This is a genomic window from Pseudoalteromonas sp. SR41-1 (genome assembly GCF_014164015.1).
Classification (GTDB): Bacteria; Pseudomonadota; Gammaproteobacteria; order Enterobacterales; family Alteromonadaceae; genus Pseudoalteromonas; species Pseudoalteromonas distincta.
In genome coordinates, this window is record NZ_JACJEK010000001.1 from 173014 (window position 1) to 337420 (window position 164407).

Annotated in this window: 142 protein-coding genes and 2 pseudogenes (1 of these 144 cut by a window edge); 56 read left to right on the plus strand and 88 right to left on the minus strand. The window is 39.3% G+C overall.

The annotated features are described in order from the left end of the window. On the plus strand, positions 1–673 hold the 3' portion of the coding sequence (locus H5118_RS00735) for a DMT family transporter (RefSeq protein ID WP_182724055.1). It extends 254 nt beyond the left edge of the window; only the last 673 of its 927 coding nucleotides appear in the window; the start codon falls outside the window, past its left edge; its stop codon occupies positions 671–673. 362 nt (positions 674–1035) lie between these two features. Here the strand turns inward: H5118_RS00735 and H5118_RS00740 are convergent, their stop codons facing one another. Continuing rightward, positions 1036–2013 carry a helix-turn-helix domain-containing protein gene (locus tag H5118_RS00740; protein WP_182711697.1) on the minus strand — a complete coding sequence of 326 codons (978 nt, stop codon included), beginning with the start codon at positions 2011–2013 and terminating at the stop codon, positions 1036–1038. A 1052-nt stretch (positions 2014–3065) separates the two neighbouring features. Here H5118_RS00740 and H5118_RS00745 point away from each other — a divergent pair. Genes H5118_RS00745 through H5118_RS00755 form a run of 3 tightly spaced genes read left to right on the plus strand, consistent with a single transcriptional unit; the run spans position 3066 to position 6773 of the window. Further along, complete coding sequence (locus tag H5118_RS00745) at positions 3066–4919, plus strand: CIA30 family protein (protein WP_182747377.1); 1854 nt, start codon at positions 3066–3068, stop codon at positions 4917–4919. Between the two features lie 28 nt (positions 4920–4947). Continuing rightward, positions 4948–5988: a sensor histidine kinase gene (locus tag H5118_RS00750; RefSeq protein ID WP_182724058.1), complete on the plus strand. Its 1041-nt coding sequence runs from the start codon at positions 4948–4950 to the stop codon at positions 5986–5988. Beyond that, positions 5985–6773: a LytTR family DNA-binding domain-containing protein gene (locus H5118_RS00755; RefSeq protein ID WP_182747379.1), complete on the plus strand. Its 789-nt coding sequence runs from the start codon at positions 5985–5987 to the stop codon at positions 6771–6773. The genes H5118_RS00750 and H5118_RS00755 overlap by 4 nt, the downstream gene beginning before the upstream one ends. Before the next feature lie 13 nt (positions 6774–6786). Here the strand turns inward: H5118_RS00755 and H5118_RS00760 are convergent, their stop codons facing one another. Further along, entirely contained in the window at positions 6787–7191 is a 405-nt protein-coding gene (locus tag H5118_RS00760; RefSeq protein ID WP_182747381.1) for a hypothetical protein, read from the minus strand. 255 nt (positions 7192–7446) lie between these two features. Here H5118_RS00760 and uvrA point away from each other — a divergent pair, with 255 nt between their 5' ends. Then, positions 7447–10005, plus strand: coding sequence for an excinuclease ABC subunit UvrA (gene uvrA / locus H5118_RS00765; protein WP_182747383.1), 2559 nt, complete (start codon positions 7447–7449; stop codon positions 10003–10005). 52 nt (positions 10006–10057) lie between these two features. Here the strand turns inward: uvrA and H5118_RS00770 are convergent, their stop codons facing one another. The 3 genes from H5118_RS00770 to H5118_RS00780 all read right to left on the minus strand — a co-directional run bounded on the left by H5118_RS00770 (position 10058) and on the right by H5118_RS00780 (position 13781). After that, the gene (locus H5118_RS00770; protein ID WP_182692473.1) at positions 10058–10549 is read right to left on the minus strand and encodes a DUF2798 domain-containing protein; all 492 of its coding nucleotides are present in this window, start codon (positions 10547–10549) and stop codon (positions 10058–10060) included. An 80-nt stretch (positions 10550–10629) separates the two neighbouring features. After that, positions 10630–11247 (minus strand): LysE family translocator, encoded by a 618-nt coding sequence (locus tag H5118_RS00775; RefSeq protein ID WP_182716827.1) that lies wholly within the window; start codon positions 11245–11247, stop codon positions 10630–10632. 71 nt (positions 11248–11318) lie between these two features. Continuing rightward, a complete protein-coding gene (locus H5118_RS00780) occupies positions 11319–13781 on the minus strand; it encodes a prolyl oligopeptidase family serine peptidase (RefSeq protein ID WP_182747384.1) in 2463 nt (820 codons plus the stop codon). 166 nt (positions 13782–13947) lie between these two features. On the opposite strand from H5118_RS00780, the gene H5118_RS00785 reads away from it, so the two are divergent. The 3 genes from H5118_RS00785 (at position 13948) to H5118_RS00795 (ending at position 17512) form a co-directional block, all read left to right on the plus strand. Further along, the gene (locus tag H5118_RS00785) at positions 13948–14943 is read left to right on the plus strand and encodes a LacI family DNA-binding transcriptional regulator (protein WP_182747385.1); all 996 of its coding nucleotides are present in this window, start codon (positions 13948–13950) and stop codon (positions 14941–14943) included. Beyond that, a complete protein-coding gene (locus tag H5118_RS00790; protein ID WP_182747386.1) occupies positions 14940–16169 on the plus strand; it encodes a glycosyltransferase in 1230 nt (409 codons plus the stop codon). Before H5118_RS00785 ends, H5118_RS00790 begins: the two co-directional genes overlap by 4 nt. A 116-nt stretch (positions 16170–16285) precedes the next feature. Next, positions 16286–17512 (plus strand): threonine/serine exporter ThrE family protein, encoded by a 1227-nt coding sequence (locus tag H5118_RS00795; protein WP_002960134.1) that lies wholly within the window; start codon positions 16286–16288, stop codon positions 17510–17512. Between the two features lie 553 nt (positions 17513–18065). Here the strand turns inward: H5118_RS00795 and poxB are convergent. Beyond that, positions 18066–19730 (minus strand): ubiquinone-dependent pyruvate dehydrogenase, encoded by a 1665-nt coding sequence (poxB, locus tag H5118_RS00800; RefSeq protein WP_182747501.1) that lies wholly within the window; start codon positions 19728–19730, stop codon positions 18066–18068. A 375-nt stretch (positions 19731–20105) separates the two neighbouring features. On the opposite strand from poxB, the gene H5118_RS00805 reads away from it, so the two are divergent. Beyond that, the gene (locus H5118_RS00805) at positions 20106–21761 is read left to right on the plus strand and encodes a pseudouridine synthase (protein ID WP_182747387.1); all 1656 of its coding nucleotides are present in this window, start codon (positions 20106–20108) and stop codon (positions 21759–21761) included. A 179-nt stretch (positions 21762–21940) separates the two neighbouring features. After that, entirely contained in the window at positions 21941–23860 is a 1920-nt protein-coding gene (locus tag H5118_RS00810) for a GGDEF domain-containing protein (protein WP_182747388.1), read from the plus strand. Between the two features lie 32 nt (positions 23861–23892). Here H5118_RS00810 and H5118_RS00815 read toward each other — a convergent pair whose 3' ends face one another. Genes H5118_RS00815 through H5118_RS00825 form a run of 3 tightly spaced genes read right to left on the minus strand, consistent with a single transcriptional unit; the run spans position 23893 to position 24709 of the window. Further along, the gene (locus tag H5118_RS00815) at positions 23893–24111 is read right to left on the minus strand and encodes a DUF6500 family protein (protein ID WP_182747389.1); all 219 of its coding nucleotides are present in this window, start codon (positions 24109–24111) and stop codon (positions 23893–23895) included. A 29-nt stretch (positions 24112–24140) separates the two neighbouring features. Then, the gene (locus H5118_RS00820) at positions 24141–24395 is read right to left on the minus strand and encodes a hypothetical protein (protein WP_039488404.1); all 255 of its coding nucleotides are present in this window, start codon (positions 24393–24395) and stop codon (positions 24141–24143) included. 59 nt (positions 24396–24454) lie between these two features. Then, positions 24455–24709 carry a hypothetical protein gene (locus tag H5118_RS00825; RefSeq protein WP_076924239.1) on the minus strand — a complete coding sequence of 85 codons (255 nt, stop codon included), beginning with the start codon at positions 24707–24709 and terminating at the stop codon, positions 24455–24457. A gap of 329 nt (positions 24710–25038) precedes the next feature. On the opposite strand from H5118_RS00825, the gene H5118_RS00830 reads away from it, so the two are divergent. Further along, positions 25039–25464 (plus strand): hemerythrin domain-containing protein, encoded by a 426-nt coding sequence (locus H5118_RS00830; protein ID WP_008134499.1) that lies wholly within the window; start codon positions 25039–25041, stop codon positions 25462–25464. Between the two features lie 93 nt (positions 25465–25557). Here H5118_RS00830 and H5118_RS00835 read toward each other — a convergent pair whose 3' ends face one another. After that, complete coding sequence (locus H5118_RS00835; protein ID WP_096794390.1) at positions 25558–25971, minus strand: hypothetical protein; 414 nt, start codon at positions 25969–25971, stop codon at positions 25558–25560. 418 nt (positions 25972–26389) lie between these two features. On the opposite strand from H5118_RS00835, the gene H5118_RS00840 reads away from it, so the two are divergent. The 10 genes from H5118_RS00840 (at position 26390) to H5118_RS00885 (ending at position 43098) form a co-directional block, all read left to right on the plus strand. Beyond that, the gene (locus tag H5118_RS00840) at positions 26390–28750 is read left to right on the plus strand and encodes a TonB-dependent siderophore receptor (protein ID WP_182747390.1); all 2361 of its coding nucleotides are present in this window, start codon (positions 26390–26392) and stop codon (positions 28748–28750) included. 10 nt (positions 28751–28760) lie between these two features. After that, positions 28761–30914 (plus strand): FAD-dependent oxidoreductase, encoded by a 2154-nt coding sequence (locus tag H5118_RS00845; RefSeq protein ID WP_182747391.1) that lies wholly within the window; start codon positions 28761–28763, stop codon positions 30912–30914. Between the two features lie 2 nt (positions 30915–30916). After that, positions 30917–31735, plus strand: a complete 819-nt coding sequence (locus H5118_RS00850) for a DUF547 domain-containing protein (protein WP_182747392.1) — start codon at positions 30917–30919, stop codon at positions 31733–31735. Then, positions 31722–33056 carry an ABC transporter substrate-binding protein gene (locus tag H5118_RS00855; protein ID WP_182747393.1) on the plus strand — a complete coding sequence of 445 codons (1335 nt, stop codon included), beginning with the start codon at positions 31722–31724 and terminating at the stop codon, positions 33054–33056. Before H5118_RS00850 ends, H5118_RS00855 begins: the two co-directional genes overlap by 14 nt. Then, positions 33053–34807 (plus strand): ABC transporter permease, encoded by a 1755-nt coding sequence (locus H5118_RS00860; RefSeq protein WP_182747394.1) that lies wholly within the window; start codon positions 33053–33055, stop codon positions 34805–34807. The genes H5118_RS00855 and H5118_RS00860 overlap by 4 nt, the downstream gene beginning before the upstream one ends. A gap of 55 nt (positions 34808–34862) precedes the next feature. Continuing rightward, entirely contained in the window at positions 34863–35501 is a 639-nt protein-coding gene (locus tag H5118_RS00865; RefSeq protein WP_002960109.1) for an ATP-binding cassette domain-containing protein, read from the plus strand. A 32-nt stretch (positions 35502–35533) separates the two neighbouring features. After that, the gene (locus H5118_RS00870) at positions 35534–36214 is read left to right on the plus strand and encodes a CDP-alcohol phosphatidyltransferase family protein (RefSeq protein ID WP_024607849.1); all 681 of its coding nucleotides are present in this window, start codon (positions 35534–35536) and stop codon (positions 36212–36214) included. Continuing rightward, entirely contained in the window at positions 36207–36998 is a 792-nt protein-coding gene (locus H5118_RS00875; protein WP_182747396.1) for a sterol desaturase family protein, read from the plus strand. The genes H5118_RS00870 and H5118_RS00875 overlap by 8 nt, the downstream gene beginning before the upstream one ends. A 440-nt stretch (positions 36999–37438) precedes the next feature. Further along, positions 37439–40099, plus strand: a complete 2661-nt coding sequence (locus H5118_RS00880) for a glycoside hydrolase family 16 protein (protein WP_182747398.1) — start codon at positions 37439–37441, stop codon at positions 40097–40099. Positions 40100–40164: 65 nt separating this feature from the next. Further along, positions 40165–43098, plus strand: a complete 2934-nt coding sequence (locus tag H5118_RS00885) for a TonB-dependent receptor (protein WP_182747400.1) — start codon at positions 40165–40167, stop codon at positions 43096–43098. A 510-nt stretch (positions 43099–43608) separates the two neighbouring features. Here the strand turns inward: H5118_RS00885 and H5118_RS00890 are convergent. Beyond that, positions 43609–44367 carry an SDR family NAD(P)-dependent oxidoreductase gene (locus tag H5118_RS00890; RefSeq protein ID WP_182747402.1) on the minus strand — a complete coding sequence of 253 codons (759 nt, stop codon included), beginning with the start codon at positions 44365–44367 and terminating at the stop codon, positions 43609–43611. A gap of 130 nt (positions 44368–44497) precedes the next feature. Between H5118_RS00890 and H5118_RS00895 the strand changes: the two genes are divergently transcribed. Further along, positions 44498–45400 (plus strand): LysR family transcriptional regulator, encoded by a 903-nt coding sequence (locus H5118_RS00895; RefSeq protein ID WP_024032767.1) that lies wholly within the window; start codon positions 44498–44500, stop codon positions 45398–45400. 34 nt (positions 45401–45434) lie between these two features. On the opposite strand, the gene H5118_RS00900 is transcribed toward H5118_RS00895, so the two are convergent. The 3 genes from H5118_RS00900 to H5118_RS00910 form a co-directional block, all read right to left on the minus strand. After that, on the minus strand, positions 45435–46916 hold the full coding sequence (locus H5118_RS00900; protein ID WP_182747404.1) for a S41 family peptidase: 1482 nt from the start codon (positions 46914–46916) through the stop codon (positions 45435–45437). A gap of 55 nt (positions 46917–46971) precedes the next feature. Then, complete coding sequence (locus tag H5118_RS00905; RefSeq protein ID WP_182747406.1) at positions 46972–47844, minus strand: trypsin-like serine protease; 873 nt, start codon at positions 47842–47844, stop codon at positions 46972–46974. Positions 47845–48002: 158 nt separating this feature from the next. Beyond that, positions 48003–48482, minus strand: a complete 480-nt coding sequence (locus H5118_RS00910; RefSeq protein WP_182692363.1) for a hypothetical protein — start codon at positions 48480–48482, stop codon at positions 48003–48005. A 415-nt stretch (positions 48483–48897) separates the two neighbouring features. On the opposite strand from H5118_RS00910, the gene H5118_RS00915 reads away from it, so the two are divergent. Next, on the plus strand, positions 48898–49929 hold the full coding sequence (locus H5118_RS00915; protein ID WP_182695370.1) for a LacI family DNA-binding transcriptional regulator: 1032 nt from the start codon (positions 48898–48900) through the stop codon (positions 49927–49929). 95 nt (positions 49930–50024) lie between these two features. On the opposite strand, the gene gtfA is transcribed toward H5118_RS00915, so the two are convergent. Then, positions 50025–51497 carry a sucrose phosphorylase gene (gene gtfA, locus H5118_RS00920; protein ID WP_002960098.1) on the minus strand — a complete coding sequence of 491 codons (1473 nt, stop codon included), beginning with the start codon at positions 51495–51497 and terminating at the stop codon, positions 50025–50027. A gap of 176 nt (positions 51498–51673) precedes the next feature. On the opposite strand from gtfA, the gene H5118_RS00925 reads away from it, so the two are divergent. From H5118_RS00925 to H5118_RS00935, 3 genes are all read left to right on the plus strand, one after another. Beyond that, positions 51674–52900: a sugar MFS transporter gene (locus H5118_RS00925; RefSeq protein WP_039488390.1), complete on the plus strand. Its 1227-nt coding sequence runs from the start codon at positions 51674–51676 to the stop codon at positions 52898–52900. A 171-nt stretch (positions 52901–53071) separates the two neighbouring features. Further along, complete coding sequence (locus tag H5118_RS00930; protein WP_182692364.1) at positions 53072–55468, plus strand: TonB-dependent siderophore receptor; 2397 nt, start codon at positions 53072–53074, stop codon at positions 55466–55468. Between the two features lie 113 nt (positions 55469–55581). Further along, on the plus strand, positions 55582–56529 hold the full coding sequence (locus tag H5118_RS00935) for a carbohydrate kinase (RefSeq protein ID WP_182747408.1): 948 nt from the start codon (positions 55582–55584) through the stop codon (positions 56527–56529). 45 nt (positions 56530–56574) lie between these two features. On the opposite strand, the gene H5118_RS00940 is transcribed toward H5118_RS00935, so the two are convergent. From H5118_RS00940 to H5118_RS00950, 3 genes are all read right to left on the minus strand, one after another. After that, the gene (locus H5118_RS00940) at positions 56575–56964 is read right to left on the minus strand and encodes a nuclear transport factor 2 family protein (protein ID WP_149603532.1); all 390 of its coding nucleotides are present in this window, start codon (positions 56962–56964) and stop codon (positions 56575–56577) included. 82 nt (positions 56965–57046) lie between these two features. Then, the gene (locus tag H5118_RS00945) at positions 57047–57697 is read right to left on the minus strand and encodes a DsbA family protein (protein WP_182695368.1); all 651 of its coding nucleotides are present in this window, start codon (positions 57695–57697) and stop codon (positions 57047–57049) included. 40 nt (positions 57698–57737) lie between these two features. Then, the gene (locus H5118_RS00950; RefSeq protein ID WP_024595728.1) at positions 57738–58616 is read right to left on the minus strand and encodes an MBL fold metallo-hydrolase; all 879 of its coding nucleotides are present in this window, start codon (positions 58614–58616) and stop codon (positions 57738–57740) included. Between the two features lie 119 nt (positions 58617–58735). Here H5118_RS00950 and H5118_RS00955 point away from each other — a divergent pair, with 119 nt between their 5' ends. After that, on the plus strand, positions 58736–59623 hold the full coding sequence (locus H5118_RS00955) for a LysR family transcriptional regulator (protein WP_182681515.1): 888 nt from the start codon (positions 58736–58738) through the stop codon (positions 59621–59623). A 95-nt stretch (positions 59624–59718) separates the two neighbouring features. Here the strand turns inward: H5118_RS00955 and H5118_RS00960 are convergent, their stop codons facing one another. From H5118_RS00960 to H5118_RS00970, 3 genes are all read right to left on the minus strand, one after another. Beyond that, positions 59719–60099 carry an STAS/SEC14 domain-containing protein gene (locus H5118_RS00960; RefSeq protein WP_182724083.1) on the minus strand — a complete coding sequence of 127 codons (381 nt, stop codon included), beginning with the start codon at positions 60097–60099 and terminating at the stop codon, positions 59719–59721. 144 nt (positions 60100–60243) lie between these two features. After that, positions 60244–60936, minus strand: a complete 693-nt coding sequence (locus H5118_RS00965; RefSeq protein ID WP_182747410.1) for a cupin domain-containing protein — start codon at positions 60934–60936, stop codon at positions 60244–60246. Between the two features lie 49 nt (positions 60937–60985). Further along, on the minus strand, positions 60986–61606 hold the full coding sequence (locus H5118_RS00970) for a glutathione S-transferase family protein (RefSeq protein WP_182747412.1): 621 nt from the start codon (positions 61604–61606) through the stop codon (positions 60986–60988). 389 nt (positions 61607–61995) lie between these two features. Here H5118_RS00970 and H5118_RS00975 point away from each other — a divergent pair, with 389 nt between their 5' ends. After that, complete coding sequence (locus H5118_RS00975) at positions 61996–62514, plus strand: TetR/AcrR family transcriptional regulator (RefSeq protein ID WP_182694099.1); 519 nt, start codon at positions 61996–61998, stop codon at positions 62512–62514. An 84-nt stretch (positions 62515–62598) separates the two neighbouring features. On the opposite strand, the gene H5118_RS00980 is transcribed toward H5118_RS00975, so the two are convergent. From H5118_RS00980 to H5118_RS01000, 5 genes are all read right to left on the minus strand, one after another. Next, complete coding sequence (locus H5118_RS00980; RefSeq protein WP_004334688.1) at positions 62599–64068, minus strand: carbon starvation protein A; 1470 nt, start codon at positions 64066–64068, stop codon at positions 62599–62601. A 259-nt stretch (positions 64069–64327) separates the two neighbouring features. After that, positions 64328–65245 carry a carbohydrate kinase gene (locus tag H5118_RS00985; RefSeq protein ID WP_024595733.1) on the minus strand — a complete coding sequence of 306 codons (918 nt, stop codon included), beginning with the start codon at positions 65243–65245 and terminating at the stop codon, positions 64328–64330. Between the two features lie 2 nt (positions 65246–65247). Further along, a complete protein-coding gene (locus tag H5118_RS00990; protein WP_182695365.1) occupies positions 65248–66771 on the minus strand; it encodes a mannitol dehydrogenase family protein in 1524 nt (507 codons plus the stop codon). Between the two features lie 47 nt (positions 66772–66818). Further along, a complete protein-coding gene (locus H5118_RS00995; protein ID WP_004334683.1) occupies positions 66819–68540 on the minus strand; it encodes a cytosine permease in 1722 nt (573 codons plus the stop codon). A gap of 280 nt (positions 68541–68820) precedes the next feature. After that, positions 68821–69495: an HAD family phosphatase gene (locus tag H5118_RS01000; RefSeq protein ID WP_149593207.1), complete on the minus strand. Its 675-nt coding sequence runs from the start codon at positions 69493–69495 to the stop codon at positions 68821–68823. A gap of 427 nt (positions 69496–69922) precedes the next feature. Here H5118_RS01000 and H5118_RS01005 point away from each other — a divergent pair, with 427 nt between their 5' ends. Both H5118_RS01005 and H5118_RS01010 read left to right on the plus strand, forming a co-directional pair. Next, positions 69923–71449, plus strand: a complete 1527-nt coding sequence (locus H5118_RS01005) for a catalase (RefSeq protein ID WP_182747414.1) — start codon at positions 69923–69925, stop codon at positions 71447–71449. A gap of 98 nt (positions 71450–71547) precedes the next feature. After that, positions 71548–72063, plus strand: a complete 516-nt coding sequence (locus H5118_RS01010; protein WP_004334678.1) for an ankyrin repeat domain-containing protein — start codon at positions 71548–71550, stop codon at positions 72061–72063. A gap of 56 nt (positions 72064–72119) precedes the next feature. Here the strand turns inward: H5118_RS01010 and yddG are convergent, their stop codons facing one another. Beyond that, complete coding sequence (yddG, locus tag H5118_RS01015) at positions 72120–73040, minus strand: aromatic amino acid DMT transporter YddG (RefSeq protein ID WP_182747416.1); 921 nt, start codon at positions 73038–73040, stop codon at positions 72120–72122. Positions 73041–73485: 445 nt separating this feature from the next. On the opposite strand from yddG, the gene H5118_RS01020 reads away from it, so the two are divergent. From H5118_RS01020 to H5118_RS01050, 7 genes are all read left to right on the plus strand, one after another. Then, complete coding sequence (locus H5118_RS01020; protein WP_004334664.1) at positions 73486–74139, plus strand: TetR/AcrR family transcriptional regulator; 654 nt, start codon at positions 73486–73488, stop codon at positions 74137–74139. A 3-nt stretch (positions 74140–74142) separates the two neighbouring features. Beyond that, a complete protein-coding gene (locus tag H5118_RS01025; RefSeq protein ID WP_182692420.1) occupies positions 74143–74625 on the plus strand; it encodes a putative 4-hydroxy-4-methyl-2-oxoglutarate aldolase in 483 nt (160 codons plus the stop codon). 409 nt (positions 74626–75034) lie between these two features. Continuing rightward, positions 75035–76237, plus strand: a complete 1203-nt coding sequence (locus H5118_RS01030; RefSeq protein ID WP_182747418.1) for an amidase family protein — start codon at positions 75035–75037, stop codon at positions 76235–76237. Then, positions 76234–77835 (plus strand): gamma-glutamyltransferase family protein, encoded by a 1602-nt coding sequence (locus H5118_RS01035; RefSeq protein WP_182747420.1) that lies wholly within the window; start codon positions 76234–76236, stop codon positions 77833–77835. The genes H5118_RS01030 and H5118_RS01035 overlap by 4 nt, the downstream gene beginning before the upstream one ends. Beyond that, positions 77823–78647: a sulfite exporter TauE/SafE family protein gene (locus H5118_RS01040; RefSeq protein WP_182747422.1), complete on the plus strand. Its 825-nt coding sequence runs from the start codon at positions 77823–77825 to the stop codon at positions 78645–78647. The genes H5118_RS01035 and H5118_RS01040 overlap by 13 nt, the downstream gene beginning before the upstream one ends. Before the next feature lie 3 nt (positions 78648–78650). Beyond that, on the plus strand, positions 78651–79880 hold the full coding sequence (locus H5118_RS01045) for an alanine--glyoxylate aminotransferase family protein (RefSeq protein WP_182736717.1): 1230 nt from the start codon (positions 78651–78653) through the stop codon (positions 79878–79880). 14 nt (positions 79881–79894) lie between these two features. Beyond that, on the plus strand, positions 79895–81178 hold the full coding sequence (locus H5118_RS01050; RefSeq protein ID WP_182747424.1) for an allantoate amidohydrolase: 1284 nt from the start codon (positions 79895–79897) through the stop codon (positions 81176–81178). A gap of 138 nt (positions 81179–81316) precedes the next feature. Here the strand turns inward: H5118_RS01050 and H5118_RS01055 are convergent, their stop codons facing one another. The 13 genes from H5118_RS01055 to H5118_RS01115 form a co-directional block, all read right to left on the minus strand. Beyond that, positions 81317–81619 carry a hypothetical protein gene (locus tag H5118_RS01055; protein WP_007584337.1) on the minus strand — a complete coding sequence of 101 codons (303 nt, stop codon included), beginning with the start codon at positions 81617–81619 and terminating at the stop codon, positions 81317–81319. A gap of 44 nt (positions 81620–81663) precedes the next feature. Next, positions 81664–81912, minus strand: coding sequence for a DUF1272 domain-containing protein (locus H5118_RS01060; protein ID WP_182747425.1), 249 nt, complete (start codon positions 81910–81912; stop codon positions 81664–81666). Continuing rightward, positions 81906–82268 carry a 2OG-Fe(II) oxygenase gene (locus H5118_RS01065; protein WP_149593221.1) on the minus strand — a complete coding sequence of 121 codons (363 nt, stop codon included), beginning with the start codon at positions 82266–82268 and terminating at the stop codon, positions 81906–81908. Before H5118_RS01065 ends, H5118_RS01060 begins: the two co-directional genes overlap by 7 nt. Before the next feature lie 234 nt (positions 82269–82502). Then, a complete protein-coding gene (locus H5118_RS01070; RefSeq protein WP_182747427.1) occupies positions 82503–84041 on the minus strand; it encodes a glucan biosynthesis protein in 1539 nt (512 codons plus the stop codon). A 367-nt stretch (positions 84042–84408) separates the two neighbouring features. After that, positions 84409–84633 carry a ribosomal protein L7/L12 gene (locus tag H5118_RS01075; RefSeq protein WP_007378552.1) on the minus strand — a complete coding sequence of 75 codons (225 nt, stop codon included), beginning with the start codon at positions 84631–84633 and terminating at the stop codon, positions 84409–84411. Between the two features lie 171 nt (positions 84634–84804). Next, positions 84805–85317, minus strand: coding sequence for a hypothetical protein (locus H5118_RS01080; RefSeq protein ID WP_024596157.1), 513 nt, complete (start codon positions 85315–85317; stop codon positions 84805–84807). Between the two features lie 98 nt (positions 85318–85415). Then, positions 85416–85817, minus strand: a complete 402-nt coding sequence (locus H5118_RS01085; protein WP_310736083.1) for a hypothetical protein — start codon at positions 85815–85817, stop codon at positions 85416–85418. Between the two features lie 262 nt (positions 85818–86079). Further along, positions 86080–86256, minus strand: a complete 177-nt coding sequence (locus H5118_RS01090) for a hypothetical protein (RefSeq protein ID WP_171972314.1) — start codon at positions 86254–86256, stop codon at positions 86080–86082. Positions 86257–86882: 626 nt separating this feature from the next. Continuing rightward, the gene (locus tag H5118_RS01095; RefSeq protein ID WP_024599991.1) at positions 86883–87287 is read right to left on the minus strand and encodes a GNAT family N-acetyltransferase; all 405 of its coding nucleotides are present in this window, start codon (positions 87285–87287) and stop codon (positions 86883–86885) included. 67 nt (positions 87288–87354) lie between these two features. Beyond that, positions 87355–87738, minus strand: a complete 384-nt coding sequence (locus H5118_RS01100) for a hypothetical protein (protein ID WP_024607231.1) — start codon at positions 87736–87738, stop codon at positions 87355–87357. A gap of 99 nt (positions 87739–87837) precedes the next feature. Continuing rightward, positions 87838–88515 (minus strand): hypothetical protein, encoded by a 678-nt coding sequence (locus H5118_RS01105; protein ID WP_182747429.1) that lies wholly within the window; start codon positions 88513–88515, stop codon positions 87838–87840. Positions 88516–89062: 547 nt separating this feature from the next. Next, positions 89063–89314 carry a Rho-binding antiterminator gene (locus H5118_RS01110; protein ID WP_182747431.1) on the minus strand — a complete coding sequence of 84 codons (252 nt, stop codon included), beginning with the start codon at positions 89312–89314 and terminating at the stop codon, positions 89063–89065. Positions 89315–89324: 10 nt separating this feature from the next. Beyond that, positions 89325–90164 (minus strand): DUF417 family protein, encoded by an 840-nt coding sequence (locus tag H5118_RS01115; protein WP_182747433.1) that lies wholly within the window; start codon positions 90162–90164, stop codon positions 89325–89327. A gap of 286 nt (positions 90165–90450) precedes the next feature. Between H5118_RS01115 and H5118_RS01120 the strand changes: the two genes are divergently transcribed. Beyond that, positions 90451–91917: a DASS family sodium-coupled anion symporter gene (locus H5118_RS01120; protein WP_182747436.1), complete on the plus strand. Its 1467-nt coding sequence runs from the start codon at positions 90451–90453 to the stop codon at positions 91915–91917. A gap of 425 nt (positions 91918–92342) precedes the next feature. Next, positions 92343–92612, plus strand: a complete 270-nt coding sequence (locus H5118_RS01125) for a GNAT family N-acetyltransferase (protein ID WP_310736085.1) — start codon at positions 92343–92345, stop codon at positions 92610–92612. Between the two features lie 2 nt (positions 92613–92614). Here the strand turns inward: H5118_RS01125 and H5118_RS01130 are convergent, their stop codons facing one another. The 9 genes from H5118_RS01130 to H5118_RS01170 all read right to left on the minus strand — a co-directional run bounded on the left by H5118_RS01130 (position 92615) and on the right by H5118_RS01170 (position 102043). Then, positions 92615–93250, minus strand: coding sequence for a trimeric intracellular cation channel family protein (locus tag H5118_RS01130; protein WP_004334621.1), 636 nt, complete (start codon positions 93248–93250; stop codon positions 92615–92617). A gap of 578 nt (positions 93251–93828) precedes the next feature. Beyond that, entirely contained in the window at positions 93829–94230 is a 402-nt protein-coding gene (locus H5118_RS01135; protein WP_182747438.1) for a hypothetical protein, read from the minus strand. A gap of 135 nt (positions 94231–94365) precedes the next feature. Continuing rightward, a complete protein-coding gene (locus H5118_RS01140) occupies positions 94366–94962 on the minus strand; it encodes an RDD family protein (protein ID WP_182747440.1) in 597 nt (198 codons plus the stop codon). Positions 94963–95098: 136 nt separating this feature from the next. Further along, positions 95099–95833 (minus strand): DUF5020 family protein, encoded by a 735-nt coding sequence (locus H5118_RS01145; RefSeq protein WP_154902967.1) that lies wholly within the window; start codon positions 95831–95833, stop codon positions 95099–95101. A gap of 29 nt (positions 95834–95862) precedes the next feature. After that, positions 95863–97239: a uracil-xanthine permease family protein gene (locus tag H5118_RS01150; RefSeq protein WP_182747442.1), complete on the minus strand. Its 1377-nt coding sequence runs from the start codon at positions 97237–97239 to the stop codon at positions 95863–95865. A gap of 74 nt (positions 97240–97313) precedes the next feature. Beyond that, complete coding sequence (locus tag H5118_RS01155) at positions 97314–98381, minus strand: BMP family ABC transporter substrate-binding protein (protein ID WP_182747444.1); 1068 nt, start codon at positions 98379–98381, stop codon at positions 97314–97316. Positions 98382–98453: 72 nt separating this feature from the next. Further along, positions 98454–99380, minus strand: coding sequence for an ABC transporter permease (locus tag H5118_RS01160; RefSeq protein ID WP_182747446.1), 927 nt, complete (start codon positions 99378–99380; stop codon positions 98454–98456). 3 nt (positions 99381–99383) lie between these two features. Next, positions 99384–100487, minus strand: a complete 1104-nt coding sequence (locus H5118_RS01165) for an ABC transporter permease (protein WP_182747448.1) — start codon at positions 100485–100487, stop codon at positions 99384–99386. Beyond that, positions 100484–102043, minus strand: coding sequence for an ABC transporter ATP-binding protein (locus tag H5118_RS01170; protein WP_182747450.1), 1560 nt, complete (start codon positions 102041–102043; stop codon positions 100484–100486). The genes H5118_RS01165 and H5118_RS01170 overlap by 4 nt, the downstream gene beginning before the upstream one ends. A gap of 198 nt (positions 102044–102241) precedes the next feature. Between H5118_RS01170 and xdhA the strand changes: the two genes are divergently transcribed. The 8 genes from xdhA to puuE are packed head-to-tail and all read left to right on the plus strand — an operon-like array spanning position 102242 to position 111297. Further along, complete coding sequence (gene xdhA / locus H5118_RS01175; RefSeq protein WP_182692493.1) at positions 102242–103741, plus strand: xanthine dehydrogenase small subunit; 1500 nt, start codon at positions 102242–102244, stop codon at positions 103739–103741. Beyond that, the gene (xdhB, locus tag H5118_RS01180) at positions 103728–106067 is read left to right on the plus strand and encodes a xanthine dehydrogenase molybdopterin binding subunit (RefSeq protein WP_182747452.1); all 2340 of its coding nucleotides are present in this window, start codon (positions 103728–103730) and stop codon (positions 106065–106067) included. The genes xdhA and xdhB overlap by 14 nt, the downstream gene beginning before the upstream one ends. After that, on the plus strand, positions 106060–106950 hold the full coding sequence (xdhC, locus tag H5118_RS01185) for a xanthine dehydrogenase accessory protein XdhC (RefSeq protein WP_182747454.1): 891 nt from the start codon (positions 106060–106062) through the stop codon (positions 106948–106950). The genes xdhB and xdhC overlap by 8 nt, the downstream gene beginning before the upstream one ends. Beyond that, a complete protein-coding gene (gene uraD / locus H5118_RS01190; protein WP_182747456.1) occupies positions 106947–107447 on the plus strand; it encodes a 2-oxo-4-hydroxy-4-carboxy-5-ureidoimidazoline decarboxylase in 501 nt (166 codons plus the stop codon). The genes xdhC and uraD overlap by 4 nt, the downstream gene beginning before the upstream one ends. Further along, positions 107444–107782 carry a hydroxyisourate hydrolase gene (uraH, locus tag H5118_RS01195; protein WP_024595278.1) on the plus strand — a complete coding sequence of 113 codons (339 nt, stop codon included), beginning with the start codon at positions 107444–107446 and terminating at the stop codon, positions 107780–107782. Before uraD ends, uraH begins: the two co-directional genes overlap by 4 nt. 2 nt (positions 107783–107784) lie before the next feature. Continuing rightward, positions 107785–109149 (plus strand): guanine deaminase, encoded by a 1365-nt coding sequence (gene guaD, locus H5118_RS01200; RefSeq protein WP_182747458.1) that lies wholly within the window; start codon positions 107785–107787, stop codon positions 109147–109149. A 5-nt stretch (positions 109150–109154) separates the two neighbouring features. Beyond that, positions 109155–110366: a urate hydroxylase PuuD gene (locus tag H5118_RS01205; RefSeq protein WP_182747460.1), complete on the plus strand. Its 1212-nt coding sequence runs from the start codon at positions 109155–109157 to the stop codon at positions 110364–110366. Position 110367: 1 nt separating this feature from the next. Further along, the gene (gene puuE, locus H5118_RS01210) at positions 110368–111297 is read left to right on the plus strand and encodes an allantoinase PuuE (RefSeq protein ID WP_182747462.1); all 930 of its coding nucleotides are present in this window, start codon (positions 110368–110370) and stop codon (positions 111295–111297) included. A 92-nt stretch (positions 111298–111389) separates the two neighbouring features. Here puuE and H5118_RS01215 read toward each other — a convergent pair whose 3' ends face one another. Continuing rightward, the gene (locus tag H5118_RS01215) at positions 111390–112265 is read right to left on the minus strand and encodes a LysR family transcriptional regulator (RefSeq protein ID WP_182747464.1); all 876 of its coding nucleotides are present in this window, start codon (positions 112263–112265) and stop codon (positions 111390–111392) included. Positions 112266–112389: 124 nt separating this feature from the next. Here H5118_RS01215 and H5118_RS01220 point away from each other — a divergent pair, with 124 nt between their 5' ends. Both H5118_RS01220 and putP read left to right on the plus strand, forming a co-directional pair. Then, positions 112390–112776, plus strand: a complete 387-nt coding sequence (locus H5118_RS01220) for an ectoine synthase (protein ID WP_182747466.1) — start codon at positions 112390–112392, stop codon at positions 112774–112776. Between the two features lie 28 nt (positions 112777–112804). Then, positions 112805–114229 (plus strand): sodium/proline symporter PutP, encoded by a 1425-nt coding sequence (gene putP / locus H5118_RS01225; protein WP_182747468.1) that lies wholly within the window; start codon positions 112805–112807, stop codon positions 114227–114229. A gap of 76 nt (positions 114230–114305) precedes the next feature. On the opposite strand, the gene H5118_RS01230 is transcribed toward putP, so the two are convergent. Continuing rightward, a complete protein-coding gene (locus H5118_RS01230) occupies positions 114306–116807 on the minus strand; it encodes a S8 family serine peptidase (RefSeq protein ID WP_182747470.1) in 2502 nt (833 codons plus the stop codon). Between the two features lie 584 nt (positions 116808–117391). Here H5118_RS01230 and H5118_RS01235 point away from each other — a divergent pair. The 4 genes from H5118_RS01235 to H5118_RS01250 are packed head-to-tail and all read left to right on the plus strand — an operon-like array spanning position 117392 to position 120522. Then, positions 117392–118894 (plus strand): curlin, encoded by a 1503-nt coding sequence (locus H5118_RS01235; RefSeq protein ID WP_024595595.1) that lies wholly within the window; start codon positions 117392–117394, stop codon positions 118892–118894. Between the two features lie 41 nt (positions 118895–118935). Further along, the gene (locus H5118_RS01240; RefSeq protein WP_024595596.1) at positions 118936–119334 is read left to right on the plus strand and encodes a curli production assembly/transport protein CsgE; all 399 of its coding nucleotides are present in this window, start codon (positions 118936–118938) and stop codon (positions 119332–119334) included. Beyond that, positions 119324–119749 carry a curli assembly protein CsgF gene (locus H5118_RS01245; RefSeq protein ID WP_024595597.1) on the plus strand — a complete coding sequence of 142 codons (426 nt, stop codon included), beginning with the start codon at positions 119324–119326 and terminating at the stop codon, positions 119747–119749. Before H5118_RS01240 ends, H5118_RS01245 begins: the two co-directional genes overlap by 11 nt. Beyond that, positions 119749–120522, plus strand: a complete 774-nt coding sequence (locus H5118_RS01250; protein WP_182747472.1) for a CsgG/HfaB family protein — start codon at positions 119749–119751, stop codon at positions 120520–120522. Before H5118_RS01245 ends, H5118_RS01250 begins: the two co-directional genes overlap by 1 nt. 81 nt (positions 120523–120603) lie before the next feature. On the opposite strand, the gene H5118_RS01255 is transcribed toward H5118_RS01250, so the two are convergent. The 6 genes from H5118_RS01255 to H5118_RS01280 form a co-directional block, all read right to left on the minus strand. Continuing rightward, a complete protein-coding gene (locus H5118_RS01255) occupies positions 120604–121293 on the minus strand; it encodes a LuxR C-terminal-related transcriptional regulator (RefSeq protein WP_182733389.1) in 690 nt (229 codons plus the stop codon). Positions 121294–121541: 248 nt separating this feature from the next. Then, positions 121542–122063, minus strand: a complete 522-nt coding sequence (locus H5118_RS01260) for a hypothetical protein (RefSeq protein WP_182747474.1) — start codon at positions 122061–122063, stop codon at positions 121542–121544. A 56-nt stretch (positions 122064–122119) separates the two neighbouring features. Beyond that, positions 122120–123658: an EAL domain-containing protein gene (locus H5118_RS01265; protein WP_182747476.1), complete on the minus strand. Its 1539-nt coding sequence runs from the start codon at positions 123656–123658 to the stop codon at positions 122120–122122. Between the two features lie 78 nt (positions 123659–123736). Continuing rightward, complete coding sequence (locus tag H5118_RS01270) at positions 123737–124372, minus strand: SGNH/GDSL hydrolase family protein (RefSeq protein WP_182693758.1); 636 nt, start codon at positions 124370–124372, stop codon at positions 123737–123739. 8 nt (positions 124373–124380) lie between these two features. Then, positions 124381–124893 (minus strand): DsrE family protein, encoded by a 513-nt coding sequence (locus tag H5118_RS01275; protein WP_024595603.1) that lies wholly within the window; start codon positions 124891–124893, stop codon positions 124381–124383. Positions 124894–124958: 65 nt separating this feature from the next. Next, a complete protein-coding gene (locus tag H5118_RS01280) occupies positions 124959–125432 on the minus strand; it encodes a flavodoxin family protein (protein ID WP_182674961.1) in 474 nt (157 codons plus the stop codon). Between the two features lie 77 nt (positions 125433–125509). Between H5118_RS01280 and soxR the strand changes: the two genes are divergently transcribed. Further along, positions 125510–125971 (plus strand): redox-sensitive transcriptional activator SoxR, encoded by a 462-nt coding sequence (gene soxR, locus H5118_RS01285; protein ID WP_182693756.1) that lies wholly within the window; start codon positions 125510–125512, stop codon positions 125969–125971. 14 nt (positions 125972–125985) lie between these two features. On the opposite strand, the pseudogene H5118_RS01290 reads toward soxR, so the two are convergent. The 7 genes and pseudogenes from H5118_RS01290 to H5118_RS01315 form a co-directional block, all read right to left on the minus strand. Continuing rightward, positions 125986–126831: pseudogene (locus H5118_RS01290) on the minus strand (lipase family protein); the annotation flags it as partial. A gap of 47 nt (positions 126832–126878) precedes the next feature. Next, on the minus strand, positions 126879–127151 hold the full coding sequence (locus H5118_RS20510) for a hypothetical protein (protein ID WP_259395063.1): 273 nt from the start codon (positions 127149–127151) through the stop codon (positions 126879–126881). 23 nt (positions 127152–127174) lie between these two features. Next, positions 127175–127606 (minus strand): transthyretin-like family protein, encoded by a 432-nt coding sequence (locus H5118_RS01295; RefSeq protein ID WP_259395945.1) that lies wholly within the window; start codon positions 127604–127606, stop codon positions 127175–127177. Positions 127607–127844: 238 nt separating this feature from the next. Beyond that, on the minus strand, positions 127845–128624 hold the full coding sequence (locus H5118_RS01300) for a hypothetical protein (protein WP_182747478.1): 780 nt from the start codon (positions 128622–128624) through the stop codon (positions 127845–127847). A gap of 90 nt (positions 128625–128714) precedes the next feature. Continuing rightward, positions 128715–128981, minus strand: coding sequence for a hypothetical protein (locus tag H5118_RS01305; RefSeq protein ID WP_076924322.1), 267 nt, complete (start codon positions 128979–128981; stop codon positions 128715–128717). 77 nt (positions 128982–129058) lie between these two features. Then, positions 129059–129538: a hypothetical protein gene (locus H5118_RS01310; RefSeq protein ID WP_182747479.1), complete on the minus strand. Its 480-nt coding sequence runs from the start codon at positions 129536–129538 to the stop codon at positions 129059–129061. Positions 129539–129758: 220 nt separating this feature from the next. After that, positions 129759–130086 (minus strand): annotated as a pseudogene (locus H5118_RS01315) (hypothetical protein); the annotation flags it as partial. Positions 130087–130118: 32 nt separating this feature from the next. Here H5118_RS01315 and H5118_RS01320 point away from each other — a divergent pair. After that, on the plus strand, positions 130119–131108 hold the full coding sequence (locus tag H5118_RS01320; RefSeq protein ID WP_182738687.1) for an IS30 family transposase: 990 nt from the start codon (positions 130119–130121) through the stop codon (positions 131106–131108). 126 nt (positions 131109–131234) lie between these two features. On the opposite strand, the gene H5118_RS01325 is transcribed toward H5118_RS01320, so the two are convergent. The 24 genes from H5118_RS01325 to H5118_RS01440 all read right to left on the minus strand — a co-directional run bounded on the left by H5118_RS01325 (position 131235) and on the right by H5118_RS01440 (position 161985). After that, complete coding sequence (locus H5118_RS01325; RefSeq protein WP_007584441.1) at positions 131235–131732, minus strand: hypothetical protein; 498 nt, start codon at positions 131730–131732, stop codon at positions 131235–131237. Between the two features lie 206 nt (positions 131733–131938). Beyond that, a complete protein-coding gene (locus H5118_RS01330; protein WP_182747481.1) occupies positions 131939–132925 on the minus strand; it encodes a hypothetical protein in 987 nt (328 codons plus the stop codon). 150 nt (positions 132926–133075) lie between these two features. Continuing rightward, entirely contained in the window at positions 133076–134143 is a 1068-nt protein-coding gene (locus tag H5118_RS01335) for a hypothetical protein (RefSeq protein WP_182747483.1), read from the minus strand. Then, on the minus strand, positions 134136–137186 hold the full coding sequence (locus tag H5118_RS01340) for a hypothetical protein (protein WP_182747485.1): 3051 nt from the start codon (positions 137184–137186) through the stop codon (positions 134136–134138). Before H5118_RS01340 ends, H5118_RS01335 begins: the two co-directional genes overlap by 8 nt. 1 nt (position 137187) lies before the next feature. Next, the gene (locus H5118_RS01345) at positions 137188–138306 is read right to left on the minus strand and encodes a DUF4150 domain-containing protein (RefSeq protein WP_259397867.1); all 1119 of its coding nucleotides are present in this window, start codon (positions 138304–138306) and stop codon (positions 137188–137190) included. Then, a complete protein-coding gene (locus H5118_RS01350) occupies positions 138303–139202 on the minus strand; it encodes a hypothetical protein (protein ID WP_182747487.1) in 900 nt (299 codons plus the stop codon). Before H5118_RS01350 ends, H5118_RS01345 begins: the two co-directional genes overlap by 4 nt. Next, positions 139192–140223, minus strand: a complete 1032-nt coding sequence (locus tag H5118_RS01355) for a DUF2169 domain-containing protein (RefSeq protein ID WP_182747489.1) — start codon at positions 140221–140223, stop codon at positions 139192–139194. Before H5118_RS01355 ends, H5118_RS01350 begins: the two co-directional genes overlap by 11 nt. After that, entirely contained in the window at positions 140213–141373 is a 1161-nt protein-coding gene (locus tag H5118_RS01360) for a hypothetical protein (protein WP_182747491.1), read from the minus strand. Before H5118_RS01360 ends, H5118_RS01355 begins: the two co-directional genes overlap by 11 nt. 4 nt (positions 141374–141377) lie before the next feature. After that, positions 141378–141794 carry a hypothetical protein gene (locus H5118_RS01365; RefSeq protein WP_182747493.1) on the minus strand — a complete coding sequence of 139 codons (417 nt, stop codon included), beginning with the start codon at positions 141792–141794 and terminating at the stop codon, positions 141378–141380. A 17-nt stretch (positions 141795–141811) separates the two neighbouring features. Next, positions 141812–143833 carry a type VI secretion system Vgr family protein gene (locus H5118_RS01370; RefSeq protein ID WP_182747507.1) on the minus strand — a complete coding sequence of 674 codons (2022 nt, stop codon included), beginning with the start codon at positions 143831–143833 and terminating at the stop codon, positions 141812–141814. Positions 143834–143858: 25 nt separating this feature from the next. Then, a complete protein-coding gene (tssH, locus tag H5118_RS01375) occupies positions 143859–146594 on the minus strand; it encodes a type VI secretion system ATPase TssH (protein WP_182692322.1) in 2736 nt (911 codons plus the stop codon). Between the two features lie 18 nt (positions 146595–146612). After that, positions 146613–147596 (minus strand): type VI secretion system baseplate subunit TssG, encoded by a 984-nt coding sequence (gene tssG, locus H5118_RS01380; protein WP_182692321.1) that lies wholly within the window; start codon positions 147594–147596, stop codon positions 146613–146615. Next, entirely contained in the window at positions 147593–149311 is a 1719-nt protein-coding gene (gene tssF, locus H5118_RS01385; RefSeq protein ID WP_182692320.1) for a type VI secretion system baseplate subunit TssF, read from the minus strand. Before tssF ends, tssG begins: the two co-directional genes overlap by 4 nt. 21 nt (positions 149312–149332) lie before the next feature. Continuing rightward, on the minus strand, positions 149333–149740 hold the full coding sequence (gene tssE, locus H5118_RS01390; protein WP_182692319.1) for a type VI secretion system baseplate subunit TssE: 408 nt from the start codon (positions 149738–149740) through the stop codon (positions 149333–149335). Between the two features lie 56 nt (positions 149741–149796). After that, entirely contained in the window at positions 149797–150282 is a 486-nt protein-coding gene (locus tag H5118_RS01395; protein WP_007584479.1) for an Hcp family type VI secretion system effector, read from the minus strand. A 246-nt stretch (positions 150283–150528) separates the two neighbouring features. Next, positions 150529–152055, minus strand: a complete 1527-nt coding sequence (tssC, locus tag H5118_RS01400; RefSeq protein WP_182692318.1) for a type VI secretion system contractile sheath large subunit — start codon at positions 152053–152055, stop codon at positions 150529–150531. Between the two features lie 10 nt (positions 152056–152065). Beyond that, the gene (gene tssB / locus H5118_RS01405; RefSeq protein WP_182692317.1) at positions 152066–152587 is read right to left on the minus strand and encodes a type VI secretion system contractile sheath small subunit; all 522 of its coding nucleotides are present in this window, start codon (positions 152585–152587) and stop codon (positions 152066–152068) included. 76 nt (positions 152588–152663) lie between these two features. Further along, positions 152664–154241 (minus strand): TssA family type VI secretion system protein, encoded by a 1578-nt coding sequence (locus H5118_RS01410; protein ID WP_182696438.1) that lies wholly within the window; start codon positions 154239–154241, stop codon positions 152664–152666. Beyond that, on the minus strand, positions 154238–155230 hold the full coding sequence (gene tagF, locus H5118_RS01415; RefSeq protein WP_182692315.1) for a type VI secretion system-associated protein TagF: 993 nt from the start codon (positions 155228–155230) through the stop codon (positions 154238–154240). Before tagF ends, H5118_RS01410 begins: the two co-directional genes overlap by 4 nt. A 10-nt stretch (positions 155231–155240) precedes the next feature. Next, on the minus strand, positions 155241–158912 hold the full coding sequence (gene tssM / locus H5118_RS01420; RefSeq protein WP_182747495.1) for a type VI secretion system membrane subunit TssM: 3672 nt from the start codon (positions 158910–158912) through the stop codon (positions 155241–155243). An 8-nt stretch (positions 158913–158920) separates the two neighbouring features. After that, a complete protein-coding gene (icmH, locus tag H5118_RS01425; RefSeq protein ID WP_182692313.1) occupies positions 158921–159643 on the minus strand; it encodes a type IVB secretion system protein IcmH/DotU in 723 nt (240 codons plus the stop codon). A gap of 15 nt (positions 159644–159658) precedes the next feature. Continuing rightward, positions 159659–160999 carry a type VI secretion system baseplate subunit TssK gene (tssK, locus tag H5118_RS01430; protein ID WP_182747497.1) on the minus strand — a complete coding sequence of 447 codons (1341 nt, stop codon included), beginning with the start codon at positions 160997–160999 and terminating at the stop codon, positions 159659–159661. Then, on the minus strand, positions 160999–161466 hold the full coding sequence (tssJ, locus tag H5118_RS01435; RefSeq protein ID WP_170071208.1) for a type VI secretion system lipoprotein TssJ: 468 nt from the start codon (positions 161464–161466) through the stop codon (positions 160999–161001). The genes tssK and tssJ overlap by 1 nt, the downstream gene beginning before the upstream one ends. 21 nt (positions 161467–161487) lie before the next feature. Beyond that, positions 161488–161985 carry a hypothetical protein gene (locus H5118_RS01440; protein ID WP_259397869.1) on the minus strand — a complete coding sequence of 166 codons (498 nt, stop codon included), beginning with the start codon at positions 161983–161985 and terminating at the stop codon, positions 161488–161490. A gap of 274 nt (positions 161986–162259) precedes the next feature. On the opposite strand from H5118_RS01440, the gene H5118_RS01445 reads away from it, so the two are divergent. Then, the coding region (locus tag H5118_RS01445; RefSeq protein WP_259397870.1) for a type VI secretion system Vgr family protein at positions 162260–164407 on the plus strand (2148 nt) is incomplete at its 3' end.

Consider the following 164407-nt stretch of genomic DNA (forward strand, 5'->3'; position numbering starts at 1 on the left):
AGCATTTTATACTTCAATGCGTTTATCAGGTGTTGCAATTGGCACTGTAGTTTCAATTGCTACGGCACCTTTTTTTGCTGCAATCCTTGAAAGCCTAATTAGTAAAAAAAATATATCACTGGAATGGGTACTGAGTTTTGTTATTGGAGCTATAGGTATTACTTTATTAACGTTAGGTAGAGATCAGAGTAATGATCCTTCATACAGTATTAATCAACAGAGCCTGGGTATTCTTTTGGGGTGTATTGCTGGATTAACCTATGCAGGTTATTCATGGGCAGCAAGGAGTTTAATTGAAAGTGGAGTTCATTCGAAATCGTCAATGTCAGGACTGTTTGGTTGTGCTGCTTTATTGTTACTCCCTTCATTATGGTTTACAGGTGATAACTTATTTTCAAGCGCAACCAATGCATTGGTATCTTTGTATATGGCAGTAATTCCAATGTTTTTAGGATACTTATTATTTGGTTTTGGCTTGAATTATATAAATGCAAGTAAAGCGACATTAATTACCTTAATAGAACCATTAGTTGCAACTGTTTTAGCCGTTTTCGTTATTGGTGAAAGGTTTAAGATAATTGGTTGGATAGGTGTGGCTTTGGTATCACTATGCCTATTAATGCAAACCATCAAACCTCAAAAGCAATTAAGAGTACCTATTAAATCTATGTAGCTTAAGAGCATTGACAATGCTTTTAAAAGCTTACCATAGGGGATAATTCATTTATATAAAGTAAAAAACATGAACGCTCGTAACGAACGTTCATAAAATGTAATAACCAAGGAGACGAGTATTGACTTCATACATCATAATTTCTCACAGTCTGCCTCACGCTCACAGCCGAACTTCGCTAAAGTGCCATTTATAGTATTTGAATTTAGGTCTAGATTGATGATCGAAAATGCCAGCATAGCGGTTGTTCAAGTATTTATATTTAGATGACTTATTTGTATCCCCCTAATCTCTGCCATATTAGAAAGTTACTGGTTAAGATTAGGTTTTTGTATCGCTGATAAAGATGCATATCATGTTCATCACTCTTCTTTATCCAGCAACTCCATTAATCCAACCAGTGCAGCGAAAAGTACAGCCCCTACAGGCCAAATTATCCAAGTTACGCCCCAATCCATAGTCCATAAGCTCCAACCAAGAAAGATAGCGATTAGCAAAGGCCAGTAGAATGCAGCGAGTTTTTCAGCACGTTTTACACGTCTACTCTTTACAGTATCTAGAGGCCCATCTTTAAGAATATTGTTATAAGCCTCGTATTTAGCCGCAACAGGAGACACAATGTATATCCCAGCGGCTATGATGAGCATAAGTACAATTAGCATCATTAGAGTTATACTTGGGCCTCTGAAAAGCATACTAGCAAACATAAGAGGTGCAAAACTGATAATGAACATAAATATACCCAACGATAATCTTCGATTATAGGTAGGTCTGAACTTTGTTAATTTTTCATTGAAAACACCATGTACACCATAGGCTAATTCAAATGCTTCATTATCTATTACCGCTATATCGCTTTCATATTGGTTGGCTCTGAGAAAAAAATTTATTCCCATAGAGACCATAACTACAATACACACAACTCCTATCGCTGCTGCGATATTGCCTGTCAGGTTCAATCGATTGGTTTCAGCCATTGCCAAGAAGAAAAACAAAGGTACTACTGAGCATAAACAAAGTATAACTCCTTTAGTGATTAAGGCTGACACTTCCATCTTATTTTCAATATATTTTGCTGCTTGTTCTAAACTAATTTGAATGATATCAGGCTTTTTATTTTCATCATGAGAATCAAAAGCTTCATTCTCATCTCTTAGTAGAAAGTCAGTAGATACGTCAAAAAGCTCCGCCAACATAATTATCCTATTTAAATCAGGTATGCTATTAGTGCTTTCCCACTTAGACACTGACTGCCTAGAAACATTCATCTTTTCAGCCAATTCTTCCTGCGACCAACCAACTTGTTTTCTTAATCTGACAATCTTTTCTGCTAAAATCATAAAGTTCATTCCTTCATTTGTTGTTGAGCGGTAAGCATAGAAAGTCAGGTAGTTGCAGACCAGCAAGTCAAGTTGTTAATTTGTCAACCAGCGGTTGCAATTAGGCTAAACAGCTAAATTTAAACATTTTATTTGGTGCTAGCAAGTTAGTTTTTCATTTTGAGAGTCGAACCAAATCAGACATCCTAAATATAACTAAGCTGTCAATCTATGGCAAAATTTCCCCATCAGACAGGTCTTCCAGCCCAAAAGCTTTAAAGGTGCCCGTTTGATCCAATTTTGTCACTCGTTTAGGGAAGAGTTTAGTGTTTAATTGCTAAAATCACCTATAGCATAACTAGGGCATCCATAGTTAAACCACCTCAAAAAAAGAATGTTAGTAATGGGTCGATTTTGTTAACTAACGGTTGCTCGATTTAAGTAGTTAATTTACATTATTATTAATAATTTTCAGTAATTTGACATGATTAATTCATTAGAAATCTGTGTAAAAATTAAATGCTAGTGTCTTCTATACTCACAAAGTGATCTTGAAACCGAATTCATTACTGACTGCTTTAGGCTCAAATGAACATCAAGTGATGGAAGTTCAAAGGCAGCAACGAGCTTACACTAGCCCCTCAAACATGCAGTATATATTGGTTTGAATTACCAATAATCTGTTTATTCTTTTACAAAAACTAATGTCAGCTTTCGGCTAATAGTTAGCTTTAGTAAAGCAGGTTCGAACGTCAGCTATAGAGAAAAATGGATTCCAATTACAAGATGCTTGAGCGGCTGTTAATCGCTCCTAGCCGCCTTTAAAAGTCATTCAAACAAGATTAAATTTTAAAACCCTGTTTTAAAATAGGCATACCCGCCGAAGGGATCTATCGCTAATTCATAATATTTAGTTCAGTTAATCTGAGCGCACCACTACGTTTATTTACTTTAGTGTCGGTTCAACGGTAAATAATGTCGATTCAGATAAACATTAATGAAGCAGGTTAAAAAACTCGCTAAATTCCTTATCAACAAAACGCCAAATACCTATTTTGATAAGGAATATAGTCATGAACATTATTACAAAAACAGTTATAGCACTGAGTTTAACAAGCCACTTTAGTGCGCATGCCATTGACCTGCGAGTCGACAATATTCGTGTATACCAAAGTAATTCGCAAAGCTTTTCTGCGCCGAGTTCGCTTTATATTGACGATGGTAAAATTGTAAACGTTGCCAAAGCGACCGACCCACTACAAAACGCCGATAAAACTATTGATGCCAACAACCAATATGCAATACCAGGTTTAATTGATTTACATGTACATTTGGGTTCATCAGGCAGTAACTTTACTGAGTTTCAGTATTTGCCGGTTAAATCGCACTTTAATTCTAATTTGTATTTAGGCGTAACTAACATTGTTGATTTGTTTTCGTTTGAGCAAACCCTAAACGAAGCCGCTCAATTAGAAGAAGCCCAACTAACCCCTAACCTTTTTTATGCAGGTACATTGTTTACCAACCCTGGCGGGCATGGCACGCAGTTTGGTGGCAACGCTTACGAAATTGCCAAAAATGAAGACATCGCAGCGCTATGGAAAAAACATATAAGCACCCAACCCCATGTAACTAAAGCGGTTATTGAAACCTTTGGCGGTGTGGGTAAATCGTTGACTGATAGCCAATTAAGCGATCTTGGTAAGCGCTCTAAAGCGGCTAATTTACCGTATTTTGTGCATGTTTCTACACTAGATGATGGCAAACGCGCTATTAAGGCCGGTGCAACGGCTTTAGCCCACGGTATTAATAGCGAAGCGATAGATGATGAGTTTATTACGCTAATGAAACAGCATAATGTAACCTACATTCCTACCCTTGCGGTGTACCACAACCATAGCGATGAAAAGCATAACCATACTATTAGCTCACAAAACGAGTTACTAAAAACCATTCCCGAAAAGCTTCTAGAGTGCTTGTTTGAAAATGTGCCTGCGCCTTCAAAATGGAAAGAACAAGCATGGAGTAAACGTAAAACCGCTTATGCAAATATTCAAAAGTTACATAAAGCTAATATCACTATAGGCACCGGCTCTGATGCCGGAAACCCATACACAATCCATGGTACAGGGTTACATAACGAGTTAGATGCACTTAAAAAAGCGGGCCTAACTAATGGTGAAATAATTAATGCGGCAACGGTTAACGGCGCACAAGCGATCAATAAAGCAGATAGTATTGGTAAGCTTGCTAAAGGCTTTGAGGCAAGCTTTATACTGCTTAAGCAAAACCCACTTGATGATATAAACCATATTCACACAATCTCAGAGGTTTATAAAGCAGGTATACAAGTAGACCGCCCAGCGCTTATTGCTCAAAACAAAGCCATAAAGCCACAAGGCCCCACTTGTAATGAAGTAATTAAAAGCAGCCAAGCGCAGCATGTTATTGATGATTTTACCGGTGATACACCATGGCAAGCCTTAAGCGACTCGGTAATGGGTGGTCAGTCTGTGGCAACGCTTACCACGCATAAAAATAGCTTAACTATAGATACAACCATTACAAAGCCAACAAGCTTTGGCGCGTGGGCAGGCGCTGAAATAAAATTTACATCACCGGCTGATGCTTCAGCATTTAAAGGTCTGCGCTTAACGTATAAAGGGTCTACCACGCCTTTTGCTTTGTCTGTTTATCATAGTGATGTAAAGGATTGGGATCACTTTAGTGTACTTTTAAAGCCGCGCGATGAATGGACCACGCTTGATATTCCCTTCACTACACTTAAACAATTTGGTTTTGGTAGCCCAGTTACGTGGTCGGCAACAGAATTAACTGGGGTTAACTTAATGTGGCGTAAAATGCCAGGCGCAAGCAATGAGTCATTAAAAAACACACTACAAATCAAAGAGCTAACTTACTTTTAAATGAGTAGCAGTCAAAACACAAAATCATTTGGGTTTTGACTGTTTTTTGTTATGGTTTAATCACTTACAAAAAGAAGCACATACTATGCTCAAACATCCATTTTATAAATACAGCTTTTTTACTCTACTTATTGTAGATATTGCTTATGCCCTTGGGCTAATAATCGCGAACTCCGCACCCTTTACTACTGGTAGTGCACTCGCTGCAACTGTGTGGTTCGTTACTTTTTACTGGGTTCCTGTTTGGAGTGCGGCAGCGGTTATTTTTTACCTTCGCAATAAACACATTAACAAAATAGCATTTGAATGGTTAATTGCAGTTGTATTTATGGCACTTGGTAATGTGCTTACCGATATATTACTCACACAACTTTTTGATGGGCATAAATCGATGGGAGTATTTGTTGTATTTAACGGCTTACTTTGGGGATCGTGTATTTACTTTACCAGTATTTTTATTGAAAATAAAAAACGCGCAACAGCCGAAAAACACGCACTTAAACAAGCCCAACTTGCTACATTACGATATCAACTAAACCCTCACTTTATGTTTAATAGCTTAAATACAATTTCGGCCTATATTCATACAAACCCTGATTTAGCCGATGAAGTACTGCATGAGCTTGCTGATATTTTGAGGTACTCCCTTGATACCGCCGAGCAACAGCAAATACCTTTACAGCAAGAGCTTACAATAATAGAAAAATACTTAAATATTGAAAAAGCACGCTTTGGCGATAAACTTCAGGTTAATTACCATATTCCCAATAGGCTTAAAGACATATCGCTACCACCGCTACTGATTCAGCCAATTATTGAAAACGCCATTAAACACAACGCCAACCAAACTTCGCTAATACTTAATATAACCCTGAGTGAGCTTCCAAACGGCGTTAAAATACAAATTAGCGATAATGGTAAGGGTTTTTCGAGCGATGTAATAAAGCACGGGCATGGCAATGGTGTAGGGATGAAAAACATACTCAAGCGCGTCAAACAACTTGGTAAAAGTAAGGTACTACTGAGCAATAATAATGGTGCAGTGGTTACGTTGGAGCTAGCACTATGAACAGCAAAAAACAGCAACATACTATTACTAAAATGCGCGTATTATTTGCCGATGACGAGCTTCCCGCTCGCGAAAAATTAAGCCATCAATTAAGTTTAATGGAGCATGTTGAAGTGGTGGCTATGGCTACACATGGCAAAGAGGCTATTACATTAATCAATGAGTTGACCCCTGATGTGGTATTACTTGATATTCAAATGCCTGAAATTAACGGCCTTGAGCTTATTGATTTACTTAACTACCAGCCCATTATTATTTACACAACCGCGTATGACCAATTTGCTATTGAAGCTTTTGAGCACGCCTCAACTGACTACTTACTCAAACCTTTTCCTATTGCTAGGCTAAAAAAAGCTCTCGCCAAAGCGCAGCAGCAACTAGAGCAACAACGTGCACATACCCTAGTCAATCACGAACCCAACGAGCAAACGTTTACATTAACCAAAAACACTATAAATAAGCTCATTAGTAAAAACGGTGAGCGGATATTTTTACTCTCCCCTAGTAATATTAAATTTATTAAATCGGAGCAGGGCAATAGTTTGGCGTGGAATGGCGATACATTTCATCATTTAAGCGATACACTTGATCAGCTTGAGCATGCTTTAGCAGCACATAACTTTGTACGAATCCACCGCAGTTATTTGGTTAATATTGACCACATTAAAGAAATACAGCGCTGGTTTAATGGCAAACTTATGGTGATTGTAAATGACGATATTAAATCTGAACTAAGCACCAGCAGAGCCGGCGCAGATAAGTTAAAGCAATTGCTGCATATTTAACTTATCCAATATGCTACTGGTCGTTACTCGAATACACACTTAAAATAGGGAATTTATAATCGGCAAACGATACAGTTACCGATTGTGTTTCGTTGCCTTTAAAACCGAGTTTAAATTCCATTGGCATAAATCGGCTGCCGTCAGCAAAAAGTGCAAGTAAGTGCTCCTCGCCTAATTCTCGATTGCCCGACGATAAGTTAGTTAGCGTTATAACAGCCCAGCGTTCGCCCTCTTCATTGCTCATTAATACATAATTAACGATTTTAAAATCCCCTTTTTTAGGGGTTATGTTGCTATCGTTTGCAAACGATAAGTGCATGCTATTTGGTACTGCACGGTCAACATTTAGCGCTTTTATAGAGTCGGCTTGGGTTGCCCACGAAAGCACCAATAAAATGATCACTAAGGCTTTCTTCACTGTTAGTTCCTTTTTATTACCTAGTAAATTACCTAATAAATTACATAACAATAACTGTTTAAATTATATTCGCATTCCATACCTATTATGTAAACAAACAATCATCACAATTTTATCCAGCGCTTTGGCTGAACCACTACAGACTAAGCGCTCATTCAGTGTGCTTGCGCTACTTTGAGGTAATAACGAGTGATAAGAGTAAATAATTAAAGCTAACTTAAAGTAAAAAGCGCGATTAAACAGGAGTATAAAAGTATGGCAAGCACACATAAAAACTCAACAATGGATTTATCTGATCCCAGTAATAGCATTCAAGTAAGAGGGGCACGCGTTCACAACTTAAAAAATGTAGACGTTGATTTACCTCGTAACGCATTGGTTGTTTTTACAGGAATATCGGGCTCTGGAAAGTCGTCGCTTGCGTTTGGAACGCTGTTTGCTGAGTCGCAGCACCGTTATCTTGATTCAGTATCGCCTTACGCCCGAAGGTTGATAGATCAAGTTGATGAGCCCGATGTTGATTCTATTGAAGGGCTACCGCCTGCCGTTGCTTTGCAGCAGCAACGCGGCGCACCGTCGGTTCGCTCATCCGTTGGCAGCATAACAACTATTTCTAACGCGCTACGTATGCTTTACTCACGCGCAGGTGAATACCCAAAAGACCAAGGTATACTTTATGCTGATGCGTTTTCGCCGAATACGCCACAAGGTGCGTGCCCAGAATGCTCAGGAATAGGCCGAGTGTTTGAAGTAACCGAAAAGCTACTTGTGCCAGACGATACAAAAACTATTCGCCAGCGCGCCATTGAAGCGTGGCCACCAGCATGGCAAGGTAAAAACCTAAGCCGTATTCTTACTTCCCTTGGTTATGACATAGACACACCTTGGAACAAACTTTCTAAAAAAGCACGGGATTGGATTTTATTTACCGACGAAACACCTACTGTGCCGGTATACCCAGATTACACCTATGAGCAAACACAGAATGCGATAAAAAATAACGAAGATCCAAGCTACATGGGAACTTTTTCAAGCGCTAAACGCTTTGTTTTACAGTCTTTTGCTACTACCCAAAGCCCGCGTACTAAAAAGCGCGTATCGCAGTTTATGCAAATATCGCAGTGCCCTACTTGCCAAGGTAAAAAATTAAAACAAGCATCGTTAAGTGTTAAATTTGCAGGGCTCGATATTGGCGAGCTATCTCAACTTACATTAAACGAACTTGCTAAAAAATTAAGTAATGCCGCCAGCACCAAAGTAAATAAGAATACAAAAAATCCAGAGCAAGCCATTGTTACGCAGCGCATTGCCAGCGATATACTCACCCGTATTGAAGCACTAACCATGCTTGGTTTAGGATACTTGTCGCTTGAGCGTACAACGCCAACGCTCTCACCCGGAGAGCTACAACGGTTGCGACTTGCCACACAAATTCGCTCTAAATTATTTGGGGTAGTTTACGTGTTAGATGAACCTTCAGCGGGTTTACACCCTGCAGACACTCAAGCACTTTTAAAAGCGCTTGATGAGCTAATAGCGGCTGGCAATTCTGTATTTGTTGTTGAGCACGATGTTAGCGTTGTTAAACATGCCGATTGGATTGTTGATGTAGGCCCTGATGCAGGTGTGCATGGTGGCAACATTATTTACAGCGGCCCTGTTGAAGGGTTAAGTAAAGTAAAAAATTCGCACACTGCCCGCCACCTTTTTGCTAAAAACGCCAGTCAAGAGTCTACTCAAAACAGCGCGCAAAAAAAGGAGCAAAGGCAGCCAAAAGCGTGGTTAAAATTAGCTGATATTGAGCGTAACAATCTTAAAAAACTCAATGCAGAATTTCCACTGGGTGTTATGACAACCGTTACTGGGGTTTCGGGCTCGGGTAAATCAAGCCTAGTAAGCCAAGCGTTAGTAGAACTTGTTTACGAAGCACTTGGGCAAAAAGTAATACCGGAAGCCCCCACCGACGAAGCCGACTTACTCGAACAAGAACTGCAAACACACACCAGCGGAAAAATCATTGAAGGAATAAATAATATAAGCCGCCTGATTACCGTAAATCAAAAAGCGATTGGCCGTACCCCTCGTTCAAACTTAGCTACCTATACGGGTTTATTTGATCATGTGCGTAAACTATTTGCTTCTACCCAAAAAGCGAAAGAGCGCCGTTACGATGCTGGTCGCTTTTCGTTTAATGTTGCTAAAGGTCGCTGTAAAAACTGTGAAGGCGTTGGCTTTGTGAGTATAGAGCTGCTGTTTTTACCTAGCGTTTATTCACCTTGCCAAGTGTGTCATGGCAAACGTTATAACGAGCAAACACTTGAGGTTACATATCGTGATAAAAACATCAGCGATATTCTAGATTTAACGGTTGAATCGGCATATACCTTTTTTGAAAATGAGCCTGCAATACTGCGATCACTCGATGCACTTATGCAAGTAGGTCTTGGGTATTTACGTTTAGGGCAACCTGCCACTGAGCTTTCGGGCGGTGAAGCGCAGCGTATTAAATTAGCAACGGAGCTGCAACGTACGCAGCGCGGTAACACACTTTATATTCTTGATGAGCCAACTACAGGCCTGCATCCATCGGATGTATCAATGTTAATGTCGCAGTTAAATAAATTAGTTGATGCTGGCAATACCGTCATTATGGTTGAACACGATATGCAAGTAGCCCGCAATAGTGACTGGGTTATTGATGTAGGACCCGGTGCTGGCGAAGAAGGCGGCTTAATTGTAGCGCAAGGGAAACCTACAGAGGTAGCCCAATCTAAAATAAGCCGAACAGCACCTTTTTTGAATCGTGCAATTTAAAGAGCAGGTAAACACTAAATAACAAAAAAGAGCCAATGGCTCTTTTTTGTTATTAGCTTTTTAAAAAGCGTTCTATTTTAGGTTTTACCGTAACCGACATTATCAGCATTATAGTTAAACCTATTGGTAATGCGGCTAATAACCCTTCAGCCCATCCAGTTACAAATACACGCATATCTGCATAGCCAATATTATTAGTAGCGGTAACAAACGCCATAACCGACTCCATGATCAGCGCCATAAAAACACTAATCACTAAATTACGTTTTAGCTCGCTACTACTAGGCAATAACTTATTAACTAGCTTATGCATTAAGGTCATCATTACAAAACCAACAGGCGCCATAACCAATACTGCACTTATAAATGAGGTAAACCAATCTGCATAAAAATGCTCTGTAACACCCACATTCACATAAGTCATAATGCCAGTTAGAGTACCGCCAATTAAGGTAATAATACTTACCATAACCAGTATTTTATAAATTACAGGTGTTTTTTTAGGCTCAACCATTACTGGGTTTGCTGATACGGGTGTACTCATTTTTGGGCATGCCTTAAGCGTTAAATAGATGACAAAATCAACTATAACAAATTAATTGACAATATCAACCACTTTTTGAGCTAACCAAAAATAAGCCAAATTCCAACTAACCCCATTAAGCTACCAGCAATACGGTTCATCCATTTAATATTATCACCACGGCTTAAAAATAAACGTAAGCTTTTACCGCCTGTTGCGTAAGCTAACATACTTAAAAACTCGGTGGTCATTATAACACCAAGCAATACTAAAAGCTGAGGGGCTACAGCATGCTCAACACTTATAAAGGGTGGCAGTAGTGAAATCATAAACGCCCACCCTTTAGGGTTAGCAATTGCGGTTACAAAACCTTGCGTAAATAACGACTTCCTACTTACGTCACTTGGTTTTGAGGTATCGACCGACATTTTTCCTTTGGCTCGCCACATGTTAACGCCAATATAAATTAAGTACGCACCGCCTACCCACTTTAAAATAGCGAACACATCTGGGTAATTTAGCATTACGCTTGCAACGCCTAATACCGCAGCTATAGCAACACTTGCTACACCTAACAGCTCACCTATCATCATCCATAATGTGCGGCGCACGCCAATGCTCATACCGAGTGTCATGGCAAGGGTCATACACATACCTGGCGTTATCGACACAAAAAAGAAGGTAGGAATAAAAACCGCAAGTGCTGCTACATCAATCATTAATTTACTCTCATATTAAAAGCAAAAACGCGGCTATAAGTAGCCGCGCTGTTGCTTACTCATTTTTATTACTATTGACCAGCACTTACCACGGGGTCAGTAATAACCTCTACTGGCTCTGCTGTATCATTTAACAAATACTTATCTAACCACTGTTCTTGTTCCCACAACACATGTAATAAGCTTTTACGCGCACGGTAACCATGTGCTTCATAAGGGAGCATTACTAAGCGAGCATCTTTACCTAAACCTTTAAGGGCTGCGTACATGCGCTCACTTTGCATTGGGAAGGTTCCTGAATTAGGATCTTCTTGGCCGTGGATCATTAGCATTGGCTCGTTAATTTTTTCAGCATGGAAAAACGGCGACATATCAGCGTACACACTTTGTGCTTGCCAAAAATCACGCTCTTCTCCTTGAAAACCAAACGGCGTTAATGTGCGGTTATACGCGCCACTGCGGGCAATACCTGTTTTAAATAAATCGCTATGAGCCAATAAGTTAGCAACCATAAATGCACCATACGAGTGCCCTGCTATGGCTATCTTGTTTTTATCGGCAATGCCTTTTTTAACTAATACGTCAACAGCTGCTTGCGCACTTGATACTAACTGCTTTCTAAAGTTATCGTTTGGCTCGCTGCCATCAATACCCACTATTGGCATTTTAGGGTCGTCAAACACGGCAATACCTTTAGCAAGGTAAGGCATTGGGCCCCAATAACCAATGTAGGTAAACGCATAAGGCGATTCGCGTACTTGCGATGCAACCGCTTTATCTTTGTATTCAAGTGGGTAAGCCCACATAAGTACCGGTAACGGGCCTTGTGTTTTATCGTACCCTGGTGGTAAATAAAGCGTGCCCGAAAGCTCAACACCGTCGTCGCGTTTATAACGTAATTGCTCTTTAGTTACACCTTTAAATGCAGGGTACGGGTGCTCAAATGTCGTTAGTTGCGTTAACGTGTCGTTATCTAAATCACGTATAAAAAAGTTAGGTTGCTCAGTTTTAGATTCGCGAATAGTAATAAAGCGCTCACCTTCGTCATCAAGTAGTGCACGAACACGCTCATAGTATGGCGCTTCTGATTGCCATAAACGCTTGCTGCTATTTGTTTTAACATCGTACCTATCTAAAAACGGCACATTACCTTGCTCTGAAGCACCATTACCGCGCAGGTAAATATAACGCCCGCCTACAATTTTAATTACGTTTGCGCCTAAATCGTTGCGCTCGTAAATGGCATTACCCGGGTCTTTGTACGCGTCGTTGTAACTACGCTCTGAAAATAGCACGCGGTTTCTGTCGGCATTTCGAGGTTGTACAACAAAGGTGCGTACTTGGCGATCGCTAAAGCGCCAGTCTGTCAGCATGGCTACGTTTTCGTTGCCCCACTCCATTCCCGCATAACGGCGCTCTACTTTGGCAAATAATTTAGGCTCGCGTTTAAATGGTGCACGTAAGCTGTAAACATAATCATGATGCTCAACGTCGGTTTTCATGTCGCCGCCATCTTGCGCCTCGGCCCAAATAACTTCAGCGCCTTGATCGGCTCGCCATTCAAAATCACGGCGGCCAGTGCGTACACTGTCGTAACCTTGTGGAATATTATCGGCAAGTGGCTGTTTTGCCAGCTCTGCTAATGCATAGCCGCGCATGCCCCATATTTGCCACGTGCTTGCAAAGCGGCTGTAAGGCACTTGATACGAAAACGGCTCATTAATACCGGCAACTAAAATATTGGTAGAATCAGGTGATACTGAAAACGATTTAAATAAAGAAGGGCTACCTATTGCTTGAGTATTGCCATCAAGCGTTATGTAAGCCAATTGCCCTTGCCCGTAAAACTTAAACTGTGATTCATCAAACGGGCTGGTTAATAAATTTTGGTAAGTACGTGCTGGCGCTTTTTCACCAGTACTTTGTTGAATAACAGGCACTACATTTTGGCTGTTATTTTCAAGCCTTGGTTTACCAAAATTAACAGCAAGATTTGCAACAATGGCGCTGCTATCTGGCAGCCATTTATATGGCGATGCAGTTAGTACCGAATTTAACGCAGCACTAGTTAACTCTTTTGCTTGTTTGGTTTCAACGCTGTAAAGCCATAAGTTGGCTTGGGTTGGTTGCTCAACAACAAAGGCTAAATATTTACTATTAGATGACCATTTAGGTGAGCGGATAATGCCATTAGGTAAGTTGTTAATGCTAATAACCGACCCGCTTTGAACATGCTTTAGCTCCACGGCACTAAATTTGGCACTCACACGAGAGCGCGAAAAATTAGCGGGGTTTAGCTTAATACCTGCAAGCTTAAGCTCTTCTTTTGCAAGTTCATCAAGGGTTACTACACGTTTGCGCTCAAAAAGCGCTAGCCACTGGCCATCGCTCGATAAGTAACTAGTGGGTGCTAACTTAGCGTCAACCAATGCTGCAAGTTCGGGTGATGGGGTTTGATAGCCCTGCTCGGCGTAACTTGTTGGGACTAATGCCGCACAACAAATAAAGACAACTAACAGCCTAAAAGCGCTCATGTTTTTATCCTTTTGTTATTTTTTACTCTTATAGGCGTATATAAACACGTTTTGCCTTGTTCATAAAGTATTAAGGTAAGTTAAACACCTCTAAAAGATGACTTAATAGTGCTGATTAAGCTAAACTACAGCGCTATTTATTCACCACTGCGGTACTTAAAATACAATGCATAACAAAGCCAAATCAGTCACCATTTTTGATGTTGCAGAGCGTGCTGGTGTATCAAAATCAACCGTATCCTTGGTACTTACCCAAAGCGATAAAGTGGGCAATAAAAGTAAACAAAAAATACTAAAAGCGATAGATGAGCTAGGGTACGTTTATAATCGTGATGCCGCTGCTATGCGCTCAAAACGCTCTAACTTAGTGGCCATAGTAATAAATGATTTAACTAACCCAGCTATGGCACACCTTGCTACCAGCTTAGAACTTTTGTTAAACGACAATGGCTTACAAGCCATGATTGTAAGCAGTAATAATAGCCTTGAGCTACAAGCAAACGCAGTTAAAAACTTAAAAGAATACAACGCGGCTGCATTTATTATTTGCCCCGTTGCTAATACTTGCCCCAAATGGCTTGATGCGCTCAGCGCGCAACACAAAGTAATTACCTTAATGAGTGAAGTGCCCTTTAGCGCAGCTCCGTGTGTATTACCCGACTATAAAAAAGCCAGCCACGTAGCCAGTATGCATTTACTCGCACAAGGCGTGACAAACATAGCATTTATAGGCAGTGAACTTACTTTAAGTGATTCACAAGCACTGCAAAGTGGCTTTAATACCGCATGCGCGCAGCACAGCATTACACCATTAGCACCCGTTGACTGCGCAGTAAACACAGCCCTTAGCGCTAAAAATGCATTTATGGAAGCATATAAACACAAACCCACATTAAACGCAGTGGTGTGTGCAAACGATATTATTGCTCAAGGTGTTATTGCCGCTATTAACTCATTAACTCATCACTGTATTAAAGTAGTGAGTTGCCACCACATTCCTAATAGCGCGGTTATAAATAATCACTTAACCACCGTGGCTATTAGTACAACTGATATAGCTAAGCGGTGCCTTTTAATACTCCAAGAGCTACTACAAAATACAGTCCCGCCAGTAAAAACACTGGTAAATGTAAACTTACAAATTAGAGATTCTAGCCAATGAAAAAAGTGCTGGTAATTGGCTACGTATGGCCAGAGCCAAATTCGTCTGCTGCGGGAACGCACATGATGTCGTTATTAAATGCATTTAGAGCGCAAAACTGGGACGTTGAATTTGCAACGCCCGCGCAGCGCACCGACCACATGGTAAACCTTGACGACTTTGGTATAACCAGCCAAAGCATTGCACTAAACTGCGATAGCTTTGACGAATACGTTAAAGCCTATAACCCAGATATAGTCATGTTTGACCGCTTTATGATGGAAGAACAATTTGGCTGGCGCATCGATAAACATTGCCCAAATGCCATTAAAATTCTCGATACCGAAGATTTACAATGCCTACGTAATGCACGCCACGAAGCGCACAAAGGTGAGCGCGAGTTTACAACCAGCGATTTACACTCAGACATAGCAAAACGAGAAATTGCCGCTATTTTACGCTGCGACCTAAGCTTAATTATTTCAAGTTATGAAATGAGCCTGCTAAACAGCGTATTTAAAATAGAGCCAAGCTTATTACACCATTTACCATTTATGGTCGATTTAAGCTCACTGCCTACAAGTACAAAAACGTTTGAGCAGCGCCAGCACTTTATGACCATAGGTAACTTTAGACACGCACCAAACTGGGATGCTGTACTTTACTTACAAAAAATATGGCCACTTATTCGCAAGCAACTCCCAAAAGCAGAACTACATATTTATGGCTCCTACCCACCACCAAAAGCCACGGCACTAAATAACCCTAAAACAGGGTTTTTAATAAAAGGCTGGGCCGATAATGCGTTTGATGTAATGCAAAGCGCACGCGTATGTTTAGCACCACTTCGTTTTGGTGCAGGCATTAAAGGTAAATTACTTGAAGCCATGATTATGCAAACACCCAGCGTTACCACCTATATTGGTGCAGAGGGCATGCATAACGATTTACCATGGCCTGGTAAAATAGCCAACACCGCCGACGATTTTGCCAATGCTGCTGTTGAAATGTACACCAATCAAAGTGACTTTGAACAAGCACAGCAAGATGGCAACACGCTCCTTAATACGCTTTACGATAAAGCACAATTGAGTACGGTGTTAATTAAAAAAATCGATTCAATAAGTAGCGATTTAGAGGCTCATCGCGAAAAAAACTTTACAGGCCAAATGCTCAAACATCATACAATGCGCAGCACTCAATACATGTCGCAATGGATAGCTGAAAAAAATAAAAAATTAGATTAAAAATGACTAGACACACACCAATTAGTGTTTAAAATCGCGCCCATCAAACGTGGGCAGTTTTAGCTGTATTGTCTATATTTTTAGCTTAGTTATCGCAATATTTGGTCCAAAAAGATTTGAAAACTGCAACCTTTACAGAAAAACGCAAATTTATCGTTAAATTGGGTAAAATGCTTCACAAGTATGGTACGCCTGCTTACCGCCTTGAAGCCCACCTAATGGAAGTGGCTACATATTTAGGACTTAAATCGTCGTTTGTTATGTCGCCAACTTCGGTAACGTTTGTTATTTGGACTGATGGCCACGAAGACGAGTACACCCATGTTGCGCGTGTAGACCCTGGCGATCACGATTTAGGCTCACTTGCCGACACCGACGACCTTGTAAACCAAATGCTTGACGACAAGCTAACTTTACAAGAAGTTGACGCCCAGCTAGATGCTATCTACGACATGCCAAACCCATACAATAAACTTGTTACGGGCGTTGCGTTTGCAACTTCTGGTGGTGCGTTTGCAATGTTAATGGGTACTAGCTGGACTGATGTTATTTGGTCATCGCTTCTTACTTTAGTTGTTTATTTGTTTGTGCTTTGGTCGGGACGCTCAAAACGCGTAGCCCATATGCTTGAGCCATTGGTAGCCATAATATCGGCAATACTTGCCTGTGCAGTAAGCGTGTATATAACACCTGAAATAAACATACGCTTGGTGGTACTTTCTGCCATTATTGTATTTATACCAGGTTTAGCACTTGCGCTTGGCTTAGCAGAGCTTGCAGCGCGGCATTTAGTGTCGGGTACAGCAAGAGTCATGGACTCGTTTATGCTGTTATTTAAACTCTATTTTGGCGGTTTTATTGGCATAGGCATTGGCTTTGCACTCTTTGGGCAAGCTGACTTTGTACAACCTGAGCCATTACCAAAATGGACAGCATGGCTCGCCATATTTTTACTTTGTAGCAGCTTAATCGTTATTTTTAGAACCAAACTTAAGCACGCTGTTTGGTCTATTGCATCAGGCTTTATAGCGTATGGCACCAGTATTGGCTCGGCTATGTACCTTGATTACACGTTAGGTACGTTTGTGGGTGCTTTATCGGTAGGTATATTTAGTAACTTGTTTAACCGTGTTGCTAATGCGCCGGCTTCTATTGTGGCCATGCAAGGCTTAATTGTATTAGTACCAGGTAGCAAAACCTATATTGGCTTAAACTCACTCATTGAAGGCCAAGACTTTATATACGCAGAGCATATAGGCCAGCAAACGTTTTTAATATTTATGTCGCTTGTTGCAGGGCTAATATTTGCAAACGTAGCCCTACCGCCTAAAAAGAGTTTGTAACTGATACTGAGCGCTCGCTTTACTTTAATTGAGTAAAGCGAGTAAAACATTAAACTAAAAACAACTACTAAGTAGCAATTGAGGCCAATGCTAAGTGTTTTAGCTCATTACATTGCACTTGAGTCAAACTCAAAAACCTCATAGTGATTCCAACGTAAAAACAGTTCACCGCTTTCTAAATAACCTGAACTCTGGATAATAAATCTATCTCAAGCAGCTATTTTCAGCGCTAACTGCGTTGAATTTACTTGCAATAGGCTAGATATTTGCGTATCCACTGGTGCGTAAACTGCTTTGCTGAGCTTGAATAAGCCATAAAACAGCCAGCGACAGTAAAACCGATTTCCATTTCATTATTGCTCTGTTCCCTCTATGAGTAGAGGTATTTTATGCGTGCTTTTATTAATTTAATGATAAACCATATATGGTTTTCTATTTCGGTTCAATCACTTACAAACAGCAGCCTTAGCTTATTAATAATAAAAGATGATAGTGAGGATTATTACTTGGCACTTCCCTATTGAGCTAAAATACTCAATAGGGAAGTAACTAACTAGCGTGACCAGTTAGTTTTGGCAAGCTCTACAATCTCGTTTCCTTTGCCGTTTATCAGCGCCTTCATCATGTAAACACTAAAGCCTTTTGCTTGCTCTAATTTGATTTGCGGTGGCATTGAAAGCTCTTGTTTTGCAGTATCGACTTCTAAAACAACAGGTCCTGAGTGGTTCATCATCTCGTTCATTGCCGATGGTAATTTTTCAGGGTCATCCACATGAATCCCTTTTAAGCCGCAGGCCTGTGCAATGTTAGCAAAACTTGGGTTTTCTAAATCGGTATCGCTTGATAAAAACCCACTGGCTTTCATTTCCATAGCCACAAAACTGAGTGAGCGATTATTATAAACAACAATCTTTATTGGTAAATTAAGCTGCTTAAGTGAGATTAAATCCCCCATTAACATCGAAAAGCCACCATCACCACACATTGCAATGACTTGGCGGTCTCTATCAACAGATTGAACCCCCATTGCCTGCGACATCGCATTTGCCATAGAGCCATGATTAAACGAGCCAATTAAGCGACGCTTACCATTCATTGATAAATAACGCGCAGCCCACACTGTTGGCGTACCTACATCACAAGTAAAAACAGCATCGTCAGCTGCTTGCTCGTTGAGTAAACGCGTTAGGTATTGCGGGTGAATTAAGTTTTGCGAGGTTTTGCCACTGGCAAGTTCATCAAGATCTTGTCGAGACTCTTTGTAATTTTTAACACATTTTTGTAAGTGCGAACTTGTCCGTTCACCTTTAATATAATCAAGCAGTGTGGTCACTGAATTTTTAGTATCCCCTAACACGCCACAGTCAATTTGCACGTGTCGCCCGAGTGACGCAGCCTGATTATCAATTTGTAATATGGTGGTATTTTCGGGATAAAAAGCACGATAAGGGAAACTAGTACCAATCATTAATAACGTATCGGCTTCTTGCATTGCATGATAGCCCGATGCAAAACCAATAAATCCGGTCATACCAACATCGTAAGGATTATCGTATTCAATAAATTCTTTACCGCGCATGGCATGCACAATTGGCGCTTGTAATTTTTCGGCTAGCGCAACAATTTCGTCGTGGGCATCCTTACAACCAGCACCACACAATAAGGTTACTTTTTTACTTTTATTAAGATGAGTCGCCATCGCTTCAATATCAGATAAAGCGGGAGTATGTGTTGCTGGCTTTGGCACGTTCCAATTTGGTTTGATAGCTTTAGGCATATCTTTTAATGCAATGTCGCCAGGTAGCACAAGTACACTCACGCCTTTGTTTAATATTGCTTGTCGCATTGCGGTTTCAAGCAGGTACGGCATTTGCTCAGGGCTCGACACCATTTCACAATACACACTGCATTCTTTAAATAATTCTTGCAGATGGGTTTCTTGAAAATAACTACTGCCAATTTCAGATGAAGGAATATGTGCGGCAATTGCTAATACTGGTACATTATTGCGCTGACAATCAAATAAGCCATTAATTAAATGAAGGTTACCTGGCCCGCAAGAACCCGCACACACGGCAAGCTCGCCTGATAAATGGGCTTCGCCACCGGCTGCAAATGCGGCAACTTCTTCATGTCGCGTTCCTAGCCATTCAATTGTTCCCATTTTTCGCAGACTTTCACTAATGCCGTTAAGTGAATCGCCAGTGACTCCCCAAATACGTTTTACGCCTGCTTGTTCGAGGTTTTAGTGATAAAACTTGCGATATTTTGACTCATAATATAGAACTCCTAAATATTCAGTTATTCTGTAAATTGATTTTTCGTCTCTGATCTATCAGGTAAGTCATCGTTTCGAAATGCGCTCAATTATTGAGAATCGATAAGCTTAAATATTTTGATAATGATAAATATATTACTACTGAGACTTTACTAACAAACGCCTATGCTTGCTGCGACCCCATACTGATACATAAAACATGAATGTCCGCTTTAAAGTGTTTATGAATATGCGGGTGCGAGATTTTTAGTGGCTTAACTATGAATATGTTATTATGCGCTCAATTATTTTACTGAATGCTTTTCTCTTACTTCTATGTCAAATTCTGCTTCTTGCTTTACATTATTTTCTCAAAATATTGATGCTCTCGCGCTTCCTGAAAAGTTTACTTTCCCTTTTTATTACGAGCCGCAACCATTAGCTGTAGCAGCCACTAAACAATTACAGCAACAACTTGAAACGTTAGCGCATTTAAAAGCAGAAAATACAGGTAAAATGTTTGGGGTTTTAGTGGTGCAAAATGCTAAGCAACAATTAGGCTTTTTAAGTGCTTATTCGGGACAAATTGAAGGTGATAAAGGTAATATTAGCTTTGTGCCGCCTGTTTCTAGCATGCAACTTCAAGATGATAACTATTTGGCTCAAAGTAAAATAATTAACGATATTAATGCTCAAATTGAGCAATTAGAAAATAGTGAACAACTGCTTGAAGTTAATAGCAAACTTGATGATGCAACACAAAGCTACCAGCAAGCGCTATTAGCTCAACAGGCAGTAATGCAAGCCGGTCGTCAGCAACGAAAAATACAACGTACCGAAGGTGAATTAGAACTTAGCGAAAGTGATTTTGAGCAGTTAAAAAATAAGCTTGCAGTGCAAAGCATCATAGAAAAAAAGCAACTGCTGGCACTTAAATCCTATTGGCAAAATATAATCAAGTCACTGCAGCAAACACACATCAATATTTCTGATGAAATTGCTCATTTAAAAAAGCGCCGTAAAACGCTTTCTAAAAGCTTACAAAAAAAGCTATTTGCACAGTACCAATTTTTAAATGCAAATGGTGAAACTACAGATTTAAATGCTATTTTTGCAGCACTACCTGAGCACACTCCTCCTTCGGGTGCTGGCGATTGTGCAGCGCCTAAATTATTACAATACGCCTATAAACATGACTTAACGCCACTTGCTATGGCAGAGTTTTGGTGGGGAGTAGCACCTAAATCAGCAATTAGGCAGCATAAAAACTACTACCCTTCTTGTTACAGTAAATGCCAACCAATACTTGGGCATATGCTAAAGGGTTTAGATGTTGAAGATAACCCGCTACTTATCAACCCAGCTCAGGGTAAAGATTTAAGTATTGTTTATAAAGATGACGACTTACTTGTGGTAAATAAGCCCGCTGAGTTTTTATCAGTGCCTGGCGTAAATATTGAAGACTCAGTTTATATGCGAATCAAAACGCAGTTTCCAGAGGCATCAGGCCCACTAATTGTGCACAGGTTAGATATGTCGACTTCTGGGTTATTGATGATTGCACTTAATAAACGCGTGCACAAAGCACTGCAAAAGCAATTTATTGACCGCACTATAGATAAACGTTATGTCGCATTAGTTAATGGTAATGTAGCTGAGGATAGCGGAGTAATTGATTTACCCTTAGTGCTCGACTTTGATGATAAACCGCGCCAAATGGTGTGTTACAAACACGGTAAGCCATCACTTACTACCTGGCACGTTTTAGAGCGTAACAACAATATTACCCGATTACAGTTATATCCTAAAACAGGGCGAACTCATCAACTAAGAGTGCATTGTGCGCACAGTTCAGGTTTAAACATGCCAATTATAGGCGACACACATTATGGGAAAAAAGCCGATAGATTACATTTACATGCAGAATACTTAGCATTTACTCACCCAATTACACTTAAACGATTAGAATTTGAAGTAGCCGCAGATTTTTAACAAAAGCACATAAACCGCTACCACTAAAACGTACAAATATTGGCTTTTATTAATTAAATTGATATTGTTTATGGTCTTATTTTTTTCAATGATGAGTATAAGAAACAGTTCAAACCCAAGTTTATTAAGCAATGCGAAAAAGTATTTCAATAATAAAAATAAATCAGCAAAGGATTAACATGGCTAACAATACACAAATAAAGATTTTAGGTAATACTTTATGGGCAAAGTATATTGTTCTCATTTTATTTTTACTTCTAAGTAAGCTTGCCTCAGCTAACGGCGATTCATTAAGTGCAACTTTACATGCGCTAGACTTTGAAACAACTCAAACCCTCATCAATAACATAAAACTAAATGAATTAGACTATCTTCAAAATGAAGACAAACTCACTCAAGCGTTTAAAATAAGCAAAGAGCAAAATTGGGAAAACCTTCATTTAGAAGCGGCCGCTTTGTATGCGGAGTTACTTTTTAGACAAGAAAAATACACAGCGTTAAATACTCACTTATCCTATTACTTAAAGAACAAAGAGTTACCAAATCAAAAAAGTGTATATTTATTATTTCTCGAATCACAACTCAAGTCTCTAGCGAGGGATGCAAACCCAGCTCCAGCACACACGCTAGCCACAAAATTAGAAGAGAGCTTGCAACAGCATTCATCTAAAGAAAAAATTATTATTTTACGAGCACTTGCTTACTATTACACCGATACTGATGCATTGAAAAAGACCCTAAATGTTGCACTAGAAGGGCTAGAATTATCATTAAAAGATGGCGACTCAGCATCTCAGGGATACTTTTTTAGAAAAATAGCCGATGCATATAATTATCTAAACGAAAAAGACAAAGCCATATATTATGCAAAAAAAGCGGTTGCAGCATATGAGCAAACACAAGATGGGCTTTTTACTGCAAAAGCATATTGGAGTTTAGGCAATATATTGCTCGAGATAAAAAAACCTAAAGATGCCTTAATATACCTAGACAAAGCATTGCTCTATTTTAAAAAAGCTAATATGCAAAAAGGCTTAACCTTTGCCCAATACTCAATTGCTAGCATTGAGTACTTACAAGCAAACTACGATAAAGCTTTAACTTTAACTAAAGAGAACATTGAGCTTGCTCGTTCTGCAGGTGTACACGACATGCAACTCGCATCGCTCATTTTGTTAGCTGACATATATATAAAACTAGATTTACTTGATCAAGCAAATGAAGCAAACGATGAGGTATTTTTAAACTTAGATAAATTCAGCCGCAGTATTTATAAAGCCGATTTTTTAAGTAAACGCTATGAGCTAAAGCGACGCCTCAACTACACTGACGAGGCTTTTGAAGCAATTGAACAAAAGCTCCTTTATACAAAAAAACACTACGAAGCTACCAGTGAAAGTAATATAAAAACACTACAGGTACAGTTTGAAGTAAAAGAAAAAGAAGAAAAAATACAGCAACTAGAGTACGCAAAAGACATTAGTGAACTACAAGCTAAAGAAGAGTACCAACAAAAAATAATTTGGCGACTTAGCGCTGCTATAGCGTTTATTTTAGTGATTGCTTCATTATTTTTATTTTATCGGCAAGCTCGACAACGTCAAAAATATCACGATATTTCATTAACAGATTATCTAACAAATAGCCCTAATCGCAGAGGAATAATGCGCGCCGCAGAAGCAAAGCTTGATGAAGGTAAAATGACGATAGCAATTGTTGACTTAGACTACTTTAAAAAAGTTAACGACCAATTTGGTCACGATGTTGGAGATTTAGTTCTTATTTCCTTTGCAAAGGCTGCAAAAGAAACACTAAGTGGTGATCATCAGTTTGGCCGCTACGGCGGCGAAGAATGGTTGTTTGCACTAAATTCGGTTGACGAACTAGCTATTCGAGATATCTTTGACCAGCTCGCCACTAGGTTTACCGAGCATTGTAGTAATATAAAAGACCTTCCTAGTGATACAAAAATCACTTTTAGTGTGGGAGCCTCTGTAAGTAGCCCTTTAAAAAACACACTAGATGTTCTTATTAAGCATGCAGATAAATTACTTTATAAAGCAAAAGAAAACGGAAGAAACCAAGTCGTTGTTGATTAAATACAGCTAAAAGTACTTGCTCAGTTAATTGACTAAAGTCCATCTGTAACCATCTTTTTAATTTTATGTGCTTTTACAAAATGATCTAATTTATGGGTGTGTATCCACCAAGTAGCAGCTTCCATAAGTAGCTCTGGGTCGTCGTTTTTATTAGCAAAAAATGCATAAAAAGAAAGCCCTACATTTTCGCCTTTAACTGCTATTTTTTTATCGCACACGGTAATTATTTTTGCTCTTAGTTCTTCCCTCATACATACCTTATTTAATTATATTTTTACTATTAAAATACGCCATTTAAAAAGCTAACGATTAGCTGTAAAAGGCTTCTATCAACCAAGCCATGATTCTCAAGCTCTTTATTAGGCGTATTTACTTTTGCAGCTTTGCATTCATTATCTAGTGTCTCATTTTTACGTGTATCGGTTTCGTATGCAATATCTGCTTGTTCCATACATTTTGCCGAGCCTGCGTAAGGCTTCGCCGCACAAGCGCTTAGTAATAAAAAAAGTGGAATTGCTATCAATAATTGCTTCATAACTAATCCTATTTTTACGCAACTTATTTACTTTAAATTACAGTTGCAAGTTAGCCTATTTACTTTTCTACCACCATTACAAAAAATTCAAAAAAGAACGTACCGATGGCATCAAAAAAAGTGTTATTTTTTTCATCCTTTTTAATTTGTGCGCTAATGCATTGATTGTAAACCTGTGAGCTTGTTTGAGCGCCATTTCGATCAACCATTTCAGCCTCTTCAATGCATAAGTTAGGGTCAGAACGCGGGGCTGTACTACATGCACTCAGTAAAGCGCACAGCAATAATGCGGCGACGGGGCTTTTTATGTTCATCCTTAAACTATCCTATTAAGTTAACGTGCTACCTGCATTTATGTGTGAGAGTAATATAGGTTGTACCCAAATAACACTGGCACTTCATCACTGCAATAAAATAAACAACCAGTAAATATTTGTAAGGTTCTGTAGGGATTTATACTCACTTTTATAATTGAACTGCGCGAAAGCCTGAAATTATTGCATTCATATCACTGTAAAATTTACAGTGATCGCAGCCAAAGAATAAAAAATTAAATTAAATTTATTAAAATACAATAACTTAATATTTGGCATTTAGTTTGCTAGTTAATGATATAAGCAAATAAATTGTAAAAGGACTAGTTATGAATATTTTTGAAGCACTACGTCATGACCATGACAAACAACGAGAATTGGTAGATGCGCTTATTCAAACACACGGCGACACAGAGCAGCGCCACACGCTAATGGATGAGCTAAAAACAGAATTAGAAAATCACGCAAAATTTGAAGAACGTTACTTTTACAACCCACTTATGTTTGATGACTTAACTCATGAAAAAGCGCGCCACAGCGTAGCTGAACATCACGAAATTGATGAATTAATTGAACAACTTGAAGATACCGAAATGAGCTCGTCTGCATGGTTAGTTGCAGCTAAAAAGCTACACCATTTGGTACATCATCATTTAAGTGAAGAAGAACACGAAGTGTTTCAATTAGCGGGTAAAGCACTTACCGAAGGGCAAAAAGAGAGCCTTGCTGAGCAATACAACGACGCTATGCATTAGTTGTAAACACGCAAACCGACTTCCACACACTCCCTGTGTACTTATTGGTTATAAGCCTTATGGCTTATAACCAATTTTTTTGCATGTACTTTATTACTTTACAGTAAATTTCACGTCTTGGTCGCGTAATAAGTAAAGTGCAAAACACGCAGCCCACATTGGCCATGCAGTGAAGAATAATAAGTTGTTGAAGCCATCAATGTATTGGTTATAAGATGAAAGCGTAGACAAACCATGCATCACAAAAATCACACCATAAGTAATGCGTTTTTTAATACCCGCTAAAAATGCTAAAACAAGCACTAACTGCACCGCACCAATAATGTAAGCCACTATATCTGTAGAGCCACTAATACCGTAAAAATGTTCAAAAATACGTGCGCTATGCCCAGGATTAACAAACTTATCGAATGTCCACATAACCATTACAATAAACACGCCTAAACGCAAAGATAAAAGTGACCACTGCAAACGGTTTTGCACATCAGAATTCATTGAACCTGTCATAAAATTTCCTTAAATGAATATTAATAAACGTAGAAGTAACCTAGACCGTATAAGTTATTTTTTATTTCAAAAATTTTTAATTAAATTCATTAGTTAAGCCATGCAGTACTAAAAGTGAAGCTTATTTAAGTAATTTAAAAAATGCTGCATAAAAGTTAACTCTTTTAAAATGTTAGCAGGTTAAAAGTAGTCTATAATTAAAAATTCTATTAAAAGCATATATTTACATTCACTCTAGTACAATCGCTGTATTAATATTTTATCAACTAATAAAACAATACTACTTAATTACCATCTTTATAATGCATCTGTTTTGTTATGTTCTAAAAAACAAAAAGAATCAAAATTTTACTGAAAGTTATTTTTAATCCTTTCGGTCTTTATCGCCAACAACATTTTAACCGTAGAGAGAAAACGTTTGAAACACGCATATTTAGCACTTTCCCTAGCCACCATATTAAATACACCACTTAATGCTTTTGCAGCCAAAGAATCAAAATCAGCAAAAGAAGGCGCAATTGAGCGTATTGAGGTGGCAGGCCAAGTTATTAAATCTCAAGGTCTTTCGGTTAAAAATGCCACTGTAGACGGCCCCTTTGGCGACAACTTAGCTCTACGAGATATAGCCCGTTCGGTAACACCAATTTCAAGCGAGTTAATAGAACAACTCAATATTACAACTTTACAAGACGTACTTGCAGTCAGCCCTAATACCTATTCAGCCAGTGGTTTTGGGGCACCAAGTTTACCTACTATTCGTGGGCAACTAGGTGAGCTTTTCCAAGATGATACACGCCGCCAAGCAGGTAATAATGGCTTTGGTGTGCCGTTATCGTTCAACTCTATAGAACAAATAGATGTAGTAAAAGGCGCGCCACCGGTATTATTTGGTTCAAGCCAACGCAACGGTGGTTTTGTAAACTTACATTCTAAAAAAGCATCAACTGACGACAGTAAAGGCAAAGCAACGGTATCGGCAGGACGATGGGATCAGTACAGTGTTTTAGTTGATTACAGTGCACCTATAGTAAAAGACAAAGTAGGTTTTAGAGTAAGCGCTGAACACATTGATAACGGCAGTTACTACGACTTTTCGGGCACGAAAAGCGACAGCCTATTTGCAGCACTTAGGGTGTTACCTGATGACAAGAGCAGCTGGGATATTAACTTTGAGTTATACCAAGTTGAATTTACCGATAACGCAGGTATTAACCGCCCTACTCAAGCGCTAATAGATAATGGCCTTTATATTACCGGCCAAGGCGTGCAAGTAAATGGCAGTACAGTTCCAGCGGCAGGTTCTATTGTTTCACCTACTGGGCAAGTAAAAATAGACCGTAGTACAGTACTTACCGACCCTGACAATCAAAACGAAGCCACTACTTATTTACTACACAGTATTTATAAGCGTGAACTTTCAAACAACGCATCAATAAAAAACATTACGTATTTTCAGCACTTACAACGCGAAGAAATTGCACAAAATAGCTTTGTTGAAATTATAGATGGTGCCGATACCGCGCAGAACCGTACCGAACTGACTTACCAATGGAGCAACGAACAGCAAACAATTTTTGCTTTTGATGTGCGTTACAACCGCGTGCTAGGCTACAGCCAATTTACAACAGAAGCCGACCTACCTATTGATTTAACTGGCCCAATTTCAAATCGCCGCATTCCTTTAACTGATGCACAACAAGCGCGTTTAATTGAAATTAGTCCAGGTGTATTTGTATCCCCTGGTGGTCAGTACGATATTAATAACGATGGCAGCGGCGACTTTAACTTATCAGACACTACCGATTCGCGCTCATGGCAAACGGGTTTTGCTATTCAGCAAGATTCAGATTGGACAGATAAGTTTCATACAAGTGTTGGCTACCGCATTGATTTTTATGACGTAGACGCGCACGACCCAATAGCACCAGAGGGTGAAATTGCAGCGAGCGATAGCATTAACGATAAGCTACATTCGGGGCAAGTAAGCTTTAATTACCGATTAAATGGTGATTACACCACTTATGGTGCAGCAAGTTACAACGAAGCCACATCAAATAGCATGGCTGGCGGCACGTCTCTTGGTGGTGACAACACGATTAGCGCGCAAAACTTTTCAACCGAAAATACCTTAGTTGAATTCGGTTTAAAATACGCACCAACCGACAGTGATTGGTACGCCGATGGTGCAGTGTTTAGCCAACGTCGTAGTTTACGTAATCGCGATGGTAGTAATACCGGCATTCGTACTACCGGCTTTGAAAGCCAAGTATTCTATGATGCTTACCCTTATTGGTTAAGTGCCGGCTACAGCTATATTGATGCTCGCTACGATAATTCTGCAAGTAGCCAAGATTCAGCGCAAGTAGCAGATGCATTTGACAACTCACGTCCAGATATTATTGCAGGTACCAGTGTTGGCGCACCTAGCTTTACCGCGTTTGCACCTTCAAACCGCCAAGTTCAGGGCATCCCTGAGCAATCTTTCAGCTTTAACGGAAATTATTCAATTAATTCGAAATGGCAAACGGGTTTTTCAGGTCTATATACAAAGAGTTACCCATTAGACTTTTTGGCGACAGTAAAAATTCGTGATCAGTACACCCTAAACGTAAATACTAGCTATGCTTTTACGCCTAATACCAAGTTACGATTAGATGTGAACAACGTGACGAATCAAAAAAACTGGCGCCCAGTATTTGAAGGCGGTTACTTTGGTGCAACTTTAGCTTTTCCTGAGTTGCCAATTAACGCCAAGTTAACCCTTACGCATAGTTTTTAAGAGAGAGAACATGATTAAAAAAATATTTCTATTATTGATTGCAGCGGCCGCCGTCGGCCTGTTCTTTCATTTTGACTTACACCAACTACTTACGCTTGATGGCTTAAAAGGATCGATGGATCAGTTTAACCAATACAAAGAGCAGTCACCGTTACTCGTTATTGGTGGGTTCTTTTTACTATACGTAGTAGTAACTGCTCTCTCTTTACCAGGCGCCGCTATTTTAACACTTGCCGCAGGTGCATTGTTTGGCTTAGTTGAAGGCTTATTGGTTGCATCTTTTGCCTCAACTATTGGCGCAACACTTGCCTTTTTAGTATCGCGTTACTTACTACGTGACACTATTAAACAACGTTTTCCTGAGCGATTAGCCGCCATTGATGCAGGCGTTGAAAGAGAAGGTGGATTTTACTTATTTACGCTTAGATTAGTGCCGGTGTTTCCGTTCTTTTTAATCAACTTACTAATGGGTGTTACTTCAATAAAGTCTTGGACTTACTACTGGGTAAGCCAAGCAGGTATGCTCGCCGGTACATTTGTATTTGTTAACGCAGGTACACAACTGGCGCAAATAGAAAGCTTATCTGGAATTTTATCATTCAACTTAATCTTATCATTCGCTTTATTGGGTATATTCCCATTCATTGCAAAAGGAATCTTAAACGTGTTTAAAAAGCGTCGCGTATACAAAAACTACACTAAGCCTAAAAAATTCGACCGTAACATGATTGTTATTGGCGCAGGCGCAGGTGGTTTGGTAACAAGTTATATAGCCGCTGCTGTTAAAGCAAAAGTAACCCTTATTGAAGCGGGCGAAATGGGCGGTGACTGTTTAAACTATGGTTGTGTTCCAAGTAAAGCAGTCATTAAAAGCGCTAAAATTGCAGAACAAATTCGCCATGGTGAAAACTACGGCCTAGAAAATGCGACACCGCAGTTTTCGTTCAAAAAAGTAATGGCACGTGTACACAAAGTAATTGCAGATGTAGCACCACACGACAGTGTTGAGCGTTACACTGACTTAGGCGTAGATGTTGTAAAAGGCTACGGTAAATTAATAGACCCGTGGACTGTAGAAATTAAACTTAACGACGGTGGCACGCAAACACTCACGGCACGCACCATTGTTATTGCAACTGGCGCACGCCCATTTGTACCGCCACTACCTGGTATTGAAGAAACAGGCTATGTAACAAGCGATACATTGTGGAATAAATTTGCAGAGCTAGATGAGGCACCTAAAAAACTTGTAGTACTTGGTGGTGGTCCAATTGGTAGCGAATTAGCACAAAGCTTTGCACGTTTAGGTTCAAGCGTTACGCAAATTGAAATGGCGGAGCGCATCATGATCAAAGAAGATCTTGAAGTGTCTACTTTTGCTCACGAAGCGTTAACCGAAAGTGGCGTTAATATTTTAACATCGCACCAAGCACTTCGCTGTGAAGCTCGCGATGGCAAAAAATATATCGTTGTTAAACATAACGACAAAGAAATAGATATTGAATACGACGAGCTATTATGTGCCGTTGGTAGAAGTGCGCGCCTTAAAGGTTACGGTCTTGAAGAGCTAGGCATTGAAACAAACCGCACAGTAGTAACTAACGAATACCTAGAAACACTGTACCCTAATATTTTTGCAGCAGGCGATATTGTAGGTCCATACCAGTTTACACATGTGGCAGCTCATCAGGGTTGGTACGCAGCGGTAAATGGCTTATTTGGTCATCTTAAAAAGTTTAAAGTAGATTACCGTGTTATTCCGTGGACTACGTTTATTGACCCAGAAGTAGCACGTGTTGGCTTAAACGAGCAAGACGCAAAAGTCAAAGGCATAGATTACGAAATTACTCGCTTTGTATTTGAAGAGCTAGACCGTGCAATTACCGACAGCGCTACAAAAGGCTTTATTAAAGTGATTACACCCAAAGGCAAAGACAAAATATTGGGTGTTACTGTAGTATCTGAACACGCTGGCGACTTAATTGCTGAGTTTGTACTGGCAATGAAACACGGTTTAGGCCTTAACAAAATACTCGGTACTATACACAGCTACCCTACTTGGGCTGAAGGTAACAAATACGCAGCAGGTGAATGGAAACGCGCTCATGCACCTGAAAAAGTGCTTAACTTGCTTGAAAAATACCACACTTGGCGTCGAGGTTAATTATGTTTAAAACACCTCTAAAAGCATTGCTACTTGGTTCGGCTTTATTTGTAACATCGTTTGCAACGTCATTTTCGGCCCAAGCCCAAAACATGCACGATAGCTGGAATGCATTGTTAAATAAGCATGTTGTCGCTATTAATCATAATCACAGTACTGAGGTTGATTACGCTGCTATAAAACGTGAGCATGCACAGCTAAAAACGTATTTAGATTCGTTAACGGCTGTAACGCAAAGCGAATTTGACGCGTGGAAAAAGCCTAAGCAACTCGCTTTTTTAATCAATTCTTATAATGCGTGGACTGTTGAACTTATATTGACTAAGTACCCTGATATTAAGTCAATTAAAGACTTAGGGAGCTTTTTTAGCTCACCATGGAGTAAAGAGTTTGTGCCATTACTTGGCAAAACTCGCAGCCTTGATGATATAGAGCATGGTTTAATACGTGGCAGCGGTAAATACAACGACCCACGTATTCACTTTGCAGTAAATTGCGCGAGTATTGGTTGCCCAGCGCTTCGAGAAGAAGCCTATACAGCCACTGATTTAGAGAGCCAATTGCAAGAGCAAACAGTGCGCTTTTTATCAGATATGACACGCAATATGGCTCAAGAAAATACGCTAAGCGTGTCTTCAATATTTAAATGGTACGGCGATGACTTTGAAAAAGGCTTTAGAGGTGCAAACACGCTACAGCAGTTTTTCTTGCAGTACAGCGATGCGCTTAAACTGATACCCGCTCAGCAAAAAGCACTTAAGAATGATGACATGAAAGTTAAATTTTTAGACTACAACTGGGATTTAAATGTTCGCCATTAAGTTTTGGCAAACACAGGCGCGATACAGCTTTTGCTGTGTCGCGTTTTGCGTTTTTGCAATCGTAAATTTAGCTGTTTTTTCAAGCACTGCGTTTGCTAACCCCGCTATTAACTCAAATAGTAAAAGTAATTTAGTAATTAACACACAACAGGGATCTCGCTGGCAACAAGTTCAAGCACTTGGTCGCAATCAAGATGTATACTTTTATGCATGGGGCGGCGACGCGCAAATAAATGCTTATATTCAATGGGCAGCGCAGCAAGTTAAAACTAAGTACAACATTAACCTAGTGCATGTAAAATTAAGCGATACCAGTGAAGCAGTAAGCCGTGTACTTGCCGAAAAATCAGCAAACAATAACAACCAAGGCAGCGTAGATTTAATGTGGATCAACGGGGCTAACTTTGCCACCATGCGTGAGCACTCTCTGCTTTTGAAAGAATGGGCTAATAAACTCCCCTACTTTGCATTAACCGATCCGGCTAACAACCCTGCTGTAACCTTTGACTTTGGTTTACCTACCAATGGTATGGAGGCTCCATGGGGGCAAGCGTCACTTACGTTTTATTACGACAGCATTGCAATAAATGGTAAGGCAAACAATAAATTGCCGACGACATTAAACGAATTATTAAACTGGAGCGCGCAAAACCCTGGTCGCTTTAGCTACCCAAAGCCGCCTGACTTTTTAGGTATGAGCTTTTTAAAATACGCCTTAGTTGTACTGCACCAGCAAAGCAGCGAAAACATTAAAGCGCAGCTAAACCAACCAATTACAACTAAAAATACAGCGCAAGTGTTAAACCCACTGTGGGACTTTTTAGATAAATTACACCCAACTCTTTGGCGTGGTGGCACTCATTTTATGCAAAGTGGTGCTCAAATACGCCGCCTTGTGGACGATACAGAGCTGAGTTTAGCCTTTACTTTTTCTGCACCAGAAGTACCGGCAGCTGTAAAACGCTATGATTTACCAAACAGCATTCGCAGTTACGCAATGAGTGATGGCAGTTTAAGTAATACCCATTTTGTGGCAATCCCTTACAATGCAAGCCACCAGCAAAGTGCACAATTAGTGGCTAATTTTTTACTCAGCCCTGAAGCGCAAGCTCAAAAACAAAAAGCGCATATATGGGGCGATAAAAGCGTACTTATTCAATCAACGTTAACGCCTGAACAGCAAGCCTTATTTAAAACAGCTAAACCGCATCCAAGTGCACTGCCTTTAAACAGTATTAAACGCACATTGAGCGAACCTCATCCAAGCTGGGTAAACGCCATTATGCAAGGTTGGCAAACCCGTTATGGAGTAAGTCAATGAGCGTTATTTCAAAAAGTGTACCTGTAAATACCAAAGCAACAACGCAGTGCAGCACCGATATGTTTACGCGCATTGTAAAATTTAGCCCGCGATTTTTACTCGCTTTACTTATACTACCCGTACTTGGTGGCTTAATTAGCGTATTGCTGCCTGCCTTTGGTTATGCGCCCGTACTTGAGCAAACAACGTTTAGCTTGCAAGGTTTTAATGCCCTTTGGCAAACACCTGGCCTTACTCAAATGGTTACCTTAAGCGTTGCAACGGGCTTAATAAGTACTTTGCTTGCATTTATCATTACCTTAATGATTTTAGCTGCGTTTTTTAATAGCCCGTGGCTCAACCGAATTCAGCGTTTATTGAGCCCTATATTAGTGATACCTCATGCCGCCGCGGCTATTGCGGTGGGGTTTTTAATTGCCCCTTCAGGTATGATTTCACGCTTAGCGTCGCCTTGGTTAAGCGGCTGGGAACTTGCGCCAAACGGCATGTTTCCGCATGATTCATTCGGTATTAGTATTATTTTAGGCTTAACACTAAAAGAGCTTCCCTTTTTATTATTAATGGCACTGGGCGTACTTGCTCAACCTGAGCTTGGCAAAAAATTACGCCAACAACATAAGGTTGCGCTTAACTTGGGTTATTGTCCAATGACCGCCTTTTTTAAAGTAATACTGCCAAGTCTTTATCCGCTGTTGCGTTTGCCGCTTTTAGCCGTGCTTGCCTATGCAAGTGCCAGTGTAGAAATGCCACTCATTTTAGGCCCAAATACACCACCCACGTTGGCCGTTGCAATAATGCATTGGTTTAACGATGTTGATTTAAACCTGCGTATTAAAGCCTCAGCAGGTGCTTTATTACAACTGGCTGTTACAGGCGGGTTGTTAGCCCTTTGGCTTGCCGGAGAAAAAGCCATAAAAGTATTATTTAGCGACTCGCTCACTAATGGAGTGCGCGAATACGGCGGATTTTATTGGCAAAAAATAACGGTCGTACTCACCGCATTAGTAATTAGCTTTATACTGTTGTCACTTATTGGTTTAGTTGTGTGGTCGGTTGCAGGTTTTTGGCGCTTTCCAGATGCAATGCCTGAACAATTTACACTACTGCATTTTAAAAGTGCGCTAATGCAAATGGGCAGCCCGCTTTTTAATACGCTAGCAATCGGTTTAGTAACCACGCTATTTGCCATTATTCTTACTTTATTGTGTTTAGAATCAGAGCAGTTGAGTGACAAACCTATTTCTCGTTTTACCAGTTTAATTATTTACTTACCGTTATTAGTGCCCAGTATTGCCTTTTTATTTGGGCTAGTATGGATACAACAACTGGTAAATAACCAAGCCGCATTTTTTAATGTAGTACTTACGCATTTACTATTTGTGCTGCCTTATGTGTTTTTGTCACTTGCGAGCAGCTATAGACGTTTAGACCCTCGTTTTGCTCATGTTGCAGCAAGCTTAGGCGCAGCGCCATGTAAGGTGTTTTTTAAAGTAAAACTACCTCAGTTGTTTGCCCCTATTTTAATTGCAGCCGCACTGGGCTTAGCTATTAGTTTTGGACAATACCTCCCCACGCTTTTAGCTGGCGGCGGGCGTATAGCCACAATAACAACCGAAGCCGTTACGCTTGCCAATGGCGCAAGCAGACGCACCAGTGCCGTGTACGCTATTATGCAAATGGCACTGCCGCTTATTGGATTTATACTGGCATGGGGTTTACCTAAATATTTTTTCAAAAGTGCACGTGTTTAAACGTGCACATATTTAAAGCACCCATGTTTAACACTATCAGGGTTAAGGTTTTTTAATGCAGTCATCGTTACAGATTAAAAATTGTCAGCTTTATCGCCAAAATGAGCTGTTACTTAGCTTAAACGAGCAAGTTAATGGCGGTGAAATTCTGACTATTATGGGCCCATCAGGCAGTGGTAAATCAAGCTTATTAAATTGGCTTACGGGTACTTTACCAAGTAGCTTTAAGGCCAATGGTGAGGTGTGGCTTAATGGTCAAAATATCGATAACACCCCTCCACACTTGCGCCATATTGGAGTGCTTTATCAAGACGCTTTATTATTTTCTCATTTAACTGTTGCTGGTAACATTGCCTTTGCAATGCCCAAAGGTAATAAAAAACAACGCCTTGAAAAAATAGAACACGCACTTGAGCAAGTAGGTCTTAAAGATATGGGTAATCGCCACCCCGATAACTTATCGGGCGGGCAGCAAGCCCGTGTTGCATTATTACGTATGCTGCTGAGCGAACCTAAAGCCATTTTACTCGACGAACCCTTTAGCAAACTCGACACCCAACTGCGTGTTGATACACGCGAACTCGTGTTTAGCCAAATACGCGATCATAAGCTACCTGCAATTATGGTAACTCACGACCATAGCGATGCCGACGCTGCAAATGGCAAACTAATTACTTTAAATAGCGCACTTTAATTCGTGGCTTTAATACGCATAAGGCAACAAACATGCTAGACAAATTTATCACCCCTGTAATTAAGCCACTGTTAACACCTGTGGTTATGCTTATGCATAAACGCGGCATAACTGCCGATCAGCTCACTGTGGTTGGCTTTTTAGTTGGCTTATTAGCCGTGCCATTACTGGCATTTGAAATGTGGTACGGGGCATTAGTTGCCATTGCTTTAAATCGAATTTTAGATGGACTTGATGGCGCATTAGCACGCTACGCAAACCAAAGTTCAAGCGCGGGTGGCTTTTTAGATATCACACTCGACTTTTTATTTTACGCGGCTATTCCGCTTGGCTTTATTTTGGCAAACCCTGAGCAAAACGCGATAGCGGGATCGTTATTACTTGCCACTTTTATTGGTACGGGCTCAAGCTTTTTAGCTTTTGCGATTGCCGCCGAAAAATTTAAACTCGAAAAACCGCAATTTAAATATAAAAGCTTTTACTACTTAAACGGCTTAACCGAAGGCACTGAAACAATAGCGCTATTTATTGCATTTTGTATTTGGCCGCAGCACTTTGCGGTTATGGCGAGCATTTTTGCTATTGCGTGTGGCATAACTATTTTTACCCGTATACATGGCGGTTATCACACGCTTAAGCAACAAGAAGCCGATGCTAACAAAGCAGCTGAAAACATGCCTAGCAGTGCAAATTCTGAGGTAATAAATGACTAATGAAGTATGGTGGCGACTCGGCTGCTTTTTTAGTATTTTAATTATAATGATGCTGCTTGAATGGCAAAAGCCAGCTCGCCAAGCACCTATTAAAAACAGAACACGTTGGTTTGCTAATTTTGGGTTAGTGTTTGCTTCATCAGTTATTGCGCGCTTAGTGGTCCCTATTGGGTTAACCGCCGTGGCACTTTACAATCAAGAGCTCGGCATTGGCTTATTTAATCAAATAGCCCTACCAAGCAGTTTAATTATTATATTGAGCATACTTTTACTCGATATATTAATTTACTGGCAGCATAGATTATTTCATCAAGTGCCTATTTTATGGCGCTTACATCGCGTACATCATGCCGATGCACATGTAGATACCAGTACAGGCTTGCGCTTTCATCCTATCGAAATTGTGCTGAGCATACTTATAAAACTCATTGCAGTAACAGCTCTTGGCGTACCTGCCATTGCGGTACTTATTTTTGAAATAGCACTTAATGGTTTAGCACTATTTAATCATGCAAATATACGCCTACCTAATGCCATTGAAAAACCACTGCGTTTAATACTAATGACGCAAATTTTGCATCGAATTCACCATAGCCAAGTGGTTAGTGAAACTAACTCAAACTATGGTTTTAGTGTAATTTGGTGGGATAAATTATTTGGTAGCTATAAAGATAAAGCAAAAAAAGCCGACGCAGATATAAATATTGGCTTAAAAGAATACCCAAGCCAAAAGCAAAATGCGTCCCTTTTGAGGTTACTTACAATGCCTTTTAAAAACAAGTAAAAACAAGTAAAAACGAGTAAAAACAAGCATATTTTATCTCTTACAATACCAATCCACTTAAAATTGCTTTTATGTAGATTGGTATAAACAAAATACTCCTTAAATACTATAAATATACCTGTAACTAACCTTTTAATTGTTAAGTCCTTTCCTACTTTTTTGACGTAAAAAATATTCCGCTCACGCTCCCATCAAAAAACACAAACAACATAACTAATTGTATAAATTGCAATTTATATACAATCTAAAATTGGTAAACTGGTCTTACCGTAAACTAATTGTAAATAAAATAAACAAATATGTTGACCATTTGCGTACTCCACAATATCATTTGTAAGCGCTTACAAAACACAATCTAGAATGTAAGCGCTTACAGCATGAAAAACAAAGCTCAAAAAACAATTAATCTGACAATAATCTGTTGAAACCGGGGTTCAGTTATGAACATTGAAACAACGCACATTACACGTTTACTTGCCGCTATCTCTTTAGTTACGTTAGCTGGCTGTGGTGGTGACTCTGCCACTAAATCAAATTTTGAAAATGTAGATGCCTCTGAGCCAGTATCAGATTGGCAAATGGTTTGGAGCGACGAGTTTGAAGGCTCAGCCATTGATACAAACAAATGGAACTATGAATTAAACTGCGATGGCGGTGGTAACAACGAGAAACAGTGTTACACCGACAGTGAGCAAAATGCATTTATTGCAGACGGTGTGTTAAACATTGTTGCCCTACCCGCTGAAGAAGGTGCAGAAAAACCTTACACTTCAGCGCGCTTAAATACGCGTTACAACGCCGACTTTACATATGGTCGCTTTGAAGTGCGCGCCAAACTTCCATCAGGACAAGGTAGCTGGCCAGCATTTTGGATGCTGCCAACTGATGAAGTTTACGGCACTTGGCCTCGTTCTGGCGAAATAGATGTTTTAGAATCAGTAAACCTTAAAACACCAGATGAAGATGGCGGTATAGAGTCTAGTATCCATGGCACACTTCATTACGGACGCTCATGGCCAGATAACAGCTACACAGGGCAAGAATACAAATTCCCTGAAGATACTAATCCAGCAGATGATTTCCACACGTATGCTGTTGAATGGCAAGAAGGTGAAATTCGCTGGTACGTAGACGGTTACCTTTATGCAACTCAGCGTCAATCAGAAGTGCGTACTAATGCAAGTGGTGAGGCTGTAGGCCTAAAACATCGTGGTTGGTTTGCAGAATACTTTGAACAAGGTTCTGGCGAACTTACAACGCACTGGGATAGCGCACCATTTGATAAAGACTTTCACTTATTGCTAAACCTAGCAGTAGGCGGCGACTGGCCTGAAAACGTTAATGATTTAGGTGTAGACGCTAGCGCATTTGAAAATGGCCAAACCTTTGCTATTGATTACGTACGTGTTTATCAATGTGCATCAAACTCTGAAACAGGTAAAGGCTGTGAAACTATTCGCCCAGGTTACAATAGCTTAGACGATGCGTTGCTTGAAGGCGATGCACCAATCCCTAGTCCACCTTCGACAGGCATTGCAACACCACTAACTATTTTTGGTGAATCATTTAATCCAAATTGGCCTGCATGGGATTGTTGTGGTGGTTCTACTCCCGCTATTGTTGCAGATGAAACCCAAGGTGATGTAGTTGAATTTGTAGTAGGTGCAGAACCCACTGTAATGGGCTTTATTAGCCGTGAGATTTTTATTACTGACGAAGCAGGAAAAGCCAGCCCGTTTGATGCATCTCCAATGCTGGATGAAGGTTACGTTCGCTTTAAAATGAAAGTAACAAATGCACCAGGCACAGCTGATGCAGCTTGGCTTGTAAAACTTGAAAGTAATGAAGGTTCTAGCGCAGTAGAAATGCCGATTACAGATAGTCTTGAAGGCGTAAGCCCTGTTGTTGGCCAATGGCAAACTTATACATTTTTACTAAAAGATTTAGATGCTGCAGATTTAGATATTAGCGCAATTGATGTGATCATGGTGTTTCCAGCATGGGGCGCAGGTGAAGGCGCTGTTTATTTAATTGACGATGTTGAGATTACTCAAGATAACTTAGGCGTATCACCTGAGCTTACTATTTTTGAAAATGAGCAAAATCTAGCATGGCCAATGTGGGATTGTTGTGGTGGCTCAACCCCAGTTGAAGCCATGGATGATGAAGAACATGGTCTAACCGCAGAATTTAGCATTGGTGCAGAGCCTACTGTAATGGGCTTTAATAGCCGCACATCGTCAGGTGGCGCAGGCGAATCGTTTGATGCTAGTAGCATTTTAGATGAAGGTGTTATTCAATTTGATTTAAAAGTAACCTCAGCGCCTAGCGATCCAGCTACACCGTGGTTGTTTAAAGTTGAGTCAAATGAAGGTGACTCTGCAGTAGAGCTTGAATTAACGGCAAGTGTTGAAGGCGAAGCACCAGTTACTGGCGAGTGGCAAACATATACATTTAAACTCTCTGATCTTGCAGCTGCTGGCTTAGATGTAAGTACTATAGATGTATTAATGATTTTCCCAGCATGGGGTGCAGGTGAAGGCTCTGTTTACCGTGTAGATAACGTTAAAATTTATAATCCAAATGCAGCGCCAGCTGCAACGGGTGAGCTTACTGTATTTAAAGATGCAGCGGCCGAGCAATGGAGTATTTGGGATTGTTGTGGTGGCTCTACACCAACAACAGAAACCGATGATGACGCGCATGGCGCAGTAGCGCAATTTAGCATTGGTTCTACTGCTACAGTAATGGGCTTTATAGCTGATGAAGACGTATCGTTTGATGCCTCTGCAATACTTGAAAATGGTGTAGTTCAATTTGATATGAAAGTTGTATCAGCCCCTTCAAATATTGATGCTCAGTGGCTATTTAAAATTGAATCAATTGGTACATCAAGCGCAGTAGAGCTTGCTTTATCAAGCAGTGTTGAAGGCCAAGCACCTGTAACGGGCGAATGGCAAACATACACCTTCCCTCTTCAGCAATTGTTTGATGCAGGCTTAGACATTAGCGCATTAAACGTAATTATGGTTTTTCCTAGCTGGGACATGGGCGATGGCGCGCTTTACCGTATAGATAACGTGATTATTGCAAATCCATAAAACACACACCAATGGGCGCTTAGCGCCTATTGCTACACAACAACATTTTATAAAGCAGAGCTATTATGAACACATTCAATTTTAAAAAAAGCCAACTTGCGGCTTCTGTGTCTCTCATCATTGCTGCGAGCACATTAAACACAGCTATCGCTGCAGAAGCAGACATATCAGCAAAGCCTGATGTAGAAATTATTGAAGTAAAAGGTATTCGTGGTTCACTTATTCGTTCTATGGATATGAAACGCGACTCTTCGGGTATTGTAGATGCTATCTCGTCTGAAGAAATGGGTAAATTCCCAGATACAAACTTAGCAGAATCATTACAGCGTATTACCGGTGTATCGGTAAGCCGCGCTAACGGTGAAGGTAGCCAAATTACAGTACGTGGTTTTGGTCCAGAGTTTAACTTGATTACCTTAAATGGCCGCCAAATGCCGGGCACAGGTTATACACGCTCGTATAACCTTGAAAACGTTGCCTCTGAAGGCGTAAGTGCGCTTGAAGTGTTTAAAACAGCTCGTGCAGACGTGCCAAGCGGTGGCTTAGGTGCAACGGTTAATATTTCTACTGCGCGACCTTTTCAAAAGCCAGGTCAAAATTTTTCAGCAACCGTTAAAGCAAACCACGACTCGTCGAACGAAGCTGGCGATGACGTAACACCAGAGTTTTCTACTGTTTACAGCAATACCTTTGTAGATGACACTTTTGGCTTTGGTTTTTCGTTTTCGCACCAAGAGCGTGACTTTCAAAAACAAAGTGCCAATATTCAAGGCTGGCAGGCAAACGTAGACTTACCTGAATTAGATAGCAGCAACGTAGTTGATAACCGCACAGATTCTGCAGGTAACTACTACTTCCCTAAAGACATGAACTACTCTATTGAAGATGTAGAGCGTGAACGTACAAATGGGCAAGTTACTTTTCAATACGCACCGGTCGATGGCTTTGTAGCAACACTTGATTACACAGCAAGTAAAGCTGTTACCGGCTCTCAAAGCATTGGTTGGGGTATTTGGAACGACTTTGGTAGCAATATAAATGGCTACGAACTAGATGAAAATGGCACTGCAGTATATGCAGACATTAGCGGTAATGACGCGTCATTCACAGCTAATAAAGGCACTACAGAAGTAAAAGCCCGCTCTCTTGGTTTAAACCTAGATTGGGAAATTAGCGACACGTGGCACGTAGAGCTTGATTACCACGACTCTAAAAACGAAACCGATAACGGCGCCGACAACGGGCTGGGAAGTGCAGGCCAAGTAATTTTAGGGTCTGATCAGCTAGCTAATAAAATTTATGATTACCGCACGGGCGAAGTACCTAGTGCACAAGTTAATTGGTTAAATGGCACAAGTGAATTAACGCCTGGCGAAATTGATTCAAACTTTAGTCAGTTTACTCACTCGCCGGGTGAATCAAACATTGAACAATTACAGCTACACACAACATGGTATAACGAAAGCTATGACATTGGTTTAGTTAAAGTTAAATTTGGCGCATCACGTACAGAACAAAACACAGGTGGTTACACCGCTTGGAGTGGTTTAGTAGGTGGCCCAGGTTTTAACCCATCATATACAGAAATATTCCCAGACGGCATGTTTACCCGTCACGATACATCGGGCCTTTTAGATCAATTTGAAGGGGGCGGCAGTGACTTACAACCTGGTTACTACTATACCTACGATTTTGACGAAGCTGTTGCGCGCCAAATTGCTTACTTAACAGCTGATGTGACAGGCGGCGATGCATACGCCGCAAATGCATATATGGATGGTATTGACAGCGAAAGCTACGTAGAAGAAATCACTAATAGCTTTTATGTTCAATCAAGCTGGGAGTTTGACGTAAGTAACTACTACGTAAAAGTAAATGCAGGCCTACGCTATGAGCAAACAGACGTAACCAGTACTGTACGTCAACGCGTTGAAGATCAAGTTAACTGGATCAGCGCTTCAGAGTGGATCATGCAATACGCTGCGGGCGGCGATGATAACTTCTTAGAACAACAAGGTGATTACGATGTTTTACTACCTTCAATCGACGTAAGTGTTGATTTAACTGAAGACGTAGTAGCTCGCGTATCTTGGGGTAAAACAATGTCGCGTGCACCACTAGGTAATTTAGCCGGTGGCCGTAGTTTAACAGGCAGCCCAAAACCAGGTTCTCGCACAGGTAGCCAAGGTAATACAAACTTATTGCCGTTTGTATCAACAAACCTTGATTTATCATTTGAGTATTACTACGCAGAAGGTAGCTACGCGTCTGTTGGATACTTTAAAAAAGATGTTGATAACTTTATTCAAACCACCATTACGCAAACCACTATTGATGGCTTGCACGATATTTTAAACGGCCCTCGTTACTTACAAGCCGTAAGCGATATTGAATCACGTGGTGAGCAAGCAACAACCGACGCTATTTTTGCACAAATGATTGCCAGCGGTTACGGCAATGCAAATGGCGTTATTGAACCAAACAGCGACGATCCGCTAATTACATGGAATATTAGCCAACCACAAAACACCGACAGTAAATCGGTAGATGGTTTTGAAGTAGCTGTTCAGCACTTAATTGGTGAAACCGGTTTTGGTGTTGGTGTTAACGCAACGTTTGTAGATGGCGACGTTGAATTTGATAGCGAAAGCCTTGATCAACAAGCACCGCTTACAGGCTTAAGTGACTCAGCTAACTTCCAAGGCTTTTACGAAAAAGACGGCCTATCAGTTAAAATTACTTATGCATGGCGCGACTCATACCTAATTGGTGTTGGCCAAGCGCAAGGTTCAGCTGATGCGCCTCCGCAATATGCTAAAGCGTATGGCCAATGGGATATGAGCGTTAACTACGATGTAAACGAAAACGTAACGGTATTTTTTGATGGCATAAACTTAAATAATGCAACCGAAGAAGGTTACGGACGTTACGAAGAGCAGTTCTTATTTGCTAATCAATACGGTCCTCGTTACTCAATTGGTGCTCGTTACACGTTCTAACTAAATTTCCTTTAGTAAAAAATGCAAAAAACCGCTCACTGAGCGGTTTTTTATTGTCTAAAGTCATAATTTTTTAATAAATGGTACCAATCTGTTTATATATGGGGTCTATTTAACGTTAAGAAAATTACGCTATAACTAGGCAAAAATTTTTGTACCTAGGGTCTGTTGATCTTTGCGGATTAAAATTTTTTCAAACTAGGGGCTATTTAATCGCGGCGCGAGGTTTGTAACCTAGTGGGCTAAGTAAAAACCGAGCAACAAAGAGTAAATAGCCCCAAGAAAGAACCCTTTGGGCAGCGCCTGTTTGGCATTAATGCTACGTTATCGCCCATTTATGGGGAATAACCACACCACATAGGCTCTGCCTTGCCTAAATACCAAACAGACTGCTGCAAATTTAACCTTGAAAGATCAACAGACCCTAGTTGTTCTAAATAAAAATTTCAGCGACGTTATAGTGAAATTTAATTCACTAAATTGCTCAAAGATTCCTGCCGGTTGGTATGATTACATATACATACCGCCCGATACCTCAAGCCGTTGACCTGTCATCCAACGGTTTTCGTCCGCTAATAAGTTAGCAATCATAGGCCCTATATCGTCTGTTACACCAACTCTGCCCATTGCCGTTTGTGATGTAATAAACGCATTTACTTCATCGTTATCACGAACGGCGCCATTACCAAAGTCGGTTTCAATTGCACCTGGGGCTACAACATTTACCGTAATATTTTTAGGTGCAAGTTCTTTAGCTAAATACCTTGTCATTACTTCTATTGCACCTTTGGTCATTGCATAAGTAATATGACCGGGTAATGAAAAACGCGTTAAACCACTTGATAAATTAATAATACGACCACCGTGTTTTATAAAGGGTAACAATGTTTGGGTAACAAAAAATACTCCCCTTAAGTTAATATTTATTAACGTATCAAAAGTTGATTCACTTGTGTCTACAAAACTGCTAGTAAGCCCCACCCCTGCATTATTAATTAAGTAATCAAACTCACTTTGTTGCCAATGAGTCCGCAGGACATTTTGTAGTTGCTGTGCAAAATCCTCAAAGCCGAGCATATCACTTACATCTAATTGCAATGCAACCGCTTTAGAGCCTAGCTCCTGTACTTGCTTTACAACCTCTTTTGCTTCTTTTTCATGACGACGATAAGTAAAAATGCAATCGACATTTTGCTTTGCAAGGCAAAGCACCGTGCTTTTACCAAGCCCACGATTACCACCGGTGATCACTGCAATTCGTTTGTTCATTGTTATATCCTGTTGAAAATAAATGCGGGGAGTTAAATAACTGCCAAGCCAGTATATTTTTTCAAGCAACAAAGATAAACAGGCTGAAAAGAGTTACACTGTTCAAAATAAACGAACAATAAACGGTATTATGAAAGACCTAAATGCAATACGTATTTTTATTAAAGTAGCGCAACTCAGTAGTTTTTCTAAAGCAGCAACAAGCTTAAATCTTCCTAAGTCAAGTGTATCGCAAGCAGTAACCATGCTCGAAAGTACATTAAATACGCGTTTATTACACCGTACTACACGCACCGTAAATATGACTTCAGACGGTGAGCTATTTTATCAACGTGCACTGGGAATTATCAGCGACGCTGACGATTTAAAAAATTTATTTGTAAGTGAGGATAAAGGTTTAACAGGCCGAATACGTGTAGATATGCCACAAGCTGTTAGTCGAGATACCATAATTCCAAACTTAAGTTCGTTTTTAAAAATGCACCCAAATCTTGAAATAGAACTTGGCAGCTCCGATAGACGAGTAGATGTCATTAAAGAAGGATTTGATTGCGTAGTAAGAGTGGGCGAACTTACCGACTCATCGTTAATTGCACGACGTTTGGGCAGCTTTAAAGTTTTAAATTGCGTAAGCCGTTATTATGTAAAAAATCATGGTTTACCTAAAACTCTTAACGATTTAAAAAATCATTACATTGTTCGCTACAGTCAAACACTTGGTATCCCTGATCCGGGTTTCGAATATTTAGATAGCAATAATCAATTGCAATCAATAACGATGAAAAGCCAGCTTACTGTTAACTCCTCAGAGGCATATTTAAGCGCAGTACTGAGTGGTTTCGGGCTTATTCAATCACCTATTCACGGTATAAGTAAATACCTTGAATCTGGCGAACTTATACAGGTTTTGCCTCAATACGCGATGCCCGACCTACCAATCAATATTTTGTACCCGAATAGGCGTCACTTACCCAAACGCGTAAGTGCATTTATGCTTTGGCTTGAAGAACAATTGAGCGTATTTACAAAGTAATAACCTAGTTGCTAGCTTGAGTTACTAAAACAAGTTACAGGTTTTTAATCTGCTCAAGTAACACATTAATTGTCCAATCAATGCCGTTATACGCAATATCTGGCTTGTAGTAAGACCCTGCCCCTCGCGCTCTGTTTACGTATACTTTGTTAGGTACAATCACTTTCCCCAACCCTGAAGGTAAATCAGCTAAGCGTACTTCCATATACATAGAATCAGCACTGCTTGGCGCACCGAATAACGTTGTATTTTCAAAAAGCTTAAACTTATCAAGCGCATCTAAACAAGCACTGGCGCACTGCGGCGGAACAATAACAAACACCTTGGTTTTAAAGTCACTAGTTAAAGGATTTTGTGGCATATTATTTAGCGTATTAGTTTCTTGTTCTACATAAAATGGGGCATCATTTTTAAGTGATAAAGCCATACCAGCTGCTACGGTTTTAACTATTTTCAATAATTCAGGCTGATCTTTTACAATCTCTAATAAAGACACTACATGATCGGTATTATCTTTTGATGCTCTCCACCACACTTGCGTGTTTTGAGATTTATCATTTGCTTTTTGTTCTACTACCTTTTCACCCCATAATTCTTTGGCTATTTGTGAGCTCCAATAAGATGAGCCACCTTGGTTATGACGCAAATCTAATACCACGGCTTTTGCAGTAAGTAACTTGCTACGCTGCTGTTTTATTTTTTCAAACACTTTATTGTATGCAGCAGTTTGTTTATCTGTTGATGAAAAGCTAGGCATAGCAATCCAAGCAATGTTTTTTTCACGCCACGTTAAATCAATGGGAAGCTCATCACCGTTATAAGCATTTTCTAAATACTTGCTTGCTGACTTAGGCCTTACTGACCAATTTAATACGTGTGTATAGGTATCGCTATTGGCTTTAACAAATTCACATTTTTTTAGAGGGGTTAAAAATGGATTGCCCTCGTCAATTAGTAACCGCCAACCTTGCTGCCACCAATGCCCAGGTTGTGCAACTTCACCATGAAACTTAAATATTCTCTCACGCATTAAGGTATCAGTGCTTTGCCCATCACATTGGCTTACAACGTCGCCTTTACTAATATTGTTGGTTTCGCTGTAATACACTTTTAGCGCATCACCTCGCCATACAACTCTAAAGCCGGGCCAGCGGCGCGCGGGTCTATCTACGCTTGAAAACGCACCAGCATGACCATCTTGTAACACAGTACTAAAACGTGCAATTGACGCAACATGCGCCTGCGGCCCACTCGCTTGTGACGAGAGTGCAAGCGCCTCTGCTTTTGCTTGTTTTAATAAATCAGGAAAAGTTGGGTTATTAACATCAAACATACCTGGATGATTTTGTGCAGTAATACTATAAGCCGCGTTAATATCGCGCTCTGTTATGCTGCGCCACTGCTCAGGTGTAGTAGGTAGAGTGGGTTCTTGTGCAGCATTTATAATTGGTGATAGTAGTAAAGCGCAGAGCAATACATGATTGGTTATAATATGGAACGAAGTAAAATTAGCCATTTATATTTTTCCTTTTAATCTTCTTGCCGGTGCAATGTTATTGCAACTCTGTACCTTAATGGCCATTTTCTATTATTACTTTATCGATCCATTCATTAAAGGATGACACTCTGACAAAAACTGCGACTGAATCATATTTTCCGGGAATGAATTGATTTAACGCAGAGTCTATTTCCACCCAGCTGGCTAAACCTACTAAGATTGGCTTATCTTCGGTAAATATGACTGCAGGACCTCCACTATCCCCAGAGCCAATAGTCCCCTCCAAAGGTAGAGCAGTTTCGTCTGCGTCAAATTTAAATCTAATCCAGCGTTCATCAACTTTAGTGATAACATTGTTGTAATAATTAAGCTGCCTAAATTCTTGAGTCGGTGCCAAGTCTGTAAATTTTTGTCGAAACCAGTTGTAAACTTTTTCTAAAAAACCGGCGTTTTTTGTCTCTCTTAATTCTCCAGTTAAACCATTACCTACCGCTCCCTTACCGTATACAGTAACTTCGAGGCCTAATTCAGTTTCTCCAGAAAAACGTCTAATTGGATTAATATGATCTACTGAATCGGTAAGTTTAATTAATGCTATATCGCTATGGCTATTTAAAAAATCCATCAATGGTTGAGGATCATTATCCCCCCAGTCAGTTTGGTCTTGGACATATTCTGGGTGAAAAATTATTTTATCGATTTTATTTTCGATACCACCTACTTCTATAGGTTTTCCAAGATAATCATAATAAAATGTGTAAATTACATGTGCGGGAGCTAACAACCAATTTTTATCTATTAAAACAGCTGTCCCTTCAAAGGGCATATCTACATAGTATTCTGGAGCATTTTTTAGTTCGTACAGCTCAGGCTTAATATCATGGCGCTTAACAACTGCCTGCGAATTAAAAGCAATCATCAACACAAAAATAATAAATTTTTTCATTTAAACATCCTTATCATAAGTGACAGAAAAAACGTCAACCCCTTGAGCTTAACATTCGTACCTATCGCCCGCTTAAGCGGACAAAAGTTGTTGGCTATAACTGTTTAGCGGAGCGAAACAGCCAACTGTTTTTGTTCCGTTTAAAGTGCTTGTTAGCACTATATATATTGCGATGCACTCTCTTTTAAGACTTCTAGCATTACTAATATTTCTGATGGAGAATAAACAGTAGCATTACCCTCAAAACCATAACGCCACGAAACAAAATGGTCACGGTATTTTTCAAAAAATTCTTCTGATGTTATTCCACTTATACGCTTTTCAAATGCACTACTGATTTGTTTGCGGTTAGCATCATTTAAATGGTTAAATAGTTTGCCAAGGTCATGCCCTCTGTTGCTACCTTCACTAGTTACATTCTCATATTTGGTAACACCCTCGCAGTACTCTGATGGTTGATTAAAAACAGTTTGCCCATCAAAACATTTTAGATAAAGTTCAATTGCAAAGGTGGCATTTACAATAAATGGAGATCCTCTATATTGCATTTCATTAGCTTGATTTAAAACCTGAGCAGCAATATGAAAACTTTCTGCTTTGTAATAGATATTGGGTTCCGCTTTTCTTAAAACCTTCATTTATGCAACCCACTCAACTTATAGTGCTATCAATTTTATCTACGACATTGTCGTTTATTAAACCGACAAATATCCTAATATTGCGATACATTTATCTTAGCCATCAAATAAATATGTGTAAACAAATAGTTAAGTGCGAATTGATATGTTAATTGTAAAAATACACCAAAATGGAGAAGAGCAATAATATTCCAGATAAGCAAAATTTCCTCTTGAACAAAGCGAATAAACTATAAAAACTTGCTCATATAATCATCTTTGCACACTTTTCAAAAAGCGCCTGTGCTCTAAGGAGGTATTAAACGGGCTGTAAAAAGTACGATAAAAACACCTAAGGTAAATACTCTTAATTTTTACTTTGCTAACGCCCTGAATATGTTAGTTTATTAACATGTGTATTTAGTAAAGAATTGGTATGAGTAAGCAAACCCGCTGGACCCTAAAAAGTATTGCTAAAGAGTTAGGTGTGTCTAACGCGACAGTATCTAATGCGTTTAATCGCCCTGATCAGCTATCGGCTAAACGCCGAGACGATATTCTTGCAGCGTGTAAAACTTTGGGCTATTACGGGCCCAATAAGGCCGCGCAATCGTTGCGTAATGGCACATTTAATATTGTCGCTTTAGTGTTGCCCGATAGTGTGGAATACATGGTGTCGGACCCTGTGGCTAGCAGCTTTATGCGCGGTGTTACCTCGGTGCTTGAAAAAAACGGCATTAATGTTTTATTGTTTTCAGGTAATAGCGGTAACCTTAACAACGTGGTCGACTTGGTAGATGGCTTTATTTGTTATGGCCGCCCTCGTAATAACGCGTTAGTTGAGCAGTTAAAAACAGTGTCTAAACATGTAGTGACAATTGATTTTGATATTGCTCGCAATGCCTCTGTAAATATTAATAACGAGCAAGCAAGTTACGAAATTGCTAAACACGTACTGCATAATCAAAGCGATAAAGTGGCTATATTAGGGCTTAGATTACTTGATGAAAACGTATTATGCCGCGTGTATGAACACCACGAATTTGAAACCGGACAATCTATTTCGCATCAACGTTTACGTGGTTATCAACGCGCTTTAAGCGAGGCAAATATTACGGTAGCTGACGATCGTATTTGGAACATTCCTGAAAGTAGCGAGCGTTTTGCTAATATTGCTGCTAAAGAGGTTTTAAGTGCCTCCCCTCGTCCTAACGTTATTATTTGTATGAGTGATTTAATTGCGCTTGCCACAATGCGAGAAGCAATAAAACAAGGCATAAAAATAGGTGAAGAACTGCGTATTGTGGGCTTTGATGGTATTGATGAAGCAGCCCGGTTTGTGCCTCGCCTCACCACCATTCATCAAAACAGCCAAGAAAAAGGCGTTATAGCCGCCGAATTATTTATTTCTAAAGAAGAAAAAACTCAGGAAGTCAGTTACGAATTAGAGATTGGTGCGAGTAGTTAGCTTACAAACCTTGTAATAGTTTTATGTGTTAAAAAGCCAAGCTACTTAAGCTTGGCTTTTGCTTTACATGGCGTTTGTAAATTACTTTTATAACATTAAGCTAAAAATGAATTTAAGTTAATCGTTGTTTCTTCATCACCATTTACCTGCGTAATAAGTGCATGGCGTAATTTAAAATCAACAGTAAGTGAAATAGTTTGCTCATCTAGTTGCCACGATAAACAACACATACTGCCTTCACCTTGGGCGCTAAATTCACCTGCAAATGCAGGGTGTGAATTGCGAATTTTAATTAATTCAATTAAACCTTTTACTACAGGCTTATTTAAGGCTTTGTCGATTATATTTGCATCTAAATATGGGCGGTTAATATCACGGCCTACATTTGTATTTGTCAGTAATTCCATGTCGTTTTCGCAAGCAAATAGGCCGCCGTAATAAACTTGTGGTACACCTGGAGCAAAAAATTGAATTGCACGCGACAGTAAGTAATCAAAGTCTTTAGCGCCTAATGCGTTGTAGTACGTACAGTTAACTTGATATAAGTCGACATTACTCGCCGCAGCGCCCGTAGCTTGGCGGCTTTGGTTGTTGCTGTTGGCGTGCATTGTTTCTACTAGGTTATCAATCTGCTGTGCATTTAATAGCCCTGGTTTGTCGCCCATTGGACCTGCGTCAATAATGCCAATACCGTCATGTGTATCAAGTACAGTTAAGCAATTACGTGGCGAAATTTGTAACCATTTGAGCAGTGCATCTACATCGTTGTTAAATAAGCTGTGTAAAATAAGCGGTGGTAACGCAAAGTCGTAAACCATATTTACGCGTTTTGCCACTTCTACCTGAGTTTGATAATGGCTATGAATTTCTGCAATGGTTTCCATGCCTAAATCGTTTGCTTGCTTAGATAAGTTATCTAGGTAGCCAAACGTTTCATCAAGCATAAAGCAGTTAGTGCCAGCTTGCTTAATAGCGTAACCCGCCGCATCTAAACGAATAATATTTACATTGTTAGCCGAAAATTTAGTGAGTACGTTATTTAAATACGCAACACCGGCTTCTACTTTTACGTTTATATCAATTTGGTTATCGGTAAAAGTGGTCCAGAAGTCATACGTTTTACCATCACCACATTTCATTGGGGTAAAGCAACTACCAGGACGTGGGCGGTAAATTGCTTTTTGCTCAGCTTCGCTCATACCATTTGGAAATACATCATCTTTGGTTAAAAACAAATCCCAAAATTCTGATTGCTTACCTTTAGCTAATACATCTTGAAACTGAAAAGACTGCGCCGATACATGGTTAACAATTAGGTCAGCCATTAAGTCGAGATCTTTACCTAATACTTGTATGTCTTCCCAAGTGCCTATTCTAGAATCAACTTCACTATGGTCAATAGGGTCAAAGCCAGCATCGCTGCCATCAATAGGATTGTAAAATGGCAATAAGTGCACACCACCAAATACGCCTTTTAAAGGGCCGTTTAAAAGTGTGGTTAGCGCGCCTATATTTTGGCCAGTGATTCGATCAGCATATGTGATCAATTGAACTTTATTCTTCATCATTGTGTGATTACCATGTTGAAACTTAATCGATTAAGATATATCTTTAACTAGCGAGTAAGAATTTACAAGTAATTTTTAATAATTTTACATACAAATTTCGTGTCTCACGTAATACTACAGTAAGCAACTGACTGACTTACGAAGTATTAATAGAGAATTTAACGAGGAATAAACACATGACAAAATCACACACTCACGTAAGCAGCGACCCACTGCAACAAATACGCTGGCTTACATACATGATGTTTTTTATGTTTGCCATGACCTCTGACGCAGTCGGCATGATAATTCCCGAACTTATAAAAGATTTCGGTTTGAGCATGACTCAAGCTAGTGCATTTCATTACGCTCCTATGGCACTCATTGCCTTTAGTGGATTATTTTTAGGCTTTTTAGCTGACAGCCTTGGCCGTAAAAAAACCATTATGCTAGGTCTATTAATATTTTCCGCGAGTTGTTTTTTATTTGCATTTAGCACCAGTTTTACTTTCTTTTTAGTATTGCTTTGCTGCATAGGCCTGGCCATTGGTTTATTTAAAACCGGCGCACTGGCATTGCTTGGCGATATTTCACATAGTAACGACGACCATACTAAAACTATGAACAAGGTTGAGGGCTTTTTTGGCATTGGCGCTATTGTAGGCCCTGCCCTAGTTGGTGTTTTATTAGTGCAAAACGTTAGTTGGACATACCTGTATATTACTGCGGGCGTAATGTGTTTAATCCTTGCTTTATTAGCATGGCGCGCAGACTACCCTGACGTAGTTAAAACAACTGAAAAGCCAGCCTCTTTGGCCACGACCATGAAAATGGTAAAAAACCCTTATGCACTTGGCTTTTCTTTAGCTATTGCACTTTATGTAGCGACTGAAGTGGCTATTTATGTATGGATGCCAACGCTATTAAAGGACTACACAGGCTCTTGGCCACTCCTTGCCACTTATGCACTTACTATATTTTTTATACTACGTGCTGCAGGTCGTTTTATTGCCGTATGGTTACTAAATCGTTATAGCTGGCAAGGTGTTATGGCTTATTTAAGCTTAGGTATTGCGCTTTGTTATGTGGGTACACTTATTGGTGGCGTTGACTGGGCTGTAGGGTTACTACCTCTTTCAGGTTTATTTATGTCTATGGTTTATCCAACTTTAAACTCTAAAGGTATATCGTGTTTTCCTGCTGAGCGCCATGGAGCCGTAGCCGGCGTTATATTATTTTTTACCGCATTATCAGCTGCTTTAGCTCCTTTATTTATGGGTATGATCAGCGATTACTTTGGCCATGTGCGCTATGGCTTTTACTTAGCAACAGGGTTTGCCGTGATTTTATTTGTAGCTATGTTGTTCAATTATTTACGCGACCCATCAATGAGTGCTTTACAAGAAAATAACCCAACAGCTTGATAAATTTGTATTTCAATACAATAAAAAATACTTTTAAAATCAACATATAAATAATAAAAGAGCAAATTAAACACAAAATAATTTGCTTATTGTAAAATATTTGTTATTTTTACTTAATCGATTAAGTGAAAATAACAAATCCTACTGGGATCAACACAACGAGGCGTTCACATGACAACACACAATACACCTTTATATTTAATCAGCGCTTTAGCACTTGCCGTAAGTCAAGGCGTTAACGCACAAGAAACAGACCAAGCAACACCTGAAGCATCACAAAACAAAGGTCTTGAAACAATAGTTGTAACCGGCGTACCACGTCGAACAACAATCATGGCTTCAAGCGTTTCAGTTAGTAGCGTATCACTTGAACAAGTTCAGGTGTCTACTCCTCGCTCAACAGCCGAGGCTTTTAGAATCATTCCTGGTATCCGTGCAGAATCGACAGGTGGCGAAGGTAATGCAAATATTGCTGTTCGTGGCCTGCCAGTTGCTTCAGGCGGTGCAAAATTTTTACAATTACAAGAAGATGGTTTACCTGTACTGCAATACGGTGATATCGCTTTTGGTAATTCAGATATTTTTATGCGATTAGATAACACTGTGCAAACTATCGAATCGATTCGTGGTGGCTCAGCATCTACTGCAGCAAGTAATGCACCTGGTGGCATTATTAACTTTATCTCTAAAAATGGCGAAAACGAATCTGGCAGTGTATCTACAACACTTGGCTTAGATTACGACAGCGTTCGTACAGACTTTGAATACGGCACTTACTTAACCGATAGCGTGCGTTTTCATGTTGGTGGCTTTGTTCGACAAGGCGAAGGCCCGCGCGAAACAGGTTACACGTCTAATAAAGGTGGCCAAATAAAAGCTAACCTTACAAAAGATTTCGACAACGGTTACGTTCGTCTTTACTACAAACACTTAGACGATAAGAGTGTTGGCTACCTTCCTATGCCAATGTACTCAAATGGTGACTCTATTGCTGGCTTTGATGCGCAATCAGACACACCTCACTCAGCGTTATTTACTAAAACAGTACGTTTAAATGGTGAAAACCAAATCAGTAGCGGCGATATTCGCGATGGTATGAATCCAAAGGTTGACTCTGTTGGTTTTGAAGCTGTATTTGATTTAGATAACGATTGGCGTATCGAAAACCGTTTTCGTAAATCATCAATAAGCGGCAACTTTAACTCGCTTATTCCTGCAGAGGTTGGCAGCGCATCATCTATTGCACAGAGCATTGGTGGTGTAGGCGCAACACTCAGTAACGCAAACACGGGCGCTGCATTTAACGACGACCTTGCTATGCGAATTCATACGTTTGACGTAACAATGAACGACTTCGATTCATTAGTTAACGACTTTAAACTAACTAAATCGTTTGATGATGACACCAGCATTACCTTTGGTTATTACGCGTCAACACAAAACATTGCTATGTCGTGGTTATGGAATTCATACCTTATGGAGCTTAAAGGCGACAATGCTGCATTATTAAATGTTACTGCAGCTGACGGTACTGAATTTTCAGAAAATGGTTTATATGCATATGGCACACCTTACTGGGGAAACTGTTGCCAACGTGATTACGACACAGAGTACGACACCCGTGCACCATACGTTGCATTCTCTACTAAATTAGGCGACGTAAGCATTGATGCAAGTGCCCGTTACGACAGTGGCGAAGCTCGCGGTAACTATGCAGGTGCCGTAACATCAACTGTAGATATGAACCGCGACGGAGAAATATCAATCCCTGAGCAAAACGTTGCAGGTATTGATATTGCCAACGCCAGCCCAGTAAACTATGACTGGAACTATTCTTCTTATTCAATTGGTGCTAATTATCAAATTGACCCAAGCCTTGCTACGTTTGCACGTATTAGTAAAGGTGGGCGTGCAAATGCTGACCGTCTTTTATTTGGTAAAGTACGCGCCGACGGCTCTGTTGCAAAAGAAGACGCTGTTGATGAAGTAAACCAGTTTGAGTTTGGTGTTAAAAAGCGCTTTGATTCATTATCAGTGTTTGCTACTGCGTTTTTTGCCGAAACTGAAGAGCAAAATTTTGAAGCAACATCACAAACGTTTTTTGACCGTGAATACGAAGCAAAAGGGATTGAAATAGAATCTACTTACTTTATTGATGCATGGGATTTTCGCGGTAATTTAACTTGGACCGATGCAGAAATAGCAAAAGATGCGCTTAACCCAGATGTTGTAGGTAATACACCACGTCGTCAAGCGGATTTAATTTACTCATTAATGGCACGTTACAACTATGAAAAAGGCGCTGCAGGGGTAAGTTTCATTGGTACTACCGATGCATACGCTCAAGATAATAACGATCTACAATTTGACGGCTACACACAGGTAAATGGCTTTGTAAGCTATGACTTATCTGAAAACCTTAATATTGCGCTTAATGTGAATAACCTCTTCGATACAGTAGGTATTACAGAAGCAGAAGAAGGTTCAGTACCTGAAAATAACATTATTCGTGCCCGTACTATTAACGGCCGCACAACGTCGGTAACTTTAAAATACGCTTTTAACTAAATGTGTGTATTGCGCTGCGGTGAGTAGTCACTGTAGCGCCTTTTAAAGTATGAATAAATAACACCCTTCACGTTTTTTAGCCTAGCCTTGCTAGGCTTTTTAGGATATTCCAAATGACTAAACTCCTGTGCTTAGGCGAGCTATTAATTGATATGCTGCCACAAGATGCTAATAACTCAGCCTATTTACCTATACCAGGTGGCGCGCCTGCCAATGTAGCTGTTGGCTACGCAAAACTCGGCGCAGAGGCTGCATTTTGTGGTGGTAAAGGGGACGATCATTTTGCCAATCAATTAAGTAATGCATTAGCGCAATACAATGTAAATACAGACTATTTATTTACCATTGCAGGCTCACAAACCGCCATGGTTATAGTAAGCCTTGATGAAACCGGCGAGCGTGGTTTTGGCTTTTATCGCCATAACACAGCCGATGTACTATTAACGCAGGCGCATTTAGCGCATATAAATTGGCAAGAAATAAGCACACTACACTTTTGTTCAAACACATTAACCGAATCAGCAATTGCCAACACAACGGTTAAAGCGCTAGAACTTGCAAAAGCGAATAATAAGCTCGTCAGTTTTGATGTGAATTTACGCTACAGCTTGTGGGAAAACACAAACGATATAGCAAGCAATGTAAAAGCCTGTTACACCTATTGTGACATAGTAAAACTCTCGCGTGACGAACTTAATTTTTTAGCTCAGCATAGCGATATAACGAGCGATGATTACATTCAAATGCTATTAAATACCGGAGTAAAACTGGTGTTTTTAACCGATGGACCAGAGCCTGCCACGGTTTACCACAGCGCATTTACACTTAACGAATCGGCACCAAAAATAAACGCCGTAGATACAACAAGCGCAGGTGATGCATTTATAGCGGGGGTTTTATACTACTTAAATAACTTAGGAAGTGATTTACCACTAGCAGATAAACTAAATGATAAAGCGAGCGTAAAAGGCGCCCTGCACTTCGCTCTTAAATGTGGCTCTAAAGCGTGTTTAGCTAAAGGGGCATTTCCGGCATTACCTGTGCTGGCTGATGTACTTTAATAGACCTAATGTTTTTTAAGTTCAAATATATGCAGTAACGCGTAGTTACTGCATAGCATCAAACACCATTTTACTATCCACTATTTGTTCAAAGTGCGTTATTTTTTGATTTTTAAGCTGCCAAATATGCGCGACCCTAGCTTGCATTTTTTTACCCGTTTTAATATAAGTACCAGAGTACGTGCCATACACTACAACAGTATCATCTTGGGATAAGTAGTTTTGTGGCGTAAACGTGTAGTTATACCACTCGCTTGCAAGCTTTTGAAAAACATGTTCAGTAATGTCATTCATACCATGGTATGTACCAGCATAAGCAAAACCGTCAGCCTCTTTCCAAGTAATAGTATCACTTGCATGAGCAACTAAATTTTGCCCATTCTCTTGTGATGTTTTGCCTTCATACGTACTTTTAATTATGTCTATGTTGTTCATTTTTGCACACCCTTGCACTATAAAAAGGAAGCTCAATAAAGCTGTAATATAAACAGCTTTATTATTTAGAAATTTCATCACACTATACTAGCGCAACTGATTGCTGTAAGTAGGTAACCCACTGCTCAGTTTTTCCATAATAATGGGCTATATCGGCTTTTTGCCACTTACCTGTGTTAAATTCAAATGCTGCACTAGGAAAGCCTTGCCCATGAATATCGTGCAATAAGCCTCGGCTTTGTGCTATATGTTGATCTGTTGCACCGCCTTCTAGCGCATTAAAGTGGGTTTCAAATAAGGCCTTGTTTAAACCCAGCTCCAATGCAATATCAGTCAGTACATGCAGCTGCATAATGTTTTTACCCTGAGCATAATAAGCATGTTGAATACTATTAAGCATTTCCCCACCTGATATACCAAGCTCTTGCGCTGCCAATATAGCGGTAATAGCCGGAGCCGAGTTGAGTATAATATCGTTGGTTTTTAAAAGCCCATCAGTATAGTTACTACCAAATACCTGACCGGTTTTCTTCGCTATGACACTGTCGTTTTTAAGTGCAAATTCACGCCATGCAGGAGTCACAGGTTTGACATTATCACCTGTTAGCATACCTCCACTGTGTACTTTTACAATTAAACCATCAATATTTTCAGCAGCGGTGATCAAGGGCACGCTGCCGTAAGTCCAACCACATAAAGGGTCAACAATTATATGTAACGTTACGTTTTTCATTAATATTTCCTATCTAAATAATTGCTTAACGCAAGGGCACTTAGTGCCATTGCATCTCACCCATAACCACTTTTGAGCCCAACTCTAAGATGCTTCTTGCACCTAAATCAGGGTAAGCTTGAGTCATTATCTCTACAAATTCAGTTGAGTTTTTTGCATTTTTTGCAGCGCTATCCGCTTTATTTAAGTACCCTTTCATGAATGACACACCAGAAAGGTCTTGTTTACTGCCCTGTAAAAAATGACCTGGAATAACAGTCTGTGGTTTTAAATTCTCGATGTTATCTAATGTTGACTGCCAAGTTTGACGCTCTGCAGCTGTGCTCGAATCGGCCAACCACACATGCATTTGATCAAATACTACAACCCCACCCAGCACTGTTTTTATAGAAGGGATCCAAAGGTAAGTATGCTTTGGATCATGCTGTAAATTTTTAATAATAATTTCTTTCCCATCTATAGTTAGGCTATTTGATAGCATTACTTCTGGCAAAATAAGTTCTTTAGGTGCATTGCTCTTTAAAATAGGCCCCCAATAATTTAACTTTCCTTGCATTGAGCGTTTAATATTCTCTACTGTTGATTTAGTCGCTAATAACTTTGCTTTTGGAAAAGCAGCTTTAATTACATCTAAACCAAAGTAAAAATCAGGGTCGCTGTGACTAATATAAACAGCTGTTAATGTTTTACCGCTCGCTTTTATTTTTTCAACCAATGCTTGTGCATCATTACGCTGAAATTGGGCATCCACTAATAACACTTCGTTATCACCACTTATAATGCTTGATGAAACAGCAAAAATACTTTTGTCTTGTGGGTTATATACATCAACAACTAATTCACTTTGCGCTAATACCGGTTGCATTAATGTGCTTGCTAATAAAGCTGTTGCTGCTAATACGTGTTTAACTTTTTTCATTCTCAGTAGCCTGTTTGTTATTTCGTTAAGATGAGGCTATTGTATGTTGCAATTTAAGAATGAAAAACTAGGCAGAATGCAACCATCTGTTGCATAAATCGAACATATAGGCAAAGTGAATGGATAGAATTATTGCAGCTGATGTATTTATAAAAATTGTAGAGCAGAAAAGTCTAGCCGGTGCTGCCCGTGCTTTAGATATGTCTAGATCTATGGTTACACGGTATTTGAATCAAATGGAAAAGTGGGCAAATACCCAACTACTCCATCGGTCAACAAGAAAAATAACACTCACGTCAGAGGGTGAAAAAGTACTTAATCATAGCCGAGAGCTCATTGCCATCGCCCAAAACATCAGTGCGCCGATAGAAAGTAATAACAAATTAAACGGGCAAATTAGGTTGTCGTGCTCGCCTTTTTTAGCACATGATGTACTACCAGATATGTTGCAACAATTCTTGCACGCTCATCCCGAAGTCAGTATTGATGTACAAATTAGTAATCACGTTACAAATTTGGTAGAAGAGCGAATAGATTTAGCAATTAGAATTACCAATGACTTAGATCCTAATATAATTGCTCGCCCACTTGGGAAATGCCATTCAGTATTATGTGCAAGCCCAGAATATTTAGAAAAAAACTCTAAGCCTATAACTACGGATGATTTGAGTCGCCATAACTGTTTAAACTATTCACGGTTTGAAAAAAGTATGTGGCATTTTTCACACCCTGAAAAACCCGTATCTGTAGCGATTGCTGGTAACTTCAGTGCTAATGATTCGAGCTTACTGTTAAAAGCTGCTCTTAATAATCAAGGAATAACTCTACAACCTAAGTTTGCTGCGCAGAAATATATAAATAATGGAAAGTTAATACATTTACTACCACACCTTAAACCACAAACTTTGAGCATATACGGTATTTACCGCTCTAGGAAACATCAGTCACTTGCACTTCGTTCATTTATTGATAGCTTAGTAACGTATTTTGATAAAATTGATACTTAACAATAAGCGAAAACTATTAAACGTTCGCTATAAGTCCTTTATTTAAGAGTTAAAATAGCGCTTTGTAAGCGCTATTTTTTGAAAGAAGGGATTTATTATTCGTCTAGCCAATCTATGGCTGCGGTAGCATTTTCAAAGTATTGAACCTCACCCGATATGAACCAGTTACCTATTTTGGCCATTCGAGCTTGCCACTCTTTATTACCGTAAATAGCTACTTTTTTAAATTCTTCAGAGTGTTTAACACCTAACTTGAGGTCATCCCAGGCTGCGCGTAATTCCCAACCTTCAAGCTCGCTACCATCTATTAAGGCGTTTACAACTGGGTGCTTAACTTCGCCAAGAGCTGAATTTATCATTGGGGTAATTATTTTGTAGTCGTCGTGAGTAAGCGTACCAACGGCTTTAAGTTTTAAAAAAAACTCTCTTCCTGCACGTTCAAGACCAATCGATAAACCATGTGTTGTGTGTACCATTACTGCTCTCCTTAAATAGGCTGAGTGGTAAAAGTACACCTTCTAAAATTAATTAGTCCTGAACTAAATCAATAAATAGTCTTGAACTAAATTAATAAATAGTCTTGAACTAAATTAATAAATAATCTCAAATAAACGACTCAATTACACATTTTGTACGCGAGATATCTGGTTTTCTACGTCAGTCAAATGACCCGTTTTAAGCCATACTTTTGCACCATTACTTCCCGCTTTAACGTTAACGGAGCTATTAATAGGCACTCTTAACCAACTGTTTTTTATAAGGGTATCTGCTTGCTCATCAAATGAGCCTTCAAGTACTAGCAGCTCAGCTCCGCCTTTTGCGTTTATAACCATGCAGGCGTTGGGCTTAAAGTGCAACAAGCTTACCTCTTCAAAGTCGTCTTTGTATAAAGGGGTTACGGCAACATTTTTAAAACTAGGATGCACCGTACTTTGCATCAAGTTTGTTTGCAAACGCACGTGCGTTCGGTCATCTGGTTGAAACTGCCATAACTTTACAAATATAACGCAGCCATTTTCAGACCCCGGCTTATGCTTTGATTGCGGTGGATTACGGATATAAGAACCTGCCGCAAAGTCACCATGCTCATCTTGAAATACCCCTTCAAGCACAACAAACTCTTCACCGCCTGTATGTACATGCGGCGAAAATTCACTCCCAGGTGCATAACGAACAATGGTCGTTGCGCGAGCAACTTCGTCGCCCACTCTATCGAGCGCTCGCCTATCAACGCCCGCCATTGGCGATGCAACCCACGGAAGTGATTCGCTATGTACCACAACTCGTTTACTAAAATCGGCAGCTATTTTCATATTTGGCTCCTAAGCGTAACTTCACTTAAATTTTAAACTAATAACCTAATTAAGCTGCAACACTTGGGCGTTTTGCTACTTTTTCTTGCCATGCAACTAAATGGGTTAACTCATTCGGGATTGCTATTTGTGCAAATCCAGCAAATACCATCCCAGCATACAATGTAATATCAGCAATACTAAACTGCTCGCCGCCAACAAACGCCGATTGCGCTAGTACATCATTAAAATAGCTAAACCCTTGGCGCGCTTTTTCGCCTTGTTTTTCACCCCAAGCCACATTTTGATATGTTTCAAGCTCAGGACCTAAGCCATCAGTTGCATGATGAAAGTAAGTTGCCACAGCGTCAAGCACCATAGATTCTGCACGCTTTTGCATCATGTTAATTACTGCACGCTCTTTTGCGGTTTCACCCATTAAAGATGGGCCTTCAAATGCGGTATCAATATACTCAGTAATAGCGGTACTTTCTGATATAAACGTGCCGTCATCTAGCTCTAATACGGGTACACCTGCTAATGGATTTTTAGCTAAAAAAGCTTTTGTTCTGTGTTCACCATTTAATAAATCAACAGGTACAAATTCAACATTTGCAGTGGCATTTTTTTCAGCTAAAGCGATACGAACACGAAGTGGATTTGGAAAGTTTTCTACATCATAAATTTTCATAGCAATCTCTATCTTTATTGTTTAAAAGTGAGCCAATGGCGAAACCTACCTATCGATAGGTAATTTATAATATTAAACTAAATTTAAGTCAACGTTTAAATTTTTCTGATTTATGGGATTTAACTTAATTCATAATAAAATTAGGGAGTTGCTTAAAAGTAAAAACACTTGTAAATAACTACCTACTGGTCGATAATTTTGCTGTACCAATTGCATTAAATAAGTGATCTATTATTGCGCTAGGAAAATAGCGCAATAACGAGGCGAAAATCATGACATCTAGTTATTCTGTATGAATAATTTTTAACGCAGTTAGTGTGTTATTTAATGCGATACAATGATCATGTTTTTAATAAAACTGGTGTTACTGCAGATAGGAAATATTAAAAGTGAGTAAAAAAGAAGCTTTATTAAAAGCAGCTGAAAACAAGGTGCGCCTTGGCGGATACAGTAATTTTAGTTTTAGAGAGCTCGCCTGCGAAGTCGGTATTAAAAGCGCCAGTGTGCACTATCACTTTGCGACTAAGGCCGATTTAGGTGCTGAGCTTGCTCATCAATATACTAATTCTTTTTTAGCTGCGTTAGGCGAGCCAAGCGAGCTTAAAGCAAGCGGTAAAAATCCTATTGATGTGTACACTCAGCTTTTTAGACGTGCATTAGTAACCGATAAAAAAATGTGTTTATGTGGGTTACTAGGAGCCGAAAGCGATAGCCTTCCAGATAAAGTACGCCTTGAAGTAAAACGCTTTTTTAATCAAAACCTAACATGGCTTAGCGCTGCACACTTAACTAATGGTGAGCCTAACCCCGCTCAAGCAGCTATTCAAACAGTGAGCCTGCTTGAGGGCGCTATGATGATAAGCAAAACGCTCGACGATAATAGTTACTTTGAACTTGCAACTCAGTAATACCTAAATTTAGTACACAAAAAAAGCGAGCTATTGATTATCAATAGCTCGCTTTTTTAATGCTTGAAATAACTTATGTGATTATTAAACCGCTGTTGGTTTAACTTTATGCTTAGAGTGCACAATTGCTAAAACAATTAAGCCAATCACTGTTACTACAGCGCCAATAGGTTTACCTAAATCGCTTGATAAGTTAAGACCAATTGCTGCAGTGCCAATATAAGAAACCGTTACCGCTGTTGCTATAACAGCAGGAACACTGGCAATCCAATGGAATGTACCACGGTCAAACAAGTACTTAGTGGCAAGCCATAATACGCTTGTAGAAAGCAGCATGTTTGAAAATGCAAAGTAGCGCCAAATTAATGAGAAATCGAGCTTCGTCATAAAGTACGCTATAGCAAGTATAGGCACCGCCACTAGTAAGCGATTACGTAAGCTTTGTGGAATATTAAACGCATCAACAACAGTTAAACGTAATGAGCGGAACGCTGTATCACCAGAAGTAATTGGGAATACGGCTACTGCAATAATTGCCATTATACCGCCAAATACGCCTAAGTAACTGTTAGCTACATGGTTAACAACTAAGCCTGGACCACCTTGGTCAAGCAATGCTTTTAAGCCTGCGTAACCATCTGGGAACGCTGCAATACCAGCAAGTGCCCATACACAACCTACAATACCTTCACACATCATAGCGCCGTAATAAACTGGACGTACGTATTTTTCGTTAGTTAAACAGCGCGCAATAATAGGCGCTTGAGTAGAGTGAAAACCACTAATAGCACCACAGGTAATTGTTATAAATAACAATGGCCATGTTGGTAATCCATCTGGGTTTGGCTCTAAAAAGTCATGTGCGTGATCAGCTTCAAAGTAAGCTAAAAAGTCACTTGGTACCGGTAAGTGCGGCGCATTAATAAGTAATGAAATAGCAATTGCCACTGTCATTACAATCATTAGCGCACCAAAAATTGGGTAAAACTTAGTGATAATTTTATCAATTGGTAGCAAGGTAGCTAAAAAGTAATACGCTAAAATAGCAAGTACCCAAAAGGTGTTGTTTGCCAGTATTGTACCTTCAAAAAAATCAAGGTTACTTAGCAAACCTGCAGGGCTCATAATAAATACTACACCTACAAAAAACAGTAGCATGGCAGTAAATACAAGCATAAAGCCTTTAAATACGACGTTGTAATAATGGCCTGCGATTTCTGGTAGGCTTTTACCGTCTTCTTTTATACTCATTACACCTGAGAAGAAGTCGTGTACAGCGCCACCTAAAACATTACCAAGTACAATCCATACTAGTGCAACTGGTCCGTATAAAGCACCTAAAATTGGGCCAAATATTGGACCTACGCCAGCAATGTTTAAAAACTGAATTAAAAATGCTCGTACAGGGTGAATAGCTACGTAATCAACACCTTCGCTAAAGCGTTTTTGTGGTGTGTCAGCAGTTGAATCCAAACCGGCTTGTTTTTCAACAAATGGGCTGTAAAACTTATAGCCCAGTATTAAAATAGTGAGGCAGATAAAAAAGATGATCATAAAGCACGTTTCTCTTTTTGTATTTTAGTTATAGAGCGCATTGTGTGTCGCCCCGCCTTTTCAATCCGTGAATAATCGACGAACGATAACAAAGCTTTAACCCTCAAACAATAAGACGTTTAGCTAATACAATAATCGATATAAGCCACTATTTACGCAACCTGCGCACTTAACACTCACTTATCGCCTATGTCTTATTTTAGGCACAAAAAAAGCGGTTAAACTTTTACGTATAACCGCTTTCACACACAATGTTTTTTTAAAGTGGGTTCATAAACTCACTAATTTGTTGATGCGTTAAAGTAGGTGTTGCACCAGAACTTTCGGCGACCATTGCTCCAACGGCACATGCAAAGTCAACGGCATATTGCGCGTCGTCGTTGCTACAAAGCTGATAAATTAACGAACCTAAAAACGAATCCCCTGCGCCAACAGTGTCAATTACGCTAATTAAATAACCTGAATTATAAAAATTCTCGCCTTTGATTGTTAATAAAGCACCGTGGCTACCTTTGGTTACACATAAGTAATCGGTATTTGTTTGCTGTGCTATAAACGCTAAATTTTGTTCAAGCGAATGAAACTTACAACCCATCGCTTTTGCAATTTCGTATAGCTCTTCATCGTTTAACTTAATAAAGTCTGCTTTATTCATTAAATCTACAAGTGTTTCTAGCTTGTAATGCGGTGCACGTAGATTTACGTCAAATACTTTAAAGTTTGCTACATCAACTAGTTGATTTAATGTTGCTAAAGACGCTTCGCTTCGCCCAATTAGGCTGCCAAATACAAATACATCGCTACTTTTAACTTTACTAAGTAACTCATCGGTAAGCGCTATATTATCCCACGCAGAGTCTGCCACTATTTCATAACTTGCAGAGCCACCACTGTCGAGCGTTACCTCAACCGTGCTAGTTTTTTTGTCACTATTAATAGCAATGTATTCGCAGCTTACGCCTTTGCTAGTAATTTCGCCAAGTAGCTCAGCGCCTAACTCGTCGTTACCAACAGCGCTGATCATGTCGGCTTTAATGCCAAGTGAGTTAATACGCACACACATGTTAAGTGGCGCGCCACCTAAGCGTTTACCTGAATCAAAACAATCCCACAGTACTTCGCCAAAACAGCTAACACTTACGTTTTCGCCTGATTTATGATTAATTAAAATGCTCATAATTAGTTACTCTTTTGATCAAGTACAGCCTGCATAATGGCTTTAATTTTACTATTAGGTGCATACAACGCAGCAATCAACTTTTTATATTCAGCAGTAAACGTTTCGTTATGCTCAAGCTTACCAAACAAGCTCGTTAACTTTAAAAATGCAATCGGGCTAGTTTGAGTCTCTTGCGCGTAAGAATTAAGCTCTTTGTGCATAGCATCTTGAATTTCAAGTTGCTCGCCGTTTTCACTTAAACCTTTATCGCTGTACAAACACCAAGTAGCAATAACAAGCGTTGCCAGTGATACATCTCGACCTTGTACTAGGTTTTCGTTAATTGTGGCAATTAAAAACTTAGGCAGTTTAGCTGAGCTTTCACTACAGATACGCGCTAGGCTGTCTTTAATATTAGGATTAGCAAAACGCTCTATTAACGTATCTTTGTAGCTTTCAAGGTCAATGCCTTCAAGTGGTTCAAGATTTGGGGTTACTTCTTTATCCATAAAAGCACGTAGGTATGTGGCAAATAATTCATCCGATACCGTTTCGTCAATAGTGCCGTAGCCATGGATTGAACCTAATAAACCAAGTACAGAATGCCCTGCATTAAGTAAACGTATTTTCATGGTTTCATAAGGCGTTACATCAGTAACAAACTGAGCACCAACAACATCCCAATTTGGACGAGAGTCACTAAATGTGTCCTCTATTACCCATTGTGTAAACGACTCACAGGTAATTGGCCACTCGTCGCTAACACCATATGCATCAACCACATAATCAATATCACTCTTTTTAGATACCGGTGTAATACGGTCAACCATCGCATTTGGAAACGATACGTTTTGCTCAATCCACTCGCTTAGGTCTTTGTCTTGTTCTGTAGCAAAGGCTAAAAGCATTTTGCGTGTTACGTTACCGTTGTGCTGAATGTTATCGCACGACTGTACTGTAAACGCGCCTAGGCCTTGCTCTTTACGAAGTTTTAACGCAGCAGTAATGTAGCCAAACGCTGTAATTGGGTCGTTCGGGTTATTAATGTCGTTAATAATATCTGGATTACTGTAATCAAACTCGCCCGTTGCAGGGTTAAAGTTGTAACCGCCTTCGGTAATAGTAAGCGACACAATTTTAGTATCGCTGTGCGCTAGCTTATTAATTACCGCTTGTTTGTCCTCTGGAGCAAACAAAAAGTCGATCATTGAGCCAATTACTTTGTTATCTATTGTACCGTCTGGGTGTCTAACAGTAAGCGTGTAAAGGTAATCTTGCTGCTTTAAAATATCACGCAGACCACGGTTACCCTCTAAAAGACCAACACCGCATATACCCCATTGCTCAGAGCCCGGAGTTTTTAAAAGCTCGTTAACATAGACTGCTTGGTGAGCACGATGAAAACCGCCCACACCAATATGTACAATACCGGCTTTAACTGCGCTACGGTCGTAGGTTGGTGTATCAACATGGCTTGGTAATTGAGCCAAGCTCTGTTGGTTTAGCCCTGTAACTAGAGCGTCAGTGTGTTGGTATTGTGTCATGGTGTGACCTTACTAAACAAAGATAAAATATAAATTACGATACTGTATTACGATGCTGTGTTGAGTACTTTATGGCGTTTTAACGACCAGTACGCAGTAACAAAATAAATAACAGTACAAATAAAACAGGCTATTTCGAATTGCGATTTATTAGCGCTGTACATACTCATAGTTTCACTGAAAAACATCACTTGGCTGGCAAATATGAAAATAATAACCAGTGAAACCGTAGAAACTGCGTTAAGTACTTTTGTAAATACAGAGCTGTCAATTACTGGCTTTGGAATGTCTTTAGCCTCAGCTGCTTGATATTCTTTAATATCACGTTGCTCTTGTTTTTCTGCTGCAATTTCTTGTGTGTAGTCGTCACCAGCGCCGTATTTTTTAGCTAAAAGCGTGTAAACAACAATGGTGAAAATCCATGTAGGAATAAACAAGTAGTAAAACGACATTACATCAATTGCGTTTAAGCCAAAGCCAAACACAAGTGCTAACGCCCAAGATGCTATAGCCGGTACGCTGCGGGTAATATTTTTATATTTAGCCCAGTAACGTGTTAGGCCAATTTTAGGAAATAACACATGCTCAGCAAACACAATGCCGCCTACTGGTACAACTAATAAGCCTGCGTATGTAAGTAGCGGAAGCATTTGAGAAAATACAAACGGGAAACACGCAATAATTACGGTTACAACACCTACAATAGCGGTGGTGCGTTCACGTGATTGATTAACAAATATAGATTGCGCTGCAAGGCCTGCACGGTAAAGGTTTGCGTTAGCTGTAGTCCAACCGGCAATAATTACAATAACAAAACCAGTCCAACCTAATGCATGGTATGCAACATCGCCCGGATCAAGTGATGAAATAGTTGTTTTAAGTAATACCGCAACACCTGCGCCCATAATACCGGCAGAGATCCACGCTAAGTAATGACCAAAAAACATGCCCACACCAGAAAACAAACCATAGCTTTTGCGTTTAGCAAATCTAAAAATAGCCATGTCGATTAAACCAAAGTGAGTTATTGAGTTAGCAGCCCATGCAAAGCCAATCACTTCTAATAGGCCAATGCCCTTTTCACCATCGGCATTGGTGCCCGTCCATATGGAGGAGTCACCTATGGTCATAAAGTCGCTAAAGCTAGTTAAAGAGGTAGAACCTAATACGTGATTTGAAAGCTCAGGGAATAACGCAAACGAGCCTGCAATAAATATAACAAATAGCCACGGCGCACACAGCTTTGAAAAGTCAGCAACCGTAGAAAAGCCATACATCGCAACAAATACAACAATGGAGCCAACAGCTAAAACAATGGCTACAAACCAAAAGCTATTTGGATACCAATCAAGTTGCGCAGGTATATCAAACAAAAACCGCACGGCGGTGGAGGATACCGTGATCATCGCGGCCGATATAACACTAAAAATAACCACGTTAGCCCAGTTATAGAGCTTGGTCATTGAGTTACCAGCAATTTTGTTTAAGTAGTTATATAAACTTAAGCGGGTTTCTACTGCAATGGGTGCAGTAATCAGCCACCAAGAACACATTGCTAACAGGTTACCTATTAATAAACCCAGTAGAATGTCGATGGTTGAAGCGCCTAATGCAACAAACGTTGCACCAATAACAAATTCAGTAGCCGCAACATGTTCGCCGGCGTATAGCCCTGCAAAATGCTTCCAGCCGTGAAGCTTATTATTAGCAACAGGAAGTTGCTCTTCGTTTACATCTTTAAATGTTTGTGTGTGTGGACTCGTTGCCATGGTATTTCCTATTGTTAACAGCAAAGCATTTGATACCAATCTGCATAACTATTTGAATAATTTAACAAGTTAAATCACTCTATATTTAAGCAGATTGGCATAGTACCTACATACTTTGCCTTTTATAATTTGGCTTATAAACGCATGATCTTTTGCCATGTTTTGTTTTATTTTTAGTAAAGCAAAACCATCTACATTTATATTTTGCGTTTGCTTGCCTGTCAGTGTGTAAGGCGAGCAAATCGCGTTTAAAACTTTGTTTATTTAAAAAGCTGCGTGTTTACTGCTTTTTAAGTGCAGGGTATGCACTAAAAAAATCTTGCCAATGCGTTAAATGATCAACATTTGGGTAAGCACTGTGTACATGATTAACAGAGCCTTGCATATGTTGCCCACCGCTGTAATGCAGTACTTGCATATTGGCGTCAATTCCTGCATTTACGCCGGCTTTACTGTCTTCAATTACTAAGCAATGCTCTGGCTTTACACCCATTTGCTTAGCTGCATGTAAAAATAAATCAGGCGCCGGTTTACCACGCTTAACTTCGCTGCTGGTAAAAACCGTATCGCTAAAGTACTTACTTAAACTCACTACGCTCAACGCTTTTGCGGTGCGTGCTGGGCTACTGCTTGTAGCTATACAAATAGGCACAGCTAAATTGTTAAGTACGTCTTCTATACCATCAGTCGTGGTTAGTCCGGTTTCAAATTCGTTTAATAGTGCCTCGCGGTAGTCACCTTCAAAGCTTTCAGGAAGAGTGACATTAAATGCATCCGCTATTTTTTGGCTTACTGTTTTAAAGTTGCAGCCTAAAAAGTGTTGCTGTACATAAGCGCGGTCAATCTCAACGCCTTTTTCAACAAGCATATTAATGAGTACTTGTGCGCTTAAAATTTCGCTATCAATAACAACGCCATCACAATCAAATATCACTAGCTCAATATTAGTATTCATCTTGTCACCTTATTAACACTGTTTGGTTTAGCTAATTTAAGTATAACGAGTTAAGCGCGATTAATATTGTGCAACTTTTTAGTGCAACTCAGTAATGGGCATAAGCTCACTGGTTGAGCATATTCCCTTTATTGTGCGAATATGTCAACACACTGTAAGTATAAAACGCACCAGCTTGGTGAAAATACCGCCAGATAAAACTAAAAACCTTTGTATTTAATAAATTTTATAAAAGCATATTGCGACTAAGGTCGTAGTAAAAAAATTACATTAATGTAAAAAGTGTATCTGCAAATTCATTTCATCTGTTTTACAAATTACATCAATCTAATTAATCAGTTTTACCGAAGTTAATAAAATTAATACTATCGTTAACAGATTAACAGCCTGCACCACTGCCGGCACTTTTAAATAGATGAGGTCGACAATGAATACTCAAATAAACAAAACAAAATTAACACTAACTGCACTGGCACTTGCAATGGCATTACCGGCAAGCGCAGCAGCAACTCTTACTAAAGATAACGGCGCAGCTGTTGGCGATAACCAAAATTCAATTACTGCTGGCGAACGTGGCAGTGTATTACTAGAAGACGTGCAACTAATTCAAAAACTGCAACGCTTTGCACGTGAGCGTATTCCTGAGCGTGTTGTGCATGCTCGTGGTACTGGCGCACACGGTGTGTTTGTAGCATCAAAAGAGCTAGATGATTTAACAATTGCAGCACCGTTTGCAAAAGCTGGTAAAGAAACAGACGTATTTGTTCGTTTTTCATCGGTAATTCACTCAAAAGGCAGCCCAGAAACACTGCGTGACCCACGTGGCTTTGCAACTAAGTTTTACACAGACCAAGGTAACTGGGATTTAGTAGGTAACAACTTACCGGTGTTCTTTATTCGCGATGCGATTAAATTTCCAGACATGGTTCACTCTTTAAAACCATCTCCGGTTGATAATATTCAAGATCCTAACCGCGTATTTGACTTTTTCTCGCACGAACCAGGTTCTACACAAATGCTAACGTGGGTTTACAGCGACTACGGTACACCAGCAAGTCTTCGTAAAATGGACGGTTGGGGTGTACATGCATACAAAATGATTAACAAATCGGGCGATGTTAAATACGTTAAGTTTCATTGGGTAAGCCAACAAGGTATTGATAACCTTGACGCAAAAGAAGTAGCTAAAGTGCAAAGCCAAGACTTCCAACACTTAACACGCGACCTTTACAGCGAAATTGGCAAAGGCAATTTCCCTAAATGGGATCTGTACATTAAAACGCTTGATCCATCGCAGCTTGATGACTTTGATTACAACCCGTTAGATGCAACAAAAATGTGGTTAGACATTAAAGAAACTAAAGTAGGAACAATGACCCTAAACCGTATGCCAACTAACTTCTTCCAATCTACGGAACAAGTAGCAATGGCACCGGCAAACATTATTCCAGGTATTGAGCCATCAGAAGACAGACTATTACAAGGTCGTATGTTTTCTTACGCTGATACACAAATGTACCGCCTAGGTGCTAACCACCAGCAACTGCCAATTAACCGTGCAAAAGTTGAAGTGGTTAACTACAACCAAGACGGCGCAATGAATATTGGTAACACTACAAGTAATGTGAACTACCAGCCAAGCCAAGAAAACGTAGCTGAAAACCCAATTGCACGTAGAAGTAACACAGAGCTAAAAGGCTTTGTACAACAAGCTGCGATTAAAAAGCAGCAAAACTTCGCGCAAGCTGGTGTTATATACCGTGGTTTTAGCAAGCAAGAACGTACAAACCTAATTAATAACCTAGCAGGCGATTTAGGAAAAGTGCAAAACAGCAGTGTTAAACACAAAATGCTTAGCCACTTTTATAAAGCTGATAGTGAGTACGGTACACGCTTAACTAAAGCTGTAAACGGCGATATTAAAATGGTTAAACAACTAGCCGCTAACTTATAAGCAACTAGTTAAAAGCAATTAGTCCCAACTAAATAGCTATTTAAACCACAATCATGAGGAAGGAATAAACCCTTCCTCTTTTATAAGAGACAATTGTTATGCGTAATTTATTAATTATAGTCGCTCTATTTCTGAGCTTTACCAGTAGCGTTTACGCTCAAAATACATCAGATACACAAACACCCAGTACGCAATCTGAAACCCAACATTCTGCAAAAACTCAATACGATAGTTTATTTGCTTATTACTTTGCCGCAGCACGCACAAACGACACAGCTGTAATAGAGCAATTTGTAGATGCCGGTATTCCTATCGACAGCTACAACAATAAAGGCTACACCGCGTTAATGATTGCTACTTACCATGGTAATAAAAACACGGTTAACACACTTTTACACTTAGGCGCTAATGCCTGTCTAGAAGATAACCGTGGCAACACAGCGCTAATGGCCGCTATTTTTAGAGGTGAATTTAGTATAGCTAAAACACTCGTATCACTTGATTGCGACAACGCGCATCAAAACAAAGCCGGTCAAACAGCAGAGCAATTTGCACAAACATTTGGTCAACAAAAAGTTATAGAGTTACTAGCGCAGGTAAATAATGCAAAATAATCTGCACGCAACAAAAAGCCCTAAAATAATAGGGCTTATTTTTAATAAAATTAGCCTTATGTTGCAGACGCTATTTGAGGTTGTTTAGGCTTTTCTCGCGTTACAAAATAGCAAATTAGCGAGCCCACTGTTACCAGTACAACCCCTTGCCAAAACGAAGCGCTCAGCGTAATAGATAAATACAACGCCGAAATAATAGTAGAAAACACCGGTGTAAAGTACGAAAGCGTCCCCAACAGCATTAAGTTACCGCCAATAATAGCTTGATTCCACAGTGCATAACCGCTCCCCACTACTACACCAGCTAATAGCAACGTTATGCTTGAGCCCAGTGAAAACGTTAATGGCGCTTCATTACTAAAACCATATTGCGCCCACAAACTCATTGCCGTGACAGTAAAAAATAACGTAATAGCATTTTTACCATTACTCAGCTTTTGTGTAACTACGCAATAAATAGCCCATATAAACGCTGCAGCTAATGCCATTAAGTAAGTAGCAGGATTATCAGCAAAGTTAGTAACAAGCGTATCGAGTGACATTTTTTGATCGCCTGTAATACACCAAGCAACGCCTAAAAAAGCAATGATCATGCTTGGGTAAACCCAGAAACTTACTTTTTTACGACCAATAATAATAGAGAGCAGTATAGTCAGCGTGGGCCATAAATAATTAATAACCGCCATTTCCATTGCCTGATGACGGCTGTTTGCCATACCAATAGAAAGCGCCAAGCAAATTTCGTACGCTACAAATAATAAAGTACCTACTCCCAAGTAACGTTTCGAAAAACCACTAAACTTGGGCACTCCCATAACCAAAATTAAAAATATCGCACTGACAGAATACATAGCCGCCGCACCACCAATGGGGCTAAACAACTCAGAAATATCCCGTAGTAATGCAACTAAGCAACTCCACAGTAATATGGCCGCGACTCCATAAAGCGTGTATTTATTTTTGCTTAAAAACTCCATATTAACCCTAAAGTACTACTCGTAAATTTAAAACTAAACTAACAGTAATTATTTAATTAAACAATAAGGGTCTGTTGTTCTTTCAAGGTTAAATTTGCAGCAGTCTGTTTGGTATTTAGGCAAGGCAGAGCCTATATAGTGTGGTTATTCCCCATTAATAGGCTATAACGTAGCATTAATGCCAAACAGGCGCTGCCCAAAGGGTTCTTCCTAGGGGCTACTTACTCTTTGTTGCTCGGTTTTTACTTAGCCCACTAGGTTACAAATCTCGCGCCGCGATTAAATAGCCCCTAGTTTGAACAAATTTTAATCCGCAAAGATCAACAGACCCTAAAGTTAATAGCTTAAACCTCTCGTTTGTTTTTAGCATTCACCCTTTTTAGTAATTGACCTTTTGGTCAGTAAAGCTACAATCAATCAATACGTTAAACACGCAAACTTTATAATGACCACACAAATAAAGCCAAATAAAAAAGAAGTCACACGCGAGAAAAACCAAAAACTAATTTTAGATGCCGCCGAGCAATTGTTTTCGCAATTAGGTTACGACGGAGCAAGTATGAGCATGGTTGCTAAAGAAGCGCAGGTGCCAAAAGCTAATATTTTGTATTACTTTAAAAGTAAGGATGGTCTGTACGAGTCTGTGATTGACCGCATAATAGCTAATTGGAACTTAGGGCTCGATAACGTCACAATTAACGACGATCCAGCTACCGTGCTTTATAACTATATTAAAAGCAAAGTAATACTGGCCGTAAATCAGCCAATGCAATCTCGCTTATTTGCCAGTGAAATACTGCGCGGTGCACCCTATTTACAAAACTACTTTAGAACCAATACCCGCCCTTGGGTTAAACAAAAGGTTGATGTACTTCAAGCATGGATGGACGCTGATAAAATGGATAAGGTTGATCCCTACCATTTGCTCTTTACTATTTGGTCTACCACGCAATATTACGCCGACTTTCAGGCTGAGGTTTTACTCGTAATGAACAAATTAGAGTACGACGAAACCGATGTGGCACAAATTACGCAATCAATTGCCCACATAATTTTAAAAGGTATTGGTCTTAAAATACCTGAGCAAAGTGAGACTTAACCCATGACATCCTTTACTACACCCGATTTATTTGACGATCACCGCGATAACGTGCAAGTAGCAGACAGCGGCCTTTATCACTTTGGTAAAAAAACCACGTTTTATGGCAAAGTAGTTACCGTTACCTGCCCAGAAGACAACTCTTTTGCCGCCGATATATTGCATGAAAATGGTGAAGGTAAAGTATTGGTTATAAACGGGTTTGCGAGCAAACGCTTTGCGTTTATAGGCGATATTATGGCTGAGCGTGCCCTAAATAATGGCTGGGAAGGCGTAATAATAAATGGCTGTTGCCGAGATATAGAAATACTTGCCACGATGAACTTACCTGTAATGGCGCTAGGCTCTACACCGCGTAGTACCTTAAAGCGCGGCTTTGGTGATAAAAACCAAGCTGTTACCATGCTTAGCACCACTATTGAACCTAACAATTGGGTTTACGCCGATATTAACGGTTTAATCATCAGTAAAACGCCCCTTATTTAGCACTCAAAACCATATAAATAGAGACCAACTTGGTGCATCTGCGCACCAAGTTGGTTTGTTTTAGCTCATTTTAATCTCACTATTTCTACAGCCCACATTTACAAATCTCATACAACCCAACAAAACCTGACCAGTTGGACAGGATTTTAATTTATGGCATTCCTCTTGCTTAGTCTAAGCAATATAAAATCAAAACTACCGATTAAAAAGCGGAGCCTTAGCAATTGCATTAAATTAGTGATCTATTATAACGCGAAGAAAATGACGCAGTGAGTGCGCTATTTAATCCGATAAAATGATCATGTTTTTAATAAAATTGGTATTCATAATAATAATAACCAGCCCGCTTTTTAATCACTCTTAACTTAATAAGTAAGTACTTGGTCAGTTTTATAATAATGAGCTGCAAATGAGTGATAAAAAAAACAACAAAGGTATATTTTGCAATCACGGTCCTACCCTGTGGCAAACAAACCACTCTGGAGTGCTTGCAAACAATCGCTTAGCTGTAAAAGATGTATTTGCAGTAAAGGGCGAGCGTAACAGCGCAGGCAACCCACACTGGTTTAAAACAGCTAAACCGGCTCAAAATACGGCAAGCTCGGTTAATAAGCTCATGACCGCTGGTTGTAACTTTATAGGCTTTACCCATACTGACGAGCTGGCTTATAGCTTAGAGGGTAATAATATACATTATGGCGCTGCGCAAAATCCTAAATTAAAAGGGCATGCCTGCGGTGGTTCGAGTATGGGGTCTGCTGCATCCGTTGCTGCTAACTTAGCTGATATTGGCTTAGGCACCGACACTGGCGGCTCAATTAGAATACCCGCCAGCTATTGTGGTTTATATGGCATAAGGCCAAGCCATTACGTGATTGAAAAAGACGGCCTAATACCGTTGGCTCCCTCTTTTGATACCATAGGTTGGCTTACCCAAAGCGCTGAGCTATTAAGCGATGTAGGTAATGTACTGCTACCAAATCAAGCTATTAATAACGTTGATACCTTAGTTATTTGCGAGCCGTTATTTGAACTCGTTGACCCTGCTTTACAAGCCCCACTTAAACAATTGCTTGAAAAAACCAAGCCTAATTTTAAGCACCATAAAGAATTTGAACTGCCTAACAGCAGCTTATTAAATGAACTTGCGGATAGTTTTAGAGTACTGCAAGGGCGAGCAATCGCAAAAACGCATAAAGATTGGCTTCAATTGCAGGGGCAACTTCCCCAGTTTGCTCCTGCAATTGCAGCACGTTTTAATATGGCGCTTGCCCTAACTGATCAAGAAGAACAAGAAGCACTAAAAGTACAAACCCAATGGCAAACACTAATAGCTAAAAACCTAAATACAAACAGCTGTTTATTTTTGCCAACCACCCCCACAACCGCACCTAAATTAGGCGCCGACACAAGCGCCTTACGCATGCAAATTATTACGCTTTCGGCAATTGCAGGGCTTAGTGGCTCAGCGCAAGTGCATTTACCACTGGCTGATTTAGCAAATGATCATCCGTATGGTTTTTCATTAATGATGAGCCACGGTAACGATAAAAGCCTACTTGCTTGCGTTAAGCACCTAGCTGCACACTTTAAACAGGACACACCGGCATGACCACACACAACATTGCATTTACCGCGTCTCATTTTTCGGCAACAGAGGCGGGTATAAATATACTAAAACAAGGCGGTACAGCTACCGAGGCTATGGTAGCGGCTGCCGCTGCTATTAGCGTTGTATATCCACATATGAACTCAATTGGTGGCGACAGCTTTTGGCTTATCGATAACCCAAGCCAAAAAACGCCTACCGCTATTGACGCCTGCGGCCGCGCAGCAACTAATACAACGGCGTATAACTCGCTCACGCAAATACCAGAGCGCGGCGGATTAAGCGCACTAACTCAAGCGGGTACAATACGCGGCTGGCAAAAAGCGCTTGAACTAGATGAGCACGCAGCACTACCACTGTCAAAAATTTTAGCGCCCGCCATTGCACTTGCTCGCGAGGGCTTTACCGTTACAAAAAGCTTGCAAGCAGGCTGCGAAAAACTAGCTGCTGCAAATAATACCAATGACGCGTTTAAAAACCTCTACATACCCAATGGCAAGCCCTTACAAGAAGGCCAGCATTTTAAAAACCCTAAACTTGCAGCAACGTTTGAATACCTAGCAAAGCATGGTTTAAACGCATTTTATGAAGGCGCACTTGCCAACTCATTTGCCGCCGACTTAGCAAAAGCAGGCAGCTCAATTACCGCAGGTGACATTGCAAATACTAAAGCCGAGGTAGTTACTGCGCTAAATGCAAACCTCAGTGGTATTAATTGCTACAACTTACCCGCGCCAACACAAGGCGTGCATTCACTACAAATAATTGGTGCCGTAAATAAGTTAAAGCATTTAGCTAAAACCGATGCCGACTGGACACATTTAATTGTTGAAGCAACTAAACAAAGCTTTACCCATCGCCCTACCCTTTGGGCTGACCCTGAAGCATTAGGAGACGATTATAAAAACGCACTAACCGATAATCGCTTAAGCGAACTTGCTAATAATATTGATATGAGTAAAGCCAAAAAATGGCCATTTAACGCAGAGCCTGGCGATACTGTATGGATGGCAGCCAGAGATAAAAACGGGCAATTAGTCAGCTTTATCCAAAGTATTTACTGGGAATTTGGCAGCGGAATATTAATGAGTGAAGGCGGCTTTGTGTGGAATAACCGTGGTTTAAGCTTTAGTTTAAACAATGAAGATATTGATGCGAGTAATAATACCAACGCCCTTGCGCCAAATAAAAAGCCCGCTCATACACTTAACCCAGCACTGGCAAAGTTTAGCGATGGTCGTCGACTTGCTTACGGAACAATGGGCGGTGAAGGGCAGCCACAAACTCAAGCCGCTGTTTTTGCAGGCTACGCGTGGCGAAATAAATCAATAAAACAAGCAATTAGCGACCCTCGTTGGTTACTTGGACGCACATGGGGCGATACGAGTACAAATTTAAAAATTGAAAAAGAGTTAGTTTTTCATATAGAACATGAATTAAATCAACGTGACCACGATTGGGTAAGCGTTGATAATAATAACGAAATGATGGGGCACGCTGGGGCTATTTTAGATACACCTACAAGCCTTGAAGCTGCAACAGATCCTCGTTCAGATGGACGTGCAACAGTAACTACAGCAGGAACACAATGTCAGAAATAATAAATCAATGGCCAATTATAGTAGCCTTAATAGCAACCGGTATTTTTGCCGGTATTTTAGCAGGACTTTTTGGTGTAGGCGGCGGTATTGTTATCGTCCCTGTGCTGTATTTTTTACTGCAAGGTTTTGGCGTAAGCCCAGAATCGGCAATGATGATAGCCACCGCTACATCACTTGCAACCATAGTACCTACTTCGCTTTCATCTATTCGCTCGCATAATAGCAAAGGGAATATTGACCTTGCGCTAATAAAATACTGGGCACCATTTATTTTAGTTATGGCCGTTGTAGGCAGCTACTTAGCGCACTCAATACGCGGTAATGCACTGGTACTTATGTTTGCCTGTATTGCTATTTTAGTCAGTTTAAACATGTTATTTAGAGCCGGCGCACCCGCGCTTGTAAAACAACTGCCAGGTAAATTTGGTCAAGGCGTTATGGCAAGTATTGTAGGTGGTTTGTCGGTAATGATTGGCATAGGCGGCGGCACTATTGGCGTACCTATGCTAAACGCATTTAATGTACGTGCCCATGTTGCAGTAGGTACTGCGGCCGTTTTTGGTTTATTGATTGCGCTACCTGGCGTTATTACCTTATTAAGTATTGGCACAACGCCAACCGATGCTCCCCTAGGTACGTGGGGGTTGGTTAACCTCCCTGCCTTTTTTCTTATTATTCCGCTAACTATTTTATTTGCGCCTATTGGCGTAAAAATTGGTAGCAAGCTGGATCAAAAACAACTAAAACGCGCCTTTGCCGTTGTATTAATGATAACCGGCATACGCATGCTTATTCAGACTCTGGGAGCCTAAAATATGTTTAATAACACGCAAGTTCAAACCTTAAACCCACCACAGCGTTTATTAATGGGACCAGGCCCAATTAATGCCGACCCTCGTGTTTTACGTGCTATGTCGGCGCAGCTTATAGGCCAATACGACCCAGTAATGACCGGTTTTATGAACGAAACCATGGCACGTTACCGCGAAATTTTTAAAACCAAAAACGAATGGACCATGCTAATAGATGGCACATCGCGCGCAGGGATTGAAGCCGTATTATGCTCAATTTTACGCCCAGGCGATAAAGTACTAGTGCCAATTATGGGGCGCTTTGGCCACCTACTTGCTGAAATAGCAGAACGCGTTGGCGCAAAGGTGCACACAATAGAAGTACCGTGGGGCGAAGTGTTTACGCCAGAGCAAATCGAAAAAGCCATTGTTGATGTAAAACCCCATGTACTTGCTATGGTACAGGGCGATACATCCACCACCATGAACCAACCTCTTGAGCATATTGGCGATATTTGCCAAAAGCACGATGTACTATTTTATTGTGATGCTACCGCATCTATTGTGGGTAACGAACTTCCTGCCGATGAATGGAAACTCGATGCACTTTCGGTTGGCCTGCAAAAATGTTTAGGCGGTCCTTCTGGGTCTGCGCCATTAACACTAAGCGATAAATGCGCCGATTGGATCCAAAAACGTAAAAAGGTAGAAGCAGGTATTCGCACAGCCGATCATACCGACGGCACAGAGCCCTTTGTGCGCTCTAACTACTTTGATTTAGGTATGATCATGAATTACTGGGGCGAAGAGCGCCTTAACCACCACACCGAAGCCACCAGCATGCTGTATTGCGCCTCAGAATGTGCTCGCATTGTTATTGAAGAAGGCGTGGATAACTGCGTAGCGCGCCACAAATTACATGGCGATGCCATGCTAACAGGCATTCAAGCACTGGGCTTAAATGTATTTGGTGATTTAACACATAAAATGAACAACGTACTGGGTGTGTATATACCCGAGGGCATTAATGCTGACCACGTACGTGGGCAAATGTTAACCGACTTTGGTATTGAAATTGGCACCTCGTTTGGACCACTTCATGGCAAAATTTGGCGTATTGGCACTATGGGCTACAACGCCCGCAAAGATGCTGTATTACAAACACTCGCAAGCTTAGACGCTTGCTTACATGCCAACGGTTACAAAGGCCCTAAAGGCGAAGCCGCTATTGCCGCCCTTGCTCACTATAAATAAAAAAAGGATTTAGCATGACGATTGTAAGCCCACAACACAGCCCTTTATTAGATAAAGAACTTGCTGATGAATACGCAACACGCGCTTTATCTCGCTGTAAAACCCTCAGCGCACTATCGCAAATGCAAGGCGGTATTCACCGCGTGTACTTATCAAAAGAGCACAAAGACTGTAACGCCGTTACTGCATCGTGGATGGTTGAGGCAGGCATGCAATCGTGGCAAGACGAAGTGGGCAACCTTTGGGGGCGACTAAAATCATCAAACCCACATGCTAAACGTTTAATTATAGGATCGCACCTCGACACCGTTCCAAATGCAGGTGCGTTTGATGGTATTTTAGGTGTACTACTGGGGATAGAAATTGCAGCGCTTGCACATAAGTTAAAGCTCGACCTGCCCTTTCATTTAGATGTAGTGGGCTTTTGCGATGAAGAAGGCACCCGCTTTGCCACCACTTTAATTGGCTCAAAAGCCCTCGCTAACGAATTTGACCCACAGTGGCTAAACATTGAAGACACAAACGGCATAACTATGCGCCAAGCCATGCTGGACTTTGGTTTAAACCCCAACGACTATGCAAAGGCCGCACTAAACAAAAACGAATTACTAGGTTACTGGGAAACTCATATTGAACAAGGTCCTGTACTCGAATCGGTTAATCATGCGTTAGGCGTTGTAACTGCAATCGCAGGAGCAAAGCGCGCCATGCTTACCCTAACAGGCCAAAGCGGTCATGCGGGTACAACCCCAATGAACTTGAGGCAGGATTCACTAGCAGGCTGCGCTGAATTAGTAACCGAAATTGAAAAACTAGCAAGTAATGCTAAAAATGGCGAAGTTGCCACCGTAGGGCAAATACAGTCTCGCCCTGGGGCTACAAACGTGATTGCAGGCAAAACAACCATAAGCCTAGACGCACGCGCACAAAGCGACACCGATCTCGCTAACTTACTAAGCGTCATACAAAACAGCGCTCAATCTATAGCAAGCAAACGCAATTTAACGCTTGATTGGCAATGGACGCATGCCGCCGATGCCGTTGCGTGCGACACCACTATTCAGCATTTGTTTTCAAGCGCATGTAAACTCAATAACCAAGCATCGCCTTCACTTGCCTCAGGCGCAGGGCACGATGCAATGGCAATCGCTCCAATTTGCCCCGTTGGCATGTTGTTTATACGCAGCCCTGGCGGTATAAGCCATCACCCAGCAGAAGCGGTTATCGACAGCGATGTAACAAAGGCACTCAGTGTAATGTACAGCGCGCTTTTACTTTATGTGAAAGAGTGTGAGTGATTTTAAGGTAATCGAGTAAACCAAGTATATTAACTTGGTATGCTTAGGGGCTTAAACCTCCTCAAAGTCATTTGGAGGTTATTACTGAAGGCAGGTAAATGCAGGAAAACACAGGAATATACGTTATTTAAAGTAGCTTTATCGAGCTGCCCTTTGCTCTTTTAGGCTAAGGCGTTTATGTGAGCTATATACATGTTGAATGTTTGTACCATTGACCAAATATGCATCCATTTCAACGGTAATTAGCCCCGATAATGGCTTGATTTCTAGAACACCCAACTCACCTAAATTTGCAGATAGTAAAGTATTATTCCTAATAGCTAACAAAGTTTTGTCAGTATCTCGTAAGTCACCATTCACATATAATTTAGCACCACTAAACCAAGAGTTAATTATTTTAACTTTGATTGATTTAACGGTAAATTCAAAGGATTTTCTCATCAGATCTCCATATTCAGAAAATGTAATTATTATACTTTATGTTTTTATGTGTTTGGCGAACAAGCACTTTCTTTTAATACCCGTCTAGTCGATGCTGGGTAATTTTTTAGTGCAGCCAAAGGGCGAATTGGCCGCTGAACCAAATTACCTGAGCAGTTTGGGCACACGTTATTTAATAACGTTTGAGCACAGCCAGAACAAAATGTGCATTCAAATGAACAAATAAAAGCCTCTGTGGACTTTGCAGGTAGATTCTTATCACAACATTCACAATTAGGTCTTAAATCTAGCATTTAGCGCTCCCTTTTATCCACCCAATGCTGAGTAAATATCTATTACCTTTTATAACTTTTGATACCTGATGCTCACTTACATCAGGGCGGAATAGCTTAACCCGCTTTGTTTCAAATATCGGATTACTACAAATAAACTCACCACCCAAATCTGCTTTTTTCAGTACTATATTCAATCGATAGTGTTTACCAGATTCAACTTTGTCTGTGTGTGGTGCTATTTCACTTCCTTGTGGGAATTTAAGCAAATATGTATCAAATTTAATTGGCCACGTAGCACCACAAATCAACATTTTATCGTAGCCTGATTTTTGTCGGCCTCGCTCCCAACAAAATAATTTACTCAAAAAAAACATACAATCCCTCGAAACAGCTAACAAGCTGCAGGTTAACTCGTTTTTTTATTTTTATTGATAAACAAACCATAGCCGAGTTCATATTTTGATTCAATCGATTACTGTATTTTACGTGGGATATAAAAGGGAGTTTTAATGGTGTTTTGATTGGCGTTTTAAAGACATTATGGTGGCTATAATTGACAGAAAATCAAAATATAGCCACCCGTTTTACTTTAATGCTTATTTAAGGGCTTATTTAATCGTTACCTTTGCATCACTTACCCATGTTTCAGTTATAGCTTCTTCATTTTTATCAACTAAATACGCGCGTATGTTCACCGGATTGTTGTTAGCTTGTTTGTAGTCAAACGCTAATCGCCATTGGTTTGTACCAACTACCGGATAAACCCCAATAGGTTCTAGTATTTCACCGTTGCTGGCTTCAACAATCGGCTTTATACCACTTTTGTTATCTAATCCTTTAAATGCTGGACCTTCAAAATCAATCACCATTTTGTTAACGCCTTTAGGAATAGGCTGGCCGGGAATTCCGCCTAAGCCTTGGCGAGTATTTACAACGCTTGCAAGCGTTTTTGATTTTGGATCGAGTGGACGCCATTCAATATCATAAGAAAAGGTAAACTCGTCGCCTTTGCGCGCCTCTTTTTCGGGCACCCAGTAGGCAACAATATTGTCGAACGTTTCATCTTTTGTAGGAATTTCGATTAACTGTACTGCGCCTTTGCCCCAATCGTCAGTAGGTTTTATCCACGCTGATGAACGCTTATTGTAAAATACGCCGTCGTCTTGGTAGTTATTAAAGTCACGATCTCTTTGGATTAAACCAAACCCTTTTGGGTTCTCATCAATAAAGCTATTGGTTGACACCGACTGAGGATTATTTAATGGGCGCCAAACGTATTGACCCGATCCTGTGTGAATCGCAAGGCCATCGCTATCGTGAATTTCTGGGCGCCAATCTTTAGCTTCTGTTTTATCTTTTTGTGAGTACCAATACATACTGGTTAACGGTGCTACGCCTAAGCGTTCAACATCGGCGCGCATATACAAATTAGCCGTTACAGAGGTAATATGGCCTTTGGCTTCTTTGTTATCTTTACTTAAACCAAATCGATAAGCACCAGTGATAGAAGGCCCTTCAAGCAATGCCCAAACAGACACACTTTCACCTTTTTTCTCTGCGGGGCCAATCCAAAATGCAGAAAAGCGCGGAAATTCTTCTGGCTGATTCATACCCGTATTAATTGCAATACCTCGAGCCGACAGTCCATATTGCCCCTCTGGCCCGTCGGTACGAAAATAAGACGCGCCTAAAAAAGATATCCAATCGGGTTTCATATCTGGGCGCATTATTCTAAAGCCTGCAAATCCAAACCCTTCTGGGAGATCGTGAGCTGGGCTGTCATCAGGCATATCAAAAATATCATTACTAAAAGGTACATTTTGAACCTGATTTTTATCGTCTCTGATGTAAATACTTACTGGCTCAGGAAAATATCGACCAGGGTAAAATAATTGTACGGGCGCCTTTTTTCCACTTGGGTATAAGGTTTCATCTTCTTTAAAGCGTATTTTCCAGTGTTCGTCATACGTAATTTTATCGATTAACTCCGGCGCTGGCACCTTAGTTGGCGTATAGGGCTTTTCGGCTGAGGCTTTTGCTAGGGCTTTTAAGTCTTCGAATGAAAACTCCGTTTTATCTACTGCTTCTGTCGCGTAAGACGACATCGAAGTGCTAAAAATAATTGCGATAAATAACTTTAATTTCATAAAAAGAATATCCAATAAATTGAGTCAAATAAAAATGGGAATGCTGCACGAGCGTATGTTTAACTTAAAGTTCTGTATGGATATTACGTGACGTAATATGAACTAGCGTTTACTAAAGTATCGTTATTTGACTACAGAACCTCCCATAATTAATTTGTTTTTACGAGAATTGGTTTTAAGGGATTCGCGCGCGTTTGATGATATCGCTGAAGTGAAAATAAGTGGGATAGCCCAATTTATTATTAGATCGCTGGTATTCAAATGGATAAGGGTTGTATTTAGGTGGTGGAAAACGAAGAGGCTCACCCCTTTTAAAACTTGCAATTAATGGCTGAGTTTTATTTGGCCCTCACTTCAGGGCATGTTTTTATGTTTTTGAAGTTAATTTTTCAATAGCATCTTTAGCTTCTTTCAAACTTACACCATGAACAGATCTATAATATTTTATTGCTCTAACTTTATGACCTGATTTTAAAGCAACAATAACATCACCTTCGGTTACGCTGCCATGCTTAGGTATTGAGTTACCAAATATTAATATAAATAAAACTGCAATAACCGCTAAAACACCCCAAATATATTCAATTTCCATAAATATCCTCGATGTTCGAAAAATAATGAGCCTGTAGGTTAACTCGTTTTTTATTTATTTTTATTGATAAACAAACCATAGCTGAGTTCCTCTTTTGTTTGTAATAATGTTCACCAAGAGCAAAATGTATTTTTATTTTATCTTATTTTAATTATTCTTATTGGCTACTGGTTAAATAGCCTTTCGCATTTTATTTAATAACTCGTAGCATGCTTTATACAACAGTATTTCCATGTCTTCGTTATGGTACAAAGGACCCCAACGAAAAAAGCCTCTTAAGCTAAATTTTTTAGCTATGAATTCGCGCCACGTAACAGATTTAGAAACGCTAAACGTTTTAATCGTCTTATTGTGTTTAATATTATACAAGCGCGATACTAACTTAACTTTTGGTCGCCAAAATAGCGGAATAATAGCTGTATCAAAATCTATAGTGAATGCATCACCACCATGCAAAGTAACTATAACAACATCTAAACCAATATCTGACTTTTTAGGCTCTTTAATAGACGAAATACTGTGAAGACAAAAAATATCTTCAAGCTTCTTGTGCATATGATCTTGTAGTGAATCGCCCGTTATATAAAAAAACGACTCTACCTTAGAAAAATGGCTGTTATTAGCTACAGCTAACGATCCCAAATAAACATTTGGCTTTTCAGAGCTAAACCAATCGAATAGCAAATTTAAATTCCTTTTTTACTTATGCCGAATAAATAGGCCGTAAGGTTGTTATCTAAGGTTAGGGCGAAAAAGCAAAAACCAGCTGTTTTTGCTCTGCTTTACGATTTTTTATTATGCTTAATTATTTTACTACGTAATTGAACCCCAAGTAACGTCCCTAATAAAACAGCAATAACATGCAGCAAAGCCGAAACCAAATATACTAAAGGCTCCATTGATATCTCTAATAAAATGTATAGTAAGGCACCGACACTTAGATCAATAAACCAATAAACCGCCGCAACTAAAAAGGCTTGTTTATACGGACTCACTGTTTGCTTATAGCCTAGGTAACAATAAACGATTAAAGAGGTTACAAATCCGAGGACGTAATAAGTAAAAGTTAATGAGGTACTTTGAGTCATTTCATCAAAGCCAACAATCTTTGTTGCTATTGTTGATAAAGCAACTAGCAATAAATACAAGCCTAATGAAAAGAGTACTATCCTAGAGTATTTCACGATAATCCTTTAGTAATAAAACGAGGCTGCAGAATAACTTCTATAGCCAAATTCAATTAATTAGTTTCTTTAATTAACTCTAAGCACTTTAATACAATGTGTAATAAATGTATTACCCATTAAACAGGTTGTTTTCTTAAAAAGAGTAATTCTACAATCTCAACGCCCGCATAAGGGGCTGATAATAACTTGTCGTAATATGTAGCAAAAAGAACTAAGCAAACAGTTAGTAGTCGCTTGTTAGTAGTTTATACCACTAACCTCACGTAGAAATTTTTAATAAAAACAAACCTAACCCGCCGAATAAAGTTAAAAATACCACCAACATTATAATCAGCGTTTTGGATTCACCTAATGATTGCATTAATCCCATTTCAGTCGGTAATACTTGCTCAAGCAGACTTGGCTGTTTAATTTTGTTTTTTTGACCTCTATCCATAATACACATTCCATATAACTAATACTGCTAACGAGCTTGTAAATTAACTCGTTTTTTATTTGTTTTTATTGATAAACAAACCATAGCTGAGTTCCTATTTTGGTTCAATCTTTTACTGTATTTCACGTGGAATATAAAAAGAGTTAGCTGTTGTTTTAATTGGCGTTTTGGAAGGAGTTACGAGTGCTTGAGTGTCTTTATTTTAGGTTAAAAGGGCTTTCCCTTTTCAGTACATCGTGTTTTGCAGCTTTTCTATATTATGAACAGGGCAATACAGTTGCCATTGCGTAAAATAAAGGCATTCACATTCGTTTTACCCAGTAAGGTCAATTTATTCATATCTTTATTGACCGTATTATTCCGATTTTTATTTAAAGGAAAGCAGACTTAACAAAGCCGAGTTGTTTACCATTTTTTAATAAAAATTGTTGTCGTATATCGGGCTACCTATTACTACTTTCATCTTGTCAACGTAGCTCAGCTTTTTTGCGTGATGCACTTTCATGGATTAAACCTAACTCACTGCTATCATTAATTATTTCCGTAAAGTTAGAATGGGTGTCATCCTAACTTTTAGCGCTTGCTGCCCACTTCAGCGCGTGTTGTTATATGCCGCTTTAAACTTACTATAAAGCAACTTCCATTTTAAAGTAAGAAACATCAGCCTTATAAAAACGTTCCCCGTATGGCTGCATACCGAAACGCTGATAGAAACTTAAAGCTGATTCTCTAGCATCACACCAAAAAAAATTTACAACCGTATTATTAAGAGAGTGAAGAATAAACTTTAGCATTTGAGAGCCAATGCCTTGCCCTTGATAATCAGTTTTAGTAGCAAATTTACGTAGGCGAGCTTTATCTGATTTTATGTATACGGAGGCAACACAAACAAGCTCGTCATTAACAAAGGCACCAAAATGCATTGCGTCATGATCGCCATCAACATGGCAATATTCAGGAGGTTTGTTTGGCCAAAGAACACTTTGTCGAAGCGGGATTGTTTGCTCCCAGGAAATATTGCGAATTTCCATATGATTTTGCAGAGCCCCCATAGGCTTATAACGAGCCTGTAGATTAACTCGTTTGTTATTTGTTTTGTTAGGATACGCGTACTACCACTGGCTCTTTGTGTGTAATGACATGAATAAAGTCCATACCTGTCATTACTGAATAATGCTTGAGACCCCAATTTGGCCTAGTATCCATGACTAAAGTTTTATGACCAACATAGTCTAATAGCGAAGACTGAGAATAAACACCCACGATTCCAGAGTCTCTATACTTGTGATAATCGTTGAAATGATCACATTCATCGTAAAGTGCAAAATACTGAACATCATTAAATGAAATCAAATAATCAACAACTTTATCTTCATCAATCTTTGTTGATAGTGTTAGCGTCAGTAACTGTTCTCTATAGCTAAGATTATCCATATACCAATTCTGGTAACTTTTAGCGATGTCATCGATGCTACTAATCATGAAAGTATCCTAACACCGCAATATGCGGACTAAAATGGTTAGCTATACTTAGTGGGCACAAACAAAAGCCAACTGTTTTTGTTCCGTTTAATTGCATAGTTAGAGCTCAGCTACCGAGTAACATTCATTGTGATCATACTCTATTACATTTTGAATAAATTTAAACGCTTCAAAAAAACTAGGATCATAATAAGACACTGAATTGATCTGTGAGTCAAAATGTGTTTTATTTCTGCGAGACTTTAGGCTTTCAAGCCCCCTTTTGATGGTATCGCTAGGATTAAGAAGTTTTAGGTATTTATCTGATGTTAATAGTGATGCGTTGAGTGAATTCGGTCTAAAAACTGTCCCTACCGTAACTTCACTAATATTAATCGGCTTCCTTTTTTGTTTATTTCCCAAGCTCTTCGTTTTACTTTTATCTTTATCTATAACATGAACAACAAAACCGCTTCTTAGCAAGCAGGAATTAATATATTGTTCAAACGCTGCAAACATTATTAAGTCATCAGCAAATCCGTTATAGCATTTAGACCTTTTCACTCCGACCTCAAACAACTTAAATGAATTCTCTTCGAATGTTCCTACCCCATTGTTCAGTTCTTTATCTTGCTTTCTAAATTCTGAATCTAGGTTTTCCATCTCTAAAACCTTTCCATATATGTCCGCTTTTTTCAGCAACCTGTATGCATTGTTCAATGCAATTAATCCTGCGGATTTAAGAACACTTTCATCTTGACTAATATACGCTTTATGAATTTCTTCGTGATTAGGCAAAGTTACCTCCTAAAACAATACTACGTGAGCTATGACAACTTATCGAACTACACTTTGAGAGTTATACCCCCCAAAACGGCGTTTATTACATAGCTCAATAATTCCACTAAATAACTTTAATGTAAACAAGTGATTAGGCATGTTATAAAAAGGCCTTTGTTATTTTTCACCAAAACGACTTTTAATAATGTTATTGGACAAAATTAAAATAGCTGTTTATTTAAACAGCAGGCTCTGTAAGTTAGCTTTATTTATGTAGCTACCTTTTACGACCATAATTAACAAACACACGATGACCAAGCGCCATATATGGACATATAAAGGCTTACTTATTACAGAATAAGCATTTTTATACGCTTTAATAGTTGGCGTTTAGCCTTATTCGGTGGAAAAACTCGAGTTAAGAACAAAAGAAAGTTGCAGGAAGATTTTGGCTTTATGTATTTAGCGCGTAATTAGCTAACGTACTGGTTAGATAAGCGAGCCTTAACATATTAATGATACAGGCTCGTTGAGATGTTTATAATAAAACGAATGAATGAGGTGTTTACTTTATATCAAAGTTCACGTGGTCAAAGTATGGATTTTGTTCACGCGCTTTAAGTACGCTGATTGTAGTTAGCACAATGAGTTTCAACTCGCTATTTACATTAAAAACTATGCACTCGTCTCTATTAGCATTGCGTTTTGTGTCAGTTGCTACGCCACATACACCATCACCATTTTTTAATATAAGCTCAATGCTTAAATGGTGCATACAAGCAATTTCGATGTAGTCGTATTGGTTGCAACTGATCATAACGCTCTCTTTATTTAGTCGGCTTAAAAATCATTAAAAAAGCAATAACAACAAGGTTGGCTATATACCACAAATCTTTAATTACAAATTGCCCTAAACGCTCCAATAAAGTGGAAGAACTAAATGCACCGGTGGCGGTAATTAAGAATGTTTGGGTCATCATAAATACACTTAAACACGCTAAGCCACTTATAATAATTAGCTTTTTATTATTTAAAAATAGCCCTAAGCCCAATAACACAGCAAATAATACATCAAACCCGCCAATCATGTTAGACGCGCCTTGTACGCTAAATACCGTGTATAACCACGACATAAACGGTGAAGTTTCTACTAAACTTACAATGCCTTTTGCTTCAAACTCATAAAACTTCATGCCGCCAATCCACAATAAAACCATGGCAACAGGTATAAAGTTTAAAAGTACGTGTTGTTTGTCGGTAAGTTTGTCTTTATAAAATAAAAACAAATACAAAGGCACTACAGCAAAGTATTTAATTATGCCCTGCCCACTACCAATGATTGGAAAGCCGCCAAATTGAGCCATCCAACGGTTACTGGCAAACAAGGTAAGTAATGCAACTAAACTTATAATTGCTGCAAGTAAAAGTGCTGGTGTAGGTTTCATTAATTTAAGGCGAGCGAGCACGGTGGCAAACGCTAAGGCAATCATAAATGAGCCACTAATTAAACCTAACGCAGATACAGACATTAGCGAATCAACGCCGTAAAAGCTAAATGTAGCCGTTAACGTATTAGGGTTTGCTCCTAACGCAAACGATAAGCCAAGTAACAAAAAGCTACTCGCTAATAAAAAAGTAATCACGTTGTTGGTTAATTTTAAGTTCATTGTATTTCCAAGTATTCGTTAAGACTTACAAAGACCTTGCTAGTCGATAAAACAATTCAAGCTAACTCTTAAAAATATAAGAGTTGATTAAGCACAACGTAAGCTCTCATAGGGTAATGTAATCAATCACTTTAGTTTATGGTTTATTACCTCTTTATTAATAAAATTAAATAAGTCTAATATTCATATGATGTGCGTCATCTTTTTTATTATTAAATGAAGTAGAATAACGTCGCCTTTTCAATAAACAGAATGCATGCATTTCTAAAACTTAGGGACATTTTTAATGAAGGGTACTGATATTCGAGTTACCTCTGGACTGATTTCTATAGCCATTGTTTTACTACTTTGGTTTGCTGTACCGCCTCCGCAAGGTGTTACCGAAAACGCATGGCATTTGCTCGCTTTATTTATTGGTACTGTAGTTGCCATTATTGGTAAAGCAATGTCTATCGGCGCCATTGCTATTTTAGCTATTACTTCTGTTGCGTTAACCGGCGTAACTAATGACAGCCCATCTGGCGCTATTAAAGATGCATTAAGTGGCTTTTCTAATTCATTAATTTGGTTGATTGGTATTGCCATTATTATTTCTCGGGGTTTAGCTAAAACTGGTTTGGGAAATCGTATTGGCTATAATTTTATTTCTCTTTTTGGTAAAAAAACAGTTGGTATTGGCTATGCACTCGCACTTTCTGAACTTGTTATAGCGCCTGTAACGCCAAGTAATACCGCGCGAGGCGGCGCTATTATTCACCCAATTATGAAGTCGATAGCAACAAGCTTTGGCTCATCCCCTGAGGAAGGCTCCTCTCGTAAAATTGGCCACTACCTTGCTTTAGTGAGTTACCATATAAACCCTATTACATCAGCTATGTTTATTACCGCCACGGCTCCTAACCCGCTAATTGTAAAGCTGATTGCTGATGCTACTGGTGCAAATATTAGTATTACTTGGAGTACGTGGGCGCTGGCAGCGCTTGTTCCTGGTTTGCTATGTATTGCCCTTGTGCCTTTGGTTGTTTATGCCATTTACCCACCTGAAGTTAAAAGTACGCCCGACGCTAAAACCTACGCAGAATCTAAATTAACTGAAATGGGCCCAATGAGTTATGGCGAAAAAATAATGGTGGGAGTTTTTGCCATGCTGCTTGTTTTATGGGCCGGCGTACCTGCAATGATTTTAGGGGCTGACTACGCAGTTAATACAACCGCAGTGGCTTTTTTAGGTTTGTCGGTTTTATTAGTGACTGGTGTATTAAGCTGGGACGATGTACTTAAAGAAAAGTCAGCGTGGGATACCGTTGTTTGGTTTTCTGCATTAGTAATGATGGCCACTTTTTTAAATAAACTAGGTTTGGTAACGTGGTTTTCAACACTTGTTGAGAGCAACATTGCGCAACTGGGCTTTGACTGGATTGTATCGGCTATTATATTGGTAGCTGTGTATTTTTATGCTCATTACTTTTTTGCCAGTACCACAGCACATATTACTGCTATGTTTGCCGCATTTTACGCCGCAGGTTTAGCGCTTGGCGCTCCGCCTTTATTTTTAGGTTTACTGTTAGCTGGCGCTTCATCACTCATGATGTCGTTAACGCATTACGCAACAGGCACATCTCCCATAGTGTTTGGCTCAGGCTATGTATCGTTAAAAGACTGGTGGGTAATGGGCCTTATAATGAGCGTTATTAATTTAAGTGTATGGGGAATTATTGGCGGGCTTTGGTGGAAAGCACTTGGGTATTGGTAGTCTTGCCTTTGTTAGTTTGGCTTGCACATTTAATACTGCGCACTTATTTTAGTTCGTTCTACAAATATAAACATTGAGGCTGTTGCAAGGGAGCACTATGGTTTTTAAATTTATAAAGGCAGCATATTCAGACCAAGACTACTTATTAAGCCTCAGAAAACTAACTATGGTAGAACACTTAGAAAATGCCGGGTTATTTTTAATACCAATTCGCTTAATTAAGTGATCTATTTTGAGGCTGGAAAAACGTGTTGATAGCTAGGCAAAAAATTCGCTATTTAGTTGTTCTAAATGAGCATTTTTTAACGCAGCTAGCGACACGTTTAGCCCCGCAAAATGATTAAGTATTATTGCGGATTGGTATAACAGATCAACAGCATGTTTTAAGGCTTAATGATCAATATGACTGATCCCATCTTATAGTTATAAATGAGGTACCAATTGGTACTTTAAAATACCAAACACACGCTCAATACGTTGAAATAATGCAATTACAAATACATCCATTGCACCAAAATAAAGGGTATGGGAAAGCGGTTATTGAACAAGTTATTACAAATGCGCAGTCAAAACCCATTAAACTCACCGTGCTTAAAAACAACCCAGCATTAGGACTTTATAAGCGGCTGGGTTTTACTATAACGGATGAGGATAATTACGAGTACCACATGCAAACGCGAGCTACTCGTAGCTAAAATTAGTCGCTTTGATCTCTGAAGTCTTTTTTTCTGAAAATAGTTAAATGCCAACCCCAATGCAAAGAGCCTAATCTTAAAAAGATAGTCGTGAAAAATGAGCCTAAAATACACCAAATGTAATCTACATTAAGGCTAAATAAAGCAGCATAGACTGCACCACCCGCTAAACACGCAGAGGCGTATGGTTCGCTGCGCATAACAGTTGGTACCTCACGGCAAATTACGTCACGTATTAAACCACCAAATATACCTGTAGTGATACCCATGGTAATTGCGACCACCATACCAGAGCCATTAATGAGTGCTTTTTCTATCCCCATAATATTAAATAACGCCATACCCACAGCGTCTACTAATAAAAAGTAGTAATTATTAACGCGCGGTAAATATCGAATAAATGCAATTGTTGCTATAACGGCCCCATAGGTTGAATATAAATACTCTGGGGTAGCAATCCAAAATACTGGTTTGTTTAAAAGTATATCTCTGAGGGTACCGCCCCCTAGTGCAGTAACGGTTGCAACCACTACGACGCCAAAGCCACTAATGTTTTTTTCATACCCAAGCAATGCCCCTGCAACAGCAAAAAATGCAACACCGAGTAACCCTAGTACCATAAAGTATTCAGCAGTCATGGTAATTCCTTTTTAAAGTTTATTAGGAGCTGTATCAACTTACGTGCCAAAAAACTGAGTAAATATAAATAAACCCACAATTTAAGTGACTGAAATTTATAAGCTTATTTCATTTATTAAAAAACGTTAGCTATGTGGTATTTAGTGAAGGATTAACAAGAGTAATTATTTTAATTATGGGTAGTTTTTACACGTTAAAGTACAGAGGGATTTTGTTAAAGAGTTGCAGTCGAGCGCTTTTAAATTTTAAGCAAAAATTAAATGAACAATAAAGCTATTACCAATATTACAAAAATAATGGGCAATAATGCATGTTGCCAGTTTTGTTCTTTATTTTGATTATAGAGTGTTTGCATTGAGCTTTTATCATTATTGGTAAAACTATGCTGGCACTGCATACAGTTTTGGGCTTTTATGCTCACCCAAGTACCACATTTAATACATGCGTAACGCCTCGACAGTTTATCAAACTCGTTTGTTTTCCTAAATATTCTCATTTATCACCTCATTGATTTTCGCCGCGGTAAGAAAACCAGTGAATAATATATGCTCTTTAAATTCATTGTTACTTCTTTACTTTATTCAATAATTTTTACATTTGGAATGTTTTGTAAAAGGTAGGATTTTAAAGATTCAAACGCATCTTTATTGAAAATAAACTCAGTTGTTTTACCATCAACTTGATTATATGGTAGTGCAAATATACCGTGCCTCTTAGTTTTGTCGATGACAACTTTGTTAATATCGTTAATATTAAACACTTGCTTATAAACGTATAATATTTGCCCCTCAACGCGTACAGCCTTTAACGGGCTTTGCTCAACATTGCGCGAACGAATAAACACAAAATATAAAATAACGGGAAATAAAAACAGGTTAAGCGCTTGCAAACTAAAAGGCTTATCTATCAATACAATATATGTTGAGTAACAAATTAAAGAGGCCGCTAGTGCTAAAATTAGCTGTGTGTTGTTTTTCATAATCATCCTTGGTTACTAGTCAAAAAAATCGGTAAGGTTTTTTAATTATATTACCAATTTAGTGAAATACGCCATTTTGTAACTTTTGCTAATCAAACTTAAATCCGGGCAAAGCTGCCATAATTAATATCCTGATTAATCTACATAACTCACTTTTGTTCCCGCTAAATGATCATGTAAACATCGTTTATCTTTTCCAAATATAAATAATGGATTAACAAAACCAGCTATAAACTGACCTACCGAAGGGACAAGTGATAATAGTTGCATACAAAGCATGCGTTTAAAGTAAATTGTAGTAAAGCTTGCTTGTGTACCATCTAAATTTTCAATACGGATAGACATTAAAGATTTACCAATTGTTTGTCCGCGTTGGTACATAAGGTAACCATGAAGTACTAACGTGCTTAATATGCCATAACCTAGCAAACCTGCAGATAAACTAAGTGTTGGTTGGCTTAAATTATCAAACCCTACGAGCATGAATACAGGTATAAAACAAACAACACCTAAAACGCCATCAGCAATAGCAGCCACTAGCCTATCTGAGCGCGTTGCTTTTTCTCCTGCTACTTTTGATACAATATTTTCAGATGGGCTCTGTGCTTCTCGCGTTTTAATTAAGTCGTCTATTTCTTTTGCTCGATCTGGGTAGGCTTCGCGATCTATAGCGCTCGCTGATGAGTAAAGCTCATCTAAAGTGTAGGTAGAAAAATCTATTTCAGAGTCCATGAAAAAATCCATATAGCGTTATTAAAAAGTAATCTAACACAACTAATTTAAGCTATTCAATTATTTAAGATTATCAAATAAAAAAGCTACTAAAAAGTAGCCTTTAATTATTAATTAAATACCATTCAATTTGCTGTTAAAAATGCCATTTAACTAGCAAGTTTGGATTATGTTCGGTTTGACCATCTACACCAAATTTATTTTTCCAATAAACATACTCAATACCCACATCAAGGCGGCCTGTATCTAAGCCGAGCATAGGGGCAATATTGTATTTAATCTGCGAAGTAAAGTTAAAGCCACCTTCACTTTTACCAAACATTGTGTCGGTGCTATCTACAATATCTAAAAAGCCATCGTATCTAAAGTTACCTTTGTTGTAGCCCCACGTGACTGTTATTTGGTTATTATCTTCACGTTGAATACCTATATCATCTTGAAAACGACGATAATAAGCCACATTAAAATATTGAAAGCCAGGTACATCAAGTGATACACCGCCCCCTAATAAATAGTTATTTTGATCCGTATCTCCCGAGCCATACTCTGTTTGTAGGCCTAAAAACACCTCTTTAACAAAGCTATTTTGTGGCTTGTAAAGAGTAGGGTTTATGTTTAGCTCACCGTACACTTCATCGGGATTACTTAGCCTATCCATAAAGAAGAACGTACTGCCCCAAGTATGCCCCGATGCATGCTCTATAGTAACAACACTTCTATCATCTTCCTCCCCTGAAAACGGCTCTAGGTAGTCGGCTCCTGTCATTGCGGTAATACTAAAATCAGACCAAAGCTCTTTAGCCGATACACCTGTTGAGCACATTGCAATTGCAGTTACTAATGCTAATTTTTTTATTGTTTTGATTTTCATTGTTAATCCCTTTTATGATTTTTATTAGTTTAGTTAAGATGATCCGTACTTGCTGAGTAATTTTCTGGTAGTACCAACGTCATTATTATTGCGGTGATACCCGACACCGTCACTGCACTACCAAATATGGCAGTAACTAACTTAGGTGCGTTTGCAAACAACTCCGGTACAAAACTAACACCTAGCCCGAGCCCCAAACTCACCGCAATAATAAGTAAACTTCTGCGATTTATTTTTTCGCTGGCGAGTATTTTGACCCCAGCGGCTGCTACGGTGCCAAACATTACAAGCGTTGCACCGCCCAAAACAGGTTTAGGTATATTTTGTAATACAGCGCCAATCACAGGAAACAAGCCAAGAATAATTAAAATACTGCCTATCCACAGGCCAATATATTTGCTGGCAACTCCAGTTAGCTGAATAACGCCGTTGTTTTGACTAAAAGTAGTATTAGGAAAAGTATTAAATAAAGCGGCAATCATCGAGTTAACACCATCACCTAAAATACCGCCGCGAATACGTGCTAAGTAACTAGGTCCTCTAACAGGTAACTTAGAAACCGCACAATTGGCAGTAATATCGCCTGTCGATTCAATTGCAGTAATAAGGTATAAAAAACCAAAGGCTATGAGTGCACCAAAATCAACATTAAAGCCGTATTTAAAAGGCAGTGGGATAGCAATTAGGTCAAATTCACCTAATTTAAAATTAGCGATACCTAATACAAACGCAAGTAACCAGCCAAGTATCATTGCAACTACCACAGCCGTTAGCCTCACCCATTGGTTTTTACTTGCATTAAGCAGCACCACTAAAGCCACAACCGAAAAACCAACAATTAAGTTGCTCGTTGAAGCAAATTTTTCAGGCATATTAGTAAGTAGCCATTGCCCGCCACCTATATCAGTCATACCTACTTTAATTAGGTAAATACCAATAGTAGTGATGACCACACCAGTAACTACTGGCTTAATTATTTTGCCTAATTTACTAATAAAAAAACTAATAAATACTTCAACAAAAGCGGCCAAAAAGCACACTGCAAATATAGTGGCAAGGACCTCGTCGTTATTGCCTCCGGTGGCTTTAACGGTAAAGCCTGTTGCTAAAATAGTCCCTAAAAAGGCAAAGCTTGTACCTTGCACACATATTAATCCTGAACCCACAGGGCCAACACGCCGCGCTTGTATAACCGTGCCCACACCAGATACAAATAATGCCATACTAATTAAATATGGTATTTCAGCAGCTAAACCAAGCACACCGCCAATAATAAGCGTGGGTGTAATAATACCTACAAAGCTTGCGAGTACGTGCTGTAGTGCGGCAAAAAATGATTCAGTTACGCCTGGTTTGTCATCAACTGCATATATAATATCGTCAGACGAGCTTGTATTTATTGACATACAAACCTCTACGTTTTGCAAGTTAGCCACTGTATTTGTCTAAGTGATTAACTCATTGTTATTGCGTTAACCGCTTATTTAAGCTGCCCTTCAACGCCCTCAACATAAAAATCCATACCCAACAACGTTTTGTCGTCTATTGTTTTACCCGCATCAATAATCAGCTCACCTTGCTGATTTTTTATAGGGCCAGTAAATGGATGAAATTCACCTTTACCAATTTTGTCTGAAATCGCGTTCACTTCACTCACAACATCACTTGGAATGTCTTTACTTAGCGGCGCTAAGCGAGTCATCCCTGAGCCTATACCTTTCCATATATCTTGCGATTGCCATTTATCGTCAAGTACTTGCTGTACGCGCTCTGCATAAAATTCATCCCAATGATGAACCGCCGCCGTTAAATGTGCTTTTTTTCCGTATCCGCTCATATCTGAGTGGTAGCCAATAGCGTAAATACCAGCGGCTTGCGCTGCTTGAAGTGGTGCAGGCGAATCAGTATGTTGAGTTATAATATCAACGCCTTGATCTATAAGGCTATCGGCAGCTTCGCGCTCTTTACCCGGATCAAACCAGCTATTAACCCACACTACTTTTACTTTTGCATTAGGCTTAACTGAGCGCAGGCCAAGCGTAAATGCATTTATACCGCGTATTACCTCCGGAATAGGAAACGCAGCAATATAACCAATGCTGTCGGTTTTACTCATGTGCCCTGCAATAACACCTGTTAGGTAGCGTCCTTCGTAAATGCGATCAAAGTAAGTGCTTACGTTTTTTGCGCGTTTATAGCCTGTAGCATGCTCAAACTTTACATTAGGAAACCGTTTAGCCACTTTAAGTGTTGGGTTCATGTAGCCAAACGACGTGGTAAATATTAAATCGTGCCCGCTTTTAGCCAGTTGCGTAATAACACGCTCAGCATCGGCTCCTTCTGGTACGCTTTCAACAAAAGTAGTTTCTATTTTGTCGCCAAACTTTTCTTCAAGGTAGTGGCGGCTAGAGTCATGTGTATAAGTCCAACCGGCCTCACCTATGGGGCTTACATATACAAAGCCAACTTTTACGCTATCTTTTGCAATAGCAGATGCGCTTATGCCTAAACTCAATGCAACCCCGAGTGCTGTTATAAGTTTTTTCATTATTATTCTCCGTGTTATATTTTTAATATCCTGTTGAAGCAGGTGATTTACCTTATTGATTTTGTAATTAATTTAATGACCCTTGTGCCAAGACTTACCTAGCCACATGGGTTCGTACATTTTTAATTTTTGTTTATTTTTGCTGAGCATAATCAGTACTATAAGCGTTGCACCATAAGGCAACATGGCCAGTAAGTTAGACTCCACAGCCCACCCAAAAGCCTGTGCCACTAAGTGCATAATGCTGGCAAAGCCAAATAAATAAGCGCCAAGCATTACGCGCTCAATACGCCAGCTTGCAAACACCACTAAAGCAAGGGCTATCCAACCTCGCCCTGCCGTCATGTTTTGAGTCCAAAGTGGTGTATAAGCCAACGACAAATATGCGCCCGCAATGCCAGCCAGTGCGCCGCCAAACATTACGGCTAAATAACGTGTACGCATTACAGGTAATCCTAAGTTATTACCCACACTTGGGTTTTCGCCAATAGCTCGTACTGCAAGCCCTGCTCTGTGGTATTTAAAAAACAAATACGCACCAAGCACTAAACCCCAACTTAAATACACAATGGCGTCTTGCGAAAATAGCGCTTTGCCTAAAACCGGAATATGCTCAAACCCTGCAATTGCTAAAGTAGGTAACGCGTTAATGGTTTTTCCCTCATAGTCAGCACCTAAAAATGCCGAAAGGCCTGTACCAAAAATAGTCAGCGCTAAACCTGCCGCTACTTGGCTAGCATTTAAATTAAGTGCTACAAAAGCAAAAATAAGTGAGGCCATAACCCCGACCAAAGCTGCTATAGTAAAACCAATAAATAGGTTGTCGCATTGGTACATAGTTATAAACCCTGCCACCGCGCCTAAGAGCATCATGCCTTCTTGCCCTAAATTTAAGGTGCCGCTTTTTTCGCATACCATTTCACCCAGCGCCACCAGCAATAAGGGGGTGCCTGTACGAATAGTGGCGTATAAAATATTAGTAATTACATCTAATTCCATGATTTAAGACTCCTGTGCAATATGTATTGGCTGCGCTTTTTGTTGTTTAAATGGCAGCGAAAATTTAAGGCGATAAGTAATAAGCACATCGCACGAGAGTAAATAAAACAGCATTAACCCCTGAAAAATACCGGTTATAGCGTTAGGTAATCCCATGTTAATTTGCGCAAGCTCACCTCCCATATAAATAAGCCCCATTAATAAACCCGCAAACGTAATTCCTACTGGGTGGAGTCGCCCTAAAAAAGCAACAATAATGGCGGCATAGCCATAACCGGGTGATATTTGCGGAACCAGCTGCCCAATAGGCCCTGCTACTTCGCCCGCTCCAGCAAGCCCCGCCAAGCCCCCGCTAATAACTAGCACTCCGGCAATTAATAATGCTCGCTTGTAACCCGCCATTTTGGCCGCGGATGCATCAAGCCCAAGTACTTGTATTTGAAAGCCTATAAAGGTTTTACTAATAAAAACCCATGTGGCGCATAGCGCTAATAACGCAAACGCCAGGCCTAAGTGCAATCGAGTACCTTCGAATAAAACAGGCAATAACGTGCTATCGCCAAACAATGCACTTTCAGGAAAGTTATAACCGTGAGGATCTTTGAGTGGCCCATGAACAGCCCACAGCAATACATTTACTGCTATGTAGTTGAGCATTATGGTGACTAAAATTTCATTGGTGTTTAAACGCAGCTTCATAAAAGCAGCAAGCCCCGCCCACAACATGCCACCAGCAATACCAGCGAATAATGTAAGTGGCATTGCAAAAGCACTTGTTGAGTCAACAAAGTTAACGGCTACAGCACTTGCACATACACCACCAATAAGCAGTTGCCCTTCTGCGCCTATATTCCAAACCGATGCTCTATAACAAAGCGCTAAGCCATAGGCGCATAGCAAAATAGGAATGGTCATTACAAGTAGCTCTGTTACACCATACCAATCGGCAACAGGTGCTATAAGCAATGTATACAGGGCATTTAAAGGATCATGCCCTAATAAGGCAAACACCACGTAACCGGTTATTAATGTGAGTAAAATAGCTAAAACAGGAGAGAGATAGCTCCACGCTGGTGAGCGTTCAACACGTGGTTCTAACTTAATCATACGAGTGCCCCTTGTGGTGTGTGTACTTTAGGCTGGTTCTTAAAAACATCGCTAAAGTCGCCAGCCATCCACTGCCCTAACTGCACAAGCGGTACGGTATCGGTATTTAAAATAGGAGACAGTTTGCCATCACAAATTGCGCCAATGCGGTCGCAAATTTTATAAAGTTCGTCTAAATCTTCTGAAATAACGAGTACCGCACACCCTTCGTCGCGAAGCTTTAAAATAGCTTCATGTATCGCCACCTGTGCACCTATATCTACACCCCAAGTAGGGTGCGACATAACGAGTAGTTTTGGACTTTGCTCTACCTCGCGACCAATAATAAATTTTTGTAAATTACCACCTGAAAGGCTAGCTGCATGAGTGCGAAAACTTGGCGTTTTAACCTTGTATTTTGTAATGATTTTATTAGCAAGCTCAGTAATTTTTTGTTTTACTAAAAAGCCATTTTTAACTAGTCCACTATCAAAACTAGTAAGCAATGCATTTTGTGCCAAATCCATAGTGGGCACGGCTCCTCGCCCAAGCCTATCCTCTGGCACACATGCAAGCCCAAGGCGGCGCCTTTTTAGCGGGCACAGTGCATCAACTACGGTATTTTTAAATTTAATGGCGCTACTACTAGCTTGAATTTGTTCCCCCGAAAGCACTTTTAATAACTCTTCTTGTCCGTTGCCTGCAACACCCGCAATCCCCACTATTTCGCCTTGCTGTACTGCAAAGTTAATGTTTTTAAGGGGTGTTTCAAATAATGCTTGTGCGGCGGTGGTTAGATTATTAACGGTTAAAAAATCCGCAGTACCCAAAGCTCTGCGAGTTTGGTTACTAATTGGCGTGTTGTCGCCTACCATCAGCCTAGCAATTGACTCACTAGTTTCGTTTTTAGGAATACAATGCCCGCTTACTTTCCCGCCTCTCAAAATGGTCGCACTGTCACATAGCTCAATCACTTCGTGCAGTTTATGGCTGATAAACAGCACAGAGCAGCCTTCTTTTTTAAGTGACTTTAGGGTTTTAAATAATGCATCGACTTCTTGTGGAGTCAGTACTGAAGTGGGTTCGTCTAAAATAAGTAACTGAATATCTAATAATAAGCATCTAACAATTTCTACTCGTTGGCGCTCGCCAGTTGAAAGTGTTGATACCAGTCTATGGGGGTCTAATGGCATACCATAACGTGTTGATGTTTTCGTAATTCGACCCGCAAGCGTGCTGCTATGCCCTGCTAAATCACCTAACGCTAGTTCAATATTTTGGGCGACCGTAAGTGTTTCAAATAACGAAAAATGCTGAAACACCATTCCAATGCCTAAATCACGCGCATCAGCAGGCTCTTTTATATTCATTATACGGCCGTTGAAAAACATGTCCCCTTGGTCAGGTTTAATCACACCATAAAGCATTTTCATTAATGTGCTTTTACCTGCACCGTTTTCACCTAATAAAGCATGCACTTCACCATGCTTAATTTTTAAGGTTACGTCATTATTGGCTATACATCCGGGATACTGCTTTGTCATTCCCTGCATAGTAAGGCGGTATTTATTATTCATTATTAGGGCCTATTTGTACTTAATGAGCAATTTAGCCTACTCAAAACATCAACTGACCAACCGGTCAACAATGGCATGGTAACTGCAATATACTTACCAAGATGAAAAAGTATTTTTCTTACCCGTGCGCAAACAACAAGAAAAAACATACGCCAAGCCTTTATGTATCAGGGCTTTATAAAAATTAAGGGGGTCTGTGTGATTCAATTTTTATTAAATAACACGCCAATTGAAGTACAAGAATGTTCGCCAAGTCTCACCATTTTGGACTGGCTACGCACCAAAAAAGGGAAAGTGGGCACCAAAGAAGGGTGTGCAACTGGCGACTGTGGTGCGTGCACAATTTTAGTGGGTGAAGAGCGTATAAATGCAAACGGGCAAACTAGTTGGCAATACAAAACAATGAACAGCTGTTTATTGTTATTAGGTAATGCGCATGCAAAACATATAGTAACGGTAGAGGCTGTGACTACTGGCTTATACCCAAACTTAACCGATTTACATCCCGTACAACGTGCACTGGTAGAGTGCCATGGTTCGCAATGTGGTTTTTGCACGCCCGGTATAATAATGAGTTTGTTGGCTCTTTATATTAATGAGCCAACGTACCCTGGTAAAAAAGCGGTTATTCATGCACTTGGTGGTAACTTATGCCGTTGTACAGGTTATAGCCCTATATTACTTGCAGCCGAAAAAGCCTATAGCTATGAGCGTAAAGCTGAACCGTACTCAGCAATGGCCGCTCAATTTAAAGCATCACTTAATACGCAATATGATGACGATATTCCATTTTTAAAAAATGGTCCTCGTAAATTTTACTTACCACAAACTGCCCAGCAACTTGTTGAGCTAAAAGCGCTTTATCCTTATGCACATTTAGTTGCTGGTGGCACCGACTTTGCCATTGAGCTTAGCCAAAACATGCTCTTACCAGATGTAATTATCTCCCTTAGCCAAGTAAAGGAGTTTTGCACCTTGGCAGATAATAACGGTGAGTTACACATTGGTGCAGCACTACCTTATAGCCAATTTGTTGAAGTATTTTATAACCATTACCCAGAGTCAAAAGAGCTATTTGAACGCTTAGGATCAAGCCAAGTACGTAACAGCGGCACGCTTGGTGGCAGCATAGGGAATGCCTCTCCTATTGGCGATCCAGCTCCTCTTTTAATCGCTCTGAATGCATCAATGGATTTATTAAGCAGCGCTGGTACGCGTACTATTAAAGTTGCTGACTACTTTATTGATTACAAAAAAACAGCTCTTAAAAGCGATGAAGTAATTAGTAAGTTCACCATTCCAAAGCGCCCAGAGTCGCTAAAACTGGCATGTCATAAAATATCAAAACGCTTTGAAGACGATATATCTACCGTTTGTTTGGTGCTTGCTATAGAGCATTCAAAAAACATGATTACTCAAGCCCGCTGCGCTATGGGCGGTATGGCTGCTATTCCTAAGCGCGCACATCATATTGAGCAAAAGCTGATATCTCAATCATTACAAGTAAGTAGTTTTATAGACGCAGCAACGGCTATTAACGATGACTTTACGCCCATGAGCGATGTAAGAAGCAGTGCGCATTACCGCACCACGGTAAGCAAAAACTTATTACAACGCATTGGTATTGAGTTTTGTGAGCCACAAGCACGCAACAATAACAACATTGCCATTACGAGGATCTCACATGCGTCACTTTGAAATGGATAAACTAAAAGCGCAAGGTGGTAGCGTTGGGCAATCTAAATATCACGAAAGCGCTATTAAACAAGTTTGTGGCAGTGCAAATTTTGCCGACGATAACCCTGAGCCTTACGGTTGCCTGCATGCCTACCCAGTGCTCGCCCCTGTTACAAGCGGCTTTATTAAATCAATAGATACCAGTCTCGCACTGGCAGTTGAAGGCGTTAAACGTATTTTATCGGCCGAAGATGTTCCGGGTAAATTAGATATTGGCCCGGTATTTCCTGGTGATGTACTGCTGACCAGCCATGAAATTCAATACCACGGGCAACCTGTATTAATTGTTGTTGCCGACACATATGAAATAGCGCGCCGCGCTGCACGCTTGGTGGTTATAGAGTGCGAGCAAACTACTCCAATACTTGATATTAAAAAAGCCATTAGCAAAGAGCATTGGGTAAGGCCGCCCCATTCACTTAACCGTGGTAACAGCGAAAACGCCATTAATAACGCAACCCACCAGCTTAAAGGCGAAATAAACATAGGCGGGCAAGAACACTTTTATTTAGAAGGCCAAATAGCGCTGGCGCAACCTGATAACGACGGGGGCATTCATGTTCAGTGTTCTACGCAACACCCTACTGAGGTGCAGCACTTAGTTGCTAAAATTTTAAAAAAGCCATTTAGCTTTGTAAACGTAGAAACCCGCCGTATGGGCGGTGCTTTTGGCGGCAAAGAAACCCAAGGCGCACCATGGGCATGCCTTGCAGCTCTTGCGGTTTACCATCTTGGCTGCGCAGTAAAAATGCGCCTAGCCCGTAGCGACGATTTTAAATTAACCGGTAAGCGCCACCCGTTTTATAATCACTATCATGTTGGTTTTGACGAAAATGGTTTAATAGAAGGTGCCGACATTACCGTAAACGGATTTTGTGGCTACTCGCCTGATTTATCAGATGCAATTGTAGACCGCGCCATGTTTCATGTCGATAACGCCTACTACTACCCAGCCGCCACAATTAAGGGTAATCGCTGTAAAGTAAATACCGTAAGCCATACCGCATTTAGAGGATTTGGTGGCCCGCAAGGCATGATTATGGGCGAGCTAATAATGGACGATATAGCCGCCAAATTAGGTAAAGATCCGCTTGAGATCCGAAAACTTAATTTATACAAAAAAGGCCGCGACACCACGCCGTACCATCAAACCGTAGAGCAACATATTTTAATAGATATGATTGCTCAGCTTGAGCAGTCGGGTGACTACTGGGCACGTAAAGAGGCCATTAAAGCCTTTAACGTATCGTCACCTATTATCAAAAAAGGCCTTGCAATGACGCCGGTTAAATACGGTATTTCGTTTACGGTACAACACTTAAATCAAGCTGGTGCATTAGTACATGTATATAGCGATGGCTCTATACATTTAAACCACGGCGGCACCGAAATGGGCCAAGGACTAAACACCAAAATTGCGCAAATTGTGGCCCACGGCTTTGGGGTCGATTTTAACGCGGTAAGTATTAGTGCTACGCGTACCGACAAAGTGCCAAACACCTCGCCAACAGCTGCCTCAAGCGGTACCGACTTAAACGGCATGGCGGCGCTAAATGCAGTAAACACAATAAAAGAGCGCTTAATTGATTTTATTACCGAGCACTTTGAAGTAGACAGCAACACTGTTGTATTTAAAGATAACCTCATTACTTTTAGTAAAGGGGAAATTAGCTTTAGCGAACTTGCAAATCTTGCTTACATGAATCGTATATCGCTTTCATCTACCGGTTATTACGCCACACCAAAAATTCATTACGATAGAGCCAAAGGCGAAGGCCGTCCGTTTTTTTACTACGCTCACGGCGTAGCACTCAGCGAAGTAGAAGTAGATACCCTAACTGGCGAAAACACGGTAACTCGCGTTGATATACTGCACGATGTAGGCAGTTCAATTAATCCAGCTCTTGATATAGGCCAAATTGAAGGCGCCTTTGTGCAGGGTATGGGCTGGCTAACAACCGAAGACTTACAATGGAATGATAAAGGCCAGCTTGCAAGCTTTGGCCCAGCCAACTACAAAATACCAGCCATTGGCGATACACCTGCCGAATTTAACGTCAATCTTTATAACTCAGCAAATCCAGAAACCACCGTGTTTAGATCAAAAGCCGTAGGCGAGCCGCCATTTATGCTGGCCTTTAGTGTATGGAGCGCGATTCGTAATGCCATAAGCAGTGTGGCTGATTATAAATACACCGCCCCATTGGATACACCCGCAACCCCAGAGCGAGTATTGAGTGCAATTGAGCAAACCGCTAGCTGGTTTAAGGAGCATCAACATGACTAATTTAAATGAGTCGTTTCAGGGTTTTCATACGCAAAATTGGGCGCAGGCTATAAACGAGCACGAACAAAGCGGCACTAACTATGTAATTGCCACGGTACTTGGCACCAATGGCTCAACCCCACGCGGCACAGGCTCTAAAATGGTAATAAGCGGCGAGCATATTTACGACACCCTTGGCGGTGGCCATCTTGAGTACGTAGTAATAGAAAAAGCCCGCGAACTACTTTCCAAAGGCGAAGCCGCCCAAGTAATTGAGCAATTTAACCTAGGTGCAAATTTAGGCCAGTGCTGCGGCGGGGCTGCCACCGTTATGCTTGAATGCATGCAATGCGAGCGCTTTACCTTAGACATTTATGGCGCAGGCCACGTAGCACAGGCGCTTATTGGTATATTGGCACAACTACCTATGCGCATACGCTGGATAGATAGCCGCGCCGATGTATTCCCACAGGCTATTCCAAATAACGTAGTAAAAGTGGTTGATGAAGAACCAACAGAGCAAGTAAAACGTGCGCCTAAAGCTAACAATTACTTAATATTAACCCATAACCACCAGCTCGACTTTGCACTCACCCAAGCCATTATTAAACGCGCCGATGCCAATTGGCTTGGTGTAATTGGCTCTGACACTAAAGCCAAACGCTTTAAGCAGCGCCTAGCACATCGCGATTTTACAGCCGTTCAAATACAGCAAATGACCTGCCCTGTTGGGCTTAATAACATTTCGGGCAAATTACCAATGGAAGTGGCTATTTCGATTAGTGGACAGCTAATTGGCCTTTATCAGGCTATGCAAAACCAAGAGCCAAAACGCCAAGGCTTGCAATGGCGCACACTAAAAAATGCCTTAATTAGCACCACGCAAGAGGAAGTAAACGCATGAGTAGTTTACAAATAAATACGCTAAATGATGCACAAGTAAAACAAGCACTTGAGCATTGCTGCGCGGCCCCTAGCTGGGTGGCGGGCATGGTAAAAGCAATGCCATTTAAAAGTGCTCAGCAGCTGTTTGAATGCGCACAAAGCACATGGGATAACCTTGGCGAAAGCGACTATTTAGCTGCCTTTGAAGGCCACCCGCAAATAGGCGACTTATCAACCCTTAGCAAAAAATACGCTGCTACCGCACAAAAAGCGGGGCATGAGCAATCGGGTATGAGCAAAGCAAACGAAGCCGTACTTACCAAAATGATTGCCCTCAATAAAGAGTACCTGAACAAGTTTGGCTTTATTTTTATTGTGTGCGCCACCGGTAAAACGGCCGAACAAATGCTCGAACTCATAGAGCAGCGCATACACAACACCCGCAGTACAGAGCTAAATATAGCCGCGGGCGAACAAGCCAAAATAACAAAAATAAGATTGGAGTCACTGCTATGAGCAAAAGCCCTATAACCACCCATATACTTGATACCAGCACCGGAAAACCAGCAGCAAACGTTGCTGTTAAGCTATTTAAACTTACAAATAACGAATGGGTACAACTAACCCAAGGCAAAACAGATTCCGATGGGCGTATTACCGACTGGCTAAATACAGAAGTAGAATTTGCAACTTATAAGCTAGTATTTGATTTAGATAGTTATTACCAAAACCAACCTACCCCTGCGTTTTACCCAGAGGCACAAATAACGTTTAGATTACAAGATACTAAACATCATCATATCCCATTGTTGCTTAGCCCGTTTGGCTACTCTACATACAGAGGTAGCTAATAATGAGCACACAAAACAATAATAACTTAACAGTAGTTTGTGCCGATATACTCGACTTTGTTGACGACCCTGCCATTTCTGGCGAAAACGCCCATCGTTTTTTTGAAAAGGGCGCATTAGTTATCAAGCACGGCAAGGTAGTTAAACTTGGCTATGAGCAAGACATACTGCCTACAATTGATAAATCAGCGCGTGTTATCCGCCACGATGGCAAACTCGTTATGCCTGGTATGATTGACACCCATATACACTTACCACAAACCGAAATGGTGGGTGCGTATGGCGAGCAACTGCTAAGTTGGCTCACCGAATACGCCTTCCCAACCGAAAAAAAGTTTACATGTAAGCATTATTCAAAAGAGATCTCTAATCGCTTTTTAGACGAGCTGCTGCGCAATGGCACAACCACTGCCCTTGTATTTGGCACAGTGCATCCGCAATCGGTTGATGCGTTTTTTAAAGAATCACAAAAACGCAATTTACGCATGATTGCCGGTAAAGTAATGATGGACCGTAACTGCCCTGACGACTTATCTGATTGCGCGCAAACAAGTTATGACGAATCTAAAGCCCTCATCGAAAAATGGCACAATATTGATAGGTTAAGCTACGCAGTTACACCGCGTTTTGCCCCCACATCAACCCCTGAGCAACTTCAAAAATGTACTCAGTTGCTTGAAGAATACCCAGACACCTACCTGCATACACACTTATCTGAAAACAAAGACGAGTGCGAATGGGTAAAAGGACTATTTCCAGAAGCCGAAGATTACTTAGGCGTGTACGAGCAAGCAAATATGGTACGTAAACGCTCAGTATTTGCCCATAGTATTCATTTATCTGAGCGCGAGCTATGCTGCCTTGCAGATAACAATGCGGCAATATCGCACTGCCCTACCTCAAACCTATTTTTAGGATCAGGACTTTTAAATTTAAAAGCCTGTGAAGAGCACGGCATAAACGTAGGCATGGGTACCGATGTAGGCGCGGGAACAAGCTTTTCTATGCTACAAACAGGTAACGAAGCGTACAAAATTCAGCAATTACAAGGTCAAAAGTTTTCAGCATTTAAAGGGTTGTATTTAGCAACACTCGGCGGTGCTAGAACGCTCGATTTAGAAGGGACAATTGGTAATTTTGAAGCCGGTTGTGAAGCCGATTTTATTGTAATGGATTGTTCAGCAACCCCATTTTTAAAATTTAGAATACAGCATGCCAAAACCCTGCATGAAAAATTATTTGCAATGATGATGTTAGGCGACGACCGCTGCGTTGAGCAAACCTACATCATGGGTAAAAGTGTGTATAAGCGCGATGATAACAATCAATTTTCAGACACCCGCTCACCGGTATTAGAAGAGGCTTAACCGTTATGGAAAACTATTTATTTGAGCTTGCTCATTTAGTACTGCGTTATTTTCATGTTATTGCTGGTATAGCATGGATTGGCGCTTCATTTTATTTTGCATGGCTTGATAACAACCTACAAACACCACCGCAGTGGAAAATAGATAAAGGCATAAAAGGCGATTTATGGGCCGTGCATGGTGGTGGCTTTTACGAAGTGGCTAAGTATCAAAATGGCCCTGAACAAATGCCGCATACTTTGCACTGGTTTAAGTGGGAAGCCTACACAACGTGGATCACCGGTATATTACTATTTAGCTTACTTTATTATGTTGGCGCCGATGTGTATTTAATTGATAACAGTAAAAGTGAGCTAAGTAAATTTGCAGCTATTGGCGCATCCCTTGGTTTTATTGGCTTAGGTTATGGTGTTTATCGTTTATTGTGTAAAACCTCACTGGTCGAAAACGGCAAAGTGTTTATTGCTGTAGTTATTGGTTTATTAGCTCTGTGGACTTTTGGGGTTGATCAATTATTTAGCGACCGCGCTGTGTATATTCATGTAGGTGCACTTATTGGTACTTGTATGGTTGGCAATGTGTATCACATTATTATGCCAGGGCAACGCTATATGGTAAGTGAAGTAGAAGCCGGTAGAATCCCTGATTCAGCGCCAGGTTTAAAGGCAAAGCTGTGTTCTATTCATAATAACTACGCCACGTTACCTGTGGTATTTATAATGCTGAGCAACCACTTTCCTTATACCTACAGCCACAACTTTGGCTGGCTTATTTTAATTGCGCTGTTTGGTATTGGTATGTGGATACGCCATTATTTTAACTTAAAACATCAAGGTATTAATAAACCCTCAGTACTTGTAAGCGGTATTGCAGCTTTTTTTGCTCTTATGCTCGCCATAGCCCCTTGGCCCAGTACACCAACAAATGCAGGCGAAAGCGCGCCTTTACAAACAAGTATTACCGACGCACAAGCGTGGGATATAATTAGCAAGCACTGTACACAGTGTCACAGCGAAACACCCACCTCTGAGCTTTTTCAAACCGCGCCGCTAGGCTTTAAACTCGACTCTATTAGTGATGTAAAAAAATCCAGCACGCTTATTCATACCCGCGCGGTTATAACCAAAGATATGCCACTGGCTAATATGACCCAAATGACTGATGTAGAGCGCGAAACGCTCGGGTCTTGGCTCACAGCACTTAAAAAGGAGCAATAAAATGAGCGAGCAATTTAAAAACTACCCGCGCGATTTAATTGGTTATGGTCCAGATGTACCCCATGCAAATTGGCCCAATAAAGCACGTATTGCCGTGCAAGTAGTATTAAATTACGAAGAAGGCGGCGAAAACTGTGTATTGCATGGTGATGCAGCAGCCGAAACATTTTTATCTGAAATAGTCAGTGCCCCGCATGTAGAAGACCGCCATATAAGCATGGAATCTATTTACGAATATGGCTCGCGAGCAGGTGTATGGCGTTTACTTAAACTCTTTAAAAAATACGATATACCGGTCACCATTTTTGCAGTGGCGATGGCCCTTGAGCGCCACCCCGATGTAGCTAAAGCCTTTGTTGAAGCAGGCCACGAAATTGCAAGCCATGGCCTGCGCTGGATTAATTATCAAAATATAGATAAGCAAACCGAGCGCGAGCATATGCAACAAGCCATTGAGATCATTCAAACGCTTACCGGTAAAAAGCCCAAAGGCTGGTATACCGGCCGAACTAGCCCAAATACAGCAGCACTTGTAGTTGAAAATGGTAATTTTTTATATGATGCCGACGATTACAGCGACGACCTACCTTTTTACAGTATTAAAGAAGGTAAACCACAGTTAATAGTGCCATACACGCTTGATGTAAACGACATGCGCTTTGCTGCCGTGCAGGGTTTTAATGCGGGGGATCAGTTTTATAATTACTTAAAAGATGCATTCGATACACTATACGAGGAAGGCGACCCACAAGGTGAAAACGCCCCAAAGATGATGTCGATAGGTTTGCATTGCCGCCTAATTGGCAGACCAGGAAGAATAAAAGCATTAGCACGGTTTTTAGAATATGCTCGCTCGCATGATCAGGTTTGGTTTGCCACACGTGAGCAAATAGCCGAGCACTGGCTTAAAACCCATCCGTATAAAAAGTAGTTAGGCAGAATTTAGCTTAGTATTCGCAAAGTAGTTTTAACAAATAAGGGCTGTGCTGCTAAACTTAGCGTACAGCCTGCTTAAAATAACCATTAATTATTTTTATACGCATATTCATTAGTTAAGGCGAGCTTGATTAGAAATTCTTTTACCTTATCTATCCTTGGGTTGTCAGGGTTTACCGCCTTAATAAAGTATTTTCTCTCTAAGTTGCCACATTTATCAGATAACTGAATTAACTTATTCGACTTTAGGTCATTTTTTATCAAGCTCTTAGGACAAAGAGCTATTCCACTATTATTAATTGCTGCTGTTCGCATTAAATTAAAATCACCAAAAATAGAACCTTTATCTGAATATGCTAAATCGTGAGACTGTTCTGTATAAATATTAAACCACTTTCTCCATGCTTGTGAATCACTGTCGTGAAGGTATTCATATTTATTTGCTTTTTTAATACTAAATTCACCAATTAACTTTTTATATCCCTCACCACAAACGGGGATTGTTTTACCATAAAATAATAGCTCTTCACCTTCTTCAAGCCCTCTATCACAAAAATCTAATACTAAATCAACAAAGGTTTCTTCATAGCCAACATAATTGATATTGAAATTAATAGCTGGAAAAGCACTTTTTAAATCACTTAAGTGAGGTAATAGGAAGTCCGATGCTAAAGACGGTATTGTTTTAATTGTTATCGTATTATTTTGCCTTACAGTAGAAATTGAATTTCGAATATTCACCATTGACTTATCAAGTGAAGAAGCTAACCACAGTCCTTTTTCGGTTAAAACAAGTGTGTTATTTTTTCTTTTAACTAAGGCAACTTCCAACCAATCTTCTAATTTTTTCACCTGCGCAATAACTGCCGAATGAGTTATACATAACTCCTTTGCAGCCCTTGTATAACTGAGATTTCTAGCCACAGAGTCAAAATAGTAAATAGCAGTAAGTGGTAGTCTCATTTTAGAACCTCAATTTTAAATGTTAGTTTTTCTAACAATGGAAGGATTTTTTCTGACTTGTTAGTAACTTAACAGATGTTTAACCTGAAGGAAATTAAATAGTCACATTAACGGAGTAAGAAAAATGTTTATTAGAGAACTCAAAGATATTGAAAATACTGATTTTTTTGTTCATTGGGGAAATGGAACTAGCCATCGTCTTCTAACTGAAAAAGATGGTATGGGGTTCACAGTTTGCCACACAAAAGTTAATAAAGGATCTGAGTCTGTACTTGAATATAAAAATCATCTAGAAGCATGTTATTGCATTGCTGGACAAGGAGAAATTGAAGACATGAAAGGTAATATTCATAAAATTACTGAAGGTGCAATCTATGTTTTAGATCAACACGACAAACACTTTTTAAGAGCTGATCAAGAGGAGGATCTTATTTTGGTTTCAATATTTAATCCGCCACTTACAGGCACCGAGAAGCATTCACTATCTGCAGATGGATCATCAAGCTACTAGCTAAATAGCACAGAAGGGGCGGACACCTATGAATTACACTTACAGCGCTTTTGCAATATATCTGCTCGCAATGTTAGGTATAGGCTATTACTTTTACCGTAAAACCAATACCTCCTCAGATTATATTTTAGGATCTCGAAACTTACCGCCCAGTGTTGCAGCTTTAAGCTCTGGAGCTTCAGATTTAAGCGGTTGGGCTTTAATGGGGCTTCCTGGAGCATTATTTGCCAGTGGCCTTTCCGCTGTCTGGATCGTTGTATTTACACTCATGGGTGTCTACCTCAACTGGAAACTCGTAGCGCCTAAGCTACGAGTTGCAACTGAGCAATTAGATAATTCACAAACAATTCCTGAATACCTTAAAAACCGGTTTAAAGCGGACACAAAAACCTTACAGTTAACAGCTTCATTGGTAATGCTATTATTTTTTACATTGTATGTAGCTGCAGGGCTAAGTGGTGGGGCTGTGTTGTTTGAAAAAGTCTTTAATATAAATTATCACTTAGCTTTATTAATTGGTGGGTTTGTTATCGTTTCATATACCTTTATGGGAGGTTACTTAGCAGTATGTTGGACTGATTTTTTTCAAGGGATAATGATGTCACTATCTTTACTCATTACTGCCCTTTGTTTATTTTTTATATTTAACACACCACAAATGAGCCACGAATTATCGCAAGTATTAAGTAAACTAACACTTAAAAAGCTAGAGCCAAGTGACGGCTGGCTATTTGGACTAATTTCTTTGAGCGGTTGGTGTATTGGTTATGTAGGCCAGCCCCATGTCCTTGTAAGATTTATGAGTGTTAGGACTTTAAAAGATGTAGCAGTTTCACGAAAGATAGCCATGATATGGTCAGTAGTTACAATGATTTCAGCAGTAGTAGTGGGGGTATTAGGCACAGCCTATTTTGGAAAAGGGCTCAGCAACCCCGAAACTGTATTCATTGCACTAGCCCAAGCCTTTTATCACCCATTTGTTGCTGGAATTATCATTGCGGGTATTTTAGCGGCCATAATGAGTACTATCGATTCGCAGTTACTGATCTGCTCTACAACAATTTCTGAAGATTTATATAAAACATATTTTCGCAAAAATGCTAAAGATAAAGAGGTTATTTTAGTTGCACGCATTGGTCTTTTAATCGTTGCTTTGATAGGTCTCGCCTTGGCTTTTAATAAAGCTGATAGAACCTTATTGAGTATGGTCGCTTTTGCTTGGGGTGGATTTGGCGCTGCGTTCGGTCCTGTTATTATATTTAGCTTATTCTGGCAGTCTATGACATGCCAAGCAGCGATATGGGGCATGGTCATAGGTGCTTTAATATCACTAACTTGGGAGGTATTAGAGGGAGGTATATTCGATATGTTTGGAGTTGTTCCTGGTTTTATCGGAGCTAGTATGATTATCGTTCTTATAACTTTACTTTCTAAGTACCGTGTTAAACACTAACAATATAATTAAGTTTTTACTTTGTAAAAAAAGCCCAGCAATGCTGGGCTTAAGGTCACTTTAGGAGTAGTGAAATTTATTCAAAAGAAACTGTGATGATATTCGAACATACATTTTCAGTAACACATAATTGGTAATCGTACGATGGTAACGTAGCTCCACGCACGTAATCACGGTAACGACCACTATCTGATGTTGTATCTACCAGCTCACCGTTACGGTATACGCTTAAGGACTCAGCGCCTACACGATCCCAGCTTAGATCTACTCGCATAGTATCTAATCGAGACTTATTAGCACGTTTTAAAGTCAGTTCTAGCTCTACATCACTTACAACAACCGTTTGAGTTGATGTACTTGTGTTGCCTTCACTGTCTGTTACCGTTAGTTCTACATCGTAATTACCTGATGCTGCATACACATGCATAGGGTTTTGATCAGATGATGTTGCTCCATCGCCAAAGTTCCAGCTCCACTGCGTAATATCGTTATTTGAATCTGTGCTTGAATCAATAAAGTTAACAGTTAAACCTTGTGTTTCAGCCTCAAAGCTAGCACGTGGTGGTTGTGGGCTAACTTCGCCAATAGCGCTTAGCGTTAATGACCAACCATTAATTGTGCCGGTATCGGCTGCAGCAGTATCTTCTACTTGTAGTGTCCAATCGCCTGTAGCAACTTCGCCGTTAAATGATTCAGAAGTAAAGCTTCTAACTATGTCGTCGTTTGAACCACCCACATTGCTTTGTAGCGTTACTTGTGTGCCTTGAGCAGATACTAACTTAACCACTAAGTCGCCTGAGTAAGTATGCGAAATATCTACATCAGCAGTAGTACCAAATACTGTTAAGTCATCAGGAACATTAATTACTGACACTGCACCTACTGGCGAGTTATCAGGAATATCAACACTTGTGTTACTGCTGTAAGTAAAGTCGTTTAAGCCAACAGGTTGAACCATTAATTTAACTGACTGCTCTTTAACAATATCACCAGCTGTAGCTGTTACAGTAAGCTCGTATTCGCCCCACTGAGTGTTAGTATCGGTTTCAACATTTAGCATTACTTCATCGCCTGGGCGCGCTTTAAGCGATGATAAATAAGCGCCGCCTAATGTTGTTGATAACTCAAGCGTTACTTCTTCATCCCATTCGGCAATTGAACCAATTGTAAATGTGTAGTTTGTAGCTTGGCCTGCTTCAATTTGTTGCGTAAGTGGATCGGCTGATATTTTAAAGCCAGGTGTAGGGTCTGCATCAATAAGCGCTTGGTTAACATTAAGACGAGTACCTGCAACCGTTACACCTTGTAGCGCAGCATTTGCATCGCCAGAGTTCATTAGTAAATCTTTCAGCTCTTGAGTGCTAAGCTCAGGATTAATTGACAATACTAACGCTGCAGCACCTGCTACATGTGGCGTTGCCATAGATGTGCCTGAGTAAGATGCATAGCTCTCACCTGGTGTAGTTGATAAAATAGCACTACCCGGCGCGCCCATATCAACGCTTGTTAAACCATAATGTGAAAACCATGAAATACCATCGGTTTGATCCGTACTTGCAACCGATAATACACTTGCGTTTTCGTAGTTAGATGGGTAATGCGGGTTAACATCGTTATCAATAGTATCGTTACCAGCTGCGGCTACAAAGAGTAAATCCGCCGCTTCGCTTGATGCAATTGCATCTGCTAGTGCTTGGCTGTAACCGCCACCACCCCAGCTATTATTTAATACGCGTAAGTTAACGCCTGAGTTTTTAAGGCTAACCATGTAATCAATACACTTAATAGCGTCTGATGTTGAGCCATTACCCGCAGCATCTAAAAACTTACAACCAACAAGTGATACTTCATGGTTAACACCTACAACACCAATACCATTGCCACCACTTGCGCCAATAGTACCTGAAACGTGTGTGCCATGGCCTTCGTCATCCATAGGGTCGCCACTGTCAGTAATGGCATTTATACCATGCACGTCATCTATAAAACCGTTACCATCATTATCAATACCATCTCCTGGTATTTCGCTGCTATTTACCCACATATTGCTAGCTAAATCACTGTGGCTGTAATCAATACCCGTATCGATTACACCTACCACTACATCGCGGCTACCTGTCGAAATATCCCATGCTTCTACTGCATCAATATCAGCGTCTGCTGTACCACCCGTTTGGCCATCATTATTTAAGCCCCAAAGCTCATCAAAACGAGGATCATCTGGCGTACGTGCAATGCTTACTTGGTAATCAGGCTCTACATATTCAATAGCTTGATGAGACTTTAAAAGCGCAATTGCGTCTTTAGTGCTCATTCCCGACACTTTAAACTTAGCTAAGCGACCTGAAAGTAAAGACGTATAGCTGTCATCAAGTTCATCTTTATTTAGATCAGTAATTTTAGCTTTAACTAATGAACGAGCCTGCTTACGCATTTCTTTCGTTGCATTACTTTTATATTTAACAATTATAGAATCACTGCTAGCAGTTACAGATTGCTTTACACCCACATCAGGAACTTTTGCAGCTGCTAAGCACGGAAGTAAGGCAAGAGTAATAATAGATAATTTTGTTTTCATTGTTCTATCCATAGTTTTGTTGGGTTAGCTTAGATGCTCTAAGCACGTTCTTTCACTATTTCGAGTACAAGGGATCACATGGCATACCCTAAGGAAACAACCAAACTAATCATTTAACAAGTTAAAAAATAAAAACGTTGTTAAAACCAACAATTTTGACCAGTTAAAGTATAAAAAAAACACTAAAGACAGACCTTTTAATGAAATTCACGCAAAGCCATTTACCTAATAAAGGGTCGGAGATTTTTACTGCTTTTAGATTGAATTAATAAAAAACCTCAACAACCGCACCATAACCCACTGAAAAATAAAAATTAAAAAATTGGTAAAAAATGATGATTTCAGAAAATACATTTGAGGAATACAGTAATTGGGTACTTAATAATTAACAGTTATTAAACGTAAGTTAAAAATAATGACAAAGCGTTTAGTGATAATTATTAACTACATCGAAAAATTTTACTTTAAGAGCTTTTCAAGCGGATCACAAAACATTATATCGGCACGGCATGCTGACACAGCAAATACCTTATAAAACCTATAAAATTTAAGGTGTTTGGTTTTAATATTTCAAGGAGAAAATAATGAAGTTGAACAAATCACTTTTAAGCTGCGCAGTTGCAATTGCAATGGGTACTAGCTTTGCTTCTTATGCAGATACTAACAACAAATCAGCATCAAGCTCAGAACTTGCTACCAACGTTTCTGTAGCAAGTGTTGAAAACTCAATGACTCTTATCCAAACTTTTAATGAAAATACTGCACTACTTACACAAGATGGTGATAGCAACACCATGCTTGTAACAACAACCGGTAATAATAACGAAACTGAAGTTGTGCAGAGCCAATTTGGTAATTATGCTGAAGTAATCACCACAGGTGACAACAACCTGCAAGTATACAGCCAAGATGGCGTTGCTAATGGTTTTATCTCTGAAGTGACTGGTAATAATAATATGTTATTTGTTTCACAATTTGGCCAAGGCTTTTTTGTAAATAATGAAGCGATTAATATTGTAACTGGTGATGATAATATTATTGATGTTGAACAAGGCACTGGTGGTCACTGGTTCTACAACATGGATATGCAAGGTAACGCAAATGAAATTACCTCACTGCAAACCGGTGAATGGCATGAAGCAGAAATTACGATGCTTACAGGCGACGAAAATACTCTTGATTTAGTTCAAGACGGTTATTGGAGTACCTTTAAAGTAAGTAGTTTACAAGGCAATGACAACGAGCTTGAAGTTGAACAAGTAGGTGATCGTAATGCTGTAGCATTTAGTGCAATTTCTGGTGATGCAAATGAAATTGAAATTGAGCAAGATGGCTTAACTAATGCGGTAACGTTTGCAACTGTAATTGGGGACGACAACCAAATAGATTTAGATCAAGAAGGTTCACTTAACACAATTGAATCAAACTTATTTGAAGGTTCTAATAATGAGGTTTCAGCGACACAAGTTGGCGCTGAAAACTTAATGACAGCCGATTTAATTGGTGACAACAACGAACTAACTTCAATGCAAAACGGTGATTTAAACGAAGCCTACATGGGTGTAATTGGTTCAGACAATGAATTTACATCAGCCCAAATAGGTGATTTAAACTCGATTCACTTAGCTAACTTTAACGGCTCTGGCAATGATGTTGATTTAGTACAAGCTGGCGATGAAAATGCCGTACTTGTTCAATCTTCATACCCAGATGTAACGCTTACATCTAACGATAATGACATCGATATTGCTCAAGACGGCTCTCAAAATGAAGCAATTGTTACCCTTGCTGGCATTTTAGATAGTAATAATAACCAAATTGATATTGCACAAAGTGGCACGTTAAACCTTATTGATATGATGGTTGAAGGCAATAACCACAGCATTGATATTTCACAAACAGGTGAAGGTAACTGGGTTACTGGCGTTGAACAATCAGCATTTTTAGTTGGTGGTGAAAACGTATCGTTTAGTGTTACTCAAATTGGTAACGACAATATTGTTGAAGGCTCAGTAATTGGCTTTGACAGCACTGTATCTGTTACCCAAATTGGTGATGGAAACGCAGCAACAATTACTCAAATGTAATTGTTGAGGTGGGGAGAGCGATCCTCTCCCCTTTTTAAATTATGAAAAAAAATATTAACTTTAATCGTTACCTACTCACACTTTTCCTATGTTTTTCTGGGGCAACTCATGCTGCGGATGAACTAGAAATAGATGGCTTATTACTTGATAGAAGTATTAGCCGCTTTGGTCATCAATTTTATTATGAATTTTCAAACTACTGGCGAGATCTCCCTTCAACAGCTGGTTTTAATATTGAAATAAAAGAAACCGTAATACCAAAAGCGGGTACACAACTTTCTTTAATAATGAATAACCAACTTGTTTACGCGACTTATTTAGGTCGCAGATTAGAACCCCTCGATGAACGTGTTGAGCAAGCTGTTTATACAGTAATAGATGCAATGGCTCGCTCAAACATGGCTGCATCAACACCAGATATGGCTAAAGATGGATGGTAAAATGAAAAAAATAGCCCTTATAATAATAACAATATTAAGTTTTTCAGCTTCCGCGACTGAAATAATTTACACCCCAATAAATCCAAGCTTTGGTGGTAATCCACTCAATGCAAATATGCTGCTGAGCAAAGCACAGGCTCAAAATAAGCACAAGGCTCCGGTAATCGAAAAAGGTTACGCTGAACAATTTCAAGACTCTTTAGAGCGCACTTACTTAAACCGCATGGTAAGAGAAATTACCGATATGGCTTTTGGTGAGGATATTGAAGATAGTATTTTTAATCAGGACTCAATTTTTATGAGTGGTGATTATCAAATTGAAGTTATAACCAGCACAACCGATTCTATTACAGTAAAAATAACAAACATATTAGATGACTCTGTTGTGATCATTGAAGTACCGAGGTTTGGATAATGTATAAACTACTAATAACAATAACATTACTGGGTTTGAGCGGCTGTACAAGTTTAGGTAAGCTTATTCCACCATCACAGCAAAAAGCAATTAGCCTAGAGCCAACTGAATTATTTGCAGACTTAAAAAACTTACCAAAACCTGTTGGCAGCATTCCGGTATCGGTCTACTCATTTAGAGACCAAACAGGTCAATATAAACCACAAACTAACGTTAGTTCGTTTTCGACTGCCGTTACTCAAGGTGCTAATTCAATACTCGTACAAGCACTGCATGAATCTGATTGGTTTACACCTGTTGAGCGTGAAGGTTTACAAAACATTTTAACTGAGCGAAAAATCATTCGTGCAGGCCAAACTGATAACCCTAACCAGGCTGAGTTACCTCCACTTACCACAGCTAAAATCATTTTAGAGGGCGGTATTATAAGCTATGACACCAATGTGAAAACGGGTGGGTTAGGTATGGAATACTTTGGTATAGGCGCATCTGAGCTTTACCGTGAAGATGCTATTTCAATTTATCTACGCGCTGTGGATGTTCGTACAAGTCAAGTGTTGCTTAGTGTGGCCACCAGCAAAAAAGTATTAAGCCAAGAGATGCGTGCAGGCTTTTTTAGATACGTAAGCTACAAACGTCTAGCTGAAGCTGAAGCCGGCTTTAGTGACAACGAACCTATGAGTATTTGTGTAACTCAGGCAATAGAAAAAGCACTGACAGACCTTATAACAAAAGGCATTGATAAAGGCTTATGGGCTAAAAAAGTGAGCTAATTACTCAGGCCGTCATCACAAATAAAAAAGGCTACTAACAGTAGCCTTTTTTATGGGAGAAATTGAGATTATATATGCTATTTATTTAGCCATTGGTAATAAAACAGAAACGTAGCGCTGAGCCCAATTCGCAAGCTCTACCCTGTTACGTGAGTTAGTTTTTTTAAACGCACTGTACAAATGTGTTTTTACAGTGTGGTCGCTAATATTGAGCTTATCAGCAATTGTATTGTTACTCGCACCTTGTGCAATTAAATGAATAACGGACTTTTCTCGCTTTGTTAAATGATCGTAATCGTCCTGCTTTAATTCAATGTCGTCATGTAGGTTATTAAATGACGATGCCACGGCTAAAATATCGTTAAAAGCTTTTGAAATCACTTTACGCGTAAACCAAAGCTCGCCAGTATCAACACGAACTAACCCTTTAAAAATATCTTCTGGCGCATCAGATTTATAAAAAACACCATTAAAATGGTTAAGCAATAAGTTTTGCTCGCACACATCTTCTTTATCAACATTAAAGATAACAACACTATGGTGTTTAGCTAAACAAATAAGGTCTGCGGGAATGAGATCTTGCCATTTGCTTTTAGCACCATCTATTAAAAACAAATCATAATTTGCACGCTGCTCAGCTTTAGGAATAACATCGTCCATTTTAATATCACCAAACAAGGCCTGTAGTGTTCTTAAAATAGTAGTGTAGTTGTGTGAATGAAAAGATGATTGAAATGTAGTTTTTACGAATACTGAGTTTTTATGGGGCATAAATTTCGTCCTTGAAACATTTACACTACATTACCTAAATCAAATACAACTTACAATGAGATTTTGGTATTAAAATAAAGTTATCGTTTCTCATCCTAAAACAGATAAAAACCTATTAAATCAATACATAACCTGCATTACTTTTATTTTACAATTGATTTTGTAAGATAAATAACAGATCGGATTAGTAGTTTAGTAATTATTAAAACCTTAAATATACATTATCGTAAACTAAGCTTTAGGGGTAATTATTCTATCGTCTCTTTTAATTTATTCAGCGCATCAACCGAAAAACCTCGATCATAAAAATATAAAATTTCGCCGCTGCTATTTATAAGTACCACACGAGAGTTATTTGGGCTTTGATTACCTGTAAACTTTTGAACTGTCTCGCCATCTTTATAAATAGTGATTACCCCACCCCATAATTCTTTAGGGATGCCTTTGCGCATACCGCTGTCTATAAATGTGCTAAACATACGTGGTGCTATGCCGGCAATGGTTGGTAGTTCGTATGTAGGGAGCGTTACGCCCGCCATATCTAAACCAATTAACCAACGGTCTATATCAAACTGGCTGTCTTGCTTGTACCCAATGAGCAGTAGTGTTTTATCTGCTTTAAAATCACTTGGTATAGTCACCATAGTTTGCTCTAAGCTTTCGCCACTAATGCTTGGGAACTGCTTACCTGTTAATTGCTGGTTTGGGTACTGTGTTGTACATGCGCTAAGTAGTAAAAGTGCAAAAGCACTTAATGTTAATTTGATCATAATAAACCTAATATTTATAAATTTCATACCGATACGTTTAGTATGGCAGCTGAGATCTAAAAATGCTGATTAGTTATATAATTTTTAAATTTAGACGCAGTCATGGGCTTACCGTATTTCCAGCCTTGTCCGTAATGCACACCCGCTGTTTTTAAAATGGCTTCTTGCTCAGTGGTTTCAATACCTTCTGCTACACAGGTATAATTAAACTTATGCACAAGTTCCATAATATTTGGGATCATAGAGGCTTTTAAGCCCTCAGTTGTTATATCTTGAACAAACGTACGATCAATTTTAAGTTGATGAAAGCTCAAATTTTGTAAGTTTCTTAAATTTGAATAACCCGTACCAAAGTCATCTAATGATAAGTTAAATCCCGATTCAACCAAGGTTCTAAAATGAGCATGCGCGATGCTTGTATCAAGGTATTCGTCTTCCGTTATCTCTAAACAAATAATAAAGCGTGAATTGGTAAGCTCTTTAATTTGTGGCAGCAACGACACGTTACCCAGCTCTACATCACACGGAAATATATTAAGCGACACTTTAAAGCCTTCAGGCAATACCTCTATAGAAGTTAACTCTTTGATTGTGGTGGCAATCATGGCCTCAGTAAAAGTCCAGGTTAAATTGTTTTTTCTAATAACCGGAATAAACTCATCTGGAAATAAAACACCGTACTTATCTTCAAAACGTGCAAGTACCTCGCAACCAATCAGCTTGCCACTTTGCAAACAAATAATAGGCTGGTAAGTCCAATAAAATGATCCCTTTTTGAGTCCTTTACGAATACGCTGATTAATAGAGCGACGTGCAGCAATTCTTGCATCAACTATTAACGCACTCGATATTCCCGCTAAACAGGTTAAAATTAACGAAATTATTAGTAATAAGTGGTTATTAGAAAAAAACAGACTCCAAGGTAAGTGCACTACCACACAATATTGGCTACTTGCAGAACTGCAAACTAAATTAGTTTCGTAAGGAAAGAAAACATTGTTTTTTACTTGAAGGTAGAGATCCTCTTTACCTGCTAAATGATGCAAAGTATTTGGTGTTTTATAAACAACTTCCCAATCTGGCACAGTAATGCCAATGTTGGTAAAGGGAGTACTCTGCATAATTAAATTATAGTCCCCTTGTCTGACTATAATTACCTCCATAGGGCGCTCACTAAATAATAATAGATAAAGCTCTGGCTCAAAACGAACCCTCACCTGTTCATCATCTCGAATAAAGTCAGGCTGTTTGTCGTTAATTGGTTTACTTAATAAGCCTGCACCCGTAGTACAAACTAGCTGATTATCTTTAAAAAAACCTATATCAATTACATATTTTGCGTCAAATAAAGCTCGGCGCATCTCAAGAAGAGTTGTGTTGTCACACTGTTTAAACGCAAGCTTATTTAATGGGGTAAGTATTCGACGCCGCTCTGCAATTGCACCTTCTACATGAGTGAGAATATACTCAGCATCTGACTTTGTTTGTGCTGTTAATTGCTGCGCTGCAAAATTGAGTAAAATTATACAGCCAGTTATAAAAACTAACACTCCGGTTAGAACGGCTATAATAGATTTTTGTTGGTACTTTTTCATAGTATCTCGAAGTTGTTAATTTATATCACTACTTTATTAGATGATTGCATAAGACGCATTAAATTCACACAGATAGATTTAACAATTATTGAGTGAGTTTTGAACCAATTGCGCTATTTTAAAGCCTATTGCCAAATGTTGGATATCATCAAAATGAATCCCATCACCATCTGTTATGTTAATGAACGAGTTAAAATCAATAAAAGCGCACTTATTATTAGCTGCAACGCTTTTAAATGCACTAGAGAGCTTTGTTACTTTTGTATCAGCCTCTTCATAAATACGTGAATACTGCTCGGTAATTCTTATTTTAGGTGGGCTAGCAATAATAATCTTAGGAGATTTTAAAGTACTACCTTGCTGATAATAACTATGTATTGAGTTAATTAAATCATTCAAGCCATCTGCTATTAAAGTAGGTGTTAAATTAAAACGCTTTTTAAGATCGTTTGTACCAAGAGCTATAATAATAAAGTCGAGATCATGCTTATCCAAATAAGGCTTTAAATAGCTAACACCATTAAGCACACCGTCAAACGGGGGATTATGCACTAACGTGCGATTAGGTTGCCCTGCCTCTATTACGTTAAAACCACACCCTAAGTTTTTATTTAAAAGTGATGTCCAACGGGTATTTTCATCAAAGCGTTTACCCGTTACAGGGTTTAAGCCCCATGTATTTGAATCCCCAAAGCAGAGAATATTTTTTATTATTTGAGTCATTAAAATGGATTGAGCGTATAGCCTTGCTGTTGAAGTTGTGCGTGAGCGGTCATAGCCGAAAGCGACATTTTTACACCCTCAATTAAAAGCGCTGGCGTTACTTTAAAGTGAGTAGCAGATTGCCCGCAAACATACACTTTAGTGTTATTTGCTAGTAGCTGCTCAATTAATGCTTGGTTTTTATTGTCAGCGTTAAAGCGTTTTTTATATTCGCTATTAGCTAACACATCAACACTTGCGCTGCCGTGCACAACTAATGCAAGTTGTATGTTTTCAGGCTTTACGCCATGCGCCACATGCATGTTAATAAAACGCGCTAGCGAATTTATTGAATTATTTTGCGCGCCTTTTTCAGCGCCATCAGCAACATCAAATGCTATTTTAAATACCGTAGCGTCATTAATTTCATCATGCTCGGGTACATTGTAATAATTACCATATCCCTTAATTGGTTGCTCTGTTGCATATATTAAAGGGCTAAAAAGCAGCACTAACAATAGTAAATATTTCATAAAACAATTCTGTGTTTTTTAAGATTATTACTAAACTACCAGAGACAACCAAAAAAGGCTGCAATTTAAGCAACCTTTTGGGTACTTTTATGACTGTGGTTAATAAACTGCATACCTAAATAACTAAACGTATTTTTAAACTGCTCTACAAAACAGGCGGGGGCTTCACTTGATGACGCATTAGAAAGCACTGAAAAATGCTTACTACGTAAACTACGAAGCTTAGGTTTTAATGCTTCATCGTCCATATAATCGGTTATTCTATCTATAAATAATTTCATTTGTACCGTGGTGCTGTACCAATAAACAGGAGACGCGAACACCCAATGATCATATTTTAAAAGTGCTTCAAACACAGCGTAAAAATCATCATTTTTATAGTTTTTGTTATAGCAGTACGGCGCAATTTTATAATCATCTAAGCATATTACACGCACATTATTTTGCTCTGCAAATCCATTAACGTGCGCCTGTGTATTACCATTTTTGCGTGCGCTTGAATAAATAATAACAGTGCTACGCTCAAGTTTTTGTTGCATTTAGTTAGCTCCTTTTTTAATGTTGAAAGAAGCTTAAAACCTCAAGCTATATTGAGGTCAAACGGAAATTAAAAATAATGCCAATAGATCAAAAAAAACTAACTGAGGCCAACTTAACCGTGGGTTATGTAGCAAAGCGTAGCGGCGTAAAAGTATCAACCCTACATTTTTACGAAACAAAAGGACTAATACGTAGCTGGCGAAATGGCGGCAATCAACGCCGCTATAAAAAAGATGTACTGCGCCGCATAGCGGTAATAAAAGCCGCACAAGCAATGGGAATAACCCTTGATGAAATTAAACAAACACTGGCCACATTACCTGATCAGCGCACACCCACGCAAAAAGACTGGGCAGCCCTTTCAAAGCAATGGCAAGCACAGCTGGACGAGCGGATAGTGTATATGCATCGTTTGCGCGATCGCGTTGATGGATGTATTGGCTGTGGGTGCTTATCTATGAGTAAATGCCCTATTTATAACAAAAATGACCACTTAGGCGAAAACCAAAGTGGTGCTATTTTGTTAGAGCGAGATTGAGGGCTAGATTAAAGTTAATCTAAGCCGCTTAGCCCCTCTCTCGCCGCTCGGTATAGAGCGCCTAGGGTTGAATCGAATACCGATTTTATAAAACTATATGTTAGCTCCACCGCTTTACTGATTACTTTGCCTGCAAACACTAACATATGCCCTAGTAAACCTAAGGTTTGTGTTGCAAACGAGGCTGACGCTTTAGCTATTTTATCTAAAGTACGCGCCAACATATCGTAAAAAGTGAGCCCAGTACCAATAGCAGCTTGGGCAGCAACTGCACTGTAATAGCCGGAATCTTTTAAAAGTGTGACTAACGCAGCCCCTAGTTTATCAGCCCAGAGGGAAGTAAAAGAGGCTTGATTTCTATCTTCAAACTTCAAACGTACAGGGGTACTCAAAAAATGATTAGCTTGAATGGTTAAGTTGTTCCAATTATTACTATTGGCTGTGTTTATATAGCCAGGCGTACCATTGAGGGTATGGGCAGCACCTTTTAAACCTTGCCCATTATCTAAGCGAATTTCTTGACCGCTATAAGGTGCATGCGAGAACGGCCACAAAGGTACCTTAGCAACTGGGTCTGCACCATGAGTACAGCGATAAATTTTATCAATTCTTGATGTCGCAGCCCGAGAGAAGTTTTCAAGCCCAACGCGCGGTGAGCCAAACGTATATAGCTTTGCAGGTATTGAATATTCAGCTCTAATCCAATCAGCAGAAAGCGTCGCTAATGCACCACCTAAGCTGTGGCCAACTAAATGAATACAATCGGTTACTTTATCTTTAATATTAGCTTCAACAAACTCCTGTAACGCGGGCTTCATACTGTAAAAGGTCTTATTAAATCCAGCATGCACCATACTGCCATTTGAGCCTCCACTTAAACCAAAATGGCCATCAGTTAAGCCATCTCTTAGCGAGTTAGTACTCGAATTGTTATAACCGAATCACCCTGATAATCGCCAAGCCCATGCCCTACTAAAGCAAAACCCGTACTTAAATTAAATAAATGGGAGAAAAAACCGCCCGTTACCCCTTGTACTGCGCCAGGGTTAACTGAAAAGTTAAAATTGTCGCGCAAAGATGCATGAAGTGAACGATGAAGTAAGTTAGTGGTTTTAATGCTTTTTGCTTTATAAGCAAGGTTAGCTAACTGTACCGCTTGGGTTGGCGTCAAAGTATTCATATAAGTTCCCTTTAAATTAATAGTTAAAGTTTACATGATGTGTAAATCGCAAAAGCGTGGCTGGTATCTTCTTTAATTGGAATATCGTATGTTTGCGGCTCTTTAGAAATATCGCACTTCAAGTGTGCAAGAAGCTCTTTAAGTGTGTCACTTTTTTCATGAATTGAAACAAGCGTGTACCATAAAACAATTCCTTCTGGCGTGCCGTTTTCTAAATAAATATGCTGAACCAACGAGTCGTTATCAAACATATTAGAGGGCTTACCTGTTTTTATTGTTTTTTCTGTAAAAGTAAAATAACCGTGTTCGTCTGTTGTGGTTTCGTCAACGTATTCATCGCCATAGGTGAGTGAGCGCATTACTTTAGTGTTTGCAACTGGCTGCCCATTATCTAATAACTGCCCCTTTACTAGAGCCGATAAATAAAATTCTTGTTTATTAAAAAAGCCAAACATATCCGCACAAGCCTGTGATGTAGTAAAAAAAACAACAGTAATAGAGGCTATTACCAACACAAAAATTTTTAAACGCGATAAAAACAAAGCAAACACTCTCCCAAGACCTAGCTATAAGCTACTTAATGTTTATGGCCAATTAATTACATCGACCATATTTATATTAAAAAAAGTAGGGGAACATACTAATTAGGTACAATTATACTGCACGTTTTTTAACCAAAAAAACAATCCTAATTTAATTATAAAATAGCGTATATATTAATTTACCAATACTACTAAACGCGATACCGCCCACAAGCAAAAAACCATATATAAAACTTATAGCACCCGCTGAAGGATCGCTCCTTTTATCAATTTCTATACATGCCGTGCACACAACAAAAAATATAAAAAAGTTAGCGATAACGCCTAAAATAAAAGCATTGCCAAATAACGGGGATACACCTGTCAAAACTGCGCCCAATATTAAGAGCGAGCCTGAAAATGAATGTTTATTAAACCGGCTCTCAATCATTTTTATAACTAATGTTGCTAACATAAAGAGTAAAAAGTATAGCGTTGGCCAAAACTGATAATACAAATAGCCCCAGTTTAAAAGCTCACCTGTAGTTGATGAATAAGTTTGTTCACCTATGACAGGCGCTGAAGCATTCGCGGCATTTTCGCTAAAAAAATATCCTAACCCACCAATAATTAATTTTATAATCCCAAAAAATAAAAAACTGGCAATAGTAAACCCGATAGCGTCATCTCTTGTTAATCGCTTTTTAGCTTTGCTTTTTACAATAATGGCAAGCATTAAACCTAACAGGCATACACTTCCTAAATAAAGTACCGCTTGCCAAAAGTTATCAAAATAAAATACGGCTAAACCAGGCGCTATAAATAGATACATAGCATCTTCGTTATCTAATGAACGGCTTGGAGTACTCCGATCTGACTCTTTAAAAAGAGCTAAATATACAAATAAAGGCTGTAAAAACAGCATTAAAATACTCGTGGTAATAAGGCTCATAGATCATCCTTGATGAGAAAAAATTAATGCAGCACTAGTGCTGCATCAAAATTAAAAATGTGGGTGCTCAATAATAAAGAGAGGTAGGTGTTATAGGTTTATTTTTTGAAAATATGTTTTAAGTTTTAAAAGCCCCGACTCAAGTTCAAATTTTTGTATTTTAGGATTTTTGAATTTAAACCCATTAGAAATATGGGTATTAATCATTGTCGCCATGCCCTCAAACCCAGCTGGCGCAGTGGCAACTAAATCGCTCAACAAAGGGTTTATAAGCACTTGATGCTCTTCTATTAAAGCTGGGTCTTCATATATATCGTAAACAAGGTTAGTTAGTGTTTGTTGGCTTTGTTGTTCCATATCATTTCTATAGCGCCTTAGCTTAGGCGTTCATAGCTCCCTAGAGTTCTAAATTGAATAAAGGTAAAAAAAATTTATTACTTTTTGTTCCTTCGGTTACTTTTTGCCATTTCTTTTTCGACAGCAGCACGAGCGTCTTTTATATCTTTAAAAAAATCATACTGATATTTAACAAGACCTTGGTATTTTTCTCCTTTAATTAAATAAAAAGAGAGTAACATAAAGGCTACATTGATAACTGTTGCAATGTAATACCCATTACCTTCTAAAATTATAAAAGACGGTAAACAAATCACAGCTAAAAATAAAGCATAGAATTTTAATATATTTGCGCAAAAAAAAGAGCCTTGGCTTACTTTAAAATTTATAAGGCAAAATGCTATTCCTGTAGAAAATAAAATGCCTAAAAGCCACTCAGGTTCTGTATCAAAGTATTGCGTTAACACAGTCATTCCGGAGTATACAGCCCCCAAAAGTAAGAGCACTGTTACGAGTAGGAACCTATGTAAAAGCTTCCATGGTGGAAATAATAGAAATACCTCATCGTTTTTAGACACTACTTACTCAACTCCTCATATACTTCAGTTGCAAGTAAAAGCTAAACTGTGCCATAAAAATTTTTAGATTAAGAACCTATCTTTCCTAATAAATTTATTTTATTTAACCCATAAAATAGAATTTTACTGCTGTTAAATTTAAATTAAACGCATAAAAATCGCTGCATGATGCAGTTGTGATTTATTACTAAAATTTCACTATAATTGATTTAGTTTTATGCGAGTAGCTTTCGCCCTGTATATATTTCTGTGTAAGTACAGTACCTCTACACAGTTTATGCCAACGAATAATGGTCACTTTATCATTCAGCTTTTTTGTCATCTACATACAGAACCAAGTGAGTATGGTTACTAATAACAGCATAAGGGCACACATCAATACAAAATATCTCGGCTAACTCAAGCAGCTTATCTTCAACCCAGCCTCGTCGATGTTCATAAGATTGAACTGTAAAATGCTCTTCACCGCACAAAAAAGCACGCCGAACACAACGCGAGATACAGTGGTAATATTTTGTATCGGCAGATTCAAGGTCGAAGTGCACCACCTTTACTAAACTATAAGTTCAGGAGGTGTGCCATGGGTACCCAATATTCACATTTATCTAACTTTGAACGTTGTCGTTTATTTGAGTGGTATCATTACCAAAAAAAATCAATACGTGAGGTGAGCCGATTACTAAATCGTTCACATAGCACTATTAGCCGAGAGTTAAAGCGTAATAAATATGATTATTACGTACCAACTTATTACCCTCATCCAGCTCAAATGTATTACGAAGTAAGGGTAAGGGAGAGAGCTAAGCGAGTTAAGCTTAAGTCTGTTGAAGCTCAACGATATGTGACTGATAAGCTCAAGCTTGGGTGGAGTCCTGAGATCATAGCTGGGCGAATAAAATTTGATAAAACCTTACCCAACGTATCTCACGAGGCCATTTATCAATATATATACAAGAATGAACCATCACTTATTGTATATTTAGCTAGGCAACATAAAAAACGTAAGAAAAAATATCCAACCCGTAAAACGAAAACAGTTTGGGGTCAAAGATGTAGTATTTTAGACAGGCCAGATGACATTAATCTCAGAAAAAACTTTGGGCATTGGGAAAGTGACTCTGTTGAATCTAGCGACAGAAAATGTGCGCTGAATGTGTTACTTGAACGAGTTTCTAGAGTGTGTCATATCACCAAATTACCATCTAAAAAAGCTCTAGCGACATCGAATGCAATATGTAAAAAACTATCTATTTACCCACCAAGTTCTTGTTTATCGATAACTTATGATAATGGCTCTGAAAATACAGAGTTTAAAAAAGTAGAAGCCATTTTGAAAAATAAATCTTATTTTTGTGAGCCTTATCACAGCTGGGAAAAAGGTGCTGTAGAGCAAGTAAATGGGTTAATTAGAAGGTATTACCCGAAGAAAACAAACTTTAGCAAAGTAAGCCATCAGCAATTAAAAAAAGTAGAGGAACAACTAAATAATCGCCCTAGAAAATGTTTAGGATTTAAAACACCAAATGAAGTCTATAATGAATTAGGTGGTGCACTTCCAATTAGAATCTAGGGGTGTCTTGTTTATTGAAATTAAGATGGGTGTCTTGTTTATTGCTGTCCCCTTACCTTTTGGATATGTTTTCACCCTCGTACAACTAAACTAGACATATATGTCGTTTGTTTCGCATTTAATATCTTAATTCTCTTGAAGCTGACTTCTTAGTTTATTTATATAGTTATTTAATGCTTCTGGGTCTTTAGCAATTACAAAATTGTCATTCTCAAGTGTTTCTATTTCGTAACCAGTGGCATCAATAATTTTAGAATCCACATAAACATCTATCATATCACTAAAATATGACTTCCAATTTGTTGAAAATTGAGACGCTATTTGTATACAACCATATATTAGTACAAAGCTAACTGATGCTATTGGCCCTGGGTATAATTGCCAAAACTCGGATAAGCTCATATCACCTTGAATATATAATTGGTCAGGTCCAATAAAAATAGTTAAAACGGAGGCTATGAAAATACAACCGAATACAATAGCAAGCATCGACCAGAATTTTTCCTTTGGATTTGACTTTACACTTGCATGATAAATAGCTGTAAAGCCTTGAATGGCAAACACTGCCGGAAGCGCATCAAGATCAATGCGCATTTTATTAGCTTCTATATTATTATCTTCCATATTAATTGATTCCTTTAAAAATTTTCAAATATAGTTTTGGTTAGTGGTACTTAGCTTCTTAAATAAAAATTTTCACTAATATAGTGAATGGCCTAAATTAAGTAATAAAAGATTCTAAAATTTATTTAATACACATGTGGACAGTTCACTTGAGTACATAAAAAAACAATGTACTCCATATAAAATTATCTTTTTAAATAAATTACTCAGGGTACCCCACACGTTAACTGCATAAATAAACGTTTCGCTTTGTATTTCCAATTAAGTGTTTGTTTTCGCTCAGTCTCGGGAGTCCACCGTTGCCATGGTTTGGTGATTTCGGGTTGTGGCTCGTCGCTGTACCAATCTATTTTGTATGCTTCAGCATAGAGCTCATCATAAATTTCTGTTTGTTGTGCAAAGCTCATATCACGCCAGTAAACCTCAGGGCGATTGTTGTGCTTGTCAAACTCAGCGGTAATTGAGTCTAGGTACCTGTAACCCTCATATTCAGGTATATCAGGTAATGGCTTTGTCTTATCCATAAAGCGAACTAATCGTTCCCAAAACAGTAAACAATAAATTGGGTTTTGTGCTAACTCTGTCACGACAATCGTCATTTTTGTTTGTGGGTATTTATCTATGTCTTTATGGGAGAGTCTTGGAAAAAATGCTCGCGAGCCCGACTGCGAGGTGCTTTCGTTTATTAATGAGCGTTGCATATCTCGCCAATCAAAACAGCAATTGCCAAACTCATCTCGCGCTTCACAATCTGGGATATCAAAGGGATAACCAACCTTACCTGTTTGACGGTCAAAATACGCTAACTTAGGAGGCGCCATCCGATCCCAGAGTGGTTGAAGGTTTAAAAATGTAAGGTTCCCTATAAGCACCAAGAATAATAGAGTCAGCGGGTAAGGCTCTGAGCCAAATGGAATCCACCATAATGTAAATAACCCTATAAATGAACTACCTGTGAACCCTAAAAGCATTGGACCAAAGATAAGTGCTCTCATGGGATCATTACCGCATGAATGGACTTGAAAGCGCTGGGGATTACTACTAAAAACCGATTTATCATCATATAACCAGCTAGCTAAAAAGCATAACCCATTAAACATTTTCCGCAGATACAGCGTATCGCCTTCTTCATAGAATTGATTAAAAATTGTTTTTTTAGGTAATGGGCCACCTAAGTACTTAAATATACTCATACTATTTTAACTAAATAACCTAGGCAGCACTTATGCTACCTAGGTTTAAATTCCTTTTATGATTGTTAAAGAACTACGGTTAGTCAATCGATTTGAAATCCTGGTTCTTCATGGAAAATAGAAAGCTGTTTTTAATGTGTTTTCCACAGTTTACAAATCTATCATCAAAAATGATGTAAATTTTTGCCACAAGGTTTTCCCAAACTTAATTTCACTCTCAGGCTTGATGTTATCTGCGTATTTCCATGGAAATTTAAAAATATCTGGCGGTGTTAGCTTTTTGATAGGTTTTCCCATCAAAAGATTATCGAGCTGCTCTTCATCATTAAATTCTTTTCTAAGCTCATCATCAGCTTGATTCATTTCTTTTAAAAATGACTTATCAACGCGATACCAAAAGTACTTAGGGCGACCATTGGCTTTATCAAATTCAGCGGTGGTTTTATCAAACTCTCGGTAATATTCAAATTGCGGAATGTCTGCTAAAGGTTGGGTAACATCCATAAAGTTTTGTAATAACTCCCAATGGATTAGCGATGGAGTAAATTGATTAGCATACGTTTTTTCATATCTCATACTTTTTTTGAAATGTAAAAGCGTAAAACCTCTGTTTGGAAAGCCACTATTAGGGTTATGGGCTACTTTGTAATGTGCATTGAATTCTTCAAACGGTAATTCGTCAAAACTCTTAGCGTCAATTGTAGGGGTTGCTACTACCCCTGTTTCCCGGTTGAATCTAACAGCCAGATTAAATTTTTTTCTTATAAATGGCCAAATAACTAAATTTAAAGATTTAGAAACTACTAAATAACAAAATAAGCATACAAGTATATCAATAGCCAAACTAACGGAGCCCAGTAACACTACAAATAGAGGAATAAATAAAGCTGACAATAAGGCAATAAAATGTAATAAGACCCAAGAAAAAACCATCAAATCAATTTTATTAGCTGGATTCGTTGATAGAGCTAATGTTAAGTTACTTGTTTTTGAACAAAAAATAGAGCGGTACTTCTCATACCTCCCATTCAGGTTGTTTTTATAAAAAATTTTTTGACTAATGTCATAGCAATGACCAATAAAGCGCCCCCTTGGATATAAAACCTGTTTACTCTGATAACGACAGTAAGCAGATTCACGCCCTTCTTTCGCTATTTCATTTCTAAACCTTTCATTTTGCGTACCTTTATAAGCTGCTATATCATACTGCTCAAGCATATTCTACTTCCTTTATTATCCATGCTTTATCTGGTACTTCACCGTCTTCCCAATCGTTACGCTCATCTATATTAACGTAAGGCAAGGTCACATTTTTATCTAACCGATACTGCACTTTTACTTGCCAATCAACTTCGAAATGTTTTGGCCACATAGATAAAATTGGAAGAGTATATTTAAACCCAGTGATCGCCCCTGATTGCGTATCTTCTTTTTGGGTGATTTGCCAGTTTTTATGGTCACGGCGAAACTCTTGCTCAAAATGTAAAACTCCCTCATCTTCAATTTGATAAACTTGAACGAATACCTCTGATTGACCTAAGGCAAAGTTTGGTGTGTCTATATCTATCGTTAATTGGCAGTGGGTACTGGTTAATCGTTTAACCCCAAGCGTAACGCTTGGTTTCATTAGTGCGCCTACTAATGCGGCATAACACTCTTTTGGTTGAGTGTACCATTTTTTGAAACTGCCAGTGCAGCGGTCATCTATATCTTTAGCAAAGGGGCCATTCTTTCCCCAAGTTTCTAGCTCATTATCTGTGACTAATATAGCAATAATTGCAATGATCAAGCCGACTGCGATTATTGCCCACCCTAAAGGTGTAGTGAACAATGCCGCACCAAGATATATAAAACCTGCTATAGCGACAGCTCCACTTAAGGCATGAAAAAATGCTGCATCCATATCATTTTTCCGAATAGATTTATAAACATCCAAAGCCGTAATAGTCAAGGTTAAAACTAGACCGAAAGCACCTACTATTTTTGTAACTTGTACTGTTCTAATGATTAGATCAACCTCTGAAGCCAAAAATATAGAAACTTTTGAGAGCCTAAATGATGCGGCCTCAACGGAGAGCGATGCTAGGCTAAAAACAATATTCACAGAATCTAATGCAAACTTTAAATCCAGTCGTTCACCGGCTTTAAACTTCTTAATCATCTCGTTAGCATTAAACATCTCAAACGCTAACATCACCATTGGCAAGTTATGCTCTAAAATTCTCACGCCTTTGAGCTTAACTGTATCAACTGCACCTAGCTTAAAGTCTGGATTATCGTATGCTTTTGCATACCTATGCGCTTTAGGCACTACTACTAATTCACCTTCGATCGAATCATACCTACCGATTAAGTCATTATAATCAGTCCAATTTTTTGGATTAAAATAACCTTTATTGCTTCCAAAGGATTTAGGGTCTTCAGAGGCAATTACATTTTCTTTACTATCGTAAATAGTTACTGCATTGGGTGGCGGATTTTTCACACTTTCACGTAGCATTGCACGCCTTTGCTGCCTATTGTTTTGCGTGCGTTTATAGTTAGTAATGCCAATTACTGATGGGTTATCCCCTAGCACAGCCCCAGCCTGTTTTATATGTATATCTGCAAAGTCACTAACTCCAAGTGCTTTGTTATAAGAGACCATTAAATTTCTAATTTTTACTGTATGCGGTTTTAAAACGCCATTTTGATATTGACTCGCAACTCGCCCCCAAGCAGCAGTTAAATACCCCACAGCATCTTTTGCTTTACCAAAAAATTCTTTTAAAGTTTTATTTGCAAGCAGCGGTTCTTGCTCTTGCTTTTCTTCGATCAACTTTTCATGAATGCGCTTAAATTCTTCAAATCTAAATTTAGCTTCACCGTTATTCTTTTCTTTTGGTAATGTTTTTAAAACAACACTACCTGGGATACTTATATCAAAATGTCCTTCAGGGATCATAAAACATTCAGATAGCCAGTTGCCTTTCTCAAACGTGTTTTTTAAAAAGCTTTCAATTGCGCTTGTGGCTTTATTTATATTATTTTTACGCTCGTTTTCAGCGGGTAACTTTTCTTTCCAAGGCCTAAATACACCAGTTGAAACATCGTCGATACTCAAGATATTTAATACATTAGTGATAAAGTTAAAGCCAAATAAGTAGTCTACATTTTCAAGGGCTACCCAGTCATTCATTACTGGGGCTAAACCAATATAATCACTTTGCTTAGACGTTAAAGGTGAGTCGTTATTTAAGTCTTGTAAAAAATCAACTAACTCTTTTTGTGCAATAGGCAACTCTTCAAGTAATTGTTCTAACTTGTCACTTGAAAGATAGCTTTCTAAATAGTCTTTATCTAAGTGTTTTGCTCCACTACGTAAAAACTTCGCACCAGAACTTAAATCTGCATACCCCTCTTTTTTAGTTTTTATAGGAGTCATCGAAGTTCGATGTGGAAATATATAATGATCGCGCATCACTTTTTCATGCAAGTCATCATTTAACATTGCTTGATATGCAAGAACACCAGAATCATAGTGCTTTTTATCTGTTAGTTTTTTATTCTCAATCTGTAATTGCAAGAAAATCATTTGGCATTTATTTAATAAAGAAAGCGCAATCCCACCTGGGTCATGGATTGTAATTTGGCCTTCACTCTCTGCTGCGGCTAAATCAATCTGTTGGCAGCGAGCGTTTCGCAATGAATCAGCTAATCCTTGGTCTTCAACATACGTAGGTGCTTTAGCGTTAACACTTTTTTGTCGTGGATCATCTTTGTAAAATCCGCCGAGGCTCACAATATACTGCCATGACCATTGTGCAATGGAAAAAGCAACCTGTACTGAGGGTTCGGAGAGTGAGCCAGGCTCACAATTTAAGCCATTTATTTTCTTAGGTAGTAAGATAGTTTGAGTGACTAAACCTGAATATGAACGCTCATTCTTGCCAAATTCATTAGCTAAATCAACCTCAGATAAACAACCGTTATCAACGGCTGCTATTTCGCGCCATAGATAGCCATTTACAAAAATATAATAAAAACCATTTAAATTACTAACAGGTTTTTCGTCATTCCCCAAAACCTGAAATTGTGCAGATTTAGCTTTGCTTTTATCAAGCGACGCTTCGGTAAAAACTTTTGGCTTTACTGAAATATACAAAGATTTGTTATCATCATTAGGCTGACTATCAATAGAAAAAACATCGGCATAACCAAAAGGAATATTAATATTTCCACACTCACCTTTAATCTCAGAATCTAATTTAACTAGCCCCATTTTAACCACCTACCGTAAAATTAAGAGATGCTTTATTACCACTTATATGCTGCTTATCAGCTAAAGGAATTTTTTGCTCTGCAGCTCCCTGCGAAGCCTTTACTAAACCTAACGTTGCATCATTACTATCGACCCCTGTTACCAGGACACTCGCTCTATGGGTTGTTTCAACATTCTCTAAACTATCCCTCACTTCCACACTCAACCCCCTAGGTGATGCGCCACCTGATTGCGCTAGCGGCATAGGCGGGGTGTTTTTTGAGTTTGAAATCATTGGATCGCCTTGGCGCACTGCGGGTTTACCTTCAATAAGTACGTTAAATGAGCCCATAATAAATTCGGCTTTTCCATCGTTAGTGCCGCTTACTATGCCTTTTTTGTTACCCGGCTTGTCGCCTTTACTCTTTGAAAAGTTACTTTTGATATTAGCCGCGCCATTTCCGTTAATTTTTACAGACCCAGCAACACTTGCTACATCGCTGGCCGCAGCCATATTTGCGTATGGAATAGGGATTACACTTGGCCCTACTGTGGTTAAACATACGTCTATGGTACTTAATTTACCGCCGCTTTTTTTGTGTACCGCTGTGCGGCCATTTATGAGTACATTTTGCCCTGACACTGTGGTTACTTGCGCTGCTTGCGATTGCGCATCTTTGGTTAGCTGCTCTTGAGTGCCGGCTTGCCACCCTAAGTGACTCGACACTAAGTCTAAAAATGCTTGGGCATTGGTAATAGGTTTATTAACATCCATATCTGTTTGTGGTTCGTTCCACGGCAAGATGGGCTCGTTTTTTTCATCGTCCCATTGTGGTGGCGGAATTATATAGTCGGGTATGAAGGTATTAACCATTTCGCCTAGTGTTTTATCGCGGTATTTTGGGCGTGCTATTTCATCTAAAAAAGCAGCTTCACCGGCATCTCTGTCTTCAAATATAGCAACATTACTGGCTTTACCTAACGCGCCGTTACTTCGTGCACTATTATTGAGGGCTAATAGCGTTGGGTTATTGTGTCGCCATGTTAATGATCCTCCTGAACGCACATCGGCGGTTAGCGCGTCTATGTCGTACTGAACACTGCCTGTTTGTTTACCTGCGGCTGCATTAATGTATGTCATGAATTTTCACTCCTTGAAATTTTTATTAATTGCTCATTGGGTGAATTAAATAATAAAAACACATGATTTAACCCTTCATTTAAAGGGTTATTTAAATAACTGTTTGCAAGCACTAAACCAGTTAGGTCGTTTGCAACGCCTTGATAGCCAATAGTATTATTTAAGTCGGCAAGCTCTATTAATTCGTCTTCTGGGCTATACAATGCTTGTGTATTAGCAAACCATTTTTTTTGCCATGCTAACGACTGCTTACCTGCAAAGAGGTAAGTATCATTAACACACGCTTGTGCTTGGTTAAGCTGTTCTTTTAACTCGCCATTAAAAAGCTGTGCTTCTAGCCCACCTTGACCATGTATAAGTAATGCACATCCACCTTCTCCATTAATTATACCCGGAGGGCCATTTAGCACTTGCACATCGTTATTTTTTGCTTGCTCGCTCACATACTGGTAACTAACACACGAATCTACTGCAATTATTAACGTATCTGGGGCTATATTTTTAAAATCGATAGTTGTTGTTTGTATAAAATCAGGTATTTGCTGAGAGATCACCTCAGCTAAAAGCTCATTGAGGGTATCGTCACTTATTACTGGGTTGTTTAATTCATCCTGTGGTAATACAAACACTATTTGACTTATGCGGGATGTTTTTCTGAGGGTTGCAATATCAATATTTTCGATAAGCTGGCTTAGTATTAGTAAGCATTTAGTTTGCCTATCGAGTTGAGCAAGCTCTTCTATTTCTACCATTATGTAGGGGGCATCTAAGCTTATATCGCAACGAATAAGTGCTTTGCTTGGTTTAGAAAATAACATTTGATTCGCAACAGCGGTATATAAGCTACTTGGTTTACACCCTGTGGCATTTATGTGGCAAAGTACGTCAAACTTCATTGTTGGCTTCCCTTTTTGCCACGACTAACTGACTATTTGCGCCTACGTGTATAGCATCAATGCTGCCACGCCATAATAAAGAAAAGCTTTGCGCGTCAGAATCAATAATTAAGGTGTCGCAGCGCATATTAATTGTATGCCTATTTAATGTGTTAACCAGCTGTACTATTGGCTCTTCAAATGGAAGCTCTACTCGTTGGTGTTGCCCATAGTTTTGTAACGGGTACAGTCCAGAAAGCGAAAACGCCCACCCTTTTGTAAACTCTTTTTTTACTCGCTGATCTAAAGGTGCCATATTATTAAAATGTTCATCAAGCATTGTTTTAAATGGGTAATTGCCTGCCATTAGTGCTTTTTGATCAATGTCGGGCATGAGCTCTATGCGCGGTGACCAATGCGAAGGTATTGCTGAAAAACCTGCTACTGGCGTAGTATGGCTCGGCTTTCGTAGAAGCTCGTTTGCATATTCAATAGAAGGTAGTTGCTGCCCTATTGCCTGTTTATTTTTAAGCTTAAAACCTTTTCCTATTGGGTTTTCTAGCAGGTAATCGGTTTCGTCATTGAGGTTTTTTCCACCAAAGGCATTGCTGTAATTAATAGATGTAGGCTCAATAATATTAGGATCAGTAGCAACAGGCCCAAGTAAAGAGCGCTTCCAAAAGCGTGCGCCAGTTACACGTAAACGTTTTTTAAATAGTGGCTGTGTTTTATTATAAAGGCCAAGTTCTACTTCAATCACTCGCGCTTGTTTGGCTTTAGGTGGGTAAGCTGTAAAGTCGCCATACACTTCAAATCCATGCTTAAAAGCAAGTTGTTCGTTTACTTCACTCAGTGGAGAATGTGCGGGGTCACCAACGTAGTCATCCGCTACAACAATATCAGGCCCAGGCTCGTTTGGTGTTACATTGCCCTTTTCGTCAAACTCAAAGCTTTGTTTTACGACAACCACTTTAGCCAGCGTACGATCACTCAACCAACCATCAAAAAAACTGGCCTGCCAAGGAGAAAAATTATTCAGCACTTGGGCTCTCCGCTATCACACTTTGCCATTGCTTAGCGCTCACTAATAAATGGTATAACGCACAGGCTTTTTGCAGTGGATAATGCGGTGCTATTACACGTTGCACAACTTCTCCTGCAAGCATTTTTAGTTTTTGTTTTACATTACTGTGCACAAAGCTAACACCGTTTAATAATTGATCCCCGGGCATTAATGCAAACGCTTGTCTTGCATGCTCTGCATCGTCAAGGTTTATGCCGCTATGTACGTTTTTTTCGTTATTTGATTCCACTACAGTCACTTTGTCAGCTTGGGCAAGCGGCTTATCAGTTATTGTTAGCCATGCTGCATATGCTGGTTTTTGCGTTACCCCATGCGCCATTAAATTAATAAATAAAGGCAGTGTGCGTTTGTATACAAAGTGGCTTAGTACATGCTGGCAAAGCCCGGGGTTAGCTTTACAAAATAGAAGGCAAGGTTCATCCCAACGCGGATCATTAGTAAGCCCAGCTAAAGCAAGCAATTTTGCTTTTTTATTGTCATCATTTGTTTTAGCAAATACTTTAAACAGCATGTCTGATACGTTTTCTGCGTTATTACAGTAGGCATTTACAAGTGCTGCGTAAGCAATATCAAAGTTAGCATGTAACATTGCATTGGTAAGCTCTGTTTCGCTTAAGTGCTGTGAAAAAAGTAAAGTAATTGCGTTACTATCAAGCTCTTCTTTTTCGTTGAGTACACTATTGCGCAGTGCTTTATTATCGTCTAACTGCCAATAATCAAGTAAGTGCTGTAATACACTGTAATAACTTAAATGTTTGTCCGACTTTAAAGCTAAAAAAGTTTCGGCGCTGTTAAGTTCACTTTTTAAATTAAGATTTTGCAACAATAGCGTGTATATACTGTGGTGATCGGGGTTTTCTGCCGCAAAGGTAATAAATTCATTCAGTACTAATTGACTGACTTGTGTCAAATTTTTACCTGCAAAGTAATCTGTGGGGGCATCACTTTTTAAATCGCTGAGCGTATATAAATGATTTAGTAATTGGCTTTCAATTACATTTAGTCGCGCAAGCGGGTAAACGCCTTGCGCTTGCAACTTTTGTTTGTGTTTTAATAAAGTAGTTAAGCGCTGCTGATGCTGCTTAACCTTAGCGACTTGAGCAAACATAGTATTAATTAAGCCTAATTGGCCAGCCAGCCAAGGTAAGATCTTGCTCGCTATTGGCTGTTATATCTCGCCCTTCGAGCACTATGGTCCCGTCGGCAAATACTTCTATCGTCCCTTTAGCGGTTTGGAGGCTAATACTTTGCTGTGCTTCAATAGTTATATGGCCTTGGCTATTTTTAATGAGTGCAGCGGGCGCTTGATCTTCATTTGCAAGTAGCCCTGTTACTATAAAGCCTTGTGCAGTGTGGGTAAGTAGTACTGTGTCGCCCACTTGACATGGTGTTATATGCGCCGCTTGTGCTACAACACTCTGTTCGTCGTTATTTATTGTAACGCTTTTAACTCGGCCAAATTCATCAACTTTACTTACAGGTGCAAGTTGCTGATCGTGATTAAATATACTTTTAACTTTAGCGTTCATTAAATTACTCCTTTAACTTAGTTATTACTAATTGCACTGCCTTTGATTGCTATATTAGTGGCACTTAACGTTATATTAGTGGCGTCAATTGTAAGGTTACCCGCAGCATCAATTTCTATACTTGCGCCACCTTGGCTTAACTGAATTGAACCCTGTCCATTTGCTTTTATAGTAATATTTTTACCACTGTTTAATTCTAAATCACCTTGAGGTGCTTGTAGCTCAAGGTTGCCGTCTACCGAGTAAACGCTAATATCTTGTCGTGCTTGCATTTTAAGCTCATCAGTTGCTGTGAGCTCTAAGTTACCGTCAGTCGCTTGAATACGACTATTTGAGGCTGAGTTTAGAGTTAAATCCGCAGCCGAGGTAACTGTAATATCTCCCTCGCGGGTTTGAATTTGCAGATTGTTTTCTACTCGGGTTGTAAAATTATTAGCGACTGTAAAATTTGCGTCGTTCTCGGCAACAAACTGTAGGTTTTCTTTCGCTGAAATTTTAACATCACCATCAACAGACTTTAACATTGCCTGGTGCGCACCATTTGTTGCATCGAGTATTAATTGGTTTTTATTGTTTTTATTGGCAAGGCTTATCTTCTCTTCGCCTTTTTTGTCATCCATTACAAAGCTGTGCCCAGCTTTAGTTACTAATTTGTTTTCAGTTGGGTTTTCGCTTGTAACAGGGTTTGGTGCATTTTCATTATAAAGCGCGCCTAAAATTATAGGCCTGTCTAAATCACCATTTTCACCACAAACGAGCACTTCTGTACCTTGAGTTAGTGGAAAATGCATACCGTGCCCGCTGCCGCCGTAAGGTTGCATTAAACGTGTAGGACGGCTTTCTTGGCCTTCTCCATCTTGATTAAACGGTAGTTTTACTACGTAGTTACCTTTGTCATCAATTTCTTGCTCAATTAATGCATTAAACGTAGCAAATACACGTCTCGCTGGGCGTAATGGAGCTTTATAAGGCTGGTTAACACTAATTAAATAAGCTTGGTTTTTATACGTTAAGCCCTTTACATTAGAGCCGTATTCAACCGAAGCACTTTGGCTACCTTTGTGCTCTACACGCGTCACTAAATACTGACCATCATGCTCTGGGTGGTCATAAATATTTAAACGCATACCAGGGCGAAGCGCCCTGCAGTCTGTGTCTATTATTATTTGCTCACGTTGGCAATCAAACGCTTGCTGCCTGATAGTTGCTAAGTCTTGCCCTTCGTTTGATTGCCCGTAATTATCACCGTAATGACTATCTTCACCAAAACCAATAACTGACGCACTGTTATTTTTTGAAACTTGCAAATTACCCGGAGCTTGGTAGTTGTAATCATCTAAGTGTGTACTTTGCGGAAATAATTGGGCCTGCCTGCTTATAGCAAAAATTGACTCACTCGTTCTTACTTGCCCAGATGGTGGTACATAGCTTAGGTTTATTTCATCAAACTCTTGCGCTATACCATTAGAATCATTGCAAATATACAATGTACATTCACCACCCGTTTGCTCTACAAAGCTGTACACAAAACCGTGCTTACGCATTAAGCGTGTTACAAATTCGTAATCAGTTTCGTTGTATTGCACGGTCATATCGAGCATGGTTGAGCTTGCTTGTACATTTAACTTTTGCGCAGGGAAACCTGCTTTTTCAAACACACTCAAAATGATTTTACCTGCATCCATAGCAGTAAATACACGGTTAGAATGCTGATGCTTAAGTAATGTTAAATGAGAACTCATGATCAAAGTATAGTGATACCCCTGATGACTTTGACCATGCGCTATAAAACCACTAATTAACCCTGAAATAGTACGATCTAACATTGACCACACTAGTGATAACGATACATCTTTGCCTATTAACATCTGAGATGTTAAATGTTCAGGGCTCAATACTTGGATTTTAAATTCATAGTCTTCACATAAACGATCGTCCCTAGACTCAAAGTCAGTTACATAGACCATTCCGTCAGGCATGCCCTGTATAGCAACACTAAAGTGACTTTTATTGGCCTTGAGTTCGTTAAATATGTCCATGAATCCCATTTTTACATCCTTTTATTTAAGCGTTATCTGCAAATGTCGCTGTAATTTCGTCTTGTTCGTCAACAGCCAGCGTTAAAATATCAGGCATGTCTTCTTCTGCCATAAACTCTAAAATTGATTTAGCGATACCAGGAAGTATTTGCTGTTCTATAACCGCATTTACCATACGTGCACCACTATCTGAAAGCGTACACTGAGTAGTCAGTTTTTCTAAAACACTGGCATCTACTCGTAGCTGCATTTTGTGGTTTTCGTGTAAACGTGTGGCAATGGCTTCAAGTTTCAAGCTAACGATAGACTGCAGTGCTTCTGAATCAAGCGCTAAGTAAGGTATAACTTGCATACGGGCAAGTAAAGCAGGTGCAAAAAAAGCAAGTAACTGCGGCTTAATTAAATCTGTCAGCGCAGCGATTGATGGTACTTTCCAAGGCGTTCCGTCTTCATTAATAGGTGCTTGCGTTGGATTTAGCGCTTCGTTAATAGCTGCTTCTTGATCGCTTTGCTGTACTTGTTCTTCCTGATCATCTTGAGGACTTAGGTCTATAACTGTAGGCGGTGTACATGCATCGATTAACTCTGCCGATCCTAAATTAGATGTCATGATAATTACAGTATTTTTAAAGTCTATTTCACGTCCTTCACCGTCACGCATGGTGCCACGCTCAAACACTTGATAAAACATGTTCATTACATCTTTGTGTGCTTTTTCAACTTCATCAAGCAAAATCACTGAATATGGGCGCTGTCTTACCGCTTCGGTTAAAACACCACCTTCACCATAACCAACATACCCTGGTGGTGAACCTTTAAGTTGCGATACGGTGTGCGACTCTTGATATTCACTCATATTAATAGTGGTTAAAAATTTATCACCACCAAATAACTGTTTTGCTAAACAACGCGCCGTTTCTGTTTTACCCACGCCCGATGGACCAGCTAGTAAAAATACGCCTAGCGGGCCTTCATCGTTGCTTACGCCGGCTTTACTCACTCTTAGTGTTTGCGCTATTTTAGCGAGTCCTGCCTGCTGCCCTATAACTTCTTGGCTAATTGTGGCTTCAAGATTAATTAAATTACTAATCTGATCTTTTACCATTGCCCCTACTGGCACACCGGTCCACTGTGAAATAATTTGCGCAACAGCATCGGCGTCTACTTCACTAAATAAGCCGTTGTCTTGTGTATTTTGCTCTTTTAGTGATTGGCGAAGTGTCAGTAATGATTCGCTATCAAGCTCTTGATCAGTTGCCTGCTTTATCTCGTTAATTTGACTCAAAGTCGAAATTTGAGATTCACGCGAGTGAGTAAGTTGCGCCAATTTATTTTGTGCAATAACCAGCTCTTCAACTAAATGGGTAAGCTTATCTTTATCAACGACTAAACCTTGCCCTAGCTCTACATTGAGGCTATTGATTCTGGTTTCTAAATAATTAATGTGCTCGCGCTCAGACTCAATGGCAGCTGGGTCTGTAGCAAACGACATACGTACTCTTGCCGCTGCGGTGTCTAATACATCAATAGCTTTGTCTGGTAATTGGCGACCTGTTATATAGCGCGACGATAAAACGACAGCAGCTTCTATAGCGTCATCCGTAATTTGAATATTATGATGCTCTTGATATTTATCTTTTAAGCCTGCAAGCATTAATTGAGCCGCTTGCTCTGTTGGCTCATCCACTTTAATAAGCTGAAAACGGCGCTCTAGAGCAGCATCACGTTCAAAATACTTTTTATACTCGCTCCATGTTGTAGCAGCAACGGTTCTTAATTCTCCGCGTGCTAATGCTGGCTTTAATAAATTTGCTGCATCACTCATGCCCGCATCGCCACCGGCACCAATTAAAGTGTGCGCTTCATCAATAAACATAATTATTGGCGTAGTTGAATTTTTAACTTCGTCGATCACCGTTTTTAAGCGGCGCTCAAATTCACCTTTAACGCCGGCACCTGCTTGCAATAACCCCATATCAAGCACCAATAAGCGTACGCCTTGTAAATCACTTGGTACTTGACCATCAATTATGCGCTGGGCAAAACCTTCAACGACTGCTGTTTTACCTACACCTGGGTCACCCACTAAAATAGGGTTATTTTTTCTTCGACGGCATAACACATCGACCATCATTCTAATTTCGTCATTACGACCCAACACAGGATCAATTTTACCCTGTTTTGCTTTTTCAGTTAAATCTTCACAGTACTCATCAAGCGCAGCTGTACCGTGCGATGAATCTGTTTGATTTGCAGACTTTGATTTAGCTACTGGGTTTAAACGCTCTGAAGATTGCTGACAAATTTTATCTAAATTTTCAGCTAAAAAGCGTGAATCTATTTTATCTAGTAAAGCAGGTAATTGAAGTACAGGGCTGTAAGGTAATAACTCTGTTAATGAATCAATAAGCGCAGCACCTGTTATAAAATCACTTTTATGCTGAACATTAGCACTTAACCATGCACGCTCTAGCCATTCGTATAAACGACGAGAAAATGTAGGCTTACTTTGATTACCGGCAGGTTGTCTATTTAAAAAGTCTAATAGCTCATGCCATACTTTGTCTTGATTAATATTAAAGAAATGAAAAATGTGCTCAAGGTCACCATTACTTCCTTCTTCCATTAACTTAATAAGTAAATGCTCAGGAAGCACTTCAAAATGACTACGACTACTCGCAAACCCAGCTGCTGATTCAAGTGCTGTTGCGGTGTGGCCATTTAATTTATCTATGAGTTGTTTTATGCCTTTAGCATCCATTTTTTTATCCTTAATTCCTTAGTGTTTATACTGTTGATGGCTGTAGCTATGTGTTGTTGTATTTGCAGCTGCGGCCCCTAAATATGAATTATGTCCAAGTACTAGCGGTTGCTGACCTAAAGCTTGTTCGGCAACAGCCTCATTAGCTACTTTTATTTGGCAAACCCACTCTACATTACTTGGTAAATGCGCAGTCAGAAGTGCAGCCATTTTTATACCTTCTTCGCTTCTTGGCGTTAAACTCATGGCTGTATCACTATTAACTGGACCTATATCTATTGTTAAAATACTTCCGCTAACTAATACCTTCGTTCCAAGTACTGCAGAGCTGCCTAAAACCATTTGGTTTTCTTCGCCGATTGAACTTGGTGTATCTATTTTTTGCCAATTTGCTCGTGTGTCGTCAACTTTTAGCGTGTCTATATTTAAACTATGTTTAAGAAGCTGCGCTAAGCCAGCAGCGCTAGTTTGCTTTAAACTTGCAATACCACACTGAATTTTTTGATCAGTTTTTCCCAGTAAAATAGATTCAACTAACCCATCAAATTGGCTCGCGCCTCTACCTGCTATATTAATTTGCGACTTTTTCCAGGCCTGAAAAAGTTGGCAATAAAGTACATGATTAAATATATCTAAAAACTGACGAACGCGGTCACCGCTTTGCTCATCACTTGCTGCTTGCTCTAATACATAGTGTGGCATGGGTGCATCTACACCATACAAACCTAAAAAAGAAGTCGATAAGCTTAACCTTCCTCTGCCATCATTCTCTAATACACATTCGCGTACATCAGTAGCAGGAAAACCAAGCTCTTTAAAAGGTTTAAAAACAACTCTGTTACTAATCCCTTGCTCTAGCTCTTGAGGTGCGGCCCAATGTTTTTCTATTAAGCTCATCGCTTTAAATAAGTTAAACCGCCAAGGCTGCTCAATAAGTAGCTCTATTGGCGCGGGTAACTTAGACCAAATAGGGTGCGCATGATTTTTATCAGCATAACTCATAGCTGATAACTCTTACCCGGTTCAATATCCCAACTCCACGATTTATAACTAGGAATTGCATTAACACGCGTTTGTACGCTTTCATTTATAGGGGCATACATTAAAAAGAATTCATGTAATACATTACAAAAATGAAATAAATCAGCATCACCAACAAATTTACTTTCATCAATATCAATAAGTACATCAACACCTTTGATAAATATTCCACGTTTAATTTGGCTGATCGGCGTTGCTGTTATTTTTAAAATGCTTTCAATTCGTAATCGATTCTCGGCTTTATTAGACCAATCAAATAACACTAGTAATCTTTTTAGTTCTGTAACTTGCGTAATTTGTGAAAACTTTACATTTAATAAGCTAATAAGCTGCCAGTGTTTTGGCTGACTTGGACATGCTAAATAATTAGTTGGGCGTATAACATTTTTAACCTCAACGATGCTCGGCATATCTTTTCCGCCTTCGTTCAAGTCTCCCTCTTGCAAAAGTTGACGAGGCCAACCTGCATTAAAAGAGGTTAAATCAACTGATAGAGTTTCTTTTTCATCTTCTAAATTAAAAGGAAGTTGTAAATAATGAGTCGGGGCTGCTGCACCTACGTCTTTTGTGAGCACAGTAAATAGCTTTTTTTCATCTTCAAATACGCTTTGATAACGGGGAGTGTAATCATACGATTGTCCCGTTATAGAGTTTCGACCTGCAACTGCATCTACCGTATAACTAAAAACATGATCATAACGTGCCTGATCTGCACTTATCATATAGTCAGTTCTGTTTGGCTCTATTTTAATTGGCTCTGCTGCTTGGCTAAATAAATTAACTGCTGGCACGCAATTGATTAAAATGTTCTCTTTACTTAACTGATGACCTGGCGGTAATTTATTATCACCCCTAAATACGATTTCAAAACGGTCAATATGCTCAGGAAACTCTTCGTCTTTTAAACCATCAAATGTTAAAAAATAAAACCTATCTTTTGCATTAAAATAATCAAGTAATAATGCATATCCTGGATGGCTTTTAGCCGCACTAGGCAGTAAAGCGCCATCTATATCTAAATAAGTAGCGCTGCAACCTTTTGCTTTTAACTTTTTATTGAACTCAAAATGGTTAGCACCAAAATCAAGTTCTGCTTGTTTATTAGGTGTTTTCAATAATTGGAATAAAGCACTGCACAATGGTGTATCACCACGTAAATAAAAGTTTAGTTTAGATAAATCAAAATTACTGCGTTCACCTTGGCATATAAACTTAAGCCCTATTCGTAGCTCTGCACCTAAGTGCGACTCTTGATACCGAACATGCTCAACATCTAAAGGAACAACGTCTAAACCGTGTGTTGTGCTAAAAATTATTTTTTTATTATCGGCCTTTGCTTTAGGCGGATTAAGCTGTAGACCTTTTGAAATAGAATGTGTTTTTTGCATAGCCAATTTAGGCTTAAATTGAACCACAGTACTAGAAGGATAATAACTTAGGAGTATTGGACACAGTTGACGCAGCACTTGCTCTGAAACTTCAGGTACTGACTCATCTAAACGCTTTTGAGTATGGGCAGTTAAATACGCTACACCTTCTAATAAGCGCTCAATATGAGGGTCTCTATCTTTTAATGCATCAATGTTAAGCATTCCTGCATGCTCGGGATAAAACTGAGCAAACTGCTTACCAGCTTGGGTTAACAAGCGCATTTGAGCATCAAAATATTGCTGCATTCATCAATCCTTTAAATAAAATTAGTTAGTGTTTTTTGCATGTTGTATAACGTCTGCTTTACCACCAGATTCAAACCGAGTATTTAACTTGATACTTTGCCCGCTCGTTAAAAAAGCTTGAATATCTAGCCTTATTACACAATTATCTTCTTTAATTTCTACAGGTGTTACATTTGCATACCGTACGCGAGGTTCGTACTTTTCTATCAATTTTTTAACCTCAAGCGCTAACGTGTGTTGCGAGTATGGTAACCCCTCATAAATATCCTCTACATCGGGCAGACCATAGTCAGACAAGTGCTTCAGCACTCCTCTTCTTGCATTTAAAAGCTCATTTAAATGTTTGCAAACACTGACTTGCTCATCAGTTTGAAAACCATGATGACCATTACGTGTAACTGGTTGAGTTAAAAAATCGAATAACGCCATATTTAGATCTCAATAAAAGGATATGCTTGCGCATATCCTTCAAAATTACTGACTAATTAACGACCTTCAGTCCAAGAGTCAGAGAACTCGATGTTGCCATCTAAGTAAGTCCAAGTAATGCGTTTGTAACGTAGACAAACTGTTTCAAGGTGCGGGTAACGCTCCTTGTCTAAGTCTTTAACGTTATGCATTGTTGGTGAGATCGAAGTGATTTTTACATCTTCCAACTTGTGGCAGAAATATTCACGCTCAGTCCCTGTGTCATCAATACGGTACCATTTAAGCTCTAATTGCTTAAGTGTTTGACCGTTTGAACACGCTTTGTACAAGTACGGCGTAGCCGCATCAACTGCTTTTGTAATTACAAAAGGTTCATGCTTACGAGTACCTGTAAGTTCACCTGTATCGTTATCCGTAGGAATACGAAGTTCATGATCAAAGTGTAGGATCTCAATTGAACCTTCACGCTCTGCAACAGTTACAGAACCTTTGATGTCATTACCTTGGTCGTCCTTTAACCACATGTACGCTGGAATTGCCATTTCATTATTCTCCTTTTAGAATGAAGTGTTTCCTGTTAGTTGGCATTGGCATAAACAGTAATATTTATGCCCCCCAAAAAGCCCTCTGCTTCATGCCACTGGGGAATATGTCCCAAGTTGGATGCAACCAACTTGGGGCAATTTTTCAGACTAATAAGTCTTAATCCTTTATGTACACCAGCCAACTACTCACCAAATTGACGTATTTGATAGTACTTAAATCCGTTTCATTGGCGGCGTAGCAGTTCATTTTTCGCCAGGCATTTGCCCTACTAGCGCTAAACGAACATCAATCCCTTCAACTTGGAAATGAGGAACAATGTACGTACTTACTCTGTAGTAACCAGGGTTACCTGGAATCTCTGCTACAGTAACTTTTGCATCTTTTAGTGGATGCGTAGCTATAAGAGATTCATCAGGGTTGTTCATTTTAGTTACTAATGCGCCAAGCCAATCATTAAGCTGCTGCTCTAATTCATGGCGAGGTTTACTTGAACCAATATTTTCACGCTGTAAAACTTTTAAGTAATGCGCAATACGCGATACTAAGAAAATATATGGTAAGCGTGAGTTAATTCTTGCATTAGCTGTTGCTTCATTTGTTTCTAATACCTGTGGCTTCTGCGCACTATTAGCAGAGAAGAAACATGCAAAATCTGAATTTTTATAGTAACTAAGTGGAATAAACCCTTGGTTAGCAAACTCAAGTTCTTTAGTTTCAGAAATCAAAACCTCAGTCGGTATTTTAGTTTCTGATCCTTTACCCGCTTCGAATGAATGCAGTGGAAGATTTTCAACTTTACCACCTGACTGTGGCCCACGAATATTTACTGCCCAACCATTATCATGGAAACTACGGATGATATTTGCAGCAAATGCAAATGTTGCATTACCCCACAAATAACGTTCATGATGCTCAGCACTTACATCTTCTTGGTAATTAAAGTTACGAAGAGGATTTGTCTCACCATAAGGTAGACGTAGTAAAAAGCGCGGGAATGCTAAACCAATGTAGCGAGAGTCTTCTGATTCACGGAAATTTTTCCAACGAAGAAACTCAGCGCGCTCCATGTAAGAGCCCAAATCTTGGATTTTAGATACTTCTTCCAATGAATCTTTAAGAAAAAACTTAGGACCAACACTGCCCATAAACGGACAATGCGCTGCCGCAGATACACGTGATATCTCTTGCAGTAACGATACATCGGGTGCTGAACAATCAAACTCAAAATTAGAAACCATTGTTGAAACTGGCTCGCCACCTGGGGTATCGTAATCTGAAGTATATACATGTTTATATAATGCAGATTGAGTTGTATCTGGCGCCTCTTCAAAATCGTCTCTTAGAGTTTCTTTATCTACATCAAGCATTTCGATTTTAATGTTAGCATTGTTAGGCGTACGGTTAATTAGGTAACGTAACGAGCGCCATGCTGATTCCATTTTTTGGAAATTTGGGTGATGTAAAATTTGGTCTAACTGCTGAGAAATAATAATGTCTACTTTTGCGATGTAATCATCTAAAAGTAACTTATCAATTCGCGTTACTTCTTGGCCACTACTGCTAGCCATATCTAAAAATACATTTATAGCTGCTGTTAAGCGCTCATTTGCACGAGTTTCAGCTAGGTTGCTTGCATCTCTAAATGAATCAAGTTTGATCTCATCTGCAACTGGAGAAATATCAACCATTCCACATATATTTTCATAAGTGGATAAAGGAGCTTGCTCCGTGGTATGCGCGGCAACATTTAATTGTTCTTGCATGGACATGATAATCTCCTTATTCAGTTATTGGTTGTTTTTCATCTTCAGACGCTAGCGGCGCAATTTCATCCAGTTTAGCTTTTAACTCGTCTAGCTCTGGCTGATTTTGTAAAACACGCTCTAATTCTTTACGAAGTGATGAGTTATCTAATAAATTAGATTTAAGGTCACGAAGTAAATTACGCATAGCCATCATTTTATTAAGCTCTGGCACTTGAGAAGCTACTGATTCTGGGTCAAACGACTTAAAAGAATCAAACTCAAGGTTTACATTAATTTCGCCGTCACCTTTAATTTTGTTCGCTACCTGAAAGTTAGCTTTAGGCGCCATATCTTTAAGCACTTGCTCAATGTTATTTTTATTAATTGTTATGCGCTCACGCTCAGATAGTTCTTGGCTATTTTGACCATTTGAGTAATCACCAATTACTAACATCTTTAATGGCAATTCACTTTTTTGTGAAGCACCATCTGTATCAAGCTCTAACGAAATATTGATCCGAGCTCTGGGGATCTCTTTTTGAAATGTATCACTCATGTTATTTCCTTTGCAGTTTGGTTATCTACCGACTCAATTCCAATTAAACCTCGACATATTAGTCAAGCCCTTGTAACTAAACCCACGCTAACGCTTGTGCAGGGTTAGTTACCATCATTTGCTGACTAATATGTTTAGCAGCTAAACTCATTTCATCTTCTGGCGTTTGTGACAAACTTGCATAACACTGCTTGGAAAATCGCCATACTTCCATGCAAAAACATTGTTGCCATTGCGCTAAATCATGCGCTTTTATTTGTTTTAGTAACACGTTCAATAATGCTAAAGCATGTTCGTAATGCTCAGCTTTTATTAATAGTTTTGCCTTTAATAATTGCGCTTGGGCTTTATCAAAGTCGTTTAAAATATTTATGTGATCTACTTTAATTAGAGCTGAAGACAACTGCCCTTTTTCAACCTCTTGTATTAATTCGCTATACTGCTCATCAAACGCACTACTTTGAGAGCTAACAGACTCTGTTTTTGCAGAGTGAGATAGCTCTTTTAAAAACTCTTTATTTACAGATGAACACAGCGGACTTCCATCGTCATACTGTAGGGAAACTAAAGCAGGAAACTGCTCATTTAAATTAACTAATTGTTGCTCAAGCCAATGAACAAGCGGCAATTTATTTAATTTTTTTAATGCATTTAAACTAAGCACTTGAAGATTTAAATTAAATTGCATAGCCCCTTCCATAAACAACCCTTCGGCTAAATTTAAAGCTTGTTCAGGCTGCTCACTTGCCAATGCATTTTCAATTGGAGCAAATGCTGCAGCCCTTGGAGCGGGTAAACGCGTTTTTCCATTTTCGTTAGCGGGTAGTGCCAACCTTGTCCAACGCGCAGCTCGCGATAACTTTATTACTCTTTCAATATTATTTTGTTCTTTATCAAAGTTAAGTAGTTGCCTGACCGCACTTAAATACGCTGTATCTGAAGCAATATCAGCATTACCAATACTAAGCTGACTAGCAGCTGATGCAGGTGCAGGTGCAGTACTATTAGCTTCTGATTTTGGAGCTGTTACACCCGTATTTTCAGCTAATTTTTGCTCTGTACTAATCGCTTTTTCTTCTTGCACTGGTTCAGCTACAGGTACTGGGTTTCGCTTTTCTTGCTCTTTAGCCCACTCATTCAAAGTTGATAGAGGGCCAGATTCGTTGTCTAATAACGCAACACACTGCTCATTGTATTGAGTCAAAGCAGCTATAAGTTCAGGCCATTGTTCAGCGTTTGTATCATGCCCTTGGGCAACACCTTTTAAACGTTCTTGCTGTTGTAAAAACCATGTATTAACTGCAGCACGCATTCTGGCTCTTAGTGGGTGTACCTCATCCGTAAAAGTAGTCAACAAACGATTAAATAACAATAACGTATGCGTTAAACCTGTAACCCCAAACTCACTTGTTGCTGCTAGTGCTAAATAACTTACTATGCGTAAATCTTTACTTTGAGTGTTGAGTAAGTCTGATGCTTGTATAAACATCACTTTAAAGTCAACTTCCCCCACTCCTGATGAAGATGCTTTTAATGCTTTAAATGTTTCTTCATATTTTAAATCTTCTCCACACTTATTCCCGGCAAGAGGTGCACTTAATGCTTCAAGCCATTCAATCCAAGTGGTATGTGTATGCGGCGCTTTAATACTCATGATTTACACCAACGACGAAGTGCATCGTAAACACTCACGTTATCCATATCAGCAAAATTAAGTGTTTGTGAAGACGGCTGTTTTTCTACTTTTAAATTACATAGATCAACAATGTCATTCGTTTTTTTATCGTATTCCCACACACTATTAAAGTATGACGCTGGAATAGGTCTACAAAAAATAGTTAAACTAGGCGCTTGATTATCATCACCTAACTGATAAAAAAACCAAGGCTGCCAATTATGATCTGCCACCATAGACGCAACTAAGTGCAACCAAAACCCTGCAACTAAGGCACTTTCATGACTAAAACTAGGCATTGGTAGGCGAATACCAAACTGACTTCTTAAACACCCTCTATTAGCAATAGATTTAAGCACAGCCGATAGCTCTTCAATTAAAATTGCTCTTTTTGCAATATCGTTCAAGCCTAAATGTTGCCAAAAAACGCTCATTGGAATAGTTCTAAGTTTATCAAGCTCTAGAGTTAGATTTGGTTGCTGTTTAAGTGCATCAGCTACACGGTTATAATCTTGTGCTTTTTGCTCCATTTCATTAATACTGGCAGCTTGTTTAATATTTTCATTTACACCTAAAAGGTGCTCTATTACTTGGCTTGCAAATAAAAATAGAAAAGCAGGATGTCGCTTATATGTATCAAGCCCACTATGTACAAAAGAGCTAAATGGGTAAAAACGACCACTGCTATCTTTGCTTGGCTGCAAAACGCCAAGTAAACCACCATCATCCGCATTGCCAGATATAAAGAACAACGACTTAGTTCCATTCAAGTGGCTTGTATCAGTCGTTTTTCTACCACGGTTTAAATGGGCAAAGCCCTCTTGCAACCAATGATCAAATCCAACCGATTCTCTAGATGAAATATTGAGCTTCACAAAGTCTGGTCTTATCGGTGTTTTACCCATAAAACCAAAGCTATGTTGCTTAACCAGCGTCGGTGTTTTCTTTTTTGTAAATAAACTAAACATTGCTAGCGGCCTATTGCATTGTTCGCGACTGCGATTGAGCCAAGCTAGGGCTTTGTGAAAACAAAGAGCTTGGCAATGCAAACGATGTAAGCATGTATTTTGAAAATATACCGCTGTTGCGTCCTGATTTAAGAGAAAACTGGACTGTTAACACTTCATCAGATTTATCTTTTAATTCCCATGTTGCTAAAAACTCTGTGCCTTTAATCCACTTAACACTGGCTGAGTTAAGCACTTTTAGTAGTGCCCAAGGTCCGTCTTGCTCAATAGAAATACGACGCCCTTTATTGTCTAAACCATACAGAACAGCTTTCTCTGCAGCTCCTCGACCAGGCCACGAAAAGTTACGCCATTCTTCAGGCTCATTGCGGTAGCGATAACCTTGCTCACTAAAGCCTAAGTATGTTTCACGAATGCCTCGGTGTGGAACAGGCATCATCTGAAAAGTAAAACCAGCACTATCGGCGCCATTAGAAAACAACGAACGAGTTACTTTATTTGCTTTAGTTAAACCATCAAGTAATTGCGGGCTAAAACCAATACCTACACCATTCCATTGTTTTTCTTCCCATACACCGCGGCGTACTTTCATAAATGGTTTGAGCTGGGTGTTAATAAAGCTCCATAAAATTCCTGATTCAGAATTTAAAAACTCAGAAACATCTGCTATCGCAGCATCAGGGCCAGTTAAGTTAAATGGATATTTACCAGCTAAACTGCTGTTATACATAGTATAAACTTGGTTTTCCCACTCTTGGTTAAGCTGAGTACGTGCTTTTGCCATAATAGTAGCGATACCACCATGAAGCGGGGCCTTAAATAGCTTATCTAGCGTTTCTTTGGTTTGAGGGTCTAGTGCTCGAGTTTGGCTCTCAATAATTATCCACGAAGACTGTAATGCATTACTTTGGCTATTACCTGAAAGTAAGTCCTGCGCAAATATCATTGCTTGAGCATCATCTTCATTACTCGCTGCCATTGCTTTAATGTCTGAATGGATGCTACTTAATGAACTGATGTATTGTCTTAAGTAATCAGAAGAATTCTTATCTTCATTAGGCTGTGCAAAGCGTCTTAAGTCTGCAAATCGACTTTCAAGCTCTGGCGCTCTAACCGTACTCATTTGGGTAATTGTTGGCGTGTTTAGAGCTAATTTATTTGCAACATCTGCAGCCGTCTTACCTATCGAAGCTTGGCTTTTTAAAGGGGCATCAGCGAGCGTAATATTGTCGTTAATCAGTTTCATTAAATCGTTAAAAGGGCCATCCATCGATGAAAGGCGTGCAAAATCAATACTTGCATCGTTTAGATCTCTAAATGCAGGCACTTTTATGCTATCTATAAAAGCAAACCAAGTATTGCCGTAGTCTTTAAAGTAATATGCTCGCATAGCCTTTGCCAAAGTTTCAGCTTGTGCTTCGTCAACAACATTTTGACCATTTTCATCGCTAGAACCCATAACCCAGTCACCTGAGAACACCAAACGTGAAATACGTTTAATCTCTGGGAATACATATTCCTGCCAACCTAAGTTTGTATAAACATATGGAATTTTATACTTACTCTTAAATACATCACGATTTTTAGAAATCATAAAGTCGTTTAATAACAATGGCTTTTTGCGATCAGCAAAACTTGTAATTACTTGTTGATATAACGGGAAAGCCTCTGGCTGGGTATTTAAATTGTCTCTCGCTAGCGCTATCGATGTTTCGTTAGCCTGCCAAAATGCAATTTTACCTGGCTGCTCTATGTCGTTACCCATATTTTGTAAGTACATATCAACTAAGCTACTTAGTTGTGTATAAATTGGTGCTTGCTCTTGTGCATTTATGTCTATATGAAAATGCTCAGCTATAAAATTAAGTAATTGCTCTTTAGCAAACTCCGTTGAAATATGCTCAGGGTTCGTACTCATCATTAAATGCATTTTTAGTGCATCGTAATACTGCTGACGAATCGTTGCTTTGGCTTCATCTTCATTGTCAAGCCACTGAGTTTCGTACTGTTTTATTTGCGCAAGTAAATGCTCTTCACCTGGATAAGTAATAAGCTGATTCATCTGATTAAATAGCACATTTGCAACGCTATCTAAGGTTTCATCACCTTCGTAAATACCAAATATAAAGTACCACGGTAATGAATCTTCGTAAGTTTTAAGCTGACCGTAGTGCTCAAACAGCGCTAGTGTAGCAGCAAGTTTCTGCTCATCTTTAGCCTTACTTACATTAGCTTCAACAACAGCTTTTACACGTGACTCACCTTGATTAAGTAATAGTTGATTACTTGTGTACGACGTAATAAGAAGTGCTGTAATTGCGGCAATAGATGCCAAGCCCGAAGTAACGGTTAAACCTTTTAACCAGCGTCCTACTAACCGTTTTTTTCTGTTTCCTCGCGTTAAATCCTGTAGTTTAAAAATAACATCATTAAATACGCGATTAATAAAATAACTTTGAGTAATACTTTCTTGTTTTTGGTCAACAACAACCGCACCAAATTGATCTCGTACACCATTAGTAATACGTTCAATAGGCGTACCTTCTTGCGTGCCCGATGTAAAATAAACACCAGCAAACCAAGGAACTTCTTGATATGGATTAGACTTAAACAGCAAGTTAACAAACTCAGTTAACTTAGTTGAAGCTGATTGAAATTGATTAGGAAAATCAAGTATTAGCTGTTTACGATGCTCGTTGCGCTCTCGTGCAACTTTGCTTAAACGTTGTTCGCACAGTCGCTCATATAGTTCCTGCATACGAACTTCAAACATTTCTGCAGGATCATTTTTTTGATCTTCACTAATGTCGAGTAAGTACGCACCAAACACTTGCTCACGCTCTTTTTCAGATAAATCACTAAAAAAAGGTTCAAAACCACTGATTAAGTCAGTTTTGGTAAAAGTAATATATACAGGAAAAATAACGCCAAGTTGAGTAATTAGCTCTTCTATACGCTCACGTACTAATTTTACATGTTGACGGATTTCTTCACTGTCGGAAGTTAATACATCTGCAACGCTAATGGCCACCATTACGCCATTTATAGGCAGTTTTGGTCTGTATTTTTTAAGGAGCGCTAAAAATGACAACCACTCTTTATTTTCTGACTGCTCAGTTGTGTAACGCCCTGCAGTATCAATTAAAATAGCTTGATCTGAGAACCACCAGTCACAATTGCGCGTTCCACCAAAACCTTGGATATGCAATTCACTCGAATTAGAGTAAGGGAAATGTAAGCCAGAATTTGCAAATAAAGTACTTTTCCCTGTAGCCGAAGGGCCAATAATCATATACCAAGGCAAAGCGTATAAAGCAGTATTACCACGATAACCCGCACCTAAATGAGATGCTTTTAAAGATCCCAATGCTTCTTGCATCTTTTCTTTAATTTCACTTAATTCAGCACTCGAACCGGCATTATGACTTGCTAATTCAGAAGCTAACTTATCGCCTGAGCGCTTAGTCCATAACCAACGAATAAAAATAAATAAAACAAAAACAGCGGTTACAGCACCCATCGCAATTAATTTTTTATCGGTAGTATCTAAACCCACCATGCGACCGGCAAACCACACAATACTCAAAACGGCTATAAAGCCAATAAGTTGACCCGTTGCACGCGATGATACTAAGCCCAATAAAAAATGAACTAAACCGCTTTTATTAACTCTTCCCTGCATTATGTTACCTATCGTGTTTCGTTGGTTTTATTGAGCTGAGTCAGCACTTCAATTTGGTTGTCTATTACCTGAGTACTCTGCGTTGCTTGCTTATTAATTACATAATGAAATCCAGCAAATAATGAGGCAATAGAACCCAAGCAAATAGCTAATATCACCCAATAAGGAATATTACGCCCCACCTTCATAGCAAACCCTTCTGCAGGTATACCGTTATCAGATAATTGAGAACTCGGTGTTCCTTTTATATCTTCAATTTGAGCTCTTACATCAACAATTAACGCTTTTAATTGCTCAATACCTTTAACTTTGTAAATGCCTTCAAAGCCAAGCTGCAGACAAATATAGTAAACCTCTAATGCAGCTAGCTTTTGCTCTCCGCCAGTGCGAAGCTTACCTAAACGTTCGAAAAACTCTTCTCCCGCTCGGTTGTTACCAAAAAATTCAAGTTGTAGCGGTCGCGACATCCAATCCATTCTAAAATGAGCACCTGAGCTCATAACAAATTCATCACACATAGCCGTAAGAGCAAACTTAACTTCTTGCATTAAACTTGTTGTTACCTGTTGCGAGTAACAATTACGCTCATACTCATCAAAACTAGTAAGTAAATTTTCTCTAAACTCTCCAAGCTCTAAATTAGTAGATTGCTTTAGTTTTAATGGTGTTAGCGCGTTAATTACAGGCGAAATACACGCGACTAAATCTTGTTCTTTTTGTGCTTCTTGCATAATTTCAACTCTACGTTAATTACGTGCTACGGTAACAATTTCAATTTGTGCACTTTGCAATCCAAATGGTACAAATAAGCTTAATGATTGCTCTTCAATAATTTGCTGCCAAATGAAACCATGCGACTCAAGCCTGAAGTATTCGTAACCACTTTTTATGGCCAGCTTATTTGGAGGTCGCTGACAATGTGTTAGTTGCACACCCGCTAAAGCAGATGAAATCATGATATCGAGCTTTTCGCTTGCACCTACTTTTACTTGATCACTAAATGTTTCAATCCATTTGGTGTCTTCAGATTCAAAATACACAGCTAAATAAAAGTCGTTATTAGTAAACGTTGCAGAGTCAATAGTGGCAACTTGATAAATAGCGTTAGAGGTTTTTTCAAGTTTTAAGCCCACCATTTTCTTAGGTACAACCCCTTCAAGTAAACGAGTTAATAGGCCATCAAGCTGACCGAATACATTGCTTAAATTTTTATGCTGGTATGGTGGTACTTGGTTAACTAAGTCACTGTGCTCAAACATTGAAACTGAACTAATTAAATCAACAAGCTCACAATACAAACGTTCAGGATGGACCAATGACAAGTTTTTAAGATGATCTAAACGTTTAGCCGATGGAGCCATTGCATTAAGTAACAAAAATGTATTCATTTCATTCGGCCCAAAATCAGTAACTGAGCCATAATTTTTACGTCTGCTAAGCAGCACATTAACTTTTGCATTAACTAAATTAGCCGTTCTATTTAACAGCTCAGTTAAATAAGCAGATGCACTTATATTTAATAAAGGAGGCACAAACTGTTTATTTAAAACAAACGAGCCATCTTCCGCACGACTTATTTTTAAACAGGCAATAGTGTCAAAATAAGTTTTTACATCTGAGTCAGACAGTAATATAAATTTAGGCTTTGCAACTAATACCTCACGGCTACGTGACGCATCATGATTATCTTCTAAATCAATATAATCTGCTTCATATGCGCTTAATTGCCCGCTCGCCGCATAACCTTCAATATTGCTAACTGTTTTATTTGCAGCAATAGCAATATAAATAACACTATCTTGATGGTTACTATCGAGCTCTAGCTTTAAATCATCTTGATGCTGTCGATCAAAATCAAGCAAGCGACCATTTTCTAAAAGTAGCTTAAAACTAGTTACTTTTAATATACCGCGAGCAAGTGCTGATTCATCAATAGCAAAATGCTGTAAACCAAATGCCAATGGTGATATTAGCGCTTGACGTACAACCTGATTCTGATCGTGATAATCGTCAAATAGTTGAAAGTGTTGCTGAGCAAGCAAAACACCTTCGGCCCAAACGGGCTTTGCGGGAGCTTTTAAATTCATTACTCAGCCTTATCCACGCCAGGTAATTGAACTTCGTTGTTTGTAACCAAAACATCTAATGATGTAGACAACTTAACAGGGCCATCTGCAAGCGGGTAATACGCTTTCCAATTATCGCCACTGCGATCTCTAAATAAAGCAACAATCGCTACAAACTTTGCATTTTCAGCTTGTTCAAACTTAATTTTAGATTGCTCAGAAGGGTGAATTGTCCGCTCTTCTAATGTAATTAAACTATTAGCTAAAACTGACTTATCTGACTTCCATAATTCTTCAAATGTGGCTGTTTTAAATGTTTGTATATCCGACAATTGATACACCTTTAAAACCACTGGTAACGCTTCATCAAATTGGTTTAAATTTAAATTATCTGTTGCCTTAACATCTAAACTTACGTTAGTACTCATACAACCAGTTAACATTATAGAAAGTGATAAACCTATAATTGCATTTAAAATAAAGCGCATTTTTTACCTCAATAAATATTTTTATTTAAAATTAAAATTAGTTTTGCAAAGAGTAGCTTCATAAACTGGGCAAATAACTTTATTGAATCTTACATTCGCACAATCAGACCATTTATTAGTTTTAAAAAAGCCTAAAAAAGTCTTAGTCCTGCTTTTCTCTTGAGAATCTACTAACAAAGACTGCGTAACAACATCATCTATAGACGTAATTAACTTAGTATTTATTAATGAAAGCTCTTTTATATAAACAGATACATCACCGTTAATTAAAGTAACTTTTCCATTGCTTTTAGGGGGATTATTTAAAAAAAAGAAAAAGTGTTCTATAGAATTTTCAGAAAAAACGCGATGGGCAGGAATACCTACCTGGTCTAGTAGCGAAGAAACGCTGGCAGTAAGTGACCAAGCTAAGGAGTACAAGCTATTTATTTGATTTATAAACTCTTTTTTATTCACAACATGCTCCTTGTCATCAGTTAAACTAAAAAACGCATAGTCTAAGGCTAGTAATAAATCCATTTATTTGGCGCATAATACAAACACCTAACCGCTATTGTCAACCTATATAAGGTTTAAAATATTAGAATATTAATGCGATTAATTAATTAGAATAAACACTCTAATTAATGTTTATAAATGAAAAATACGCAACAAAACACCACCATCCCCATTTATGAAACAATCGAGTGTAAATCTAATTTAATTTTTTATGGTTACAATTATCCAGTTGATCATTAACACACAAAAAGGTATGTTTACGCCACCAATTTTACCGAGCAGGGATTGCAACGTTTTGACTAAATCTAATTTTTTTTTGAAGGTTAATGACAAAGACCTTAATGTTACTTACCTACATGGCTACGAAAAAATTAATAAAGGCTTTAGTTATTCACTCACCGTTGAATCTTCAGTAAAAATTAATACAGATATCCTACTCGCTAATGCCAGCGTGATTTTTGTTAATAAAAACAAAAGATATCGAGAGCAATGCGGTCTGATTACATCTGTAACCAATATGGGTGTATTCAACAATTTACACCGCTTTAAAATAAACATTCAAGATCGATTATCCACCTTAAAAAACACCTCAAACAGTAAAGTCTTTATTGCTGTAAACGTACAAGATGTATTAAATTACTTAGCACAAAAAGCAGGTTATTCATCAGGACAAATTGTTTTTAGGACAAGTTCCGCCTTACCGCATTTAAAGCAATGTGTGCAAGCAATGGAAAGTGACTGGGCCTTTTTTAATCGCTTGATGTCTCAGCATGGTCTTTTTTACTGGATTGAAAGCGAGTCAAGCACCGAAACACTTGTTATAAGTGACAGCAACCTCAACAGCCCCTATTTAAGTACGGGTGTATTAGAAGTTAAAGCAAACGCGGGGATGAACGCCCAGTACTGGGGTAACTTTGTCGGCTTTATGCACAGTGAAGTAACACAAACCATATATAATAATGCAGCGCAAAGTAATGCCCATGGACAATTCCAAAAAGTAGCCAGTAACAGTCAATCATTTTTCGAGCCTGCTGCAAACTCAGACGCAGAAGCATCAGCACAAACACAAAGCTTTAGTAATGCATTAGCCGCACACAATAAGCTGGTTACGCTTATGGGTAATGTATCTGATGTATTTGCAGGTTGCTCAATTTCGCTTGACGATAATATGGGGTTTGCCAGTGGTGATTTGCTATGCATTGCAATAGAGCACACCCTTAATCAAGCAAATGACGAAAGCAGCCATGAAGGTGAAACGCACTATCACTGCGTAGCGCAATTTATAGAGCGCGGTACACCTTACAAAGCAATGCCTGAGCCCCACACGCCTAAGCCCATGGTATTTCCAGCAACCGTAGAATCTCTCACAAGTAATGCATTTGTAGATGAACATGGCCAATACCGTATTCGTACCGAGTTTGATAAAACAGCTCGCCCAGTAATTCAATCAAGCCCTGCACTAAAAAAACTAGCGCTATATGCTTGTGAAAACCAACCTCAAGCCACTGGCTGGCACTTCCCACTCGTTGGTGGCTCTGAGGTACTTATTGGGTGTATTAATAACGACCCAAATAACACATTTATAATGGGTTTTGCATTAAACGCCGACCAACCAAGCGTTGTTACAGCCGCTAACCCAACACATAATCGCTTATTAAGCGCCGCGCAAAATGAACTCATGTTCGATGACGATAAAGATGCCCCTAAAGTCATCTTACAAACGCTCGCAAGTGAGCACTATATTGAATTAAATGCTATAAAATCAGGCCGCCAATTTATTCAATGGATAAGCCAACTCGGTACTATAAATTTACACGCCGGGCGCGACCTGTGCCTTGAAACAGAACAAAATAATGTTCAGTTTGTTATTAAAAACAATCAATTTATTGATGTTAAAAATAACGTGTCGCAAACCACAAATAACAGCCATGTAAATTATCAAAGTGGTGGCAGCCAAGCCTTCAGTGGTAAAAATGCGACCCTTACGAGCGAGAATGAAATATCACTCCTCACTGGGCGTGCAGTAAAAGTAAATGCCCAAAGCGACATACTCCTTAAAACCAATAACAGCGACTTAAAGCTTAATGTGCCTACTGGCTCTACGTTTTTACAAACTAACAATAATATAAACATAACGGGCTCCGGCCGTGGCGATTTAATTATTCACAATGCAGGCGGCGAGATAAAACTCGACAGCCAAGGTAATGTTGATATTACCGCCACTAACGTACTCACACTTGATGGCACATTTATAACCTTTGATGGGCCGATAGATTTCGACATAACCAGCCCACAAACAGCGCGGGCACCAAGTAATGCAAGCCCTGCCAATATTAGCCGCATTAGTGATATAACCATTAATGACGCAGGTATTGCTGCAACAACGTCAAGCGTAGTGGATTTGCTTTATGTTTATCAAGATGGCACCCCTGTAAAAAACGCA

Excerpts from the sequence above, each read along its gene's own strand:
- H5118_RS00740 (WP_182711697.1), bottom strand. The coding sequence starts at position 2,013 with ATGATTTTAGCAGAAAAGATTGTCAGATTAAGAAAACAAGTTGGTTGG.
- H5118_RS00745 (WP_182747377.1), top strand. The coding sequence starts at position 3,066 with ATGAACATTATTACAAAAACAGTTATAGCACTGAGTTTAACAAGCCAC.
- H5118_RS00755 (WP_182747379.1), top strand. The coding sequence starts at position 5,985 with ATGAACAGCAAAAAACAGCAACATACTATTACTAAAATGCGCGTATTA.
- uvrA (WP_182747383.1), top strand. The coding sequence starts at position 7,447 with ATGGCAAGCACACATAAAAACTCAACAATGGATTTATCTGATCCCAGT.
- H5118_RS00770 (WP_182692473.1), bottom strand. The coding sequence starts at position 10,549 with ATGAGTACACCCGTATCAGCAAACCCAGTAATGGTTGAGCCTAAAAAA.
- H5118_RS00775 (WP_182716827.1), bottom strand. The coding sequence starts at position 11,247 with ATGATTGATGTAGCAGCACTTGCGGTTTTTATTCCTACCTTCTTTTTT.
- H5118_RS00780 (WP_182747384.1), bottom strand. The coding sequence starts at position 13,781 with ATGAGCGCTTTTAGGCTGTTAGTTGTCTTTATTTGTTGTGCGGCATTA.
- H5118_RS00785 (WP_182747385.1), top strand. The coding sequence starts at position 13,948 with ATGCATAACAAAGCCAAATCAGTCACCATTTTTGATGTTGCAGAGCGT.
- H5118_RS00790 (WP_182747386.1), top strand. The coding sequence starts at position 14,940 with ATGAAAAAAGTGCTGGTAATTGGCTACGTATGGCCAGAGCCAAATTCG.
- H5118_RS00805 (WP_182747387.1), top strand. The coding sequence starts at position 20,106 with ATGTCAAATTCTGCTTCTTGCTTTACATTATTTTCTCAAAATATTGAT.
- H5118_RS00810 (WP_182747388.1), top strand. The coding sequence starts at position 21,941 with ATGGCTAACAATACACAAATAAAGATTTTAGGTAATACTTTATGGGCA.
- H5118_RS00815 (WP_182747389.1), bottom strand. The coding sequence starts at position 24,111 with ATGAGGGAAGAACTAAGAGCAAAAATAATTACCGTGTGCGATAAAAAA.
- H5118_RS00820 (WP_039488404.1), bottom strand. The coding sequence starts at position 24,395 with ATGAAGCAATTATTGATAGCAATTCCACTTTTTTTATTACTAAGCGCT.
- H5118_RS00825 (WP_076924239.1), bottom strand. The coding sequence starts at position 24,709 with ATGAACATAAAAAGCCCCGTCGCCGCATTATTGCTGTGCGCTTTACTG.
- H5118_RS00830 (WP_008134499.1), top strand. The coding sequence starts at position 25,039 with ATGAATATTTTTGAAGCACTACGTCATGACCATGACAAACAACGAGAA.
- H5118_RS00835 (WP_096794390.1), bottom strand. The coding sequence starts at position 25,971 with ATGACAGGTTCAATGAATTCTGATGTGCAAAACCGTTTGCAGTGGTCA.
- H5118_RS00845 (WP_182747391.1), top strand. The coding sequence starts at position 28,761 with ATGATTAAAAAAATATTTCTATTATTGATTGCAGCGGCCGCCGTCGGC.
- H5118_RS00850 (WP_182747392.1), top strand. The coding sequence starts at position 30,917 with ATGTTTAAAACACCTCTAAAAGCATTGCTACTTGGTTCGGCTTTATTT.
- H5118_RS00855 (WP_182747393.1), top strand. The coding sequence starts at position 31,722 with ATGTTCGCCATTAAGTTTTGGCAAACACAGGCGCGATACAGCTTTTGC.
- H5118_RS00860 (WP_182747394.1), top strand. The coding sequence starts at position 33,053 with ATGAGCGTTATTTCAAAAAGTGTACCTGTAAATACCAAAGCAACAACG.
- H5118_RS00865 (WP_002960109.1), top strand. The coding sequence starts at position 34,863 with ATGCAGTCATCGTTACAGATTAAAAATTGTCAGCTTTATCGCCAAAAT.
- H5118_RS00870 (WP_024607849.1), top strand. The coding sequence starts at position 35,534 with ATGCTAGACAAATTTATCACCCCTGTAATTAAGCCACTGTTAACACCT.
- H5118_RS00875 (WP_182747396.1), top strand. The coding sequence starts at position 36,207 with ATGACTAATGAAGTATGGTGGCGACTCGGCTGCTTTTTTAGTATTTTA.
- H5118_RS00880 (WP_182747398.1), top strand. The coding sequence starts at position 37,439 with ATGAACATTGAAACAACGCACATTACACGTTTACTTGCCGCTATCTCT.
- H5118_RS00885 (WP_182747400.1), top strand. The coding sequence starts at position 40,165 with ATGAACACATTCAATTTTAAAAAAAGCCAACTTGCGGCTTCTGTGTCT.
- H5118_RS00890 (WP_182747402.1), bottom strand. The coding sequence starts at position 44,367 with ATGAACAAACGAATTGCAGTGATCACCGGTGGTAATCGTGGGCTTGGT.
- H5118_RS00895 (WP_024032767.1), top strand. The coding sequence starts at position 44,498 with ATGAAAGACCTAAATGCAATACGTATTTTTATTAAAGTAGCGCAACTC.
- H5118_RS00900 (WP_182747404.1), bottom strand. The coding sequence starts at position 46,916 with ATGGCTAATTTTACTTCGTTCCATATTATAACCAATCATGTATTGCTC.
- H5118_RS00905 (WP_182747406.1), bottom strand. The coding sequence starts at position 47,844 with ATGAAAAAATTTATTATTTTTGTGTTGATGATTGCTTTTAATTCGCAG.
- H5118_RS00910 (WP_182692363.1), bottom strand. The coding sequence starts at position 48,482 with ATGAAGGTTTTAAGAAAAGCGGAACCCAATATCTATTACAAAGCAGAA.
- H5118_RS00915 (WP_182695370.1), top strand. The coding sequence starts at position 48,898 with ATGAGTAAGCAAACCCGCTGGACCCTAAAAAGTATTGCTAAAGAGTTA.
- gtfA (WP_002960098.1), bottom strand. The coding sequence starts at position 51,497 with ATGATGAAGAATAAAGTTCAATTGATCACATATGCTGATCGAATCACT.
- H5118_RS00925 (WP_039488390.1), top strand. The coding sequence starts at position 51,674 with ATGACAAAATCACACACTCACGTAAGCAGCGACCCACTGCAACAAATA.
- H5118_RS00930 (WP_182692364.1), top strand. The coding sequence starts at position 53,072 with ATGACAACACACAATACACCTTTATATTTAATCAGCGCTTTAGCACTT.
- H5118_RS00935 (WP_182747408.1), top strand. The coding sequence starts at position 55,582 with ATGACTAAACTCCTGTGCTTAGGCGAGCTATTAATTGATATGCTGCCA.
- H5118_RS00940 (WP_149603532.1), bottom strand. The coding sequence starts at position 56,964 with ATGAACAACATAGACATAATTAAAAGTACGTATGAAGGCAAAACATCA.
- H5118_RS00945 (WP_182695368.1), bottom strand. The coding sequence starts at position 57,697 with ATGAAAAACGTAACGTTACATATAATTGTTGACCCTTTATGTGGTTGG.
- H5118_RS00950 (WP_024595728.1), bottom strand. The coding sequence starts at position 58,616 with ATGAAAAAAGTTAAACACGTATTAGCAGCAACAGCTTTATTAGCAAGC.
- H5118_RS00955 (WP_182681515.1), top strand. The coding sequence starts at position 58,736 with ATGGATAGAATTATTGCAGCTGATGTATTTATAAAAATTGTAGAGCAG.
- H5118_RS00960 (WP_182724083.1), bottom strand. The coding sequence starts at position 60,099 with ATGGTACACACAACACATGGTTTATCGATTGGTCTTGAACGTGCAGGA.
- H5118_RS00965 (WP_182747410.1), bottom strand. The coding sequence starts at position 60,936 with ATGAAAATAGCTGCCGATTTTAGTAAACGAGTTGTGGTACATAGCGAA.
- H5118_RS00970 (WP_182747412.1), bottom strand. The coding sequence starts at position 61,606 with ATGAAAATTTATGATGTAGAAAACTTTCCAAATCCACTTCGTGTTCGT.
- H5118_RS00980 (WP_004334688.1), bottom strand. The coding sequence starts at position 64,068 with ATGATCATCTTTTTTATCTGCCTCACTATTTTAATACTGGGCTATAAG.
- H5118_RS00985 (WP_024595733.1), bottom strand. The coding sequence starts at position 65,245 with ATGAGCATTTTAATTAATCATAAATCAGGCGAAAACGTAAGTGTTAGC.
- H5118_RS00990 (WP_182695365.1), bottom strand. The coding sequence starts at position 66,771 with ATGACACAATACCAACACACTGACGCTCTAGTTACAGGGCTAAACCAA.
- H5118_RS00995 (WP_004334683.1), bottom strand. The coding sequence starts at position 68,540 with ATGGCAACGAGTCCACACACACAAACATTTAAAGATGTAAACGAAGAG.
- H5118_RS01000 (WP_149593207.1), bottom strand. The coding sequence starts at position 69,495 with ATGAATACTAATATTGAGCTAGTGATATTTGATTGTGATGGCGTTGTT.
- H5118_RS01005 (WP_182747414.1), top strand. The coding sequence starts at position 69,923 with ATGAATACTCAAATAAACAAAACAAAATTAACACTAACTGCACTGGCA.
- H5118_RS01010 (WP_004334678.1), top strand. The coding sequence starts at position 71,548 with ATGCGTAATTTATTAATTATAGTCGCTCTATTTCTGAGCTTTACCAGT.
- yddG (WP_182747416.1), bottom strand. The coding sequence starts at position 73,040 with ATGGAGTTTTTAAGCAAAAATAAATACACGCTTTATGGAGTCGCGGCC.
- H5118_RS01020 (WP_004334664.1), top strand. The coding sequence starts at position 73,486 with ATGACCACACAAATAAAGCCAAATAAAAAAGAAGTCACACGCGAGAAA.
- H5118_RS01025 (WP_182692420.1), top strand. The coding sequence starts at position 74,143 with ATGACATCCTTTACTACACCCGATTTATTTGACGATCACCGCGATAAC.
- H5118_RS01030 (WP_182747418.1), top strand. The coding sequence starts at position 75,035 with ATGAGTGATAAAAAAAACAACAAAGGTATATTTTGCAATCACGGTCCT.
- H5118_RS01035 (WP_182747420.1), top strand. The coding sequence starts at position 76,234 with ATGACCACACACAACATTGCATTTACCGCGTCTCATTTTTCGGCAACA.
- H5118_RS01040 (WP_182747422.1), top strand. The coding sequence starts at position 77,823 with ATGTCAGAAATAATAAATCAATGGCCAATTATAGTAGCCTTAATAGCA.
- H5118_RS01045 (WP_182736717.1), top strand. The coding sequence starts at position 78,651 with ATGTTTAATAACACGCAAGTTCAAACCTTAAACCCACCACAGCGTTTA.
- H5118_RS01050 (WP_182747424.1), top strand. The coding sequence starts at position 79,895 with ATGACGATTGTAAGCCCACAACACAGCCCTTTATTAGATAAAGAACTT.
- H5118_RS01055 (WP_007584337.1), bottom strand. The coding sequence starts at position 81,619 with ATGAGAAAATCCTTTGAATTTACCGTTAAATCAATCAAAGTTAAAATA.
- H5118_RS01060 (WP_182747425.1), bottom strand. The coding sequence starts at position 81,912 with ATGCTAGATTTAAGACCTAATTGTGAATGTTGTGATAAGAATCTACCT.
- H5118_RS01065 (WP_149593221.1), bottom strand. The coding sequence starts at position 82,268 with ATGTTTTTTTTGAGTAAATTATTTTGTTGGGAGCGAGGCCGACAAAAA.
- H5118_RS01070 (WP_182747427.1), bottom strand. The coding sequence starts at position 84,041 with ATGAAATTAAAGTTATTTATCGCAATTATTTTTAGCACTTCGATGTCG.
- H5118_RS01075 (WP_007378552.1), bottom strand. The coding sequence starts at position 84,633 with ATGGAAATTGAATATATTTGGGGTGTTTTAGCGGTTATTGCAGTTTTA.
- H5118_RS01090 (WP_171972314.1), bottom strand. The coding sequence starts at position 86,256 with ATGGATAGAGGTCAAAAAAACAAAATTAAACAGCCAAGTCTGCTTGAG.
- H5118_RS01095 (WP_024599991.1), bottom strand. The coding sequence starts at position 87,287 with ATGGAAATTCGCAATATTTCCTGGGAGCAAACAATCCCGCTTCGACAA.
- H5118_RS01100 (WP_024607231.1), bottom strand. The coding sequence starts at position 87,738 with ATGATTAGTAGCATCGATGACATCGCTAAAAGTTACCAGAATTGGTAT.
- H5118_RS01110 (WP_182747431.1), bottom strand. The coding sequence starts at position 89,314 with ATGATCAGTTGCAACCAATACGACTACATCGAAATTGCTTGTATGCAC.
- H5118_RS01115 (WP_182747433.1), bottom strand. The coding sequence starts at position 90,164 with ATGAACTTAAAATTAACCAACAACGTGATTACTTTTTTATTAGCGAGT.
- H5118_RS01120 (WP_182747436.1), top strand. The coding sequence starts at position 90,451 with ATGAAGGGTACTGATATTCGAGTTACCTCTGGACTGATTTCTATAGCC.
- H5118_RS01130 (WP_004334621.1), bottom strand. The coding sequence starts at position 93,250 with ATGACTGCTGAATACTTTATGGTACTAGGGTTACTCGGTGTTGCATTT.
- H5118_RS01135 (WP_182747438.1), bottom strand. The coding sequence starts at position 94,230 with ATGAAAAACAACACACAGCTAATTTTAGCACTAGCGGCCTCTTTAATT.
- H5118_RS01140 (WP_182747440.1), bottom strand. The coding sequence starts at position 94,962 with ATGGACTCTGAAATAGATTTTTCTACCTACACTTTAGATGAGCTTTAC.
- H5118_RS01145 (WP_154902967.1), bottom strand. The coding sequence starts at position 95,833 with ATGAAAATCAAAACAATAAAAAAATTAGCATTAGTAACTGCAATTGCA.
- H5118_RS01150 (WP_182747442.1), bottom strand. The coding sequence starts at position 97,239 with ATGTCAATAAATACAAGCTCGTCTGACGATATTATATATGCAGTTGAT.
- H5118_RS01155 (WP_182747444.1), bottom strand. The coding sequence starts at position 98,381 with ATGAAAAAACTTATAACAGCACTCGGGGTTGCATTGAGTTTAGGCATA.
- H5118_RS01160 (WP_182747446.1), bottom strand. The coding sequence starts at position 99,380 with ATGGAATTAGATGTAATTACTAATATTTTATACGCCACTATTCGTACA.
- H5118_RS01165 (WP_182747448.1), bottom strand. The coding sequence starts at position 100,487 with ATGATTAAGTTAGAACCACGTGTTGAACGCTCACCAGCGTGGAGCTAT.
- H5118_RS01170 (WP_182747450.1), bottom strand. The coding sequence starts at position 102,043 with ATGAATAATAAATACCGCCTTACTATGCAGGGAATGACAAAGCAGTAT.
- xdhB (WP_182747452.1), top strand. The coding sequence starts at position 103,728 with ATGCGTCACTTTGAAATGGATAAACTAAAAGCGCAAGGTGGTAGCGTT.
- xdhC (WP_182747454.1), top strand. The coding sequence starts at position 106,060 with ATGACTAATTTAAATGAGTCGTTTCAGGGTTTTCATACGCAAAATTGG.
- uraD (WP_182747456.1), top strand. The coding sequence starts at position 106,947 with ATGAGTAGTTTACAAATAAATACGCTAAATGATGCACAAGTAAAACAA.
- uraH (WP_024595278.1), top strand. The coding sequence starts at position 107,444 with ATGAGCAAAAGCCCTATAACCACCCATATACTTGATACCAGCACCGGA.
- guaD (WP_182747458.1), top strand. The coding sequence starts at position 107,785 with ATGAGCACACAAAACAATAATAACTTAACAGTAGTTTGTGCCGATATA.
- H5118_RS01205 (WP_182747460.1), top strand. The coding sequence starts at position 109,155 with ATGGAAAACTATTTATTTGAGCTTGCTCATTTAGTACTGCGTTATTTT.
- puuE (WP_182747462.1), top strand. The coding sequence starts at position 110,368 with ATGAGCGAGCAATTTAAAAACTACCCGCGCGATTTAATTGGTTATGGT.
- H5118_RS01215 (WP_182747464.1), bottom strand. The coding sequence starts at position 112,265 with ATGAGACTACCACTTACTGCTATTTACTATTTTGACTCTGTGGCTAGA.
- H5118_RS01220 (WP_182747466.1), top strand. The coding sequence starts at position 112,390 with ATGTTTATTAGAGAACTCAAAGATATTGAAAATACTGATTTTTTTGTT.
- putP (WP_182747468.1), top strand. The coding sequence starts at position 112,805 with ATGAATTACACTTACAGCGCTTTTGCAATATATCTGCTCGCAATGTTA.
- H5118_RS01230 (WP_182747470.1), bottom strand. The coding sequence starts at position 116,807 with ATGAAAACAAAATTATCTATTATTACTCTTGCCTTACTTCCGTGCTTA.
- H5118_RS01235 (WP_024595595.1), top strand. The coding sequence starts at position 117,392 with ATGAAGTTGAACAAATCACTTTTAAGCTGCGCAGTTGCAATTGCAATG.
- H5118_RS01240 (WP_024595596.1), top strand. The coding sequence starts at position 118,936 with ATGAAAAAAAATATTAACTTTAATCGTTACCTACTCACACTTTTCCTA.
- H5118_RS01245 (WP_024595597.1), top strand. The coding sequence starts at position 119,324 with ATGGATGGTAAAATGAAAAAAATAGCCCTTATAATAATAACAATATTA.
- H5118_RS01250 (WP_182747472.1), top strand. The coding sequence starts at position 119,749 with ATGTATAAACTACTAATAACAATAACATTACTGGGTTTGAGCGGCTGT.
- H5118_RS01255 (WP_182733389.1), bottom strand. The coding sequence starts at position 121,293 with ATGCCCCATAAAAACTCAGTATTCGTAAAAACTACATTTCAATCATCT.
- H5118_RS01260 (WP_182747474.1), bottom strand. The coding sequence starts at position 122,063 with ATGATCAAATTAACATTAAGTGCTTTTGCACTTTTACTACTTAGCGCA.
- H5118_RS01265 (WP_182747476.1), bottom strand. The coding sequence starts at position 123,658 with ATGAAAAAGTACCAACAAAAATCTATTATAGCCGTTCTAACCGGAGTG.
- H5118_RS01275 (WP_024595603.1), bottom strand. The coding sequence starts at position 124,893 with ATGAAATATTTACTATTGTTAGTGCTGCTTTTTAGCCCTTTAATATAT.
- H5118_RS01280 (WP_182674961.1), bottom strand. The coding sequence starts at position 125,432 with ATGCAACAAAAACTTGAGCGTAGCACTGTTATTATTTATTCAAGCGCA.
- soxR (WP_182693756.1), top strand. The coding sequence starts at position 125,510 with ATGCCAATAGATCAAAAAAAACTAACTGAGGCCAACTTAACCGTGGGT.
- H5118_RS20510 (WP_259395063.1), bottom strand. The coding sequence starts at position 127,151 with ATGAATACTTTGACGCCAACCCAAGCGGTACAGTTAGCTAACCTTGCT.
- H5118_RS01295 (WP_259395945.1), bottom strand. The coding sequence starts at position 127,606 with ATGTTTGGCTTTTTTAATAAACAAGAATTTTATTTATCGGCTCTAGTA.
- H5118_RS01300 (WP_182747478.1), bottom strand. The coding sequence starts at position 128,624 with ATGAGCCTTATTACCACGAGTATTTTAATGCTGTTTTTACAGCCTTTA.
- H5118_RS01305 (WP_076924322.1), bottom strand. The coding sequence starts at position 128,981 with ATGGAACAACAAAGCCAACAAACACTAACTAACCTTGTTTACGATATA.
- H5118_RS01320 (WP_182738687.1), top strand. The coding sequence starts at position 130,119 with ATGGGTACCCAATATTCACATTTATCTAACTTTGAACGTTGTCGTTTA.
- H5118_RS01325 (WP_007584441.1), bottom strand. The coding sequence starts at position 131,732 with ATGGAAGATAATAATATAGAAGCTAATAAAATGCGCATTGATCTTGAT.
- H5118_RS01330 (WP_182747481.1), bottom strand. The coding sequence starts at position 132,925 with ATGAGTATATTTAAGTACTTAGGTGGCCCATTACCTAAAAAAACAATT.
- H5118_RS01335 (WP_182747483.1), bottom strand. The coding sequence starts at position 134,143 with ATGCTTGAGCAGTATGATATAGCAGCTTATAAAGGTACGCAAAATGAA.
- H5118_RS01340 (WP_182747485.1), bottom strand. The coding sequence starts at position 137,186 with ATGGGGCTAGTTAAATTAGATTCTGAGATTAAAGGTGAGTGTGGAAAT.
- H5118_RS01345 (WP_259397867.1), bottom strand. The coding sequence starts at position 138,306 with ATGACATACATTAATGCAGCCGCAGGTAAACAAACAGGCAGTGTTCAG.
- H5118_RS01350 (WP_182747487.1), bottom strand. The coding sequence starts at position 139,202 with ATGAAGTTTGACGTACTTTGCCACATAAATGCCACAGGGTGTAAACCA.
- H5118_RS01360 (WP_182747491.1), bottom strand. The coding sequence starts at position 141,373 with ATGTTTGCTCAAGTCGCTAAGGTTAAGCAGCATCAGCAGCGCTTAACT.
- H5118_RS01365 (WP_182747493.1), bottom strand. The coding sequence starts at position 141,794 with ATGAACGCTAAAGTTAAAAGTATATTTAATCACGATCAGCAACTTGCA.
- H5118_RS01370 (WP_182747507.1), bottom strand. The coding sequence starts at position 143,833 with ATGGACATATTTAACGAACTCAAGGCCAATAAAAGTCACTTTAGTGTT.
- tssH (WP_182692322.1), bottom strand. The coding sequence starts at position 146,594 with ATGGATGCTAAAGGCATAAAACAACTCATAGATAAATTAAATGGCCAC.
- tssG (WP_182692321.1), bottom strand. The coding sequence starts at position 147,596 with ATGAGTTATGCTGATAAAAATCATGCGCACCCTATTTGGTCTAAGTTA.
- tssF (WP_182692320.1), bottom strand. The coding sequence starts at position 149,311 with ATGCAGCAATATTTTGATGCTCAAATGCGCTTGTTAACCCAAGCTGGT.
- tssE (WP_182692319.1), bottom strand. The coding sequence starts at position 149,740 with ATGGCGTTATTCGATTTTTTAACTCAACCAGTTACACGTAATGGTCAT.
- H5118_RS01395 (WP_007584479.1), bottom strand. The coding sequence starts at position 150,282 with ATGGCAATTCCAGCGTACATGTGGTTAAAGGACGACCAAGGTAATGAC.
- tssC (WP_182692318.1), bottom strand. The coding sequence starts at position 152,055 with ATGTCCATGCAAGAACAATTAAATGTTGCCGCGCATACCACGGAGCAA.
- tssB (WP_182692317.1), bottom strand. The coding sequence starts at position 152,587 with ATGAGTGATACATTTCAAAAAGAGATCCCCAGAGCTCGGATCAATATT.
- H5118_RS01410 (WP_182696438.1), bottom strand. The coding sequence starts at position 154,241 with ATGAGTATTAAAGCGCCGCATACACATACCACTTGGATTGAATGGCTT.
- tagF (WP_182692315.1), bottom strand. The coding sequence starts at position 155,230 with ATGTTTAGTTTATTTACAAAAAAGAAAACACCGACGCTGGTTAAGCAA.
- tssM (WP_182747495.1), bottom strand. The coding sequence starts at position 158,912 with ATGCAGGGAAGAGTTAATAAAAGCGGTTTAGTTCATTTTTTATTGGGC.
- icmH (WP_182692313.1), bottom strand. The coding sequence starts at position 159,643 with ATGCAAGAAGCACAAAAAGAACAAGATTTAGTCGCGTGTATTTCGCCT.
- tssK (WP_182747497.1), bottom strand. The coding sequence starts at position 160,999 with ATGAATTTAAAAGCTCCCGCAAAGCCCGTTTGGGCCGAAGGTGTTTTG.
- tssJ (WP_170071208.1), bottom strand. The coding sequence starts at position 161,466 with ATGCGCTTTATTTTAAATGCAATTATAGGTTTATCACTTTCTATAATG.
- H5118_RS01440 (WP_259397869.1), bottom strand. The coding sequence starts at position 161,985 with ATGGATTTATTACTAGCCTTAGACTATGCGTTTTTTAGTTTAACTGAT.